At 65.3% G+C, this 224106-nt stretch carries 216 protein-coding genes, 1 tRNA gene and 4 pseudogenes (1 of these 221 cut by a window edge); 99 read left to right on the top strand and 122 right to left on the bottom strand.

The features are described 5' to 3' along the window. From arfB to FXN65_RS07165, 5 genes are all read right to left on the bottom strand, one after another. A protein-coding gene (arfB, locus tag FXN65_RS07185) for an alternative ribosome rescue aminoacyl-tRNA hydrolase ArfB (protein WP_151132396.1) crosses the window boundary here: on the bottom strand, window positions 1-65 show its 5' portion. 349 nt of this gene lie to the left of the window's left edge; 65 of the gene's 414 nt are visible here — the first part of the coding sequence; its start codon is at window positions 63-65; its stop codon lies beyond the left edge, outside the window. A 147-nt stretch (window positions 66-212) separates the two neighbouring features. After that, window positions 213-1526, bottom strand: coding sequence for an OprO/OprP family phosphate-selective porin (locus tag FXN65_RS07180; RefSeq protein WP_151132395.1), 1314 nt, complete (start codon window positions 1524-1526; stop codon window positions 213-215). Window positions 1527-1809: 283 nt separating this feature from the next. Further along, window positions 1810-2043 (bottom strand): zf-HC2 domain-containing protein, encoded by a 234-nt coding sequence (locus tag FXN65_RS07175; RefSeq protein WP_151132394.1) that lies wholly within the window; start codon window positions 2041-2043, stop codon window positions 1810-1812. After that, entirely contained in the window at window positions 2037-2648 is a 612-nt protein-coding gene (locus FXN65_RS07170; protein WP_151132393.1) for an RNA polymerase sigma factor, read from the bottom strand. Before FXN65_RS07170 ends, FXN65_RS07175 begins: the two co-directional genes overlap by 7 nt. After that, window positions 2648-3769 (bottom strand): beta-ketoacyl-ACP synthase III, encoded by a 1122-nt coding sequence (locus tag FXN65_RS07165; RefSeq protein ID WP_151132392.1) that lies wholly within the window; start codon window positions 3767-3769, stop codon window positions 2648-2650. Before FXN65_RS07165 ends, FXN65_RS07170 begins: the two co-directional genes overlap by 1 nt. Before the next feature lie 562 nt (window positions 3770-4331). Here FXN65_RS07165 and FXN65_RS07160 point away from each other — a divergent pair. Next, a complete protein-coding gene (locus FXN65_RS07160) occupies window positions 4332-4763 on the top strand; it encodes an HIT family protein (RefSeq protein ID WP_151132391.1) in 432 nt (143 codons plus the stop codon). A gap of 74 nt (window positions 4764-4837) precedes the next feature. On the opposite strand, the gene FXN65_RS07155 is transcribed toward FXN65_RS07160, so the two are convergent. Beyond that, window positions 4838-5752 carry a LysR family transcriptional regulator gene (locus FXN65_RS07155; protein ID WP_151132390.1) on the bottom strand — a complete coding sequence of 305 codons (915 nt, stop codon included), beginning with the start codon at window positions 5750-5752 and terminating at the stop codon, window positions 4838-4840. Window positions 5753-5874: 122 nt separating this feature from the next. On the opposite strand from FXN65_RS07155, the gene FXN65_RS07150 reads away from it, so the two are divergent. Further along, window positions 5875-6474, top strand: coding sequence for a short chain dehydrogenase (locus tag FXN65_RS07150; RefSeq protein ID WP_151132389.1), 600 nt, complete (start codon window positions 5875-5877; stop codon window positions 6472-6474). Window positions 6475-6480: 6 nt separating this feature from the next. Here FXN65_RS07150 and FXN65_RS07145 read toward each other — a convergent pair whose 3' ends face one another. After that, window positions 6481-6876, bottom strand: a complete 396-nt coding sequence (locus FXN65_RS07145; protein ID WP_151132388.1) for a DUF488 domain-containing protein — start codon at window positions 6874-6876, stop codon at window positions 6481-6483. Window positions 6877-6945: 69 nt separating this feature from the next. Here FXN65_RS07145 and FXN65_RS07140 point away from each other — a divergent pair, with 69 nt between their 5' ends. Together FXN65_RS07140 and gap are read left to right on the top strand one after the other, a co-directional pair. After that, window positions 6946-7617: a COG3650 family protein gene (locus FXN65_RS07140; protein ID WP_151132387.1), complete on the top strand. Its 672-nt coding sequence runs from the start codon at window positions 6946-6948 to the stop codon at window positions 7615-7617. Between the two features lie 96 nt (window positions 7618-7713). Beyond that, on the top strand, window positions 7714-8712 hold the full coding sequence (gene gap, locus FXN65_RS07135) for a type I glyceraldehyde-3-phosphate dehydrogenase (RefSeq protein ID WP_151132386.1): 999 nt from the start codon (window positions 7714-7716) through the stop codon (window positions 8710-8712). 24 nt (window positions 8713-8736) lie between these two features. Here gap and FXN65_RS07130 read toward each other — a convergent pair whose 3' ends face one another. The 8 genes from FXN65_RS07130 to FXN65_RS07095 all read right to left on the bottom strand — a co-directional run bounded on the left by FXN65_RS07130 (window position 8737) and on the right by FXN65_RS07095 (window position 16144). Then, complete coding sequence (locus FXN65_RS07130; RefSeq protein WP_151132385.1) at window positions 8737-9642, bottom strand: DMT family transporter; 906 nt, start codon at window positions 9640-9642, stop codon at window positions 8737-8739. Between the two features lie 83 nt (window positions 9643-9725). Further along, window positions 9726-10073 (bottom strand): Na+/H+ antiporter subunit G, encoded by a 348-nt coding sequence (locus tag FXN65_RS07125; protein ID WP_151132384.1) that lies wholly within the window; start codon window positions 10071-10073, stop codon window positions 9726-9728. Then, window positions 10070-10339 carry a K+/H+ antiporter subunit F gene (locus FXN65_RS07120; RefSeq protein ID WP_151132383.1) on the bottom strand — a complete coding sequence of 90 codons (270 nt, stop codon included), beginning with the start codon at window positions 10337-10339 and terminating at the stop codon, window positions 10070-10072. The genes FXN65_RS07125 and FXN65_RS07120 overlap by 4 nt, the downstream gene beginning before the upstream one ends. After that, on the bottom strand, window positions 10324-10824 hold the full coding sequence (locus tag FXN65_RS07115; RefSeq protein WP_151132382.1) for a Na+/H+ antiporter subunit E: 501 nt from the start codon (window positions 10822-10824) through the stop codon (window positions 10324-10326). Before FXN65_RS07115 ends, FXN65_RS07120 begins: the two co-directional genes overlap by 16 nt. Then, the gene (locus FXN65_RS07110; protein ID WP_151132381.1) at window positions 10821-12320 is read right to left on the bottom strand and encodes a monovalent cation/H+ antiporter subunit D; all 1500 of its coding nucleotides are present in this window, start codon (window positions 12318-12320) and stop codon (window positions 10821-10823) included. The genes FXN65_RS07115 and FXN65_RS07110 overlap by 4 nt, the downstream gene beginning before the upstream one ends. Beyond that, window positions 12317-12652, bottom strand: coding sequence for a Na+/H+ antiporter subunit C (locus tag FXN65_RS07105; RefSeq protein ID WP_151132380.1), 336 nt, complete (start codon window positions 12650-12652; stop codon window positions 12317-12319). Before FXN65_RS07105 ends, FXN65_RS07110 begins: the two co-directional genes overlap by 4 nt. Then, complete coding sequence (locus FXN65_RS07100; protein ID WP_151132379.1) at window positions 12652-15447, bottom strand: monovalent cation/H+ antiporter subunit A; 2796 nt, start codon at window positions 15445-15447, stop codon at window positions 12652-12654. The genes FXN65_RS07105 and FXN65_RS07100 overlap by 1 nt, the downstream gene beginning before the upstream one ends. Window positions 15448-15679: 232 nt before the next feature. Next, window positions 15680-16144: an outer membrane lipoprotein gene (locus FXN65_RS07095; protein ID WP_151132378.1), complete on the bottom strand. Its 465-nt coding sequence runs from the start codon at window positions 16142-16144 to the stop codon at window positions 15680-15682. Between the two features lie 159 nt (window positions 16145-16303). On the opposite strand from FXN65_RS07095, the gene FXN65_RS07090 reads away from it, so the two are divergent. Beyond that, window positions 16304-16543 carry a hypothetical protein gene (locus FXN65_RS07090; protein WP_151132377.1) on the top strand — a complete coding sequence of 80 codons (240 nt, stop codon included), beginning with the start codon at window positions 16304-16306 and terminating at the stop codon, window positions 16541-16543. A 6-nt stretch (window positions 16544-16549) separates the two neighbouring features. Here FXN65_RS07090 and pdxH read toward each other — a convergent pair whose 3' ends face one another. The 5 genes and pseudogenes from pdxH to dinG all read right to left on the bottom strand — a co-directional run bounded on the left by pdxH (window position 16550) and on the right by dinG (window position 24048). Continuing rightward, a complete protein-coding gene (gene pdxH / locus FXN65_RS07085) occupies window positions 16550-17197 on the bottom strand; it encodes a pyridoxamine 5'-phosphate oxidase (protein ID WP_151132376.1) in 648 nt (215 codons plus the stop codon). Window positions 17198-17269: 72 nt separating this feature from the next. After that, a pseudogene (locus FXN65_RS07080) lies at window positions 17270-17908 on the bottom strand (OmpA family protein); the annotation flags it as partial. Between the two features lie 190 nt (window positions 17909-18098). Next, the gene (locus tag FXN65_RS07075) at window positions 18099-19247 is read right to left on the bottom strand and encodes a serine hydrolase domain-containing protein (RefSeq protein ID WP_151138689.1); all 1149 of its coding nucleotides are present in this window, start codon (window positions 19245-19247) and stop codon (window positions 18099-18101) included. An 82-nt stretch (window positions 19248-19329) separates the two neighbouring features. Further along, window positions 19330-21687 (bottom strand): beta-galactosidase, encoded by a 2358-nt coding sequence (locus FXN65_RS07070; RefSeq protein WP_151132374.1) that lies wholly within the window; start codon window positions 21685-21687, stop codon window positions 19330-19332. Window positions 21688-21903: 216 nt separating this feature from the next. Next, window positions 21904-24048 (bottom strand): ATP-dependent DNA helicase DinG, encoded by a 2145-nt coding sequence (dinG, locus tag FXN65_RS07065; protein WP_151132373.1) that lies wholly within the window; start codon window positions 24046-24048, stop codon window positions 21904-21906. A gap of 99 nt (window positions 24049-24147) precedes the next feature. On the opposite strand from dinG, the gene FXN65_RS07060 reads away from it, so the two are divergent. After that, on the top strand, window positions 24148-24612 hold the full coding sequence (locus FXN65_RS07060; protein WP_151132372.1) for a CopD family protein: 465 nt from the start codon (window positions 24148-24150) through the stop codon (window positions 24610-24612). A gap of 42 nt (window positions 24613-24654) precedes the next feature. On the opposite strand, the gene FXN65_RS07055 is transcribed toward FXN65_RS07060, so the two are convergent. From FXN65_RS07055 to FXN65_RS07040, 4 genes are all read right to left on the bottom strand, one after another. Further along, the gene (locus tag FXN65_RS07055; RefSeq protein WP_151132371.1) at window positions 24655-25416 is read right to left on the bottom strand and encodes a collagen-like protein; all 762 of its coding nucleotides are present in this window, start codon (window positions 25414-25416) and stop codon (window positions 24655-24657) included. Beyond that, window positions 25409-25687 carry a DUF1145 domain-containing protein gene (locus FXN65_RS07050; RefSeq protein ID WP_151132370.1) on the bottom strand — a complete coding sequence of 93 codons (279 nt, stop codon included), beginning with the start codon at window positions 25685-25687 and terminating at the stop codon, window positions 25409-25411. The genes FXN65_RS07055 and FXN65_RS07050 overlap by 8 nt, the downstream gene beginning before the upstream one ends. A 176-nt stretch (window positions 25688-25863) precedes the next feature. Continuing rightward, window positions 25864-26595 carry an OmpA family protein gene (locus tag FXN65_RS07045; protein ID WP_178119279.1) on the bottom strand — a complete coding sequence of 244 codons (732 nt, stop codon included), beginning with the start codon at window positions 26593-26595 and terminating at the stop codon, window positions 25864-25866. A 95-nt stretch (window positions 26596-26690) separates the two neighbouring features. Beyond that, window positions 26691-27386, bottom strand: a complete 696-nt coding sequence (locus FXN65_RS07040; protein WP_151132369.1) for an OmpA family protein — start codon at window positions 27384-27386, stop codon at window positions 26691-26693. A 130-nt stretch (window positions 27387-27516) separates the two neighbouring features. Here FXN65_RS07040 and FXN65_RS07035 point away from each other — a divergent pair, with 130 nt between their 5' ends. Beyond that, window positions 27517-28014, top strand: coding sequence for a DUF6231 family protein (locus tag FXN65_RS07035; protein WP_151132368.1), 498 nt, complete (start codon window positions 27517-27519; stop codon window positions 28012-28014). A 3-nt stretch (window positions 28015-28017) separates the two neighbouring features. Next, window positions 28018-28488 (top strand): YchJ family protein, encoded by a 471-nt coding sequence (locus FXN65_RS07030; protein WP_151132367.1) that lies wholly within the window; start codon window positions 28018-28020, stop codon window positions 28486-28488. Window positions 28489-28530: 42 nt separating this feature from the next. Here the strand turns inward: FXN65_RS07030 and FXN65_RS07025 are convergent, their stop codons facing one another. Further along, window positions 28531-29100, bottom strand: coding sequence for a hypothetical protein (locus FXN65_RS07025; RefSeq protein ID WP_151132366.1), 570 nt, complete (start codon window positions 29098-29100; stop codon window positions 28531-28533). 114 nt (window positions 29101-29214) lie between these two features. Here FXN65_RS07025 and FXN65_RS07020 point away from each other — a divergent pair, with 114 nt between their 5' ends. The 6 genes from FXN65_RS07020 (at window position 29215) to nadE (ending at window position 35565) form a co-directional block, all read left to right on the top strand. Next, entirely contained in the window at window positions 29215-29715 is a 501-nt protein-coding gene (locus FXN65_RS07020) for an LEA type 2 family protein (protein ID WP_151132365.1), read from the top strand. Between the two features lie 7 nt (window positions 29716-29722). Next, window positions 29723-29914, top strand: coding sequence for an SEC-C metal-binding domain-containing protein (locus FXN65_RS07015; RefSeq protein ID WP_151132364.1), 192 nt, complete (start codon window positions 29723-29725; stop codon window positions 29912-29914). A gap of 81 nt (window positions 29915-29995) precedes the next feature. Next, entirely contained in the window at window positions 29996-30646 is a 651-nt protein-coding gene (locus tag FXN65_RS07010; protein ID WP_151132363.1) for a glutathione binding-like protein, read from the top strand. An 82-nt stretch (window positions 30647-30728) separates the two neighbouring features. Further along, window positions 30729-33272: a penicillin acylase family protein gene (locus tag FXN65_RS07005; RefSeq protein WP_151132362.1), complete on the top strand. Its 2544-nt coding sequence runs from the start codon at window positions 30729-30731 to the stop codon at window positions 33270-33272. Between the two features lie 245 nt (window positions 33273-33517). Further along, a complete protein-coding gene (gene pncB, locus FXN65_RS07000; RefSeq protein ID WP_151132361.1) occupies window positions 33518-34723 on the top strand; it encodes a nicotinate phosphoribosyltransferase in 1206 nt (401 codons plus the stop codon). An 11-nt stretch (window positions 34724-34734) separates the two neighbouring features. Then, window positions 34735-35565 (top strand): ammonia-dependent NAD(+) synthetase, encoded by an 831-nt coding sequence (gene nadE, locus FXN65_RS06995; protein ID WP_151132360.1) that lies wholly within the window; start codon window positions 34735-34737, stop codon window positions 35563-35565. A gap of 145 nt (window positions 35566-35710) precedes the next feature. On the opposite strand, the gene dcd is transcribed toward nadE, so the two are convergent. After that, window positions 35711-36277, bottom strand: coding sequence for a dCTP deaminase (gene dcd, locus FXN65_RS06990; RefSeq protein ID WP_151132359.1), 567 nt, complete (start codon window positions 36275-36277; stop codon window positions 35711-35713). A 91-nt stretch (window positions 36278-36368) separates the two neighbouring features. Continuing rightward, window positions 36369-37463 carry an iron-sulfur cluster carrier protein ApbC gene (apbC, locus tag FXN65_RS06985; RefSeq protein ID WP_151132358.1) on the bottom strand — a complete coding sequence of 365 codons (1095 nt, stop codon included), beginning with the start codon at window positions 37461-37463 and terminating at the stop codon, window positions 36369-36371. Window positions 37464-37610: 147 nt separating this feature from the next. Here apbC and metG point away from each other — a divergent pair, with 147 nt between their 5' ends. The 8 genes from metG to FXN65_RS06945 all read left to right on the top strand — a co-directional run bounded on the left by metG (window position 37611) and on the right by FXN65_RS06945 (window position 44945). Further along, on the top strand, window positions 37611-39644 hold the full coding sequence (gene metG / locus FXN65_RS06980; RefSeq protein WP_151132357.1) for a methionine--tRNA ligase: 2034 nt from the start codon (window positions 37611-37613) through the stop codon (window positions 39642-39644). Between the two features lie 270 nt (window positions 39645-39914). After that, window positions 39915-40469 carry an Rnf-Nqr domain containing protein gene (locus FXN65_RS06975; RefSeq protein WP_151132356.1) on the top strand — a complete coding sequence of 185 codons (555 nt, stop codon included), beginning with the start codon at window positions 39915-39917 and terminating at the stop codon, window positions 40467-40469. Beyond that, window positions 40466-41845, top strand: a complete 1380-nt coding sequence (gene rsxB, locus FXN65_RS06970) for an electron transport complex subunit RsxB (RefSeq protein WP_151132355.1) — start codon at window positions 40466-40468, stop codon at window positions 41843-41845. Before FXN65_RS06975 ends, rsxB begins: the two co-directional genes overlap by 4 nt. After that, complete coding sequence (locus tag FXN65_RS06965) at window positions 41842-42849, top strand: RnfABCDGE type electron transport complex subunit D (protein ID WP_151132354.1); 1008 nt, start codon at window positions 41842-41844, stop codon at window positions 42847-42849. Before rsxB ends, FXN65_RS06965 begins: the two co-directional genes overlap by 4 nt. Then, window positions 42846-43454, top strand: a complete 609-nt coding sequence (locus tag FXN65_RS06960; protein WP_151132353.1) for an RnfABCDGE type electron transport complex subunit G — start codon at window positions 42846-42848, stop codon at window positions 43452-43454. Before FXN65_RS06965 ends, FXN65_RS06960 begins: the two co-directional genes overlap by 4 nt. Then, on the top strand, window positions 43451-44020 hold the full coding sequence (locus FXN65_RS06955; protein WP_151132352.1) for an Rnf-Nqr domain containing protein: 570 nt from the start codon (window positions 43451-43453) through the stop codon (window positions 44018-44020). Before FXN65_RS06960 ends, FXN65_RS06955 begins: the two co-directional genes overlap by 4 nt. Next, window positions 44020-44658, top strand: a complete 639-nt coding sequence (nth, locus tag FXN65_RS06950; RefSeq protein ID WP_151132351.1) for an endonuclease III — start codon at window positions 44020-44022, stop codon at window positions 44656-44658. Before FXN65_RS06955 ends, nth begins: the two co-directional genes overlap by 1 nt. Window positions 44659-44765: 107 nt before the next feature. Continuing rightward, window positions 44766-44945: a PA3496 family putative envelope integrity protein gene (locus FXN65_RS06945; protein WP_151132350.1), complete on the top strand. Its 180-nt coding sequence runs from the start codon at window positions 44766-44768 to the stop codon at window positions 44943-44945. 207 nt (window positions 44946-45152) lie between these two features. Here FXN65_RS06945 and FXN65_RS06940 read toward each other — a convergent pair whose 3' ends face one another. The 6 genes from FXN65_RS06940 to pcsA all read right to left on the bottom strand — a co-directional run bounded on the left by FXN65_RS06940 (window position 45153) and on the right by pcsA (window position 50265). After that, window positions 45153-46466: an NAD(P)/FAD-dependent oxidoreductase gene (locus FXN65_RS06940; RefSeq protein WP_151132349.1), complete on the bottom strand. Its 1314-nt coding sequence runs from the start codon at window positions 46464-46466 to the stop codon at window positions 45153-45155. A gap of 98 nt (window positions 46467-46564) precedes the next feature. After that, window positions 46565-47929: a glutamine synthetase family protein gene (locus FXN65_RS06935; protein WP_151132348.1), complete on the bottom strand. Its 1365-nt coding sequence runs from the start codon at window positions 47927-47929 to the stop codon at window positions 46565-46567. 110 nt (window positions 47930-48039) lie between these two features. Further along, the gene (locus tag FXN65_RS06930) at window positions 48040-48249 is read right to left on the bottom strand and encodes a hypothetical protein (RefSeq protein WP_151132347.1); all 210 of its coding nucleotides are present in this window, start codon (window positions 48247-48249) and stop codon (window positions 48040-48042) included. Between the two features lie 238 nt (window positions 48250-48487). After that, the gene (locus FXN65_RS06925; RefSeq protein WP_151132346.1) at window positions 48488-48904 is read right to left on the bottom strand and encodes a cupin domain-containing protein; all 417 of its coding nucleotides are present in this window, start codon (window positions 48902-48904) and stop codon (window positions 48488-48490) included. Between the two features lie 7 nt (window positions 48905-48911). Beyond that, a complete protein-coding gene (locus FXN65_RS06920) occupies window positions 48912-49352 on the bottom strand; it encodes a carboxymuconolactone decarboxylase family protein (protein ID WP_151132345.1) in 441 nt (146 codons plus the stop codon). 190 nt (window positions 49353-49542) lie between these two features. Further along, window positions 49543-50265 (bottom strand): phosphatidylcholine synthase, encoded by a 723-nt coding sequence (pcsA, locus tag FXN65_RS06915; protein ID WP_151132344.1) that lies wholly within the window; start codon window positions 50263-50265, stop codon window positions 49543-49545. Window positions 50266-50528: 263 nt separating this feature from the next. Between pcsA and FXN65_RS06910 the strand changes: the two genes are divergently transcribed. From FXN65_RS06910 to FXN65_RS06895, 4 genes are all read left to right on the top strand, one after another. After that, a complete protein-coding gene (locus FXN65_RS06910; protein ID WP_151132343.1) occupies window positions 50529-50741 on the top strand; it encodes a cysteine-rich CWC family protein in 213 nt (70 codons plus the stop codon). Beyond that, window positions 50741-51433 (top strand): pseudouridine synthase, encoded by a 693-nt coding sequence (locus tag FXN65_RS06905; protein ID WP_151132342.1) that lies wholly within the window; start codon window positions 50741-50743, stop codon window positions 51431-51433. Before FXN65_RS06910 ends, FXN65_RS06905 begins: the two co-directional genes overlap by 1 nt. Window positions 51434-51830: 397 nt before the next feature. Next, window positions 51831-52712, top strand: a complete 882-nt coding sequence (locus tag FXN65_RS06900; protein WP_151132341.1) for an alpha/beta fold hydrolase — start codon at window positions 51831-51833, stop codon at window positions 52710-52712. A gap of 97 nt (window positions 52713-52809) precedes the next feature. After that, a tRNA-Gly gene (locus FXN65_RS06895) sits at window positions 52810-52883 on the top strand. 454 nt (window positions 52884-53337) lie between these two features. On the opposite strand, the gene FXN65_RS06890 is transcribed toward FXN65_RS06895, so the two are convergent. Continuing rightward, window positions 53338-53673 (bottom strand): DUF2388 domain-containing protein, encoded by a 336-nt coding sequence (locus FXN65_RS06890; RefSeq protein ID WP_151132340.1) that lies wholly within the window; start codon window positions 53671-53673, stop codon window positions 53338-53340. Window positions 53674-54053: 380 nt separating this feature from the next. Here FXN65_RS06890 and FXN65_RS06885 point away from each other — a divergent pair, with 380 nt between their 5' ends. Continuing rightward, complete coding sequence (locus FXN65_RS06885; protein WP_151132339.1) at window positions 54054-54359, top strand: hypothetical protein; 306 nt, start codon at window positions 54054-54056, stop codon at window positions 54357-54359. A gap of 85 nt (window positions 54360-54444) precedes the next feature. Here FXN65_RS06885 and FXN65_RS06880 read toward each other — a convergent pair whose 3' ends face one another. Together FXN65_RS06880 and FXN65_RS06875 are read right to left on the bottom strand one after the other, a co-directional pair. Further along, on the bottom strand, window positions 54445-55287 hold the full coding sequence (locus tag FXN65_RS06880; protein ID WP_151132338.1) for a nitrilase family protein: 843 nt from the start codon (window positions 55285-55287) through the stop codon (window positions 54445-54447). Window positions 55288-55312: 25 nt separating this feature from the next. Further along, entirely contained in the window at window positions 55313-56812 is a 1500-nt protein-coding gene (locus tag FXN65_RS06875; RefSeq protein WP_151132337.1) for a purine-cytosine permease family protein, read from the bottom strand. A 308-nt stretch (window positions 56813-57120) separates the two neighbouring features. Between FXN65_RS06875 and FXN65_RS06870 the strand changes: the two genes are divergently transcribed. Continuing rightward, entirely contained in the window at window positions 57121-58023 is a 903-nt protein-coding gene (locus FXN65_RS06870; protein ID WP_151132336.1) for a LysR family transcriptional regulator, read from the top strand. Between the two features lie 163 nt (window positions 58024-58186). On the opposite strand, the gene FXN65_RS06865 is transcribed toward FXN65_RS06870, so the two are convergent. Together FXN65_RS06865 and FXN65_RS06860 are read right to left on the bottom strand one after the other, a co-directional pair. Beyond that, complete coding sequence (locus tag FXN65_RS06865) at window positions 58187-58603, bottom strand: hypothetical protein (protein ID WP_151132335.1); 417 nt, start codon at window positions 58601-58603, stop codon at window positions 58187-58189. 152 nt (window positions 58604-58755) lie between these two features. Then, complete coding sequence (locus tag FXN65_RS06860; RefSeq protein WP_178119278.1) at window positions 58756-59484, bottom strand: substrate-binding periplasmic protein; 729 nt, start codon at window positions 59482-59484, stop codon at window positions 58756-58758. A 262-nt stretch (window positions 59485-59746) separates the two neighbouring features. On the opposite strand from FXN65_RS06860, the pseudogene FXN65_RS06850 reads away from it, so the two are divergent. Together FXN65_RS06850 and FXN65_RS06845 are read left to right on the top strand one after the other, a co-directional pair. After that, window positions 59747-60193 (top strand): annotated as a pseudogene (locus tag FXN65_RS06850) (MFS transporter); the annotation flags it as partial. Between the two features lie 97 nt (window positions 60194-60290). After that, window positions 60291-60926: an eCIS core domain-containing protein gene (locus FXN65_RS06845; protein WP_151132333.1), complete on the top strand. Its 636-nt coding sequence runs from the start codon at window positions 60291-60293 to the stop codon at window positions 60924-60926. Between the two features lie 127 nt (window positions 60927-61053). On the opposite strand, the gene FXN65_RS06840 is transcribed toward FXN65_RS06845, so the two are convergent. Beyond that, on the bottom strand, window positions 61054-61290 hold the full coding sequence (locus tag FXN65_RS06840) for a hypothetical protein (RefSeq protein WP_151132332.1): 237 nt from the start codon (window positions 61288-61290) through the stop codon (window positions 61054-61056). 115 nt (window positions 61291-61405) lie between these two features. Between FXN65_RS06840 and FXN65_RS06835 the strand changes: the two genes are divergently transcribed. Further along, window positions 61406-62278 (top strand): WYL domain-containing protein, encoded by an 873-nt coding sequence (locus FXN65_RS06835; RefSeq protein WP_151132331.1) that lies wholly within the window; start codon window positions 61406-61408, stop codon window positions 62276-62278. 236 nt (window positions 62279-62514) lie between these two features. On the opposite strand, the gene FXN65_RS06830 is transcribed toward FXN65_RS06835, so the two are convergent. Both FXN65_RS06830 and FXN65_RS27845 read right to left on the bottom strand, forming a co-directional pair. Then, on the bottom strand, window positions 62515-63714 hold the full coding sequence (locus FXN65_RS06830; RefSeq protein ID WP_151132330.1) for a multidrug effflux MFS transporter: 1200 nt from the start codon (window positions 63712-63714) through the stop codon (window positions 62515-62517). After that, window positions 63711-63851 (bottom strand): hypothetical protein, encoded by a 141-nt coding sequence (locus FXN65_RS27845; protein WP_178119277.1) that lies wholly within the window; start codon window positions 63849-63851, stop codon window positions 63711-63713. Before FXN65_RS27845 ends, FXN65_RS06830 begins: the two co-directional genes overlap by 4 nt. 143 nt (window positions 63852-63994) lie before the next feature. Here FXN65_RS27845 and FXN65_RS06825 point away from each other — a divergent pair, with 143 nt between their 5' ends. Continuing rightward, the gene (locus FXN65_RS06825) at window positions 63995-65092 is read left to right on the top strand and encodes an efflux RND transporter periplasmic adaptor subunit (protein WP_151132329.1); all 1098 of its coding nucleotides are present in this window, start codon (window positions 63995-63997) and stop codon (window positions 65090-65092) included. A 1-nt stretch (window position 65093) separates the two neighbouring features. Continuing rightward, window positions 65094-68177, top strand: a complete 3084-nt coding sequence (locus FXN65_RS06820) for an efflux RND transporter permease subunit (RefSeq protein ID WP_151132328.1) — start codon at window positions 65094-65096, stop codon at window positions 68175-68177. Window positions 68178-68380: 203 nt separating this feature from the next. Here the strand turns inward: FXN65_RS06820 and FXN65_RS06815 are convergent, their stop codons facing one another. Together FXN65_RS06815 and FXN65_RS06810 are read right to left on the bottom strand one after the other, a co-directional pair. After that, window positions 68381-69121, bottom strand: coding sequence for a DUF899 domain-containing protein (locus FXN65_RS06815; protein WP_151132327.1), 741 nt, complete (start codon window positions 69119-69121; stop codon window positions 68381-68383). A 108-nt stretch (window positions 69122-69229) separates the two neighbouring features. Further along, window positions 69230-70240, bottom strand: a complete 1011-nt coding sequence (locus FXN65_RS06810; protein WP_178119276.1) for an AraC family transcriptional regulator — start codon at window positions 70238-70240, stop codon at window positions 69230-69232. Between the two features lie 703 nt (window positions 70241-70943). Here FXN65_RS06810 and antA point away from each other — a divergent pair. The 9 genes from antA to FXN65_RS06765 all read left to right on the top strand — a co-directional run bounded on the left by antA (window position 70944) and on the right by FXN65_RS06765 (window position 80046). After that, window positions 70944-72338 (top strand): anthranilate 1,2-dioxygenase large subunit, encoded by a 1395-nt coding sequence (antA, locus tag FXN65_RS06805; RefSeq protein WP_151132325.1) that lies wholly within the window; start codon window positions 70944-70946, stop codon window positions 72336-72338. Continuing rightward, window positions 72335-72826 (top strand): anthranilate 1,2-dioxygenase small subunit, encoded by a 492-nt coding sequence (gene antB / locus FXN65_RS06800; protein WP_151132324.1) that lies wholly within the window; start codon window positions 72335-72337, stop codon window positions 72824-72826. The genes antA and antB overlap by 4 nt, the downstream gene beginning before the upstream one ends. A gap of 19 nt (window positions 72827-72845) precedes the next feature. Continuing rightward, complete coding sequence (antC, locus tag FXN65_RS06795) at window positions 72846-73871, top strand: anthranilate 1,2-dioxygenase electron transfer component AntC (RefSeq protein WP_151132323.1); 1026 nt, start codon at window positions 72846-72848, stop codon at window positions 73869-73871. A 193-nt stretch (window positions 73872-74064) separates the two neighbouring features. Further along, the gene (locus FXN65_RS06790) at window positions 74065-75228 is read left to right on the top strand and encodes an ABC transporter substrate-binding protein (protein WP_151132322.1); all 1164 of its coding nucleotides are present in this window, start codon (window positions 74065-74067) and stop codon (window positions 75226-75228) included. 61 nt (window positions 75229-75289) lie between these two features. Continuing rightward, window positions 75290-76201: a branched-chain amino acid ABC transporter permease gene (locus FXN65_RS06785; protein ID WP_151132321.1), complete on the top strand. Its 912-nt coding sequence runs from the start codon at window positions 75290-75292 to the stop codon at window positions 76199-76201. A 10-nt stretch (window positions 76202-76211) separates the two neighbouring features. After that, on the top strand, window positions 76212-77231 hold the full coding sequence (locus tag FXN65_RS06780; RefSeq protein ID WP_151132320.1) for a branched-chain amino acid ABC transporter permease: 1020 nt from the start codon (window positions 76212-76214) through the stop codon (window positions 77229-77231). Next, window positions 77228-77977, top strand: coding sequence for an ABC transporter ATP-binding protein (locus FXN65_RS06775; RefSeq protein WP_151132319.1), 750 nt, complete (start codon window positions 77228-77230; stop codon window positions 77975-77977). The genes FXN65_RS06780 and FXN65_RS06775 overlap by 4 nt, the downstream gene beginning before the upstream one ends. Next, the gene (locus FXN65_RS06770) at window positions 77970-78659 is read left to right on the top strand and encodes an ABC transporter ATP-binding protein (protein WP_151132318.1); all 690 of its coding nucleotides are present in this window, start codon (window positions 77970-77972) and stop codon (window positions 78657-78659) included. The genes FXN65_RS06775 and FXN65_RS06770 overlap by 8 nt, the downstream gene beginning before the upstream one ends. 133 nt (window positions 78660-78792) lie before the next feature. After that, complete coding sequence (locus tag FXN65_RS06765; RefSeq protein ID WP_151132317.1) at window positions 78793-80046, top strand: OprD family porin; 1254 nt, start codon at window positions 78793-78795, stop codon at window positions 80044-80046. A gap of 201 nt (window positions 80047-80247) precedes the next feature. Here FXN65_RS06765 and FXN65_RS06760 read toward each other — a convergent pair whose 3' ends face one another. The 4 genes from FXN65_RS06760 to FXN65_RS06745 all read right to left on the bottom strand — a co-directional run bounded on the left by FXN65_RS06760 (window position 80248) and on the right by FXN65_RS06745 (window position 83880). After that, window positions 80248-81111, bottom strand: a complete 864-nt coding sequence (locus tag FXN65_RS06760; protein WP_151132316.1) for an alpha/beta hydrolase — start codon at window positions 81109-81111, stop codon at window positions 80248-80250. 375 nt (window positions 81112-81486) lie between these two features. Then, on the bottom strand, window positions 81487-82413 hold the full coding sequence (catA, locus tag FXN65_RS06755; protein WP_151132315.1) for a catechol 1,2-dioxygenase: 927 nt from the start codon (window positions 82411-82413) through the stop codon (window positions 81487-81489). Window positions 82414-82452: 39 nt separating this feature from the next. Beyond that, complete coding sequence (gene catC, locus FXN65_RS06750; protein WP_028628792.1) at window positions 82453-82743, bottom strand: muconolactone Delta-isomerase; 291 nt, start codon at window positions 82741-82743, stop codon at window positions 82453-82455. 15 nt (window positions 82744-82758) lie between these two features. Next, the gene (locus FXN65_RS06745) at window positions 82759-83880 is read right to left on the bottom strand and encodes a muconate cycloisomerase family protein (RefSeq protein ID WP_151132314.1); all 1122 of its coding nucleotides are present in this window, start codon (window positions 83878-83880) and stop codon (window positions 82759-82761) included. Between the two features lie 136 nt (window positions 83881-84016). Here FXN65_RS06745 and FXN65_RS06740 point away from each other — a divergent pair, with 136 nt between their 5' ends. Continuing rightward, window positions 84017-84901 (top strand): LysR family transcriptional regulator, encoded by an 885-nt coding sequence (locus tag FXN65_RS06740; RefSeq protein ID WP_151132313.1) that lies wholly within the window; start codon window positions 84017-84019, stop codon window positions 84899-84901. A 253-nt stretch (window positions 84902-85154) separates the two neighbouring features. On the opposite strand, the gene FXN65_RS06735 is transcribed toward FXN65_RS06740, so the two are convergent. From FXN65_RS06735 to FXN65_RS06685, 11 genes are all read right to left on the bottom strand, one after another. Then, a complete protein-coding gene (locus FXN65_RS06735) occupies window positions 85155-85778 on the bottom strand; it encodes an NIPSNAP family protein (RefSeq protein ID WP_151132312.1) in 624 nt (207 codons plus the stop codon). Window positions 85779-85837: 59 nt separating this feature from the next. Then, window positions 85838-87115 carry an OprD family porin gene (locus tag FXN65_RS06730; RefSeq protein WP_151132311.1) on the bottom strand — a complete coding sequence of 426 codons (1278 nt, stop codon included), beginning with the start codon at window positions 87113-87115 and terminating at the stop codon, window positions 85838-85840. A gap of 274 nt (window positions 87116-87389) precedes the next feature. Next, window positions 87390-87890 (bottom strand): flavin reductase, encoded by a 501-nt coding sequence (locus FXN65_RS06725; protein ID WP_044875149.1) that lies wholly within the window; start codon window positions 87888-87890, stop codon window positions 87390-87392. A gap of 19 nt (window positions 87891-87909) precedes the next feature. Beyond that, window positions 87910-88869 carry a PDR/VanB family oxidoreductase gene (locus FXN65_RS06720; protein WP_151132310.1) on the bottom strand — a complete coding sequence of 320 codons (960 nt, stop codon included), beginning with the start codon at window positions 88867-88869 and terminating at the stop codon, window positions 87910-87912. Between the two features lie 223 nt (window positions 88870-89092). Next, on the bottom strand, window positions 89093-89833 hold the full coding sequence (locus FXN65_RS06715) for an SDR family NAD(P)-dependent oxidoreductase (RefSeq protein ID WP_151132309.1): 741 nt from the start codon (window positions 89831-89833) through the stop codon (window positions 89093-89095). Window positions 89834-89843: 10 nt separating this feature from the next. Further along, window positions 89844-90320 (bottom strand): aromatic-ring-hydroxylating dioxygenase subunit beta, encoded by a 477-nt coding sequence (locus FXN65_RS06710; protein ID WP_151132308.1) that lies wholly within the window; start codon window positions 90318-90320, stop codon window positions 89844-89846. Between the two features lie 88 nt (window positions 90321-90408). Beyond that, window positions 90409-91683, bottom strand: coding sequence for an aromatic ring-hydroxylating oxygenase subunit alpha (locus FXN65_RS06705; protein ID WP_151132307.1), 1275 nt, complete (start codon window positions 91681-91683; stop codon window positions 90409-90411). 147 nt (window positions 91684-91830) lie between these two features. Beyond that, window positions 91831-92346: a nuclear transport factor 2 family protein gene (locus FXN65_RS06700; RefSeq protein WP_151132306.1), complete on the bottom strand. Its 516-nt coding sequence runs from the start codon at window positions 92344-92346 to the stop codon at window positions 91831-91833. Between the two features lie 5 nt (window positions 92347-92351). Continuing rightward, window positions 92352-92714, bottom strand: coding sequence for an IacB protein (locus FXN65_RS06695; protein ID WP_151132305.1), 363 nt, complete (start codon window positions 92712-92714; stop codon window positions 92352-92354). 27 nt (window positions 92715-92741) lie between these two features. Next, window positions 92742-93914 (bottom strand): acyl-CoA dehydrogenase family protein, encoded by a 1173-nt coding sequence (locus tag FXN65_RS06690; RefSeq protein ID WP_151132304.1) that lies wholly within the window; start codon window positions 93912-93914, stop codon window positions 92742-92744. A 25-nt stretch (window positions 93915-93939) separates the two neighbouring features. Next, window positions 93940-95052, bottom strand: a complete 1113-nt coding sequence (locus FXN65_RS06685; RefSeq protein ID WP_151132303.1) for an amidase — start codon at window positions 95050-95052, stop codon at window positions 93940-93942. Between the two features lie 735 nt (window positions 95053-95787). Between FXN65_RS06685 and FXN65_RS06680 the strand changes: the two genes are divergently transcribed. The 8 genes from FXN65_RS06680 (at window position 95788) to FXN65_RS06645 (ending at window position 104705) form a co-directional block, all read left to right on the top strand. Beyond that, complete coding sequence (locus tag FXN65_RS06680; RefSeq protein WP_151132302.1) at window positions 95788-96939, top strand: ABC transporter substrate-binding protein; 1152 nt, start codon at window positions 95788-95790, stop codon at window positions 96937-96939. Between the two features lie 161 nt (window positions 96940-97100). Beyond that, window positions 97101-98138 (top strand): branched-chain amino acid ABC transporter permease, encoded by a 1038-nt coding sequence (locus tag FXN65_RS06675; RefSeq protein ID WP_151132301.1) that lies wholly within the window; start codon window positions 97101-97103, stop codon window positions 98136-98138. Continuing rightward, on the top strand, window positions 98135-99934 hold the full coding sequence (locus FXN65_RS06670) for a branched-chain amino acid ABC transporter ATP-binding protein/permease (RefSeq protein ID WP_151132300.1): 1800 nt from the start codon (window positions 98135-98137) through the stop codon (window positions 99932-99934). The genes FXN65_RS06675 and FXN65_RS06670 overlap by 4 nt, the downstream gene beginning before the upstream one ends. A gap of 5 nt (window positions 99935-99939) precedes the next feature. Further along, on the top strand, window positions 99940-100725 hold the full coding sequence (locus FXN65_RS06665; RefSeq protein WP_394351297.1) for an ABC transporter ATP-binding protein: 786 nt from the start codon (window positions 99940-99942) through the stop codon (window positions 100723-100725). Window positions 100726-100773: 48 nt separating this feature from the next. Next, a complete protein-coding gene (locus FXN65_RS06660; RefSeq protein WP_151132298.1) occupies window positions 100774-101760 on the top strand; it encodes a ketopantoate reductase family protein in 987 nt (328 codons plus the stop codon). Between the two features lie 14 nt (window positions 101761-101774). Then, window positions 101775-102542: a class II aldolase/adducin family protein gene (locus FXN65_RS06655; protein ID WP_151132297.1), complete on the top strand. Its 768-nt coding sequence runs from the start codon at window positions 101775-101777 to the stop codon at window positions 102540-102542. Between the two features lie 13 nt (window positions 102543-102555). Continuing rightward, window positions 102556-104097 carry a methyl-accepting chemotaxis protein gene (locus FXN65_RS06650; protein WP_151132296.1) on the top strand — a complete coding sequence of 514 codons (1542 nt, stop codon included), beginning with the start codon at window positions 102556-102558 and terminating at the stop codon, window positions 104095-104097. A 131-nt stretch (window positions 104098-104228) separates the two neighbouring features. Next, window positions 104229-104705, top strand: a complete 477-nt coding sequence (locus FXN65_RS06645; protein ID WP_151132295.1) for a MarR family winged helix-turn-helix transcriptional regulator — start codon at window positions 104229-104231, stop codon at window positions 104703-104705. Window positions 104706-104787: 82 nt separating this feature from the next. Here the strand turns inward: FXN65_RS06645 and FXN65_RS06640 are convergent, their stop codons facing one another. From FXN65_RS06640 to zwf, 5 genes are all read right to left on the bottom strand, one after another. Next, window positions 104788-105606, bottom strand: a complete 819-nt coding sequence (locus FXN65_RS06640; RefSeq protein ID WP_151132294.1) for a shikimate 5-dehydrogenase — start codon at window positions 105604-105606, stop codon at window positions 104788-104790. Between the two features lie 45 nt (window positions 105607-105651). Continuing rightward, window positions 105652-107274: an NADP-dependent glyceraldehyde-3-phosphate dehydrogenase gene (locus FXN65_RS06635; RefSeq protein ID WP_151132293.1), complete on the bottom strand. Its 1623-nt coding sequence runs from the start codon at window positions 107272-107274 to the stop codon at window positions 105652-105654. 278 nt (window positions 107275-107552) lie between these two features. After that, entirely contained in the window at window positions 107553-108242 is a 690-nt protein-coding gene (locus tag FXN65_RS06630; RefSeq protein WP_178119275.1) for a bifunctional 4-hydroxy-2-oxoglutarate aldolase/2-dehydro-3-deoxy-phosphogluconate aldolase, read from the bottom strand. Window positions 108243-108258: 16 nt separating this feature from the next. Next, a complete protein-coding gene (pgl, locus tag FXN65_RS06625; RefSeq protein WP_151132292.1) occupies window positions 108259-108972 on the bottom strand; it encodes a 6-phosphogluconolactonase in 714 nt (237 codons plus the stop codon). Beyond that, entirely contained in the window at window positions 108959-110428 is a 1470-nt protein-coding gene (zwf, locus tag FXN65_RS06620) for a glucose-6-phosphate dehydrogenase (RefSeq protein WP_151132291.1), read from the bottom strand. The genes pgl and zwf overlap by 14 nt, the downstream gene beginning before the upstream one ends. 173 nt (window positions 110429-110601) lie before the next feature. Between zwf and FXN65_RS06615 the strand changes: the two genes are divergently transcribed. Further along, window positions 110602-111471: a MurR/RpiR family transcriptional regulator gene (locus FXN65_RS06615; RefSeq protein WP_151132290.1), complete on the top strand. Its 870-nt coding sequence runs from the start codon at window positions 110602-110604 to the stop codon at window positions 111469-111471. Between the two features lie 43 nt (window positions 111472-111514). Here the strand turns inward: FXN65_RS06615 and FXN65_RS06610 are convergent, their stop codons facing one another. The 10 genes from FXN65_RS06610 to edd all read right to left on the bottom strand — a co-directional run bounded on the left by FXN65_RS06610 (window position 111515) and on the right by edd (window position 123268). Further along, window positions 111515-112402 carry a D-hexose-6-phosphate mutarotase gene (locus FXN65_RS06610; protein ID WP_151132289.1) on the bottom strand — a complete coding sequence of 296 codons (888 nt, stop codon included), beginning with the start codon at window positions 112400-112402 and terminating at the stop codon, window positions 111515-111517. Beyond that, the gene (locus tag FXN65_RS06605) at window positions 112402-113625 is read right to left on the bottom strand and encodes a maltoporin (RefSeq protein ID WP_178119274.1); all 1224 of its coding nucleotides are present in this window, start codon (window positions 113623-113625) and stop codon (window positions 112402-112404) included. Before FXN65_RS06605 ends, FXN65_RS06610 begins: the two co-directional genes overlap by 1 nt. 98 nt (window positions 113626-113723) lie before the next feature. Then, entirely contained in the window at window positions 113724-114872 is a 1149-nt protein-coding gene (locus FXN65_RS06600) for an ABC transporter ATP-binding protein (protein ID WP_151132288.1), read from the bottom strand. A 23-nt stretch (window positions 114873-114895) separates the two neighbouring features. Continuing rightward, entirely contained in the window at window positions 114896-115741 is an 846-nt protein-coding gene (locus FXN65_RS06595; RefSeq protein ID WP_151132287.1) for a carbohydrate ABC transporter permease, read from the bottom strand. Continuing rightward, window positions 115734-116642 (bottom strand): carbohydrate ABC transporter permease, encoded by a 909-nt coding sequence (locus FXN65_RS06590; protein WP_151132286.1) that lies wholly within the window; start codon window positions 116640-116642, stop codon window positions 115734-115736. The genes FXN65_RS06595 and FXN65_RS06590 overlap by 8 nt, the downstream gene beginning before the upstream one ends. Before the next feature lie 144 nt (window positions 116643-116786). Beyond that, a complete protein-coding gene (locus FXN65_RS06585) occupies window positions 116787-118040 on the bottom strand; it encodes an ABC transporter substrate-binding protein (protein WP_151132285.1) in 1254 nt (417 codons plus the stop codon). A gap of 197 nt (window positions 118041-118237) precedes the next feature. Continuing rightward, the gene (locus FXN65_RS06580) at window positions 118238-119677 is read right to left on the bottom strand and encodes an ATP-binding protein (protein ID WP_151132284.1); all 1440 of its coding nucleotides are present in this window, start codon (window positions 119675-119677) and stop codon (window positions 118238-118240) included. Next, a complete protein-coding gene (locus FXN65_RS06575) occupies window positions 119670-120401 on the bottom strand; it encodes a response regulator (protein WP_151132283.1) in 732 nt (243 codons plus the stop codon). Before FXN65_RS06575 ends, FXN65_RS06580 begins: the two co-directional genes overlap by 8 nt. An 87-nt stretch (window positions 120402-120488) precedes the next feature. Continuing rightward, window positions 120489-121445 (bottom strand): glucokinase, encoded by a 957-nt coding sequence (locus FXN65_RS06570; protein WP_151132282.1) that lies wholly within the window; start codon window positions 121443-121445, stop codon window positions 120489-120491. Further along, on the bottom strand, window positions 121442-123268 hold the full coding sequence (gene edd / locus FXN65_RS06565; RefSeq protein ID WP_151132281.1) for a phosphogluconate dehydratase: 1827 nt from the start codon (window positions 123266-123268) through the stop codon (window positions 121442-121444). Before edd ends, FXN65_RS06570 begins: the two co-directional genes overlap by 4 nt. A 361-nt stretch (window positions 123269-123629) precedes the next feature. Between edd and FXN65_RS28390 the strand changes: the two genes are divergently transcribed. From FXN65_RS28390 to FXN65_RS06555, 3 genes are all read left to right on the top strand, one after another. Continuing rightward, window positions 123630-123758 (top strand): hypothetical protein, encoded by a 129-nt coding sequence (locus FXN65_RS28390; RefSeq protein WP_280178737.1) that lies wholly within the window; start codon window positions 123630-123632, stop codon window positions 123756-123758. Window positions 123759-123821: 63 nt separating this feature from the next. Further along, window positions 123822-124247 carry an organic hydroperoxide resistance protein gene (locus FXN65_RS06560; protein WP_151132280.1) on the top strand — a complete coding sequence of 142 codons (426 nt, stop codon included), beginning with the start codon at window positions 123822-123824 and terminating at the stop codon, window positions 124245-124247. A 203-nt stretch (window positions 124248-124450) separates the two neighbouring features. Then, window positions 124451-124768 carry a heavy metal-binding domain-containing protein gene (locus FXN65_RS06555; protein ID WP_151132279.1) on the top strand — a complete coding sequence of 106 codons (318 nt, stop codon included), beginning with the start codon at window positions 124451-124453 and terminating at the stop codon, window positions 124766-124768. 1 nt (window position 124769) lies between these two features. Here FXN65_RS06555 and FXN65_RS06550 read toward each other — a convergent pair whose 3' ends face one another. From FXN65_RS06550 to FXN65_RS06540, 3 genes are all read right to left on the bottom strand, one after another. Further along, complete coding sequence (locus tag FXN65_RS06550; RefSeq protein WP_151132278.1) at window positions 124770-126242, bottom strand: MltF family protein; 1473 nt, start codon at window positions 126240-126242, stop codon at window positions 124770-124772. Between the two features lie 32 nt (window positions 126243-126274). After that, the gene (ppk2, locus tag FXN65_RS06545) at window positions 126275-127099 is read right to left on the bottom strand and encodes a polyphosphate kinase 2 (protein WP_151132277.1); all 825 of its coding nucleotides are present in this window, start codon (window positions 127097-127099) and stop codon (window positions 126275-126277) included. Window positions 127100-127320: 221 nt separating this feature from the next. Then, on the bottom strand, window positions 127321-128229 hold the full coding sequence (locus FXN65_RS06540; RefSeq protein WP_151132276.1) for a LysR family transcriptional regulator: 909 nt from the start codon (window positions 128227-128229) through the stop codon (window positions 127321-127323). Window positions 128230-128387: 158 nt separating this feature from the next. On the opposite strand from FXN65_RS06540, the gene FXN65_RS06535 reads away from it, so the two are divergent. The 3 genes from FXN65_RS06535 to FXN65_RS06525 all read left to right on the top strand — a co-directional run bounded on the left by FXN65_RS06535 (window position 128388) and on the right by FXN65_RS06525 (window position 131648). Then, window positions 128388-129032 carry a hydrolase gene (locus FXN65_RS06535; RefSeq protein ID WP_151132275.1) on the top strand — a complete coding sequence of 215 codons (645 nt, stop codon included), beginning with the start codon at window positions 128388-128390 and terminating at the stop codon, window positions 129030-129032. Between the two features lie 65 nt (window positions 129033-129097). Further along, the gene (locus FXN65_RS06530; protein ID WP_151132274.1) at window positions 129098-129655 is read left to right on the top strand and encodes an antibiotic biosynthesis monooxygenase; all 558 of its coding nucleotides are present in this window, start codon (window positions 129098-129100) and stop codon (window positions 129653-129655) included. Between the two features lie 16 nt (window positions 129656-129671). Then, window positions 129672-131648 (top strand): amidohydrolase, encoded by a 1977-nt coding sequence (locus FXN65_RS06525; RefSeq protein WP_151132273.1) that lies wholly within the window; start codon window positions 129672-129674, stop codon window positions 131646-131648. A 223-nt stretch (window positions 131649-131871) separates the two neighbouring features. Here FXN65_RS06525 and FXN65_RS06520 read toward each other — a convergent pair whose 3' ends face one another. Further along, window positions 131872-132780: a LysR family transcriptional regulator gene (locus tag FXN65_RS06520; protein ID WP_151132272.1), complete on the bottom strand. Its 909-nt coding sequence runs from the start codon at window positions 132778-132780 to the stop codon at window positions 131872-131874. A gap of 96 nt (window positions 132781-132876) precedes the next feature. On the opposite strand from FXN65_RS06520, the gene FXN65_RS06515 reads away from it, so the two are divergent. The 5 genes from FXN65_RS06515 to FXN65_RS06495 all read left to right on the top strand — a co-directional run bounded on the left by FXN65_RS06515 (window position 132877) and on the right by FXN65_RS06495 (window position 138152). Continuing rightward, window positions 132877-133743: a pirin family protein gene (locus tag FXN65_RS06515; protein WP_151132271.1), complete on the top strand. Its 867-nt coding sequence runs from the start codon at window positions 132877-132879 to the stop codon at window positions 133741-133743. A 117-nt stretch (window positions 133744-133860) separates the two neighbouring features. Beyond that, window positions 133861-134547, top strand: coding sequence for a hydrolase (locus FXN65_RS06510; RefSeq protein ID WP_151132270.1), 687 nt, complete (start codon window positions 133861-133863; stop codon window positions 134545-134547). A gap of 56 nt (window positions 134548-134603) precedes the next feature. Beyond that, a complete protein-coding gene (gene ycaC / locus FXN65_RS06505) occupies window positions 134604-135224 on the top strand; it encodes an isochorismate family cysteine hydrolase YcaC (RefSeq protein ID WP_151132269.1) in 621 nt (206 codons plus the stop codon). Window positions 135225-135323: 99 nt separating this feature from the next. Next, window positions 135324-137129, top strand: coding sequence for a monovalent cation:proton antiporter-2 (CPA2) family protein (locus FXN65_RS06500; protein WP_151132268.1), 1806 nt, complete (start codon window positions 135324-135326; stop codon window positions 137127-137129). 93 nt (window positions 137130-137222) lie between these two features. Then, entirely contained in the window at window positions 137223-138152 is a 930-nt protein-coding gene (locus FXN65_RS06495; protein ID WP_151132267.1) for a LysR family transcriptional regulator, read from the top strand. Here the strand turns inward: FXN65_RS06495 and FXN65_RS06490 are convergent. Together FXN65_RS06490 and FXN65_RS06485 are read right to left on the bottom strand one after the other, a co-directional pair. After that, the gene (locus tag FXN65_RS06490) at window positions 138137-138655 is read right to left on the bottom strand and encodes a DinB family protein (RefSeq protein ID WP_151132266.1); all 519 of its coding nucleotides are present in this window, start codon (window positions 138653-138655) and stop codon (window positions 138137-138139) included. The two genes, FXN65_RS06495 and FXN65_RS06490, sit on opposite strands and share 16 nt — an antisense overlap. Window positions 138656-138745: 90 nt before the next feature. After that, the gene (locus tag FXN65_RS06485; protein ID WP_151132265.1) at window positions 138746-140140 is read right to left on the bottom strand and encodes a putative bifunctional diguanylate cyclase/phosphodiesterase; all 1395 of its coding nucleotides are present in this window, start codon (window positions 140138-140140) and stop codon (window positions 138746-138748) included. A 355-nt stretch (window positions 140141-140495) separates the two neighbouring features. Between FXN65_RS06485 and FXN65_RS06480 the strand changes: the two genes are divergently transcribed. Beyond that, on the top strand, window positions 140496-140960 hold the full coding sequence (locus tag FXN65_RS06480; protein ID WP_151132264.1) for a MarR family winged helix-turn-helix transcriptional regulator: 465 nt from the start codon (window positions 140496-140498) through the stop codon (window positions 140958-140960). A 19-nt stretch (window positions 140961-140979) separates the two neighbouring features. On the opposite strand, the gene FXN65_RS06475 is transcribed toward FXN65_RS06480, so the two are convergent. After that, window positions 140980-141840 (bottom strand): CAP domain-containing protein, encoded by an 861-nt coding sequence (locus tag FXN65_RS06475; RefSeq protein ID WP_151132263.1) that lies wholly within the window; start codon window positions 141838-141840, stop codon window positions 140980-140982. Between the two features lie 327 nt (window positions 141841-142167). On the opposite strand from FXN65_RS06475, the gene FXN65_RS27840 reads away from it, so the two are divergent. The 10 genes and pseudogenes from FXN65_RS27840 to FXN65_RS06435 all read left to right on the top strand — a co-directional run bounded on the left by FXN65_RS27840 (window position 142168) and on the right by FXN65_RS06435 (window position 151433). After that, on the top strand, window positions 142168-142320 hold the full coding sequence (locus tag FXN65_RS27840) for a PSPA7_2676 family Cys-rich small protein (protein WP_178119273.1): 153 nt from the start codon (window positions 142168-142170) through the stop codon (window positions 142318-142320). A gap of 123 nt (window positions 142321-142443) precedes the next feature. Then, window positions 142444-143598: a methyl-accepting chemotaxis protein gene (locus tag FXN65_RS06470; protein WP_151132262.1), complete on the top strand. Its 1155-nt coding sequence runs from the start codon at window positions 142444-142446 to the stop codon at window positions 143596-143598. A gap of 177 nt (window positions 143599-143775) precedes the next feature. Then, a complete protein-coding gene (locus FXN65_RS06465) occupies window positions 143776-144141 on the top strand; it encodes a response regulator (protein ID WP_151132261.1) in 366 nt (121 codons plus the stop codon). 21 nt (window positions 144142-144162) lie between these two features. Beyond that, window positions 144163-145989, top strand: coding sequence for a chemotaxis protein CheA (locus FXN65_RS06460; protein ID WP_151132260.1), 1827 nt, complete (start codon window positions 144163-144165; stop codon window positions 145987-145989). Next, window positions 145976-146461 (top strand): chemotaxis protein CheW, encoded by a 486-nt coding sequence (locus tag FXN65_RS06455; RefSeq protein ID WP_151132259.1) that lies wholly within the window; start codon window positions 145976-145978, stop codon window positions 146459-146461. Before FXN65_RS06460 ends, FXN65_RS06455 begins: the two co-directional genes overlap by 14 nt. Window positions 146462-146479: 18 nt before the next feature. After that, window positions 146480-147268, top strand: a pseudogene (locus FXN65_RS28515) (PAS domain-containing protein); the annotation flags it as partial. Window positions 147269-147355: 87 nt separating this feature from the next. Beyond that, a pseudogene (locus FXN65_RS28510) lies at window positions 147356-148879 on the top strand (methyl-accepting chemotaxis protein); the annotation flags it as partial. Window positions 148880-148928: 49 nt separating this feature from the next. Continuing rightward, window positions 148929-149774, top strand: a complete 846-nt coding sequence (locus FXN65_RS06445) for a CheR family methyltransferase (protein WP_151132257.1) — start codon at window positions 148929-148931, stop codon at window positions 149772-149774. Beyond that, a complete protein-coding gene (locus FXN65_RS06440; protein WP_151132256.1) occupies window positions 149771-150382 on the top strand; it encodes a chemotaxis protein CheD in 612 nt (203 codons plus the stop codon). Before FXN65_RS06445 ends, FXN65_RS06440 begins: the two co-directional genes overlap by 4 nt. A 4-nt stretch (window positions 150383-150386) precedes the next feature. Further along, window positions 150387-151433, top strand: coding sequence for a protein-glutamate methylesterase/protein-glutamine glutaminase (locus FXN65_RS06435; protein ID WP_151132255.1), 1047 nt, complete (start codon window positions 150387-150389; stop codon window positions 151431-151433). A 154-nt stretch (window positions 151434-151587) separates the two neighbouring features. Here the strand turns inward: FXN65_RS06435 and dmpG are convergent, their stop codons facing one another. From dmpG to FXN65_RS06415, 4 genes are read right to left on the bottom strand one after another with little or no spacing between them, the layout of a single operon-like run. Further along, entirely contained in the window at window positions 151588-152622 is a 1035-nt protein-coding gene (gene dmpG, locus FXN65_RS06430) for a 4-hydroxy-2-oxovalerate aldolase (RefSeq protein WP_151132254.1), read from the bottom strand. Between the two features lie 13 nt (window positions 152623-152635). Beyond that, entirely contained in the window at window positions 152636-153544 is a 909-nt protein-coding gene (locus tag FXN65_RS06425; RefSeq protein ID WP_151132253.1) for an acetaldehyde dehydrogenase (acetylating), read from the bottom strand. A gap of 15 nt (window positions 153545-153559) precedes the next feature. Continuing rightward, window positions 153560-154351: a fumarylacetoacetate hydrolase family protein gene (locus FXN65_RS06420; protein WP_151132252.1), complete on the bottom strand. Its 792-nt coding sequence runs from the start codon at window positions 154349-154351 to the stop codon at window positions 153560-153562. Continuing rightward, complete coding sequence (locus FXN65_RS06415; RefSeq protein WP_151132251.1) at window positions 154348-155175, bottom strand: alpha/beta fold hydrolase; 828 nt, start codon at window positions 155173-155175, stop codon at window positions 154348-154350. The genes FXN65_RS06420 and FXN65_RS06415 overlap by 4 nt, the downstream gene beginning before the upstream one ends. Window positions 155176-155472: 297 nt before the next feature. On the opposite strand from FXN65_RS06415, the gene FXN65_RS06410 reads away from it, so the two are divergent. Then, on the top strand, window positions 155473-156246 hold the full coding sequence (locus FXN65_RS06410; protein WP_151132250.1) for an SDR family oxidoreductase: 774 nt from the start codon (window positions 155473-155475) through the stop codon (window positions 156244-156246). A 91-nt stretch (window positions 156247-156337) separates the two neighbouring features. Here the strand turns inward: FXN65_RS06410 and FXN65_RS06405 are convergent, their stop codons facing one another. The 8 genes from FXN65_RS06405 to pdxR form a co-directional block, all read right to left on the bottom strand. Beyond that, window positions 156338-156781, bottom strand: a complete 444-nt coding sequence (locus FXN65_RS06405) for a nuclear transport factor 2 family protein (protein ID WP_151132249.1) — start codon at window positions 156779-156781, stop codon at window positions 156338-156340. Continuing rightward, window positions 156778-157164, bottom strand: coding sequence for a nuclear transport factor 2 family protein (locus FXN65_RS06400; RefSeq protein WP_151132248.1), 387 nt, complete (start codon window positions 157162-157164; stop codon window positions 156778-156780). Before FXN65_RS06400 ends, FXN65_RS06405 begins: the two co-directional genes overlap by 4 nt. A gap of 11 nt (window positions 157165-157175) precedes the next feature. Next, entirely contained in the window at window positions 157176-158378 is a 1203-nt protein-coding gene (locus FXN65_RS06395; RefSeq protein WP_151132247.1) for an acetyl-CoA C-acyltransferase, read from the bottom strand. Between the two features lie 152 nt (window positions 158379-158530). Further along, on the bottom strand, window positions 158531-158989 hold the full coding sequence (locus tag FXN65_RS06390) for a MaoC family dehydratase (RefSeq protein ID WP_151132246.1): 459 nt from the start codon (window positions 158987-158989) through the stop codon (window positions 158531-158533). Window positions 158990-158991: 2 nt separating this feature from the next. Continuing rightward, on the bottom strand, window positions 158992-159774 hold the full coding sequence (locus FXN65_RS06385) for an SDR family oxidoreductase (RefSeq protein WP_151132245.1): 783 nt from the start codon (window positions 159772-159774) through the stop codon (window positions 158992-158994). 14 nt (window positions 159775-159788) lie between these two features. Continuing rightward, window positions 159789-160976 (bottom strand): acyl-CoA dehydrogenase family protein, encoded by a 1188-nt coding sequence (locus tag FXN65_RS06380; protein WP_151132244.1) that lies wholly within the window; start codon window positions 160974-160976, stop codon window positions 159789-159791. Continuing rightward, window positions 160973-162130 carry an acyl-CoA dehydrogenase family protein gene (locus FXN65_RS06375; protein WP_151132243.1) on the bottom strand — a complete coding sequence of 386 codons (1158 nt, stop codon included), beginning with the start codon at window positions 162128-162130 and terminating at the stop codon, window positions 160973-160975. Before FXN65_RS06375 ends, FXN65_RS06380 begins: the two co-directional genes overlap by 4 nt. 432 nt (window positions 162131-162562) lie before the next feature. Next, window positions 162563-164062, bottom strand: a complete 1500-nt coding sequence (gene pdxR, locus FXN65_RS06370; RefSeq protein WP_151132242.1) for a MocR-like pyridoxine biosynthesis transcription factor PdxR — start codon at window positions 164060-164062, stop codon at window positions 162563-162565. 100 nt (window positions 164063-164162) lie between these two features. Here pdxR and FXN65_RS06365 point away from each other — a divergent pair, with 100 nt between their 5' ends. The 3 genes from FXN65_RS06365 to FXN65_RS06350 all read left to right on the top strand — a co-directional run bounded on the left by FXN65_RS06365 (window position 164163) and on the right by FXN65_RS06350 (window position 167516). Next, entirely contained in the window at window positions 164163-164927 is a 765-nt protein-coding gene (locus tag FXN65_RS06365; protein WP_151132241.1) for a sulfite exporter TauE/SafE family protein, read from the top strand. Between the two features lie 702 nt (window positions 164928-165629). Beyond that, window positions 165630-166694: an alpha/beta fold hydrolase gene (locus FXN65_RS06355; RefSeq protein ID WP_151132240.1), complete on the top strand. Its 1065-nt coding sequence runs from the start codon at window positions 165630-165632 to the stop codon at window positions 166692-166694. Between the two features lie 318 nt (window positions 166695-167012). Further along, the gene (locus tag FXN65_RS06350; RefSeq protein ID WP_151132239.1) at window positions 167013-167516 is read left to right on the top strand and encodes a hypothetical protein; all 504 of its coding nucleotides are present in this window, start codon (window positions 167013-167015) and stop codon (window positions 167514-167516) included. A gap of 247 nt (window positions 167517-167763) precedes the next feature. Here the strand turns inward: FXN65_RS06350 and FXN65_RS06345 are convergent, their stop codons facing one another. From FXN65_RS06345 to FXN65_RS06300, 10 genes are all read right to left on the bottom strand, one after another. Further along, window positions 167764-168639 carry an SDR family oxidoreductase gene (locus FXN65_RS06345; RefSeq protein WP_151132238.1) on the bottom strand — a complete coding sequence of 292 codons (876 nt, stop codon included), beginning with the start codon at window positions 168637-168639 and terminating at the stop codon, window positions 167764-167766. Between the two features lie 163 nt (window positions 168640-168802). Then, the gene (locus tag FXN65_RS06340) at window positions 168803-169951 is read right to left on the bottom strand and encodes an acetyl-CoA C-acetyltransferase (RefSeq protein ID WP_151132237.1); all 1149 of its coding nucleotides are present in this window, start codon (window positions 169949-169951) and stop codon (window positions 168803-168805) included. A gap of 161 nt (window positions 169952-170112) precedes the next feature. Then, window positions 170113-171165, bottom strand: coding sequence for an acyl-CoA dehydrogenase family protein (locus tag FXN65_RS06335; protein ID WP_151132236.1), 1053 nt, complete (start codon window positions 171163-171165; stop codon window positions 170113-170115). Between the two features lie 10 nt (window positions 171166-171175). After that, complete coding sequence (locus FXN65_RS06330; protein ID WP_151132235.1) at window positions 171176-172342, bottom strand: acyl-CoA dehydrogenase family protein; 1167 nt, start codon at window positions 172340-172342, stop codon at window positions 171176-171178. Beyond that, the gene (locus FXN65_RS06325) at window positions 172320-173105 is read right to left on the bottom strand and encodes an enoyl-CoA hydratase family protein (protein ID WP_151132234.1); all 786 of its coding nucleotides are present in this window, start codon (window positions 173103-173105) and stop codon (window positions 172320-172322) included. The genes FXN65_RS06330 and FXN65_RS06325 overlap by 23 nt, the downstream gene beginning before the upstream one ends. Further along, window positions 173102-174205: an NAD(P)H-dependent flavin oxidoreductase gene (locus FXN65_RS06320; protein WP_151132233.1), complete on the bottom strand. Its 1104-nt coding sequence runs from the start codon at window positions 174203-174205 to the stop codon at window positions 173102-173104. Before FXN65_RS06320 ends, FXN65_RS06325 begins: the two co-directional genes overlap by 4 nt. Further along, window positions 174205-175071: an enoyl-CoA hydratase gene (locus tag FXN65_RS06315; RefSeq protein WP_212632328.1), complete on the bottom strand. Its 867-nt coding sequence runs from the start codon at window positions 175069-175071 to the stop codon at window positions 174205-174207. Before FXN65_RS06315 ends, FXN65_RS06320 begins: the two co-directional genes overlap by 1 nt. Before the next feature lie 15 nt (window positions 175072-175086). After that, window positions 175087-175899 (bottom strand): CoA-transferase subunit beta, encoded by an 813-nt coding sequence (locus FXN65_RS06310; protein WP_151132231.1) that lies wholly within the window; start codon window positions 175897-175899, stop codon window positions 175087-175089. 10 nt (window positions 175900-175909) lie between these two features. Further along, entirely contained in the window at window positions 175910-176791 is an 882-nt protein-coding gene (locus FXN65_RS06305; protein ID WP_151132230.1) for a CoA transferase subunit A, read from the bottom strand. A 10-nt stretch (window positions 176792-176801) separates the two neighbouring features. Beyond that, a complete protein-coding gene (locus FXN65_RS06300) occupies window positions 176802-177695 on the bottom strand; it encodes a VOC family protein (protein WP_151132229.1) in 894 nt (297 codons plus the stop codon). Between the two features lie 364 nt (window positions 177696-178059). Between FXN65_RS06300 and FXN65_RS06295 the strand changes: the two genes are divergently transcribed. Both FXN65_RS06295 and FXN65_RS06290 read left to right on the top strand, forming a co-directional pair. Then, window positions 178060-179097 carry a metal-dependent hydrolase gene (locus FXN65_RS06295; RefSeq protein WP_151132228.1) on the top strand — a complete coding sequence of 346 codons (1038 nt, stop codon included), beginning with the start codon at window positions 178060-178062 and terminating at the stop codon, window positions 179095-179097. A 118-nt stretch (window positions 179098-179215) separates the two neighbouring features. Beyond that, on the top strand, window positions 179216-180823 hold the full coding sequence (locus FXN65_RS06290) for a methyl-accepting chemotaxis protein (RefSeq protein WP_151132227.1): 1608 nt from the start codon (window positions 179216-179218) through the stop codon (window positions 180821-180823). A gap of 457 nt (window positions 180824-181280) precedes the next feature. Here the strand turns inward: FXN65_RS06290 and FXN65_RS06285 are convergent, their stop codons facing one another. Then, window positions 181281-182696 (bottom strand): amino acid permease, encoded by a 1416-nt coding sequence (locus tag FXN65_RS06285; protein WP_151132226.1) that lies wholly within the window; start codon window positions 182694-182696, stop codon window positions 181281-181283. A gap of 82 nt (window positions 182697-182778) precedes the next feature. Continuing rightward, a complete protein-coding gene (gene maiA / locus FXN65_RS06280; RefSeq protein ID WP_151132225.1) occupies window positions 182779-183444 on the bottom strand; it encodes a maleylacetoacetate isomerase in 666 nt (221 codons plus the stop codon). Between the two features lie 296 nt (window positions 183445-183740). Here maiA and FXN65_RS06275 point away from each other — a divergent pair, with 296 nt between their 5' ends. Together FXN65_RS06275 and FXN65_RS06270 are read left to right on the top strand one after the other, a co-directional pair. Next, window positions 183741-184838, top strand: coding sequence for a helix-turn-helix transcriptional regulator (locus FXN65_RS06275; RefSeq protein ID WP_151132224.1), 1098 nt, complete (start codon window positions 183741-183743; stop codon window positions 184836-184838). A 154-nt stretch (window positions 184839-184992) separates the two neighbouring features. Further along, entirely contained in the window at window positions 184993-185889 is an 897-nt protein-coding gene (locus tag FXN65_RS06270; RefSeq protein WP_151132223.1) for a class I SAM-dependent methyltransferase, read from the top strand. 116 nt (window positions 185890-186005) lie between these two features. Here FXN65_RS06270 and FXN65_RS06265 read toward each other — a convergent pair whose 3' ends face one another. From FXN65_RS06265 to FXN65_RS06245, 5 genes are all read right to left on the bottom strand, one after another. Beyond that, entirely contained in the window at window positions 186006-187787 is a 1782-nt protein-coding gene (locus FXN65_RS06265; protein WP_151132222.1) for an ABC transporter ATP-binding protein, read from the bottom strand. Next, window positions 187780-188391 carry a DsbA family protein gene (locus tag FXN65_RS06260; RefSeq protein ID WP_151138681.1) on the bottom strand — a complete coding sequence of 204 codons (612 nt, stop codon included), beginning with the start codon at window positions 188389-188391 and terminating at the stop codon, window positions 187780-187782. Before FXN65_RS06260 ends, FXN65_RS06265 begins: the two co-directional genes overlap by 8 nt. A 29-nt stretch (window positions 188392-188420) precedes the next feature. Next, entirely contained in the window at window positions 188421-189356 is a 936-nt protein-coding gene (gene trhO, locus FXN65_RS06255) for an oxygen-dependent tRNA uridine(34) hydroxylase TrhO (RefSeq protein WP_151132221.1), read from the bottom strand. Between the two features lie 382 nt (window positions 189357-189738). Beyond that, window positions 189739-190044: a BolA family protein gene (locus FXN65_RS06250; protein ID WP_151132220.1), complete on the bottom strand. Its 306-nt coding sequence runs from the start codon at window positions 190042-190044 to the stop codon at window positions 189739-189741. A 14-nt stretch (window positions 190045-190058) separates the two neighbouring features. Continuing rightward, a complete protein-coding gene (locus FXN65_RS06245; RefSeq protein ID WP_151132219.1) occupies window positions 190059-190568 on the bottom strand; it encodes a DUF2059 domain-containing protein in 510 nt (169 codons plus the stop codon). A 339-nt stretch (window positions 190569-190907) separates the two neighbouring features. Between FXN65_RS06245 and FXN65_RS06240 the strand changes: the two genes are divergently transcribed. The 3 genes from FXN65_RS06240 (at window position 190908) to FXN65_RS06230 (ending at window position 194001) form a co-directional block, all read left to right on the top strand. After that, on the top strand, window positions 190908-191918 hold the full coding sequence (locus tag FXN65_RS06240; protein WP_151132218.1) for a DUF2804 domain-containing protein: 1011 nt from the start codon (window positions 190908-190910) through the stop codon (window positions 191916-191918). A 72-nt stretch (window positions 191919-191990) separates the two neighbouring features. Then, window positions 191991-193385 carry a class II fumarate hydratase gene (locus tag FXN65_RS06235; protein ID WP_151132217.1) on the top strand — a complete coding sequence of 465 codons (1395 nt, stop codon included), beginning with the start codon at window positions 191991-191993 and terminating at the stop codon, window positions 193383-193385. After that, on the top strand, window positions 193378-194001 hold the full coding sequence (locus FXN65_RS06230; RefSeq protein ID WP_151132216.1) for an NAD(P)H-dependent oxidoreductase: 624 nt from the start codon (window positions 193378-193380) through the stop codon (window positions 193999-194001). Before FXN65_RS06235 ends, FXN65_RS06230 begins: the two co-directional genes overlap by 8 nt. Before the next feature lie 139 nt (window positions 194002-194140). Here the strand turns inward: FXN65_RS06230 and FXN65_RS06225 are convergent, their stop codons facing one another. Then, window positions 194141-195109: a DMT family transporter gene (locus FXN65_RS06225; RefSeq protein WP_151132215.1), complete on the bottom strand. Its 969-nt coding sequence runs from the start codon at window positions 195107-195109 to the stop codon at window positions 194141-194143. Between the two features lie 213 nt (window positions 195110-195322). Between FXN65_RS06225 and FXN65_RS06220 the strand changes: the two genes are divergently transcribed. Next, complete coding sequence (locus FXN65_RS06220; protein WP_151132214.1) at window positions 195323-195532, top strand: DUF6316 family protein; 210 nt, start codon at window positions 195323-195325, stop codon at window positions 195530-195532. A 207-nt stretch (window positions 195533-195739) separates the two neighbouring features. Here the strand turns inward: FXN65_RS06220 and FXN65_RS06215 are convergent, their stop codons facing one another. After that, window positions 195740-196924 (bottom strand): thiolase family protein, encoded by a 1185-nt coding sequence (locus FXN65_RS06215; RefSeq protein WP_151132213.1) that lies wholly within the window; start codon window positions 196922-196924, stop codon window positions 195740-195742. Window positions 196925-197028: 104 nt separating this feature from the next. Continuing rightward, a complete protein-coding gene (pap, locus tag FXN65_RS06210) occupies window positions 197029-198516 on the bottom strand; it encodes a polyphosphate:AMP phosphotransferase (RefSeq protein WP_151132212.1) in 1488 nt (495 codons plus the stop codon). A gap of 264 nt (window positions 198517-198780) precedes the next feature. Here pap and mnmC point away from each other — a divergent pair, with 264 nt between their 5' ends. From mnmC to FXN65_RS06175, 7 genes are all read left to right on the top strand, one after another. After that, a complete protein-coding gene (gene mnmC / locus FXN65_RS06205; RefSeq protein WP_151132211.1) occupies window positions 198781-200748 on the top strand; it encodes a bifunctional tRNA (5-methylaminomethyl-2-thiouridine)(34)-methyltransferase MnmD/FAD-dependent 5-carboxymethylaminomethyl-2-thiouridine(34) oxidoreductase MnmC in 1968 nt (655 codons plus the stop codon). A gap of 2 nt (window positions 200749-200750) precedes the next feature. Further along, on the top strand, window positions 200751-201500 hold the full coding sequence (locus FXN65_RS06200; protein ID WP_151132210.1) for a sulfite exporter TauE/SafE family protein: 750 nt from the start codon (window positions 200751-200753) through the stop codon (window positions 201498-201500). A gap of 119 nt (window positions 201501-201619) precedes the next feature. Next, window positions 201620-203389 (top strand): N-acetylglutaminylglutamine amidotransferase, encoded by a 1770-nt coding sequence (locus FXN65_RS06195; protein WP_151132209.1) that lies wholly within the window; start codon window positions 201620-201622, stop codon window positions 203387-203389. A gap of 4 nt (window positions 203390-203393) precedes the next feature. Next, window positions 203394-205139, top strand: a complete 1746-nt coding sequence (ngg, locus tag FXN65_RS06190; RefSeq protein ID WP_151132208.1) for an N-acetylglutaminylglutamine synthetase — start codon at window positions 203394-203396, stop codon at window positions 205137-205139. Window positions 205140-205218: 79 nt separating this feature from the next. Beyond that, window positions 205219-206412: an osmoprotectant NAGGN system M42 family peptidase gene (locus FXN65_RS06185; RefSeq protein WP_151132207.1), complete on the top strand. Its 1194-nt coding sequence runs from the start codon at window positions 205219-205221 to the stop codon at window positions 206410-206412. A gap of 160 nt (window positions 206413-206572) precedes the next feature. Continuing rightward, window positions 206573-209350: a hybrid sensor histidine kinase/response regulator gene (locus FXN65_RS06180; protein WP_151132206.1), complete on the top strand. Its 2778-nt coding sequence runs from the start codon at window positions 206573-206575 to the stop codon at window positions 209348-209350. 49 nt (window positions 209351-209399) lie between these two features. Then, complete coding sequence (locus tag FXN65_RS06175; protein ID WP_151132205.1) at window positions 209400-209630, top strand: YheU family protein; 231 nt, start codon at window positions 209400-209402, stop codon at window positions 209628-209630. A 62-nt stretch (window positions 209631-209692) separates the two neighbouring features. Here FXN65_RS06175 and FXN65_RS06170 read toward each other — a convergent pair whose 3' ends face one another. Beyond that, the gene (locus FXN65_RS06170) at window positions 209693-210043 is read right to left on the bottom strand and encodes a hypothetical protein (RefSeq protein WP_151132204.1); all 351 of its coding nucleotides are present in this window, start codon (window positions 210041-210043) and stop codon (window positions 209693-209695) included. A 733-nt stretch (window positions 210044-210776) separates the two neighbouring features. Between FXN65_RS06170 and FXN65_RS06165 the strand changes: the two genes are divergently transcribed. After that, window positions 210777-211160 (top strand): hypothetical protein, encoded by a 384-nt coding sequence (locus FXN65_RS06165; protein WP_319000074.1) that lies wholly within the window; start codon window positions 210777-210779, stop codon window positions 211158-211160. Here FXN65_RS06165 and cls read toward each other — a convergent pair. The 6 genes from cls to FXN65_RS06135 all read right to left on the bottom strand — a co-directional run bounded on the left by cls (window position 211157) and on the right by FXN65_RS06135 (window position 216239). Continuing rightward, entirely contained in the window at window positions 211157-212551 is a 1395-nt protein-coding gene (gene cls / locus FXN65_RS06160) for a cardiolipin synthase (RefSeq protein ID WP_151132203.1), read from the bottom strand. The genes FXN65_RS06165 and cls overlap by 4 nt on opposite strands. A gap of 264 nt (window positions 212552-212815) precedes the next feature. Next, window positions 212816-213148 carry a YnfA family protein gene (locus FXN65_RS06155; protein ID WP_151132202.1) on the bottom strand — a complete coding sequence of 111 codons (333 nt, stop codon included), beginning with the start codon at window positions 213146-213148 and terminating at the stop codon, window positions 212816-212818. 41 nt (window positions 213149-213189) lie between these two features. Next, complete coding sequence (locus tag FXN65_RS06150) at window positions 213190-213618, bottom strand: hypothetical protein (RefSeq protein ID WP_151132201.1); 429 nt, start codon at window positions 213616-213618, stop codon at window positions 213190-213192. 75 nt (window positions 213619-213693) lie between these two features. Beyond that, the gene (locus FXN65_RS06145) at window positions 213694-214848 is read right to left on the bottom strand and encodes an MFS transporter (RefSeq protein ID WP_151132200.1); all 1155 of its coding nucleotides are present in this window, start codon (window positions 214846-214848) and stop codon (window positions 213694-213696) included. Between the two features lie 111 nt (window positions 214849-214959). Next, entirely contained in the window at window positions 214960-215766 is an 807-nt protein-coding gene (locus FXN65_RS06140; protein ID WP_151132199.1) for an SDR family oxidoreductase, read from the bottom strand. Between the two features lie 104 nt (window positions 215767-215870). Next, on the bottom strand, window positions 215871-216239 hold the full coding sequence (locus FXN65_RS06135; RefSeq protein ID WP_151132198.1) for a DUF2784 domain-containing protein: 369 nt from the start codon (window positions 216237-216239) through the stop codon (window positions 215871-215873). Window positions 216240-216374: 135 nt separating this feature from the next. On the opposite strand from FXN65_RS06135, the gene FXN65_RS06130 reads away from it, so the two are divergent. Continuing rightward, window positions 216375-216530, top strand: coding sequence for a DUF3309 family protein (locus FXN65_RS06130; RefSeq protein ID WP_394351276.1), 156 nt, complete (start codon window positions 216375-216377; stop codon window positions 216528-216530). 552 nt (window positions 216531-217082) lie between these two features. Here FXN65_RS06130 and FXN65_RS06125 read toward each other — a convergent pair. Next, on the bottom strand, window positions 217083-218741 hold the full coding sequence (locus FXN65_RS06125) for a cation acetate symporter (RefSeq protein ID WP_151132197.1): 1659 nt from the start codon (window positions 218739-218741) through the stop codon (window positions 217083-217085). Next, window positions 218741-219049: a DUF485 domain-containing protein gene (locus tag FXN65_RS06120; RefSeq protein ID WP_151132196.1), complete on the bottom strand. Its 309-nt coding sequence runs from the start codon at window positions 219047-219049 to the stop codon at window positions 218741-218743. The genes FXN65_RS06125 and FXN65_RS06120 overlap by 1 nt, the downstream gene beginning before the upstream one ends. Before the next feature lie 224 nt (window positions 219050-219273). Here FXN65_RS06120 and FXN65_RS06115 point away from each other — a divergent pair, with 224 nt between their 5' ends. Next, the gene (locus tag FXN65_RS06115; protein WP_151132195.1) at window positions 219274-219498 is read left to right on the top strand and encodes a DUF2061 domain-containing protein; all 225 of its coding nucleotides are present in this window, start codon (window positions 219274-219276) and stop codon (window positions 219496-219498) included. Between the two features lie 100 nt (window positions 219499-219598). After that, on the top strand, window positions 219599-221149 hold the full coding sequence (locus tag FXN65_RS06110) for a glycoside hydrolase family 17 protein (RefSeq protein WP_151132194.1): 1551 nt from the start codon (window positions 219599-219601) through the stop codon (window positions 221147-221149). A 134-nt stretch (window positions 221150-221283) separates the two neighbouring features. On the opposite strand, the gene FXN65_RS06105 is transcribed toward FXN65_RS06110, so the two are convergent. Beyond that, a complete protein-coding gene (locus FXN65_RS06105) occupies window positions 221284-221667 on the bottom strand; it encodes a hypothetical protein (RefSeq protein ID WP_151132193.1) in 384 nt (127 codons plus the stop codon). A gap of 267 nt (window positions 221668-221934) precedes the next feature. Here FXN65_RS06105 and FXN65_RS06100 point away from each other — a divergent pair, with 267 nt between their 5' ends. Then, complete coding sequence (locus tag FXN65_RS06100) at window positions 221935-223230, top strand: alpha/beta fold hydrolase family protein (protein ID WP_151132192.1); 1296 nt, start codon at window positions 221935-221937, stop codon at window positions 223228-223230. Beyond that, window positions 223223-223987 (top strand): MlaA family lipoprotein, encoded by a 765-nt coding sequence (locus FXN65_RS06095; RefSeq protein WP_151132191.1) that lies wholly within the window; start codon window positions 223223-223225, stop codon window positions 223985-223987. The genes FXN65_RS06100 and FXN65_RS06095 overlap by 8 nt, the downstream gene beginning before the upstream one ends. Window positions 223988-224106: the final 119 nt, after the last annotated feature.

Below are 224106 nucleotides of genomic sequence, written 5' to 3'. Positions count from 1 at the left end.
GCGCGGATGGCGGTGAGTTCGATTTCGTCGTCAGGCAGGTGGACGCTGTTGGAGATCAGCAGCATGGGCGTGCAAACCGGGAGGCAAGGATGCAAAGCATACGCAGGCTGCGTTGCACCTGCCAGAAGCGCCTGTCCGCGCCCCTCACGGCGCCAATAAAAAGCCCCGCCAGATGGCGGGGCCGAAGCAAAGGAGCGGAAACCCGTGTCTTCTTAGAACACGTACTGGGCACGGAAGACCATGCCGTCGCCGTCGTCGTCGCCAACCGAGTTGGTGGCGTTGTCCACTTTGGTGGTGACGTAGTAGCCGCTGAGCTTGACGGCTTCGTTGGCGTACCAGTTCACACCGAGGTTGTGCACCTTGGCTTCGACGTCGTCGATGTTGGCGAAGGCGCCGTTGTCGTCTTCAGCGCTGATGTTGTCGTAGCGGTAGAACACTTCCCAGGCGCCGAGGCTCTTGTTCGAGGGTTTGATCTTGTCGAACTTGCCCAGCTTGTAGTCACGAGCTTCGCCGGTCAGGGTGTAGGCAACCTGTACGTAGTAGCCATCGGCGTCGATGTCTTCACGGTTGGCAGCCTTGGCTTCGACTTCGCGCTTCAGGTATTCGCTCTGGATGGAGAACGGACCAGTGGCGAACGCAGCTTCCAGGCCAACGGTGCTGTCGTTGTCGTAAGCGCCGACCGGAGTGTTGTTGGCGCCGGCCAGTACCAGGCGGTTGCCGTTGTTGCCAGCGTCCTGGCCACCTTCGGTGCTCACACCGCGGATGCCCAGGCGGCTGCGGATACGACCGTCGAAGGAGGTATCCTGCAGGTCGCGGGTGGCGTAGTTCACGCCAAAGTGCAGGACATTGCCGGCTTCGTGCATCGGGGCGAATACGCCACGCAGGTTGAACTGCTTGACGCTGTCACCGTCTTCGTCGCGGTTGGTGGCATCGTTGGCCATGAGACCGGCGGAGCCGTACAGGGATGCGCCGTAGGTGCCGGACACCTGTACGCCCATGCCGCCGTTGTGGTTGTTCACATAGTCGGCCAGGTCATAGGCGGCGGTACGCTCCTGGGCGGTCACCCACTTGGAGCTGGTGGCCTTTTCCAGACCGAAGTCGGGGTCGAAGCGACCCATCTTGATCACCACCGGCTGGAAGCCGATGTAGGCGATGGAGGCTTCGTCGAAGTAGCCATCGTCACCCTTGGCATCGCCACCGGCGTTGTGGGAGAAGTCGTAGTTGATCTGGTAGGCCCAGTCGGAGAAGGCGACGCCGCCCAGTTCCAGGAACGCGCGACGGAAGTAACCGGCATCGGCGGTGTCGCCGTTCACGGTGTAGAAACCGTCGAAGCGGCTGTAGTCAGCCTGCAGACGGCCGCCGAGCTTGAAGCTGAAAGCCTTGTCGGTGGTGCCGACTTCCAGGCCGCCTTTGGTCTTGATGACGATATCGGCGCCGTCGGTGGTAACGGTACCGGCGAAAGCCTGGGCGGAAATGGCCAGAGCCATGGCGCTGGCGGCAAAACCGGCGAAGTGCTTACGGATCATCGAAGGGTTCCCCTATTGGTCTTTAGCGTTAGAAAACACTCGAGCGCTGGGCTCGTTGGTGCTGGTGGGGAATCTTGGCGGCGGGTTATTTCAGCTCAGTTGCTTCTATATAAATATTTTGTGACATGGGAACTTTTTTACTCCGAATTTTCATAAGCGAAAAACCGCTCTAGAACGCAGCTTTCAGCCGATTCAAAGGGGATTTTCGAGCGAAAATGAAATGAAGGCTGCAACTTGCGAAGTTGACGATTCGCGTCTACCGATAGCTCGGAGGATCGTTGCGCTAGAGGGATTCGCGACGCTTTTGCGCCAGGCGCGCGGCCAGTTCGTCGACTTCGGCCCCCTGGCTTTCCGGCATGAAACGGACGACGGCCTGGGCCAGCTTCATCTGCTTGATGAAACGCCTGCAGTTGCGGCAGAGCATGAGGTGGCGGCGCATGGCCATGCGCTCGCGAAAGCTCAGTTCGCCATCGAGGAGATCACTGGAGCGGGCAACCAGTTCCTTGCACGTCAGCATTGGCCTGTCTCCTCGAAATGTTCCAGCGTGGCGAACAGCTTCAGGCGCCCGCGATGCAGCAGTACCCGGACATTGGAGAGCGATATCTCCAACAAATTACAGATTTCCTCCAGCTCCAGCCCTTGGCGCTCCCGCAGCAGCAGCACGCCACGCTGCATTTCCGAAAGGCTCAGCAGGGTCTTTTCCAGGCATTCGCGAAGTTCGTCTTCGGTGAGCAGGGCTTCCGGCGAGTCCTCGTGCCAGGCCGGCACTCTCGCGGCCCAGTGGCCGTCTTCGGCGAAGCGGGCGTCGTCCACCGTGCCATGAGGCGCGGGAAGATCGTCCAGCAGCACCTCGCGACGGTTCTGCTTGAGGCGGCTGCGGGCGGCATTGGCGACGATGGTGAGGAGCCAGGTCTTGAGGCTGGAACGCTGCTGGAAGCCGCTCAGGTTACGCACCACGGCCAGCCAGGCGTCCTGAACCACTTCATCGGCGTAACGCTGGCCGACGATGGCGTAGGCCACCGCGCGCATGGCGCTCTGGTAGGCGCCGATGAGCTCGCGGAAAGCCCCCTGCTCCCCAGCCAGCAGCCGGGGTAGCAGGTCAGAGTCGGCCGGGTGGGTCATCAGCGCTTGCGCAGGATCACGCTGCCGATGGAGTAGCCGGCACCGAAGGAGCTGAGCACGCCCAGCGCGCCGCTGGGCAGGTCGTCCTGGTGCTTGTGGAAGGCGATCACGGAACCGGCGGAGCTGGTGTTGGCGTAGGTGTCGAGGATCACCGGCGCCTCGTCGGCTTCGGCGTCACGGCCCAGCAGCTTGCGGGCGATCAGCAGGTTCATGTTGAGGTTGGCCTGGTGCAGCCAGAAGCGCTTCACGTCGGCGACGTTGAGCTTGTTCTCTTCCAGGTGGGTCGCGATCAGCTCGGCCACCATCGGGCAGACGTCCTTGAACACCTTGCGGCCTTCCTGGACGAACAGCTTGTCGCGAGCGCCCACGCCCTCTTCCGCGGCGCGGTTGAGGAAGCCGAAGTTGTTGCGGATGTTGTTGGAGAACTGGGTCAGCAGCTTGGTGCCGACCACCTCGAACTGGTGCCTGGAGGTGGCCTGGTCGGCGCGTTCGATGATCACGGCAGTCGCGGCATCACCGAAGATGAAGTGGCTGTCGCGGTCACGGAAGTTCAGGTGGCCGGTGCAGATTTCCGGGTTGACCATCAGGATGGCGCGAGCCTGGCCGGTCTGCACCGCATTGGTGGCAGCCTGGATACCGAAGGTTGCCGAAGAACAGGCGACGTTCATGTCGTAGCCGAAACCGTTGATGCCCAGGGCGGCCTGGACTTCGATGGCCACCGCCGGGTAGGCGCGCTGCAGGTTGGAGCAGGCGACGATCACACCGTCGATGTCGGCCGGGGTCTTGCCGGCGCGCTCCAGGGCCTGCCTGGCAGCGCTCACGGCCATCTCGCAGAGGATGCCCCATTCGTCGTTGGAGCGCTCCGGGATGCGCGGGGTCATGCGCTTGGGATCGAGGATGCCGTCCTTGTCCACCACGAAGCGGCTCTTGATGCCGGATGCCTTCTCGATGAAGGCCACGCTGGATTCGGCCAGTGCCTCGATTTCGCCACGCTCGATGGCGCCGGCATTTTCCGCGTTGAAGGCCTGTACATAGGCATTGAAGGACGCCACCAGCTCCTCGTTGGAGATGCTGTTGGTCGGGGTATACAGGCCGGTGCCACTGATCACGACGTTGTGCACGGTCGATCCTCTCGATACTGGGCCGCTCGCTCGAACGGCCGGTTCAGGCAGTCAGCCGCCAGCCGAAGGGGCCAGCAGCGGAAAATAGTCATCCCGCCAGGCGGGGTGGAACTGCAAACGGGGGTGGAAGCCACTGCGCGAACATCCTTCGTCGCGCCCCGCTGACGCCTTTCGCGCCGTCGGCGAGATCGCCGGAATCTCTTCGCGGATGCTCCACTTTTTATACAGATGCGAAGGGTAACGCCAGAAACGACGGCTGGCGACGGGGACTTTCGCCAAAATATGGGGTAAGTGACGCGAACGGATAGTCAGTTTGCGACCTTCAGGTGACAAAGCGTAGTAAGGCTTCGCGAAGACGGGGCAAGCGGCATCGGGAGAGCCGTGGCCAGGAGAGGCCACGGACGGTTCACGACGTTGGCAATCCACTGTCACCGACAGTCCTAACCTTACTTTGGCCGGGATAGAGACGACATGCGTGAAGTGAATGACCGCCCCGGGGTTTTCCGGTGCGGCGCCGGGCGTTAAGGTGCACGGCCCCACTTCGGCAAATGGAGAGCCTTCGATGAGCCTGCACGGCACCTATGATCCGCAGAACGTCTTCGCCCAGATCATTCGCGGCGAGGCCCCCTGCTACAAACTCTATGAAGACGACGATGTACTCGCCTTCCTCGACATCTTCCCGCAGTCCTTCGGTCACACCCTGGTGATCCCCAAGCGCTCCACCGCGCGCAACATCCTGGAGATCGAGACCGACGCCCTCGCCAAGGTGATGGCCGTGGTGCAACGCCTGACCCACGTGCTGGTGAAGGAACTGGAGCCGGCCGGCGTCCAGGTGGCGCAGTTCAACGGTGCCCCGGCGGGTCAGACCGTCTTCCACATCCATATGCACATCGTGCCGCGCTTCGAAGGAGAGTCGCTGGGCATCCATGCCAGCAAGAAGGCTGACCCGAATGAGCTGCAAGCGCTGCAGGCGCGCCTGTTGAAGCATCTCTGAAGAACCTGGGTGGAAATCTCCCGAGGGATTTCCACCCTGCCCGGGCTCCAGCCGGATCCTCCAGTGCCGGCGCCCTACTCTCCAGCCTTGTCCAGCACCCGCCGGCTGCGCTCGAACCAGGCCAGCAGGTAGTCAGCCAGCACCTGGGTGCGCCGGGGCAAGCCGCCCTGCCAGGGGTGGACGAGGAACACCGGCATCTGGCGCGTCTGGTAGTCGCGCAGCAGCCACACCAGACGGCCATCGGCCAACTCGTCGTAGATCATGTAGGACGGCAGCCGCGCGATGCCGGCGCCGGACATGGCGGCCTTTTTCAGCAGGCTGTAGTGATTGCTCGCCAGCGCGCCCGCCACCTTGACCCGTTCCAGCTGGTGCTGGCGGTGATAGAGCCATTCTTCAAAGGCGCTGTAATGGGTGTTCAGCAGGCACTGGTGCCGGGCGAGGTCCGCCGGCTGCAGCGGTTCGCCATGCTCGGCGAGGTAGGCCGGGGTGGCGCAGGTGATTTCCTGCAACGAGAACAGCGGCCTGGCCACCAGGCGATCATCAATGTCCATGCCGGAGCGGATGGCCAGGTCGAAGCCTTCGGCCACCAGGTCGCGGTAGCCATTGTGCAGGTCCAGTTCGATGCGGATCTGCTGATACTGGCGGGTGAAGTCGAGCAGCAGGGCATCGAAGAAGGTTTCACCCAACGACACAGGGACCGTCAGGCGCACGCAGCCGGCCAGATCCTCCTGCAGCCGCAACACCGACTGCCTGGCCCGCTCAGCCTGGGCGGCCAGCGCCTGGGCCTCTGGCAGTAGCGCGGCGCCGGCGGCGGTCAGGTCCAGGCGGCGGGTGGTGCGGTGCAGCAGCGCAGCCCCGAGGCCCTGTTCCAGCAAGCGAATTCGCTTGGACAGTTGCCCCTTGCTGCAACCCAGGCGCTCTGCCGCCGAGGTGAAGCTGCCCGCTTCCATCAGCATCGCGAAGGCTGCCAGATCGTCCATTTCGCTCATGGGAAGCACCGCCTTATTGTTTCCATTTGAAAACCAAATATTTCCAATTAGTTGGATTATCGACCACAGACAGCACTCTACACTGAACCCGACTTCCCTTCCCCCAGACAGGAACCGGTCCCATGAAAATCATCCTCGTCGGTGCCAGCGGCACCATCGGCAAAGCCATCGAACAGGAACTCAAGGAGCGTCACGAGATCATCCGTGTCGGCCTCAGCAGCGGCGACTTGCAGGCGGACATCACCGACCCTGCGTCCATCCGCGCGCTGTTCGAAAAGGCCGGCCCCTTCGATGCGCTGATCAGCGCCGCCGGCAAGGTGCACTTCGGTGCCCTGGCGGAAATGGGTGAAGCGGAATTCGCCGTCGGCCTGAAGGACAAGCTGATGGGCCAGGTGAACCTGGTGCTGATCGGCCGCGAATTCGCCAACGACGGCGCCTCCTTCACCCTCACCTCCGGGGTGCTGAGCCACGACCCGATCCGCTTTGGCGCCTCCGCCAGCATGGTCAACGGCGCCATCGATTCCTTCGTGCGCAGCGCAGCGCTCGAACTGCCGCGTGGCATGCGCATCAACAGCGTCAGCCCCACGGTGGTCGAGGAAGCACTGCCGGCCTACGGTCCCTACTTCCGCGGCTACAAGGCAGTGCCGGCGGCCGAGGCGGCGCTGGCCTATGCGAAAAGCGCCGAGGGTGCTCAGACCGGGCAGGTCTACCGGGTCTGGTAAGGCGGGCTAGAGCTCGCCGGCGTAACACACCGGCGAGCTGGGAGGGCCGCAGCGCTCCCGTTCTTCTTCGAGGAACTCGGCCAGGACCACCGCGTTGTTGTGCACTTCGTCCTTCGCGGCGTAGAGCAGCGTCAGGTTGCCCTTGCGAGCCATTTCCAACAGCACCTGCCAGTGCTCGGGATGCGCCGCCAGTTCGGCGCGGTAGAGCAGGCGGAATTCGTCGAACAGCGCGGGGTCGTGGCAGAACTGCTTGCGCAGGGTGTCCGACGGCGCCACCCGCTTCAGCCAGTCGGCCAGGCCCAGTGACTCCTTGCTACAGCCACGCGGCCACAGGCGATCCACCAGCACCCGCTGGCCATCGGTGGATTGCGCCGCTTCATACACTCGCTTGCACTGGATCATCCGCCCTTTCCACCCTTGAGCCTGACGCCTCGCCCCGGTAACGTGGCCGCTCCCTGAAGGAGACCCACGATGCGCTTCGCCCGCCCCCTGCTGTTCAGCCTCTTGCCAGTCTTCGGCGCCTGCCAGATGTTCGCCGAAAAGGCCCCCGCCCCCGCCACCAACCTGGTGCGCCTGCAAGGTGAGCTGAGCGTAGACGCACGCCAGGTGATGTTCAGCCCCTGTGGCGAAAAACGCCGCTTTACCCTGGCGGACACCGGCGCCACCGGCCTGTTGCCGGAGGCGGCCAACCTCTCGGCGGATGGCCCCGGCGCACTGTTCGCCGACATCCGCGCCAGCATGGGGCCGACCAGCGTCAAAGGCGCCGATGGCCAGCTGGACCTGCATACCCTCTATCGCCTGCAACGCGAAGGCCACGGCTGCCAGGACCTCAACTTCAAGCGCCTGCTGCTGCGTGCCAGCGGCAATGAGCCGGACTGGAACCTCAGCGTCAGCGAACAGGGCCTGAAACTCGACCGTCCCGGCCAGCCGTCCCTGGCCCTGCCTTACATGGAAGAACAGCTTCCGGACGGCCGTTTCAACCTGTCCAGCGAAGCCAACGGCCAGCGTCTGGAACTCTGGGTGGCTCCGCAACGCTGCGTGGACGGCATGAGCGGCACCGTCCAGCACCTTACCGCCGAGCTGCGCATGGACGGCAAGGTGCAGCGTGGCTGCGCTTCGTTCGGCGGCGCCCGCAACGACTGATCCATCGGCCCCTGACAAGCCTCAGGTTACAACCCGGGGCGCCCTTCCCGCCCTTCACCACTAAGCTGAGTGAAGGCCCAACGGAAGGAGAACACCATGCTGCGTATTGCCCTGAATGGATACGGGCGCATCGGTCGCGCCCTGGTTCGTGCGCTGTTCGAGAGGGGACTCGATCAGCGCCTGCGCATCGAGGCAATCAATGACCTCGGCGACTTCGAATCACTGGCGCACCTGACCCGCTTCGATTCCACCTTCGGCCGTTTTCATGGCCATGTCGCACTGCATGACAACCACTTGCAGGTGAACAACCAGACCATCCACCTGCTGCGCGAACGCGATCCGGTGAACCTGCCCTGGGACCAGTTGGGCGTGGACCTGGTGCTGGAATGCTCGGGCAAGATGAAGAAGCGCGCCCAGGTGGAACAACACCTGACTGCGGGCGCCCCCCGGGTACTGCTGTCGCACCCACTGGACTCCGCCGACCTGACGGTGGTGTACGGGGTCAACCACGAGCAGCTGGGCAGCCAGCAAATCGTCTCCAACGCATCCTGCACCACCAACTGCCTGGCGCCACTGGCCATGCTGCTGCATCGCTCGGTCGGCATCCGCAGCGGCCTGGTGACCACGGTGCACGCCTACACCAATGACCAGAACCTGCTCGACAAGAGCCACGCCGACCTCTATCGCGCACGCGCCGCAGCCGTCTCGATGATTCCCACCAGCACGGGCGCGGCCAAGGCCATCGGCCTGGTGCTACCGGAGCTCGCCGGCCGCCTGGATGGGCTGGCGGTGCGGGTGCCGACGCCGAACGTTTCACTGCTGGACCTCTCCTTCATCGCCGAGCGCCCGGCCAGCCCCGAGACGATCAACGCCGTCCTCGAAGCCGGCGCCCGCGACCTGCCGCCAGGGGTGATGGAGTGCAATGCATTGCCGCTGGTATCCAGCGACTTCAATGGCCACCCGGTTTCCTGCGTCGTCGACCTCAACCACACCCGCGTTCAGGGCGACCTGGTGAAGGTGCTGGCCTGGTACGACAACGAATGGGCGTTCGCCAACCGGATGCTGGATGTGGTGCTGGCCTGGATGGCGCCTTGATGGCATGGAGGCCGGTGATGGCGATCAATCCAGTACGCCGGCCGGCGCTGGGGCGGAGCTTTTCCATTGGCTCAGCGCCACTCCGACGAAGACCAGCCCGGCGGCAAGCAGTTGCACGCCGGTCAGGCGTTCGCCGAGCAATCCCCAGGCGAAGATCAGGGTGAACACCGGTATCAGGTTGATGAAGCCGGTTGCCTGGCTCGCCGGGAGTCTCGACACGCCGAAGTTGTAGAGACCATAAGCACCCACCGTGACCACGGTGCCGAGGTAGATCATCGCACCGATGCCGAACGCGCTGACCGACTCCGGCACGGGCGACGTGATCGAGGCGAGTGGCAGGAAGAAGACGCTGCCGATGAAGGCCTGCATGGCGGTCAGGAAGAAGGCCGAGTAGCGCGAGGACAGGTGCTTGAGCAGCAGCGTGTAGCCGGTGGCGCAGAGCATGGCGAGGAATTCGTAGAAGTTGCCCAGAAGCGGTTGTGGTGCGTGGCCGTTGGACTCGCTGGCCAGGCTCAGCCACACCGCGCCGACCACCGCGAGGAGGAAGCCGGCCATGGTGCCGCGGGTAATCCGCTCGTGCAGCAATGCATAGGCACCCACCGCCACCAGCAGCGGCAGGAGTGCGGTGATCATCCCGGCCTGGGAGGCGCTGGTGTGCTGCAACGCCAGGGCTTCGAAGATGAAGTAGAGGCAGGGTTCGCAGGCGGCAAGGCCAAGCAGGTATTTCCAGTCGCCGGGGCGGTAGTCAAGTGCGCCGCGCCAGCGCCAGGCGGCCAGGAAGATCAGGCTTCCCAGGGCCATGCGGGCGAAGATCACCCAGTGCGGGGCGACCTCCTGAAAGGCCAGTTTGAGGGCGATGAAGGAGCTGCCCCACAGCGCCATGGCCAGCACCAGGCAGGCAATCGCCACAAGTCGTCCTTGCTGCGCCATGGGTCACCTCCGGGGAAAGCCGCCAGTCTAGGCGGCCATCCAGGGGGCCAGACAGGCACAGCAAGGGGGAAAAACTGTAGCGTTCACTGGTTCCAGGGTTTGCCGCGGGTTCGCTGGTCCAGGGGCAATTGCTGCAGCACCGCGGCCTTGGCGAGCATGTAGGCGCTGACCGGTGCGCTGATGAACAGGAACAGGCTGATCAGCAGTTCGTGCAGGCTGAGGCCATCGGCATCGGCGGAAAAGAACACCAGCGAGGCAATCACCACGCCGCCGACGCCAAGCGTTGTGGCCTTGGTCGGACCATGCAGGCGCATGAAGAAATCCGGCAGGCGATAGAGACCGATGGCGCCGATCAGCACGAAGGCGCTGCCGAGGATCAGCAGCGCCGAAACGAGGATTTCCGCCCAGAGGGGCAGGGAAAGGCTGGTCATTCGATGATGTCTCCACGCAGCATGTACTTGGCCACCGCCACGGTGCTGACGAAACCCAGCACGGCGATCAGCAACGCCACTTCGAAGAACAGATCGCTGCCCTTCCAGATGCCGTAAAGCATCAGCATGGCGATGGCGTTGACATAGAGGGTGTCCAGCGCCAGCACGCGGTCCGGCAGGCAGGGCCCCTTGACCAGGCGGGCCAGGGCCAGCAACAGCGCCATGCCGAGCATGGCCAGGCAGAGGGGAATCACGTAGGCGAGCACGGGAATATCTCCTTGAGCGGTGCCTCGTAGCGCGACTTGATCTCGGCCACCATGGCGGCCTTGTCCGGCACATCCAGGCCATGCACCAGCAGGATCCGGCGGTCGGCACTGAGGTCGGCGGCCAGAGACCCGGGCGTCAGGGACACCACGCTCACCAGCACGCTGATGGCGAGCTCGTTATCCAGGTCGATGGGCACCTCGACGAAGGCCGGACGCAGCGCCTCGACCCGTCCCAGGGTCAGCCGCGCCACCTGGAAGTTGGCCACCAGCACATCCCACACGACCATCAGCAGGAAACGCAGCAACTTGAGCGGATGCCAGCGGTTGGGCCGCTCGATCAGCAGGGGCTTGAAGCAGAACGGAATCACCCAGCCGAGGAAGGCGCCCAGCAGCCACTGCCCGAAGGCGAAGGAATCCACCAGCAACAGCCACACGAATAGCAGCAGCAGGCTTTCGGCGGGATGAGGGAAGAGCTTTCGCATCATGCGCCCGCCCCCTCGATAATCGCGCGATACAGGTTTTGGTCATGCAGTTGCGCGGCGCTGGCCTGTGCGTAGTCCAGCAGCGGCTGGGCGAATGCCACGAGCACCAGGCTGCCGGCCAGCAGCGCCAGGGTGGCGAACAGGCGGCCACCATCCAGTTCGGCGCTACCGAGCACCTGATGGCCGGTGCGCCAGAACAGGGTGCTGCCGGCACGGCTCAGGGCCACCAGGCTGATGAAGCCGCCGATCAGCAGCACGCTCCACAGCGGCAACGCCCCGGCACCGGGCGGAACCGCCTGGAGCAGCAGCAGCTTGGCGAAGAAGCCCGACAGCGGTGGCAGGCCGGCAACGGCAATGGCGCCGAAGAAGAAGGCCGCGCCAAGGACACCCGGATTCTGCAATGCCGGGCCCTGCACCAGATGGCCGCCCTTGTCGCCACGCTGCCGGCTGACCAGGTCGGCGAGCAGGAACAGCGCACCGGCTACCCAGGTGCTGTGCAGCAGGTAGAAGAGCGCGGCGCCCTGGGCTTCGGGAGTTCCCAGGGCGATCGCTGCCAGCAGGGTGCCGGCGGAAACCACCACCAGATAGGCGAGCAACCCCTGCAGGCTCGTGGCCGCCAGGGCGCCCAGCGCGCCGAGCATCACAGTGGCCAGGGCCAGCGGCCAGAGCCAGGGCTGTGCCAGGTTGGCCAGCTCGCCGGCTTCGGGACCAAAGACCAGGCTGTAGATCCGCAGGATGGAATAGATGCCCACCTTGGTCATGATCGCGAACAGCGCGGCCACCGGCGCACTGGCGGCGGCGTAGGCGCGCGGCAGCCAGAAGTACAACGGCAGCAGCGCCGCCTTGAGGGCGAATACCAGCAGCAGCACCAGTCCGGCGGCGGCCAGCACCGGGGCATTCTCCGGCCCGGCGGCGGCTACGTGGCGCGCCATGTCGGACATGTTCAGGGTGCCGGTGATGCCGTAGAGGGTACCCACCGCGATCAGGAACAGCGCCGACCCCGCGAGGTTGAGGATCACGTAATGCATGCTCGCCTTCACCCGTTCGCCGCCACCACCGTGCATCAGCAGGGAGTAGGAGGCGATCAGCAGGATCTCGAAGAACACGAAGAGGTTGAACAGGTCCCCGGTCAGGAAGGCGCCGTTGATACCCAGCAACTGGAACTGGAACAGCGCGTGGAAGCGCAGGCCGATGCGGTCGTCGCCACGAATGGCATAGAGCACCGCGGCGCAGGCCAGTACGGCGGTTGCCAGCAGCATCAGCCCGGCCAGGCGATCCAGCATCAGCACGATGCCGAACGGCGGTTGCCAGCCGCCCAGGGCATAGACGCGCAACTGGCCATCGCCGGCCTGCTGCATCAACAGCAGCGCCAGGGGCACCAGCGCGAGGGTGGCGAGCACCGAGAGACTGCGCTTCAACCGTTCGTTGGACGGCAGCACCAGCAAAAGCGCGCCGGTGAACAGCGGAATCAGGATCGGCAGGATCATCAGGTGGATCATGGCGACGACTCCTCGTCGGTGAGGCCGTCGACATGATCGCTGTTCAGGTCGCCGACGCCGCGCAGGGCCAGCACCACGACGAAGGCGGTCATGGCGAAGCCGATGACGATGGCGGTCAGCACCAGGGCCTGGGGCACCGGGTCGGCATATTGCACATCACGCCCGAGCACGGCGGCCTCGCCGCTCAGGCGGCCCATGGCGAAGAGGAACAGGTTCACGGCGTAGGACAGCAACGTCAGGCCCAGCACCACGGGGAAGGTCCGTCCACGCAGCAGCAGGTAGGCACCGCTGGCGGTGAGCAGGCCTAGGGTCACGGCGAATATCGCCTCCATCAGTGGATCTCCTTGCTCGCGGCCGGGGCCAGGCTCAGTCGCCCCAGGTTGACCAGGATCAGCAGCGTCGAACCGACCACGGCCAGGTAGACGCCGAGGTCGAAGAGCATGGCGGTGGCCAGTTCGAATTCGCCAACCAGCGGCCATTGCACATGGCCAAAGGCAGAGGTGAGGAAGTTGTGGCCGAAGGCCAGGCTGCCAAGGCCGGTGAGGCCCGCGATGACCACCCCGGCACCGGCGAGGCGCTGGTAGTTCAACGCCAGGCGCTGCTCGACCCAGGCGATGCCGCTGGCGATGTACTGCAGCACCAGCGCTACCGAGGTGATGAGGCCGGCGATGAACCCACCGCCGGGCAGATTGTGCCCGCGCAGGAAGATGAACACCGAGATCAGCAGTGCCAGCGGCAGCATGAGGCGCGACAGGGTTTCGAGAATCAGCGGGTGCTTGGCATGGGCCCAGTTGCGACCCTGGGGATCGCAGGTTGGATTGGCCAGACGCAGGCCGGAAAGCATGGCGTAGATGCCCACGGCGGCGATGGCCAGGACGGTGATCTCGCCCAGGGTATCGAAGCCACGGAAGTCCACCAGGATCACGTTGACCACGTTGCTGCCGCCACCTCCGGAAATGGCGTTTGCCAGGAAGAAGTCGGCAATGCCTTCGTAGGGGCGGGTCAGCACGGCGTAGGCCAGCAGCGCCACCATCACGCCCACGGCGCTGGCCAGGATGAAGTCGCGAAGGCCGCGCAGGCTGGAACTCTCGCTCGGCGTGCGGGACGGCAGGTAGTAGAGCGCCAGCATCAGCAGCACCAGGGTCACCACTTCCACCACCAACTGGGTCAGAGCCAGGTCCGGAGCGGAGAAGCGGGCGAAGGCCAGGGCCACCAGCAGGCCGCCGACACCGAGGATCATCAGGGAAATCAGGCGCTGGCGATGGAAGATCGCCGTCAGCACGCCGGAAAGCGCCAGCACCGCCATGCCCAGGGTGGTAATGCCGTCCAGCGGGGTCAGCGGACGCGAGCCGGCGATCTGCGGCAGCGGCGCCAGGGACAGCGCCACGAACAGCATGGCGCTGCCCAGCAGCAGGGCCAGGTAGCGTTGCAGGGAACCGTTCTCCAGGTGCCCGGTGATCCAGCGGGCAGCCATTACGACACACTGCACCTGTTGCTCGAACACGTCCTTGGCATCGGTGTCGGGCAGGCCGGCGTACCAGTTGAACAACGGCTTGCGCAGCACGTAGAGCAGCAGCCCTCCGACCAGGGCCACCAGGCTCATGGCCAGCGGCGTGTTGAAGCCGTGCCAGATGGCCAGGCTGTATTCCGGAAGCACGCCGCCCAGGCTGGCAGAGGCGGCAGTCGCGAGCAGCGGCGCCACCGTAACGGCGGGGAACATGCCCACCAGCAGGCAGAGGAACACCAGGATTTCCACCGGCACCTTCATGTAGCGCGGCGGCTCGTGGGGCGGGAACTTGGGCAGTACGGCCGGCTCGCCATTGAAGAACACGTCATGGACGAAGCGCAGGGAGTAGGCCACAGAGAACATCCCCGCCAGGGTCGCCGCCGCCGGCACCACCCAACTGAAGCTGCCCAGCAGGTCCTGCTGCAGGGTCTCGCCGAAGAACATCTCCTTGCTCAGGAATCCGTTCAGCAACGGCACCCCGGCCATGGCCAGGGACGCCACCATGGCCAGCACCGCCGTATGCGGCATGTACTTCCACATCCCGTTGATCAGGCGCATGTCGCGGCTGCCGGTCTCGTGGTCGATGATCCCGGCGGCCATGAAGAGCGAAGCCTTGAAGGTGGCGTGGTTGATGATGTGGAACACCGCTGCCACGTTCGACAGCTGCGAATCCAGGCCGAACAGCAGGGTGATCAGGCCCAGATGGCTGATGGTCGAGTAGGCCAGCAGGCCCTTGAGGTCGTGCTGGAACAGCGCCATGCCGGCACCGATCAGCAGGGTCGCCAGGCCGCTCAGGCTGACCAGGTAGAACCACAGGTCGGAACCGGACAGCGCCGGATAGAGGCGCGCCAGCAGAAACACGCCGGCCTTCACCATGGTGGCCGAGTGCAGGTAGGCCGACACCGGGGTCGGCGCCGCCATGGCATGGGGCAGCCAGAAGTGGAAAGGGAATTGCGCGGACTTGGTGAACACACCCAGCAGCACCAGCACCAGCGCCACTGGATAGAGGCTGTGGGCGCGGATCTGCTCACCCACGGCCAGTACCTGGGTCAGCTCGAAGCTGCCGGCGATGTGCCCCACCAGCAGCACGCCGGCGAACAGCGCAAGACCGCCGCCGCCGGTGACCGTGAGTGCCATGCGCGCGCCTTTGCGAGCGTCTGAGCGATAGCCCCAGAAGCCGATCAGGAGGAACGAAGACAGGCTGGTGAGCTCCCAGAACACCAGCATCAGCAGCAGGTTCTCGGACAACACCACGCCGAGCATCGCCCCCATGAACAGCAACAAGAACGCGAAGAAGCGCCCCATGGGCTCTTCGTCCGACAGGTAATAGCGGGCGTAGAGAATGACCAGCAGGCCGATGCCGAGGATCAGCAGCGCGAACAGGTAGCCCAGGCCATCGAGGCGCAGGCTGAAACTCAGGCCGAAGCCCGGCAACCAGGGTTGGATGAAGGTCAGGGTATGGCCGGCGAAGACGCTATCGGTCTGGGCCAGCAGGAGGATGAGGCCGGTGAGCGGTACCAGCGCGGCGGCACCCGCGCAAACGAAACGGCCATGGCGCTCGGCCAGCGGCGGCAGAAGCGCCCCGAGAAAGGGCAGCGCAACAATGAGCGCCAGGATCATCCATATCTCCCCTAGGTCAGCGCCATTTCCTTCCCAGTGTCGGAAACGGCAAGCGAAAAACCCGACGATTATCCATTGCTATCGATCCGCATCGATAGATTGAATTATTTCAAAACACGAGTGAGGCCGGAGGACGCCCAGCCCGGAAGGCGACAGGCCATTGGCTCTGTCGCCTTCTTCTGCAGGACTGGAACGGGCAAGAACAAGCTGTCCCGATCGGGACAGCTTAGCTTCAGTGAGCTACGCGGCTGGTGCCGTTGACGGTCATGATGCGCACACGCTCGCCAACGCGGAAGACTTCGTTGGGCTGGACTTCCTGGACGTAGGCGCGCATCGAGCCATCGTCCTCGCGTACGGTAATTTCCACACCCTGGGTGCGGGTCATACCTTCCTCGGCGGCTGCGCCCAGCAGGCCGCCAGCAACCGCACCGATGACGGCTGCAACCGCGCTTCCGCGGCCATGGCCGATGGTGCTGCCGCCGATGCCACCGACTACAGCGCCGGCACCCGCGCCGACCGGAGTCTTGGTGCCTTCGATCTTCACCGGACGCAAGGATTCGATGGTGCCCATGCGCACGGTCTGCACTTGCCGAGCCTCGTCACGGGAATAGGTGTCACCGGTCAGGCTCGACTGACAGCCACCCAATGCCAGTGCCACTGCCGTGAAAGAGGCCACCAGCAGGACGGGTTTACGCATAGCATTTCCTCCAGAATTAAGTACCTATCCATTAGACTCCGCGCCGCGAAAGCTGTCACCTGAAGGGGCGAACTACTCAGGCTTCGTTCAGCCTGAATTCAGCTTTCCTACAGTCTCCCGAGAATGATCCCACGTCCTCTCGTAACCCAAGGTTAGCTTATGGACTACTTCATCATCGTGATCACCACCGCTGCCGGCTTGTATTTCCACTGGTGGCTGTATGTCCGCATCAAGCGCTGGATGGATCGTGACCTCGCGCTGTCCCTCGCCGAGGGCGACAAGGCCAAGCAGGCCTTCATGCTGGAACAGCTGGAGCAGGCGCGGAAGGAAGGCATCAGGCGCAAGCAACTTCCCGACCGGCTGCGCCAGGCAGCCGACGGCTACCGGGCGCAGGGCTGAATCACCTCAGGGCGCAAGGCGCTCGCGGACCCAGGCGCCGTCCACCAGACGGTAATTGAGGCGGTCGTGCAGCCGGCTCGGCCTGCCCTGCCAGAACTCGATGCGCTCCGGCAGCAGGCGATAGCCGCCCCAATGCGGCGGACAGTTGGGCGCCTTGTCGAGGAAGCGTTTCTCGGTGTCGGCCAGCAGGGATTCGAGTTCCCCGCGATCACGGATCACCCGGCTCTGAGGCGAGGCCCAGGCCCCCAGGCGGCTGCCCAGCGGACGCACCTGGTAGTAGGCATCGGATTCGGCTGGAGTCACCCGCTCTACCCTGCCCTCGATGCGCACCTGGCGCTCGAGGGCCGGCCAGAAGAAGGTCATGGCGGCGAAGGGATTGGCCAGGAGCTGTTCGCCCTTGGCGCTGTCGTAGTTGGTGAAGAAGGTGAAGCCACGCTCATCCAGCCCCTTGAGCAGCAACACCCGGCAGTGGGGACGACCTTCGGCATCCACCGTGGCGAGGGTCATGGCGTTGGGTTCGACCGGTAGCTGCTCGGTCTTCACGGCATCGCCGAACCAGTGCTGGAACAGACTGAAGGGCTCGGCGGGAGCCTGGTCCTCGCTGAGCCCGTCACGGGTGTAGTCGCGGCGCATATCGGCCAGGGTCTGGGTCATGATTGGCAGTCCTGTGTTCGGAAAGCCGATAGCTTACCCAAGCCCGGCCTACTTGGTTTGATCTGCCGCAACCACCTCTACGGCCTTGCCAGGCGCTTCCGGCTTGGCCGGCATGTTGTATTGGGCAAGCAGTGCGACCAGGGTTTCCTGTGGCGTGAGGATCATCTCGACACGCCGGTTGAGGGAGCGGCCTTGCTGGCTGTCGTTGGCGGCACGCGGCATATCCGAGCCCAGCCCCTTCAGGGACAGGCGATCACGCTGCAGGCCGCTCAGGCGGAAGATCGCGGCAACGGACTGGGCACGTTCCTGGCTGAGCTTGCGGTTGGCTTCATCCTTGCCAGAGCTATCGGCGTGCCCCAGGACCAGCACGGCGGTCTTGGTATCGCCTTCCACCAGCTTCGCCACTTTGGTGATGGGGCCCAGGGTGATGGGCAGCAGCATGCTCGGTCGATCCGGGTTATAGGACGGATCGACCGGCAGGGTCACTACCAGCACGTTCTCACGGCGCTCCACTTCCAGCTTGCTGCCCTTCACCGCCTCGCGCAGGCGCGGCTCGTACTGATCGAGCCAGGCCTGGGTCGCCTTGGTATCCACCTTGGCGACCTTGGTCTGCTTGGTTTTCTTGTCACCGCCGAAGGGCCACCAGGACTGGCTGGCGGAGACGGACTTCTCGGGCTTGGCTGGGACCTCGGCCTTCTGCTGGCCAAGCATGCTGCAGCCGGAGGCAGACACACAGAGAATCAGGGTGGAAATATTCAACAGCTTCATGGGCAGGATTCCGTAGTCGCAGGAGGCCGCACGCCAGCAGGAAATGATGGCGATTTAATCTCTCAATCGAGCTTAAATTCTCGCGCCAAGTGTCTAATCAGCAAAGAAAAAAACAGTCGAGGTGACGAGTGGCTCAGCCCAGGCATTCCTTGACCACGCGCGCCAGTTTCTGTGCGCGCGGGTCCATCAGGACGTAGGGACCGAGTGTGTTGGTGACAAAACCGAATGCCAGTTCGCGCTCGGGGTCGGCGAAGCCGGTGGAGCCACCAGCACCGGGGTGGCCGAAGGCGTAGCGGCCCATGCCGTAGGTGGCGTTGGCCACGTCCGGCTCGTCGAGCATGCAGCCGAGGCCGAAGCGAGTAGCGGTCAGCAATGTGAGGTCATCGCCACGGGCATGCTCGCGGGTCAACTCGGCGAGCAGTTCCCCATCCAGCAACTGGCCGTCCAGCAGGCCGGCGTAGAAGCCTGCCAGACTGCGCGCATTGCCGTGGCCATTGGCCGCCGGTTGCTGCATGCGCCGCCATTCCGGCTTGTTGGTGCTGGTCATGATCGACGGCGGGTTGGTGAAGGAGCGGGTACTGAGCGAGTTCGGCTCAGTCATCATGCATTTGAGCAGGCGCTGCGCTGCGGCATCCCCCATGTTGCCCTTGGCGCGGGCGATATGGGCGACGCGGTGGAACTCCTCATCGGCCAGGCCGACATGGAAATCCAGCCCCAGCGGCCTGGCGACGCGAGCCACGATGGACGCTCCCGGACCGCGACCTTCGACCCGGCGGATCAGCTCACCCACCAGCCAGCCGTAGGTGATGGGGGCATAGCCGTGCGCCTCGCCGGGTGTCCACCAGGGTTTCTCGGCCGCCAGTGCAGTGGTCATAGCCTCCCAGTCGTAGAGGGCTTCCGCCGGCAAAGCGGCGCGGATTGCCGGCAAGCCGGCGCGGTGACACAGGACCTGGCGAACGCTGATGCGCTCCTTGCCGGCGGCGGCGAACTCGGGCCAGTAACGCGCTACAGGCGCGTCCAACTCCAGCTTGCCCTCCCCTACCAGTTGCAGCAGGGTGACCGACGCGAAGGTCTTGGTGCAGGAAAACAGGTTGAGGATGGTGTCGCTGTGCCAGGCTTCCTGGCCATCCTTGTCCGCTACGCCGGCCCAGAGGTCGAGCACCGTCTCCCCGCCCACCTGCACGCAGAGCGCGGCGCCGCGCTCCTGCGGGTCCGCGAAGAGTTCGGCGAAGGCGTCTCTCGCCACCTCGAAGCGCAAGTCGAAATAGCCCTGGGTCTGCACCGGCATGCTCCTGTAGGAAATGGAGGCGGCATTGTTCCAGCCTTGCCGCCCCTTGTGAACCGTGCCGAAGACGGGTCGCCCATCAGGGCGTCCCGGCTTCCTCCGCGGGAGCAGCGGGCTCGGCAGGCGCCTCGGCCTCGGGCGCTCGTGCTGGAGCCTCCGCCTCATCCATGGGTTGCTCGGCGTCTTTCGCGGGCTCCGCCGGTTGCTCTTCAGCTGCCGGTTTGGCCGCTTCCTTCGGCGGCTCCTTGGCCGGCGCCTTGGACACCTGAGGTTTGTTGATTTCCGCCGCCAGGGCCAGGTTGGCCTTGCGCACCGCTTCGACGAAGCCCTGCCACGGACGGTCGGTGATGCCCACCAGGCCCAGGTGGCCGTTCTCGCCGTCGAGCAGGCGGCCTGTGGCTGGCTGGTCCAGATACTGGAACCAGTGGGCACCGACGATCAACGGCTCTTCGGCGGCCTTCTTCAGGTAGTTGGCGTAGGCCGGGCCGCGCTCCTCTTCCTTGTACACCTCGGACACGCCGCCCCAGAACGGACCGCGGTCGCGGGAGCCGAAGTGGAACTCGGTGAGCATCAGCGGCTTGTCCAGGCGACGCAGCAGCTCCATGTCCAGCCCATGCTGCGGCTCGCGGGTGTAGCGATTGAAACTGATCACGTCGCAGTACTGTGCGCACGCCTCGACGGCTTCGGGCACGGTAGCGGCGAATCGACCGCCCAGCAGCATGTGGTTGGGCGCATGCCACTTCATGGAATCGGCGATGGTCTTGAAGTAGGTGTCGGCATAGAAACGCTGGAAGCGCTTGAAGTCTTCCTCGATGGCCGGGTGCTCGGGGTTCGGCAGAGGTGGCTCGAAGCCCGGGTCTTCCATCAGTTCCCACGCCTGCAGCTCGATGCCCCAGGCCTTGGAGAGCCCCTCCTGGTTGCGATACTTGTCGCGCAGCTGCTTGAGGAAGGCGCGCTTGGCCGCCACGTCGGTGGTCAGGCGCAAAGTGCCGTAGGCCAGCGCGTAGCGGGCTTTCGGGTCTTCGCCGTGACCGCCCCAGGCCAGTTCGTTGTCAGCGAAGTAGCCGAGCAGCCAGGGATCGTCACGATGGTCGCGGGCGGCAATGGCGATAGCGCGCTCCGCCGCCATGGCGAAGCGCGGATCGAAGGGGTCGGGCATGCCACCCCACCAGTCGAATCCGGTCTTGATGGTGGAGAAATCACCGTGGATGGACAGCGGCAAGGTATAGGGCATGCGCTGGCTGGTGTTGAAAGCCGGATCACTCCAGTTGCCGACTGTGTTGAAGCCCCAGGCTTTCAGGCGATCCAGGCTGTGGTTCTTCCAGCGCTCCGGGTCGTTGCCGCCGTAGGTGCGCTCGATGTTCGCGCCATAGAAGTCGTACCAGCGGCCCTGATTGAACGCGCGGCCCTTGTTGGCATCGGTCTCGGCACGGTCGTCACCCTTGCCGAAGTGAGTGGCCAGGGGCTCGTTCTCCTTCGGCAGTGCCTTGAACATGGCTTCGCGGCCTTCGACGTAGGTCTGGCTGAGGCCAGGTGTTACCGCGTTGACGCCCAGGGAGAAGAACGGGTGGCCCTCCGGGGTGACCAGGAACCAGCGGCCATTGCGTTTCTCGGTACGGAAGAAGCCGCTGGCCTCGAAGGTTTCGCCGCCCAACCAGCCGCCGTAGGCGTCCTGCGCAGGCAATTTGGCGGTCCAGCCAGCCAGTTGCTTCGCCTCTTCCTCGGCGCCCTTCTTCAATTGCTCGTCGTTCTTCACCTTGCCCGGCCAGTCACCACGGGTGAACTGGCCGTAGGCATCCATCAAGCCGTCGTAGAGCGCCTCCTGCTGGTCTTCCTCTTCGGTGCCGAAACGGCCGAGCAGCACGTTCTGGGCTGCGTTTGGCTGGTTCAGGGACAGCGTCACGGAAGAAACCTTGCTGCGATCGAGCTCGCCATTGACCAGGGTGGCCGGCAGCCAGCGCTTACCATCGCGGGTCCAGGGCACCGGCGGTGCCGCGCGCATGCCGTGGGCATTGGGTGAGGTGGAAGCCAGGGGAATCAGCAGTGTCTGGGCCGGACCTGCCGGCAACGCGACCTGGGTGGTCAGGACCTTGCCGTCGGTGCTCTCGATGGCGACGTCCAGGGTGATGGCCCAGTCCTGCGCACTCTGGATGCGCAGGCTCATGGCCTCGGCCTTGGACCAGTCCCAACTGCCGCTCTGCGGGGTGAGGCGCAGGCTCGGCTTCTCGGCGGCATTGAAGGTGAGCCGTCGGAGAATCTCACCGTTGGCGGTTGTTTCGGCAGTCACGCTCGGCAGATTGGCGTCCTGGGTGGTCACCTGCACGGAGTCCAGCGGACGCACGAAATTGAACAGGGTCTCGGCCTGGGCAGCCAGGGGGATTCCCGACATCCCGAGAAGGATGGCCAGGACGAGGGGGCGTTTGGATGTCGAAAGCATCGGACCGGAGTTCCCAAGAGAATGCAGTGCATAGACCGCAACAAGTTCGTCTCTCGCCGTGGGTGCGACAAAACGAAGCGGGCCAGGCGGATGCCACGGGGCACCCGCAAAAACCCCGGCATCATCGCAGATCGGGGGAGCACAGCGTCAAGGGTGGGCCATCTGGCGCATTACCAGTCGTCGCCCCGGATATCCGGGAACGGGCCGGGGCAGCGGTCAGGCGATCTCGCGGCGGAACGGCGGCAACGCATCGAGGATGGCGCGGCCGTAACGCTGGGTGACCACACGACGGTCCAGCAGCGTGATGGTGCCGCGGTCCGCCTCCGTACGCAGCAGGCGACCGCAAGCCTGGACCAGTCGCAGGGAGGCGTCGGGCACGGCGATTTCCATGAAGGGATTGCCACCACGGGCCTCGATCCAGTCGGACAGCGCCGCCTCCACCGGGTCGTCCGGCACGGCGAAGGGAATCTTGGCGATCACCACGTGTTCGCAGTAGGCGCCCGGCAGGTCCACACCCTCGGCGAAGCTGGCCAGGCCGAAGAGCACGCTGGACTCGCCATCGTCCACCCGCGCCTTGTGCTTGTTCAGGGTTTCCTGCTTGGACAGGTTGCCCTGGATCAGTACGCGCTTGCGCCAGTCGCGGTCCAGCCCGTCGAACACATCCTGCATCTGCCGGCGCGAGGCGAACAGCACCAGGGTGCCACGCGCGCCCTCCACCAGGCCGGGCAGGTCACGGACGATGGCGGCGGTGTGGGCTGCTGCGTCGCGGGGGTCGGCTTTCAGGTCGGGCACCCGCAGCAGCCCCGCATCGGCGTGCTGGAACGGACTCGGCACAACGGCGGTGACAGCGGCCCTGGGCAGGCCGGCGCGCATGCGGAAACGGTCGAACTTGCCCAGCGCGGTGAGGGTGGCAGAGGTCACCAAGGCGCCGTAGGCCACGTTCCACAGGTTACGGCGCAAGGTCTCGGCGGCGAGGATGGGGCTGGCGTTGACTTCGATGTCATGCAACGCGCCGCTTTCCGCCAGGGTCAACCAGCGCGCCATGGGCGGGCTGTCTTCCGGGTCTTCGGTGGTGAAGGCGGTCCACAGTTCCCAGTTGCCCTGGGCGCGGACCAGCAGGCTGCCGAACAGCGGATACCACTCTTCCGCCTGGTGGCTGGCCAGACCGATGCTGGCTTCACCATCCATGGCTTCCTTGAGGAGTTCGGTCAGGCGAGTGAAGACATCGTGCAGCCTGGAGAAGCCTTTCTTCAGTTCGATGCCCAGCTCGCGAAGATGCTCGGGCACCACGCCGGCCTCGAAGCGATGCCGCGGACGGTCGCGGCCTTCCATGTCTTCACCGGCGCGGAAGTCGGCAATCTCTTCGCAGGCATTGAACATGAACTGCTGGTGGGTACGGATTTCCCGCGCCAGTACAGGCACGCCTTCGATCAGGCGGCCGAAATCGCCCGGCAGGGGATTCTGCGCCAGCAGCTTGGTGAGGTTCTTCGCCACTTGCTCCAGCCAGTCGGCGGTGGAGCGCAGGCGGGTGTAGTGGGCGAAGTGGCCGATGGCCTTGTCAGGCAGGTGATGGCCCTCGTCGAACACATAGAGGGTATCGCGCGGGTCGGGCAGCACGGCGCCGCCACCCAGGGCCAGGTCGGCCAGGACCATGTCGTGGTTGGTGACGATCACGTCCACCTTGGTCATGCCTTCCCGTGCCTTGTAGAAGGCGCACTGCTGGAAGTTCGGGCAATGGCGCTTGGTGCACTGGCTGTGGTCCGTGGTGACGCGGGCCCAGTCCTGGTCCTCGATGGCCTCGGGCCAGGCATCGCGGTCGCCATCCCAGCGGTTGCCGGCAAGGCGCTCGATCATCTGGTTGAGCAGCTTCTGGCCTTTCTCGTCCACATCGATATGGAAGCCCTCATCGGCGAACAGCTGGGCGGTTGCGCTCTGCGCCTGGCCCTCCTGCAGCAGCATGTCGAGCTTGGACAGGCAGAGGTAGCGGCCGCGCCCCTTGGCCAGGGCAAAACTGAAATTCAGGCCGCTGTTGCGCATCAGGTCGGGCAGGTCCTTGTGGACGATCTGCTCCTGCAGGGCAACAGTGGCGGTGGCGATCACCAGACGCTTGCCAGCCGCCTTGGCCACGGGAATGGTCGCCAGGCTATAGGCCACGGTCTTGCCGGTACCGGTCCCCGCTTCCACCGCGACCACGGCGGGTTCGCCCTCGCGATGCCCTTCTTCATCCATGGGAATGGCGCCCAGGGCCTTGGCCACCTCGGCGATCATCAGGCGCTGGCCATAGCGGGCCTTTAGCCCCTTGGCTTCGAGGAAACGGCTGTAGGCGCCCTGGATCTGGGACTTGAGTTCAGTGCTGAGCATGGGAGCAGGCGGGGTCGGAACGCTGGATAAATTTTCAGTACTTTAACAGGCCGGCTATGATAGCGCGCCTTCTTTTCCCCGCCGAATGGAGTTGACCGGATGACGCCTCACGCCGCCCTTTATGCCCTGCACCTGCTGTCCGCCCTGGTATGGGTCGGCGGCATGTTCTTCGCCTGGATGATCCTGCGGCCGGCTGCCGTCGCCACCCTGGAACCGCCTGCCCGGCTGCGTCTGTGGCTGGAAGTGTTCCGCCGTTTCTTCCAGTGGGTATGGCCGGCGGTGCTGGTCCTGCCCTTCACCGGCGTCGGCATGATGCACCTGTCGTACGCCAGCATGGAGGCCGCGCCGCGCTATGTGCACATGATGATCGGCCTTTATGTGGCGATGCTCGCCCTGTTCCTGCGGGTGAGCGCCCTGCTCCTACCGCAGCTGCGGGCAGCGGTGAACGCGGAGAACTGGCCGGAAGGTGGCGCGGTGCTGGGTCGCATCCGCCGGGTGGTGGGATTCAATCTTCTGATCGGGCTGGCACTGGTGACGATCGTCGCCCTTCGCCCGACGTTCTGATTACAGCCTTGCAGGCGCACGTCCCTGTGCGCCATCCCGCATTCAGAAACGCACGACCTTGAGGCTGCCGGCACTGCCGGCAGCACCGGCACGACCGGGTGGCCCGGCGCGACCGCCCTTGCCACCATCGGCCTTGTAAAGCAGGCAGCCCTTGCCGGCGCCGCCATGACCGCCCGCGCCACCTTCACCCGGTGCGCCACCGGCCCCGCCATCCAGGCGCACGCGTACCAGTTCCACCGGGAAGGAAGCCGGCACCTCAAGGCGCACCTGCCCACCGGCGCCACCGGTCTGGCCATCGCCGCCAGGCTGGCCGTCCCAGCCACGGCTGGCATCGCCCCACAGGCAGCCCGCCGCATCGCCGTCGGCGCCGGCCAGCCCGGAGTGTCCGGGAGCGCCGATGCCGCCGCGCACGTCGAGGGTCATCTCGCTCACCTGGACTTCGACGAACCGCAGATCGAGGTTGCGCCCGGAACTGGCCGGCTTGCTCATGCTGCCGGCAGCGCCCGAGGCCGTGATGTGGCTACCGGTGCCAATCTCGCCACGCTGCACTTCCAGGCGAAATGTCTGCTCGGCCGGAGCGATACCAAGACGCGCCTCGCGCCCCATGTGCAATTCGCCGATGCGCAATTCGGTGACCCCCGCCGGGATCAGCAGTGTGGCGAAATCTGCCACTTCGACCCGGTCGAGATTCAGGCTTCCGGCTCTGGACGGCAGCTTGAGGAAGTTATGGGCCTCCACCGTTACCTGCCCCTGGGCCAGGGCGACAGGCGTGATCAGCGCAAGCATCAGGCAGAACTTACGCATGGCCGCTCTCCTTGGCGCCGTGACGTCGGATTCCGAGCAGGTGAAAGACTCCGAACAGAAGCAGTTGCAGTCGATCAAGCCAGGGATTGGCCCGACCACGCAGCAACGAATTGAACAGCGTGATTTCGAACAGGTGGACCAGTATCAGCAGGATGCCGGCGCCGCTCAGCAGCATGTCGAATGGTTTGGCGAACGGTGAAACGAGGTTGACGATCACCACCAGCCAGAACAGCAGGGCAACGACCTTGCCCAGCCCCATGAATAAACGCATTCATCCCCTCCCCAAAGCGCTCAGCCAGGTCTGCCGATGCTCGGCAGCACCTCTCGCCGAGCCAGGCATTTTTCGAGTTTTGCGGAACATACGCCGAAGCCCGACGACGCACCAGTGCGTCGCCGGGAAAAGAATCGAACTGCGGAAGAGTCATTGATGCAGCGCAGAAAAATCCGTCAGCGATCGACCTGGATCTCCACCCGGCGGTTCTGCGCGCGCCCCGCGTCCGTCTCGTTGTCCGCCACCGGCTGGCTTTCCCCCCTGCCTTCTGTGGACAGCTTGTCGGCCGGTACGCCCTGGCCCGCCAGGAAGTCCGCCACGGACCTTGCCCGGCGCTCGGATAGCCCCTGGTTGTACTGGTCGGAGCCCACGCTGTCGGTGTGGCCGATCACCTTGGCGCCCACCAGATTGGCGCCATTAAGGCGGTTGGCGACGGCGACCAGTTGTTCCTTGGCAGTGGATGTCAGCTCGGCGGAGTCGAAGGCGAACAGCACGTTGCCCATGTCGCTGAGGACGATCACCTCATCCTGGGGCGGCGCCGGAGGGGCCTCGGTCGTGGCCTGGGGATAAGTTCGCTGTGGACAACCGCGACTATCGACGGTCGCACCGGCTGGGGTATTGGGACAGTCATCCCGGCGATCGAAGACGCCATCGCCATCGGCATCGCCGTCCTGCACGTAACAGATCAGGCCACCGACAATGGCGCCGGCCGCGGCGCCACCCGCTGCCCAGGCAGAGCTCTCGATTGAGCCCAGACCACCGCCTGCCAGGCCGCCGATCAGACTGCAGATTGGCCAATTCCCCTGATTCAGCGGCGCACTGCCATTGCTGGACGTGGACGCACAACCAGAGAGGAAACTGCTGACCAGAAGAAGTGAAATCGCAACCCGGGGAAGTTGGTTGCCCATGATGATTCTCCTGTGCCACCGGCCAAGCCGGTACCACAGGAGTAAAGACCCGGCTCCTGCGGCGCACAAGGCGCGCGCCGCAGGTACTCCGGGGTTTAGCGGTCGATCTGGATTTCCACGCGACGGTTCATGGCGCGGCCGTCCTTGGTGGCGTTGTCGGCTACCGGCTGGCTTTCACCCGCACCGCTGACACTGACGATATTGGAGGCCGGGATGCCACTGCGTACCAGGTAGTCGGCCACCGATTGGGCGCGGCGCTCCGAAAGTTTCTGGTTGTAGGCATCAGAGCCGACGCTGTCGGTGTGACCGGTGATGGTCAGCTTGGCATCCGGAGCTTCGTTCTTCAGTCGACTGGCGACGCCATCGAGCTTGGCTTCGTCAGCCGGGTCGAGTTTCGCGGAGTCGAATGCGAACAGCAGATCGCGGACAACAATGGTTTCGTGCTCGACGACGACCACCTCTTCAGCCACCGGCTCTTCTGCCTTGAGCGGGCAACCGTCGGCGTCCACCTGGGTACCACGCGGAGTGCCAGGGCACTTGTCGCGGCTATCCAGTACGCCGTCGCCATCCTCATCGCCATCGCCGTGAACCCAGCAATAGGCTGCCGCCGTGCCGGCGCCAATCAGGGCACCCCAGCCGGCATAGGTGCTGCTTTCAATGGCACCCAGTCCCGCACCTACCACACCCCCTACTGCCGCACACTTGGGCCAGTCGGTCTTCTGCAGGCCGGCGCAACCGGTTAGCAGGCTGGTCACTAGTACAAGGGGTAAAGCTGTCCGTGTAATGCTCATAAGCAAGTCTCCTCTTAGAATCGGCCCATACCGACAATTAGGGAGTAAAGACGCCAGCCCCGGAAACCGCCAGCACTAGGCCACGAGTCGCCTTCGGGCTAGTCTTGCCCTACCTGTTCGAGGATTTTCGATGACTGATAGTTTCTCCTCCCGCACACCGCAGCAAGCCCTCGCGGCCTTGCTCGAACGCCATGCTCCGCAAAGCCTGCTCCTGGTCGGTGACAGTCCGCTTCCGGCGCTCGAAGCCTTCGCCTCCGTCCACCCGGAATGCCAGGTAACGCAGGTTCCCGCCGGCCCGCTGCCGGCGGAGCAGGCAGGTCGCCGCTTCGACCTCGCGCTGCTGGCGGACTGCCTGGAGCACCTGCCCAAGCGCGACGGATTGCAGCTGCTGGGCGGCATCCGCAACCTCAACGCCAGTCGCGTAGCGGTGCTGGCGGATCTCAATGCCTGTGACTGGAAGGACACCGACTTCTTCTCCCTGGCCATGCAGGCCAGCGAGCGTTTCCGTCGCGACCAGCAGATCCTGACCCTGTTCACCTATGATCTGCGTGAGTACAAGCAGGTACCTGACTGGCTGAACGCCAAGTTCTGGGCCAACCCGGAAAACTTCGGCAAGTACTGGTGGTAAGCCATGAGCACTGCGATCTGTCCCTGCGGTAGCGGCAATCTCCTCGAGGTCTGCTGCGGCCGCCACCACGCGGGTCACCCCGCCGCCAGCGCCGAGGCGCTGATGCGCTCGCGCTACAGCGCCTACGTACTGGGTCTGGTGGACTACCTGGTGGAGACCACCCTGCCCGCCCAGCGCTCCGGACTGGATATCGAAGCCATCCGCGCCTGGAGCCTTGGCAGCACCTGGCTCGGCCTGGAAGTGGAAGGCCATGACCTGCTGGGCGGCCAGCCCGAGCACGCCTTCGTCACCTTCACCGCACGCTGGCACGACCAGGGGGGCGAACACAGCCATCGTGAGCGCTCGGCCTTCGTCCAGGCGGATGGCCGATGGTATTTCCTCGACCCCACGGTGCCGGTGAAGGCAGGGCGCAACGACCCCTGCCCCTGCGGCAGCGGGGAGAAGTTCAAGAAATGTTGTTCGAGTTATTTCTGAAGCGATGACAAAAAGGCCCGCAGATCGCGGGCCTCTTGCTATCTATTTGCGCTCTTCCAGGCGCAGGTGGGAGGTATCCGGCGGCGGCCCGGAGGGAGGCGTCTTCTGCTGGCCCATATCGCTGCCCACGGGCGCCAGGCTCATTCCGGAGAAATCGAAGCGCGGTGTCGCCGCCTCCGGCTTGGCGTCCTGCAGATCGGCGCCGACGGGAGCGATGCCGAAGTCCGGAGCGTCCACGCCAACGAACGCGGCCATGTACTCATCGCGCGGCACCACCTTCAGGCGGCCCGGCGCCGCGACTTGCGCCGGTGCAGGCGCTGCCACGGGACGGGCCAGGGGTTCGGGCTCCGGCGGCGGCGCCAACTCCACTTCTTCTATTTCCGGCTCCATGGACAGCACCTCGACCAGCGCACCCGCGCGTTCCAGGGTCGAGCGGTATTTTTCCGCGGCGGCTTCATCCAGGTTGTTCTTGAGAATCACGCGACGCCCGGAGAAAAGCGTGGCAATGCGCTGGGCGTCGGCCTGGAACAATTTGGCCAGGTTGGCCTGCACCAGTTCCGGTCGCGCCCCGGGTACCAGCCTTCCGGCAAAGGCGATCTCGTAACGACCCATTGGTAACACTCCTGACCGAATTGCCCTGCAGTATGGCGCAGCTTTTTTTCGGCTCACAACAGGTTGCGGCCGAGCAGTTGCTTGTTACACTGAAGCGTCACTTGGAGTATTGCAATGTTTTACCAGGCGCAAATGATAAGAATTCTCAGCCTACTGTTTTTCTTCGCCCTACCCTTTTCGGGCCTCAGCGGATGCTCCACCTGGCTCAGCGACAGCTTCCAGGACCCCGACGTTCGACTGCTCAAGGTCGACGTCGTGCGCGCCAAACTGCTGGAACAGCAGTTCGTGCTGCGCTTTCGCATCGACAACCCCAACGATGTCAGCCTGCCAGTGCGCGGGCTCGCCTATACCGTTCATCTCAATGACGTGAAGCTCGCTTCCGGCGAATCCAGCACCTGGTTTACCGTGCCCGCCCACGGCAGCCAGACCTTCGAAGTACCCGTGCGCACCAACCTGTGGCGGCATATGAAGTACATCGTGAAGCTCCTGGAAAAGCCGGACGAACCCATCAAGTACCGCCTGCAGGGCGAGGTGAAGACCGGACTGATGTTCGGCAAGAGCGTGCACCTCACTCGCAATGGCGAGATAATCCCCGGCAGTTACATCCCGGAGTAGAACCTTCATGAGTCAAGAACCCCATGTCCATGGTCCGAACTGCAACCACGACCATGACCACGATCACCACCACGTGCATGGCCCGCACTGCAATCACGGCCACCAGGAGCCGGTGCGCAACCCGCTGAAGGAAGTGGGCCGCAACGATCCCTGCCCCTGCGGCAGCCAGAAGAAGTTCAAGAAGTGCCACGGCGCCTGACGCCCCCGCACTCATCCAGGCCCGCCTAGTGCGGGCCTGTTCGTTTCAGGGCCGAGCGTAAGGCCCGATGGAGCCTTCCCGATGATCGACCTGTATTACTGGACCACCCCCAACGGCCACAAGATCACCCTGTTCCTCGAAGAGGCCGGCCTGCCCTACCGCATCCACCCGATCAACATCGGCAAGGACGAGCAGTTCCAGCCGCACTTCCTGAAGATATCGCCGAACAACCGCATACCGGCCATCGTCGACAATGCGCCGTCGGACGGTGGCGAGCCGCTGTCCCTGTTCGAGTCCGGCGCCATCCTGCTCTACCTCGCCGAGAAGACCGGACGCTTCATCCCGCAGGACCTGCGCGGTCGCCAGGACTGCCTGCAGTGGCTGTTCTGGCAGATGGGCGGCCTGGGCCCGATGGCAGGACAGAACCACCACTTCAATCGCTTCGCCCCGGAAAAGCTGCCCTACGCCATCCAGCGCTACGTGAAGGAAACCTCGCGCCTCTACGGTGTGCTCGACAAGCGCCTGGCCGACCGGGCCTTTGTGGCGGGCAGCGAATACAGCATCGCCGACATGGCCATCTACCCCTGGATCGACCGCCACCCCTGGCAGGAACAGAACCTGGACGACTTCCCCAACCTCAAGCGCTGGTACCTGGACATCCAGGCGCGCCCGGCTACCGTTCGGGCCTACGCGCTGGTGGCACAGGTCAACCCCGCTGCCGGGAAAAAGTAGGGCCGGCGGCGCTTGCACGGCGCGGGGCGGCTCACTAACGTAGCGCGTTTGATCCGATGCCCCTCTCAGGAGAGCCCGTTCCATGGCTTCGCCAGCCTTCAAGCGCTTCCTTCCCCGGTTCTGCGTTGCCGCCGCCGCTGGCGCCATGATCGGCCTCAGCGGCTGCCAGTCCTGGCTGGACAGCCGTTACTCGGACAGCCTGCCGCCCACTTCCGGCTTCCAGCCGGTCAAGGGGCTGGCGCAGAGCGTCTCGATCCGCCGCAACCCGCTGGGCATGCCGCTGATCGAAACCACCACCTTCCACGACGCCCTGTTCACCCTTGGCTACGTGCATGCCTCGGACCGCCTCAGCCAGATGGTCGGCCTGCGTCTGATGGCCGAAGGACGACTCGCCGAAATGGCCGGCCCCGGCGTGCTGGAGATAGACCGCTTCATGCGTGCGGTGAACCTGCGCAAGAGCGCCGACATCCTCTACAAGAACGCCTCACCACGCCTGAAGGAGTTCTTCGCGGTCTACGCCCGTGGCGTCAACGCCTATCTCTATCGCTACCGCGACAAGCTGCCGATGGACCTGGCCGAGTCCGGCTACAAGCCGGCCTACTGGAAGCCTGAAGACTCGGTGCTGGTGTTCACCCTGCTGAACTTCGGCCTGGCGGTGAACCTGCAGGAAGAGATCGCCTCCCTGGTCCTGGCGCAGAAGGTCGGCGCCGACAAGCTGGCCTGGCTGACTCCCGTCTACCCGGATGAGCCGCTGCCCTTCGAAGAGGCCGAGAAGCTCAAGGGCCTGCAGCTCGGTGGCCAGATCCCGGGCCTGACCGCGCTGAACGACGCCGCCGGACAGATCGCCGCGCTGGACATGCTCGGCGTCGCCGCCTCCAACAACTGGGCCATCGCCCCGCAGAAGAGCCGTACCGGCCGCAGCATCCTGGCCAACGACACGCATCTGCCGATCTCCATGCCCTCGGTGTGGAACTTCGTGCAGATCCGCTCGCCGAAATTCCAGGCCGCCGGTGTCTCCATTGCCGGTGTTCCCGCGGTGGTCGCCGGCTACAACGGCAAGCTGGCCTGGGGCATGACCATGGTCATGGGAGACAACCAGGACCTCTTCCTGGAGAAGGTCAAGCGCGAAGGCAGCCGCCTCTACTACCAGGCCAACGGCAAGTGGGTGCCCGCCAGCGAGCGCATGGAAACCTTCTTCATCAAGGGCGAACGCCCGGTACGCGAGGTGATCTACGAGACCCGCCACGGACCGCTGCTGAACTCCGTGCTTGGCCAGCGCAAACATCCGCTGCAGCCGATGGAGATCAAGAGTGGCTACGGCATCGCCCTGCAGACCAGCCAGTTCGAGGCTGACCAGTCGCTGGAGGCCTTCTTCGCCCTGTCCCGCGCCCAGTCGGTGGAGCAGGCGCACGAGGCCACCCGCGAAATCCGGGCCATGGGCCTGAACATCCTCTACGCCGACGCCCAGCACATCGCCTGGCAGGTCACCGGCCGCTACCCGAACCGCCGCGAAGGCCGCGGCCTGCTGCCGTCCCCCGGCTGGGACGGCCGCTACGACTGGGATGGCTACGCCGACCCCATGCTCCATCCCTACGACCAGGACCCGGCCCAGGGCTGGCTCGGCACCGCCAACCACCGCACCGTGCAGGGCGGTTACGGCGTGCAGCTGTCCAACTCCTGGTACTACCCGGAGCGCGCCGAGCGCATCGCGGAACTGGCCGGCGGCAGCGGCAAGCATGACTGGCAAAGCATGATCGCCATGCAGTACGACCAGACCAGCCCCTTCCCGGCCAAGCTCAAGACCATGCTGCGGGATCCGGGCATGGCCGCGCCCCTCAAGCAGGCCATCAACGCCCTGCCGCCTGCCGAACGGGCCAAGGCCCAGGAAGGGCTCGACCGCCTGCTGGCCTTCGACGGGCGCCTCAGCCCGACGTCGGCGGACGCCGCCTACTACGGTGCCTTCCTCCACGAGAGCGCGCGGCAGATCTTCCTCGACGAACTGGGCCCGGAAACCAGTCCGGCCTGGCGCGCCCTGGTGCAGACCGCCGACCTCTCCTACTCCGCCCAGGCCGACCACCTGCTGGGCCGCGTCGACAGCCCCTTCTGGGACGACGTGCGCACCCCGCAGAAGGAAGACAAGCCGGCGACCCTCGCCCGTAGCCTGGCCGCCGCCGTCAGCTACGCCGAGAGCCGCATGGGCGCTGACCGCAAGGCCTGGCAATGGGGCAAGCTGCACACTTACGAGTGGGTCACCGAAAGCACCCAACTGGCGCCGCACATGAGCGCCAGCCAGCGCACCGGCCTCAATGCCCTGAAGGGCTACCTGGATCGCGGCCCCTACCCGGCCGGCGGCGACCACAGCACCCTCAACGTCTCGGCCTACCACTGGGGACAGGGCTTCGAAACCTGGCTGATCCCGGCGATGCGCATCGTCGTCGACTTCGGCCAGCCCGAGCCCATGATCGGCGTGAACAGCTCCGGCCAGTCCGGCAACCCGGCCAGCCCGCACTACGCCGACGGCATCGATGCCTGGCTGAAGGCGCGCTACATGAAGTTCCCCTTCCAGCCGCACAACCTCGATGCCGTCTACGGCACCAGGCGCCTGATGCTGACCCCGCAAAAATGATCGAGCAGCGGCGGAACTTCCCGCCGCGCTACCGCTCTGATCCGGTGGACTTACTCCATAGATCACATTTCAAGGCGCCTCCGGGCGCCTTTTCTTTTGCCTGCGCGGTGGAAATTGCTTTTCCTGTAGGGGCGAACGATTTCGCGCCTACAAGGTTTGGCCGAACCTGGCCGTCTTGCACCGCCTGTTCCCTTGCCGCATCCTGCGCCCTTTCCATCGTCCGCCCGAAGCTCCGAGACTCGACCATGGCTGACAGCGCCTTTTCCGGCCGAATCATCCAGAACCTGCTGGATACCGACTTCTACAAGCTGACCATGATGCAGGCGGTGCTGCACAACTACCCGAACGCCGAAGTCGAGTGGGAGTTCCGCTGCCGCAACGATGAAGACCTGACGCCCTACCTCGCGGAAATCCGCTTCCAGATCGAGCAACTGGCGGATATCTCCATAACCCCCGACCAGCTGCACTTCCTCGAGCGCATTCCCTTCATCAAGCCGGACTTCATCCGTTTCCTCAGCCTGTTCCGCTTCAACCTGCGCTATCTGCAAGTGGGTATCGAAGACGGCCAGCTCTGCGTCCGGCTGCGCGGTCCCTGGCTGCACGTGATCCTCTTCGAGATTCCCCTGCTGGCGATCATCAGCGAGGTGCGCAACCGCTACCGCTATCGCGACGTCAAGCTGGTCCAGGCGCGGGAGCAGCTCTACCGCAAGCTCGACTGGCTCCGGGCCAATGCCAGCGACGAGGAGCTGCAGGACTTCCAACTGGCGGACTTCGGTACCCGCCGGCGCTTCTCCTACAAGGTCCAGGAAGAAGTGGTGCACATCCTCAAGCGCGATTTCCCGGGCCGCTTCGTCGGCACCAGCAACATCCACCTGGCCCGCGAGTACGACATCAAGCCCATCGGCACCATGGCCCACGAATGGCTGATGGCGCACCAGCAACTCGGCCCCCGCCTGATCGACAGCCAGATCGCCGCCCTCGACTGCTGGGTTCGCGAATACCGTGGCCTGCTGGGCATCGCACTGACCGACTGCATCAACATGCAGGCCTTCCTCAACGACTTCGACCTGTACTTCGCCAAACTCTTCGATGGCCTGCGCCATGATTCCGGCGACCCGCTGGAATGGGCGGAAAAGGCCATCCGTCATTACCAGAAGCTGGGCATAGACCCGCTGACCAAGACCCTCGTATTCTCCGACGGCCTCGACCTGCCACGGGCACTGGCGCTCTACCGTGCCTTGCGCGGGCGCATCCACGTCAGTTTCGGTATCGGCACCAACCTGACCTGCGACATCCCGGGCGTCGAGCCCATGAACATCGTGATCAAGATGACCGCCTGCAACGGCCAGCCGGTGGCGAAGATTTCCGATGAAGCGGGCAAGACCCAATGCCGCGACGAGAACTTCGTCGCCTACCTGAAGCACGTATTCCGCGTCACCGACGCCCAGTAAGGACTCCGCACATGAGCAGCAACCGCCAGCAAGAAATCGCCAAAGCCCTGGACGTTGTTCCACCCTTCGCCGACGAAACCGCCCTGGTGGCCGAAATTGAACGTCGCAAGGCCTTCATCAAGGACTGCCTGCGCAAGTCCGGCCTGAAGGTGCTGGTACTCGGCATCAGCGGCGGCGTCGACTCCACCACCGCCGGACGCCTGGCCCAGCTCAGCGTCGAGGAACTGCGCGCCGAGACCGGTGATGACGCCTACCGCTTCATCGCCGTGCGCCTGCCCTACAACGTCCAGCACGACGAGGCGGACGCCCAGGTGGCGATGAACTTCATCCGCGCCGATGAAGAAGAAACCGTGAACATCGCCGACAGCGTGATCGGCCTGGCCGAACAGGTCACCCACCTGCATCATCTCGCTGACGCCCGCCGCGACTTCGTCACCGGCAACATCAAGGCGCGTATCCGCATGGTCGCCCAGTTCGCCATCGCCAACGCCAACAACGGACTGGTGATCGGCACCGACCACGCCGCCGAGGCGGTGATGGGCTTCTTCACCAAGTTCGGCGACGGCGCCTGCGACCTGGCGCCCCTCTCCGGCCTCGTGAAGAACCAGGTGCGCGCCATCGCCCGCTACCTGGGCGCGCCGGACAGTGCCGTGCACAAGGTGCCTACCGCCGACCTGGAAGAACTGCGCCCCGGCAAGCCGGACGAAGAAGCACACGGCGTGACCTACACCGAGATCGACGCCTTCCTCCACGGCCAGGAAGTCAGCCAGCGCGCCTACGACATCATCGTCCGCACCTACGACAACACCCAGCACAAGCGCATCCTGCCGCTGGTGCCCTGATCAGGCGATGGGTATCGCGTCGCTCAACCGATCCTGCGGGCCGTAGGTTGGTCTGAGCTCCGCGAAGCCCAACGCAATGGCCCCGAATCGCAGCCACAAAAAAGCCGGGCAATCGCCCGGCTTTTTCACATCTGCCAGAGCGGCCTCAGGCCTTGGGCAGGGTCACCCCGGTCTGGCCCTGATACTTGCCGCCACGGTCCTTGTAAGACACTTCGCACGCTTCATCCGACTGCAGGAAGAGCATCTGCGCCACGCCTTCGTGGGCGTAGATCTTCGCCGGCAGGTTGGTGGTGTTGGAGAACTCCAGGGTCACGTGGCCTTCCCACTCGGGTTCCAGCGGTGTCACGTTGACGATGATGCCGCACCGGGCATAGGTGCTCTTGCCGAGGCAAATGGTCAGCACATCGCGAGGAATGCGGAAGTATTCCACGGTGCGGGCCAGGGCGAAGGAGTTCGGCGGGATGATGCAGACGTCGCTGTTGATGTCGACGAAGCTCTTCTCATCGAAGTTCTTCGGGTCTACCACGGCCGAATGGATGTTGGTGAACACCTTGAACTCGGCGGCGCAGCGCACGTCGTAGCCATAGCTGGAAACGCCGTAGGAAATCACCCGGCTATCGTCCGCACCGCGCACCTGACGCTCGACGAACGGCTCGATCATGCCGTGCTCCAGCGCCATGCGGCGAATCCACTTGTCCGATTTGATAGTCATGGCGGGCGTCCTGTCAGGGGGTGAAAAATTGACCGCGAATCTTACAGTCCGGCGAAGGCCCGGGCAAAGGCCTCGCCGGATGGCCGGAATGTCAGTCGTCGCTGATGGTGATGTTCGGCATCGCGGTGGCCGCCTGGTCGGACAGTGCGATACGCGCCCCGACGCAGCGGGCCGCCTGCTGGTAGATCATCGCGATCTGGCTTTCCGGGTCAGCGATGGTGGTCGGCTTGCCGCCATCGGACTGCATGCGAATGGCCATTGACAGCGGCAGCGACGCCAGCAGCTCGACGCCGTATTGCGCGGCCAGCTTCTCGCCACCGCCCTCGCCGAACAGGTGCTCGGCATGGCCGCAATTGGAGCAGATGTGCACGGCCATGTTCTCCACCACACCCAGCACCGGGATGTTCACCTTGCGGAACATCTCCACGCCCTTCTTGGCGTCGAGCAGGGCCAGGTCCTGCGGGGTGGTGACGATCACCGCACCGGCCACCGGCACCTTCTGCGCCAGGGTCAGCTGGATGTCACCGGTGCCCGGCGGCATATCCACCACCAGGTAGTCCAGGTCGTCCCAGGCGGTCTGGGTAATCAGCTGGATCAGCGCGCCGGAAACCATCGGGCCGCGCCACACCACCGGGGTGTTGTCGTCGGTGAGGAAGGCCATGGACATCACCTGGACACCATGCGCCTCAAGCGGAATGAAAAACTTCTGGTCACGCACCTTGGGCCGGGTGCCCTCGGGAATACCGAACATGATGCCCTGGCTGGGGCCGTAGATGTCGGCATCGAGGATGCCCACCCGCGCGCCTTCACGGGCCAGCGCCAGGGCCAGGTTGGCGGCGGTGGTGGACTTGCCCACGCCGCCCTTGCCGGAAGCCACGGCGATGATGTTCTTCACGTTGGTCAGCGCCGGCACCTGCTCCTGGGCCTTGTGCGCCTCGATCACGCAATCCACCTGCACCTCGGCGCTGTCCACGCCATCCAGGTTCTCCAGTGCCATCTTCAGCATCTGTGCCCAGCCGGCCTTGAACAGACCCGCGGCATAGCCCAGCTCCAGACGCACGCGGACCTTGCCGCCCTGGATGTCGACCTCGCGCAGGCAACCGGCGCTGACCGGGTCCTGGTCAAGGTGGGGATCGGTGAACTGGCGCAGGGTCGCTTCAACCTGGGCGCGGGAAACGGTGCTCATGGCAAGACTCCAGGAAAATATCCGAGCAAATCAGGCGGCTATCCTACCCGACCGCCCGGCCGCTTGGTCCTCCGTGCGTGAAAAAATCGCGCCGGGCCTATATAGTTGCCGACTTCCCTTCTGTTTTACATCCGGTAGCCGAGCACCATGACCGAGCCCCGCAAAATCCTTGTGACAAGCGCCCTTCCCTATGCCAACGGGTCCATCCACCTCGGGCATATGGTCGAATACATCCAGACCGATATCTGGGTGCGCTTCCAGAAGATGCGTGGCAACCAGGCCGTCTATGTCTGCGCCGACGACGCCCACGGTTCGGCCATCATGCTGCGCGCCGAGAAGGAGGGCATCACCTCCGAGCAGCTGATCGACAACGTCCGCGCCGAGCACACCGCCGACTTCGCCGACTTCCTGGTGGACTTCGACAACTACCACTCCACCCATTCGGAAGAGAACCGCGCCCTGTCCAGCAGCATCTACACCAAGCTGCGCGACTCCGGCCACATCGGCACCCGTCCGGTGACCCAGTACTACGACCCGGAAAAGGAAATGTTCCTGGCCGACCGCTTCATCAAGGGCACCTGCCCGAAGTGCGGCACCGAAGACCAGTACGGCGACAACTGCGAATCCTGCGGCGCGACCTACTCGCCCACCGAACTGAAGAACCCGAAGTCCGCCATCTCCGGCGCCACTCCGGTACTCAAGGAATCCCTGCACTACTTCTTCAAGCTGCCGAACTTCGACGCCATGCTGAAAGAGTGGACCCGCAGCGGCGCCCTGCAGGAGTCGGTGGCCAACAAGATCGCAGAATGGCTGGATGCCGGCCTGCAGGAGTGGGACATCAGCCGCGACGCCCCCTACTTCGGCTTCGAAATCCCCGACGCGCCCGGCAAGTACTTCTACGTCTGGCTGGACGCCCCCATCGGCTACATGGCCAGCTTCCAGAACCTCTGCGCGCGCCGTCCTGAACTGGATTTCGACGCCTTCTGGAACAAGGACTCCAAGGCCGAGCTGTATCACTTCATCGGCAAGGACATCGTGAACTTCCACGCCCTGTTCTGGCCCGCCATGCTCGAAGGCGCCGGCTACCGCAAGCCCACCGCGCTGAACGTGCACGGCTACCTGACCGTGAACGGCCAGAAGATGTCCAAGTCCCGTGGCACCTTCATCAAGGCACGCACCTACCTGGACCACCTGCAACCGGAATACCTGCGCTACTACTACGCGTCCAAGCTGAGCCGCAGCGTCGACGACCTCGACCTGAACCTCGAGGACTTCGTACAGAAAGTGAACTCCGACCTGGTGGGCAAGGTGGTCAACATCGCCAGCCGCTGCGCCGGTTTCATCCACAAGGGCAACGCCGGCAAGCTGGTGGCCGAGAATGCCGCGCCGGAGCTGTTCGCCGACTTCGCTGCCGCTGTCCCGAGCATCACCGAAGCCTTTGAGTCCCGTGACTTCGCCCGTGCCATGCGCGAAATCATGGCGCTCGCCGACCGCGCCAACGCCTGGATCGCCGACAAGGCGCCCTGGGCCCTGGCCAAGCAGGAAGGCAAGCAGGCCGAGGTACAGGCCGTCTGCGCTGCCGGCGTGAACCTGTTCCGCCAACTGGTGATCTTCCTCAAGCCCGTGCTGCCGCACCTGGCCGCCGCCGCCGAGCAGTTCCTCAACGTCGCCCCGCTGACCTGGGACGACCACAAGGTGCTGCTGGCCGACCACCAATTGAACGCCTTCAACCCGCTGATGACCCGCATCGAGCCGGCGAAGATCGAAGCCATGGTCGCCGCCTCCAAGGAAGACCTGGCCGCCGCTTCGGCGCCCAAGGGCAACGGCGAACTGGAGAAGGACCCGCTGGCAGCGGAAATCGCCTTCGACACCTTCGCCGCCGTCGACCTGCGCATCGCGCTGATCGAGAAGGCCGAGTTCGTCGAAGGCGCCGACAAGCTGCTGCGCCTCTCCCTGGACATCGGCGATGCCAAGCGCAACGTCTTCTCGGGCATCAAGAGCGCCTATCCGGACCCGAGCAAGCTGGAAGGCCGCCTCACCCTGTACGTCGCCAACCTGGCAGCGCGCAAGATGAAGTTCGGCGTCTCCGAAGGCATGGTCCTGGCCGCCGGCCCCGGTGGCCAGGAAATCTACCTGCTCAGCCCCGACAGCGGCGCCAAGCCCGGCCAGCGCGTCAAGTAACACCGCAAGCTCCAGCAAAATGCCCGCTCCTGCGGGCATTTTCGTTCAAGGGCACCGGCAATCTGCTCGCGCAGCGGATACGTAGGATGTGGCGGGCGGCGCTCCGCTGGAGCGAAGCGAGACCCATCGCCAGCCCGCCAACAGAATCCGCATGGACCTGAGCTAGCCTTGTAGCAGGGCGCGGGCCATCGCGGTCGCGCCCCTGTACCGCTCCGGCTGCATCCCGGATAATACGCGGCCCTTTTTCCAGCCTGGCGACGTTCCGTCCCTATGACCGATTTCATCTTCGCCCTGCTCGGCGCGGCCCTGGTCAACAACCTCATTCTCGGCCTGCCCCTGGGCGCCGACAGCCTGCGCCAGCCTCGCAGCCGTGCGCTGGCCCTGGCTGGCGGCTTGCTGATCGCGCTGGCCACGCCCATCGCCTGGCTGGTCGAACAGCTTGTGCTGGCTCCGCTGGCTCTCGAATCGCTGCGCCTGTTCATCTTCCTGCCGCTGCTGGCGCCCCTCGCCTGGCTCTGCCTGGAAGGGCTCGCCCGCCTGCGCCCTGGCCTGTCTCGGGACGGCCTCTGGCCCCTGCTGCTGGCCAACGGCGCGGCCCTGGGCGCCATGCTGGTCGGCAGCGCCGGCGACTTCGGTTCGGCCCTCGGCCTGGGCCTTGGCGGTGGCGTCGGTTTCTGGCTGGTGCTGATCCTGTTCGACGACCTGCTGCAACAGGTCGATGAAGCCAAAGTGCCTGCCGCCTTCCGTGGTACCCCGATGTTGCTGATCTGCGCCGGCCTGATGGGCCTGGCCTTCCTCGGTTTCAATGGCATGGGGGCGCAATGAGCCAGGCCAGCCTGATCCAGCGCATCGATGCGCTGCTGCCCCAGACCCAGTGCGGCAAGTGCGGCCACCCCGGCTGCAAGCCCTACGCCGAAGGCATTGCCCAGGGCGAGGCGATCAACAAGTGCCCGCCCGGCGGCACCGCCACCATCATCGCCCTGGCCGACCTGCTGAAGGTCCAGCCGCTGCCCCTGGATGCGCCCAACGGCCCGGTGCCGCCGCAGATCGCCTTCATCCGCGAAGCCGAATGCATCGGCTGCACCAAATGCATCCAGGCCTGCCCGGTGGACGCCATCGTCGGCGCGGCCAAGCAGATGCACACCGTGATCACCGACGAATGCACCGGCTGCGAGCTCTGCGTGGTGCCCTGTCCGGTGGACTGCATCGACATCCTGCCCCTTGCCGAACCGGCCGCCAGCGCCCAGCGCCAGCACGCCGACCAGTTCCGCGAGCGCTTCGAATTCCGCAGTGCACGCTTGGCGCGCGAGGAAGCCCGCCGCCAGGCCGAACGTGAAGCCCGAGTTGCCCGCGCGGCCCAGGCCCAGCAGAGCACCAGCTCCGCGCCGCAGGACGCCGTGCTGGCTGCCATCGAACGGGTGAAGGCGCAAAAGGCTGCCACCCCGAGCCTGAGCGACCAGCAGAAGCGCCTGAAGATCGAGGCCGCCATGGCCCAGGTGGCGCTGAAGAAGGCCGAGGCGAAGCTGGAGGAATACGGCACGTCCGACCTCCAGGCCCAGGTCGCCGAACTGCGCGAGGCCAACGACAAGGCCCAGGCAGCGCTGCAGGCCGCCATGGCGGCCCCGCCTGCGCAGGTGGACGAAGCCGCCCTCAAGCAGGCGAAGATCGCTGCCGCCATGAGCCGTGCCCAGCTGAGCAAGGCCGAGAAGGCCTTCGGCGAATCCCCCACTGCCGAACAACAGGCCCAACTGGCTGAACTGCGCGCCGCGGTGGAGCAGGCACAGCAACGCCTGGACGCTGCTCATGGAACCCCGGCCGCGCCTGTGGCCACCGAAGGCGAAGCGCGCCTCAAGCAGGCCAAGATCGCCCTCGTCAGTCGTCGCGCGGAGCTCAAGGGCGCAGAGCAGCGCGGCGCCAGCGAGACGGAACTGGCTTCGTTACGCCAGGCACTGGCCAATGCCGAAGCCGCGCTGCACGCCGCCGAGGACGCCTCCGGCAAGCAGCCACCAGACCTGCAGCGCATCGACAAGCGCCCCATGGACCCTGCCGTGCGCGCGCTGAAAACCGAACTGGCCTACGCCCGCGCCGACGTCAGCAAGCTGGAGCGCCAGGCCGACGCCGACCCGGCGGTCCTGGCCCAGGCTCGCGAACGCCTGGCCCGGGCTGAACAGGCACTCGCCGAGCAGTCGCCCTCGCCATGACCACGCGCCCGGCCTTCGACCCGCGCCCCAGCATGCAGCTGGTGCTGGTCGCCTGCCTGCCGGGCCTTCTCGCGCTGTTCTGGCAATACGGCTGGGGCAGCGTGCTGCAATTGCTGGTGGCCTTGCCGGTCGCCCTCGCCTGCGACGCCCTGGTGCGCCGCCTGCGCCAGCAGCCCGCCGCGCCGGAGTCATCGCTCCTCAACCAGCCCCTGCTGGGTGAAGGCAGTGCCCTGGTCAGCGCCGTGTTGCTCGCGTTGGCCCTGCCGCCCTACTCACCCTGGTGGCTGACCGCCAGTGCCTGCGCCTTTGCCCTGCTGCTCGGCAAGGCGTTGTTCGGCGGCTTCGGCCAGAACCCCTTGAACCCGGCCATGCTTGGCTACGCCCTGGTGCTGGTAGCCTTTCCCGCCCACCTCAACCAATGGCCCACACCGGGCCAGCACCCCGGTCTCGGCGAATCCCTGCAACAGGTGCTGGGCGTTGGCGGCGGGCTGGTAGACGGCTGGAGCCAGGCCACCGCGCTGGACCACCTCAAGCACAACAACCGCCTGACCATCGACGAACTCTTCGCCGGCCACGTCGCCTTCGGCAGCTTCGGTGGGCGCGGCGCGGAATGGGTCAACCTGGCGTTCCTGCTGGGCGGCCTGTTCCTGCTGCAACGCAAGGTCATCCGCTGGCACGCGCCAGTCGGCCTGCTCGCCGGCCTGTTCGTCATCAGCCTGCTGTGCTGGAACGGCAGCGGTTCGGACTCCAACGGCTCGCCGATCTTCCACCTGTTCAGCGGTGCCACCATGCTCGGGGCCTTCTTCATCGCCACCGAGCCCGTGTCCGGCGCCGCCAGCGAGCGCGGCCGCCTGCTCTTTGGCGTTGGCGTCGGCTTGCTGGTCTACGTGATTCGCACCTGGGGCGGCTACGCCGACGGCATGGCCTTCGCCATCCTGTTGATGAACCTGCTGGTCCCCGCCATCGACCGCTATGCCCCACGCAATGCGGAGGCGCAGCCATGAAGGGGCGCAGCCTGGCCATCCTGGCCGCGCTGGCCGGTCTTGGCCTGGCGGTGCTGATCGCCGCCGACCAGCTCCTCGCCGGGCGCATCGACGCCGAACGCCAGGCCGCCGATGAGCGCGCCCTGCTCGACCTGCTGCCCCCGGGCAGCTACGACAACCATCCCCTTGCCCAGCCCATCCCCCTTCCCGAGAGCGGGTTGCTGGGCAGCCCCGCTCCTACGCAAGCCTGGCTGGCCACCCGCGAAGGGGTGCCAGTGGCCGTGCTGCTGCCGGCCACCGCCAAGGGCTACGAAGGCCCGATCCGCTTGCTGTTGGCCATTCGTCCGGATGGCCGGCTGTTGGCCACCAAGGTGCTTGGCCATCGCGAAACGCCCGGCATCGGCGACCGCATCGAGCCGGCCCGCAGCGCCTGGCTGCGGATATTCACCGACGCCTCCCTGGCCAGCCATCCCGAGGCGGAGTGGCGGGTGAAGGCCGACAAGGGCGAGTTCGATGAAATCGTCGGCGCCACCATCACCTCCCGCGCCGTGGTCAGCGCCACCCAGCACGCGTTGCAGTTCTTCGACGGCCACCGCCTGCTGTTGCTTGGGGAGAAGACGCCATGAGGCCCGGTCACTTCGGCGTGATGGGCCTGGCCCTGCTGCTGGGAGCAACCGACCTGCTGGTGAAGGGGCTTGGCCTGGCCATGACGGCGCTTCCCGTGCTGCTGCTTTTCGGCGTGGCCCTGCCTGCCCTGCGCCACCACCTGGACGGCGCCAGCTACTGGCTGGGCGCCCTGCTGCTATCCGCTCTGCTGGCGAGCCTGGCGAGCCTGCTGCTGCAAGCCGGTGCCTTTGAACTGCACCGAGCCCTGGGCCCTTATCTCTACCTGCTGGTATTGCCCTGCCTGCAACTGGCCGCAAGCGAGGCCACGGACGCTCGCAACGGCCTCGGCGCCGGGCTGGCGTTCGCGTTGCTCACCGTGCTGCTGGGCACGCTGCGGGAAGCGCTCGGCCACGCCAGTCTATTCGCCCACTTCGACTGGCTGCTGGGCCCGATCGCCCTGGGTTGGCGCCTGCAATTGGGTGCCGACGGCATTCCCCTGTTCGCCGTTGCGCCCGGAGCCTTTATCCTGCTTGGTACGCTAATAGCCATTTGGCGCCGCCTGACCACCCGGACCGCTGACTCCTGATGAACGCTGCGAAACGCTACGAAATCTTCCGCCGCCTCCACGACGACGACCCCAACCCCACCACCGAGCTGGCCTACAGCACGCCCTTCGAGCTTCTCATCGCGGTGATCCTCTCCGCCCAGGCGACCGACGTGGGCGTGAACAAGGCCACGGCCAAGCTCTACCCGGTGGCCAACACCCCGGAAACCATCTACGCCCTCGGTGTCGATGGCCTGTCGGAGTACATCAAGACCATCGGCCTGTACAACAGCAAGGCCAGGAACGTCATCGAGACCTGCCGCATCCTCATCGAGAAGCACGGCAGTGAAGTGCCGGACAATCGCGAGGACCTCGAAGCCCTGCCCGGCGTCGGACGCAAGACGGCCAACGTGGTGCTCAACACAGCGTTTCGCCAGCCCACCATGGCGGTGGATACCCACATCTTCCGAGTCAGCAACCGCACTGGCATCGCCCCCGGCAAGAACGTGCTGGAAGTGGAGAAGAAGCTGCTGAAATTCGTTCCAAAAGAATTCCTGCTGGACGCGCACCACTGGCTGATCCTGCACGGCCGCTACGTCTGCGTGGCCCGCAAACCGCGCTGCGGCGCGTGTCGCATCGAGGATCTGTGCGAGTACAAGGCGAAGACCTCCGACGATTGATAGCCTATTAATTCAGTCAAGTATCCGATTGAAAAAATCTTTTTTACCGACCCTGGCTTTGTGGTTATAAGGTGCGCCAATAGCGCCCCGCTTTGTGGAGTGACCCTATGAGCACAGCCAAAGACGATATCGAGCTCGAAGAAGAATTCGTTTCCGAGGATGCCGAAGAATCGGAAGCCCCGGCAGAAGCCGCCAAGACCAACCTGACCAAGCGCCGCATCATCGACAACTACCTCGAAGAACGGCGTTTGCAGAAGCAGCTTTCCGATTACGACTTCGACCTGTAATCGACGCCTTGCCCAGAAGCCCCGCAGTTGCGGGGCTTTTTGTTTTTGTGCAGAGGTCTTTGTGGGAGCGAATTGATTCGCGAATACCCGCGCAACGCTCCACTGCCACACAGCAGGCACCACCTGATCGCGATTGAAATCGCTCCCACAAACAGCGGGCAAAAAGAAGCCGGCGCAAGGCCGGCTCGAAGACGCACAACAAATCGGTCAGCGCAACTTTTCCATCATCTGGTAGTACCACATGCCCATCGCCAGCATGTGGTTGCCCAGGCGCTCGCTCAACGGTACGCGGATGTGCTGGCACTGGGCGAAGGTGTCGAACTTCTCCAGGCTGCCGCTCATGGCGTTGGCCATGACCTCGCCCATGATGTGGGTGGTCGCCACGCCGTGGCCGGAATAGCCCTGGCAGTACCAGACGTTCTTCGACAGCTTGCCAAGCTGCGGGATGCGGTTGATGACGATGCCCATGGCGCAACTCCACTTGAAGTCGATCTCCACGCCCTTGAGTTTCGGGAAGGTGCGCTCGATGCAGGGCCGCAGCTCCGCCTCGATGTCCCGGGAATCACGTCCGGAGTAGTTGGCACCGCCGCCGAACAGCAGACGTCCGTCGGCGGTCATGCGGTAGTAGTCGAGCACGAAGCGGCAGTCGTAGACGGCCAGGTCCTGGGGGTTGATCTGCCTGGCCAGGTCGCCCAGGGGCCTGGTGGTGACGATGCCGCCCATGGCCGGGAAGATCATGCCCTTGAGCTTCTTGCGCTCCAGCTTGTGATAGACGTCGCCGGCCAGCAGCACTTGCTGGGCGTTGATTCGGCCGCGAGTGGTGATCACCGCCGGGCGATCGCCGTGGATGATGTCCTGCACTTCGGAGTGCTCGAAGATCAGCGCGCCCAGGCTGGCGGCGGCCTTGGCTTCGCCGATGCACAGGTTGAGCGGGTGCAGGTGCATGTTGCGGGTGTTCTTGATGGCGCCGACGTAGAGGTCGGAATCCAGGTGCTCGCGCACACCGGCGGCGTCCAGCAGCGTTACGTCATCGGCCATGCCACGACGCACCGCTTCCTCATAGGAAGCCTTCAGCTCGTCCATGTGCGAGGCCTTCATCGCCGCGTGCAGGTGACCATGCTTGAGGTCGCACTGGATGCCGTACTTCTCCACGCGGCTCTTGATGATCTCGTGGCCACGCCAGCGCAGGTACCAGATGAAGTCATCCACGCCCTCGCCCAGGAAGCGGCTCATCTGCTTGCGCATGGCGGCGTCGCCCGACAGGCTGCCGGTCACCTGGCCACCGTTGCGGCCGGTGGCTCCCCAACCGATCTTGTGGGTCTCCACCAGTGCCACCTTGTAGCCGCGCTCGGCCATTTCCACTGCGGTGGCGACGCCGGTGAAGCCGCCGCCGATGATGGCGATATCGACATTCACCTCGCCTTCGAGGGTGGGATAGGCGGTTTCCTCATTGAGGGTCGCAGAGTAGTAGGAGGGCGCGCGTTCGGCAGCGGGCAGTGGGTGTTTGATTGCAGCGGTCATGGGGTGAATCCTTCTTGGCCACTGGGGCCTTCAATTCCGGAGAGCGATTCGCGAATGAGTTCGCTCCCACAAACAAAAACAGGCAGTCGTGCGCGGACTCACGCCTGGTTCAGGTACCAGCGCCAGTCCTGCTCGCCGACCTCGGACATGAACTGGCGGTATTCGGCGCGTTTCACGGCGAGGTAGACGCCGAGGAATTCCGTGCCGAACGCATCGCGAGCCCAGCTGGACTGTTCCAGCGCGCGCAGCGACGTCAGCCAGTCGGTGGGCAGCAGCTCCTTGGCCTGGGCGTAGCCGTTGCCTTCCACAGGGTTGCCCGGGTCGATGTCCTCACGGATGCCATGATGGATACCGGCGAGGATCGCCGCGGCAGCAAGATAGGGGTTGGCGTCGGCGCCGCAGATGCGGTGCTCGATATGCCGGGTGTTGGCCGGGCCGCCTGGTACGCGCAGGCTGACGGTACGGTTATCCACACCCCAGGTCGGAGCGAGGGGGGCGTAGCTGTTGGCCTGGAAACGGCGATAGGAGTTGGCGTTGGGGCAGAACAGCAGCAGCGAATCCAGCAGGCTCTTGAGCATGCCGCCCACGGCCTGGCGCAGCAGCGGCGTACCGGCCGGGTCGTCGCTGGCGAAGAGGTTGCGGCCCTCGGCATCGGCCAGGCTCACATGCATGTGCATGCCGGTGCCGGCGATTTCGGCGAAGGGCTTGGCCATGAAGCAGGCCTGCATGCCGTGGGCGTGGGCCACGCCCTTGACCAGGCGCTTGTAGCGCACGGCCTGGTCCATGGCTTCCAGCGCATCGCCGTGTTCCAGGGTGATTTCCACCTGGCCCGGCGCGTACTCGGAAATGGCCGTGCGTGCTGGAATGCCCTGGGCCTTGCAGGCCGCGTACAGATCGGCGAGGAACGGCTCGATCTGCTCCAGCTCGCGCAGGCCGTACACCTGGGTGCCGCGCGGGCGGTGACCATCAGCGTCCAGCGCCGGCTGCGGACGGCCGTCGGCATCACGCTTCTGGTCCAGCAGGTAGAACTCCAGCTCGCAGGCCATCACCGGGTGGTAGCCGTCGGCCTTGAGGCGATCGATCACCTCCACCAGCACATGGCGCGGATCGGCAATGGCGGCGGGCATGCCTTCCCGCGGGTGCATGCAGACCTGCACGGCGGCGGTGGGCATCTTGCGCCAGGGCAGGCGCACCAGGCTGCCGGCCAGCGGATAGGCGCGGCAATCGATGTCGCCCACGTCCCAGACCAGGCCGGAGTTATCCACATCCTCGCCGTGCACGGTCAGGCCGAGGATGGTACTGGGCAGCGGCCGGCCGCTCTCGTATGCGGCCAGCAATTCGTCGCGGTGCAGCAGCTTGCCGCGCGGAACGCCGTTGGCGTCGAGGATGAAGAGTTCGAAGGCGTCGATGTCCGGGTTCTGCTCGAGGAAATCCCGGGCTTCCTGCACGCTGGCAAATTTCATGGCGCTCTCTTTAGTGCCCTTGGGGCACGCAAACAGGCCCTCGCCGTTCGCGGCAAGGGTCGAATTTCTCGTTCTGGGTGAGGTTGGCCACAACGGTGGCGGCCTGGCAGTCAGACGCGTGCGCTATCCGGCGGACGAGCGTGACGGCAATGCCAGAGCGCCCAGAAGGCGAGTTCGAGCGGCAGGGAGATCAGGAGATGGATGGCCCACTTGCGGGAGAACTGGACCGTGGGTGCGACTCCGGGAGCACGGCGCGCGGCGCGAACCAGCCCGAGGGGCAAGGCGGCCAGCAGCGATTGGTGCGGAGTGGGACAACCCATGAGGGAAAGCCGTGTTATTGGAATGCGCTGGAGGCTCGCACGGCGAGAAGGGTCAATAAAATTCAGGTTTTTCTATCTTTGGTTAAGCCATTACTAAACATTGCGCATCGAATTGAGTCCTTTGCCCCGTCGTCGCCCCCTCTCCCATTGGCGGGAGAGGGGTGGTTCACGCCTGATGCCGTTGAGCTGAAGCGGGATACGAACATCTGCCAGCGCAGAGGCGGATGCCCTTCTCAGCTCACTGTTTGTAAGGCTCCAGCAGCGGCGCCTTTTCCTCGTTCAATATCCACACCACCAACTTCGCCGGCTTGGAATCACTGGCGTTGCGCGATTGCAGATGGGCGCTTCCGGCCGGCTCGTACCAGCTTTCGCCAGCCTTGTAGCGCCTGGGCTGTTCACCCTTGAGCTGGGAGATCACCTCCCCTTCAGTCACATAGGCAAGCACCGATCCCGGATGGACATGGGCGTCGGACGCCTGCCCCGGCGCATAAGTGACAGTGAGCAGCATGGCTTCCTTGCCCGGCGCATTGAGGAGCTTGTGCTGCTGGAGCACGGTGACCTCTTCCTGCCCAGCGCTCTCATGGGCATAGGCCAGCGGAAGGTTCAACAGCGCCAGGCCGGCAGCCAGGGCGCCCAGGGTTTTCAGATTGCGCATGACGGCCTCACTCGCTCGGGATCTTGCGGAAGCCGACTGCCAGCCGGTTCCAGGAATTGATGGTGCTGATGGCCAGGGTCAGGTCCACGCGCTCGCGCTCGCTGAATTCCTCAGCGAGTTGGGCATAGTCCTCGTCTGGTGCGTGGGTTTCAGAAAGGCGCGTCAGGGCTTCGGTCCAGGCCAGCGCGGCACGCTCGCGCGGGGTGAAGAAGGGGCTCTCGCGCCAGACGGCCACCGCGTAAAGACGGCGTTCGGTTTCTCCGCGCTTGCGGGCGTCCGTGCTGTGCAGGTCGACGCAGAAGGCGCAGCCGTTGAGCTGCGATGCACGCAGCTTCACCAGCTCGATCAGCGGCTTTTCCAGCGGAAGTTTGCTCACCGCGGCGTCCAGGGCGAGCATCGCCTTGAGGGCATCGGGAGAGGCGGTGTAGAAATCCAGGCGTGGGGTCATCGGGGCATCCTCAGGGTGGGAAGGGATGCCTCCACGCTACTGCCGGCGCGGCTTTCTACCTACGGCCAATTACTCCGAATACCAGGTGGCCAATCAGGTGAGCGGAACCTGGGCGGGGGATCGGACTGTGGGAGCGAATTCATTCGCGAATGAATTCGCTCCCACAAAAAGCAAAAGGAAAAACGAGCGCTCAGGCCTTCAGTTTGTGGGTCCAGTCCAACAGGCTGCGCCACAGGCAGATGCCGACGAAATAAGCCGACGCCAGCCACCAGATGCCCAGCACCAGCGACTTGTAGAAGGGGTGCTGGAGGATGAGGAGCATGCTGCTGATCATCCACACGAAGGTGACCACGATGTTCAGCGGCATCAGCCTGCGTACACGGAACGGGTGGAGGAATTTCAGCTTGGTCAGGGTCAGTGCGGCGAGCACGCAGATCAGCAGCAGGCTCACCACCGCCGGCGGGTCGATGATCCAGACGTACAGCGCTACCACGTTCCAGGCTGCGGGGAAGCCGACGAAATAGTTGTCGCTGCTCTTCATGTTCAGGTTGCAGAAACAGAACAGCGACGACACCAGGATCAGGCTCACCGCCACCAGCGCCGTGTGGTCCGGCAGGTCGATGTAGCGGTAGATGAAGATCGCCGGGATGAACACGTAGGTGAGGTAGTCGATCACCAGGTCCAGCGTGGAGCCATCGAAGTTCGGCAGCATGGTGCTGGTCTGCACGCGGCGCGCGAGCGTGCCATCGAGGCCGTCGACCAGCAGGGCCGCACCGAGCCAGAGCAGGCAGTCGCGGGGTTGGTTGTCGAACAGGGCGAGAATGGCCATCAGGGCCAGCACGACGCCGGTGGCGGTGACACCGTGAGCGGACCAGGCCTTGGCTTTGTTGACGACAGTGATGTTGGTGGACACGAGGCAGCTCTGCTCAGAATGGTGGGTGACAAAATCGATAGACCGCGATTATGCGTCAGCTTCTTCAGGGCCTTCAGACTTTTGTGAATCCGGCCATGTCGCTTTCAGACATCTTCACCTTGCATATTCGAGCCTAGGTCATCCGTGCCGGACGGCAACGTCCAACACTGCACGATCATCGGGAAACGGCGCCCATCGGCACGGGCTTGCAGCCAGGCGCGCAAGGTTGCACCCTTGCGCCCTTTCCAGCGCGAATCGCCTTCATGAGCCCCCCGTCCGATCCCACCCGCTGCCCGCTTTGCGGCCAGAGCAACCAGTGTACCCAGGCCGATCCCGCGCGCACCGGAGAGGCATGCTGGTGCTTCACAACCAAGATCGACCCCGTCGCGCTCGAACGCGTCCCCCCGCAGGACATTGACCGCGCCTGCCTCTGCCCCCGCTGCGCACAGGCACTGCCACCCGATGCACCAAGCTGATGCGCCTTGATCGATTCTTGAGCAATCTCGCCGAGTTCAACCGCCTCGACGCGCGCCTGCTGCTGGCCGCCGGCCGGATCCGGGTGGATGGGCAAGCGGTCAGCGACGGCCGCGTCGAAATCCGCGAATTCAGCCGTGTGGAACTGGACGAGCGCGTGCTCCAACCCGGCAAACCCGCTCGCTACTTCATGCTCTACAAGCCCTCCGGTTACGTCAGCGCCACCGAGCACCCGGAGCATCCCACCGTGCTCGACCTACTGGACGAGCCCGACAAGCACGAGCTGCACCTGGGCGGGCGCCTGGACCTCACCACGACCGGACTGCTGCTGATCACCAACGACGGGCACTGGTCACGCCGGCTCACCCTGCCCGGCAGCAAGCAGCCCAAGGTCTACTATGTGGAAACCGAGCAACCCATCGAAGCCGCGTACATCGGGACCTTCGCCCAGGGGCTGTATTTCGCCTTCGAGAACCTCACCACCCTTCCCGCCCAGCTGGAAATCCTCGACACCCGCGCCGCCCGCCTGACCCTGCACGAGGGCCGCTATCACCAGGTGAAACGCATGTTCGGCCACTTCCGCAACCGCGTCGTGCGCCTGCACCGCGAGAGCGTCGGCCCGCTGCGACTGGACCCGGACATGCAACCGGGCGACTACCGGTCGCTCACCGCTGAAGAAGTGGCCTGCTTTTAGCTAGGTACTCACCGAGTCACATCGGGAAGTGAATAACCCGACGAACTGCAAGAATTTTTCCTTTCAATGAGCTTGCAGGGGTAAAGAGGCCCTGCTTAAATCGAACCCAAGGTCATAGCGTGACCAAAGAGTCACGACGATCGTCCAAGCGTCCCCTGCGGCATCCTGTGCTCTGCACTCGTAGGTTCCCTGCCTGGTTAGAAGACTCCTTCCGGTGCTTTGAAAGCGTCGGAACCCGCCGTCTTTTTCGACCTAACCGCTTGAAATATAAATAATTTTAATAATTTCCGTCTGACATTCGATTGTCATCGAAAGACGTTTTCCTACTGCCAAGACTTAGAGCGGGCCAAGCCGTTGAGAGGGCCCGCATGACCCATCTGCGCCAGGAGGAAACGACATGAGGCCGGAAACCGCCATCGTCGAGATTCACAGCCAGTACAAGGTTCACACGGAGTTCTACGGCAACCCGGAGGCCAAGGAGACCATCATTCTGGTCAACGGCTCCTTGTCCACGACTGCCTCTTTCGCGCAGACAGTGAAATACCTGCAACCGCACTTCAACGTGGTGCTCTTCGACGAGCCCTATGCCGGCCAGTCCAAGCCGCATAACGACAACACCCGCTTCATCAGCAAGGAGACCGAGGCCGACATCCTCCTCCACCTGATCGAGCACTTCCGGGTGGACTACCTGGTGTCCTTCTCCTGGGGCAGCGTTTCCGCCCTGCTCGCCCTGGCCCAGTGCCCGGCGCGCATCAAGAAGGCCGTGGTGACCTCCTTCTCGCCCATCCTCAACGAACCGATGATGGACTACCTCACCCGTGGCCTGGACTGCCTCGCCGCCATCGACCGCGACGCGGTGGGCCGCCTGGTGAACAACACCATCGGCAAGCACCTGCCGAGCCTGTACCAGCGCTTCAACCACAAGCACTGCTCCAACCTGGACGAGCACGAATACCTGCAGATGCACTTCCACATCCGCCAGGTACTCAACATGGATTCGCGCTGCTACGTGGATTGCCTGGCTGACGTGGACATCCCGCTGCTGTTCATCAACGGCGACCGTGACGAGTACACCTCCGCCGAGGATGCCCGCCACTTCGCCAAGCACGTGCGCGATTGCCAGTTCGCCACCATCGACAACGCCGGCCACTTCGTCGACGTCGAACACAAGGCAGGCTGGCTGCAAACCCAGCAAGCAATGCTGGGCTTCCTCAAGTCCAAGGCCACCAGGGGCATTGCTCGCCCGCAGGTTGCCGACTACCAGGCCGTTGCCGTTTGAACGCGTGGCCGCCCGGGCAGGTGCAAGTATTTTCAGTAACTTGTGGCTGCCCCGGGCTTCACCTTGCCGATCGCTTCTGGTAAAAATGGCACCCTTCGCGGGCGTCGTATAATGGCATTACCTGAGCTTCCCAAGCTCATGACGAGGGTTCGATTCCCTTCGCCCGCTCCAGAACTCTTCAGATCAAGGCCCGCTTTCCGGGCTTTTTTCGTTTCTGGCGCCAGCCAATATGGCTGACCGTTTCCCCCATCCCACACTTCTACGTCATTGCCGCTTCCCGGTGGCGTCCACACCCTCTTTCGTCGGCGTCCATGAAACGCCTTATCAAGCAGCGGTTGACCGCTCCCGAAAGCTCAGCGGCTTTTCTGTGCTCGCGACTTACTCGCGTCCGCAACTCTGCTCTGTCGGGAGTGGGTTAATAAGAGACTCGCAAGAGGAAAATGCACGGCCTTCTGCTTGAGGTTTCTTAGCTCCCGACTCCAACAGCCCTGGGAAAGGCGTGGCTGCCGCTCAGCGATTTCTCGCATCTGATGGAACGAATGCCGTCTGTGATTGGCTGGAAAAAAGGGCGGATTCTGTCCGCCCCTTTTCTTGCCTCGATACCGAAGCCGGCACCCGCGCTCGATCAGCGGGGTTCGGCGGCCAGGATCGCGCTGGCCAGTTCCAGGTCGCTGCTGCCTTTGAGTTCGGGGTTCTGCTGGCGCAGGCGCTGCAGTTCCGCTTCGAGGTACGGGCCGCGAATGGCGCCATCGCTGGCGATGAAGCTGCTGGCATCGTCCTGGACCGGGCCGACGAGCTTGTCGTCGCCGCCACTGGTGATGTAGCTGGAAGCGGTGGTAGCGCCGGTGGAAATGAGATTGCGCAGCAGATCGTCGTGATCGTCGTGGTCGTGCTTGGCCACGACGGACGCAAAGGGAACAGCGATCAGTGCGAGGGCGGCAGCGGTATTGCGGACACGCATGGTGACTCCTTGGTGTTTGCGTTCCCCCTCAGAGTGCGGCCCGTGCAACGAGTTCCGGCGCCTGCCAGAGATTTTTCCGAACCGGCCAGGCGCTGCGTTTCCCGTTCGTCGCGGCAAGCGCTGCCGCGTCAAAAGCATTGATCCAGATTCGGTGAAACCTGCTTTCTTGCGTGGAAGAATGCGCGCGTTTCCACGTTGTGCCCTGTACCGGGTGTCGGGCCATGGCCGATGAACCTGGGAAGAAGGCAGCGCTGTACTAGACTGCTCCCCTGCTGTGTCGGCGGGTTCGGTCAGTCGTTGTCTCGCACGGTTTCACGTCACTGCATTCTGTAATCCGCGGGCCAGGGAGGGCCGACATTTCGAAGGAAGAGAGCGTTTCCATGTCCAACAACAAGTGTCTGATCGCCGCCGCCCTGACCATCGCGGCCGGCTATTTATCCTCTGCCCAGGCCGATGAATCGGCCATTCAAGCGCACTGCCAGAGCAAATGGAGTGGCGATGCCATGCGCGCCTACTGCGTGGAGGAACAACGCCGGTCCGCCGAGGCGATTACCGGCTACAGCGGACCGGTTCGCAACCGCTGCGAGTCCGAATGGGGCAGCGATTTCCACATGGTGCTGTTCTGCATCAGGGAGCTGGAAGGCCCCTCCCAGGCTTCGGTTTCCCGTGTGGCCCAGGACCAGTAGGTTTCCCCCGATACGAAAAGCCCGCCGATCGGCGGGCTTTTCCACTGGACGCCTCGAGGAGCGGTAGAGCCCCATTCGCTATCGCCTACAGCAACCCGCCGGCTCGGTAGAGCTCCGGGCGCCGGTCGTCGTGCAGGTGGTTGTGCTGGCTGATGCGTTTGTTGCGGGCTTCGTCCAGCTTCAGGGTGGCGATCAGGATCTGCTCCCCGCCCTCCTCCGCCGGTCCGGCCAACGGGTAGCCATCCGGGTCGACGATGACCGAACCCTGTACCCAGTTCACGCTGCGCTCGTTGCCATGACGGTCACAGGCCGCGATGAACAGTCGATTGACCGCCGCGTTGGCCTGCACACGCACCACCTCCGCCGGACGCTCGATGGCGGGGCGCGGACCGTCCGGCCAGTTGACCGGCGCGCACAGCAGGTCGGCACCAGCCAGGGCGGGCAGGCGCACCCATTCCGGGAATTCCAGGTCGTAGCAGACCATCACGCCGATGCGCCCGAAAGCGGTATCCACCACCGGCGGCTGCCCGTTGCCGGCGGTGAAGATGGCGTTCTCGGCATCCCACAGGTGCGCCTTGCGATAGATCGCGCGCACCCCCGAGGCATCCACCAGTGCGGCGCTGTTGGCGACTCGCTCACCCTCCAGGCGCTCGCAGAAGCCGCCGACGATGACGATATCCAGTTCGCCAGCCAGCGCCTGCCAAAGTTGCAGGATCGGCCCGTCGGCCGCCTCGGCAAGCGCCAACGCTTCGCCGAGGTTGTGGAAGACATAGCCGCTTTGCACCAGCTCCGGTAGCACCACGACTCGCGCGCCCTGCAGCGCCGCCGCGCGGATGGCCCGCTCGGTGATGCGGCGGTTGTGGGCGAGGTCGCCGATTTTCGGTGCCAGCTGGCAGCAGGCCACGGCGATGGTGCGGGATGCGTTCACGGGTGGGTACTCCCTGTTGTCTGGTTCACGACGCCTGGCTTGCGCCAGGTCGGGCCACGGCGAGGATGTCGCGCTCGCTGATGGCGTCGATGATGCGTCGCTCGGCCTCCAGGTCGAGCGAGCGGCTGAGAATGAAATAGGTCAGCCCGGAAACCACAAGCCCCACCAGCCAGGCGATGTCCACGCCGTCCAGCAGGCGTGCCATCGGGCCGACGAAGACTTCCTCCCCCGCCGCCGCATCGAAGATGAAGAAGAACGGCACCATGCAGGCGAAGCCCACCAGGTAGGCGACGATGCCGCGCAGCTGCCAGGCGCCGTAAATGCCCTTGGGCGTGAAGAAGTGGGGAATGGCGTAGCGGCCCTTGCGCACGAAGAAGTAGTCCACCAGGTTCACGGCGGTCCAGGGCACCAGGAAGTAGAGCATCAGCACCAGGAAGGTATTGAGGATGGAAATGCCGTTGCCGCGAATGGACAGCACGCAGGCCAGCAGTACCAGGGTGATGGCGAGGATGGACAGCACCCGGGCGCGCGGCGTGGGGTTGATGCGGCGAACGGAATCGATCCCGGTGAGCAGGGTCAGCATGGCGCTGTAGGTGTTGAGGGCGATCACCGGCAGGAAGCCGAGCACCGATACCAGCACCAGCACATTGCCCAGTCCCGGCAGGAGGGCACTGCCCACGCGGTCCAGCGCCACCAGCGCATCGGAGGCCTGAAGCAGCTGGGCCAGCCAGGCACCGAGGCCGATCATCCAGCCGCCGGAGAGCGAAGCGCCGAGGAATACGGCCGCAATCAGCTTCGCGCGACTGGTGTGCTTCGGCAGGTAGCGCGAGTAGTCGGATACATAGGGCGCATAGGAGATGTTGTAGCTGGCGGCGATGGCGAACTGCGTGGCGAAGGCCACCCAGCTGAAGCCGAGGCTGGCCGGCTCGGCGGCCTCGGTCTGCCCGGCGCCGAACGCCAGCGCGATGGTCACCAGCGCATAGAGTGGCAGGGTCAGCATCAGCGCCCACTTGAACGCCTTGTGCATCAGGTCATGGCCATAGATCGACAGCAGCGCGCCAACGGCGATCACCCCACAGGCCACGGGGATCGGTTCGATCCCGAAGACCTTGTTCAGGCCATCGATGATCAGCGTGACGTTGACCACGTTGAAGCCGACGAACACGAACAGGGTCGCCAGCAGCGCCAGCACCACCCCGCGATAACCGAACTGCGCGCGGGACTGGATCATCTGCGGCAATCCCATTTCCGGCCCCTGGGAACCATGGAAGGCCATGAACAGGGTGCCGAACATGATGCCCAGTGCACCGGCCAGGGTTGTCCACAGGGCGGACAGACCGAGGGCGGGGCCGACGAAGCCGATTGAAATGGTGAAGAAGTGGAAGTTGCCGAGGAACCAGAACGGCCCCTGGCTGCCGAGCCGGGCGTGGCGTTCCGATTCGGGGATGTAGTCGATCGAGTGGCCTTCGATGGCCAGACCGCCGCCGGTTTCGGCTGCGTGCACGGGCTGGGTGGACCCTGACATGGGATGCTCCTTCGCTCCTGGTCGAGCGAACTGTTGTTCTTGTGATGATGCTGTCAGCGGCCGCGCACGGCCCCGTGCCATACATCGGGTTCATCTATGTTGGCTGAGGTAACGCAGCCCGAGCCCTGTGGCGAACGCTACCCGGGACGCCCTATGATGGCGCGCCCGCGACCCTGATCTTCCCCGCATCCGGCGGACATCGAGCTGTCGCTGAGAGGGCAATCTAGGCGCCCCGCCAGGCTCGTAAAATAGCCAGGCCTAACTGTTCACATAGACCAGCCTCTATGTAATGCACTTCTGGAGGTCCCATGCTGGGCAACGTATCCGAACTGGATATCCGCTTGATCCGGGTCTTTCTCGCCGTCGTCGAAGCAGGAGGGATTTCGGCGGCGCAGACCGCGCTGAACACCTCTCAGCCCACCATCAGCGCGCAACTGGCCTCGCTGGAAACGCGCCTGGGCTTTCGCCTTTGCCAGCGCGGCCGGGCCGGGTTCGCGCTGACGCCCAAGGGCAGCCAGTTCGTCGAGGCAGCGCGCCGCCTGCTGGCCGCCGCCGAAGGCTTCCGCCTGGAAGTGCAACGCATCAACCGCACCCTCAGCGGCACCCTGAACATCGGCCTGCTGGGGCAGATCGACCCGACGGCCAACAAGAAGATTGCCCAGGCCATCGCCCGCCTGCGCGCGCGCAACCAGGGCCTGTACTTCCAGTTCACCGAGCTGTCGTCGTCCTTCCTCGAGGAGAAGCTGGTGAACGGCCACCTGGACCTCGCCATCGGCTACTTCTGGCGACGGCTCGACAGCCTCGACTACTTCGCCCTCTTCAACGAAACCCAGATGGCCTATTGCAGCGCCTCGCACCCGCTCTACGCGAGGGCCGGAGCGCTGGACAGCGCGGAGGTGGCCGGGCACGAATGGGTCTGGCCAAGCCACCCGTTGCCGGAAATGCCGGCGCCCGCGGCCATCGACCACCTCACCGCCCTCACCGACAGCATGGACGGCGCCGCCCTGCTGATTCTCTCCGGCCAGCACCTAGGCTTCCTGCCGCAACACTATGCGGCGCGCCATGTTGAACTGGACCAGGTGCGCGCGCTCAACCCGCAGCAATTGAGCTACGAGGTGCAGTTCCACGCGGCGGTGCGGCGCTCCACCCGCCAGAGCGAACTGGTGAGCACCTTTCTCGGGGAGTTGATGGAGGTGTTCGAAGTGGCCTGAGCGGCCCACCTGCACATCGCTTCACTGTCACCGCGAAAAGTGAGTATTCAGGCCGCATCGACGGGGAAATCGCCCTGGCTGCAACGGCGCAATTGCAGCCAGGGTGGAGGCGGTCAGGCGCTACCGCTGAGCGAATACCGGTGGATGTTTCCCCCGGGGGGTGTCACTCGATCGCCAGGCGCGCGGCACGTTCACGCCGATCAAGTGCAACAGCGATACCCGCCAGGAGGATGGCCAGGCCATAGGCGAAGAGCCCCAGATTGACGCCCAGAATCATCTTCTCCGACCCGTCGGAAAGGACCATGGAGCCACCGTAGTAGGCCCGTAGCCCGTAAGCCAGCAGGAAGCCGCCGGTCACGAACAGGGTCAGGAGGCTGGAGAGGCGCAGATCGCCCCTGAACCAGACCAGCCAGAAGCTGAATGCGCCAAGCGCCGTGTTGGTGAACAGTTGCCAGACCTCATGGAGCCGCGCGTGAGGCTCCCAGCCCGGGTTGAACACATGGGTCTGATTGATCTCCAGCACTGGTACAACAACGGCGTAGAACACAATGCCGACCGTCACAAGCAGCCTTGCAATCATTTGGAGTCTCCCTATTCGTCCTGCACGTCCCAAGATGCCGGTTGACGAAAACCCTCGAAAGCAATTTCGCCAGCGTAGAAGCTAGAACGCCGCCATGGCGCCAGAAGCCAACCTTCGGTTGGTTTTCCTATCGCTCAGGGCTGTCCCGCGACTCAAAGCTCGTACTTGGCCTTCAGGGCCTCTACCGCTGCCTGTTCCCGTTGCAGGAAGGCGTTGAAGCGCTGGATCAGCTCCGGGTGGCGGATGCTGGAGAGGTGGTAGTAGCTGTCGCTGATGGGCAGCAGGGCGGGCTCCACCACCAGGCCCTGCTCGTGCCCCTGGTTCTTGAGGTGGAAGCGCGCCACCTGCCGCGCCATGTTGGCGGCATCGATGTAGCCGGCCAGTACCATGTGGATCAAGCCTTCGGGGTTGGGCGCTTCCTTGATGGTCACCCGTCCTGCGGCGATGTCGTCCCGGAATTTCCACGGCGTGAATCCGCGAACGAACCCCAGCAGGCGAAACGTCTCGCGCGGATCTCCCTTGCGCTCCGGCAGCACCAGCATGACATCCTGGAACTGCAGCACCGGTTGTGAATAAGTGATGCCGGCCGGCTTCTGCGCAGCGTCCCAGCGCGGGTTGTCGGGGAAAACCAGATCGAGTTGGCCCGACCAGTAGGCATGGAACAGGCGCCGCACGGGCAGCGTCACATAGGTGAAGTGCAGGTGCTCCCGCTCGGCGAAGAGGTCCAGCAGATCGCGGGCGTAGCCACGATATCGGTAGTCCGGCGGCGCGGCGGAGAAGATCGGGTAGTAGTCCACCTGCTCCACCCCGACGCGATACTCCGCCGGCTGACTGGCATGACCGAGCGGCAGCCACGCGCTGGTAAACAGCAACGCGGCCATCCACAACGCTCGGCAACGACTAGATACCTGCGTGTTCCGCATAGATGGGCAATGGGCCTGACGAAAATGCCGTCCAGTGTAGGCCGGCAGGGCGTCGCCAGTCTTCCCCCTTTTCAGTCCTTCAACGGCCCCGGATATCCACCCGGCCGGTGCCGGTCATGGGGCCGAAATCGGCGCTATAGCGCTCGAACTCCGGCGCGTCGGCGGCCTGAAGGCCGGACTCCGGCAGCCAGCGCTGGAAGATCGCGGCGAAGGTCTCGTAGCCCTGTTCGTGTACATGTGCCTGCAGCCGTTGTTCGGCGCCATGTCCGACCGCATCGGGCGCAAGACCTCGGTGCTCTGTTTCGGCGCCCTGGGCATGCTCTGCACCTGCCGATCCTGTCCGCGTTGAAGGCCGTCAGCAGCCCCGTTTGCCGCCTTCGGGCTGATCATCCTCGCGCTGGCCATCGTCAGCCTGGCCCCCTCCATCAGCGGGCTGGTCAAGGCGGAAATGTTCCCGCCGGAGATCCGTGGCCTCGGCGTCGGTCTGTCCTACGCGGTGGGCAGAGCCATCCAGGGCGGCTCTGCGCAGGACGTGGCCCTGGGCCTGAAGAGCCTGGGCGTGGAGGAATACTCTTATATCCACGTGTCGATCATGTGCGGCGTGGCCCTCGCGGTCTGCCTGCTGCCGGACCTGCGCAAGGTCAGCGACCTGAACGACGAAGACTGAGCCGGTTCCCGGCCGACGGCCGGCGGGGAGTTGCGCAACCAATCCCCGCCGCCGCTGTCCATAATGGCGCGCGCAGTCCGCGCCTCCGGGAGGCCCCTTGTTCGCTGTATCCCCTCGTACGCTACTTCGCCCCACCATTCTCGCCCTGTCCTTCGCTTCCACCGCCGCCCTCGCCTGCCCCGCCGGGCAATCGGAGGTCTGCGTGGTGACCTGCTTCTGCGCGCCGGGAAGCCCGGGAGACATGGCGCCACTGCTGGAGGGCGTCAACCAGGTGGCCGCCACCAGCCTGCAACAGTGGATCGTGGAGTCGCGCAACAACATGCCCGATACCCTGCTGCATCCCATTCCACTGCATATCCGTGCGCAACTGGAGCCGTATTACGACCTGCAGGTGCTGGACACGGCGCGCTACAAGGTGGGCGTCGACCAGCAAGCGAATGCCGCCAATACCCTGATGCAGAACCCCGACGTGGAGGCCGTGACCCTGGTGGACGTGATCGTCTTCCGCACTGAAGACGATGCGCAGAACAACGTCGCCCTCTGGGCCCACGAACTGCACCACGTGAAGCAATACCTGGAATGGGGCGTGGCGGACTTCGCCAAGCGCTACACCCGCGACTACAACGCGGTGGAAGCCCCGGCCTACAAGATCCAGGGCGAGGTGGCGCGGGCGCTCAAGCCGACGGTGATGAGTGGCGGAAACCAGCGCCTGTCGGCAGCAGGCCAGCAGTAGGGCTGGCCTCCCATCGAGACTGCAGTCGCTCCCACCGGCAGAGCTTCGCGCAACGGTGATCCCGCGCCGGTCAGCGCAGCGGCTGGTCCAGCTTCCAGCGCTGGCGCAGCTGCCGCAGCCGGCGCAGCTATCGCGCCGTCCCGGCCGGCCGGGCCAGATGCTGGCCAGCACCCTGCAAGCGTCGGTTCTCCAGGCGCAGTGTATCGTTGGCAGCCTGCAGTTCCTGCAATCGGCGCCCCATGTCGGCCAGCGCCTCCTGGCAGTAGCGCACCCGCAGCTCCTGCCAGAACAGGGCCAGCATCAGCAACGCAATCAGCAGGATCGCACCGCCGAGCAAGGCCCAGGTCAGTTCCATGGCACTCATTCCCCACTCCAGAATGGGCAGTCTTGCCCGACGCCGCAAACATATGTAGCGTCAGACGACAGGTCTAGAATGTAGATGTGTACAGGTAAACAATTGGCACGGATGGAGGCACGCCATGAAACGCAAGCAGTCGATCGAACACGTGCGCTGGGACCTGGCCCTGCGCTACCGCGTGATCGAGACCGTGGCCTGGTGGGAAGGGCGCCTGACCACCAATCACCTGATGCAGAGTTTCGGCATCAGCCGCCAGCAGGCATCCAAGGACATCAACACCTACATCGGCGAACATGCACCCAGGAACCTGACATATGACAAGCACCTGAAGGGCTACGTCCCCAGCAAGCAGTTCCGCCCGCTGTTCATCGACGACAGCGCCGATGCCTATCTCCACCTGCTCAACCAGAACCACGAACGCGCCCCGCATATCGACGGCCTGGCCCTGGCCTATGCCCACACCGAAGTGCTCAAGGTGCCGGACCGCTCGGTGCGCCCGGAAGTGCTGCGCCCGCTGCTGCGCGCCTGCCGCGAGGGGCTGCGCCTGGAAACCGAGTACGTCTCCCTGGCCAACCCGGCCCCGGAGATCCGCCTGATCGCCCCGCATACGCTGATCTACACCGGCATGCGCTGGCACGTGCGCGCCTATTGCGAGAAGAACCGCGCCTACCGCGACTTCGTTCTCAGCCGCCTGCGCGGCGTGCCGGAGCTGCTGGATACCTCGGACTTCGGCCGTGAACAGGACGAGGGCTGGAACACCCGGGTCCAGGTGGTCATCGAACCCGACCCGCGCCTCAAGCCGACGCAGAAGGCACTGATCGAAGTCGACTACGGCATGCAGGATGGCCGTCTGGTGCTGGATACCCGTGGCGCCCTGGTGCAGTACGTGCTGCAGCGCTATCAGATCGACCAGAACAAGGTGCAGGCCAAGGCCGCGGCCCAGCAGATAGTGGCGGCCAACCTGGAGGAACTTCAGCGCTGGCTGTACAGCTGATCGCCCGCCGTATCCCATCGAGCAAGGGACCGGATCGGGCAGCACGTCATTCGTCCCGCGGCCCCACGAACTAGACTTTCATCAAGGCCCCGAAGAGAAGGGCCTCTGGCCGTCGCAGCACCTTCCCCATCCGCGAGTGATCGCGAAGCTTCGGCGGCCTTCTTTGGGAAGGTGCAATTGGCCATCTCCTCCCGGTTGCGTCCGCTTCGCGTCGTCGCTGCAGGCGTTTCCGCCCCCTACCCCGCCGTTGAAACCGCAGCGCTCCGGGCCTTGCGGGTCATCAGGTTGAACAGGCTGAACGCGCTAAGGGCAAATACGCCCTGCAGACCGATCATCGGCCAGGCAGTGCCATCCTGCAGGGCTCCCAGCAGCAGGCCGCTGCAGGTGGCGCCGAGCATCTGCGAAAAGCCCATCAGACCGGCTGCCAGCCCCGCACGGTGGGCATTGGGCATGACCACGCCAGCCACCGACGCCGGGATCAGCATGCCGCCGCCCAGGGTGACCAGCACCTGTGGCAGGGAAATCCCCAGCACCGACAGCCCGAGGGTGGCATGCACCAGCACGGCGAGGGTGGCGCCGGTCGCCACCAGGCTGATGCCAATGCCGACGATGCGCTGCGGCCCCAGTTGCATGATCTTGCGCTGGGTGAACAGCGCCCCGGCGATCAGGCCGGAGATGGTGGCGCCGAACACCATGCCGTACTGCGCCGAGTTCAGCCCCAGCAAGCCGATATAGACAGCCGATGAGCCAGCCACCACAGCGAACATCGCCCCGTAGGTGCCCGCGAGGGTCAGGGCCAGTGCGCGGCTGGAGCGCTGCCTGAGCAGGTCGAAGTAATCCCGCGCCAGGGTCGCTGGATGGCCGGCCTTGGGGTCGAGGCTGGGATTGGATTCACGATAGAAAGCCAGCACCGCCAACAGTGCGACGCTGCCGATGGTCAACGAAGCCAGCACGGGCGCGTGCCAGCCGCCCCACTGGGTCAGCAGGCCGCCCATCATCGGCGCCAGGGCGATGGCGCTGAGCATGCCGATCACGGTCAGCGCCAGGGCCGGCGCGGCCTGGGCCTTCCACACATCGCGAACGATGGCCCGCGCCAGCACCAGCGCGGCGCAGGCGCCGAGGCCCTGGGCGACGCGCCCGATGATGAAGCCGGTCATGTCGTCGGCCACGAGCATCCAGGCGGTGGCGGCCAGATAGAGGGTGAGACCGCCAATCAGCACCGGCCGGCGGCCGACCCGGTCGGACAGCGGCCCCATCAGCAGTTGCCCGATACCGAAGGCGGCGACGAAGCCGGACAGCGCGGCAAGGCTGGTGCCATGAACCGCGCCCAGACCCTGCTCGATCCTGCCGAGGGCGGGAATAAGCAGTTGGGTGGAGATTTCCCCAAGAGCGGTCAGCACCATGAGGATCACCAACAGCAGGCGCGACGGGTTCATGAACGGACTCCTTCTTCTTCGGCTTCCAGCGCCAGGGCCATCAGCTGCCATTCCAGTGCTTGCCAGTCGTCATTGCTGGCGGCAGACAGGACGTCGCAACCCGCATCGCGTTGCACGGCTTGTTGTTCATGGTTCATCGCACGCACCTCCGTTGGTCGTTTCGCCCTCGGGCTGACGAATTAAATGACGAGTGACATATATACACGAAATTAGATTATGCATATCATATTTTCGACCTGCGGTACTCCGCCCCGTCGCCGCCCTACCCGAGGATCGCTCCATGAATCGTCCGCATCTTGCCCTTCTCGCCCTGATTCCTGTTGCCCTGGTGGCCTTGAGCGGCTGCAACAGCCAGGCCGACACCTCGGTCAGCGCACCCCAGCCACGGGCGGTACTCGCAACGGACGTGCAGGCGGCATCCCAGCAGGACGCGCTCTACACCGGCGTGGTGGCTGCGCGCACCGCCAGCGACCTGGGCTTTCGCGTCGGCGGCAAGGTCATCGCCCGCAAGGTGGACCCAGGCACCCGGGTCAAGCGTGGCGACGTTCTGCTGGTACTGGACAACACCGACTTCGAACTGGCCCTGCGCGCCGCGCGCAATCGCGTCACCGCCGCCGAGGCTGAACTGCGCCAGGCACGCGACGACGAAGCCCGCTATCGTCGCCTGTCGGGTACCGGCGCCGTGTCTCGCCAAATCTACGATCAGGCCAACACCCGCCTGCGGGTGGCCCAGGCCGAACAGGCCGCCGCGACGTCGGAAGCCGCCCAGGTGGAAAATCGCCGCACCTACTCCACGCTCCAGGCCGACGCCGACGGCGTGATCACCGATGTGCGGGTGGACCGCGGCCAGGTGGTCGCCGAAGGCCAGATCGTCGCCAGCCTGGCCCATGACGGCGCCCGCGAGGCGGTGATCGACATCCCGGAAACCCAGCGCGCCCTGGCCAACCACCCGGCCCGCGCCTATCCCTACGGCGCCTCGGCCGACGCGGTGCCGGCCACCCTGCGCGAACTCTCCGCCGCCGCGGATGCCACCACCCGCACCTTCCGCGCGCGCTACACCCTGGGCGGCGACTCCGCTGCCCTGGCCATCGGTTCCACCGTCACCCTGCAACTGGATGGCGCCGCCCACCAGCAACTGGTGCGCGTGCCGCTTGGCGCGTTGCACGACAAGGGCCAGGGCACCGGCGTCTGGGTCATCCGGACCGACGGCAAAGTGGAGCTGCGCGCGGTACGCGTGGTGCGACTGGAGCAGGAAGAGGCAGTTCTGGAAGGTGGCGTGCAGCCCGGCGAACGCATCGTCGCCCTCGGCGCCCACCTGCTGAACCCCGGTGACAGCGTGCGTGAACTGCCGGCGCCGTCGCTGGCCCTGGAGCACTGAGATGAGCCGCTTCAACCTTTCCGCCTTCGCGGTGCGCAATCGGGCGGTGACCCTGTTCCTGATCATCGCCACGCTGGTCGCCGGCGCCATCGCCTTCAACAAGCTGGGCCGTGCCGAAGACCCGTCCTTCACGGTCAAGACCATGACCATTACCGCCGCCTGGCCGGGCGCTACCGCGCGGGAGATGCAGGAACAGGTGGCGGACCGTCTGGAGAAACGCCTGCAGGAACTGGACTTCTACGACCGGGTGGAAACCATCGCCCAACCGGGCTTCGTCTCGATGAAGCTGCAGTACATGGACTCCACCCGCCCCGGCGACATCCAGGAACTCTTCTACCAGACGCGCAAGAAGCTCTCAGACGAGGCCAAGCGCCTGCCGCAAGGCGTGGTCGGCCCCTTCTTCAACGACGAATACTCGGACGTCTACTTCGCCCTTTACGCGCTGGAGGCCCAACAGCTGCCGCACCGCCAACTGGTGCAGATGGCCGAAGACCTGCGCCAGGGCCTGCTCAACCTGCCCGGCGTGAAGAAGGTCAACATCCTCGGTGAACAGGCCCAGCGCATCTTCGTCGAGTTCTCCTACCAGCGCCTGGCCACCCTCGGCCTGAAACCCGAGCAGATCTTCGAAGCCCTGGGCAAGCAGAACGGCGTGGCGCCGGCCGGCTTCGTCGAAACCAGCGGCCCACGCGCCTACATCCGCCTGGATGGCGCCTTCGACAGCCTGAAGCTGATCGAGAATGTGCCGATCAACGCGGGCGGCAAACTGCTGCGCATCGCCGATGTGGCCACGGTCAAGCGCGGCTACGAGGACCCGCCGAGCTACCGCATCCGCCACCAGGGCGAACCGGCGCTGATGCTCGGCGTGATCATGGAACCGCACTTCAACGGCCTTGAACTGGACAAGTCCCTGCAGGCCGAGGAAGACCGCATCCACGCCGGACTGCCCCTGGGCGTGACGTTCGACAAGGTCTCCGACCAGGCCGAGAAGATCCGCATCGCGGTGAACGAGTTCATGCTCAAGTTCTTCGTCGCCCTCGGCGTGGTGATGCTGATCAGCCTGCTGGCCCTGGGCTTCCGCGTCGGCCTGGTGGTGGCCGCCGCCGTGCCGCTGACCCTGTCCATCGTCTTCGTGATCATGCTGATGACCGGGCGCGAGTTCGACCGCATCACCCTCGGCGCGCTGATCCTTTCCCTGGGCCTGCTGGTGGACGATGCCATCATCGCCATCGAAATGATGGTGGTGAAGCTGGAGGAAGGCCTCGACCGCATCCAGGCCGCCACCTTCGCCTGGACATCCACCGCCGCGCCCATGCTCACCGGCACCCTGGTGACCGTAATCGGCTTCCTGCCGGTGGGCTTCGCCAAGTCCGGCGCGGGCGAGTACGCCGGCAACATCTTCTGGATCGTCGGCTTCGCCCTCCTCGCGTCCTGGCTGGTGGCGGTGTTCTTCACCCCCTACCTGGGGGTCAAGCTGCTGCCGAAGATCCAACCCGTCGCCGGTGGCCATGAAGCGCTCTACGCCACCCGCCTCTACCAGCGCCTGCGCGCCCTGGTCACCTGGTGCGTGAACCACCGCAAGACCGTCACTGCCCTGGTGGTTACAGCCTTCATCGCCAGCGGCCTGGGCATGGGCATCGTGAAGAAGCAGTTCTTCCCCAACTCCGATCGTTCCGAACTGCTGGTGGAGGTCTACATGCCGCCGGGCAGCGCCTTCAAGGCCACCGAATCCGTGGTCGCACAGGTGGAAAGAGCCCTGTTGGAAGAACCCCAGACCAAACTGGTGGACGCCTATGTGGGCGGCGGCGCACCGCGCTTCTTCCTGTCCCTGAACCCCGAACTGCCGGACCCGGCCTTCGCCAAGCTCATCGTGCAGACCGCCGACTCCAAGGCCCGCGACGCCCTCCGCGAGCGCATGCAGGCGCGCATCGCCGCCGGCGAATTCCCCTCGGCACGGGTGCGCGTCACCCAGCTGGTATTCGGCCCACCGGTGCCGTTCCCGGTGGTTTTCCGCGTATCCGGCCCCCACCTCGACCCGTTGCGGCAGATCAGCGAAGAGGTGCGCCAGGTCGTGGCCGCCAACCCCATGACCCGCGACACCTTCGTCGACTGGGGTGAGCGCAGCAGCTCCTATCGCCTGGTGCTGGACCAGGATCGCCTGCGACTGCTCGGCTTCACCCCCAACGAGGTGAAAAGCCAGCTCAACGCCCTGCTCACCGGCAACCCGGTGACCGAAGTGCGCGAGGGCACTCGCACCGTGGCCGTGACGGTACGTGCGCAGAACACCCAGCGCGAAAACCTCGGCGGTATCGAGGGCCTGACCATTACCAACGCCGCCGGCGTCTCGGTACCGCTGGAACAGGTGGGCCGCTTCCAGCCACTGATGGAAGAACCCATCCTCAAGCGCCGCGACCGCGAGCTGACCTTCGAAGTGCGTGCCGACATCATCAAGGGCACCCAGCCGCCGGATGTGGAAAAGGCCGTATACGCCGACCTGCAGCCGCTGATCGCCCGGTTGCCGGCCGGCTACAAGGTAACCATCGGCGGCCCGGTGGAAGAAAGCGCCAAGGCCAACAAGGCACTGGCGGTGCTGTTCCCGGTGATGATCCTGCTGACCCTGGTGGTGATCATGTTCCAGGTGCGGTCGTTCAGCCGGATGTTCATGGTCTTCGCCACGGCGCCCCTGGGCCTGATCGGCGCCATGCCGGCACTGCTGCTGTTCAACCAGCCCTTCGGCTTCAACGCCATCCTCGCGCTGATCGGCATCGGCGGCATCCTGATGCGCAACACGCTGATCTTCACCGACCAGATCGACCAGGAACTGACCCACGGCCGCCCCCTGCGCGAAGCCATCATCGAAGCCACGGTACGCCGCGCCCGCCCGGTGCTGCTCACCGCCCTGGCCGCCGCGCTGGCCTTCATCCCGCTGACCTTCTCGGTGTTCTGGTCATCCCTGGCCTACGTGCTGATCGGCGGCGTGCTGGTGGGAACCGTGCTGACCCTGTTGTTCCTGCCGGCGCTGTGCGCGCTGGTATTGCGGTCTGTGGCGGCGAACTCATTCGCCAAGGGCAACGTGGTTGCCCTCTGAGATTCCCCCAGGGCAGACCTTCGGCCTGCTTCGCGAATGAAATCGCCCTACAAAAAAGAGCGGTGCCTTAACGGTCGAGCGCGGCGCTGAAGGTGATTCGCCCCCCGCAACACAAGCGCGGCACTGGACGCGACCTCCCTGTGGGAGCGAATTCATTCGCGAATGAATTCGCTCCCACAGGCCGGGCAAGACACTGGAGCGCGTTATTCCGCGCAGCAGCTATGCACCGCCTTGGCGGGCTCATCCTCATAGCGGTCGTGGTAGGTCATCCAGTCCATGATCTCCTGCTCGTCCCGCCCCTTGGGTAGCAGGTCGAGGAAGTTGTAGGCGCCCACCAGGAGGTCCAGGCCACGGGCGTAGGTTGAGTAGGTGTGGAAAATCTCCCCCAGCTCGTTGCGATAGAACACACTGAGCCCCGGCATGTCCTCGCCCGGGTCCTTGCTGGTGCCGTAGTTGTAGCGGGCGGTGCCGGCGGCGATGTCCTCGGGCCGGGCGGCCACGCCGAAGTCCTCGTTGAAGGAACTGCCCTGGGACGACACCCACTTGAACGTCCAGCCCATGCGCTTGCGGAAGGCCTGGAACGCCTGCAGGGGCGCCCGGGATACGCACAGCAGGGTCACATCGTGGTGCTTGAGGTGCTGATTCGGCCCATCGATATGGTCGGCGAGGAAGGAGCAGCCGGGGCAACCTTCCTTCCAGTTGGGGCCGAACATGAAGTGGTAGACGACCAGGGTGCTGCGTCCGTCGAACAGGTCGGCCAGGGTTTGCCAACCGTCCGGCCCCTCGAAGGCGTAGACCTGTTCGATACGTACCCAGGGCAGTGCCCGCCGCTCGGCGCTGAGCCGGTCGCGCTCACGGGTGAAGGCCTTTTCCTTGCGCAACAGCTCTTCGCGGGCGTGCAGCCATGCTTCGCGGGAAACCACGGGGTGTTTGTCGATTTTCATGTCGCACTCTCCTGAACCAGACGGAAATGAGGGACTCGCCCCTGGTAGTCGTCTGATTTCAGGTCCGATCGACAATCACCCGCACGATTCTCGACCGGCGGCAGTACTTCAGAGGGAACGCCCGCGCCGCTCCTCCAGGCGCTGGATGGTCGTGCTCGGGGTTTCGTCGAACAGCTTGCGGTATTCGCTGGCAAAGCGGCCGAGATGGTTGAACCCCCAGCCCATGGCGATCACCGAGATATTCCGGGCACTGCGGTCTTCCAGCAGTTCCTGGCGCACGGCGGTCAAGCGGTGCTTCTTCAGGTAGGCCATGGGCGATTGGCCGAAATATCGCTTGAAGCCCTCGAACAGCTTGAAACGCGAGACGCCGGCGGCCCGCTCGATGTCTTCCAGGCAGATTTCCTCGCGGGCATGGACATGGATGAAGTCTCGCGCCCGCACCAGGTAATGGGGCAACTTGATCTCCAGCCGTCCGCGCAATTCCTCCGAGTAATTGTTCGGCTGCGCCAGGATCAGCCCCTTGATCAGCGCGCTTTCCAGGTCGCGGGTAAAGAACAGCTGGCCGTAGAGGTCACGGCTGCGCTCCAGCTCGTCGATCAGGTGCCGCGCCATACGCCACCAGGACGCCGCGGCGCCCTCTACCGCGTTCATCTCCGCCTGGAAACTCAACGGCGTCTCCACGCTGCGCTGCAGCAGGTCCTCCAGGGTCTGCTGCATGGCGGCGCGGGGAATGGCCACCTGCAACTTGTGGCAGTCACCGGCGATGGTGAGTTCCTGGTACTCGTGGGGCGACACGATCACCCCCCAGTCGCGATCCGAACGCAGGAGATGACCGGACTTGACCAGCTCCTGTTCACCGGCCAGCGGCAGGCTGAGGCTGTAGCAGTTGAGGTTCATCTCGTCGCCGACGCCGATGGTGACGTCGGTGCCGTACTCGACGTAGCCGAGGGTCGTCGACATCGAGGGCAGCACGTTGCCGCTGTGGTGGAACTGGATCCGCTCGGGCTTCGCAGCCTTCAGGTGGTGCGGGCCGCAGATGTTCGACATCCAGGAGCGCGCCCCTGCGAGGTCGTAGCGATCGGCGGAAATGTCTCGGAATTGATGGTTCTTCGTACTCATCACGCGGCACCCAAAACGGCTTCTGGAGATGCGCGCTCTGCGGCGCGTCAGCATGGACAAGGCAAGCTCCGTGCCACGCCCCTGCGGTCCATCGCGATTCGAAACAAAAGGATAGCATTGGCGAAATCCGCGGATACCGGCCCCACCTGGAAGGCCCGCCAGGCCTGTTCCAGAGCGTTTCGCCGCCCCAGTACGGAGCACCCCGCCACGCCACGGCGCAGCGTGGCAAAAACGCTTCGGATGCCCCCGAAAACGGCCTGCCCCCGCCTCGCGAGCGAACCGATGGCCTTTGGGAATCACCAGTGTTACCGCCATTGACCGGACACCGCCCCGAAGACACCGACGCCGAAGCCGGCGGACAGTCTTCGCCAACTTTCCGGATAGCGCGCCAGGCACCCTTCTGCTAGCCACGCGAAAAAGCGTTACCCCGTATCGCAGAACGTTACTGCGGCCTCGGGTGGCGTGGCGACAACAGATTTCAGTCCTCTCCGGCACCGGTTGGCCATCCGCTTTTTCGGCGAAGATTATCCGTTTCTTCAGGCCACCCGAAAAGCATTGAAAGCCCCGTCATCCGGGCATTTCAACCGCTCGTTACGCCATCAAAATTTTCGGCGCTTCTTCGCCAACCAAGCGGATAGACCAGCCAGGCCGCGGCTCCTTCTAATGACCTCCACTGTTTCGCCCGATGTGGAAGGTGCCACCCATGAATACTTCGAATAAGAACATTGCGCAGTGGAGAGAGTACGTCAGCGGCTGCCTGGACTTCCGTCCGGAAGAAGGCGTGTACCGCATCGCCCGGGATATGTTCACCGAGCCGGAACTGTTCGACCTGGAGATGGAACTGATCTTCGAGAAGAACTGGATCTACGCCTGCCACGAGAGCGAGATCCCCAACGCCCACGACTTCATGACCATGCGCGCCGGCCGCCAGCCGATGATCATCACCCGCGACGGCAATGGCCAGCTGAACGCGCTGATCAACGCCTGCCAGCATCGCGGCGCGACTCTCACCCGCGTTGGCAAGGGCAATCAGTCCACCTTCACCTGTCCCTTCCACGCCTGGTGCTACAAGAGCGACGGCCGCCTGGTGAAGGTCAAGGCACCGGGCGAGTACCCGGAAGGTTTCGACAAGGCCACCCGAGGCCTGAAGAAGGCGCGCATCGAGAGCTACAAGGGCTTCGTCTTCATCAGCCTCGATGTCACCGGCACCGACAGCCTCGAAGACTTCCTCGGCGATGCCAAGGTGTTCTTCGACATGATGGTCGCCCAGTCGCCCACCGGTGAGCTGGAAGTGCTGCCCGGCAAATCCATCTACACCTTCGACGGCAACTGGAAGCTGCAGAACGAGAACGGCCTGGACGGCTATCACGTCAGCACCGTGCACTACAACTACGTGGCCACCGTGCAGCACCGCCAGCAGGTCAACGCCAGCAACGGCAACGCCGGCAGCACCCTGGACTACAGCAAGCTGGGGGCCGGCGACGCCGAGACCGACGACGGCTGGTTCTCCTTCAACAACGGCCACAGCGTGCTGTTCAGCGACATGCCCAACCCCACTGTGCGCCCCGGCTACGCCACCGTGATGCCGCGCCTGGTGGCAGAGTTCGGCCAGGGCAAGGCGGAGTGGATGATGCACCGCCTGCGCAACCTGAACATCTACCCCAGCCTGTTCTTCATGGACCAGATCAGCTCGCAGCTGCGCATCGTGCGTCCGTTGGCCTGGAACAAGACCGAGATCATCAGCCAGTGCATCGGCGTGAAAGGCGAATCCGACGCCGACCGCGAAAGCCGCATCCGCCAGTTCGAGGACTTCTTCAACGTCTCCGGCATGGGTACCCCCGACGACCTGGTGGAGTTCCGCGAACAACAGCGCGGCTTCCAGGGCCGCCTGGAACGCTGGAGCGACATCTCCCGCGGCTACGGCAAGTGGGTCACCGGTGTCACCTCGAACAGCCAGACCCTGGGCATCGCACCGGTGATGACCGGCACCGAATTCACCCATGAAGGCCTGTACGTGAACCAGCACGCCAACTGGCAGCGCTTCCTGCTCCAGGGCCTGGACCAGAAAGCCCTGAAACTGCAGGAGGTGCAGGCATGAACCCGCAGCTGCAATACCAGATCGAGCAATTCCTCTACGCAAAATCCGCCCTGTGCGACGCCCAGGACTGGGACGCCTACCTGGACCTGTTCGACGAGCAGTGCGAATACCACCTGCCCCAGTGGGACTCCGAACACGAGTACACCCGGGACCCGAAGCGCGGTATGTCGCTGATCTACTACAGCAACCGTTCGGGACTTGAAGATCGCGTGTTCCGCATCCGTACCGGCAAGGCCGCCTCGACCATCCCGATGCCGCGCACCCTGCACCAGATCAGCAATGTGCGCATCAAGGAGCGTGAGGACGGGCAACTGGAGGTGAAGGCCAACTGGCACACCCTGTACTTCCGCCTGGGCCAGAGCGAGCAGTTCTTCGGCCATGCGACCTACCACCTCAAGCCCGTGGGCGAGAGCTGGAAGATCACCCGCAAGCACATGCTGCTGCTCAACGACACCATCAACTCGGTGCTCGATTTCTACCACCTCTGATTGCCCGGATGTACGCGCCATGAACCACAAGGTCGCCTTCAGTTTTGCCGACGGCAAAACCCTGTTCTTCCCCGTGCAGGGCAACGAGATCCTTCTCGATGCCGCCCTGCGCAACGGCATCAACATCCCGCTGGACTGCCGCGAAGGCGTCTGCGGCACCTGCATGGGCCGCTGCGAGTCCGGGCGCTACGCAATGGACTACGTGGACGAAGAAGCGCTGTCGGAACAGGACCTCGCCCAGCGCAAGATGCTTACCTGCCAGACCCGCGTGCAGTCCGACGCGTCCTTCTACTTCGACTTCGACTCCACCCTCTGCGGCGCGTCGAAGACGGTGGTGGAGCGCGGCGTGGTCACCCACGTCGAGCAGGTCTCGCCCACCACCGCGATCCTCCATCTGGATGCCGGTGTCGACGGCCAGCAGCTGGACTTCCTGCCGGGGCAGTACGCCCGCTTGCAGGTGCCGGGCACGGACGCTCGGCGTTCCTACTCCTTCGCCAACCGGCCGAATGCGGAAAACAAACTGCAATTCCTCATCCGCCTGCTGCCGGACGGAGTGATGAGCAACTACATCCGCGAGCGCTGCAAGGTGGGTGACGAGATCCGCTTCGAAGCCCCGCTGGGTGCCTTCTACATGCGCCAGATCGAGAAGCCGCTGCTGCTGGTAGCCGGCGGCACCGGCCTCTCTGCCTTCCTCGGCATGCTCGACGAAATCGCCGAACGCGGCGACTGCGGCCAGCCGGTGCACCTGTTCTACGGCGTGCGCCAGGTGGCGGACCTCTGCGAGCGGCAGCGCATCCAGGGCTACGCCGAGCGCATCCCGGACTTCAGCTTCACCCCGGTCATCAGCGACGAAGGCCAGGACTGGAACGGCAAGCGCGGCTATGTGCCGGAGCATTTCGACGCGGCGACCCTGCGCGAGTCCTCCTTCGATATGTACCTCTGCGGCCCGCCGCCGATGGTGGAGTCGGTGAAAACCTGGCTCACGGAAAACGGCATCGACAACGGCCACCTGTATTTCGAGAAGTTCACCGAGAGCAATACCTGAACGCTTCGTCGGATGGCGTAGAGCGAAGCGAAACCCATCCTACGGGTTGGCGAATGCGCGATGCGTTCGCGAGCAAGCTCGCTCCTACGGCGGTACACAAAACAACAAACACGCTCCACACGCTCCACCAACTGCCCAAACAACAACTAGGCAGGCCGGGTCACGACGGCACTGCGCAACCAAGGCGGTAACCATGAAAAAAACCCTGAACCTTGCGATGCTCGGGGCCGCGCTGGCCTCTTCCCTCCCCGCCCTGGCACAGGACCCTGTGCGCATCGGCTTCATCACCACCCTCTCCACACCCGCTGGCTACCTGGGCGAAGACGCCCGCGACGCCTTCCGCCTGGCCATGGACCAGGAAGGCGGCAAGCTCGGTGGCGTGCCGGTGGAACTGGTGGTGGAGGACGACGGCCTGCAGCCCGCCAAGGGCAAGCAGATCATCGACCGCATGAGCCTCGACGGCATTTCGCTCTACACCGGGGTGATGTTCTCCAACGTCCTCGCCGCCGTGGTCAGCGGCGCCACCCAGGGCGACCGTTTCTACATCAGCACCAACGCCGCGCCCTCCAACCTGGCCGGCGCCCAGTGCAAGCCGAACTACTTCGCCGCCTCCTACCAGAACGACGTACCCCACGAGATGGCCGGCGTCGCCGCCAACGACCTGGGCTACAAGAAGATGGTCATCCTCGCGCCCAACTACCAGGCCGGCCGCGATGCCCTGGCCGGTTTCAAGCGCACCTTCAAGGGCGAGGTCACCGAGATCTACACCAAGCTCAACCAACTGGACTTCTCCGTGGAACTGGCGCGCATCCGTTCGCTGAACCCGGACGCGGTGTTCCAGTTCCATCCGGGCGGCGGCGGCATCAACTTCGCCAAGCAGTACGGCAGTTCGGGACTGGCCAAGAGCATCCCGATGGTGGTACCGGTGTTCTCCATGGACGAGCGCATGCTCGCCGCCACCGGCAACGTGGCCGAGGGCGTCAACGTGGTCAGCGGCTGGAACCCGCAGTCCGACAACCCGGCCAACCAGGCCTTCGTCAAGGCGTTCACCGAGAAGTACAACCGCGCGCCCACCATGTACGCCGCCCAGGGCTACGACACCGCGCGCCTGATCGGGTCCGCCCTCAAGGCCACCAACGGCGACATCAAGAACGCTGAAGCCTTCCGCAGGGCCCTGCGTGATGCCCGTTTCGACTCGGTACGTGGCGATTTCCGCTTCGGCAGCAACCAGCATGCAGTGATCGACTGGCACCTGCTCAAGGTCCAGGCCGGCGCCGACGGCAAGCTCACTGAAGTGCCGGTGAAGACCATCGCCAAGGCCCAGGTGGACAGCTACGCGGCCCAGTGCGCGCTCTGATCCCGACCTGAACCGCCAGCCCGCCGGCCACCCCGGCGGGCCATCACCGCAGGACTTCGCCATGCTGTTGCTCGAACAACTTCTCAACGGCCTGCAGTACAGCGCCCTGCTGTTCCTGCTCGCCTCCGGCCTGACGCTGATCTTCGGCATCATGGGCGTCATCAACCTGGCCCAAGGCGCCTTCTACATGGTCGGTGCGTTCTGCGCCGCCTACACCGCCATCGCCAGTGGCTCCTTCTGGCTCGGTGGCCTGGCCGCCCTGGCCGGTGCCGCGCTCTATGGCCTGGTGATCGAGACCGGAATCATCCGCCGCCTCTATAACCGCGACCATCTGGACCAGGTGCTGGCGACGCTGGCCGTGGTGTTCTTCACCAACGAACTCATCACCCTGCTGTTCGGGCGCAGCCCGCCGGCCATGCCCACCCCGGACTGGTACAACGTCTTCGTCGAAGTGCTGCCCGGCCTGATGTACCCGGTCAGCCGCATGCTGTTCATCGGCGCCGGCCTGCTGGTGGCCCTGGGCATGTGGCTGCTGATCAACCACACCCGCCTGGGCATGCTGATCCGCGCCGGTGCCGACGACCATGAAATGGTCGGTGCCCTTGGGGTCAACATCAGCCGCCTCTACACCCTGGTGTTCGTCTTCGGCTGCATGCTCTGTGGCCTGGCCGGTTTCATGGCCGCGCCGCTGCTCTCGGTGGAGATCGGCATGGGTGAGAAGGTGCTGATCACCACCTTCGTGGTGATCGTTGTCGGCGGCGTAGGTTCGGTACGTGGCGCCCTGGCAGGTGCCTTGCTGATCGGCATGGTCGACAGCCTCGGCCGCGCCTACATCCCGCCGCTGCTGGACCAACTGCTGCCCGCCGACGTCAGCGGCGCACTGAGTGGAGGCCTGGTTTCCGCCAGTGCCTATATCGTCATGGCCCTGGTGCTGCTGGTGCGTCCGCGCGGCCTGTTGCCGGCCCGTGCCTGAGGAGAATTCCATGTCCCGTCGACGGATTATCGACCTGGCCTGCCTGGCCACCTTTGCGCTGATGCCGCTGCTGGCGGCGCTGCTCGACGAACCCTTCCTGGTCAGCCTGTTCACCCGCCTGGCCATCTACGGCATGGCCGCCGCCAGCCTGGACCTGCTGATCGGCTACGGCGCCATGGTCAGCTTCGGCCATGCCGCCTTTTTCGGCCTGGGCGGTTACCTGGTCGGCATCATCGCCTTCCACACGTCCCAGGGCATGCCGCTGTGGGGCTGGGAGGGCAGCAACAGCGCGCTGGTGGTCTGGCCGCTGGCCCTGCTCTGCTGCGCCCTGCTCGGCCTGGTGATGGGCTACCTGTCGCTGCGCACTACCGGTGTGCAGTTCATCATGATCACCCTGGCCTTCAGCCAGATGCTCTATTTCATCCTCAGCTCTCTGTCCCTCTACGGCGGCGACGACGGCATCCTGATAAACGAGCGCAATAGACTGCCGGGCCTCGACCTGAACGACGCCAACCAGTTCTATTACCTCTGCGTCGGCCTGCTGGTGGCCTGGCTGCTGTTCTGCCGGCGCCTGGTGGGGTCACGCTTCGGCTTCGTCCTGCGCGGCCTCAAACAAAGCGAAAGGCGCACCGTCAGCCTGGGGCTGAAACCCCTGCGCTACCGCCTCACCACCTTCGTCATCGCCGGCCTCGGTGCCGGCCTGGCCGGCCTGCTCTGGGCCAACTACGCGCTGTTCGTCAGCCCCGACATGGCGTCCTGGCAGAAATCCGGCGAGCTGATGGCAATGGTCATCCTCGGTGGCGTCGGCACCCTGATGGGCCCCGTACTGGGCGCAGCCGTCTACCTCGGCCTGGAGCAGTTGCTGAGCCTGTGGACCGAACACTGGCTGCTGATCTTCGGCCCGCTGCTCCTGCTGGTGGTGCTGTTCGGCCGCCAGGGCATCCACGGCCTGCTGATGGCCGGGCAGCGGCCGCGCAGCTCCCCGACCGGGCCCGCCCCCGTCGCCACCACCCGCGAGGTGCACCCATGAACGCGCAACTGTCCATCCGTGGCCTGGAAAAGGCCTTCGGCGCGGTGAAGGCCACCAACGGCGCCGACCTGGAACTGGCTGCCGGCGAGCTGCACGCCATCATCGGCCCCAACGGCGCCGGCAAGTCCACGCTGATCTCGCAGATCGCCGGGGAAATCCGGCCGGACAAAGGGCAGATCCTCTTCGCCGGCCAGGACATCACCGCTGTGCCCGCCCACGAGCGTCCGCGCCTGGGGCTGGCGCGGTCCTTCCAGGTCAGCCAGCTGTACCCGGATTTCAGCCTGCTGGAGAACGTCGCCGTGGCCATCGCCGCCCGCGAAGGCAAGAGCTTCGGCATGTGGCGTCCGCTGTCCCGCGACCACCGCCTGCTTGACCCGGCGCGCGGCTACCTGGAGCAGGTCGGCCTCGGTCCGCGCGCCGAAGTCCGCGTGAGCGAGCTGTCCCACGGCGAACGCCGCCAGCTGGAACTGTCCCTGGCGCTGGCCCAGGAGGCTTCGGTGCTGCTGCTGGACGAACCCATGGCCGGGATGGGCGCGGAAGAGTCCGCGCGCATGACCGAGCTGCTCATGTCGCTCAAGGGGCGCTACTCGATCCTGCTGGTGGAACACGACATGGACGCTGTGTTCGCCCTGGCCGACCGCATCACCGTTCTGGTCTACGGCCAGACCATCCTCACCGGCTCCATCGAAGAAGTCCGCAGCAACGCGCAGGTCCGCGCCGCCTACCTGGGGGAAGAACATGCTTGAAGTCAGTGGATTGCAGGCCGGTTACGGCCTGAGCCAGGTGCTGTTCGACATGCACCTGAAGATCGAACAGGGCGAAGTGGTGTCGCTGATCGGTCGCAATGGCATGGGCAAGACCACCACGGTGAAATCCATCATGGGCCTGCTCAAGCCCAGCGCCGGCAACATCCGCATCCACGGCATGGAGATGCGTGGCGCCACGCCCTACCGCATCGCCCAGGCCGGCCTCGGCCTGGTGCCGGAAGGCCGCCGCGCCTTCGGCACCCTGAGCGTCAAGGAGAACCTGCTGGCCACCGCCAGCAAGGGTGGAAAGTGGGACCTCAAGCGCATCTACGCACTGTTCCCGCGCCTGGAGGAACGCCAGGAGCAATTGTCGAAGACCCTCTCCGGCGGTGAGCAGCAGATGCTGGTGGTGGGCCGTGCGCTGATGACCAACCCGCAGTTGCTGATCCTCGACGAAGCCACCGAAGGCCTGGCCCCGGTTATCCGCGAGACCATCTGGAACTGCCTGGCCACCCTCAAGGCCGAGGGCGAGACCATCCTGGTCATCGACAAGAACCTCAAGGAGATGGCGCGGGTCGTCGACCGCCATCACATCATCGAGAAGGGCCGCCAGGTCTGGCAGGGCACGCCAGCGGCGCTGGCGGCTGCCCCCGAGCTTTCGCACCGATACCTGGGCGTCTAGAGCACCGCCCCGATCCGCCCGGTCCGTAGTCACGACGGACCGGTAACCCTGACGCAACCCGCCTCCCGCCGGCTTCGCAAAAAGCCGGCGGCGGACGGTTGCGCCCAAAAACCAGAAGAAGAAGAGCCTTGCGATGATCAACAAGTCCCGTGCGTTACCCCTCCTTTTGAGCACCCTCCCCCTCGGCGCGCTGGCCGCGGAATCCGGTTTCATCGAGGACTCCACCGCCACCCTGCAACTGCGCAACTACTACTTCAGCCGCGATTTCTCCGACATCGTCGGACCGAACAAACAGTCCAAGGCCGAGGAATGGGCCCAGGGCTTCATCCTCAACTTCAAGTCCGGCTACACACCGGGAACCGTGGGCTTCGGTATCGATGCCATCGGCACCCTCGGCATCAAGCTCGACAGCAGTCCCGATAGGGTGAACACCGGCCTGCTGCCGGTGCAGGAGGACGGCGAGGCCGCGGACGACTACAGCCGCCTGGGCGTGGCCGGGAAGATGCGCGTGTCGAAAACCGAGCTGAAAGTGGGTGAGTTGCAGCCCAACCTGCCGGTGCTGATGTTCAGCGACATCCGTCTGCTGCCGCCCAGTTACCAGGGCGCCAGCGTCACCTCCAGCGAGATCGCCGGCCTCACCCTGCAGGGCGGCCACCTGACCGGCACCAGCCTGCGTAACGAAGCGGGCGACGACAAGATCCAGGCCCAGATCGGCTACCAACCACAGCGCCAGGCCTCCAGCGACGCGTTCAACTACGCGGGCGCGGATTACGCCTTCAACAGCAAACGCACCACGGTGGGCGCCTGGTATGCGCAACTGGAAGACATCTACGACCAGCGCCTGATCAGCCTCAAGCACGCCGAACCTGTGGGCGACTGGGTACTGGGCGTCAACGCCGGCTTCTACGACTCCAGCGAAGACGGCAGGAAGCTGATAGGCGAGATCGACAACCAGGCCTTCTACTCGCTGTTCTCGGCCAAGCGCGGCGGCCACACCTTCTTCGTCGGCTACCAGGGCATGTTCGGCGACCAGGGCTTCCCCAAGGTGTTCGCCAACATCACGCCGCTGGGCAACGAGGTCCCCACCTACGAGTTCGCCTCCGCCGACGAGCGCTCCTGGCAGGTGCGCCACGACTACGACTTCGCCGCCTTCGGCATCCCCGGCCTGACCACCACCCTGCGCTACATCAAGGGCGATAACGTCGACACGGGCAAGGGCTTCGAAGGCGAGGACTGGGAGCGCGACCTGGATATCGGCTACGTGATCCAGAGCGGCGCCCTCAAGGGTCTGGGTGTGCGTATCCGCAACGTCACCGCGCGCTCCAACTACCGCACCGACATCGACGAGAACCGCCTGATCCTCAACTACACATTGGCACTGTTCTAAGACCGAGCGCCGTTGCCTGGTATAGGCAGGGCCTGCTTTACCTGTGGGGGCACAGGCCTGAAGGCCCGCACGGACAGCCCCCTCTCCCTCCGGGAGAGGGTTGGGGAGAGGGCAGCCAGAACGTGCCGAGCTTCCCGAGGCAGTCCTTCGGCCTGCTTTCGCGAATGAATTCGCTCCCACAAAAGAAGAACAGGGCGCAGGCTACAACCCCATCAATTCGCACACCGCCCGATACAACGGCGTCCCCGGCTGGCCCAACTCCAGCACCACATCGAAATGGTTCTTGCCGGGCGCTTCGACGAAGCACCCGGGCAGCCCGTGAGCGGTCCAGGCTTCGAGGAACTCGCGTGACTGGCGAGCGAACTCGGCGGTCTCCAGGGCCCCATGGCTGATCACCAGTTCCGCCCCCCGCGTCGGCAGCTGGAAGGCCGGACTGTTGCGCCGCGCCGCCTGCTCGTCCATCCCCATCCAGCCGTTGATGTGGGTATCCAGCAGCGGATGCAGGTCGAAAAGGCCGCTGATGGGCAGCGCGCCGCGCAGCACGTCGTCCGGTACGCCATAACTCCCCTGCCAGCCATCGACCAGGAGCATTCCCGTGAGATGCCCGCCGGCGGAGCTGCCACTGGCATAGAGCCGCTGCGGGTCGCCGCCGAACTCGGCGATATGGCGATGCAGCCAGGCCAGCGCACGGCGGGTCTGGTCGACGATGTGGTCGAGGGTCACGGCCGGGGCCAGGTCGTAATCCAGCACCGCCACGCACGCCCCGGCAGCCTTCAGCGCCGGCGCCATGAAGGCCGAATCGGCCTTGGACAGCGCGCGCCAGTACCCACCGTGGATGAATAGCAGCACCGGTGCATCCGCCTTGCTGGCGGGAAAAATATCCAGCCGCTCAGCAGCGCCCGGACCGTAAGGCACATCCTTGAAGCAGCGCAGCGCGGCATGGGCGTCGTCGCTCAGCACGCGGTACTGGCGCGGGTACTGGTCGAAGTCTTCGACGCTGGCACGGGCGTTGTATTGCACGTCGTAGTATGCGGCCAGTTCGGCCGGATCACTGGGGCGGGTCATGGGCACCTCCGATGGTTGTCCGTCGATTAGGCGGCAATCGGGGGAACCGGGAAATCCGGATAGTCGGGGATGGTTATCCGGGGAGTTTGGGGGGCCGTTATGGGGGGAATTCATTCATGAAAGGCCGAGCGCGGGGGTCAACCACCCTCACCCCCGGCCCCTCTCCCAGAGGTAGAGGGGTGACTCGCGCCGGGCACTCACCAGCCATCCTGCACGGACAGCCCCCTCTCCCTCTGGGAGAGGGTTGGGGTGAGGGAAGCGGAGTTCAACGACGCCCAGACGGCCGATCCAGGCTAAACAGCCGCCCATAAAAAAGCCGGCCAAACGGCCGGCTCAAATGGCGGGAGAACCAGCCTCCCCCGCCACAATCACAACTCAGGCTTCTGCGCGAACGCGGTCGCGGATGGATTCCTGCTCCGGGCTCGGGGCCTTTTGCAGTTGGAAGTCGAAGTCGATTTCGGCGAAGCGGTCCACGGCGCCACGGGCGGCGGCAGCGGCTGCGTCTTCGGTGAAGCGGATCTCGCCCACCAGGCCATCACGGGTGGCGTAGGCGAAGTCGTCCCACAGGTATTCGTCGCCCGACAGGTTGATCTGGGTGGTCAGGTGACGGTAGCCCGGCGCGGAGATGAAGAAGTGGATGTGCGCCGGACGATTGCCATGACGGCCCAGGTGGTTCAGCACTTCCTGGGTGGTGCCATCCGGCGGGCAGCCGTAGCCGGACGGCACGATGCTGCGGGCGCGGTAACGGCCTTCACTGTCGGTGACGATGCGGCGACGCAGGTTGTAGTCGGACTGGGTGGTGTCGAAGTAGGAGTAGGTGCCCTTGGTGTTGGCATGCCACAGGTCGACGATGGCGCCAGCGATCGGTTTCCCTTCGGCGTCCTTCACCTGGCCCTGGAGGAACATCACGGTGCCCGCATCGGTGCCGTCGTCCATGCGGGTCTCGCCTTCGGACATCGGCGCGCCGGCCACGTACAGCGGGCCTTCGATGGTGCGCGGAGTGCCGCCGGTCAGGCCGGCCTGCTCGTCCTGGGCATCCAGCAGCAGGTCGAGGTAGTGCTCCAGGCCAAGGCCGGCAACCAGCAGGCCGGCTTCGCCACGGGCACCCATGCGATTGAGGTAGTCCACCGCTTTCCAGAATTCTTCGGTGGTGACTTCCAGGTCTTCGATGATCTTGATGGTGTCGAGCAGGATGCGATTGACCAGCTTCTTCATGCGCTGGCTGCCCTGGTCGTTGTTGAAACCGCTGACTTCCTGGAAGAACTTCTGGACGCTTTCGGAGCTGGACAGTTTGATAGTCATGGCTATTTCCTCATCTTGTTGTTATCGGGCGCGAAACGATCAGCGATCGTCTTCGTGAATCGACGACGGGTGGCGGCAGAGACCGTCCACCTCGATCTCCATGTAGGGGAACAGCGGCAGCTGCATCAGGGTGTCATGCAGCTCCTCGACGCTGGCGAGGTCGAAGACGCTGTAGTTGGCGTAGTGGCCGGCGATGCGCCACAGGTGGCGCCACTTGCCCTCGCGCTGCAGGCGCTGGGCCAGTTCCTTCTCGTCGGCCTTGAGCTTGGCAGCCTTGGCCGGGTCCATGTCGACCGGGAGTTTCACGGTCATCTTCACGTGGAACAGCATGGAAAGGTCTCCTGTTTACTTGCGGCGGAAGAACGCCAGGCGCTCTTCGTCCAGGGCCAGGCCAAGGCCCGGGGTACGCGGCACGTGCAGCTGGAAGTCGCGGTAGACCGGCGCTTCGCTGACGATTTCCTCGGTCAGCAGCAGCGGCCCGAACAGCTCGGTGTGCCAGGTCAGTTGCTTCAAGGTGACGAAGGCATGCGCCGACGCCAGGGTGCCGATGGAGCCTTCCAGCATCGTACCGCCGTACAGGGCGATACCGGCCGCCTCGGCGATCTGCGCGGTGCGCAGCACGGCGCGCGGACCGCCGTTCTTGGCGATTTTCAGGGCGAAGATGCTGGCGGCGCCGTCGGCGGCCAGGCTGAAGGCGTCTTCGACGCTTTCGATGGATTCGTCGGCCATGATCGGCGCCGGGCTGCGCTGGTTCAGGCGCACCTGTCCGGAGCGGTTGATGCGCGAGATGGGCTGCTCGATCAGGTCGATGCCGTTGTCGCCGAGGATGCGACAGGCGCGCAGGGCGACGGACTCGTCCCAGGCCTGGTTCACATCGACACGCACGCTGGCGTTGTCGCCCAGCGCTTGCTTGATGGCGATCACGTGCTTGAGGTCGCGGTTCACTTCGCCCGCGCCGATCTTCAGCTTGAAGATGCGGTGGCGGCGGATTTCCAGCATGTGCTCGGCTTCGGCGATGTCCTTGGCGGTGTCGCCGCTGGCCAGGGTCCAGGCCACTTCCAGGCCGTCACGCACGCGGCCGCCGAGCAGCTCGCTCACCGGCAGGCCGAGACGCTTGCCCTGGGCATCCAGCAGTGCGCTTTCCAGGCCGGACTTGGCGAAGGTGTTGCCCTTGGCGGCCTTGTCCAGGCGCAACATGGCAGCGTTGATGTTGCAGGCGTCCTGGCCGACCAGCAGCGGAGCGAGGTGGCTGTCGATGTTCTGCTTGATGCTCTCGGGGCTCTCGTTGCCGTAGGCCAGGCCACCGATGGTGGTGGACTCGCCGAGGCCTTCGATGCCGTCGGAGCAGCGCAGGCGAATCACCACCAGGGTCTGGTTCTGCATGGTGTGCATGGCCAGCTTGTGCGGGCGGATGGTCGGCAGGTCGACGATGATCGCCTCGACGCTTTCGATCAGGACTTGACTCACTTCAATACCCATCAGGTTCGTTTCATCTGGTACCGGATAGTGGCCGCGACAAGCGAAGGGGTCCAATATAGAGTTTGTCTAGCTTGATACCTTTAAAGTATCGCCAAACTTGCAAAGCCACCGCCCCGGAGTCCCCATGGAGCTTCGCCACCTTCGCTACTTCCAGGCGCTCGCCGAAACCCTCAACTTCACCCGCGCCGCGGAACGTCTGCACATCGCTCAACCTCCGCTGAGCCGCCAGATCCAGCAGCTCGAAGAGGAGCTGGGAGTGGCCCTGCTGGACCGTGGCCGGCCCCTGCGCCTGACCGAAGCCGGGCGCTTCTTCCACGAACATTCCCGCACCCTGCTCGAGCAGCTGGGCAAGGTCTGCGACAATACCCGCCGCATTGGGTCCGGTGAAAAGGCCTGGCTCGGCATCGGCTTCGCCCCCTCCACCCTGTACGGCGTGCTGCCCGACCTGATCCGCCGCCTGCGCAGCGACGCCGGCCTGGAGCTGGGCCTTTCCGAGATGACCACCCTGCAACAAGTGGACTCCCTCAAGGCCGGGCGCATCGACGTCGGCTTCGGCCGCATCCACATCAACGATCCGGCTATCCAGCAAGAGGTGCTCACCCTCGACCCGCTGGTGGCCGCCCTCCCCGCCGGACACCCGTTGCTGCCAGGTCCCGTGAGCCTCACCGACCTGGCCCAGGAGCCTTTCGTGCTCTATCCGGGCAACCCCAGGCCAAGCTACGCCGATCACGTGCTGTCCCTGTTCGCCGCCTATGGCCTGCAGATCGAGGTGGCGCAGTGGACCAACGAACTGCAGACCGCCATCGGCCTGGTGGCCGCCGGCATCGGCATCACCCTGGTACCGGCCTCGGTGCAGGTGCTGCACCGCATCGACATCGGCTATGCCAGCCTGCAGGAAGCCCAGGCCACCTCGCCCATCATCATCAGCCGCCGCGTGGGCGACGCATCGCCGGCTCTGACCCACTGCCTTGCGCTGATCGAAGAGCTGGCAGAGGGGCATATCGGCTAGCTCATCTGGTGAGCCGGTCATTTCTGTGGGGGCGCATCGACACCGTGCAGAGCCAAACCGCCCTCACCCCCGGCCCCTCTCCCGGAGGTAGAGGGGTGACTCTGGGCTCATCTCAGGCGCAGTCCTGTTCGCTCTTTGTGGGAGCGAATTTATTCGCGAATGAATTCGCTCCCACAACAAGGCCAACCATCGTGCATAGAAAAAAAGCCCGCAAAGGAGTGGAACGGGCTGAGGTGAAGCGTGAAAAAAGCCGCTACTGCAAGGGTGAGAACTTCGCCGGCAGGTAGACGGTGGAATGCATTTCCCGCAGTTGCGGACCGGAATTCTCTGGCGGCCATACGCCGTCTTCGACCGCCCGCGTGCGTACGTCCAGGCGCTGTTCCAGGGTCGCGTAGGGCCAGATGTGCAGGTAACGCGGCGTGCGGCCATCGGTGGCGTAGAAGGCCGCGCAGACCTGTGAATAACCTTCCGCAGTGCGCGGCCCGACGGCCTTCTTCCAGCCGTCCAGTGTCGGCGTCAGGCCGGAGGGGATCAGGTTGTATTCGCGCAGTTCGTAGAAGGGTCCGTGGGCGCCCGGCGCCAGGGGTTCGAGGAAGGGGAAGAGGCTGTAGTTCTCCACCTTCATGTCGAGCATGAGTTCTTCGATGCCGAAGGCATCCCGCGCCAGCAGGTAGCGCTCGCGTTCGGCCTGACGCGCGGTCTCGTCGGTGAAGCCGCGCAGCACGGCGATCTGGTTCAACGGGCCGATTTCCGAAACCCAGCAGCCCACCAGGGTGCACCCCGGCAGTGCCTCGGCCAGGGTGGATTCCAGGCGCGCCAGGGCCGCAGCCGGGGTGCGCACGCGCAGGGTGAAGGTGATGAGTTCGTAGAGTCGCATCGGGGTCTCGCTGCCAGGTTTGAAAAAGGGGCCGCCCCTCCTTGGCCGGCCCCGTTGGCTCAGAACTTGAAGGTGTAGGTGGTGATCAGGCGGTTCTCCTGGTAGTCCGGCCCGGAGGCGCTGCCAGCGCCGTAGCGGGTCTTGACGTCGATGTTGCGCCATTCGAAGCCCACGCCTTTGAGCGGGCCGCTCTGCACCACGTAGCTGAGGAAGAAGTTGCGCTCGCTCTCCACGTTCTGGTCCAGGGCGTTGTTGCCACGGTCGATGCCGGTGCCGCGCAGGTAGCGGGTCATCAGCTTGAGGCCGGGAACGCCGTAGGCGGCGAAGTCGAGGTCGTAGCGCAGCTGCCAGGAACTTTCGTTCGGCTTGACGAAGCCGACGGTGGACCAGTTAACCAGGTAGGGCTGAGGGGCGAAGCCGTTCAGCGTCGGGAAGGTGCTTTCGCCGAGCATGCGCTGGTAGCCGACGCCGATGGCGTGGGCGCCCTTGCGCAGGGTGGTCATGGCGCCGTAGGAGTGGTTGTCGATGTCGCCGTAGAGCGCCTTGCCGTCTTCGCTGTTATCGAAGTAGCGCAGGTCGGTCTTCAGGCCGTAACCGCCCCCCAGGTCGGCGTTGTGGGTCACGCCCAGGTAGTGCTGCTGGTAGATGTCTTCCAGCTGGCCGTAGAAGTAGCTGGCATTCAGCGCAGGGCTGAACGCGTAGGTGGCGCCCCCGAAGTTCAGGCCATCGCTGCGACGTTTGATGTCCGGGCCGTTGAACAGGTACATCTTCTCGCGGCCGGACGATTCGCGGCTGCTGATCTCGGTGAAGCGCCCGCCGGTGAGGGTGAGCTTGTCCACCTCGCGGGATTCCAGCAGGAAGCCGTGGTAGGTGGTGATCAACTGGCGGGTGTCGTCGTAGAAGGCCACCGGCAGCATCGGGCGGTGCTCGCCCACCTTCAGTTCGGTCTTGGAATAACGCATCTTGCCGGTCAGCGCGGCGCGGCCATATTCGTGCGCCTGCTCCCCCTTGCTGTCATCGTAGGGAATGATGGTGTCCGGGCCGCGGCCACCGCCGCCATCGAGGCGGAAAGCATATTGCCCGGAAACATCCAGACCGAACTGCACAGTGCCTTCTGTATATCCGGAGATAGCGCGAAAGTCGAAACCCTGGGTCCAACTTCCGAGACGCGATTTCGGCGCATCTTCCTGTTTGAAGTCACGGTCGATATAGAAGTTGCGCAGGCCAAGGCTGATTTGCCGATCCTTCACGAAGTCCGCCTGGGCAGACATCGGCATGAGCATTCCCATCAGGCCTGCGGCAGCTACGCCGCTGGCCAGCCAGCTTTTCTGAAACATGGACGTGATCCTTATTACATGTGCACGCAATGCACATAGAGTGGGAGCAGATTAATTAACGAAAAGAACAACTTCGGCAGTTAATCCACCTATTGTTTTTATAACCACTTACTGCAAAAAGGTCGTAGCAAGGCCCGCCACCCGAACATGTACAGGCGCCCTCGATTTCTAGTTATGGGTACATCGTCAGAACGGATGAAATACAACTTCATTCATTATTCCGGATTGACTCCGGAATTCTTTCATCGGTGGGCTTCAGCCCACCGCCCCCGGATCAGCACGCCGAGCGCGAGGCGTCTCCCAGGCGGTGGTAGGCGCGGTTGAAATACACCAGGCCTTCCTGGTTCTTGCCATGAACGATCCCCAGCACCTCGCAGTAGAAGATGGTGTGCGAACCCACTTCATGGGCCTGGGCGATGCGGCAGTCGAAGCTCACCAGGGCGTCGTCCAGCAGCGGGGAGCCACTTTCCAGGGTGCTCCAGCTGGCGCGGGCGAAGCGCTGCTCGGAGTCCAGCTCGCGGTTGGCGAACACGGCGGAGATTTCCTTCAGTTCGGCGGTCAGCACGTTCACGCTGAGCACGCCGTTCTGTTTGAAATGTCCGTTGGCGAACGAGGAGCGGTTCATGCACACCAGCAGCGTCGGCGGCTGGTCGGTGACGCTGCACACCGCCGAGGCGGTAAAGCCGAACCGGCCTGCGGCGCCATCGGTGGTGATGACGGAAACGGCGCCGCCCAGCAGCGCCATGGCATTACGGAATCCAGTGGTATCGACCATGGTCTTGCCCCTTTCGCTGTCAGATGTCCAGCACCAGCTTTTTCGATTTGGCACGCGAGCAGCAGACCAGGATCTGGTCGTTGGCGGCCTTCTCTTCATCGGTCAGGTAGACGTCGCGGTGGTCCGGCTCGCCTTCCAGCACGTCGCACAGACAGGTACCGCAGACGCCCTGCTCGCAGGAAATCTCGATCTTGATGCCCACGCCGGCCAGCGCGTCGACGATGCTCTGACCCTCGGCCACCTGCACGGTCTTGCCGCTGCGCTGGGCGACCACTTCGAAGCTCTCGCCGCTGGCGTCCACTTCCACCTGGAAGTACTCGCGGTGGATGTGATCGTCGGCGTAACCGGCCTTGCGCGCCTCGGCGATCACCCAGTCCATGAACCCGGCCGGGCCGCAGACATAGACGTGAACATCGTCGGCCGGCTGACCCAGCACGGCGGGCAGATCGAGCTTCTGTGCGGCGTCTTCGTCGTCGAAATGGGTGTGCACGCAGGCGGCGAAGGCGGCATTTGCCAGCTCGTCGAGGAAGGCGGTGCGGCTGCGCGAGCGGCCGCAGTAATGCAGCTCGAAGGCACTGTCCTTCGCGGTCAGCTCGTGGGCCATGGCGATCATCGGGGTAATGCCGATGCCGCCGCCGATGAGGATCGAACGGCTCGCGCCGGTAGCCAGCGGGAAGAGGTTGCGCGGTGCGCCGATGGCGACCTCGCTGCCTTCCCGCAGCAGTTCGTGGACTGCAACCGAACCGCCACGGGAAGCCGGATCGCGCAGCACGCCCAGGCGGTAGACGGAGGCATTGGCCGGGTCACCGCAGAGGGAATACTGGCGCACCAGGCCGGATTTCAGATGGATATCCACATGGGCGCCGGCCTCGAACGCCGGCAGGGGTTTGCCCGACGGGTCGGCGAGGTCGAGGATCACTACACCCTCGCCCTGCTCCACCCGCTTGCGGACCACCAGATTCAACACATGCTCACTCATACCGGCCTTCCCGCACCCTCGTGGGTGCTGATCGTTCTGTTTCGTTGTTACTTGCCGCACTGCACGCACGACATCATTTGGAATCGTCTGATTCAGGGGCTTGCGAGCCAGGTCGAAGCGAGGCGAAAGGGCCTGAGAAAGCGGCATTTACGACTGTAAATGAGCATTTCGAAGGCACTTTCAACGCGGCTTCCCCGACGCGCAGCCGCCCCTGGACAGACGATCAGCGCATGAACAGCCCACCGTTGACATCCCAGGTCGCCCCGGTCGTGAAATAAGCTTCCGGACGTGCCAACTGCACCACCAGGTCGCCGAGGAAATCGGCATCGCCCAGGCGCTTGACCGGGATATTGGCCAGCAGCCCTTCCATGCGTTCCGCCGGCACCGCCGCGCGCACCGCCGGCGACTCGATCGGCCCCGGCGCGATGGCATTCACGGTGACGCCGCCGGCCGCCAGCTCCTTGGCGAAGATCTTGGTCAGGGTGACGATGGCGCCCTTGGACGCGGCATAGTGCGCGCCCGTGGCGGTGCCACCGTTCTGTCCGGCCAGGGAGGCCATGTTGACGATCCGTCCGTAACCGGCCGCCGCCATATGCGCACCGAACACCTGGCAGCCGACGAAGACGCTGCGGGTGTTGAGGCTGAGGACGCGGTCGAACTCCTCGGGGCTGATCTGCATGACCGGCGTGGTCATGGTCATGGCGGCGTTGTTCACCACCACGTGCAGGCCGCCGAAGCGCTCCAGGGTCGCCGTCAGGGCCGCTTCGAAGTCAGCCTTGCTGGCCACGTCGAGCTTCAGCGCCAGGCAGCGTTCGCCGCTGGGGTCGAGCCGGTCGGCAGCGGCCTCGGCGCGTTCCAGCGACAGGTCGGTGATCGCCACCGCGTAACCGGCAACGAAGAGACGGCTGGCGATGGCGAGGCCGAGGCCCTGGGCGGCGCCGGTTACCAGTGCTACCTGGGTCATGGCGCGCTCCTTACAGGATGTAGCCGATACCGGCCAGGGTATCGGTCGAGTTGATCAACTGGATCAGCTTGCGCTGGATCTTGAAGCCCTCGCCTTCGCGCTTGAGCTGGAAGGTGATGTCGGCGGTGTAGTGCTTGAGCACGTCCTTGCGGAACTCCCGCAGGTTCTGTGCGCAGCGCACGGTCACCACGCCGTCTTCCTCGCCGAGCACGCGGAAGCGCGACAGGGCGCGCACGGTGCGGGCGCGTGGGCTGGTGGAGATGGACTCGCCGCCGATCAGGCGCTGCACGCGCAACTGACGCATATGGTGGTCGTCGTAGGCGTAGTTCAGGGTGTTCTCGAAGTCGGTCTCGTTCGGATCGATCGGGATGATGTAGGTGCCCTTCTCGGTCCACAGGTTCAGCCAGGCGTCGAAGTCGCCGTGGTCGAGCATGTCCGCTTCCTGCCAGATGAAGGCACTGACGTGGTTGAGCAATTCAAGGTTCATGGTTCGTCTCTTAGAAAGTGCGTTGCGTAGCCAACCCCTTGCCTTCTCCCGCTCGCGGGAGAAGGTGGCGCGAGGCGCCGGATGAGGGTCAGGCGGACATCATCTTTTTCCACTGCTGATAGGCCGCACGCATGCCGGTCTCGGCGCTCACGTCGCTGATCAGCCCGTCCTCGCTCGGCTTCTCGCCGGGCAGGCCGCGGTTGAGCATGATCCAGAGGTCGGTGCCCGCCTGGGCGCCCTTCTGCACGCGCTCCCAGGCCTCGGAATCGTCCGGGGTACCGAAGCCCATGGGGCCCTGGAAGTGCTCGTGCAGGCGCAGGCGGTAGCGGTTGGCCACGGCCGGGCCGCCATCCATGGTGATCACCGCGTGGTGGATCTCGGTCTCGTTCACCGAGATCGGCTGCAGCACGCGGAAGAAGGCCATGGAGCAGGCCACGTTGGGGAACAGGTTGAGGTTGAAGCCCGAGCCGCCCACGGCACGGACGATGCGGCGCACCTGCTGCTCCTCGATGCCCTCGGCGCGCAGATCGATGGCCAGGGCCTCGAAGCGCTCGGGGATCGGTTTGTCCAGGTCGGCTTCCAGGTCCACGAGGTCCGGGATCATCACCATCACGCTGTGGCCGTTGCCGAGATCCTCGACGTAGCCCGGGCCTTCGACGAAGTCGAAGAGTTCCAGGGTCTGCTCGTCCACCGAGGACAGGAAGGATTTGTGCACCAGCGGGAAGTGGTAGGCGTCGGTGGTGTTTTCCAGCTGGATCTTCCAGTTGCCGGGGAAGCGGAAGCGGTGCTCACCGGAAACCTTCACGCCGTAGCCGGCGCCCTGCTTCATGAACAGATCGATCCACTTCCTGGCCGGGCCGAGGAAGTCCACCAGCGGCTCGATGTCGTCCTTGAAGGTGGCGAAGATCATGCCGTTGTATTGCTCGACACGAAGGCTGACCAGGGGCAGTTCGCCCTTGTCCAGGCAGTCGGCGTAGCTCTCCGGGTGCGGCACGCCGCGCAGGCTGCCGTCCAGGGCGTAACTCCAGCCGTGGTAGGGGCAGACGAAGCTGTTGGCCTTGCCCTTCTTGTGTTCGCAAACGGTGGCGCCACGGTGGCGGCAACGGTTGAGCAGCACATGCACGTCCTTCTTGCGGTCGCGCACGACGATCACCGGCTGCTTGCCGATGTAGGTGCTCTTGTAGCTGCCGTTATCGGGAATCTCGCTGGCGTGGGCCACCCAGATCCAGGTGCTGTAGAAGACCTTCTCCAGCTCTTCGTCGAAGATGCGGGCGTCGGTGTAGAGGGAGGTGTGCACGCGGTCGTGCAGTACCAGGTCGGCCGGCGAGCTGGCCAGGTTCACGGTTTCGATCAGGTTGGTCACGATCACTCCTCGTCCGCGCAATGCGCCGACTCACTCAAATTTCTTGTTGGCGGCATCCGTAGGAGCGAGCTTGCTCGCGAACCTCGGATACCACTTTTTCGCAAGCAAGAACTCGGCGTCCCCCTCGCTCCTGCATTCCGCGTCGTCCTATTGCCCGTCGCGCTCGGGCACCGGCAGGTGCGCGTCGCTGTTCCACGCCTCCACCGGGCGGCTGAACAGGTTCTCGGTCTGGAAATGCGCCATGCGCCAGGCGCCCTCCTCCTCGCGGAACTTCACCGTCAGGCGCGCCGCGTTGAGGTGCGAGGCGCCGCTGGCGAAGGTGGAGGTCTGCAACATCACCCAGCTGCCGGTGGCTTCCACGCCCTCGACACGGATCAGCTCCGAGCAGAGGAAGTGCACGTTCAGGGCGAAGTGCGCCGGCTCCGGCATATAGGTGGCGAACATGGCGCGGATCGCCTCGCGGCCCCGGTAACCACCGAAGCTCTTGGCGTACTTCGCGCCCTTGCCTTCCCAGACGGCGTCGGCGGTGAACAGGCCGGCCAGCTCATCCAGGGGCGTGCGGGCGTCGAGGGCGTCGCACAGCTCCATGTAGCGGTTCATGCAGGCGCGCACGGCGTGTTCGTTTTCCAGTTGGCGCAGGCGCTGTTCGAGGGCTTGGCTCATGGCGGTCACGCGCGCTGGATGATCAGTTCGCGGCCGGTGCGGGCCTCGACCTTGCAGTAACGCCAGAGCTTGTAGGTGCCCTCGCCCACCGGGGTCGTGCGGAACAGGTTGCAGGCGGCGTGGACGGTCTCGATGTCCGGCACGTCGGCCAGCAGGTAGGTGGTCCAGGGGTAGCCGGTGCTTGGTCCGACCATGCTCTGGTCGTCGTCCATGTTGCCGAACACGTTCACGCCGGGCAGGTCGTGGATGCCGTTCCACATCTCGCTGAAGGCGGCCCAGACCTGCAGTTGTTCCTCACGCGGGGCGTCGAAGAAATTCTGGTTGATACCCATGCAGAACAGGACGCGCAGGGCTTTCTTATCGCTCATCACAATCACCGATCAGTCAGTTGGAATTCACAGGTAGCCGGGTAGCGGCTTGTTGCCGAAGAAGATCGCGCCGGCGTTCTGGTAGGTCATGTCGCCCATGAACGCGTGCTGGGTAACCACCAGGGTGTCGTTGACGAAGCGCGACAGGGGGTTGTCCCGGTACACGCCGGTCATGCCGGAGAGCATTTGCGCGGTGCGCGCCACTTCGGCGGATACGCGGGTGGCGTGGGTGGAGGACAGGCGCAGCAGGTTGGTCTGCTCCACGCTCACCGGGTCGCCGGCCAGCAGGGTGGCCCAGGCGTTTTCCATGGCCTCAAAGAACCAGGCGCGGGCGGCGCGCAGCTCGGCTTCGGCCTTGGCCATCTGCATCTGCGCCAGCGGGCGGTCGGCCAGAGCCGGGGCACCGGTGACGGAGAAACGGCCAGTGGCCATGCCGGAGAGGTAATCCAGGGCGGCGCGGGCAACGCCCAGGCCGACCACCGAGAGCACCTGGGTGGCGAAGGACAGCGAGGGATAGCGGAACATCGGTTCGTCGAGATTGGCCGGGCCACCGCGAACGAAGGTCCACTCCTCCGGCACGACCACGCCTTCGATCACCACATCGTGGCTGCCGGTGCCGATCAGGCCGATCACGTCCCAGGTTTCCTCGATCTTCACCTTCTCGCGCGGCATCACGGCCAGGCGCGGCAGGCCGACGGTGTCACCGTTCTTCGGGCTGATGCCGACACCGATCAGGTTGGCGCCCATGCAGCCACTGGAGAACTTCCAGCGCCCGTTCACTTCCAGTCCGCCCTCGACGAAGGCGGCCGGTTGCGGCGGGAAGATGCCGCCGGCGAAGACTACATCCGGGCCGTTGGCATAGACCTTTTCCAGGGTCGCCAGCGGCAGTGCGGCCAGGTACACCGGGTTCATGCCGAAGCTGGCGACCCAGCCGGCGGAACCATCAGCGGCGGAAATCTCTTCCACCATCTGGCAGAACTCCATCGGCGAGCGCTGGTCGCCGCCGAAGCGTGTGGGCACCAGGGCACGGTAGACGCCGAGTTCCTTGAAGCGCTCGATCACGTCCTGGGAAATGAATTTCTGCCGGTCGAATTCCTCGCGCCGGGCACGCTCGCGGATGTCGGCGAGCAGTGCCTGGAATCCTTCACTCGCGGTAATCGGGGTGGGGCGCTGGTAATCCAGCTCGCTTAGCGAAGACATGGGGCTCTCCAGGTGGGCTTCTTGGTTATTGTTCGAGGCGCTGCACAAGCTCGCGGGCGACTGCCAGCAACAGTTCGTCCGCGCCCTTGGCGGCAACGAGTTGCAGGCCCACCGGCAGCTTCGAGGCGCCCTCGAAGGGAATGCTCAGTGCCGGGTGGCCAGTGAGATTGAACGGCCGCACGAAGGCGGTCATGCCGATGGCCGCACGGGTGTCAAAGGCATCCGCCACCAACGCCGGGTAATCCGGCATGGTCGGCAGGGCGAGGATGGGGCAGCGCGCCAGGGCGGCATCCACCTCGGCGGTGAAGGCAGCGCGTACTGATTCGGCATCGGCGAGGGCAGCATCGCTGGTGTTGCTGGCGGCCAGCAGGCGGGCGGCGATGTCGGCGCCCACCAGGCCGGTTTCGACCAGGTGACCACAGCCGTTCCAGGTTTCTCGGTTGATGATGGCCAGGCCCGCGTCATAGGCGGCCTGCATGCCTGGCAGCGGCATGACTTCCAGGGGGAAATCCGCAGCTTCCAGCACGGCGTCCAGGGCGGCCTGCACTTCCGGGTTGGCCGCCACCGGCACGACGCCGATGCGAATGCCACTGACGGTGGGCAGCGCACTGAAGGAAGGATCGATGGCAGTCATGGCTTCGATCAGCAGGCCGATGCTGGCGGCGAAGGGCCCCACGCAATCGAGGGTTGTCTCGGCCGGCATCACGCCGGCACGGCTGACGCGGCCAAAGGTGGGTTTCAGGCCGAACACACCGCAACAAGCAGCAGGCACGCGTACCGAGCCACCGGTATCGGTGCCCAGGGAGAAGTCGCAGAGTCCGGCGGCCACGGCAGCGGCCGATCCACTGGAAGAACCGCCGGGAATGCGGCCGGGATAACGCGGATTTTCCGCAGTGCCGGTCCAGGCATTCAGGCCGGTGGTGCCGAAGGCCAGCTCATGCAGGCTGGTCTTGCCAATGATGCGGCAGCCGGCGTCCAGCAGGGCCTGGACCACGTCGGCATGGCGCTCGGCGTCGGGCGCTTCCTCCAGCGCACGACTGGAAGCGCGGGTCGGGTGGCCGGCGATATCGATGGTGTCTTTCACCATCACGGTTCGCCCCGTGCCACCCAGCTCCAGTCGCTCGACCACTATCGTCATCTGCATCACCCATTGGCGTTCTTGTTGGTGCCCGAGCACCCCGGGCGGGGTGTCGATTGCGTAAATTCAGAATCGGAAGAATTACGTGAAATGTCAATTGAATTATCACTGGAAAAATAGTGTGTAGATTCGGTGCACTTTCACGTATCAGGGCACCAGTTTCGTGCAGTTTTGTAACAGCGCAAAAATTCTTCACGCACTCAAAATTTAAAATAAAACCCTTATTTTTCAGTAATATATGAACAAAAAGAGAACCACTCTCGTTTATATGAAGCGAAACACCCCTTAGAAACAGTCCGTACTCCTGTTCGTTTATCGAACATATTTTTTGCAGTTCATCGCGAATTTTTCACCCCAAAAAACAGCATTTTTATTGCCTTTAATTCTCTATTTTTCACCCAAAAAAAGCGCCCTCCGAATGGCATGGGAGGGCCTGTGGCGTCTGGTGTCAGGGGCTGCCCGGAGCGGCCCCGGCGAAGGGCGCCGAAGCCCCCGGACGTGGGCCGGGATCGGAAGGCGCCGAGACGGCGAAACGGGGCGCGCACCAGGACGGCGCGGATTTTTCTGGCACGGGAGGTGCAGTTGCTGATCCCGCCGAGCGGGTTACCCGCCGGTAGCGCCAACAGGCGCCAGAACAACAAGAAGGCGGCAAGCCATCCGCGCAGCGGCCCGAAGGAGCCAGCCGCGCCCTGCGGATCATTGCCTCTCCAATAGCCTTGCAACCCGGAGTACGTCATGCACTTCAAACAAGCCGTGTCCACCCTGCTGCTCAGTGCCGCCTGCTTCGCCTATGCCCAGGCGGACGTGAAGGTCGGCGTCATCACCTCCTCCACTGGCCCCATCGCCCTGGTCGGCATTCCGCAGAAGAACTCGGTGCCGCTGCTGCCCACCCAGGCCGGCGAGCAGAAGGTCACCTACATCCAGCTGGATGACGGCAGCGACCCCACCGCCACCGTGAAGGCGCTGAAGAAACTGATCAGCGAAGAGAACGTCGACGCCATCATCGGCCCGAGCGGTTCGCCGAATGCCATGGGCGTGATCCAGTTCGCCGCCGAGGCCGGCGTGCCGCTGCTGGCCCCGGTGGGCACCGCCGCCGTGGTGCTGCCGATGAACGAGCAGAAGAAGTGGGTGTTCAAGACCACCCAGAACGACGACCTGATCGCCAAGGCCCTGGTGCAGGACATGAACGCCCGTGGGGTGAAGACCCTGGGCTTCATCGGCACTGCCGACCCCTACGGCGAGAACTGGTCCAAGGTGATGGCCGCCATGGCCGCCGAACACGGCATCAAGCTGGTGGCCACCGAGCGCTTCCAGCGCCAGGACACCTCGGTCACCGGCCAGAGCCTGAAGGTCCTCGCCGCCCGCCCCGACGCCGTACTCGTAGCCGCACCGGGCAGCGCCGCGGTGCTCCCGCAGACCACCCTGTTCGACCAGGGCTACCGTGGCCAGATGTACCAGACCCACGGTGCCGCCCTGCCGGACTTCCTCAAGCTCGGCGGCAAGAAGGTGGAAGGCACCATCCTCGCCGCCAGCCTGATGCTGGTGCTCGACCAGATGCCCGACACCCACCCGTCCAAGACCATCGCCGGCGAATACGTGGCCGCCTACGAGAAGCTCAACGGCAGCAAGCCGGCCACATTCGGCGCCAACACCTTCGACGCCGGCATCCTGCTGCAGAAGGCCATCCCCGAGGCCGCCGCCAAGGCGCAGCCGGGCACTCCGGAGTTCCGCGCGGCCCTGCGCGACGCCCTGGAAGCCAGCCATGAAGTGGCCGCCACCCAGGGCGTCTACAACATGACCCCCGAGGACCACAGCGGCTTCGACGAACGCGGTCGCGAACTGATCCAGGTGAAGAACGGCACCTGGACCCTGCTCGGCCGCAACTGATCCTCAGGCCCGGGCTCTCGTAGGGTGGACATCGCTTTTCATGTCCACCAAGCGGAGCCCGGCCGAACGCCGAAGGTGGATGAAAAAAGCGTCATCCACCGTACGCACTCGGCCGCAACTGAGCGCCTCGCGCGCCCCATACCGCAACAAGAGTTCCCGTCATGAATCTCCAGATAGCCCTGCTGCTCGGCCAGGACGGCATCACCAACGGCGCGATCTACGCGCTGCTGGCCCTGTCGATCCTGCTGGTCTTCACCGTCACGCGCATCCTGCTGATCCCCCAGGGCGAATTCGTCACCTACGGCGCGCTGACCATGGCCGCCCTGCAGGCCGGCCAGCCCACCGCCCTGGTCTGGCTGCTGCTCGCCCTGACCCTGGCCGACTGCGCCATGGACCTGCTTGACGCCACCCGCGCCAACCGCGGCTTCCGCTTCCCCAGGCGGATCGTGCTCAAGCTCGCCTACGCCCTGGCCCTGGTGGGCCTGGTGCGTACCCTGCCACTGGCCGAACTGCCGATGGCGCTGCAGGCGCTGCTGACCCTGGCACTGGTAGTGCCCCTTGGCCCGCAGATCTATCGCCTGGCGTTCCAGCCGCTGGCCTCGGCCAGCTCCCTGATGCTGCTGATCGTTTCCATCGCCGTACACGTGGCCATGGTGGGCATCGCCCTGCTGCTGTTCGGGCCGGAAGGCGCGCGCACCGCCCCCTTCTCCGAAGCCAGCCTGACCCTCGGCCCGGTGACCTTCAACAGCCAGACCCTGTGGGTGATCGCGGTGTCCCTGGCGATGATCATCGGCCTGTTCCTGTTCTTCGAGCGCAGCCTCTACGGCAAGGCCCTGCGCGCCACCGCGGTGAACCGCCTCGGCGCACGGCTGATGGGCATCTCGCCGAACCTGGCAGGCAAGGCGACCTTCGCCCTGGCCACCTTCATCGGCGCGCTGTCGGGCATCCTCATCGCCCCCATCACGACCCTGTACTTCGACTCCGGTTTCGTCATCAGCCTCAAGGGCTTCGTCGGCGCCATCATCGGCGGCCTGGTGAGCTACCCGGTGGCGGCCCTGGGGGCCCTGGGCGTCGGCCTGATCGAAGCGTTCTCGATGTTCTGGGCCAGCACCTACAAGGAGATCATCGTCTTCACCCTGATCATCCCCTTCCTGCTCTGGCGCTCCCTCACCAGCCGTCACCTGGAGGACGATGAATGAAACCGCGCTACCTGATCCTTGCCCTGGTGGCCGTGCTGGCGGTCGCGCCGATGGTGCTGCCGCCCTTCTACGTCACCCTGTTGAACTACATCGGCCTCTACACCCTGGTGGTCCTGGGCCTGGTGCTGCTCACCGGCGTCGGCGGCATGACCAGCTTCGGCCAGGCCGCCTTCGTCGGCCTCGGTGCCTATACCAGCGCCTACCTGACCACCGTGCAGGACCTGCCGGGCTGGCTGGCCTGGGCCAGCGCCTCGCCCTGGCTGACCCTGCTGGTGGGCCTGCTGCTCACCGGCGCGGTAGCCCTGTTGCTGGGCGCCCTGACCCTCAAGCTGTCCGGCCACTACCTGCCGCTGGGCACCATCGCCTGGGGCCTGTCGCTCTACTACCTGTTCGGCACCCTGGAGTCCCTCGGCGGCCACACCGGCGTCAGCGGCCTGCCCTCGATCTCCCTGTTCGGCTGGCAGCTGGACAAGGGCGAGGAGATCTATTACCTGATCTGGGCCGTGCTGCTGTGCGCCATGCTGATCACCCAGAACCTCCTGGACTCCCGTGAAGGCCGCGCCATCCGTGCCCTCAAGGGCGGCCAGCTGATGGCCGAATCCATGGGCGTGAACACCTTCCGCGCCAAGCTGGTGATCTTCCTCATCTCCGCCCTCTTCGCCGCCCTCTCCGGTTGGCTCTACGCCCATACCCAGCGCTTCGTGAACCCCACGCCTTTCGGCCTGCACATGGGCATCGACTACCTGTTCATGGCGCTGATCGGCGGCGTGGCCAGCGTCTGGGGCGCCCTGCTGGGCTCGGGTGTGCTGACCCTGCTCAAGCAGTGGCTGCAGGACCTCCTGCCGCAACTCTTCGGCAGCACCGGCAACTACGAGGTGATCGTCTTCGGCCTGATCATCGTGCTCCTGATGCAACGTGCCCCGGGCGGCCTCTGGCCCATGCTGCTGCGCCTGGTGCCGGAGTCCTGGAAGCCGCGCAAGGCCGCCAGGGCCCTGGCAGACGCCGCCGAGCTTCCGCGCCGCGAACTGCCGGCCGCCGGTGAAGTGCTGCTGGAAGCGCGCAACGTGACCCGTCGCTTCGGCGGCCTGGTGGCCAACAACGACATGAACCTGGAGGTCCGCGCCGGCGAGATCCTCGCCCTGATCGGCCCCAACGGGGCCGGCAAGAGCACCCTGTTCAACCAGCTCTCGGGCGTGGACACCCCCACCTCCGGCGAGGTGCTGTTCCGTGGCCAGAAGATCAACGGCATCCCCTCCCGCGACATCGCCCGCATGGGCATGAGCCGCACCTTCCAGCACGTCAAGCTGCTGGCGGAAATGAGCGTGCTGGAGAACGTCGCCATCGGCGCCCACCTGCGCGGCCACAAGGGCGTGCTCGCCGCCGCCCTGCGCCTGGACCGCACCGAGGAAGCCGAGCTGCTGGCCGAAGCCCGCCGCCAGCTGGAACGGGTGGGCCTGGGCGAGTACCTGCACGCGGAGGCCGGCAGCCTGGCCCTGGGTCAGCAGCGCATCCTCGAGATCGCCCGCGCCCTGTGCGCCAACCCCTGCCTGCTGCTGCTCGACGAGCCCGCCGCCGGCCTGCGCCACAAGGAGAAGGAAGCCCTGGGCATCCTTCTCAGCCGCCTGCGCAGCGAAGGCATGGCGATCCTCCTGGTGGAGCACGACATGGACTTCGTGATGGGCCTGGTGGACCGGGTCGTGGTGATGGAGTTCGGCCAGCGCATCGCCCATGGCCTGCCGGCCGACGTACAGAAGGACCCCGCCGTGCTGGAAGCCTATCTCGGAGGAGCCGAGTGATGAACATGCAGGTAGAGAACCTCAGGCAGCCTGAGAACCAGGTGTCCAGCCCGGTGCTGGAAGTCAGCGACCTGTCCGTCGCCTACGGCAAGGTGGAGGCCCTGTCCAACGCCAGCCTGCGGGTCGGCCAGGGGCAGATCGTCACCGTGATCGGCCCCAACGGCGCCGGCAAGACCACCCTGCTCTCGGCCATCATGGGGGTGCTCGGTTCCCGTGGCCGGGTGGCCTTCGACGGCAGCCTGGAAGCGGTGCCGGAAGTGGAAGTGATGGTCGCCCGCGGGCTCGGCCTGGTGCCGGAGAAGCGCGAGCTGTTCGGCAGCATGACGGTCGCCGACAACTTGCTGCTGGGCGCCTTCCAGCGCCACCGCAGCGGCAAGCGCGACCACGCCGACACCCTGGACGAGGTCTACACCCTGTTCCCGCGCCTGAAGGAGCGCCGCGACCAGATGGCCGCCACCCTCTCCGGCGGCGAGCGGCAGATGCTCGCCGTGGGCCGCGCGCTGATGGCCAAGCCCAGGCTGCTGATGCTCGACGAGCCGAGCCTGGGTCTGGCGCCGCTGATCACCCGCGAGATCTTCCGCATCATCAGCACCCTGCGCCAGCAGGGGGTGTCGATCCTGCTGGTGGAGCAGAACGCCCGCGCCGCCCTGCGGGTGGCCGACTACGCCTATGTGCTGGAAACCGGCCAGATCGCCATGCAGGGCCCCGCCGCCCAGTTGGCCGACGACCCGCGCGTGATCGAGGCCTACCTGGGCCTGGCGAGCAAGCACCAGGAGATGCTCGCCGGATGATCCCCCGGCCCGGCCGCCAGGCCGGGCCACCGTCCAAGGAGGACCCACATGACATCTTTCCCCAGCCGCATCTGCATCGCCGGGGCGGGTGCCATCGGCTGCACCCTCGCCGCGCGCCTGGCCGACGCCGGCCACCCGGTGAGCGTGCTCGCCCGTGGCGCCACCCTCGCCGCCATCCGCCAGGATGGCATCCACCTCGATGACCTGGACGGCCATCACTTCGTGCGCGTGCCGGCCAGCGACCGCGCCGCCGACCTGGGGCCCCAGGACATCGTCTTCCTCTGCGCCAAGGCCGACGCCCTGCCCGCCCTGGTGGCCGACATCCAGCCCCTGCTGCAGGCCGACAGCCTGGTGGTGCCGGTGGTCAACGGCCTGCCCTGGTGGTACTTCCACGGCCTGGAAGGCCGCTTCGCCGGCCAGCGCATCCACGCCGTGGACCCGGACGGTGCCCTCGCCGAAGGCCTCGACCTGGCGCGGGTGATCGGTTGCGTGGTGTTCATCACCGCGCAGTGCCCGGCCCCCGCCGTGGCCGAGGCGCAGAACCCCCACCTGATGATCTTCGGCGAGCCGGACAACCGCCTCTCCCCGCGCCTCCGACACCTGCGCGAACTGGTGGAATCCGCCGGCATCGAGGCCCGCGCCAGCGAGCGCATCCGCGACTCGGTGTGGACCAAGGCCATCGCCAACCTCAGCTCCAACCCGCTCTCGGTGGTCAGCGGCGCCACCCTGGAGCAGCTCTACGGCCAGCCCGGGTTGCGCGAACTGGCCGGTGCCTGCCTGCGCGAGGCGCTGCTCACCGCCGCCGCCTACGGCGCGCGCATCGACATCGATCCACAGACCTTCCTGGACCTGGGCGCCGGCATGGGCCCGGTACGCACCTCGATGCTCCAGGACTACGACAAGGGCCGGCCCCTGGAGCTGGCCGCCATCGGCGACGCGGTGCTGGAACTGGCCGATCGCCTTGACCTGCCCATGCCTGTCACCCGCCACCTGATCGCGCTGGCGCGCTTTCGCGGCGCCCAGCCCCGCCCCTGAATCGGAGAGTCCAGATGAACGCCCTTGCCCCAACCCAGCAACCCCGCCACTGCAGCGACGAAGAATGGGCGCTGCGCGTGCAGCTCGCCCACTGCTACCACCTGGTGGATTTCTTCGGCTGGACGGAGACCATCTTCAACCACATTTCCGCGCGCCTGCCGGGGCCGGCCCACCACTATCTGGTGAACCCCTTCGGCCTCAACTACAGCGAAGTCACCCCGGCCAACCTGCTCAAGGTGGACCTCGACGGCCACAAGCTGGAGGACTCGCCCTACGACGCCAACCCCGCCGGCTTCGCCCTGCACAGCGCGGTGCACGGCGCCCGCGACGACATCCACTGCCTGATCCACACCCACACCACCCCCATCTCGGCCATCGTCCAGAAGAAAAAGGGCTTCGCCCACGACGACTTCTACGGCGCGCAGCTGTATGGCCGCATCGGCTACCACGAGTTCGAAGGCATCACCCTGTTCGAGGACGAGAAGGGACGCATGCTCGAAAGCCTCGGCGACAAGCACATCCTGGTGCTGCGCAACCACGGCATCGCGGTGGGCGAGAGCAGCATCGCCAAGACCTTCTTCCTGCTCTGGACGGTGCAGCGCGCGGCGGAGATCCAGTGCGCCGCCGGCGCCCTCGGTGGCGAGGACAACCCGCTGCCGCTGGCCATCCAGCAGAAGTGCACCGACCTCACCGCCATGCTGATCCGCGAGAGCGGCTTCGCCACCAAGTTCTTCGACGCCATGGTGCGCAAGATGCGCGCCGGCCGCAGCCTGGACTGGTGATGGAGCGCCCCTGATGAGCCTGACGGACTTCACCGAACCGCCCATTTCCCGCCTGGACCCGGAAGGCCGGGTGCTGGCCTGCAACGACGCCTACCTGGACCTCTGCGGCTACAGCCGCGAGGAACTGCTGGGCAAGGGCTACGACCTGATCAACCACCCGGGCATGCCACCCCTTGTGCTGGACGGCATGTGGCGCACCCTGCGCGCCGGGGTGCCCTGGAACGGCCCGCTGATGGGCCGCCACCGCGAGGGCGGCACCTTCTGGAGCGACCTCTATGTGGTGCCACTGTTCGAGGGCGGTCAGCTGGTGGCCCTGGGCACCGTCTACCACCCCATGGACCGCGCCACCTGCCTGCGCGCCGACGCCCTCTATGCGCGCCTGCGCCAGGGCAAGCCGGCCGAACCGGCCGCGACACGGGCGCTGCGCCTGCTGGGCGAACACAGCGTCGCGGCACTCGGTGGCCTGCTGCTGGTCGGCGCAACCCTGGCCGGGGAGCTCGACGGCCGTCTCGGCCTGGCCCTGCTCGTCGGGACTGGAGCCATCAGCCTGCAGGCCGCCCATGTACGCCAACGCGGCGTGATTCGGGGCCTGGCGAGTCATCCACAGGTCTACAGCGACCCGCTGCTGGCACCGGCCTACAGCCAGCGCGGTGGTGCCGACGCCCTGCTGGACATGGCCATGGGCAGCTTGCAGCTGCGTTTGCGCACGGTGATGGCGCGCATCCACATCAACGGCGACATCCTGCGCAGCCGCGCCGGGGAATCCTCGGAGCTGGTGGCCAGCGAGGCCGGCCAGCTGGAGCGCCAGCTGGAGGAAACCGAGCAGTCGGCGGCGGCCATCCAGCAGATGAGCAGCACCATCCACGAACTGTCGCGCAACCTCCAGCACAGCGCCCAGGCCACCCAGGCGGTGGACGAGCTGGCACGGGATGGCGACCGCCTGGCCGGCCAGAGCCAGGCCTCGATGCAGACCCTGCACGGCTCCGTGGAGGACATCGGCATGGCGGTGGGCCAGTTGGCCGAATCCATCGAGTCCATCAGCGGCATAGCCGAGGTGATCCAGAGCATCGCCGAGCAGACCAACCTGCTGGCGCTGAACGCGGCGATCGAGGCGGCGCGAGCCGGGGAGTCCGGCCGGGGCTTCGCCGTGGTGGCCGACGAGGTGCGCACCCTCGCCTCGCGGACCCGCGACTCCACCGGCCAGATCCAGCAGTCCATCGAGCGCCTGCGCAACGGCAGCGCCCAGGCCCTGGCCACGGCGCAACGGGGCGAACAGGCCGCGCAGCAGTCCACCACCGACGTGGAACAGGTGCGCGAATCCCTGCGGCGCATCAGCGGCGAAGTGGGCCAGATCAGCGGCATGAGCCTGCAGATGGCTACCGCCATCGAGCAGCAAGGCCAGGTGGCCGAGGAGATCAGCCGGCAGATCGCGCGGATCGCCGGCCTCGCCGAACAGAGCGCCGGCCAGGCCCAGCGCAGTACCCAGATCGGCCAGGAGCTGCACCAGCTGGCCCGCTCCCAGCTCGACCTGGCCCAGCGGTTCCTGCACGGCTGAGCACCGCCGGCTGCCCTCGCGGCAGCCGACGGGTGCTGATTGGGGTCAAGGTTGCGTCATATGGCTGTCGACAGCCCACGCGCAACCCCCTATAACTCTCCCCCTGTCAGCAGGAACCTTGCACCACTCGCATGAGCACCCCGAAAAAGCGCCTCAACCGTTACAACCCCGCCAGCGACGATTTCAAGAAGGAGGAGTTCCCCTTCTACTGGATCGCCCGCGTCTATGGCCGCTACAACATGGCCATGGAAAAGACCCTGAAGAAGATCGACCTGGACATCCCGCGCTGGCGCATCCTCTTCATCCTCAAGGAGAACGGCCAGTCGAGCATCTCGGAAATCTCCGAGCACGCCATCGCCAAGCTCTCCACCGTTACCAAGATCGTCTACCGCATGAAGGAAGACGGCCTGGTGGACACCGCCCCGTGCAGCAACGATGGCCGGGTGACCCAGGTGACCATCACCGACAAGGGCCGGCACATGGTGGAAGAGATCCAGGTGAACACCGCGCACATCTTCACCAACAGCTTCAAGGACCTCACCGAAGCCCAGATCGCCAAGCTCAACGGCACGCTGGAAAAGATCTACGCGAATCTGCCGGAGGGTTGAGAGCCACAAGGCCCCTTCCCTTCTGTGGGAGCGAATTCATTCGCGAATAAGTTCGCTCCCACAAAATACCCGCTTCCCCGCCCTAACCTCGCGCGAACTCCGCCGCTTTCTCTATCAGTTCCGCCTCCGGCCTCACGCCTGTGTAGAGCACGAACTGCTCCACCGCCTGCAGCACTATGACTTCGGCACCCGTGATCACCGGCTTGCCCAGCTCACGGGCCAGAAGGATCAGTGGGGTTTCCACCGGCAGCGCCACCACGTCGAAAACCCAGTCTGTCGCCGCTACCTGTTCGCGGGTGAAGGCCAGGGCGTCGGCATCCGGGCCGCCTTCCATGCCCAGCGGGGTGACGTTGACCAGCATCTGCGGCTCCTCGTCGCCCAGCTCCGCCAGCCATGCATATCCACAGCCCCGGGCCAGCGCCGGGCCGGTCTGCGGGTTGCGAGCGACTATCGTGCCGTGGCGGTAACCGCTGTCGCGAAAGGCGCTGGCCACGGCCTTGGCCATGCCGCCGCTGCCGCGCACCACAAAACGGATGTCCCGTGGTACGGCGTGGCTCGCCAGCAGGCTGGCCACGGCGCTGTAGTCGGTGTTGTAGCCCCTCAGCCGGCCGTCGTCGGCGACGATGGTGTTGACCGAGTCGATGGCCGAAGCCGAGGTATCCAGTTCGTCCAGCAATGGGATGCAGGCCTCCTTGAACGGCATGGACACCGCGCAACCGCGAATGCCCAGGGCGCGAATGCCGCCGATGGCCGCCGGCAGATCGGTGGTGGTGAAGGCCTTGTAGACGAAGTCCAGGTCGAGGGCTTCGTAGAGGTAGTTGTGAAAGCGCGTGCCGAAATTGCCGGGACGGCCGGACAGCGACATGCAGAGCCGGGTGTCTCGGCTGATGGGGCGGGGCATGGGTAAATCTCCGATCAATAACCTTGTGGCGGCAACCCATCCGCCTCAGAAAATGTAATCCGTGGTCAGGAAGTTCGACTCGCGGTTGCGGATGATCTCGCTGACCAGTGCCTTGTTGTCTTCCTGGAACCTGGTCGCCACCAGGGTGCGGATGGAGAACACCCGCAGGGCGTCATGTACCGACAGCGTGCCTTCGGCCGAGTTCTTCCGGCCATTGAAGGGGAAGGTGTCGGGGCCGCGCTGGCACTGGGCGTTGATGTTGATGCGCCCTACCTGATTGGCGAAGGCATCCACCAGCCGGCCGACCTGGGCCGCATCGTCGCCGAACAGGCTGAGCTGCTGGCCGTAGTCGGAATGCAGCACATAGTCGATCACTTCTTCCAGCTCGCGATACGGCACCACCGGAATCAGCGGTCCGAACTGTTCCTCATGGTAAAGGCGCATCTCCGGACTCACCGGACTCAGCACGGCGGGATAGAAGAAACTCTGCCGGTGGCTGCCGCCGCCCGGATTGACCACTTTGGCCCCCTTGGCCACGGCATCTTCCAGCAGGGCATTGAGGTAGTCGACCTTGCCCGGTTCGGGCAGGGGCGTCAGGGCCACACCGTCCTCCCAGGGCATGCCGGGCTTGAGGGTGGCCAGCCTGGTGCAGAACTTGTCGAGAAAGGGTTCGAGCACGTCTTCGTGGACGAAGAGGATCTTCAGCGCGGTGCAGCGCTGGCCGTTGAACGACAGGGCGCCGGTGATGGCTTCGTTGACCGCGTTGTCCAGGTCCACCTTCGGCAGGACGATGCCAGGGTTCTTGGCGTCCAGGCCCAGCGCCGCGCGCAGGCGGTGCGGGCGCGGGTGCAGCTTCTTCAGGTCGGCGGCGCCGGAATGGGTGCCGATGAAGGCGAACACATCCACCTTGCCGCTGGCCATGATGGCGCTGACGGTTTCGCGGCCGCGGCCGTAGATGACGTTGATGACGCCAGCCGGGAAGCTGTCGCGGAAGGCTTCCAGCAGCGGGCGGATCAGCAGCACGCCGAACTTGGCCGGTTTGAAGACCACGGTGTTGCCCATGATCAGCGCCGGAATCAGCGTGGTGAAGGTCTCGTTCAGCGGATAGTTGTATGGCCCCATGCACAGCGCCACGCCCAGCGGCACGCGGCGGATCTGGCCGAGGGTGCCCTGCTCCAGTTCGAAGCGGCTGGAGCGGCGGTCCAGCTCCTTGAGCGCCTCGATGGTGTCGACGATGTAGTCGCAGGTGCGGTCGAACTCCTTCTCGGAATCCTTGAGGTTCTTGCCGATCTCCCACATCAGCAGCCTGACCACCGCCTCGCGCTGCTCGCGCATGCGGGCGAGGAACTTCTCCACATGCTGGATACGCTCGGCCACGCGCATGGTCGGCCAGGCACCCTGCCCGTGGTCGTAGGCAGCGACGGCGGCATCCAGGGCCGCCAGCGCGGCATCGGCATCCAGCAGCGGCGTGCTGCCCAGCACCACCTGTTCATCGCCCTTCTCGCCCGCCAGGAACACCGGACTGCGCACTGCCGCCAGCGGGCCCTGCCAACTCAGCAGCTCACCGTTCACCAGGTACTCGCGCTGTTCGATGGGCGCGCCGGGGCGGTAACGCTCGGGAATCTGGTCGGCAGTGGGGAACAGGGCTTCGAGGTTGTTGTTAGTCATTGCACTTTCCTCAGGATCGGGACCACTGGAAGTCGGTTTTAACGCGGTTTCGTTACTAGGTAAATCGTTTCAGCAAACCGTTTGGCGGAATCTGTTTCGCAACCGAGTGCGATATGGGAATGGGCTACGAAGTCACTGCGGTGGGCATGGACCCTGTGGGGGCGAATTCATTCGCAATGGGGCACGCAGTGCCCCCAGGGAGGATTGAAGGGCAGGCCTGCGGCCTGCATAGCGATTGAAATCGCCCCCACAAAAAAGCAGAACGCTCTCTGCCTACGTCAGCGCAACAGCTCCAATGCCGCTGCCGTGGTTTCCTGGATGCGCTGCCAGTCGCCGTTGCGGATCCAGTCCTTGTCCATCATCCAGGTGCCGCCCACGCACATCACGTTGGGCAGGGCCATGTAGTCGCGCAGGTTGTCGGGATTGACCCCGCCGGTGGGGCAGAAGCGGATACCCGGGAAAGGGCCGCCGAAGGCCTTGAGGGCCTTGATGCCACCGCAGACTTCCGCCGGGAAGAGCTTGAAGCGGCGATAGCCCAGGGCGTAGCCGAGCATGATTTCCGAGGCGCTGCTGATGCCCGGCAGCAACGGCAACGGGCTGTAGACGCCGGCCCGCAGCAGTTCGGCGGTGCAGCCGGGGGTGACGATGAATTGCGAGCCGGCGGCCTCGGCCTCGGCGAGCATCCACTCATCCAGCACGGTGCCGGCACCGACGCAAAGCTCCGGACGCTGCTCACGCAGGGTGCGGATCGCGGACAGGCCATGCTCGGAACGCAGGGTGATTTCCAGGGTACGCAGGCCACCGGCGGCCAGGGCATCGGCCAGCGGCAGGGCGTCCTGCTCGCGCTCGACGGTGATCACCGGAAGGATGCGTGCCGCACCGCAGAGAATGTCGATCAGGGCAGCCTTGTCGGCCATGCTCGGCACGGCTTCGCGACTGGTGGCCCGATTGGTGGGGAGGCTGGTCATGGGCGTTCCTTCGGGCTCAGGGGCACCAGTGGATTTCCAGGGGACGGCGGAGGAAGGCGCGAATCGGCATGGCCGCCTCGTCTTCGCCCGCCAGGGCGGCGGCCAGGGTGGCCAGCTTGGCCTGGCCTTGTACGGCCAGCAGGGTCAGCTGCGCACTGGCCAGCAGCGGCAGGGTCAGGGTGAGGCGCTGGCGCGGCACGCTGGGGGCCTGCATCGGCAGGCAGCGGCGCTCGCAGCCTGTACTCAGGGCCTGCTCGAGGTTCGGGCTGCCGGGGAACAGCGAAGCGGTGTGACCGTCCTCGCCCATGCCCAGCACCAGCACGTCGATAGCGCCCAGTTCGGCCAGGGCCACATGGGCCAGGCGGGCGGCCTCATCCAGGTTCGGCGCACTGTGGTAGAGGCCGAGGAAGCGCGCACTGGCGGCCTCCCCCTTCAACAGGTGGTGGCGTACCAGACCTTCATTGCTGTCGGCATGGCTGACCGGCACGAAGCGTTCGTCGGCCAGGCTGATGGTGACCTTCGACCAGTCCAGGGTCTGGCCGCGCAGGCGTTCGAAGAATGCGATCGGGCTGCGCCCGCCGGACACCACCAGCACGGCCGCACCACGGGCATCGATGGCCGCGCGCAGGGCGTTGGCAACGGTGATGGCCAGCTCGCCGGCCAGTTGTTCGGGGCTGCCGAGGCTGAGCCCGGTCACCTGCGTCGGCAGGTCGAGATTAAAGATCGCCATACCAGCTCCTGCCATCACGGGTGATCAATGCAATGGAGGCCGTCGGCCCCCAGGTTCCCGCCGCGTAGGGTCTGGGCGCGTCGCCCTGCTGCCGCCACCCGGCGATCAGCTGGTCGCACCATTTCCAGGCGTATTCGATTTCGTCCTTGCGCACGAAGAGATTCTGGTTGCCCTTCATCACTTCCAGCAGCAGACGCTCGTAGGCGTCTGGAATCCGCGCACTGCGATAGGTGTTGGAGAAGCTCAGCTGCAGCGGGTCGCTGCGCAGTTGCATGCCCTTGTCCAGGCCCTGCTCCTTGGTCATCACCTGCAGGGAAATGCCTTCGTCCGGCTGCAGGCGGATGACCAGGCGATTGCTGATCAACGGCCGCTGCTCGGGGGCGAAGATGTAGTGCGGCGGTTCCTTGAAGTGTATGACGATCTGCGAGAGCTTCTGCGGCATGCGCTTACCGGTACGCAGGTAGAAGGGCACGCCGGACCAGCGCCAGTTGCGGATCTCCGCCCGCAGGGCAACGAAGGTTTCGGTGTCGCTGTGGGTATTGGCGTGTTCTTCCTCCAGATAGCCGGGCACCGTCTTGCCGAGGATGTTGCCGGCCACGTACTGGCCACGCACCACCTGCTGTCCGAGCTGTTCCGGGGCGATGGGCGCCAGGGCTTTCAGCACCTTCACCTTTTCGTCGCGGATGCTGTCGGCGGAGAGGTCGCTGGGCGGGTCCATGGCGATCAGGCAGAGCAGCTGCAGCAGGTGGTTCTGGATCATGTCGCGCAACTGGCCGGCCTGGTCGAAATAGCCCCAGCGGCCCTCGATGCCCACCTGCTCGGCCACGGTGATTTCCACGTGGGAGATGTGGTGCTGGTTCCACTGCGTCTCGAACAGGCTGTTGGCGAAGCGCAGGGCAATCAGGTTCTGCACCGTCTCCTTGCCCAGGTAGTGGTCGATCCGGTAGGTGCGGTTCTCCGGAAAGTGCGCCGCCACCGCTTCGTTCACCGCGCGTGAGGAATCCAGGTCATGACCGATGGGTTTCTCCAGCACCACGCGGGTGCGCTCGGCCAGCCCGGCGGCGGCCAGACCTTCGCAGATGGCGCCGTAAACGGCGGCGGGCGTGGCGAAGTAGGCGATCATCCTGGCCACCGGGCCCAGCTTGTCGGCCAGGACCGGGTAGGCATCAGTGTCGAGGAAGTCCATCGAGAGGTAGTCGAGCCGGGCCAGGAAACGCTGCATGGCGCCCTCCTCAACCTCACCGGCCGGCACGTAGCGGCGCAGGTGTTCGCCGATCTCGGCCATATGGGTGGCGGGCTCGCCGCTTTCACGGCCCAGGGCGAGGATGCGCGTATCGGCGGCCAGCAGCCCGGCACGGTCCAGTTGATAGAGCGCGGGGAACAGCTTGCGCAGTGCCAGGTCACCGAGGCCGCCGAACAGGGCCAGGGTGCAGGGTTCGACAGGTTGTGAGGCCATGATATTTGTTCTTCTATCAAACATAAGCTTATGAATACACCCTGCTAGCCGTTACAGCAAGACAAAATGTAGTAATAAAACTACATTTACCGATATACGAGATTACGGTGGCCCAGCCTGGGTACGCTCAGTACGATAGGCCACCGATTGCAGGCCCCTTCCCAGGAATCCCAATGGACCGCGTGCACAATCTGCTGGAGCAGATCCAGAACCGCCTCGACGAACTCAACAAGGCCGAGCGCAAGGTCGCCGAAGTCATCCTGCGCGACCCGCAGCAGGCCACCCGCTACAGCATCGCGGCCCTGGCCCAGGCGGCTCAGGTCAGCGAGCCGACAGTGAACCGCTTCTGCCGCTCCTTCGGCGTCAACGGCTACCCGGAACTGAAGATGCAGCTGGCGCAAAGCCTGGCCAGCGGTGCCGCCTACGTGAGCCAGGCGGTCGCCGCCGACGATGGTCCCGAGGCCTACACCCGGAAGATCTTCGGCAGTGCCATCGCCTCCCTGGACAGCGCCCTGCAGAGCCTCGACCCGCAGTTGATCAGCCGCGCCGTGGACCTGATGATCCAGGCCCGGCAGATCCATTTCTTCGGGCTCGGCGCCTCCGCCTCGGTGGCCCTGGACGCCCAGCACAAGTTCTTTCGCTTCAACCTCGCCGTATCCGCCCATTCCGATGTCCTGATGCAGCGGATGCTGGCGTCGGTGGCCCATACGGGCGACCTCTTCGTGATCATTTCCTACACCGGCCGCACCCGCGAACTGGTGGAAGTGGCGCGCCTGGCGCGCCAGAACGGCGCCTCGGTGCTCGGCCTTACCGCCGCAGGTTCGCCGCTGGCCAAAGCCAGCACCTTGAGCCTCGACATCCCGCTGCCGGAAGACACCGACATCTACATGCCGATGACCTCGCGCATCATCCAGCTCACCGTGCTCGACGTGCTCGCCACCGGCATGACCCTGCGCCGCGGCGTCGACTTCCAGCCGCATCTGCGCAAGATCAAGGAAAGCCTCAATGCCAGCCGGTATCCGGCGGAAGAGGAGCCGTCCTGACGCCCCCTCACCCCCGGCCCCTCTCCCTTCAGGGAGAGGGACCTCATCCAACCCACGCCTCCAGACTCAACCTCGCCTCCTCCCCCGCCACCAGCTCCGCACTGTCGTCTCCACAGGCCGCGCCCTGCACGGAAAGAAATCCCAGCCCCTCCGCCCAGCTCACTTCGGATAAAGGACGGCTGCCGGGATGCCAGACCACGGTGTTCGGATTGTTCCCACCATCGATGCACAAACGCCGCTGCCAACCGGCATCCTGAATCTTCACGCGGCCACCCTGCCGGAACACCCGGTGGCAGCCATCGATCACGCGCAGCTCGCCCCCTTGCCGACAGGGTTCGCGGCTCAGCAGATCGCGCCCTTCGGCGCCGTCCAGCCCGAGCAGGGCGACCCGCGCCACGTCGCTCACCCGCCAGTAGGCGTGCAGCGCATGGCTGAGCACGCAGGGTTCGCTGTCGCGGTGACGGGTGACCAGTTGCAGACTCATGCGCCCACCCAGTTCTGCCTCCAGTTCCACTTGCCAGTCGTGCAGATCCAGGCGCCAGGTCACGCGCACGCCATTGTCGTCGGCGGCCTTGTGGATAAGTCGCCAGTCGGACAACCGCGCCCAGCCGTGGTGGGGCCAGCCGCCCTCCATGGGGTGGCGGCCGAACCAGGGCCAGCACACCGGCACGCCGCCGCGAATGGCGCCAATGCGTGGCCAGCGCGTTGCGCACCAGAGCAAGGGGCGCTCGCCGTGGGGCTGGAAGTGCAGCAACTGGCCGCCCTGGCGACTGAACACCGCCGAGCAGCGCGAATGCTCCACCAGCAGCAGCTCGCGGCCCTGGTGTTCGGCCCAGCGGAACGGCTGCCCGGCTGCCGGACGCAACAGGTCGGCGAAGGGGTGGTCGACGCCCTCCCCCGCTCTCACCCGATGCGGCCTGGCACTGCGCATCACTTCCACCAGTACTCCAGTTGCACACCGAAGTTGGAGCCGTGCAGCGCGTCGCCGAAGGCACCGGTATCGGACAGCGCCGAACCCGCCGCCAGTTCGCTGGCCGCACGCTGGGCCGCTTCGTTCCAGCTGGCGTAGGTGTAATACAGACGGATTTCCGGGCGCTGCCAGAAGCCCGGACCGGCTGGCGACCAGGTGGGTGCGATGGTGAACTTGGTCAGCTTGCGGGTGCCGCCGGGGGCTTCCACCTGGTCCCGGCCAAGTTCGGTGACCAGCTTGAACTGCTCGGTAATGGCGTAGACCGGGCGCACACCGACGGAGAGCCAGTTCTGGTCGTCGCCATCCGGGCGCTTGTCCTTCTGGTAGATCACCTCGAACTGGCCACCGAAGCGCGGCGTCACCTGCCAATCGAAGAACTCCACCACGCGCCAGCTCTGGTTGCTGTTGTCCAGCGTGGGGTCGCCGGTATAGCCCAGCGCGGTGCCTGGCCCACGGCCGTACTGCAGGGCGAAGGTGTTCACCCCGCCGAGGAATTCCTTCTGCTTGTGCTGCGCCGCCACCGACCAGCCGCTGTGGGCATCGGTGCTGTCGGGCTTGTCGAGGTAGCTGACGCCCAGTTCCACCTCGCCGCCGGGGTTGGTCTGGAAGCCGGCCACGTTGAAGTCGTGGCGGTTGATGTAGGGGTCCTGGAAGACGTTGTCCTTGCGCGAGAACACGTAGCTGTACTTCAGGTCGCCAATGGCCACTTCATCGAAGCCGAAGCCGGTGGCGCTCTGGTTCCAGTAGTAGTAGTCGGAGATGTGGATATCGTTGCGCTTGTAGAAGCGGCGCCCCGCCCAGAAGGAGCCACCGCCCAGCGCCGGCATGTTGCTCCACTCGGCATACATCTGGTTCATCCGTGTGAAGCCGTGGTCGCCCGTGAACTCGGGGGTGTGGCCGTATTCGTTGAACAGCTGCGCCATGCCTTCGACACTGATCACCGATCCGTCATCGAGCCTGGCGAGGTCCTGGCGCAGGTCCAGTTCGATGTACTGCTCGCACTCGTTGCCCAGACGGTACTTGGATTGCGCCCCCGGCAGCTGGAAGCAGGATTGCGTGCCGCCCTCGCTGGACCCACCGGCGCCGCTGCGCATGTAGCCGGTGAATTCCACCGCTTGCGCCACACCGGAAACCGCGAAAAGCGCGCAGGGCAGTACCCACAAACCTTTGATCGTCGTGCTCATGTCCACTCCAGATTTTTATTGTTGTTGCGATGGATCTTTCTTTTGCTCGCTCGCGAACGGCCCGGCTCCGCGCGCCCCTTCGCGAGCAAAGCCCGCTCCTACAGGCCCTTCAGGCGTGCGACCCTGGCCGGCTCGGCCACGGCCGCCTTTCCCGGCACGCACAGCCGCTCGCCGCTCCGTGCGTCGAACAGCAACACCTTGTCGGGAGCGAATTGCAGGTCGAGGGTGTCGCCCACGCGCGCTGGGGAATCGGGCGCCAGGCGGCAGCAGACCTTGGTCTGGTTGATCTCGACGAAGGCCAGGGTGTCCGGCCCGGTGGGCTCCAGCACCTGAACCTGGGCGCGAATCGCCGGCAGGTCGCCAGCACCGACCAGCACCTGCTCCGGGCGGATGCCGAGGATCAGCTCGCGTCCTTCCAGCTCACCGTCGACCCCGCCGAGCGGCAGTTCGCAATGGCCGTCGGCGCTGTCCAGCAGGCCCACCAGGCGGCCGTCGCGGCGCTGCAGACGCAGGGGAATGAAGTTCATCGGCGGCGAGCCCATGAAACCGGCGACGAAGAGGTTGGCCGGATCGTTGTAGATCTCTCGCGGGGTGCCGAACTGCTGGATGACGCCGTCCTTCATCACCGCCACCTTGTCGCCCAGGGTCATGGCTTCGATCTGGTCATGGGTGACGTAGACCGTGGTGGTCTTCAGCCGCTGGTGCATCAGCTTGATCTCGGTGCGCATCTCCACCCGCAGCTTGGCGTCGAGGTTCGACAGCGGCTCGTCGAACAGGTAGATCTTCGGCCGCCGCGCCAGGGCCCGCCCCATGGCCACGCGCTGCTGCTGGCCGCCGGAGAGCTGGCCGGGCTTGCGCTGCAACAGGTGCTCGATCTGCAGCAGCCTGGCCACGCGGGCGACCTCCGCATCGATCTCGGCCGGGGGCAGCTTGCGGATCTTCAGGCCGAAGGCGATGTTCTCACGCACGCTCATGGTCGGGTACAGCGCGTAGGACTGGAACACCATGGCGATGTCCCGGTCCTTGGGGCTCATGCCGCTGATGTCCTGGCCATCCACCAGGATCGCGCCGCCGCTGATGTCTTCCAGCCCGGCGATGCAGTTCATCAGGGTCGACTTGCCGCAGCCCGAAGGGCCGACGAGGATCAGGAACTCGCCGGAGTCGATGGACAGCTCGATGTTCTTCAGGGTGTCCGCCAGGCCGCTGCCGTAGGACTTGTTCACATTGCGCAGTTCGAGGGTTGCCATGTCACTCTCCAATCTTGAGGGCATCAGCCCTTCACCGCGCCAGCGGTCAAGCCGCGCAGGAAGTATTTGCCGGCCAATACGTAGACCAGCAGGGTGGGCAGGCCGGCGATCATCGCGGCGGCCATGTCGACGTTGTATTCCTTGACCCCGGTGCTGGTGTTCACCAGGTTGTTCAGGGCCACGGTGATGGGCTGGGTATCGCCGCTGGCGAACACCACGCCGAAGAGGAAGTCGTTCCAGATCTGGGTGAACTGCCAGATCAGACAGACCATGATGGTCGGCACCGACATCGGCAGCAGGATGCGCCCGAAGATGGTGAAGAACCCCGCCCCGTCCAGCCGCGCCGCCCGCACCAGGGCGTCCGGGATGCTCACGTAGAAGTTGCGGAAGAACAGCGTGGTGAAGGCCAGGCCGTAAACCACGTGCACCAGCACCAGGCCACCGGTGGTATTGGCCAGGCCGAACTGGCCGAGGGTGAAGGACGCCGGCAGCAGAACCACCTGGAACGGCAGGAAGCAGCCGAACAGCAGCAGACCGAAAAACAACTGCGAACCGCGGAAGCGCCACATGGACAGCACGTAGCCGTTCAGCGCGCCGAGCAGCGTGGAAATGATCACCGCCGGCACGGTGATCTTCACCGAGTTCCAGAAGTAGCCACCGACGCTGGCCCAGGCCTTGGCCCAGCCGATCACGGTGAACGCATCCGGAATCGACAGCAGGTTGCCGGTGCGGATGTCGTCGGGCGTCTTGAAGCTGGTCAGCAGCATCACCACCAGCGGCACCAGATAGAGGGCGCAGGCGAAGAACAGCGTGGCGTGGATGGCCAGGCGACTGAAACTGAAGGCAGGTTTTCCGGCCAGGCTAGTCATGGCGCTTGTTCCTCAGTTCGGAATACAGGTAGGGCACGAGGATCGCCAGCACCGCGCCGAGCATGAGCATCGCGCTGGCGGCGCCGAGGCCCATCTGGCCGCGGGTGAAGGTATGGGCGTACATGAACATCGCCGGCAGGTCTGAGGCATAACCGGGGCCGCCGGCGGTCATCGCGGCGACCAGGTCGAAGCTCTTGATGGCGATGTGGGCGAGGATCATCAGTGCGCTGAAGAACACCGGGCGCAGGCTCGGCAGGACGATGCGCAGGTAGATGCTCGGCAGGCTCGCGCCATCCACCTGGGCGGCGCGGATGATCGACTGGTCCACCCCGCGCAGCCCGGCCAGGAAGAGCGCCATGACGAAGCCCGAGGACTGCCACACGGCGGCGATCACCAGGCAGTAGACGACGCGGTCCGGGTCTACCAGCCAGTCCAGGCGAAAGCCCTCCCAGCCCCAGTCGCGCAGCAGCTTGTCCAGGCCCAGGCCAGGGTTGAGCAGCCATTTCCAGGCGGTGCCGGTGACAATCATCGACAGCGCCATGGGGTAGAGGTAGACGGTGCGGATGAAGCCTTCGCGACGGATGCGCTGATCCAGCAGCACCGCCAGGAACACCCCGATCACCAGGCTGCTGGCGATGAACAGTCCGCCGTAGACCAACAGGTTGTGGCTGGCCACCCACCAGCGGTCGTTGTCCAGCAGGCGTTCGTACTGCTGCAGCCCGACGAACTTGTAGCTGGGCATGAAGCGCGAGTTGGTGAAGGACAGCAGGAAGGTCCAGAGGATGTAGCCGTAGAAGCCGACCAGCACGATCAGCACGCTGGGCGCCAGCACCACCTTGGGTAGCCAGCGTTGCAGCGCGTCCAGCGGCGAGGCCTTGGCGAAGACTGCGGTTGAGCTCATGGGGATTAGCTCCATGGGTTGGGCCTGTTACTCCCCTCTCCCTGAAGGGAGAGGGGCTAGCGAGGAGCAGCAGGAACCCCTGGCGCCTGCCGGCACCCTCGAAATCAGTCAGGTTGAATGGGGCCGCCTACGCGGCCCGACCGCTTACTGCACCGCTTCGATCGCGGCGGCCAGTTGCTGCGCGGCCTTCTTCGGGTCGGCAGCGGGGTCGTTGAAGAAATTGGTGACCACGTCGAACACCGCGCCCTGCACATAGCTGGAGGCGGCCATGCCGTGGGCCAGGCTCGGCTGCAGGCCATCGCCCGCCGCCGCTTCCTTGAAGTCCTTCATGGACTGCTGGGCGCAGGCGTCGAAGCTCGACATGTCCTGGTCCAGGCGGACCGGGATGGAGCCCTTGTTCTGGTTGAAGAACTGCTGGAACTGCGGCTCCAGCACGGTGCGCGCCAGGTCGTTCTGCGCCTGGATGTTGGCGTCGTCCTTGAGCTTGAACATGGCCAGGGAGTCGATGTTGTAGGCGAAGCTGCCCTGGGTGCCGGGGAATGGCAGGCACTGGTAGTCCTTGCCCGCCACCTTGCCGGCGGCGCTCCACTCGCTCTTGGCCCAGTCGCCCATGATCTGCATGCCGGCCTTGCCGTTGATGACCAGCCCCGTGGCGCTGTTCCAGTCACGGCCTGCGGCGTCCGGATCGACATAGCCGTGCAGCTTCTTCAGCGCGGCGAAGACTTCCACCATCTTGTCGCTGGTGAGCGTGGCCTTGTCCTGCAGGACGAAGGCCTTGTGGTATCCCTGCGGGCCCAGGATGCTGAACACCAGGTCCTCGAACACGGTGCCGTCCTGCCAGGGCTGGCCACCGTGGGCGATCGGGATGAAGCCGGCGGCCTTGAGCTTGTCGGCGGCGGCGAAGAATTCATCGAGGGTGGTGGGCGGCGTCGCCCCGGCCTTCTGGAACACCTCGGGGTTTATCCACAGCCAGTTGACCCGGTGCACGTTGACCGGCACGGCCACGTAATGGCCGTCGTACTTCATGATGTCGGCAACCTGCGGGGACAGCAGCGAATCCCAATTGCCCTCGGTGGAGACGTCGTCCAGCTCCGCAAGCAGGCCCAGCTCGCCCCACTCCTGGATATCCGGCCCCTTGATCTGCGCGGCGGACGGCGGGTTGCCGGAAACCGCACGGGTCTTCAACACGGTCATGGCCGCCTCGCCGCCACCACCGGCAACGGCGAAATCCTTCCAGGTATGGCCTTTCTCTTCGACGAGCTTCTGCAGGGTATCGGCGGCACGCTTCTCGCCACCGGAAGTCCACCAGTGCAGGACTTCCACTTCGCCGGCGAGGGCAGACAGCGGGAACAGGGAGGCGAGGGAAACGACAGCGGCCAGGCGGGAAATGGCATTCATGGATGGGGATACCTTCTTGTTTTTATGACTGTGCAAGTCGGTGCTTGCGCTTGCCTGCAGTCTAACCACGGCCTTCAAGCCCGCGGGTAACAAAGGGATAGCGGATGGTCACGGGGTGGTTACAAAAGTCGCTGCACGGACGCCAAGCAGCAGACCGGTGCCTCCCACGAGCTCTCCCGGAGGACGAAGGGAGACAATCACCCCGCCTGCCTCGGCAACCACAGCGTCACCCGCAACCCGCCGTCGCGCAGGTTCTTCAGGCTCAGCTCACCGCCATGGCTGTGGGCAAGGTTGCGCGCGATGCCCAACCCCAGGCCGTATCCCGGTTTGTGCCCGGCCAGGCGGAAGTGGGGTTCGAAGACCTGGCCAAGCTTCTGCTCCGGCACACCCGGCCCCTCGTCATCCACATGCAGGACGAAGGCCTCATCACTGTCCTCGATCCGCAGGTGCGCACGCTCACCGTACTTCAGGGCGTTATCCACCAGGTTGCCTATGCAGCGGCGCAGGGCGAGCGGTTTACCCGGATAGGCCGCCCGCACCGTTCCTTCCAGCGTCACCTGCCCGGTGCCGAGGTAGGGCTCGACCAGGCCGTGCAACAGATGGTCAAGGTCCACCTGCTCGATGTTCTCGTGGATGTCGGTCTCCTTCACGCACTGCAATGCGCCCTTCACCAGCAGCTCCAGGTCGTCCAGGTCGCGGCTGAACTTGGCTTGCGCGGTTTCGTCCTCCAGCAGCTCCACCCGCAGGCGCAGACGGGTGATGGGGGTCCGCAGGTCGTGGGAAATTGCGCTGAACAGCTGGCTGCGTTCGTTGAGATAGCGGCTGATGCGCTCGCGCATGCTGTTGAAGGCACGGCTCACGTCCGCCACTTCGCTGCCGCCGGCTTCAGGCAAGGGCTCCACTTCGGCTCCCAGGGACATCTCCCGCGCCGCCCGCGCCAGGCGTTTCAGTGGCCGGCTCTGCCAGTGCACCAGCAGGCCGATGAACAGCAACAGGAAGCAGCTGGTGAGGATGATGAACCACAGCTGCTGGGTCGGCAGGCCCTCGTCTTCCAGGCTGGCGTAGGGCTCGGGCATCAGCGAGGCGAGGTAGAGCCACTCGCTGGGGCCGATCTGGATCTGGGTGACCAGGATGGGCGGATTCACCGGCTCCAGGGTCAGCGCGTAGTGGGCCCAGGAGCGCGGCAACTCGTCGAGCTTCAGGCCGCTGTTGAAGATGCGCAGGTCGTTCGGATCGACGAAATGCAGGGACAGGTCCACCTGCTTGCCCAGCCGTTCGCGCAGTACCGACTCCACCTGGTCCAGCACCGCACGCTTGCGCGGGGTTTCCGGAAGCACGCGCATTTCCAGCGGCTTGTCGTTGAGGGAAACGAAGAAGCGCGTACCACCCATGGAACGCAACTGGTCCAGCACCATGGGGCGATAACCGATCGGCAGCGAGCGGATGTAGCTGACGCTGGCGACCATGGATTGGGCCAGGCTGCGGGCACTGGTGAGCAGGCCTTCCATCTGGCTGGCGCGCAGCTGCGACACCCAGATGACGCTCGACAGCGCCTGGGCCAGCAGTACCACCAGCAGGGTGAGGAAGAGCATGCGCCCGAGCAGCGAGCGCGGAATCAGGCGCAGACGGCTAGGCATGGTGGTACGGCGTGACCTGGGCCGCCAGCAGGTAGCCCGCGCCGCGCACGGTGCGGATCAGCCGCGGCGCCTTGCCGGTGTCGCGCAGGCGCTGGCGCAGGCGGCTCACCGCCATGTCGACGATGCGCTCCAGAGGCATCACCTCGCGGCCACGGGTGGCGTTGGCGATGGTGTCGCGGTCGAGTATCTGTTGCGGGTGGTCGAGAAAGAGCTTCAACAAGGCGAAGTCGGCGCCGGAGAGAATCACCTCTTCGCCGTCGACATGGAACAGGCGGTGGCTGATCATGTCCAGGCGCCACTCGTCGAAGGCCAGCACCTCGACCACCGAGCGCTCCTGGCCGAAGCCGACGCGACGCAGCAAGGCCTTGATCCGCGCCAGCAGCTCGCGAGGGCTGAAGGGTTTACCCAGGTAATCGTCGGCCCCCAGCTCCAGGCCGATCACCCGGTCGGCTTCGTCGGAGCTGGCGGTGAGCATGATGATCGGCACCTGGGCCAGGCGCTGGTGCGCGCGCACCCAGCGGCACAGGCTGAAACCGTCCTCATCGGGCAGCATCACATCGAGTATCACCAGGTCCGCCGCTTCCTCGGCCATGGCGCGGCGCAAGCCCTCACCATCGGCAACGCTGCGCACCTGGAAGCCGGCACGGCTCAGGTAGGTTTCAAGCAGTTCGCGAATTTCCTGGTCGTCGTCCACCAGGAGAATGGATTTTCCGGATTGGCTCACAGTGGCCGTCCTTTGTTGTTCTCTATCGCCTTGTAGGGTGCGCCGTGCGCACCACGAACCTGGACGGTGCGCACAGCGCACCCTACGTCATCGCGCGGTCTGCTGAAGGGCCACCCCCGCCCCTTCCAGGCCGGGATACTCGGCCGTCACCAGCCACACCGGAATCCCTTCGAAATACCCGCTCATGCAGCCCTTGCTGGCGAAGTTGCGGGCGAAGCTGCTCTTCTGGAAGAACGCCGCGAAGCGCGGCACCACGCCGCCGACTATATACACGCCGCCACGGCCGCCAAGGGTCAGCACGTTGTTGCCGGCTACCCGGCCGAGCCAGCCGCAGAACAGATCCAGCACGTCCTCGGCGAGCGGATCACCCGCCAGTGCCGCCGCGCTGACCTCGGCCGGCGAGGCCAGGCGCGGAGCATGGCCGTCCACGGCGCACACGGCACGGTAGAGCTGCAGCAGGCCGTTGCCGCTGAGTACATTCTCCGCACTGACATGGCCGAGCTGGTCATGGAGTTGCTGCCAGAGCGTTGCCTCGCGCAGGTTGCCCAGCGGCAGGTCGACATGGCCGCCCTCCCCCGGCAGCGCCTTCCAGCGTCCTTCCCCCAGAGGCAGCAGGGTGCCGACGCCGAGGCCTGTGCCCGGCCCGATGACCACCGCCGGGCTGTCCGGGTCGGCGACGCCGGGGCAGATCTGCAGCTTCTCGTGCTCGCGCAGGCGGGTCATGCCCAGGGCCATCGCGGAGAAGTCGTTGATCAGCAATAGCTCGTCCACCTTCAGGGTGCGGCAGAAGACCGAGCGACTCAGCCGCCAGTGATTGTTGGTGAAGCGGAAATGCTCGCCACTCACCGGCCCCGCCACCGCCAGGCACACAGCCCCGAGGCTGCCCACCGCCAGACCGAGGCCGGCCAGGTAGTGACCGATGGCCTGTTCGGGACCTGCGAAATCGGCGGTGGCCAGCACCCGCACCGACTCCAGTTTCTCGTCGCGCCAGAGCGCGAAGCGCGCGTTGGTACCACCGATATCCCCAACCAGCGCCAGCTTCACTTCAGGCTCTCCAGGTTGCGGGTGAAGGCGCTGGCGCCCTGCTCCGCCGTGCTGAAGGATTCGCGCATGAAGGCGAAGAGCTCGCGGCCGGTGCCGACGTTGGGCTCCAGGTCCCACTGCGCCGGCTCACGGGCCTCGAACTCCGCGGCGTCCACCAGCACTTCCAGGGTGCCGGTGGTGCCGTCCACACGGACCCGGTCGCCATCGCGCACCCGTGCCAGCGGCCCGCCATCGAAGGCTTCCGGGCAGACGTGGATGGCCGCGGGAATCTTGCCCGAGGCGCCGGACATGCGCCCATCGGTGACCAGCGCCACCTTGAAACCGCGATCCTGCAGCACGCCGAGGAAGGGGGTCATCTTGTGCAGCTCGGGCATGCCGTTGCTGCGCGGGCCCTGGAAGCGCATCACCGCCACCAGGTCGCGATCCAGCTCGCCGGCCTTGAAGGCATCGGCCAGGGCCTGCTGGTCATGGAAGACCCGCGCCGGCGCCTCCACCACCTGATGTTCGGAGGCCACGGCGGACACCTTCATCACGCCACGGCCGAGGTTGCCCTTCATCACCCGCAAACCGCCCTCCGGGGAGAACGGCCGCGCCACCGGGCGCAGGATGCTTTCGTCGAGACTCGCCGCCGGACCTTCGCGCCAGACCAGCTTGCCGTCATCGAGGAAAGGCTCACGGGTGTAGTGGCGCAGGCCACGGCCCATGACGGTGTTGACGTCTTCATGGAGCAGCCCGGCGTCGAGCAGCTCGCGCACCAGGAAGGCCACGCCGCCGGCGGCCTGGAAGTGATTGATGTCGGCCTTGCCGTTGGGATAGACGTGGGCCAGGGTCGGCACCACTTCGGAGAGATCGGCCATGTCCTGCCAGGTGAGCTGGATGCCCGCCGCCTGGGCGATGGCCGGCATGTGCAGGGTGTGGTTGGTGGAACCGCCGGTGGCGTGCAGCGCGACGATCGAGTTGATCAGCACGCGCTCGTCGATGATCTCGCCGATGGGCAGGAACTGCCCGCCCTGCGGGGTCAGGCGCGTGACCTGGTGCGCCGCCTCCACGTTCAGCGCCTCGCGCAACGGGGTGTTCGGGTTGACGAAGGACGCGCCCGGCAAGTGCAGGCCCATCACCTCCATGAGCATCTGGTTGGTATTGGCGGTGCCGTAGAAGGTGCAGGTGCCGGGGCTGTGATAGGCCTTCATTTCCGATTCCAGCAACTCGTCGCGGCTGGCCTTGCCCTCGGCGTAGCGCTGGCGTACCTCGGCCTTTTCCTTGTTGGAAAGACCGGAGGGCATGGGGCCGGCGGGCACGAAGATCGACGGCAGGTGGCCGAAGCGCAGCGCGCCCATCATCAGACCGGGGACGATCTTGTCGCAGATGCCGAGGAACAGCGCCGCATCGAACATGTTGTGGGACAGCGCCACAGCGGTGGACATGGCGATCACTTCGCGGCTGGCGATGCCCAGCTCCATGCCCGGCTCGCCCTGGGTGACGCCGTCGCACATGGCCGGCACGCCACCGGCCACCTGCCCCACCGAGCCGATGTCGCGCAGGGCCTGGCGAATCTTCTCCGGGTAATTCTCGTAGGGCTGGTGGGCCGAGAGCATGTCGTTGTAGGCGGTGACTATGGCCACGTTGGCCGAATCCATCAGGCGCAGGCGCTGCTTGTCGCCGCCTCCGCAGCCGGCCACCCCGTGGGCGAAGTTGGCGCACTGCAGCTTGCCACGCTGGGGCCCGTCGCTGGCCGCCTTGTGGATCATCGCCAGGTAGCGCTCGCGGGTTGCGCGGCTGCGCTCCACCAGACGCTCGGTTACCTCAAGTACGCGGGGATGCATGGATTCAGCTCCAGGTAGCGGGGAATTTGTTTTTATACAAACCACAATACTGCCATTTCGACCATTACTTCACTAGGAAAAGCAAAATATTTTGTTATTACAACAACAAAACCGAAAGAACCCGCTTCCATTCATATAGACCACCCGGCAAGGCGGCGGCACGCAGCATAACCCCGGCCCCGCGGCACCACCTATTCCACTCATGACGCATTCCAGAGCCTTATGACCGAATCGACATGGCATTAGTGCGAAATGCTCTAAAAAATAACTTGCGCGCAAAATAACTCAGCAGTAACTTCTGCCTCACCAAATTAGTTATCGCGCAAAAGATTAACGAACAAACCAATATCGGAGACTCGCCATGAAAGCCCTGATCACCTTCACCGCCGTCCTCGCGTTTTCCTCCGCCAGCTTCGCCGATACCGACAAGCCGGACAGCCGCCGCAGCGGCGCGCTGTACCCGGAATGGCTGATCAACCACGACGGCTGATCCACACACCCCGACCACCCACGCACACCACGCACTCCAAACCTGACTGAAAAGGAAACCATCATGAGCATCGAAAACGTTCTCTACCGTGCCTACGCAGAAGCCACCGGCGGCCGTGACGGCCGCGCCATCTCCTCCGACGGCGTACTCGACGTCAGCCTGACCACCCCGCGTGAGCTGGGCGGCGCCGGCGGCGAAGGCACCAACCCCGAGCAACTGTTCGCGGCCGGCTACTCCGCCTGCTTCCTCGGCGCTCTGAAGTTCGTCGCCGCCCGCGACAAGCACAAGCTGCCGGCCGATACCTCCATCGAAGGCATCGTGGGCATCGGTGCCATTCCCACCGGCTTCGGCATCGAAGTGGAACTGCGCATCGACATCCCCGGCCTGGACCGCGAAGAAGCCCGCGCCATCGTGGACAAGGCCCACATCGTGTGCCCGTACTCCAACGCCACCCGCGGCAACATCGACGTGACCCTGACCCTGGTCTGAGTCGCGCAATCGACAAGGGCGGGCATCCCGAAAGGGGTGCCCGCCCTTTTTGTGTAGGAGCGATTTCAATCGCGAATGAATTCGCTCCCACAAAGGAGCTGGGCACCTCGGCCTTACAAGGTGGCCGGGGGCAGCTACGCTGCCCTTGGCGATTGAAATCGCCCCTACAATTGGCCTCTCTTCCCATTGCCAAGGAGCGCAACATGATCCTTTCCACCACCCCTACCCTCGAAGGCCGTGCCATCCGCGAATACAAGGGCATCGTGGTCGGTGAAGCCATACTCGGCGCCAACGTGTTCCGCGACCTGTTCGCCGGCATTCGCGACATCATCGGCGGACGTTCCGGTGCCTATGAAAAGGAACTGGCCAAGGCGCGGGAAATCGCTTTCGAAGAATTGTCAGAGCACGCCGAGAAGCTCGGCGCCAACGCGGTGGTCGGCATCGACATCGACTATGAGGTGGTCGGGCAGAACGGCAGCATGCTGATGGTGAGCATCAGCGGCACTGCGGTAGTGATCTGATTCAGCCACCCGTGGCCTTTCGCGCCTGCTTGTCCCGCGCCAGCTTGTAGGCCACGTAGTACTTGTAGATGTTGCCCACGTAGTCGACCGTCTCGCGCCCGACCAGGCGCGCGGCGGCGTGCTCGACGTTGCCGAACCAGACGTTCTTGTCCAGGCCCGACCTCTCCGCCAGGCGGCGGAACTTGCGCAGGTTGCCTGGCCCTGCGTTGTAGGCGGCGAAGGTCATCAGGGTGCGGTTGAGCGGCGTCAGCTCGGGGTCGTTCAGGTACTTGTCGGCCAGCAGCCGCATGTACTTGCTGCCCGCTTCGATGTTGCGGTCAGCGTCCTTGTCGATCTCCGCGATCCCCACACTGGGATCGGCTGCCGTGCTGGGCAGCAACTGCATCACACCCACCGCGCCACGATGGCTGCGTGCTCCCTGATTGAGTTGCGACTCCTGGTACCCCTGGGCCATCAGCATCAGATAGTCGAAGTCATAGGTGCTGGCGTGCTTCTCGAAGAATCCCACCAGTTCGGCGAAGCGGCGCATCTCCTCCTCATCGGTGGCGTCGTAGAGCGTCTTACTGTTCTTCACGTACTTGTTGCGGATGGTGTTGCCGAACGTGGTGCCCAGCTTGTGGCCCTTGGCGAACTGCGCCATGACCTTGAGCAGTTGCGGGCTGCCTTTGCGCACGGCCCAGGCGATCTGTGTGTCGTCACGAATGGGAAAGTCTTCGTGTATCACCAGGTCCGTGAGCATCGTTTTCCAGGTTTCGGCGATGTAGCGGTCCACCACTATGGCGTTGATCAATCCGGCGTTGACCATTTCCAGCAAATCTTCGGACTCGAGGTTCTCGTCGGCCGGCTTTATGACAATAGGTTCCAGCCCCTTTTGCCTGAAGCTCGCATTGAGCTCGATGAGATGTTCGTAATAGCTGCTGGAGGGACGCACCATGACCTCCTTGCCGGCCAGGTCCTCCAGCTTGCCGATCTGCACACTCTTCGGCCCGGTCACCACCACTTCACGAATCCCACTGGCAAAGGGTTCGGAGAAATCCACCTGGGCCTGGCGCCTGTGGGTAACGGCCAACCCGCCCGCGGCAACGTCCCCTACTCCTTCGATCAGTTTGGGAATCAGCTCGTCGCGCCCGACCGGAATGAACAGCACCCGCCACTGCAAGGATTTGTTCTTGTAGCGGTACTGCTTGTTCAGCCACTGCTCGAAGCCTTTGCCAATTTCATAGCTGATGCCCAGCTGCCGCCCCCTGTCCACGGCGAAGAAGGTCTTGCTGTAGGGCACCAGGATGCGCACCAGGCGGCGCTCGCGCATGCCCTCGAAGTCGCCCTTCCAGGCGGACGGAACAGGCAGCACCATCGCATCCACCTCCGCCTCTTCCGCCGCGCTCAGCTCGACGCTGGGCAAGTCCTCCGCCCAGGCCCCCCGTGCCAGCAGGAGCAATGCCAGCGCCAGCAGGAGGAAACGCACCGCTTTCATGGGAACCGCCTTCGCCGCCCGGTGCGGCGCGATCAGAAGATTTCCTCGACAAGCCGGAACGGATAGGGAGCGGGCTTGTACTTGCCAAGCTTGCCGCGCTTGGGAAGCACCACCTTCTGGTCGCGGGTCAGGTCCTTGTAGGGGATCTGCTTGAGCAGGTGGGTGATGATGTTCAGCCGTACCCGCCGCTTGTCCTCCGAATGCGCCATGTACCAGGGCGCCCATGACGAATCGGTGGCGGCGAACATTTCATCGCGGGCACGGGTGTAGTCGTCCCAGCGTGCATATGACTTGAGATCCATGGGCGACAGCTTCCAGATCTTGCGCCCGTCGTCGATGCGGTCCTTGAGACGGCGGGTCTGCTCCTCGGCACTCACTTCCAGCCAGTACTTGATAAGGATGATTCCGGACTCGACCGCCATCCTCTCGAACAAGGGCGTGACCGTGAGGAACTTGTGTGCTTGCGCCTCAGTGCAGAACCCCATGACCCGCTCGACACCGGCGCGGTTGTACCAGCTGCGATCGAAGATCACGACTTCACCAGCCGCTGGCATATGGGCCAGATAGCGCTGGATGTACATCTGCGATTTTTCCCGCTCGGTCGGCGCCGGCAGCGCCACCACCCGGAATACGCGGGGGCTGACCCGCTCGGTGATGGCCTTGATGGTCCCGCCCTTGCCGGCACCGTCGCGGCCTTCGAAGACGATGCAGACCTTGAGTCCCTGGTCCACCACCCACTGCTGGAGCTTCACCAACTCCACATGCAGGCGCTTGAGCTCGCTTTCGTACTCCTTGCGACCGAGTGCTGCCTGCTCCGCCTTTTCTTCGCCGGCGGCCTTTTTCTTGCCTTTCGCCATGACCCGCTCCTGTGTGTGGGAATCCGATCCTTACAAGCTAGCTGAGCATTGACGTCCTGCAGGGTCCGACAGCAGCACGCCGGTCGATTCCCTGCGCAGTGGGGAACACGCCCTGTTCTGCTGGGCAGGACGAGGCGTCGGCGCTCGCTGAACCAGCCCCAGCCTGTGGGAGCGAATTCATTCGCGAATGAATTGGCTCCCACAATCGTTGTTCACCCCCACTAAGGACACCCCACCCGCTCATTCGCCCTGCTCATCTCCTCCACCAGGAAGTCGATGAAGGCTCGGGTCTTCTGTGGCGTGCGGCGGGCCGAGGGGTAGACGGCGTTGATGCTGATGGGCGGCGCCTGCCATTTGCACAGCACCGCCACCAGCCGCCCGGCGGCCAGGGCGTCGTCGACGATGAAGCTCGGCAGCAGGGCGATACCCATGCCGGCCTCGGCCACCTGGGCGAGGAAGTCGCCGTTGTTGGCCTGGAGTGGACCGCTCAATTGCACGCGACGGGTCTCTTCGCCGTTGCTCAACGCCAGGCTGACGCCGCTCTGCAGATAGCCGTATCCAAGGAACGCGTGATTGGCGAGGTCCTCCGGCGACTGCGGCATGCCGGCCCTTTCCAGGTACGCGGGCGAAGCCACCAGGTAGCGCGGCGCCGGGGCAATGGTGCGCGCCACCATGGACGAGTCCGCCAGGCTGGCGATGCGGATGGTCACATCGAAGCCGCCGCGCACCGGGTCCACCTGCTGGTCGCTGAGCACCAGTTGCAGTTCGATCTGCGGGTGCCGCTCGTGGAACAGCGGTATCAGCGGCCCCAGTTTGCGCAGACCGAAGGACATGGGCGCGTTCACCCGCAGTACCCCGCGCAACTCCCCCACGCCATCCCGCGCCCGCTGCTCGGCCTCGTCCAGAGCGGCCAGCAGGTCCCGCGCCGATTCGAAGTACTCCGTCCCCGCCTCGGTCAGGTGCAGGCTGCGCGTGGTGCGCACCAGCAGCTGCACGCCAATGGCGTCCTCCAGCGCCTGTACCTGCTTGCTCACGGTGGAGCGCGGCAGGTCCAGCGCCCGCGCCGCTGCGGCGAAACCATTGCTGCGCACGGTCTCGATGAAGGCGCGCATGCACTCGACTCTGTCCATCAATGTCTCCAATAAAGAATCAATGAAGTTCAATTATGCCTAATTGTCTCTCCAAATGAGCAAGTACAGAATTCATCCCAAGTCGGAACCAAACAGCCTCCAACGCGGAGGCACCGGCCAGGAAGAAATCAAACAACTCACGCTCCAGGAGAAATGCCATGTCCATCCGCGAATTGCTGAACCCGACCAACTCCGCCCTGATCCTGATCGACCACCAGCCGCAAATGGCCTTCGGCGTGCAGTCCATCGACCGCCAGCAACTGAAGAACAACACCGTGGCCCTGGCCAAGAGCGCCAAGATCTTCAACGTCCCGACCATCCTCACCAGCGTCGAAACCGAAAGCTTCAGCGGCTACATCTGGCCGGAACTGCTGGGTGTGTTCCCGGACCAGCAACCCATCGAGCGCACCTCGATGAACTCCTGGGAAGACGAGAAATTCGTTGCCGCGGTGAAAGCCACCGGCCGCAAGAAACTGATCATGGCCGCCCTCTGGACCGAGGTGTGCCTGACCTTCCCCACCCTGGAGGCCATCGAAGCCGGCTACGAGGTGTACATCGTCACCGACGCCTCCGGCGGCACCTCCCAGGAAGCCCATGACATGTCGGTGCAGCGCATGATCCAGGCCGGCGCCATTCCGGTGACCTGGCAGCAGGTCCTGCTCGAGTACCAGCGCGACTGGTCGAAGCGCGAAAGCTACGACGCGGTGATGGACCTGGTGCGCGAACACAGCGGTGCCTACGGCATGGGCGTGGATTACGCCTACACCCTGGTGCACAAGGCGCCCCAGCGTCAGGTGAAGTAAGCCGCAAGGCCGGAGGCGACCAGCGCCTCCGGCCTTCCTCCGCACCTTGCACGGAGCACGTCGCCATGAGCACCGACGATATCGTCACCCTGCTGATCCGCCACCGGGTCAAGGAAGGCCGGGAACAGGAATACGAAGGCTGGCTGCGCCGCATCATCGGCATCGCCAAGGGTTATCCGGGCCACCTCGGCATCGATGTGGTACGGGATCGCAAGGATGGCCTGCACCTGTTCACCTGCGTCCTGCGCTTCGCCAGCACATCCCGGCTCCAGGCCTGGCTGGATTCCACCGAGCGCCGTCTGCTGATCGAGGAAGTCAGCCACCTGCTGGCCGATGGCGACCAGGTGGAAATCAATCCCGAGCGGGAATTCTGGTTCACCCCGATGTCGGCCGACGTGCCGCAGCCGCCCCGCTGGAAACAGGCTTGCATTACTTTCCTGGTCATCCTGCCGTTGGCGCTGCTGGTGCCGCTGCTCTGGCAGCCACTGTTCAAGCTGCAGCCCTGGCTCGGCGGTTATGTGGTGAGCAACGTGGTGATCACCGCCAGCATCGTGCTGCTGGTTGTCTATCTTTTCATGCCGCCGGTGACACGTTTTTTCGCCGGCTGGCTGAACCGACCCTAAGTCCAAGGAGGGTTCCATGAGCGAAGACCCAACCAGCAACGGCCGCCGCCAGTTCCTCGCCGCCAGCACCGTGCTGGGCGCCGCTGGCGCACTCTGGTCCGCACTGCCTTTCGCCGGCGCCGCCGGCTCCGCCCATGCCACCTCAGGGGGTTCCATGTCCGCTGACCTGATCCTGTTCAACGGCCGCTTCCACACGGTCGACCGCGAGAAACCCACCGCCAGCGCCGTGGCCATCAAGGACGGCCGCTTCCTCGCCGTCGGCACCGACGCCGAAGCCATGGCCCTGCGCGGCGACGCCACCCAGGTCATCGACCTCAAGCAGCGCACCGTCATTCCCGGCCTCAACGACTCGCACCTGCACCTGATCCGCGGCGGCCTCAACTACAACCTCGAACTGCGCTGGGAAGGCGTGCCCTCCCTGGCCGACGCCCTGCGCATGCTCAAGGACCAGGCCGAGCGCACCCCCAGCCCGCAGTGGGTGCGGGTGGTCGGTGGCTGGAACGAATTCCAGTTCGCCGAGAAGCGCATGCCGACCCTGGAAGAGATCAACCGCGCGGCGCCGGATACGCCGGTGTTCATCCTCCACCTGTACGACCGCGCGCTGCTCAACCGTGCCGCGCTGAAGGCGGTGGGCTACACCAGGGACACCCCCAACCCGCCCGGCGGCGAAATCCAGCGCGACGGCAACGGCAACCCCACCGGCATGCTCATCGCCCGGCCCAACGCCACCATCCTCTACGCCACCCTGGCCAAGGGGCCGAAGCTGCCGCTGGAGTACCAGGTCAACTCCACCCGCCAGTTCATGCGCGAACTCAACCGCCTGGGCCTGACCAGCGCGATCGATGCCGGCGGCGGCTACCAGAACTACCCGGACGACTACCAGGTGATCCAGGAACTGGCCAACCAGGGTCAGCTGAGCGTGCGCATCGCCTACAACCTGTTCACCCAGAAGCCCAAGGCAGAACTCACCGACTTCAAGAACTGGAGCAAGGTGGTGAAACCGGGCGACGGCAGCGACTTCTTCCGCCACAACGGCGCCGGCGAGATGCTGGTGTTCTCCGCCGCCGACTTCGAGGACTTCCTCGAACCGCGTCCGGATCTCGCGCCGAGCATGGAGCAGGAGCTGGAACCGGTGGTCCGCCACCTGGTGGAACAGCGCTGGCCGTTCCGCCTGCACGCCACCTACGACGAATCCATCTCGCGCATGCTCGACGTGTTCGAGAAGGTCAACCGCGACATCCCGTTCAACGGCCTGCCCTGGTTCTTCGACCACGCCGAAACCATCTCGCCGAAGAACATCGAGCGGGTCCGCGCCCTCGGCGGCGGCATCGCCATCCAGGACCGCATGGCTTTCCAGGGCGAGTACTTCGTCGACCGCTACGGCGCCAAGGCCGCCGAGCAGACCCCGCCGATCCAGCGCATGCTCGCCGAAGGCGTGCCGGTGGGCGCCGGCACCGACGCTACCCGGGTGTCCAGCTACAACCCCTGGACCTCGCTCTACTGGCTGGTCAGCGGCAAGACCGTGGGCGGCCTGGAGCTGTATCCCCAGGGCCTGTCCCGCGCCACCGCCCTGGAGTTGTTCACCCATGGCAGCGCCTGGTTCTCCAGCGAGCAGGGCAAGAAGGGGCAGATCAAGGTGGGCCAACTGGCCGATGTGGCGGCCCTGTCGGCGGATTTCTTCAGCGTCGAGGAAGAAGCCATCAAGTGGATCGAGTCGGTGCTGACCATAGTCGACGGCAAGGTGGTCCATGCCGCCGCCGAGTTCGACAAGCTCGGCCCGCCGCAGGTGCCGGTGCTGCCCGAATGGTCGCCGGTGGCCAAGGTGCCCGGCCACTGGAAGCCCGCCGCGCCACTCGCCGCCCAGGTGCACCAGTGCGTCGGCGCCTGCGCCGTGCATGCCCACAGCCACGAGCGGGCGCGCCAGTCGAGTGTGCCGGTGAGTGATTACCAGGGCTTCTGGGGCGCGCTGGGCTGTTCCTGCTTCGCTTTCTGATGGGAACCATGCGTGGGGGCGAATTCATTCGCCAAGGGCAACACCGTTGCCCCCTGCAGCCTCGAAGGGCAGCCCTTCGGCCTGCTCAGCGAATGAAATCGCCCCCACAGGAAAAGCAGTGCGCATCATCTGCGGGAGCGATTTCAATCGTGAATGAATTCGCTCCCACAAGGCAGGCGGTTTCAGGAGCCATCACCCCAAGACCGATACCCTTCACCCGCTCTCACATCATCCCGCTTTCCTTGAACTCCTCCGCCAGGAAGTCGATCAGCGTCCGTACCGAAGGCAACAGTCCGCGCCGGGAGGGGAAAACGGCATGCACGATGCCGGTTCTCGGCGCCCAGTCAGGCGTTACCTGTACCAATCGGCCGCTGGCCAGCTCTTCCCGCGCCACCACCCACGGAATATGTACCACCCCTACCCCCGCTTCGGCTGCCTGACGCAGCACCAGCAAGTCGTCGGTGACCAGCCGGGGATGATGGCGCACCGCAGCGCTGGCGCCGTCGGGGCCGTCCAGTTGCCAGATGTATTCGCGAAGCGGCGTGCCCCAGTGCAGGCTTGGCAGGCTCGCCAGGTCCGCGGGCACCAGGGGATACGGAATGTTCTCCAGCAGTCTCGGGCTGGCCACCAGGCACTGGGTGCTGTTGGCCAGCACCTTCATCACCAGGTCGGTGCTTTCCAGTGGCGGGAAGCGCACCCGCAGAGCGATGTCGAGGCCTTCCTGGATGAGGTCCACCTGGCGGTTGGTGCTGTCGATGTGCAGCTGCACCAGCGGGAACTTCACCATGAACCGGCTCAGTATCGGCCCCACCCAGAAGTCCAGCAGCGCCGTCGGGCAACTGATGCGCACCACGCCCTGGGGCTCCGAGCGGTTGCGCTCGATCACCTCGGCGGCGCCCTCGGCCTCCACCATCATCGCCACGCAATGGCGGTAGTACTCCTGGCCGATCTCGGTGACCGAGAAGTGCCGCGTCGAACGCTGGATCAGGCGAACGCCGAGACGCTCCTCCAGGCTGGCGATGCGCCGGCTCAGCTTGGACTTGGGCATGTCCAGCGCCCGCCCGGCGGGGGCGAATCCACCATGTTCCACCACCTGGGCGAAGTAGTAGAGGTCGTTGAGGTCTTCCACCAGCGTTCTCCAAATAGGACTCTGAGATCAATTTAGTGGGTCTACCGGAGTCAGTGTTGCAGTTTCAACATGTGCCCCATGCACTACAGGAGGCACACCATGAAAAAGATCCGTGGCATCTACACCAGCCCCAGGCCCCATTGGGTGGGCGATGGTTTCCCGGTTCGCACACTGTTTTCCTACGACAGCCTGGGCAAGCACATCAGCCCCTTCCTGCTGCTGGATTACGCCGGCCCCGCAGAGTTCGCCCCGGCCGAGCGCCCGCGTGGTGTCGGCCAGCACCCGCACCGGGGGTTCGAAACGGTGACCATCGTCTACCAGGGCGAGCTGGAACACCGGGACTCCACCGGCGCCGGCGGCCTGATCGGCCCGGGAGACGTGCAATGGATGACCGCGGCCTCGGGCATCCTCCACGAGGAGTTCCACTCCCCGGCCTTCAGCCGCCGCGGCGGCACCCTGGAGATGGTCCAGCTCTGGGTCAACCTGCCATCCCGCGACAAGCTGGCCGCGCCCGGCTACCAGACCCTCCTGGATGCCGACATCCCCAACCTGCCCCTGCCTGGACAGGCAGGCAGCCTGCGCCTGATCGCCGGCGAATTCGACGGCCGGCGCGGCCCGGCACGCACCTTCACCGGCATGGACGTGTGGGATATCCGCCTGAACCCCGGCAAGCCGTTGACCCTAGACCTGCGCCCCGGCCGCAACACCGCGCTGGTGGTACTGCGCGGCACCTTGCTGGTGAACAGTGACGAACTGGTGCGCGAAGGGCAGCTGGTGCTGTTCGAGCAAGGCGGCGATGAGCTGCTGCTGGAGGCCAATGGCCAGGCCCTGGTGCTGCTGCTTTCCGGCGAGCCCATCGAGGAGCCGATCGTCGGCTACGGCCCCTTCGTGATGAACAGCGAAACCGAAATACGCCAGGCGATCGAGGACTTCCAGGCCGGCCGCTTCGGCCGGATGAACGACTGACAGTCACATGCCGGCCGGGCGCTGCCCGGCCTGGTCAATCCCCCACGACGGATGCGTGGGCCGGCGGGAAACCGCACCGGCCAGGACGGCCTTCACCCGGAGAAAAGAGGAAACGCCATGAACAACTTCGCCCAAGTCGCCAACTTCAACGGCCAGATTCCGCGAATCGACCCGGATGACGCCGCAATGCTGCTGATCGATCACCAGAGCGGGCTGTTCCAGACGGTCAAGGACATGCCCATGACCGAGCTGCGCTCCAACGCCATCACCCTGGCCAAGGTTGCCACCCTGGCAAAGATGCCGGTGATCACCACGGCCTCCGTGCCCCAGGGGCCCAACGGCCCGCTGATCCCGGAGATCCACGAAGCCGCGCCCCATGCCCGCTACGTGGCACGCAAGGGTGAGATCAACGCCTGGGACAACCCCGAGTTCGTCGCAGCGGTGGAAGCCACCGGCCGCAAGACCCTGATCGTCGCCGGCACCATCACCGGCGTGTGCATGGCCTTCCCCAGCATCAGCGCGGTCAGTGCCGGCTATCGGGTATTCGCTGTCATCGACGCGTCAGGCACCTACTCCAAGATGGCCCAGGAAATCACCCTGGCGCGCGTCGTCCAGGCCGGCGTGGTGCCCATGGATACCGCCGCCGTCTGCTCCGAGGTGCAGCGCACCTGGAACCGCCCCGACGCCGCCGAGTGGGCCGCAGCCTATAGTCATGTATTCCCGCACTACCAACTGCTGATCGAGAGCTACGGAAAAGCCCAGCAGGTGGCCAGGGACAACGAAGTGCTGGATTCGCAACGCTGAGAAATTCCTGCGCCCGCCCCGCAAGGGCGGACGCTCAACCAAGCGAGGAAAATGCCATGTCTTTCCAATACAAGCGTCTGGACAAGAACAACGCCGCCGTGCTGCTGGTCGACCACCAGGCCGGCCTGCTCTCCCTGGTGCGGGACATCGACCCGGACAAGTTCAAGAACAACGTGCTGGCCCTGGGTGACCTGGCCAAGTACTTCAAGCTGCCGACCATCCTCACCACCAGTTTCGAGACCGGCCCCAACGGCCCGCTGGTGCCCGAGCTGAAGGAGCAGTTCCCAGACGCCCCGTACATCGCCCGCCCCGGCAACATCAATGCCTGGGACAACGAGGACTTCGTCAAGGCGGTGAAGGCCACCGGCAAGAAGCAGCTGATCATCGCCGGCGTGGTGACCGAGGTCTGCGTGGCCTTCCCGGCCCTGTCCGCACTGGAAGAAGGCTTCGATGTCTTCGTCGTCGCCGACGCCTCGGGCACCTTCAATGAAGTGACCCGCGACGCCGCCTGGCGCCGCATGGAAGCCGCCGGCGCCCAACTGATGACCTGGTTCGGCGTGGCCTGCGAACTGCACCGCGACTGGCGCAACGACATCGAGGGCCTGGCCGCGCTGTTCTCCAACCACATCCCCGACTACCGCAACCTGATCACCGCCTACAACACCCTCACCAAGTGAGCCATCCAGGGGCCGCGTCGTAATGGCGCGGCCCCTGCGTCGGTGCCCGCTCTACTCTAGAATGTCGCCCCTTCAAGACGTCGGACCAAGGAGAGATGCATGCACCACGAAGGCAGCCTGCTGCAGGCAGCAGTGGTATTCCTGTTTGCAGCCGTGTTCACCGTTCCCCTGGCCAAGCGCCTGCAACTGGGGGCGGTGCTGGGCTACCTGCTGGCCGGGGTGCTGATCGGACCGTCGGTGCTGGGGCTGATCACCGACCCGGAGAGCGTGGCGCGCGTCTCCGAACTTGGGGTGGTCCTGCTGCTCTTCATCATCGGCCTGGAACTCTCGCCGCGACGACTCTGGGTGATGCGCCGCTCTGTGTTCGGCGCGGGCCTGGCCCAGGTGTTGCTCACCGCCCTGGCCGTCGGCCTGGTGGCCTGGCTGGTATTCGCCAAATCCCTGAACACCGCTGCCGTGCTGGGCTTCGGCCTGGCCCTGTCCTCCACCGCCTTCGGCCTGCAGATACTCGCCGAACGCAAGGAACTCACCAGTCCCCACGGTCGCCTGGCCTTCGCCATCCTGCTGTTCCAGGACATCGCCGCCATCCCGCTGATCGCCCTGTTGCCACTGTTCAGTGGCGCCGGCCATCTGGAAGCGGACGAGATCGACCCTCAGGCCATCCTCCTGGCAGTGGGCAGCATCGGCGCCGTGATCATCGGCGGCCGCTACCTGCTGAGCCCGGTGTTCCGCATCGTCGCCAGGACCAAGCTGCTGGAAGTCTCCACCGCCACCGCCCTGCTGGTGGTCATGGGCACCGCCTGGCTGATGGAACTGGCGGGGGTGTCCATGGCCCTGGGCGCCTTCATCGCCGGCCTGCTGCTCGCCGACTCTGAATACCGCCACGAACTGGAAGCCCAGATCGAGCCGTTCAAGGGCCTGCTGCTGGGCCTGTTCTTCATGAGCGTGGGCATGAGCGCCGATCTCAGCCTGCTGCTGAACGAGCCCTTCGCCGTGCTGGTGCTGACCGTGCTGCTGCTGATGTTCAAGCTGCCCCTGCTTTACGTGGCGGGCCGCTATGCCGGCGGGCTGGACCGCGTCCACGCGCTGCGCCTGGGCATCATCCTGGCCGCCGGCGGCGAGTTCGCCTTCGTGGTGTTCAAGGTGGCCCATGAGCAAGGCATGCTCGACGCCCGCCTGCACAGCCTGCTGGTGCTCAGCATCACCTTGTCCATGGCGGTCACACCGCTGCTGGTGCTGGCGTTTTTCCGCCGCCTGGTCGTCGCACCGGCGCCGGTGGAAGTGCCGGCGGAGTACCAGCGCATCGACAGCGACGCCCCACGCGTGGTGGTCGCCGGCATGGGGCGCATGGGTCAGATCATCGCGCGGGTACTGCGCGCCCAGCAGGTTCCTTTCGTTGCCCTGGACACTGCGGTAGACATGATCGAGTACGGTCGCAGCCTGGGCAGCATGCCCATCTACTACGGCGACCCGTTGCGCCCGGAGATCCTCCGCGCGGCCAAGGTGGGCAAGGCCGAGTACCTCATCATCGCCACCGACGACCCGGACACCAACCTCAAGCTCACCGAGCTGGTGAAGCGCCTCTACCCGAACCTCAAGGTCATCGCCCGCGCGCGTAATCGCCAGCACGTCCACCGCCTGCTGGACATGGGCGCAGTGCCGGTGCGCGAAACCTTCCACTCCGCCCTGGAAATGAGCCGCCAGGCATTGCTCGGCCTGGGGCTGGACGAAGACCAGGCCAATGCGCGCATCCGTCGTTTCCAGCGCCATGACGAGGAAGTCCTGGCGGCCCAGCACAAGGTCTATGACGACGATGCCGCGGTGATCCAGACCGCCCGCGAGGCCCGCTCCGAACTGGAGCACCTGTTCGACGCCGACCTGATCGAGGACAAGGCGGTCAAGTAACCCGCCACAACAAGGGGATCGCCCGGCAACGCCATTGCCAGGCGCCAGCAAGGCGCTTCAATCAATTCAGCCAAAGCCTGTGGGAGGCGCCGGATGAACCGGAACGATCTGCGACGTGTGGACCTGAACCTGCTGGTGGTTTTCGAAACCCTGATGTACGAGAAGAACCTCACCCGGGCATCGGAAAAGCTCTTCCTCGGCCAGCCCGCCGTCAGCGCCGCCCTGGCGCGCCTGCGCGACCTGTTCGACGACCCGCTGCTGGTGCGCAATGGCAGGGTCTTCGAACCCACCAAGCGCGCGCTGGAAATCCTCGAGGAACTGCAGCCGGCACTGGACTCCATCTCCGGCGCCGTCAGCCGGGCGAAGGACTTCACCCCGGCGACCTATCGCAATACCTTCCGCATCGGCCTGTCAGACGACGTCGAGTTCGGCCTGTTCCCGCCGTTGCTCGCCCAACTGCGCGAGGAAGCCCCCGAGGCCATAGTCGTGGTTCGCCGGGTCAACTTCCTGCTCATGTCCTCGATGCTCGCCTCCGGGGAAATCTCGGTAGGCGTCAGCTTCACCACGGAGCTGCCGGCCAACGCCAAGCGCAAGCGGCTGCGCAACCTGCGCTGCAAGATCCTGCGCGGCGACGACCGTCCCGGGGCGCTGACGCTGGACGATTACTGCTCGCGTCCGCATGCGCTGATTTCGTTCTCCGGCGACCTGAGCGGCAACATCGACAACGATCTCGCACGGGTTGGAAGGAGCCGCCGCGTGGTGCTGGCGGTGCCGCAGTTCGGCAGCCTGCGCTCGATCCTGGCGGGAACCGAACTGCTTGCCACGGTCCCGGACTACGCGGCTGACGCGCTGATCGACGGTAGCGGCCTGCGCGCCGACGACCCGCCCTTCCCCATCTACACCTCGGAGCTGTCCATGGTGTGGAGCAGCGGCACCGACAACGATCCCGCCGAACGCTGGCTGCGCGAGCTGATCATGAAGCACATGTCCGCGCCGCCGATGCCCAATCAGCCCGCCGCGTAGCGGGGATGGGTCTCGCGCAGGAACACGGGGAGGTCGGTGATGGGCGGCTTCGCCGGAATCTCGGCGTACATCTGGACCACGCTGCCCCGGTGATAGGACGCGTGGTTGACCACGTGCATCAGCATGGCGCCGGCCATCATCACGCCGGGGTCGCCGGAGCAGAAGACGAACTCCACCGGCTCGGCCAGCGAGGCATCCGTCTGCCCGGCGCTCCATGAAATGAACCAGTCGTCCATGGACGCCTGGGCCTCCCGGAGCTCGGCCAGTTCAGGGTGCGGCACTTCCAGCCGCGTCTTGTAGGGGTGTGACTTGCCCTCCAGGTGGGCACGCCAGATGCAATCGATCACGTAGATGTGATTGAGCGTGCCGATGATGCTCTTGCACAGGGAGATGCGCTCCTTGCCGACCTCGCCCGGGGGCAACCCGGCCAGGTCATCGAACAGCCGTTCATCGACCCATTGTTTGTAGTGGGCAAGCATCCTGGCCGTGTGAGCGTTGATCATCAGGGGCCCTCCTTCGGAAAGTCGGATCCGTCGCGCGGGGTGGGAGAGATGAGAGCAAAACGGCCCGGCAAGTGTAGGCGCGGCCTGGAATTACGGCGTCCCGACCGTCGCTTCCTCCGCACGGGGCAGGTTGCAGCGCCGCACGAACTCGACGAACTCCGCCAGCGGCACGGGCCGGCTGAACAGATAGCCCTGGAACTGCCCGCAGCCATTGCTGGCCAGGAAACGCAGCTGGGCCTCGGTCTCGATCCCTTCGGCGATCACGGTCATGCCCATGCTCTGCCCCAGGGCGATGACCGTCCGCACGATGGTTTCGCTGCTGGCATCGGTCAGCACGTCGCAGATGAAGGAGCGGTCGATCTTCAGCGTGCTCAAGGGCAGCCGCTTGAGGTGGCTGAGCGAGGAAAACCCGGTGCCGAAATCATCCAGGGAGAAACGCACGCCCTGCTGCACCAGCGCCGTCATTTTCCGCGTCAGGTCCTCGATGTCCTGCACGATCAGGGTTTCGGTCAGCTCCAATTCGAGCCGGCGCGCTTCGATGCCGTGCTCCCCGATCATCGCCAGCACGTCAGTCACGAAGGTGGCCTGGCGGAACTGGTTCTGGCTGATGTTCACCGCCAGGCCGATATCCGCCAGCGCCGGCTCGGCCTTCCAGGCCCGCAACTGGGCGCAGGTCTGCTGCAGCACCCACTGGCCGATGGGAATGATCAGCCCGGTCTTCTCGGCGTGGTCGATGAACTCGGCTGGTGGCACCAGCCCGCGCTGTGGATGCCGCCAGCGGATCAGCACCTCCGCCCCCACCACCCGCCGGGCGCGGTCCAGTTGCGGCTGGAAGTAGAGGACGAACTGTTCGTCCCGCAGTGCCGTACGCAGGTCGTGGTCCAGCTCCGAACGCTCGGCGGCGTCGGTCTGCAGGATGTGCAGCAGCATGAAGAACATCGACACCGACGCTATGCCCTGCACCCAGGAGCCGATCACCCGCACCTCATCCGGCAGGCTGTAGCCCGTGATGGGGCTCCAGTTCGTCGCGGACAGGCCGGTGAACAGCGCCAGGCAGAGCAAGGTGACGCCATAGCGCAGCCACCTGGGGTCGTCGCGAAAGGCCATCAACGCGGCCACGGCCAGCGGCAGGAGGTACAGGTGCGTCGCCCGCGGCGCCGCCGGCGTCGGCACGTCCAGCACCAGGGTCGAGACGAGGATGACCACCATCAGCAGGCCGAACAGCAACAGATTGGCGCTGCGCGCCTGGTTATGCAGGGTCAGGACGAACACGCCGAGCCCGCAGAGGATCAGCACCAGATCCATCAGCACGATGCCCCAGGCACCCCGCTGCACGAAGTAAGCGCCCCAGAACAGCCCCATGAACACCATGAGCCCACTGGCCAGCAGCCGCATGCGCCGCTCGCGACGCTGGCCGATCAGGGCCAGGTCATGGGACAGCCAGAGCTGCTGGACTCGCCTGGGGAATGCAGAGATGGGGGTCATGGAAAATCCCTTTGCCGACCCTGTTCATTCTTGAGGGTGATCGCGTGATTGCAAATTGGCATTGGATTGAAGGGCGACGCGGAGGGGTCGGCGGTTAAGTCCGGGGGAGTACCGGTCGGTGGCTTGCATGGGGACTATTTGCATAGCGAGCGATTAAATCGATGGCGATAACGCGGGACCATCGACCGCACGAGGAAATGACCATGATCCATTTGACCCAGGCGGGTGCTTGCCGAAGGACCTGATCCACGCCGGTATTTCCCGGCAAGTTGAAATCCGGCCCTTCCGACTAACTCGCATGCGACCTATAGTCCTTCCTTTCAGGACATGAGCCCAATGGCCAACGAGGAACTAAATGAAGCCCGACGGAAAAAAGCCCGGCAGCAAACCGGCACCGCTCTCGGATTTCCTGTGTTTTGCGGTGTATTCAGCCAACCTCGCCTTCGGCAAGGCCTACAAGCCGGTCCTTGAGCAGCTCGGGCTGACCTATACGCAATTCATCGCCATCGTGGCGCTGTGGGATGAAGACAATCAGACCGTTGGCAGCCTGGGCGAAAAGCTCTTCCTGGAATCGAACACCCTCACGCCGATGCTCAAGAAGCTGGAAGCGATGGGCCTGCTCCAGCGCCAGCGCGACCCCGAAGACGAACGCCAGGTGCGGGTCAGCCTGACCCCGGCAGGCCGGAGCCTGCGGGAACAGAGCCTGGAAGCCAGCCTCAACGACTCGACCGGTCTCTCGCCGGATGAGTTCGTGCAGATGCAGAAGGCCGTCACCAGGCTGCGCGACAATCTGCTGAAGCCGTCCAGGCGGGAAAAGTGATCCCTTGCAGCGCCCCGGATCAGGGCGCGCCGAACATCATGGTCCAGTAGATGCCGTTTTCGCTGCGCACCTGTGAGGCATAGGCGGCGCCGACCTGGGTGAACTTCGGGTTCATCAGGTTGGCGCAATGACCGGGGCTGGCCAGCCAGCTGTCCATGGCCGCGCGGGGCGAGCCCTGGCCGGCGGCGATGTTTTCACCCACCTGGCGTCCTCGAAAGCCCGCATCGCGTGCCCGGTCGAAGGGCGAGTCGCCGTCCGGGCCCTGGTGGGAGAAGTAGTCGCGGTTGGCCATGGAGCGACTGTGCTGCTGGGCGGCACTCGCCAGTGCGGAACTCCAGTTCAGCGGCCGGGCGGCGGCGAAACGCTTGCTGCCGCACATGCGCGGCTTGGCCCGCGCGGCGTTGACCTGCGCCAGCAAGGCCTGCCCCGTCGAACGGGAATCCCCCAGTTGGGCGCTGGCCATGGGCCGGGCCAATACCAGGCGCCACTGGTTGCCGCTGCGGCTGATGCCGATATCGGAAACCTGGCTGTCGAGCAGGTCGGCGCAATAGTCGTCGCGCAGCATGGCGAATGCCGACCTGGCATCCCGCGCCCCGGCCAGGCGGATGCTGCGCACCTCGCCAGCCTGGTAGCCGGCATCGCGCAAGCCGCGTCGCAACGCCCCCGAGTAACCCACCGGCAGCGCCAGGTTCGATTTCAGCACCAGCGGCGGCGCGCCCCGCATCGTGCTCCATTCGCAGCGCTGGCTGTGGGTTCGGTAGTCATTGATGGCGGCCAGCAATTGCCGCTCATCACCCGCCTGGGCGGGAATGGCGAAAAGGGATGTCAGGGCGGCGGGCAGCAACGGGAGCAGGCGAAGGGATCGACGGATCGGGTGCATGAATGGGCGTGTGGATAAGTGTGAGGGAAAGGGCCGGGGTATGACTGCGGCGCCGGTATCAAGGTTCAGGACGCTCAGTGAATTCTCCACGCCGATAGTCCGAGGTCCGCGCCGCGCAGCGCTCGATCGCCGGTGCGCGCGGCGCACCCTGCCTACCCGCTCCCCTGCCCTGACCGACGGTCACCCCGTTCGCCGCATTAGGTTGCCGGTTCTAGAGCGGTCGAACGATCCTCGCGGCGACCCATGCCTCCAACAAGAACAAGGCGAGTGCAGTTCCAACCACTACTGCCGGATCGAACCGAGGGGGTACGCCCCCGGGGAGGAGCCATGCGTATCCGTTGTTTCCTGCTCGGTTGCCAATGGACCGAGGGTTTTCGCACCGACGTGGGTGCCGTACCGATGATCTGCCAGCGCTGCCTGCGCTGCGGCGCCCATCGCTATCTCAGCCTCCCGGAGGAGGAGGCGGAATCAGCCGGGTGATTGGCGCAGCAGGCTGACAGATAGCGATTTGACAGCAGACGAGCGGCCTCTAGCTTTAAGCAGCGTTGCCGATGGCCTTTTAAAGGCCGCCGTCCGGTCATTAACCCCTGCTGGGAGTGCTCCATGTCGCATCCGTCGCCTGCCAACCCAATCCAGGGCCTGGCCCTGCATTCCCTGATCTGGCTGGCGTGCGCCGGCATGGTCGCCGTCGGCCTGCCGGTGTGGCTGGCCCTGGGCGGAGGCTGGCTGGCCAGCCTGTCGCTGGTCTGGCTGCAGCGCGATGCGCGCACCCATGGGACGCACGCCGATGCACAGCCCACGGTGGAGGCTCCCGACTGGCAGCGGGCGCAGCATGCGATGGACGAACACCTCGGCACCTTGCAGGCCCATGCCGGACAGGTAGACGGTTTGCTGCAGGACGCCATCGGTCGCCTCGGCGACAGCTTTCACGGCCTCGCGGCGCGCATCGACCAGCAGCGCACCCACTCCCACTCCCTGATCGAACGCTACGGCAATCAGTCCAATGATGACGAGGGGATGAACTTCCAGGAGTTCATCGCCACCACCCGCAACACCCTGGGCCTGTTCGTCGAGGCCACGCTGGAAACCAGCCAGACGTCCCAGGACCTGGTGAAGCGCATGGACCGCGTGACGCAGAAGATCGCCGATATCCTGAAATCCACCCACGATATGGACGCCATCGCCAAGCAGACCAACCTGCTGGCGCTGAACGCCGCCATCGAGGCGGCCCGCGCCGGGGAGAGCGGCCGGGGCTTCGCCGTGGTGGCTGATGAGGTGCGCGCCCTGTCCACCCGCTCCACCGGTTTCTCCGAGCAGATTCGCGAGCACGTGGATGTGGTCTACCGGGAAATCCAGGACGCCGAGTCGGCCATTTCCCAACTGGCGGACAAGGACATGGGCTTCGCCCTGGACTCCAGGCAGCGGTTGCACCACATGCTGGAAGACCTGGAAGGCATGAACCGCCACACGCTGAAGGTGATCCAGGAACTGGATCGGATTTCCCTGGAGGTGGGCTCGGGCGTCGACCAGGCCATCACCGCCCTGCAATTCCAGGACATGAGCAGCCAGTTGATCGGGCAGATGCGCAAACACTTCGCCAAGCTCGGTGCATTCGCCGCCGGCCTCGGGGCCCTGCGCGGCGTCGCGCCGGAACACTGGGCGCAACAGGTGGATGAGGAAGCCGCCGAGCTGCGCAAACCCATCGCCAACCCGGTCAGCCAGAGCAGCGTGAACGCGGGTGAGGTCGAGCTCTTCTGAACGATTGATGACAGCCGCCCGCCGCTCATCAATGCGACGAATGGCTGACGCCAGTAGCTGGACACCCCTCCGGTGCCCATCTACACCTAACCATGGCCACTGGCCAGCCTCCAAAAGCAGAACTGGGTTGCAAGAAGCGTCCAACCAGAAAAAAGATCGCAAGGGAGAGCGGCACTGATGAGCAAGCAGATCCTGATAGTCGACGATTCGGCCTCCATAAGGCAGATGCTGAGCTTCACCCTGAAGGCCGCCGGTTACGCCGTAGACGAGGCTGTCGATGGCAAGGACGGCCTCGGCAAGGCACAGAGCAAGGCCTACAACCTGGTGTTCACCGACCAGAACATGCCCAACATGGACGGCCTCAGCCTGATCCGCAGCCTGCGTGGCCTGCCCGGCTATCGCGCCACCCCCATCCTCATGCTGACCACCGAGTCCAGCGACGCCATGAAACAGCAAGGCAAGTCGGCCGGCGCCACCGGCTGGCTGGTCAAGCCCTTCGATCCGCCAAAGCTGCTGGAAGTCACCCGCAAGGTCCTCCCCTGACTCCAGCACAAGGCGTTTCCCATGAGCGACGGGATGAATCAGTTCCTCCAGGTGTTCTTCGAGGAAACCGAGGAACACCTGGCCAACCTCGAACTGCTGCTGCTCGGCCTCGACCTGCAGCAGCCTGACGCGGAAGAACTCAACGGCATCTTCCGCGCCGCCCACTCCATCAAGGGCTCGGCCGGCATGTTCGGCTTCGATGACCTGACCGCTGTGACCCACGAACTGGAAACCCTGCTCGACCGCATCCGCAGCGGCCAGATGGCCCTGCGCGGGGAAATGGTCGACCTCTTCCTGCAAGCCCGCGATGTGCTGATGCGCCTGCTGGACGCCCACCGCCAGCAGACGCCAGACCCGAGCGTGCCGGTGGAAGCGACCGTGGCCCGCCTGCGCGAGCTGCTGGGCGCCACGCCGACAGCGGAGGCAGATGCGGGCTTCGGTTTCTTCGACGAAGCGCCAGGCTCGCCGGATGCGGCCGCCGATAAGGACTTCGGGTTCTTCGACGATGCGCCCGGCATGCCCGCCCAGGACGCCTCCGCCGCCTTCGGCTTCTTCGATGAAGCCCCGGGTGCCCCCGCCCCGGTGGCCGCCGAGCCACCCAGGCCGGTGCCCGCACCCGCGCCGGTCGCCAGCAAGCCGGCCAGCAGCGAAGCGGAATCCAGCTCCATCCGCGTCAGCGTCGAGAAGATCGACAGCCTGATCAACCTGGTGGGCGAGCTGGTCATCACCCAGGCCATGCTCGGCCAGCTCGGCAACGCGCTGGACCCGAGCGTCCACGAGCGCATCCACCAGGCCCTGGCGCAGCTGGAACACAACACCCGCGACCTGCAGGAATCGGTGATGTCGATCCGCATGTTGCCCATCAGTTTCATCTTCAGCCGCTTCCCGCGCCTGGTGCGTGACACCTCGGCACGCCTCGGCAAACAGGTGGAACTGGTGCTGCAGGGCGAGCAGACCGAGTTGGACAAGGGCGTGATCGAACGCTTGAGCGACCCACTCACCCATATCGTTCGCAACAGCATCGACCACGGAATCGAGCAGCCCGAAGCACGCCTGGCCGCCGGTAAACCGGCCAGTGGCACCGTACGCCTGGGTGCCTTCCACCAGGGCGGCAGCATAGTCGTGGAAATCAGCGATGACGGCCGAGGCCTGAACCGCGAGCGCATCCTGGCCAAGGCCCGCGAGAAGAACCTCGCCGTGCACGACGGCATGAGCGATGCCGAAGTCTGGCAACTGATCTTCATGCCCGGCTTCTCCACCGCCGAAGTGGTCACCGACCTCTCCGGACGCGGCGTCGGCATGGACGTGGTCAAGCGCAACATCCAGGCCATGGGCGGCCGCATCGACATCGATTCGGCCGCCGGCCTTGGCACCCGCATCAGCATCCGCCTGCCGCTGACGCTGGCCATCCTCGATGGCCTGATCGTCGCCGTGGCACGCACCCACTACGTGATTCCGCTGACCTACATCGTCGAATCGCTGCAGCCCAAGGCCGACGACATCCGTGGCCTGGCCGGCGAGGAAGGTGCGGTGATCCGGGTGCGCGGCGAGTACCTGCCGCTGCTCTCGCTGCACGACCTGCTGGGCGAGTCCGCCCCGCCGCTGCCGGCGGAGCAGTCCATCGTGGTCATCCTCGAAGCCGACGGGCGCCATTTCGCCCTGCAAGTGGACGACCTGGTGGGCCAGCAGCAAGTGGTGATCAAGAGCCTGGAACAGAACTTCCGCCGGGTCGATGGCATCGCCGGCGCGACCATCATGGGCGACGGCAGCGTCGCCCTGATTCTCGATGTCGACGCCCTGCCGGCCCTGGCACAACAACAAGGAGCAGCGCTGCATGAACTCCACTAGTGCGGAACAGGCCGGGCAACCGGCCCAGGAGTACCTGACCTTTACCCTCGGTCGCGAGGAGTACGCCATCGACATACTCCGGGTGCAGGAAATTCGCGGCTATGACCAGGTGACCGCCATCGCCAACAGCCCGGCGTTCATCAAAGGCGTGATCAACCTGCGCGGCGCCATCGTTCCCATCGTCGACCTGCGCATCAAATTCAACCTCGCCGACGTCACCTACGACCCCTTCACCGTGGTGATCATCCTCAACATCGGCCGGCGCATCGTCGGCGTGGTGGTGGATTCGGTGTCCGACGTGATCGCCCTGTCGGGCGAAGAGATCAAGCCGCCGCCGGAATTCGGCGCCAGCTTCGATACCGAGTACCTGCTGGGCCTTGCCACCGTGGCCGAGCGGATGTTGATCCTGGTGGATATCGAGAAGCTGATGACCAGCCGCGAAATGGCCCTGGTCGAAGCAGCCGCAGCCTGACACGCAAGGGGACAATCCATGGGTCTGTTCAACGGAAAAGCACAAGCTCAGCTTCGCGCGCAACACCTGGCCAGCCTGATCCAGGGCCTGGCCGAGGGCAATTTCGAACAAACCATCGGCAGCGGTGACGACCCGATCTGGGCGCCGGTGTACGACAGCCTCGCCCGCCTGCAGAAAGACCTGCGCCAACAGAAGGCGGACGCGGCCAGCACCGTGGCGCTGGAACAGGCGCTGGTGGACATGACCCGCCAGCACAGCGACGGCTGGATCGACGAAATCATTCCGGTGGACCGCTTCGCTGGTACCCAGGCGCGCATCGCCAAGGGCATCAACGAGCTGGTGGCCGCCCATATCGCGGTGAAGATGCAGGTGGTGCGCGTGGTCACCGCCTATGGCAATGGCGATTTCAGCCAGGACATGGAACGCCTGCCAGGCAAGAAAGCGCAGATCACCCAGGCCATCGACAAGGTCCGCGACCAGTTGCACGCCGCCGCCCAGGCCGCCGGTGAAAACATCCGGATCAAGAGCGCGCTGGACAACGTCACCGCCAACGTGATGATCGCCGACCGCGACTTCAACATCGTCTACATGAACGAAGCCGTAGGCGAAATGTTCCGCGCCGCCGAGGCCGACATCCGCAAAGAGCTGCCGCATTTCCGCTCGAGCGACATCCTCGGCGGCAGCATCGATCGCTTCCACAAGAACCCGGGGCACCAGCGCGGCATGCTGGAGCGCCTGACCAGCACCTACGAGGCGAAGATCAAGCTTGGCGGGCGCACGCTCACGGTGGTGGCCAACCCGGTCATCAGCGCCAGCGGTGAACGCCTCGGTGCCGTGGTGGAGTGGCAGGACATCACCGAACAGGTGGCCGCCCGCGAGCGCGAACAGCGCATCGCCGGGGAGAACGCGCGGATCAAGAGCGCGCTGGACAACTGCAGCACCAACGTGATGATCGCGGACGCCGAACGCAACATCATCTACATGAACAAGACCGTCACCAGCATGCTGCAGAACGCCGAGGCGGACCTGCGCAAGGCGCTGCCGTCGTTCTCCGTGAGCAAGCTGCTGGGTGGTTCGATCGACCAGTTCCACAAGAACCCCGAGCACCAGAAGCGCCTGCTCGCCACCTTCACCAGCACTTTCCGCACCCAGATCGACGTGGGCGGACGCACCTTCGGCCTGGTGGCCAACCCGGTGCTCAGCGAAAGCGGCGAGCGCCTCGGCTCGGTGGTGGAATGGGCCGACCGGACGCTGGAAGTGCAGGTCGAGCGCGAAGTCGCCGCGCTGGTCGGCGCGGCCGCTGCCGGTGACTTCTCCAAGCGCATCGACGAAACGGGCAAGAGCGGTTTCATCCTCAACCTGGCCACCGGCCTGAACAGCCTGGTGGACACCGCCGACAAAGGCCTCAAGGACGTCTCGCGGATGCTCGGCGCGCTCGCCCAGGGCGACCTCTCGCAACGCATCAGCGCCGATTACCAGGGCACTTTCGGCGAACTCAAGGACTACTCCAACGAAACCGCGCAGAGCCTGTCGCGCATGCTCGGGCAGATCCGCGAGGCTGCCGACACCATCAACACCGCCGCCAGCGAGATCGCCAGCGGCAACGCCGAGCTGTCCACCCGCACCGAGCAGCAGGCCTCCAGCCTGGAAGAAACCGCCTCCAGCATGGAAGAGCTGACCAGCACGGTGAAACTCAATGCCGAGAACGCGCGCCAGGCCAACTCCCTGGCGGTGAACGCTTCGGAAGTGGCCACCGAAGGCGGCAACGTGGTGCAGAAGGTGGTCAGCACCATGACCGCCATCAACGACTCGGCGCGGAAGATCTCCGACATCATCGGCGTCATCGACGGCATCGCCTTCCAGACCAACATCCTCGCCCTCAACGCCGCGGTGGAAGCGGCACGGGCCGGTGAACAGGGCCGCGGCTTCGCCGTGGTGGCCGCCGAAGTGCGCACCCTGGCGCAGCGTTCGGCGGCAGCGGCCAAGGAGATCAAGACGCTGATCTCCGACTCGGTGAGCAAGGTGGAGAACGGCAACACCCTGGTGGCCCAGGCCGGCCAGACCATGAGCGACATCGTGATCGCCATCAAGCGGGTCACCGACATCATGGCGGAGATTGCCGCCGCCTCCACCGAACAGAGCCGTGGCATAGAGGAGGTCAACGGAGCGGTCAGCCAGATGGACGAGATGACCCAGCAGAACGCCGCCCTGGTGGAAGAAGCCGCCGCGGCCGCCGAAGCCCTGCAGGAGCAGGCCGGGCTGATGTCCCAGTCGGTAGCCGTGTTCAAGCTGGACCCGGCCCACGCGGGCCAACCCGGCACCCCGCGCAATGCCTCGCGGCAGACACCGTCGGCGAAGTCGCCCCGGAGTGCCGGCCGCGCGGCGCGGAGCAAGGAAGAGGAATGGGAAGAGTTCTAGTCCCTCTCCACCCCGGCGCCCTGCGCCGGGGGGTTCTTGAGGTAATGCGATGAATGCGCAGGTGCTGGGCGAACACGAATTCGGCTACAACGACCACGACTTCGAGCAGGTGCGTGAGCGGCTGTATCGCCGCGCCGGCATCAGCCTGGCCGCCAGCAAGCAGCAGATGGTCTACAGCCGCCTGGCGCGCCGTCTGCGCCAGCTGGAACTGCGCACCTTTTCCGCCTACCTGGCCTACCTCGACCAGCATCCCGAGGAATGGCAACCCTTCATCAATGCGCTGACCACCAACATCACCGCCTTCTTCCGCGAGCGGCACCACTTCGACCAGCTCGTCGCCCTGGCCAGGGAGCCCCAGCGCAGGGGCCGGCCATTGCGCTTCTGGTCGGCCGCGTCCAGCACCGGGGAGGAGCCCTACTCCATGGCCATCGCCCTGCACCAGGCGTTGGGCGAACGGGCCCAGGGGATACAGATCATCGCCTCCGACATCGATACCGGCGTGCTGGAAACCGCGCGCCGGGGTGTGTACCCGCTGGAGCGCCTTGCCCAGCTGGACCCGGCCCTGAGGAAGCGCTACTTCCAGCGCGGCACCGGCAGCAACGCCGGACTGGCACGGGTGGTGCCGGAGCTGCGGCAGATGGTGGAGTTCCGCCGCATCAACCTGCTGGACAAGGACTGGCGGCTCAGCGGCGGGCTGGAGGCGATCTTCTGTCGCAACGTGATGATCTACTTCGACAAGCCCACCCAGGTGCGCCTGCTGGAGCGCATGGTGCGCCTGCTGCGGCCGGATGGCCTGTTCTTCGCCGGCCACTCGGAAAGTTTCGTGCAGGCCAACCACGTGGTGAAACTGGTGAGTCGCACCGTCTACCAGCCCGTGCCGGGAGCCTCGATATGAAAGGAGAAACCGCAGGCGCCATCGCCGCCACCCGCTACTTCGACCCGGATATCCAGCTGCCGGCGGTGAAGGTGCTGCCCGGCGAGTTCTACGCCACCACCGAGGACCAGGTGCTGGTGTCGGTACTGGGCAGTTGCGTGGCGGTCTGCCTGTTCGACCTGCAGCGCGGCATCGGCGGCATGAACCAGTTCCTCCTGCCCGAGCCCGGCCCCGGCAGCGGCCTGGCCAGCGCCGCCACCCACCATGGCGTGCGCATGATGGAGCAGCTCTGTGAAGAGATGCTGCGCCAGGGCGCACGCCGCCATCAATTGCAGGCCAAGGTGTTCGGCGCCGGCAACCTGCCCAACGACCTGCTGCGCTTCGACGCTACCCTGCGCACCGTAGAGTTCGTCCACAGCTACCTGGATACCGAAGGCATTCCCCTGCTGGCCGAAGACGTGATGGGTGCCGAGGCGCGCAAGGTCTACATCTTCCCCACCAGCGGCACCGTGCGAGTGAAGAAACTGAAGAACCTGCACAACGACACCATCCTGCAGCGCGAGCTGGAATACATCCTCTACCTCAAGCGCGGGGAAGCGCTGGGGCCCTACGACCTGTTCAAGGAGTGAGCCCGTGCCGATCAAGGTCCTGGTGGTGGATGATTCGGCGCTCATCCGCAGCCTGCTCAGCGAAATCGTCCGCGCCGACAACGAATTGCGCCTGGTGGGCGTGGCGCCCGACGCCTATGTCGCCCGCGACCTGATCAAGCAGCACTCGCCCGACGTCATCACCCTGGACGTGGAAATGCCGCGCATGGACGGCCTGACCTTCCTCGACAAACTGATGAAGGGCCGCCCAACGCCGGTGGTGATGATCTCCTCCCTGACCGAACGCGGCTCCGAGGCGACCCTGCGCGCCCTCGAACTGGGCGCCATCGACTTCGTCGCCAAGCCCAAGCTGGGCATCGCCGAGGGCATGCAGGCCTACGCCGAGGAAATCCGCGCCAAGCTCAAGGTGGCGGCGCGCGCGCGGATGATCCGCCGCACGCCCGTGGAACGCCCGGTCGAACGCGGCCTGCCCATCGTCGGCACCGAGAAACTGATCGCCATCGGCGCCTCCACCGGCGGCACCGAAGCCATCAAGGAAGTGCTGCTGGGCCTGCCGGCGGACAGCCCCGGCGTGATCATCACCCAGCACATGCCGGCCGGCTTCACCCGCTCCTTCGCCGCCCGCCTGGACAAGCTCTGCCGCATCAGCGTCAGCGAAGCCCGCGACGGCGACCGCATCCTCCCCGGCACCGCGCTCCTCGCCCCCGGTGGACTGCACATGGAAGTGGCACGCTCCGGCGCCAACTACGTCGCCCGCCTGTCCGAAGCGCCCCCGGTCAACGGCCACCGCCCGGCGGTGGATGTGATGTTCAACAGCGCCGCCCGCTGCGCCGGCCGCAACCTCATCGCCGCCCTGCTCACCGGCATGGGCAAGGACGGCGCGCGCGGCCTGCTGGAAATCCGCGAAGCCGGCGGCTACACCGTCGCCCAGGACGAGGCCAGCTGCGTGGTGTACGGCATGCCCCGGGAGGCGGCGGAGATTGGCGCGGCGGAAGAGGTGCTGCCGTTGGAAGAAATAGGCCCCGCGCTGCTGGCGCAGGCGCGGCGAAGGGGGAGTGGGAATCGGGTGTGAATAGTCCGCGCGGGGCTGAGGGAAGCCTTAGACCGCTCGGAGCCTCCCTCCTGCCTCCTGCTACTCCGTTGGGCTGAAGCCCACCCTGCAGCTCGGATCACCCCGCAGGTTGGTCCGAGCTACGCGAGGCCCGACGAACGGCGTCGAACCCCACCTACGTCGGCATGACCCCACGCTGCCGCGACAGGGTCAGGGCCAGGTCTTCGATCATGTCTTCCTGGCCACCCACGGTGCCCCGGCGTCCCAGTTCCACCAGCAGCTCGCGGGCCTGGATGCCGTACTTCTTCTCTGCACGCTTGGCGAACAGCAGGAACGAGCTGTATACCCCGGCGTACCCCAGGGTCAGGGCATCGCGGTCGACGCGGATCGGCTGGTCCATCATCGGCACCACCAGGTCCTCGGCCACGTCCATGATCTTGTACAGGTCGATGCCGGTCTCCACGCCCATGCGCGCCAGTACGGCAACGAAGACTTCCAGCGGCGTGTTGCCGGCACCGGCACCCAGGCCCGCCACGGAACCGTCGATCCGCGCGGCGCCGGCCTCGATGGCGGCCAGGGAGTTGGCAATCGCCATGCCCATGTTGTGGTGGCCGTGGAAGCCGACTTCGGTGCCCGCATTCAGCCCAGCGCGCAGTACGCCGATCTTCTCGGTCACTTCATCCGGCAGCATGTAGCCGGCCGAGTCGGTGCAATAGATGCAGTTGGCGCCGTAGCTTTCCATCAGCTTCGCCTGCTCCAGCAGTTTTTCCGCGCTGACCATGTGCGCCATCATCAGGAAGCCAACGGTATCCAGCCCCATCTTCGCGGCCATGCCGATGTGCTGGCCGGAAACGTCCGCCTCGGTGCAATGGGTGGCGACGCGAATGGTGGAAACACCCAGGTCGTGGGCCATCTTCAGGTGGTCGACGGTGCCGATGCCCGGCAGCAGCAGGGCCGAGACCTTGGCCTGCTTCAACTTGGGGATCACCGCATCGAAATACTCTTCGTCCGAGTGGGCCGGGAAGCCATAGTTCAGCGAGGAGCCACCCAGGCCATCGCCGTGGGTGATTTCGATCAGCGGCACGCCGGCGGCGTCGAGGCCGGTGGCCACGGCCACCATCTCGTCCAGGCTGATCTGGTGGCGCTTGGCGTGCATGCCGTCGCGCAGGCTCATGTCGTGCAGGCGCACGCGCTTACCTTGCAGGTTCATGTTGTTTCTCCACTCAACGGGCAGGCAGTTGCAGGGCGCCCTTATGGGCCTCTTCGGCGAACATTTCCGCGGTGCGCAGGCCGGCGGCGGTCATGATGTCCAGGTTGCCGGCGGACTTGGGCAGGAAGTCTCCCAGCCCTTCCACTTCGATGAAGATCGACACCTTGCGGCCATCGAATACCGGGCCGTTGATCAGCTTGTAGCCCGGCACATAGCGCTGCACTTCCTTGACCATGTGCAGCACCGAAGCGCGGATTTCCGCCTGGTCGGGCTCACCTTCGGTGAGGCAATGGATGGTGTCGCGCATCATCAGCGGCGGCTCGGCCGGGTTGATGACGATGATGGCCTTGCCACGCCTGGCGCCGCCGATCTTTTCCACAGCGCCAGCGGTGGTGCGGGTGAACTCGTCGATGTTCTGCCGGGTGCCCGGCCCCACGGAGCGGGAGGACACGGTGGCGACGATCTCGCCGTACTCCACCGGCTGCACGCGGGACACCGCCGCCACCATGGGAATGGTGGCCTGGCCGCCACAGGTGACCATGTTGACGTTCAGCGCCAGCTTCTCGGCGTGCTCCTTGAGGTTCACCGGCGGTACGCAGTACGGGCCGATGGCCGCCGGGGTGAGGTCGATCATGATCACGCCCAGCTCATTGAGCTTGCGGCTGTTCTCGGCATGGACGTACGCCGAGGTGGCATCGAAGGCGATGCGGATATCGTCGTCCAGCACGTGGGGCAGCAGGCCGTCGACGCCTTCTGCGGTGGTCTTCAGGCCGAATTCGGCGGCGCGTTTCAGGCCCTCGGAAGTCGGGTCCACGCCCACCATCCACACCGGTTCGATCCATTCGGAACGGCGCATCTTGATCAACAGGTCGGTGCCGATATTGCCCGGCCCGATGATGGCCGCCTTGAGTTTCTTGCTCATGCTCTTTCCCCGGAGTCAGTCGCGGAAGGACACCCGGGCGCTGCCCAGGCCGTCGATGGTCAGTTCGAAGTGGTCGCCGGCACGCGCCGGCTCCAGCGGTACCAGGGAGCCGGAGAGGATGATTTCCCCGGCCTTGAACGGGATGCCGAAGGCTCCCAGGGTGTTGGCCAGCCAGGCCACGGCGGTGAGCGGGTTGCCCTGCACCGCCGAGCCCAGGCCCTGGCTGATCTGCGTGCCGTTCTTGAACACCGTCATGCGCAGGTTGGGCAGGTCCAGCTCGCGTGGGTCCACCTGCTCGCGGCCGAGCACGAAGACACCGCAGGAGGCGTTGTCGGCGACGGTGTCCTGGATGCGGATCTTCCAGTCGTGAATGCGCGAATCGACGATCTCGAAGCAGGGAATCACGCATTCGGTGGCGTCGAGCACGTCCTGCTCGGTAACGCCGGGCCCCACCAGGTCGTGCTTGAGCTTGAAGGCGATCTCGCCCTCGGCGCGCGGCTGGATCAGGCGGTTGCCGGACAGGGAAATGCTGTCGCCGTCGTCGAACCACATGTCTCGGGTAATGAAGCCGAAGTCCGGCTGGTGCACGTTGAGCATGCGTTGCACGGCTTCCGAGGTGACGCCGATCTTCTTGCCGACAATGGCATCGCCCGCCGCCACACGGCGCTCGATGCTGTAGAGGGAGATGCGGTAGGCGTCTTCAATCGTGATTTCTGGCCAGCGCTCGGTCAGCGGCGCCAGGGTGCGACCGGCGAGCAGGGCCTGATAGAGTTCCTCGCCGTATGCGCGCTGCAGGATTTCACTCATGACCGGCCCTCCGCGAGGAAGTCGAGGCAGGTGCGGTTGAACAGCTCGCGGTGCTCCACCATCACCCAGTGACCGCACTCGCTGAGCATCACGAAACGGATATTGCGACAGGCTTCCAGCATGGTCTGGGCGCCGGAGGACGGGCAGAACTTGTCGTTCATGCCCCAGAAACCGAGGATCGGGCAGGACAGCTCGGACAGGCGCGCCGCCATGTTCGGCACCTGCATGGTGCTCAGCACGCAACGCGGTTGCTGCTGCACCACGGCGACCCGCTCGTTGACGGTCTCGTCGCTGATCAGCGAGGCGTCGTAGAGCTGCAGGGACAGCAGCCGGCGCATGCCGTCGGCGTCATTCAGCTCGCCATTGGCAAAGGCGGCGCCCATCTTCTGGATGCCTTCCATCTGCAGGTAGTACTGCTCCTTCTCCATCAGGCCACCCGGCGCCATCAGCACCAGACGGCTGACGCGACGCGGCGCATCCAGCGCCAGCTTGATGGCGATGGCGCCGCCCAGGGAGTTGCCCACCAGCACGCAGCGCTCGATATCCAGGGAATCCAGCAGACCGGTCAGGGCGGAAACGAAGAAGTCGAGGCTGTAAGTGGTTTCCGGCTTGTCGGAAAGGCCGTAGCCCGGCAGGTCGGGGACTATCACCCGATAGCCGAATTTCTCGAACACCGGGTAGTTCTGCTTGAAGTTGCTGTGGCCGCTGGCGCCAGGGCCGCTGCCGTGAATGAACACCACCGGCTCGCCTTCGCCAGCATCCAGGTAGTGCAGTCGCAGACCATCGGGCAGCGTGACGAAACGCCCTTGCGGTAGCGCGCCCATGGGACTCTCCTCGGCTTGTTGTTTGGCCGGATTATTCGGCGCGCCCCGGTGGGCAACATCGTCCGAGAGGACTAGCAGGGAGAGAGATGCTCCTTGTAGCTCTTTTGTGGGAGCGAATTCATTCGCGATGCAGGCCGCAGGCCTGTTCCTCGGAATCCTGGGCCGCTTCGCAGCCTTTCGCGAATGAATTCGCTCCTACAGAGAAATCTCCCAGCGGCGAATAGTCCTCCCGGACGTAGGCACCCCGCCCTGCTCGCCCTAGCCTCTGCCCATCGACAACCGACAGACGAGGCAGCCATGGGCGATGCATTGGATTTCAGCGGCAAGGTGGTACTGGTGACCGGAGGCGGCAAGGGTGTGGGACGGGGCATCAGCCTGCGCTTCCTGCAGCAGGGCGCCGAGGTGGTGATCTGTGGCCGCAATGCCCCCGACCAGTTGCCTAGCCACGCTGGCCGCGAGGCGCACTTCCTGCCTTGCGACGTGCGTGACATCGAGCAGATCCAGCGCTTGGTGGACGCCATCGTCGAACGCTTCGGCCGGCTCGACGTGCTGGTGAACAACGCCGGCGGCGCGCCCCATGCCGAGGCCGCCACGGCATCGCCGCGCTTCTCGGAATCCATCATCCGCCTCAACCTGCTGGCGCCGCTCAACCTCTGCCAGCTCGCCAACCGGGTGATGCAGGAGCAGCCGGGCGGCGGCGCCATCGTCAACATCTGCAGCGTCAGCGCCACCCGCCCCTCCCCCGGCACCGCCGCCTACGGCGCAGCCAAGGCTGGCTTGCTCAACCTGACCCGTTCCCTCGCCGTGGAATGGGCGCCGAAGGTACGGGTTAATGCGGTGACAGCGGGGCTGATCCTCACCGAGCAGGCTGAACTTCATTACGGCGACGCCGAGGGCGTGGCACGGGTGGCGGCGGGGATTCCGCTGCAGAGGATGGCCAGCCCGGAGGACATCGGCGATGCCTGCCTGTACCTGGCATCACCGCTGGCCAGCTATGTGAGCGGCGCGGATATCTGCGTGCATGGCGGTGGGGAGAAGCCGGCTTTTCTGGATGCGGCAGGCGTGAATTGAGGGGCTGATGGGTATCGTTTCTCTCGCGGAGCGCCGCCCGCCCCATCCTACGGACAGACTTCGTAGGATGGGTGAAGCTTGGCGATACCCATCAAGTCGCAGCAGCGGACTCCACCATCGAATGCGCCCTGAACACCGTCTCGACGATCTTCCAGCGCCCGTCGATGCGGCGATAACGATCCTGGTAGATCCCGCCCAATTGCCGCGTGGCCCCAGTCTCGGCGTCGAGGTTGAAGTAGTAGAGCGCCCAGCGCCCCACCGCTTCGTCATCGCCGGCCAGCTCGATCTCCGGATTGGCGCCGTGGTGCAGGTCGATCACCCGCTCGTTGCAGGCCAGGGACTGGTACAGCGCGACAAAACTGTCGCGATCCTGGAAGCAGCCGACGGGACCGTAGTCGATAGCGATTTCACCCTCGGCGAAGCAATCGCGGATCACCTCGATCTCCTTCAGGTCGCAGGCGTTGAAATAGCGGTGCTTGAGCTCGCGGATGACCTCGACGGCTTCAAGGCGGGCAATGCGCTGTTCCAGGGTCATGGCTGTTCCCTCGCGATCATGTTGGCGTCGCCCCAATAGGCTTTCATCGAACGGATGCGACCTTCGGCATCGAACTCCATCACGTCGATAACTTCGATGGAGCGGGCCTGGCCGCCCCAGTCCAGGTCAACGCAGAAGGGCACGGCGCCGCAGCCACAGGTGGCGCGGATCGAACCATCCAGCCGCGCGCTGGCGTTCAGGCGCCCCAGGCCTTCGCGGTAAAAGCGCGAGATGGCCTCGATGCCCACGTAGGGCGGCTTGCCCACCGGGTCCTCGACGACCGCATCTTCGGCATAAAGCGCGAGGATGCCGTCGATATCCACGGCGTCCACCAGTTCGACATAACGGGCGAGCTTCGCCCGTACCTGCTGCTCATCAATCATGGAGTCGTCCCTCATGCCACTTCGAACAGAGCGGCGGCACCCATGCCACCACCGATGCACATGCTTACCACCACGTAGCGCAGTCCCCGGCGCTTGCCTTCGATCAGCGCATGACCAACCATGCGTGCACCGGACATGCCGAAGGGATGGCCGATGGCGATGGCGCCGCCGTTGACGTTCAGGCGCTCGTCGGGAATCCCCAGGGTGTCGCGGCAGTGGATGACCTGGCAGGCGAACGCCTCGTTCAGCTCCCACAGGCCGATGTGGTCCATGGAAAGACCGTGACGCTTGAGCAGCCTGGGAATGGCGAACACCGGGCCGATGCCCATCTCATCGGAATTGCAGCCGGCCACCGCCAGGCCGCGGTAGATACCCAGGGGCTCCAGGCCCCGGCGTGCGGCGGCTTGCGCGCTCATCAGCACCGACGCGCTGGCGCCGTCGGAGAGCTGCGAGGCGTTACCGGCGGTGATGAAACGGCCGGCGCCGGTCCACTGGCCGCCCTGCCACACGGGCTCCAGGGCGCTCAGGCTTTCGCGGGTGGTATCGGCACGGTTGCATTCGTCGCGGGTCAGGGTCACGGGTTCGTGGCGGCTTTCGCCAGTGGCCTTGTCCGTCAGCAGCTTGCGTACGGTCAGTGGCGCCAGTTCGGTGTCGAAGAGTCCGGCGCTTTGCGCCAGGGCGGTGCGCATCTGGCTCTGGTAGCTGTATTCGTCCTGGGCCTCGCGGGAGATGCCGTAGCGCCCGGCGACGATTTCCGCCGTCTCGATCATCGGGATGTAGGCGCGCGGGTCCTGCGCCAGCACCGCTTCGGACTGGTTGCGGTAGCTGTTCTTGTGCTTGTTCTGCACCAGGGAGATGGACTCCAGGCCACCGGCGACGGCGATGTCGATCTCGTCGCACATGATGCTTTTTGCGGCCAGGGCGATGCTCATCAGGCCCGAAGAGCACTGTCGCTCCACTGCCATGCCGGCCACGCTGGACGGCAGCCCGGCGGCCACCGCGCAGAGGCGGCCGAGGTTATAGGCCTGGGTGCCCTGCTGGGCGGCGGCGCCCATGATCACGTCGTCCACTTCGCCCCCTTCGACACCGGCACGACGCAATGCTTCGCGCACCACATGGCCGCCCATCAGTGGGGCTTCGGTGTCGTTGAAGGCCCCCCGGAAGGCCTTGCCGATGGGGGTGCGGGCGGTGGATACGATTACGGCTTCTTTCATTGGGTTTCCTCGAAATTCGTTGGCCGGCCATGGCTTTGTTGTGGGGGCGAATTCATTCGCCATGCAGACCGCAGGTCTGCCCTGCAAGGCCTGAAGGGGGCAGCTGCGCTGCCCTTTAGCGAATGAATTCGCCCCCACAGGGAAAAGCGGGATCAGGCCGGGTAGTACCGACTGATGGTGTCCACCACGCAGCCCGGACGCTCCTCGCCTTCGATCTCCACGCTGACGCGAATGGTGGCCTGGATGCCGCCCTTCACTTCCTCGACGGCGACCAGTTGCGCACTGCCGCGTACGCGGCTACCGGCACGGACCACATTGGGGAAGCGCACCTTCTCGCAGCCGTAGTTCACCCCCATGGAGATGCCGCGCACCTCGACAATCTGCGGCAGGAAGAGGTTGACCAGGGCCAGGGTCAGGTAGCCGTGGGCGATGCAGGCGCCGAAGGGGCCGCTGGCGGCGCGGGCGGGGTCCACATGAATCCACTGGTGGTCGCCGGTGGCTTCGGCGAACTGGTCGATGCGCGATTGCTCGACGCTGATCCAATCGCTCACGCCCAGTTGTTCACCAACGTGCTCCAGCAAGGCGGCCGGTGTTGCGAAGATGGTCGCCATGCTCAGGCCCTCTGGCTGGAGACCGACAACACTTCGCCGGTCATGTAGGAGCTGTAGTCGCTGGCCAGGAACATCATCACATTGGCCACTTCCCAGACTTCCGCCGCGCGGCCGAAGGCCTCGCGGGAGGCGAGCTGGTCCAGCAGTTCCTTGGGTGCGGATTTCTTCAGGAAGTCGTGCAGGGCAATGCTCGGGCTCACCGCGTTGATGCGGATGCCGTGCTCGGCCGCTTCCACCGCAGCGCAACGGGTCAGGGCCATGACACCAGCCTTGGCCGCGGCGTAGTGGCTCTGTTCCTTCTGCGCGCGCCAGCCCAGCACCGAGGCGTTGTTGACGATCACGCCGCGGCCGCGATCCATCATCTTCGGCAGCATGGCGCGGGTCATGCGCATGGTGCCGGTGAGGGTCACGTCGAGAACGCGATTCCACTCCTCGTCGCCCATCTCCACCAGCAGGCGCGAGCCGCCGAGACCGGCGTTGTTGATCAACACATCCACGCCGTCCAGCTCTCGCTCGGCGGCGGCCACCAGGGCCTGCACCTGCTCCTCGTTGGTGACGTTGCACACGCAGGTATGGACGCGCTCAAGCCCAGTGGCCTCGCGGATCTTCGCTGCCGCTTCCTGCAGGCGGCCTTCATGAATGTCGCTGATCATCAGCGCCCGGCAGCCTTCCTCGGCGGCACGCAGGGCGGCGGAGAAACCGATACCGGCACCAGCGGCGGCGGTGATCAGCACCGACTTGCCGCGCAGCAGGCCGTGGCCGGGAACGTAGGTGGGAGTGCTCATGCAAGGTCCTCGGGTCAAGCGCGCACGCGCGGCTCGCGGGGCATGCCCAGCGCGCGTTCGGCGATGATGTTGCGTTGGATTTCGTTGGTGCCGCCGTAGATGGTGTCGGAGCGGCTGAAGAGGAACATCGACTGCAGGCGGCCGAGCTGGTACGGCCCTTCTTCCAGCAGCTCTGCGTCGGGGCCGAGCACGTCCATGGCCAGCTTGCCCAGCTCGACGTGCCAGTTGGCCCAGCACAACTTGTAGATCATCGCCTCGCGGCGCAGCGAGCCGTCCTGCGCGCCGGAAAGCATGCGCAGGGAGTTGTAGCGCAGGATGCGCAGCCCGCCCCAGGCTTCGGCGATGCGCTGGCGCAGCAGCGGGTCGCGAGCGGCGCCGTTCTCGCGGGCGATGCGGATGATCTCTTCCAGCTCGTTCTGGAACAGCATCTGCTGGCCGAGGGTGGACACGCCGCGCTCGAAGCCCAGCAAGGCCATGGCGATCTTCCAGCCATCCCCCGGCGCGCCGAGAAGGTTGGCCGCGTCGGTCACGGCTTCGTCGAAGAACACTTCGTTGAACTCCGAGGTGCCGGTGAGCTGCTCGATGGGCCGCACGGTGATGCCCGGCTGGTCCATGGGCACCAGCAGGAAGGACAGGCCCTTGTGACCCACGCTGCCCGGCTCGGTACGGGCGATGACGAAGCACCATTCGGATTCGTGGGCGAGCGAGGTCCAGACCTTCTGCCCACTGATGCGCCATTGCCCGTTCTCCAGCACGGCGCGGGTTTTCACATTGGCGAGGTCCGAGCCGGCACCCGGCTCGGAGTAACCCTGGCACCAGAACTCAGTGCCGGCGACGATGCCCGGCAGCAGGCGGCGCTTCTGCTCGTGCGTGCCGAAGGCGGCGATGGTGGGGCCGGCCAGGCCTTCGCCGATGTGCCCCATGCGGCCGGGGCCGCCGGCGCGGGCGTACTCCTCGTGGAAGATCACCTGCTGGCTGATGGACAGGCCGCGGCCGCCGTGTTCGGGCGCCCAGCCCACGCAGGTCCAGCCGCCCTCGGCCAGCTTGCGCTCCCAGGCCTTTCGCTCCTCCGGGAAGCTGTGTTCGTCCCCCGGACCGCCACGGAATCGCAGCGGCTCGAACCCGCCGCCCAGGTTGTCGGCCAGCCAGCCGGCCACATCGCGGCGGAAGGCTTCGTCCGCCTCACTGAAACTGATCTTCATGCGTATTCCCCCAGGAGAGCGGTGGCGATGCGCTCGCGGTGCCAGGACGGCGCGCCGAACAGGGCCTCGCTGGCCCGGGCGCGCTTGAAGTAGAGGTGCGGGTCGTACTCCCAGGTGAAGCCGACACCGCCGTGCAACTGGATGGATTCCGCCGCGCAGTGGAAGAAGGCCTCCGAGCAGCGCGACTTGGCCAGGGCGGCGGCCAGCGGCAGCTCGGCGGCGACGCCCTGGTCGCCATTGGCCGCCAGGACCTCTTCGGCCACACAGGCGGCGTACCAGGCCGCCGAACGCGCGCACTCCACCTCCAGCATCATGTCGGCGGCGCGGTGCTTGATGGCCTGGAAGCTGGCGATGGCGCGACCGAACTGCTGGCGCTCGGCGGTGTAGGCCAGGGTCAGGTCCAGGGATTGCTGGGCGCCGCCGGTCTGCTCGGCAGCCAGGGCGATGCAGGCCAGTTGCAGGACTTTCTCCAGCAGCTCACCGCCCTGCCCCGGCGTGCCCAGGCGGGCATCGGCGGCGACGAATACCTTGTCGAACTTCACCTCGGCGAACTTGCGCGTCTGGTCCATCGTGGGGACCAGGCGGCGGCTGATGCCGGGGGTGTCGGCGGAAACCGCGAACAGGCTGACGCCCTCGCGCCCACGGCCGGCGACGATCAGCAGGCCGGCGCTGTGGCCGTCCACCACCTGGCGCAGGGCGCCGTCGATGACGAAGCCATCACCCTCTTCACGAATGCTCGCCTGCACCGCGTCGAGGCCATTTCGGTTGTTGCTGGCATAGGCAAGGGTCGCGGTCAGGCTGCCCTCGGCCAGTTGCGGCAACCAGCGGGTCTTCTGTTCCTCGCTGCCAGCCAGCAGCAACGCCGGGGTGGCCAGGCAGGCGCTGGCGAAGAACGGCGAACAGAACAGGCGACGGCCCATCTGCTCCAGCAGGATCGCCAGCTCGACGAAGCCCAGGCCCAGGCCGCCATATTCTTCAGGGATGTGAATGGCCGGCCAGACCATCTCGCTGCATACGCGCTGCCAGAGCTCGGGGTCATGGCCCAGCTCGGAGGCCATGGCCACCCGCACGGCGGCGGAGTCGGATACATCCGCGAGAAAGCTCTCGGCGGACTCGCGGATCATCTCCTGCTCATCGCTGAACGCGAATTCCATAAGGCTGCCTTCTTGTGATTCTTGGGCTGGAAAGCAGTCTGGCGGCTTGGCGGCAGCGGGGAATCGTCCGGATGGACGACGAGGCGAAAGGCCGTTGTAGCGAGGTAAGCCTGTGAGCGCCCAACGCTGCTCGGCGGCGTAGGCTGGTGCAGAGCGCAGCGAAACCCAACACGGGGCCAGCACGTATTGGCGACTGACTGGTTTGCACGGTGGGTATGCCCCTAGGCGGGGCATTCATTGTCGTGTGAAGAAACGCGTTGGCTTGAGCTGACGACGTGGTCGGGGACTGTCCTGGCGGACGGCTATCGGCCAGAAGCAGACGTTGGCAGGGGTCTGCTCGCGACCTGGAACCACCGGTGACGGGTACGGCCGCGCTAGGGGGGCGTTGGCCGAGGCTGTAGAGAATAGGTTCGATTCATTGCCTGTTCGCGCTTACCCGATGCTGGCTCCTCGCGCATCGACATAGTTGCGAATCACTTCAGCGAGAATACGAATCCCCTCGTCTATCTCCTGCATGGTCAGGCCTGCATAACCCAAAATGAGCCCTGCCGATCGCTCGTCCACTATCGATGGCAGGCCGGCAAACAGCGGCGAAAGTGGATAAACGCCGACGCCGCGTTCGAGCGAAGCCGCCTGCAGTGTGAGCTCATCCTGTGCTCGAAGAGTCGGCAGCAGCAGCACGCCATGCAATCCCGCAGCCATGCCAACCAGATGTCCGTATCCCGCCAGATGTTGATCAACGGCGTCCAGCAGCGCATTTCGCCGCCGTTCGTTCTCCCGGCGCAGGCGGCGCACGTGACGCTCATAGGCTCCACTTTCGATCAAGGAGGCAAGTACGTCTTGCTCCCACCGCGGTGAATGGCGATCCGTTATCCGCTTTGCTTCCCTGAAAACGTGAACCAACTGGTGCGGAAGAACCAGATAGCCCAGTCGAAGTTGCGGGGACAGTGCCTTGGAGAAAGTGCCGACATAAATGACGCGCGCATCAGTGTCCATGGATTGCAGCGCGTCGATGGGGCGCTGGCCATAGCGAAACTCCCCGCCGTAATCATCCTCGATGATCCAGGCCCCCTGCCGACTCGCCCATCTCAGCAGCTCCAGGCGGCGTGAAATGGAAAACACCGCGCCCATGGGAAACTGGTGCGACGGCGTCACGTAGGCCAAGCGCGCACAACCGTCTTCGGGCAAACCACTGGTATCCAACCCAGATGCGTCGACGTGCGTTGGCAGCGCGGTGGCGCCCGTTGCCTCGAAACAATACCGGGCCAAGCGATAGCCCGGCTCCTCAAAGACGAATGTGTCTCCCGGGTTCAGCAAGAGCCTGGCGCAGAGGTCGAGCCCCTGCTGCGAGCCATGCACAATGAGTATCTGTTCCGTGTCACACGCCAGGCCTCGTGCGCGGCGTAGATAGCTTTGGAGTGCGCGGCGCAAACGCAAGTCCCCTTCGGGATGGCCGTAATAGAGGCTTGGCACGCGTCTGACCAGTTCAGCGCGGTAGACGCGTTGCCAACCTGAGGCCGGAAAATCGCGCGAGGCGACCGAGCCGTACTTGAAATCGATCCGGGCCAACGGAGACGACATGCTGTACGACGTCAAAGCGGCAACACGCTGCCCGTACTGGGATAGCGCGGGCGATAGATCCTTGTGCTGCGCCAGGCTCGCTGCAGCAAGTCCGGACCGAACATTCGCTCCGCCTGCTACCCGGGCCGCCTTTCCTGCCGACGTCGCGACAAATCCCTCGGCCGCCAGTTGCTCATAAGCCGCCGTCACTGTGGTTCGTGACACCCCGAGTGCGGCCGCCATTGCACGTGTCGACTCGAGCTTCGAGCCAACTGCAAGCGTGCCGTCTTCGATCTGCGCGCGCAGATTGGCATAGATGCGACGTTGCGCACCGCGGGAGGCAGCATTCGGATTGGTTGAGAACTGGCCCATGGGAAAACCTCAAAACTGGCACTTTTTATTACGCAGCTCGTGTTTGAGATTGTGGAGCACAGAGTCCACATCAAGCCAACCAGAATGAGGAGTGCATACCTTGGAACTGGAGCTGACGACCACCACCATCCTGGTCACGTTCGCCGGCGTCTTTCTGATCTGTTTCATGAAGGGCGCGTTCGGCGGTGGCTTTGCCATTATCGGCATCCCGCTGCTGTCGCTGGTCATGGACCCCGTCACAGCCGGTGGATTGCTCGCCCCATTATTCATCGCAATGGATTTGTTCGGCCTTCGTTACTGGAAGCCGTCGACCTGGTCAAAACCAGACCTGAAATTGCTGGTACCCGGTCTTATCGTCGGGATAGGCGTTGGCTACCTGCTTTTCCGCGTACTGGACCATCACGCGATCGCCATCCTCATGGCAGCGGTGACACTGATTTTTGTCGGCCTCTGGTTCAAAGCCGGCGGGGAAGTCACGGTGAGGCCGCGCTCTTCGCCCAAGGCTGTGACCGCGGGCGTCACTTCGGGTATCACGACCATGGTGGCGCATTCAGGCGGGCCGCCGTTGGCGATGTACCTGTTGCCGCTCGGCCTGAGCAAACAGGTCTATGCCGGAACCACCAGCATGTTCTTCACGGTCGGCAATCTTCTCAAGGCCGCGCCATGGCTGCTCGTGGCAAGACCGACAGACAAAGTACTGAGTCTGATGTTCATCTGCCTGCTCGCTGTCCCATGCGGTGTCTGGCTTGGCTGGAAGCTTCACACACGATTGGAACAACGCCAGATGTATCGGGCCTGCTACGGCCTCCTGATCGTGACCGCCCTGAAGCTTCTGTGGGATGGGGTCTCTGGATATGTCGGCTGAATGCACCATCGAAGCCACCGGCAATTGATCCATACCTTGGAGCACCACCCGTACAACGGTGGGCCTGTGCCCCGGCTGGATTCGGGAATACGCGCCTCAGGCTACATACAAGGCGTTGTTCCAGTTTGGCGGGCCATCGGCCGTTGGCTGTGCGAGGTGCTGGTGCCAACGCCGCATGAGTATCACCGGGTGCCGAATGCGGCGCCGTGCCGTGACGTTCTGAGCTGCGAAGGACGGCGCATTGGTGTGGTGCGTTGGCAGGGTGAGGTGTGGGTCGCGTGCCGGAATTTGCCGGCATGAACATCGACTTCGAGGAGCGGCGGCGGCGGGAGCTGGCGGTTCGGCTGGATTCGCGGCTGCCGTTGGGCGTGAGGTGATTTGCGGTGTGGGTTGGCCCCTCTTCCGGGGTTGGAGAGGCGCTTTTGTTTGTTGGGGCAACGGGGCTGCCCTTGGCGATTGAAATCGCCCCCACAGGGGAGCCTTTTCCTGGATTTCATTCGAGCTGCCGACGCCGCATGGCCCGACCCGGCGAGGGCCAGGGTCGCCATGCATCACAGTGTGTCTGAAATGCATCGAGATACATGGGCACCGATTTGACCAGGGAACTGACACAGGCCAGATAACTCGGGGTGTTCAACTGTATGCGTCACTTGAAAGGGGTCGACCGCCCCCCCGCCAATCGCTTGCAACGGAGACATCCCCATGAAGATGGCAGTGCAGAACAAGGCAACCGGCAATAAACGCCGCCGCTGGGTCGGCTCGTCGATTCTCGCCCTGAGCCTGATGCAGCTTGGCGTAGCCCAGGCGCAAACTTCCCCGGGCGCGGAACCCGTCGCGCCCGGGGCCAGCACCCGGCAGGCGTCCGTCTCTCCGTTCGGTCCGCTGAAACATGTAAAGGCCGGGCTACTGGACGTGGCATACGCCGAGGTCGGCCCCGCCGACGGGCCTGTGGTCATTCTCCTGCACGGCTGGCCTTACGATATCCACAGCTATGAGAAGGTCGCGCCTCTGCTGGCGGACAAGGGCTATCGCGTGCTGATGCCCTATGCACGGGGCTATGGCGATACGCGCTTCCTCTCTGAGCAGTCCGTTCGCAATGGTCAGCCCGCCGCGCTGGCCAGTGACGTCATCGACTTCATGGATGCGCTCAAGATCAAACAGGCCGTGCTCGGCGGCTACGATTGGGGCGCGCGCTCGGCCGACATCGTCTCCGCGCTCTGGCCGGAACGGGTCAAGGCGCTCGTGTCGGTCAGCGGCTATCTGATCGGCAACCAGACCGCGGGCCAGAAGCCGCTACCGCCCAAGGCCGAACTGCAGTGGTGGTACCAGTTCTACTTCGCCACCGAGCGCGGCCGTGCCGGCTACGAGCAGAACACCCACGACTTCGCCAAGCTGATCTGGCAGCTGGCCTCGCCGAAATGGGCGTTCGACGACGCCACTTTCGATCGCAGCGCGGCTGCCCTGGACAACCCCGACCACGTCGCCATCACCGTTTACAACTACCGCTGGCGCCTGGGTCTGGAGAAGGGGGAAAGCCGCTACGAGGCCCTGGAGCAGAAGCTGGCCACCTCACCCTCCATCAGCGTGCCGACCATCACCCTGGAAGGTGACGCCAACGGTGCGCCGCACCCGAAGGCCGAGGACTATGCCAAGCGCTTCACCGGCAAGTACGAGTACCGGCTGATCACCGGCGGCATCGGTCACAACCTGCCCCAGGAAGATCCGCAGGCCTTCACCAAGGCCATCATCGACGCCGACAACCTCTGAAGCACAGATCGGGCAAGCTCGTTGCCACCGGCGCGCCTGGTGGCAGCGAGGGCCGCGATTCATCAGATGCTCAGAAAATGAGCAAATTCGGCCCTAATACATCTATAAAATTGATTATTCCATTCAGCGGAAAAAGCTTTTCCACTTAACGCAACTGCCTCGTCAGAAAGTACATAACTCATTGTTTTTAATTTAAATAAATCAACCATCAATAGCATCGATGGTAACCATTACGCAGCATCACTTCTTCATCGAAATCACATCAGTAACATGGGCCCCGTAGACGAATTCCACCCCCCTCTAACCAAGGTGACCAAAATGAAAAAGCAAATCTTCGCCAGCCTGTTCATCGCCAGCCTGTCCGCCTCCGCATTTGCACTGTCGGTTGCCGAGGGTGGTTCCGACCGCACTTCCATCCACCGCGTCGCCGAAGGTGGCGCTGACCGCACCAGCATCCACCGCGTCGCCGAGAATGGCTCCGAGCGCTCCCAATCCCTGCGTGTGGCTGAAGGCGGCTCCGACCGTACCAAGGGCTTTGATGTCGCCGAGAACGGCTCCGAGCGCTCCCAGTCCCTGCGCGTGGCTGAAGGCGGTTCCGACCGTACCAAGGCTTTCGATGTCGCCGAGAACGGCTCCGAGCGCTCCCAGTCCCTGCGTGTGGCTGAAGGCGGCTCCGACCGTACCAAGGGCTTCGATGTCGCCGAGAATGGCTCCGAGCGCTCCCAATCCCTGCGTGTGGCTGAAGGCGGTTCCGACCGCACCCAGGCTTTCCAAGTGGCTGAAGGTGGTGCCGACCGCACTGGCGCCAACCGCATCAGCTAAGTCCCGGAGCAGTTCAGAGGCGGGCAATTCATGATGTATGCACCTCGAAAGGCAGAAGGCGCCACCTACGGCGCCTTCTTTCTTTTTGGGGAGTGCACAATCCATGGGAGCGGATTTGGGGTGGGGTCGTTCGCCAGCAGAGCTCGCTCGTACGGCGGTTGTTGGGCGCCGGGCATGGGGGCAGTTGCGCTGCCCTTTCGCGAATGAATTCGCTCCCACAGGGTGTGAAGCAAGAGTCTGGCGAAGCTCAGCTGCCGTAGACCTTCTGCGCAGGAACGGCTTCGGCCAGCAGGCGTTCGACCACCTCGCCCACTTCGCCGGGCTGGTAGCGTGCGCCCTTGTCGAAGCCAGGGCCGCGGCGCCAGCCGTCGGCGATGGAGAGCTTGCCGCCTTCCACTTCGAACATCCGTCCGTTGACCGCCTGGGAGGCTTCAGAGCCGAGCCACACCACCAGGGGTGCGACGTTTTCCGGGGCGAAGTAGTCGAAGCCGTCTTCGGGCCTCTTCATCACGTCGGCGAACACGTCTTCGGTCATGCCGGTACGCGCGGCCGGGGCCAGGGCGTTGGCGGTGATGCCGTAGCGCGCCAGTTCGGCGGCCTGTACCAGGGTCAAGGAGGCAATGCCGCCCTTGGCCGCGGCGTAGTTGGACTGGCCGATTGAACCCTGCAGGCCAGCGCCGGAACTGGTGTTGATGATCCGCGCCTTGACCTGGGCGCCGCCCTTGGACTGCTCGCGCCAGTGCTTCACGGCGTGGCTGGCGAGGCAGAAATGCCCCTTCAGGTGCACCGCCATCACCGCGTCCCAGTCGGCTTCGGTGAGGCTGGCGAACATGCGGTCGCGGCAGATGCCGGCGTTGTTCACCAGCACGTGCAGGTCGCCGAAGGCTTCGATGGCCTGGCGCACGATTTCACCGGCAGCGGCGTAATGGGTGATGTCGCCGTTGTTGGCGATGGCCTGGCCGCCGGCAGCACGGATTTGTGCGACCACGGCTTCGGCGGCCGGCAGGTTGATGTCGTTGACCAGTACCTTGGCGCCTTCGGCGGCGAAGGCCAGGGCATAGGCCCGGCCCAGCCCGCCGCCGGCGCCGGTGATGATGACGGAGCGGTTTTGGCAGATCGGCATTTGGGGTTCTCCGGTGAGTCTGGAATTGGGGTTGGCCGCCCTCTCCCCCGGCCCCTCTTCCTGAAAGACGAGGGGAGCAAATCAGCCCGTGCCGGACTCAACCGCTGCGCGGACAGCCCCCTCTCCCGCTTGCGGGAGAGGGTTGGGGAGAGGGCCAGCGGATTCAGAGCCTTTCGATAATGGTCACGTTCGCCTGCCCGCCGCCTTCGCACATGGTCTGCATGCCATAGCGGCCGCCGCGGCGTTCCAGCTCGTGCAGCAGGGTGCACATCAGGCGGGTGCCGGTGGCGCCCAGGGGGTGGCCGAGGGCGATGGCGCCGCCGTTGACGTTGGTGCGGTCATGGGGGTAGCCGGTTTCCTGTAGCCAGGCCAGGGCGACCGAGGCGAAGGCTTCGTTGATCTCTACCCGATCGATGTCTTCCAGCTTCATGCCGGCGCGCTTCAGGGCGTACTCGGTGGCGGGAATCGGTGCGGTGAGCATCCACACCGGGTCGTCGGCGCGCACGCTCATGTGGTGGATGCGCGCGCGGGGCGTCAGGTTGTAGCGTTTGAGCGCGGCCTCGGAGACCACCAGCAACGCGCTGGCGCCGTCGCAGGTCTGGCTGGATACGCCGGCGGTGACGCGGTCGCAACCGAACAGGGCTTCCAGTTCAGCCATCTTGTCGAGGCTGGTCTGGCGCGGGGTTTCGTCATGCTCGACGCCGGCCAGCGGGACGATCTCGCGGGCGAAGCGGCCTTCGGCAATGGCGTGCAGGGCACGGCGATGGGATTCCAGGGCATAGGCCTCCAGCGCCTGGCGGGATAGCCCCCAGCGCTCGGCGATCATCTGCGCCGCGCGGAACTGGGTCGGCGGCACCTTGCCGTAGCGCTTCACCCAGCCTTCGGAGCCGGAGAAGGGATCGGTGAAGCCCAGGGGTTCGGCGGCGGTCATGGCCGAGGAAATCGGGATCTGGGTCATGGTCTGCACGCCACCGGCGATCACCACGTCCTGGGTGCCGCTCATCACGGCCTGGGCGGCGAAGTGCACTGCCTGTTGGGACGAGCCGCACTGGCGATCGATGGTGGTGCCGGGCACGGCCTGGTCGAGGCCGGCGGCCAGCCAGCAGGTGCGGGCGATGTCGCCGGCCAGCGGGCCGATGGTGTCGACGCAGCCGAAGATCACGTCGTCGTAGTCCGCGTCGGGAATGGCGTTGCGCGCCACCAGTTCGCGCAGCACATGGGCGCCGAGGTCGGCGGCGTGGATCTGGCTCAGGCCGCCCTTGCGCCGGCCGGTGGGGGTGCGCAGGGCGTCGACTATGTAGGCTTCGGGCATGGTGGTCTCGGATAGTCAGGAATGGAGTGAATGGTGACGTCCCTCACCCCCGGCCCCTCTCCCGGGGGGAGAGGGGAGCAAAGCGGCTCGTGCCGGACTCAACCAGTGCACGGGCAGCCCCCTCTCCCCCTGGGAGAGGGTTGGGGTGAGGGCAGGAAGGGTCAGAAGGTATTGCCCGCCCCCGGCTGAACGGCGCCGGAAAACAGGGCCTGGCGCACCCGCGCCTTGTGCCAGCCGCGGTCGCCCCAGACCTTGTCCAGGGCCCAGGCGCGCTTCATGAAGAGTTGCAGGTCCACTTCCCAGGTGTAGCCCATGGCGCCGTGGGTCTGGATGGCGTTCTTCGCAGCCAGCAGCGCGGCCTCGGCGCAGGCGATGCGTGCGTGGGAAACCTGGATGTCCTGCTCCGGCAGGTTGTTGGCGACGGCATGGGCGGCGCGGTAGAGAGGGCCCTTGGCGAACTCGATCAGCACCGCGACGTTGGCCATCAGGTGCTTCACCGCCTGGAAGGACCCCACCGGCTTGCCGAACTGCTTGCGTTCGAAGCTGTAGTCCACCGCCAGGTCGACCATGCGCTTGGCCAGCCCCAGCAGCTGGGCGGCGGTGCCCAGCGCGCCCCGGTTCTTCGCCGCGGCCCACAGCAACCGACCCTGCTCGCCTTCGGCCACGAGGGTCTGCGCGCTCGGCGTCCAGTCGACACGGAACAGCTGGCGGCTCGGGTCCACCGATTCGTTGCGGGTGAGCTGCACCTGCTCGGGCAGCACAGCGTGTACTTCATCGCCATGGGGCAGCAGCAACAGGTCGGCCACATGGGCGTCGGCCACCAGCGGGTTGCCCGGCTCGCCCACGGCGAGACGGGCCTTGCCTTCGGCGATGCGGGTCAGCCATTCGCCTTGCAGGTCGAGCTGGTTCGGCAGGGCGGCGAGCAGGGGCACGCCGATGAGCATGGTGTCCACCAGCGGCTCGGGCAGGCCGGCGTAACCACACTCCTGGGCCAGCAGGATGAAGTCCAGTTCGTTCATGTCCAGCCCACCGAAACCGTCCGGCACGGTGATGGCGGTAAGGCCCAGTTCGGTGAGCTGGGCCCAGAGTTCATCGCTGCGGCCACTCTCGCTCTGCCACAGCTCGCGGATGCGCTCCGGGATCACTTCGTTGGTGAGGAAGGCGCGCACGTTGTCCTGGAACAGCAGTTGGTCGTCGCTGAAAGTGAAGTCCATGGCGCGCTCCTCAGGCTCGCGGCATGCCGAGCATGCGCTCGGCGATGATGTTGCGTTGGATCTCGTTGGTGCCGGCGTAGATCGGGCCGGCCTGGGCGAAGAGAAAACCGTCCAGCCAGTGGTCGACGTCGCCGGCATCCGGCGCATGGGGCAGAAGTTCGCCGCGCAGGCCGAGGATCGACAGCGCCGTCTCGTGCATGCGCTGGTCCAGCTCGGACCAGAAGATCTTGTTGGTGGAGGATTCCGGGCCGATCCTGCCGCCCTTCACCAGCCGTGACGCGGTCATGTAGGTGTTCAGGGTGTAGGCCTCGGCATCCATCCAGGCGCGCATCACCGCTTCGCCGATGGCCGGGTCCAGGTCCGCCTGTTCACGGTTGGCCAGGTAGAGCTGTACCAGGCGCCGTGCGGTTTCCTGGAAGCGGGCTGGCGAGCGCAGCATCAGGCCGCGTTCGAAGCCGGCGGTGGACATCGCCACGTGCCAGCCCATGCCCTCCCCGCCCAGCACGTTTTCCACAGGCACTTCCACGTCGTCGAAGAAGATTTCGGCGAAGCCCGGCAGGCCATTGAGCTGCGGGATCGGGCGCACGGTGATGCCTGGGCTGTTCAGCGGCAGGAGGATGAAGGTCAGGCCGTGGTGGCGGCTGGACTGCGGATCGCTGCGGAACAGGCCGAACAGCCAATCGGCCCAGACGGCGCGGGTGGACCAGGTCTTCTGGCCGTTGATCACGTAGACGTCGCCCTTGCGCTCGGCGCGGCAGCGGATGGCTGCCATGTCGGAACCGGCGTTCGGCTCGGACCAGCCCTGGGCCCAGATTTCCTCGCCCGTGGCCATCTTCGGCAGGAAGCGTTCCTGCTGCGCGGCGGTGCCGAACTCCATCAGCGTCGGGCCGAGCAGGAAGATGCCGTTCTGGTTCACCCGGGCAGGGGCCCCTGCCCGGTAGTACTCCTCTTCGAAGATCAGCCACTCGATCAGGTCGCAGCCGCGTCCGCCGAGTTCCTTGGGCCAGGTCACCATGCCCCAGCGGCCCTCGTTGAGATTGGCTTCCCAGGCGCGGTGCTGGCGGAAGCCCTCTTCGCAGTCGAAGGACTGCAGCGGCTGGGCCGGCACGCTGGCCGCCATCCAGGCGCGAACCTCCTCACGGAAGGCCCGCTGTTCAGCTGTGTAGGTCAGTTCCATGGCTCAAGCCCTTGAAGGTGGCAGTGCGCTTGTCGACGAAGGCATCGCGGGCTTCCTGGGAATCCAGCGAGCGGTAGGCCTGCAGGGTGAAGCCCTGCTCCCAGCGGTATTTGTCTTCGAGGTTGCCGTCCTCGATGCCGGTCAGCGCCTCCTTGGCCAGGGCGATCATGGCCGGGCTCTTGGCGGCGATCTTCCGAGCGATATCCAGGGCCGCCTCGCGCAGTTCGGGGCGGGGCACCACGCGCTCCACGGCGCCCAGACGGTAGGCCTCGGCGGCGTCGATCATTTCGCCGGTGAAATACATGTGGCGCACCTTCTGCACCGGGAACAGGCGCTGCAGGTGGGCACCGCCGCCCATGGCGCCACGGTCCACCTCGGGCACGCCGAAACGCGCGCAGTCGGAGGCGACCAGGATGTCCGCCGCCCCGCAGAGGCCGATGCCACCGCCGAGGACGAAGCCGTGCACGGCGATGATCACCGGCTTGGGATTGCGGTGGACGGCCTTGAAGCTGTCGTAGTTGCCCTTGTTGACGGCGACGATCAGGTTGCCGTCGGCGGCCAGTTCCTTGATGTCGACGCCGGCGCAGAAGCCCCGCCCTTCGGCACGGATGAGGATGACGCGGACCTCGGGCGATTCGCCCAGGCGCTCCAGCTCAGCCGCGATGGCTGCCCAGCCCTCGCTGTCGAAGGCGTTCACCGGCGGATGGTCGAAGACCATCTCGGCGATGCCGTTGTCGATGCTCACGTGAAATGGATTACTCATCCGGCTCCCCCCTCGATTGTTCGTTTCTTCTCATTACCCGCAAGGCGGCACAGCTCGGCGAGTCGCTGCTCGGCCTGCTGCACGATGGATTCGATGAGTTCGGCGCAACCCGGCAGGCTGTCGATGGCGGCGGCGACCTGTCCGGCGGGCAGCACGCCCTCGGCCGGAAGGCCGTCGACCATGGCCTTCTGGATCACCATGGGCGCGTTGGCGGCCATCAGCGTCTGGGCGGCGGTCAGGCCATCCGTGCCGCCGAGCTTCAGGGCGCTGCCGAGCAACTGACCGATGCTGGCGCCACTGTGGCGGCGGTAGGCCAGGGCACTGCGCAGGGCCAGCAGCAGGCGCTTGAGACCGCCGGAGCGCTCCAGGCTGTCCAGCAATTCGTTGCGGATCATCCGTTGGGGCATGCCGTCGATGGCGCGGCTGACGATGATGGCGGCCGGATCGCGGACCTTCAGGTAACGCTCCAGAGTGGCCGGCGGCACCGGGCTGTCGGCGCTCATCAAGAAGCGCGTGCCCATGGCGATGCCGTCGGCACCGAGGGCCAGGGCGGCGAGCAGGCCGCGTCCGTCCTTGAAGCCGCCAGCGGCAACCACCGGTACGTCCACGGCTTCGACGACCTGGCCGAGCAGGATCGAGGTGGGCACCGAACCGGTGTGGCCACCGCCCTCCCCGCCCTGCACGGTCACCGCGTCGGCACCCATTTCCACGGCCTTCACCGCGTGCTTCAGGGCCCCCACAGTCGGCATGCAGACCACGCCGGCATCCTTCAGCCGGGCGACCATCGCCTTGCCCGGCGAGCGGCTGTAGCTCACCGCACGCACGCCGTGCTTGAGCACCAGCTCGACGATCTCGCCGGCGTTGGCCTGGTACATGTGGAAGTTGACGCCGAAGGGCTGGTCGGTCAGCCGCCTGGTTTCGAGGATGGCAGCTTCCATGTGTTGCGGTTCGATGGTGGCCCCGGCGAGAAAACCGAAGCCGCCCGCGTTGCCGGTGGCCGCCACCAGTTTCGGGTCGGCCACCCAGCCCATGGCGGTCTGGATGATCGGGTAGCGGCAGCCCAGCAGGCGGGTCAGGCGGGTGTCGAGGGAGATCGCCATCACGCCTCCGACGGGTTGCGCTGGGACTGCGCCATGGCGCGGGCGTCGTAGCCGCCCAGCTTGTCGCCACTGACCAGTTCGTTGTGCACGTGGGCGAAGTGGTGCAGGCCGAACACCATGTCCATGGTGGCGCGCTTGCCCATCAGGTCTTCGGCGTTGTTCACCGCCTGCTTGGTGAGCTGCAGGCCCATGCGCGGCATCTGCGCGATGCGCCGTGCCACATCCAGGGTCACGTCCTCCAGCACGTCGCGCGGCACCACCCTGTTGACCATGCCCATCTGCCAGGCACGCTCGGCCCCCATACGCTCGCCCAGGAAAAGGAATTCCTTGGCGATGCGCGGGTTGAGCTCATGCACGTGGGCGAAGTACTCGACGCCGGGAATACCCATGCGTACCACCGGATCGGAGAAGTAGGCATCGTCCGAGGCGATGATCAGGTCGCAGACCCAGGCCAGCATCAGCCCGCCAGCGATGCAGGCGCCCTGGACCATGGCGATGGTCGGCTTGGGCATCTCGCGCCAGCGCCGGCACATGCCGAGGTAGACCTCCTGTTCGCGGGCGTAGAGGAACTCGCCGCCCGGCTTGTTCACGTGGTCGTACCAGAGGCTGGTGCGCTCGAAGCTCTGGTTGACGTCGCGACCGGGGGTGCCGATGTCGTGGCCGGCGGAGAAATGCTTGCCGGCGCCACGCAGGACGATGACCTTGACGTTGTCGTCGTCGCAGGCGCGCTTGAAGGCGGCGTCCAGGGCGTAGGTCATGCGCGAGTTCTGCGCGTTGTGGTACTCGGGACGGTGCATGGTGACCAGGGCCAGCGGGCCCTGCACCTCGTACTGCACCACCTCTGCTTCGGGCTGTTCGTCATTCATCTGCAGGGCTCCGCCTCAGTGGCTGGTGGCACGGGCACGCACGCCCGGCGGGTTGTCCTTGAGCTGGCTGGCGCGCAGGTTGTGCGGGTCCAGTTGCTGGATGAGGATCAGTTGTTCGAGGGTCGGCGCGGCAGTGGTCGGGATCTCGTCCGGCACACACAGCGGGAAGCCGGTGGCGGCCTGCACTTCGTCCACCGTGACGCCCGGATGCAGCGAGCGGATGCGCATTTGCCGGTCGGGCCCCTGGAAGTCGAGCACGCAGAGATCGGTGACGATCAGGCGGATGTCGATTTCGTCGAACGACCAGCCACGGGCGAGGCGCTCGGGGTTGTAGCCAACCGACGCCACCACATCCACTTCGCCGTCGACGAACACCCGCTTGTTGTGGCCGGGCACCATGAAGGAGTTGGCGTGGCTGATGGAGTTGCCGGGGAAGCCGCGCACCCCGAGCATCTGCGACTTCGGTTTGGCGTGGTCGCCAATGCAGGAAATGTTGGCCTGGCCGAAGCGGTCGATCTGCACCGGGCCCACCAGGGCATGGCGCTTGCCGCTCCAGACGTTGTCGAAGATGCGCGAGAAGCCCATCCAGCTGTCGAACTTGGGCTGGTAGCCGCCGCGCGGGCCCAGGGGCACCGGCTCGGCGACCATGAAGGCTTCGGAGTCGGTCATCATCAGTTGGGCGTTGCTGTTGAGCATCGCCAGCGACGCGGCCAGGCGTTGCAATACGCCGATGCCGGTGGCGAGCACCTCACCGTCGTCCGCGAACGCTTCGGAAGCGGCGCAGATCATCAGTTCGGCGAGGCTGTAGGGTTGCTTGGTGGCAGTCATCTCAGCGTCCTCAGAAAACCGGGAGCGGCAGTTGGCGAATCGCGTCCAGGCCGCCTACACGGGCCAGGTATTCCGCTTCCCCGCAGTTGACGTAGCGTTCCATGTAGGCCTGCCAGCCATCCGGCTCGGCGGCCGAGGCGTTGTAGGCCTTGAAGTGGGCGGTATCGAAGCCGTACAGCGGCGCGCAGGAGGACGGGTGGGCGCCGCCTGCCAGGTGCACCACGGCACTGGTGCGGTTGCGTTCCCAGAACACCTGGCGTGCGCGGGATGGGTCCTCGTGGAACCAGGCGCTGTCCACCAGTTCGTCGCAACTCACGTAGGCCTTCTCGGCGGCACGCACGAAGAGGTCGTCCATGTAGTGGTCCGGGCCGGCGATCTGGCAGACGCCACGGGCGTCGGCACGGTCGACGTGGATCAGCGCTGCATCCAGCTTCAGCGCCGGCATGGCGACCCAGTCGCGGCTGTCGTCGTAGGGCGAGCTGACCAGCTTCAGCTCCGGGTTGATGCGCAGTACATCAGTGCCCAGGCCCACGGCGGTGGGAATGAAGGGCACGCCCATGGCGGCAGCCTTGAGGCCGAGCAGCAGCATGCCTTCGTCGATTTCCATCACCTCCACCGCGCCTTCCTGGCGGGCTTTGCGGAAGTAGGGTTCCAGCGGAATGAAGTCCAGCGAGACGAAGGCGTAGATCAGCTTGCGCACCTTGCCGGCGGCACAGAGCATGCCGACGTCGGCGCCGCCGTAGGCGACCACGGTGAGGTCCTTGAGGTCGGAACGGAGGATCTCGCGAACCAGGGCCATCGGCTTGCGCCGTGGGCCCCAGCCGCCAATGCCGATGGTCATCCCGTCGCGTAGCTGGCCGACCATGTCGGCAGCGGTCATGCGTTTGTCCATGGGTGGCTCCTTAGCGACGGCCAACGCTGAAGTCGTGGCCCCAGTGGCTGACCACGGTGCTCTCGAAGGGGGTGTGGCGTTCCCAGTCCATGACCTTGCCGCCGCAGCCGTATTCCAGGTCGAAGCCGCCCGGGGTCTGCATGTAGAAGCTGGTCATGTCGTCGTTGGTGTGGCGGCCGAGGGTGGCGGAGAGCTTGACGCCGCTGGCATGCATGCGGTCCAGGGCACGGCCCACGTCGTCCAGCTCGCCCACTTCCACCATCAGGTGCACGCAGCCGGAGGGAATCGGGCACTCGAACAGCGCCAGGGAGTGATGGCGGCCGTTGTTGCAGTGGAGGAAGTGGATGCGCTTTTCCGGTTCGGCCGGATCAGGGGTGAAGCGCACTTTCATCAGGTCGGAGAGACCGAAGCCCATGACCCGCTCGTAGAAGTCCAGGCAGCGGTCAAAGGAGGGTGCCGGCAGCACCGCGTGGCCCATGCCCAGGTCGCTGGTGACGAAGCCGCTGACACCTACCGGGGAAACGAAGGGTGCGAAATCCTGCTGCGGGCCCCAGAACAGTTCGTGGCGATTGCCATCCGGATCGGCGAAGCGCGCCAGCTCCTGCACCCTGCGGCCGGACGCGTCGGCAGCACTGGCACGCTGCACCTCGACGTCGGCCTGCTGCAGTTCGGCGATGGCCTGCTCGAAGGCGGCCTTGCCGGCCACTTCCCAGCCACAGGCGCCGTAACCGTCGCGGTCGGCACGCTCCACCAGGATGCGGTAGGGGCGTTCGTCCATCTTCAGGTAGAGCCGCTCGTCCGCAACGGCATCCACCATCATGCCGAGCACCCCGGCGGCGTACTCGCGCCAGCGGTTCAGGTCTGTCGAGGCTACGGTGACGTACCCCAGGCCACGGATATCCATGCGGTTCTCCTCATTGTCGTTATCGCCGCGCACGCCGGGCGCGGGGCTCTATGGGGAGGGATTAAATCGGTGGCCCAGGGAGCGGGCATCGTCCGTTGGGACTAGCGCGAAAGGCGCGTGGGACGGGGCTTCGGCGGTTTGTGGGAGGGTCGTTCGGGGAAAGCCACTATCAGTTGGACGTGGAGTACGGGCACTGAGTCGATCCCGCCCCTGTAGAAGGCGTGGTCAAACTCGCTCCTACCCAATGAATTCGCGAAAGCAGACAGCCGTGGCATCCAGCGGAAAAATCTGGTGGAAATTTCCCACTGCAGAGCCAGCCACAGGCGCAGTAACTTAGCCGACGGATCACTCTCGAGGGACGGCGATGGACTCACTCACCCAGGCGGTGCTCGGCGCCACTATCCAGGGCGCGCTGCTCGGCCGCTGGCAGGGGCGCAAGGCGCTGCTCTACGGAGCCGTGCTCGGCACGCTCCCGGACCTGGACGTGGCGATCCGCTATACCGATGCGGTGGCGGCCATGACCTACCACCGGGGCTTCAGCCATTCGATCTTCGTGCTCAGCGCCCTGGCGGCGTTGCTCACGCTGCTGGTGCGACGATGGCGGCCGAATCCCGGCTATTCGACGCAGCGGCTGTTCCTCAGCCTCTGGCTGGTACTGGTGACCCACACCCTGCTGGACTGTTTCACCAGCTATGGCACCCAGCTGTTCTGGCCATTGATGACGCCCCCCATCGCCTGGTCGAGCATCTTCATCATCGACCCGCTCTACACCTTGCCCCTCCTGGCGGCGGTGATCGGTGGGGTGCTTTTCGGCCTGCGTGACCGCACGCCACGGCTACCGGTGGCGGCGCTGGCGCTGTCCAGCCTCTACCTGCTCTCGACCCTCGGCGGCAAGTTCATGGCCGAGCAGCGGGTGCAGGAGGCACTGGAACGGGACGGCGTTCGCCCGCAGGCGATGTTCAGCACGCCGACACCGTTCAACACCCTGCTCTGGCGGGTGATCGTGCTCGACGGCGAGGACTACCACGAAGCCCTGGTGAGCTGGTTCGACCGCGAGCCGCCACGGCTCGAACCCATCCCCCGAGGTACCGAACTGGCGCGGTGCCTGCGGGATTCGCCGCAGCACCTGCGGCTGGCCTGGTTCACCCACGGCATCCTGCGCTACGACCAGATCGACCAGGTGCTGGTGGTCACCGACCTGCGCCTGGGCATGACTGGCTTCCATCCTTTCCGCTTCATCCTCGCCGAACACCGGGATGGCCGCTGGCAGCCGGTGAAGGAAGCTCGCCGCTGGCACACCGAACGGGGGGACCTGGATCGGCTCAAGGTGCTCTGGCAGCGGATCTGGCATGAGGATCAGGCGGTTCCGCTTTCCACCTGGGCGGGACTGCTGCAGCGCTAGGAATCTGGCGGTTTCGCCCTGCCCTCATGACGCCAAACCTGCGGCCGATAAAGTCTCCAGCGGCAGTTGCGGCTGGACTACCCTTGCCAGCGTCGGACTTCACCAGCGGGGACAGGACATGAAAATAAGGCAGAAAATGGTCGCCTCCGGAGCAATCAGCGTGCTGGCCGCTGCCCTGCTGGGTGGCATCGGATACTGGGGACAGACCGAACTGGCCGGGGCGCTGGCGGAGAACCAGTTGAGCGTAAGCGCCCTGCGCAATCACCTGGAAGGCGACATGATGCACGACGCCCTGCGTGCCGACGTGCTGGCGGCGCTGGTGGTGCAGCCGGGCGACCAGGCCGGGGCCGACCAGGTACGCAGTGACCTGCGCGACCACAGCGAATGGTTCCGCCGCACCCTGGGCGAGAACGCCAAACTGCCGCTGACGGCGGATATCCGCAGCGCCATCGCCGAGTCCCAACCGGCCCTGGAGACTTACATCGGAGAAGCCGAACGCATCGTCAATCTCGCCCTGCGCGATCCGCAGGCGGCGCGTGGCGAGTTGTCGGCCTTCGAGCGCAGCTTCGGCGAGCTGGAGGAGAAGAACGAGGCGCTGAGCGGCAAGATCGAGGCCCACGCGGCGAAGACCCGTAGCGATGGCGAGGCGGCCGTGAGCAGCGCCGCCGCCTGGCTGGTGGGCGGCATCCTGCTGGTAGTCGGCCTGCTCTGCCTGGTGACCAGCCAGCTGATGCGCGCGGTCCTGCGCCCCCTGGAGAAAACCGTCTGCGTGGCCCACGCCATCGCCCAGGGCAACCTGCTCACCCAGGTCAGCATCGACAGCGACGACGAGGCCGGCCAATTGCAACGGGCCCTGGCTGAAATGCAGGGCAACCTGCGCCAGATGATCGCCACCATCCGCAACGAGAGCGAGGAACTGCGCGGCACCGCCCACCGCCTCAGCGAAACCTCGCAGAGCATCGTCGACGGTGCCAGCGAGCAATCCGACAGCGCTACCAGCATGGCCGCGGCCATGGAGCAGATGATCGCCAACATCGGCCAGATCGCCGAGCATGCCCGCAATGCGCAGAACATTTCCGCCCAGTCCGAGGACCTGGCCGGCAGCGGCGGCGCGGTGATACTCGGTGTAGTGGACGGCATGAGCCGCATCGCCGACGCGGTGAACCAGTCCTCCAGCACCATCACGGCGCTGGGCCAGTCGTCAGAGGAAATCCACTCCATCATCCAGGTGATCAAGGGCATCGCCGAACAGACCAACCTGCTGGCACTGAACGCCGCCATCGAGGCTGCCCGCGCCGGGGAAGCCGGGCGCGGCTTCGCGGTGGTGGCCGACGAAGTGCGCAATCTGGCGGCACGCACCGCGCAGTCGACCCAGGAGATCACCGGGATGATCCAGCGCATCCGCGAGTCCACCCAGCAGGCGGTGGACAGCATGCAGACGGGCGTGGAGCGGGTGCAGGACGGCGTTGGCCTGGCGCGGCAGGCGGGCGAGTCGATCAATGAGATCCGCAGTGGCGCCCACCGTGCGGCGGAAGTGGTGGAGGAGATTTCCCACACCATCGGCGAGCAGTCCAGGGCCAGCAGCGAAGTGGCCCAGCGGGTAGAGCTGATTGCCCAGATGTCACGGAGCAACAGCCAGGCCATGCGCGACCTCGCCAACGCCGTCGAAAGCCTGGACGCCGTGGCCAGCGCGATGCAGTCGTCGGTGGCGCGGTTTCAGATTTGAGTCTGACAGCTCTCCCCTGCCTCTGCGTGCTGGACTGGAACCGCCCGCACCCTCTCCCCTCTCCCAGAGGGCGAGGGGTGACTCGCGCCGGTGAAGAACGAATAGTCCTGAAGCCAACGCGTAGCCTGACATCTGGAGAAAGAGGTGAGGCGGCGACACCGCCCCTTCAGGAGGCCGAGCGGAATCGTTGCAGAGAGGGACGAGCGGCATGGATGCCGCGCCCCCGGAGCAACGATGTCGGGAGGGAACCTGGCGAAGCCAGGCCGGATGGTAGGGCAAGCGTTTTTGGTCACTTTTGCCGCGATTGGCAAAAGTGACTCGCCCGGGAGGGCGAAACAGCAACCCGGAGCCCGCTCGGCAATGAGCCGGAAACCGATTCCCAAGCCAACTCACGCCGCGAGCAACCAAAAGAAAAACCCCGGCACAAGGCCGGGGTTCTTGTGGGTACAGCGGAGTATCAACCCGCTTCGTAACCCGCGACCTTGTCAGTCTGGGCCTTGCTGCTGAGCTTCAGGCGGTAGCAGCCCCACATCACCAGCAGCCATACCGGGATGGCGTACACCGATACCTGGATGCCCGGGATCAACAGCATGACGCCGAGGATGAACAGCACGAAGACCAGGCACAGGTAGTTGCCCATCGGGTACCAGAGGGCGCGGAAGCCGGTGCGAACACCGTCCTTGTCCATCTGCTGGCGGAACTTCAGGTGGGAGTAGCTGATCATCGCCCAGTTGATCACCAGGGCGGCCACCACCAGGGACATCAGCAGTTCCAGCGCATTCTGCGGAACCACGTAGTTGACCACCACGGCGAGGAAGGTCACGGCCGCCGACACCAGCAGCGAACGTACCGGTACGCCGCGCTTGTCCACCTTGGCCAGGGCGCGCGGGGCGTCGCCCTGCTCGGCCAGCCCCAGCAGCATGCGGCCGTTGCAATAGGTACCGCTGTTGTAGACCGACAGGGCGGCGGTGAGCACCACGAAGTTCAGCAGGTGCGCGGCGGTGTCGCTGCCGATCAGCGCGAAGATCTTCACGAAGGGGCTGCCGCTGTAGGCATCGCCCGCGCCGTTGATGGAAGCCAGCAGCGCGTCCCAGGGGCTCAGGGAGAGCAGCACGACCAGGGCGCCGACATAGAAGATCAGGATGCGGTAGATGACCTGGTTGATGGCCTTCGGGATCACCTGCTTCGGCTTGTCGGCCTCGGCCGCGGTGAAGCCGAGCATTTCCAGGCCACCGAAGGAGAACATGATGAAGGCCATGGCCATCACCAGCCCGCTCACACCGTTGGGGAAGAAGCCGCCATGGGCCCAGAGGTTGGCGACCGTCGCCTGCTCGCCGCCGCTACCGCTGAACAGCATCCAGCAGCCGAGGACGATCATGCCGACGATGGCGACCACCTTGATCATGGCGAACCAGAATTCGGCCTCGCCGAAGAGTTTCACGTTGGCCAGGTTGATGGCGTTGACCACCAGGAAGAAGACGGCGGCGGTGGCCCAGGTGGGGACGTCCGGCCACCAGTAGTGGATGTACTTGCCCACGGCGGTGAGCTCGCTCATGCCGACCAGGATGTAGAGCACCCAGCAGTTCCAGCCCGAGAGGAAGCCGGCGAAACCACCCCAGTACTTGTGTGCGAAGTGGCTGAAGGAGCCGGCGACCGGCTCTTCGACGATCATTTCGCCCAGCTGGCGCATGATCAGGAAAGCGATGAAGCCGCAGATGGCATAGCCGAGGATCATCGAGGGACCAGCGGACTTGAGCACGCCGGCGGAACCGAGGAAGAGACCGGTGCCGATGGCGCCGCCGAGGGCGATCAGCTGGATGTGGCGATTCTTCAGGCCGCGTTTCAGCTCGCCCGAGTGTTGCATCTCACTCATTGCGTCACCTTTTGTTGTTGTCGTGACGGGATTTCACCCGCCGGGCTTGTGGTCCGGCGGAAGTTTGCAAGGCGGGTAAACCTTATTGCGCGTCTGGCTGTACCTCCGGAGCAGCATTCCTGAATGCTTCGAGGGCTTCGCAGCGCGCAGCGATATCGAGGATGCGCGGATAGGCCGAAAGGTCACAGTCGAAGCGTCGTGCGTTGTAGACCTGGGGAACCAGGCAGGCTTCTAGGTAGCCGGGACGGCTGCCCAGGGAGAGCTTGCCGCCGAAGGCTTCCAGGCCCTTTTCCACGGCGGCGAGACCTGCGCCCACCCAGTGGCGGTACCAGGCATCCTTGGCCTCGTCGGAGACGCCCAGTTCAGCCTTGAGGTACTGCAGCACCCGCAGGTTGTTCAGCGGATGTACTTCGCAGGCGATATGCATGGCCAGCGAGCGCACCAGGGCGCGCTGGGCGGGGTCGGCCGGCAGCAGGGCCGGTACGGGGAAGACTTCTTCGAGGTATTCGAGGATGGCCAGGGACTGGGCGATGCGGATTTCGCCACCGGCATTTCCGGCATCCACCAGCAGCGGCACCAGGCCCTGGGGGTTGAGTTCGCGATAGGCGTCCTGATGCTGCTGGCCGCCATCCTTGACCAGGTGCACCGGCTCCTGGCGATAGGCCAGGCCCTTCAGGTTGAGGGCGATACGCACGCAGTAGGCAGCGCTGGAGCGCCAGTACCCGTAGAGAGTGAGTTCTGTATTCATGGCGTCGGGCCGAATTTTTGTTTGCGCCATCTCACTCTGGCAGGGCCTGGCGAACAAGGCGCGGAATCTCCCGAAGCGACGCGCCGGACGGCCCATGCGGAAACTTTTCCTTACAGCCCTGAAAAAACAGCGATTCCGCTTGCCAGACGCTCCGCTTCCGTAAGGATTTCTTGACGTGGCGTTCAGCCAGGCTTCCAGGCGGGAGCAGCATCGGCCGACCAGCGGCGGTTTGCACGGGGTCGGGGCCTGTGCCATATGACAGCAATGCGCCACCAACCGCCGGGGAACGTCACGCAATGCCGCACATGGACGAGCTCTACGACAGCCTGGTCAACCTCTGCTACGAATGCGTGCTGGATGGCGGCGCCTGGCGGCCGATGCTGGAACTTCTGGCGGCGGCCACCGGCCACCAGTTGGGCGCCCTGCTCTTCCTCGACCAACACGAGAAACGGCCGCAGGTCACCTCGATCAACCTCTGCGACCCAGCCTGCGTGGAGGTCTACAACGCCTACTACCACCAGCTCGATCCGGCCAAGGATGTGCTGGTCCCGAGGCCGGTGGGCAGTTGGTACCACGACCTGGAGGACCTGGGCCCCCAGCGCATCCGCCGCGACCCGTACTACCAGGAATTCCACCTCCCCTTCGGCATGAGCAACATTTCCTGCATCAAGCTGCACGAGCAGGCCGACTCGGGCATCTACCTGTCGCTGCTGACCGCTGTGGGCGCGGCCTTGCCGGAGATGCGGCAACGCGATCTGCTCATGCGCCTGAGTCCTCATCTGGTGCGTGCGGCGAAGATGTCCGGCCACCTGCGCAACCTGGAACTGGAAGTAGCGCACCGCGACCTGCTCCTGGAACGCCACCCCGCGCCGCTCTGGCTGCTGGATGCCGAAGGCCGGGTGCGCTACGGCAACCGCCAGGCCGAGCGACGCCTTAGCCAGCCGGAGTTCGCCCTGAAGGGCGTTCAGGGGCGGCTGCATGGCAAGGCCCTGGACGACCGCCTGCAGGCGCTGATCCGCCAGGCCTGTGGCCGGAATGGCAAGCGCCGCGCCGGCTGGCTGCCCCTGCCCGGTGAAGCGCAGGGCCGCCTGCTGGTGACACCGGTGCCGGAAGCTTCGCCGCTGTCGGGCCGGCACGCTGGCACGCTGGTGCTGCTGACGCTGCTGGAAGGCCAGGCCGGGAGCCAGTGGCTGGCCGACCTGTTCCAGCTCAGTCCGGCGGAGCAACGCCTGGCCAACCTGCTCGTCCAGGGACTGGCCCCCGAAGCCTGTGCCGAGCGCCTGAATGTCTCGATCAACACCATCCGCACCCAGTTGCGCGCGCTGTTCCGCAAGACCGAAACCGAACGTCAGGCGGAGCTGGTCACCCTCCTCGCTCGCCTCCAGGGCCTTTGATATCGCTGCAATTCACCCGTTTTAAAGCGCGATTTCATCTATCTGAATGATTGCGGGCAGATCGCCATCAACTAAGGTTCTACACGGAGACAGCACCTGCCTTCATCCCGCGTGACGGGTCAAGGAATCCACGTTTGGCCAGAGGAGGTGGCGTGTGGAAGAAACCAGTGATCCGGAAGAACTGAGCAGAGGCATCCTGGAACAACAACAGGTCAAGCAGGAACTGGCGGCAATCAAGGCCGAACGCGAGCGGCTGCGATTGGACACACCTGTACCGCCCCGGGAAGAGGCGCCGCCGCCGAGCAACATTCTTCCCTTTCCCAGCCGAACATTGCCGAGCCCCGGCCTGTGTTGCGGCAACGCGCTGCTGCTGGACTATCTCTACGGCGTCGAATCGGACGCCCTGCAGAGCCTGCCCGAGGAGCGCACCCGCCAGCTGTTCGATTTCGCCACCACTGCGCAAGCGGCCCGCGCCCTGCGTTGCCGCCGGCGCATGCTGGCCCGCATCCTGGACGAAACCTGCCTGGACTCCGGCAAGGGCGCGCGCATGCTGTGCATCGCTGGCGGCCACTTCCGCGAGGCGGAGCTGGCCCGCGAACTGCGCCACGGGCACTTCGGCGAGATGCTGGTGTTCGATGACGACGTGGAGCGCCTGGACAGGGTGCGCAAGAGCTATGGCGCCCTGGGCGTGCTCACTCGCCTGGGCAACCTGGAACAGTTGCTGAGCGGCGAGTGCGGGTTCGAGGGCTACGACCTGGTGTATTCCTCCGGAATCACCGAACTGCTGGATGACCGCCGTTGCGAACGATTGGTCCAGCGCCTGTTCCAGGCCCTGCGGCCCGGCGGCCGCCTGTTGCTGGCGAACTTCCGGCCGGGCGTCGATGCCATTGCCATTCTGGAAAGGCTGCTGGACTGGCACCCGCGCTATCGCCATGACGTGCAGATGCTCAGCCTGCTGGATGGGGTGGACTACAACCAGATCGCCTCGGCGCGAGTATTCCACGACATCGGCCAGCGCATCGTCTTCCTGGAGGCGGTGAGGTACGGCTGACCTACCTTGCCGTGCCTTCCTGATTGTGGGAGCGAATTCATTCGCGAAGGGCGGCTAAGCCGCCCCAACGACCTGCTGCGCCTGGCTCCTGGTCGAACCTGTAGAACAGCCCGCCGTCAGCCCTGCTGAAGATGCCCGTAGAGCTTGGCGTAGAGCCCGCCTTCGGCGATGAGCTGCTGGTGGTCGCCGTCTTCGGCAATGTGGCCGCCGTCGAATACCAGCACCCGGTCCGCCTGCTTAACCGCTGACAGGCGGTGGGCGATGATCAGGGTGGTGCGGCCGTTGAGGAAGGTGCCGAGGGCCTGGTGCAGGGCGTATTCGGTGGCGGCGTCGAGGGCCGAGGTGGCCTCGTCGAGGATCACCACCTTGGGTTCGGCCAGCACCATGCGGGCGATGGCCAGGCGTTGCCGCTGGCCGCCGGACAGGCGCACGCCGGAACGGCCCACCACGCTGTCCAGCCCCTGGGGCAGGTTGCGGATGGTGTCGGCCAACTGGGCGATTTCCAGGGCGCGCCAGCAGGCGTCGTCGCTGCGTTCGCGGCCCATGGTCAGGTTGGCGCGCACACTGTCGTTGAACAGCGCCGGGTGCTGCAGGACCACGGCGACGTTGTCGCGCACCTCGGCCAGGCCGATCTCTTCCAGCCGGCATCCGCCATAGCGGATCTGCCCGGCCTGGGGCTGGTAGAGCCCCAGCAGCAGTTGCACCAGGGTGCTCTTGCCACCGCCACTGGCACCGACGATGGCGACCTTCTCGCCGGGGGCGATGGAGAGGTTGAGGCCATCCAGCACCGGCTCCTCGGAATAGGCGAAGCGCAGGCCCTTCACTTCGATCCCCACGGTTTCGCGGCCACGAAACGGATCGACGCTCGGGCTGTACTGGGGCTCGTCGGCACGTGCCAGCAGCTCGTTGATGCGGCCCAGCGCGGCGCCGGCGGAATAGTAGGAATACTGCAGGCCCAGCAACTGCTCGACCGGGCCGATCATGAACCAGAGGTAGCTGAACACCGCCAGCATCTGGCCGATGGACAGGTCGGAAAACAGCACCGTGAGCATGGCCGCGGCGCGGAAGAAGTCGATGCCGAACTGGAACAGCAGCCCGCTGGTGCGCCCCGCCGCGTCGCTCTTCCACTGGGAGGCGACGGCGTAGTCGCGGACTTCCTGAGCGCGCAGGCCAAGGCGTCCGAAGAAGAAGCCCTGGCGGTTGCTGGCACGCACTTCCTGGATGGCTTCCAGGGTTTCCGTCAGCGCCTGGGTGAAGCGCGCGGTGCTGTCGTTCTCCAGCTTCTTCAGGTGCTTGACGCGCTTGCCCAACTGCACGGTGGCGTAGATCACCAACGGGTTGAACAGCAGGATCAGCAGCGCCAGTTTCCAGTGCATCCAGACCAGGATGGCCGCCGTGCCGGTGAGGGTCAGCACGGCCACCAGGAAGCGGCTGAGGGTTTCGCCGACGAACTTGTCCAGGGTGTCCAGGTCGGTCACCAGGTGGGCGGTGACGGTGCCGCCGCCAAGGCTTTCGTACTCGCCGAGGGAAATGCGCTTCAGGCGTTCGATCAGGCGGGTGCGGATGCGGTAGACGATGTCCTTGGCGAGCCGCGCGAACAGCCGCGCCTGCAGCACGTTGAACACCAGGGCCATGCCGCGCAGGACCAGCGTCACCACCAGCATCAGGCCGATATAGCCGACGGCGTTCTCCCAGGGCGCGGGCAGGAAGTGGTCCATGAAGCGCAGGGCGGCATCGCCGCGCTGCAGCAGCACTTCATCCACCAGCAACGGCAGCAGCAACGGAATGGGCACGCTGCAGAGGGTGGCCAGTACCGCGACCAGGTTGGCCAGCCAGAGGGCCTTCTTGTGGCGCAGGGCCAGACGGCGGATCTCCGCCCAGCTCAAGCGGTCAGGCATGGTTGCCTCGTTCCAGCCAACGGCAGAGCAGGGGTGCCAGTTCGTCGAGCGGCTGGTAGCCGTTGGTCAGCAGCGCCAGCTGGCCATCGCGCTCGGCCAGCAGGGTGGGGAAACCGGCGATGCCAAGGTCCTGCACCCAGGTGAAATCGGCAACGGTCTCCTCATGGCTGGAGGCGGCGTCGAAGGCTTCGGCGAACTCGATGCGCGGAATCCCGGCCTGCTCGGCCAGTTCCACCAGGACAGAGGCCTGGGTCACGTTGCGGCCTTCGGCGTAGAAGGCGTGCTGGATCAGCCGAACCAGTGGCCAGGCCAGTTCCGGCGCGAGCGAGCGGGCGACCACCATGGCGCGGCAGGCCGGCTCGGTGTCGTAGATGAAGTCGTCAGGCAGGGCCCCGTCGAAGCGGAACGGCTGCCCGGTGGCCCGGTGGACCGCCTGCCAGTGCTCGAGGATGTAGCGCCGGGTGTTGGCATCCAGTGCGGCACCCTGGCCCGTGCGCAGGCCGCCGGCCACCAGGTGCAACGAAACGCCGGCCGCCGCGGCCTGTTCGGCGAGTGCCGACGCCACCGGGGCGAAGCCCCAGCACCAGGAGCACATGGGGTCCATCACATAAAGCAGGCGGGCGTTGGACAAACTCAGTCCTCCAGGGCTTGGCGCGGGTCGCGGCCGATCGGGTGCGGCAGGTTACGGGCCTTGGCCAGCTCGATCTGCTTCTGCCGCTCGATGGCGCTGGCGCGGGTTTTCTCGCTCAGGCTGTCCCAGCAGTGCGGGCAGCTGATACCGGGCGCGTAGTGCTCGGACAGGCGATCTTCCACGGAAATCGGGTTACGGCAGGCGTGGCACTGGTCGAAGTCGCCCTCGGTTAAATCGTGGCGCACGGTGACGCGGTTGTCGAAGACGAAGCAGTCGCCGCGCCAGAGGGTTTCGTCCTGGGGTACCTCTTCCAGGTACTTGAGGATGCCGCCCTTGAGGTGGAAGACCTCTTCGAAGCCCTGGCCGAGCATGTAGCTGGAGGCCTTCTCGCAGCGGATGCCGCCGGTGCAGAACATCGCCACCTTCTTGTGGCGCGCGGGGTCGAAGTTGGCCTTGATGTAGTCGGGGAATTCGCGGAACGACTTGGTCTGCGGGTCTATAGCACCCTCGAAGGTGCCGATGGCCACTTCGTAGTCGTTGCGGGTATCGATCAGCAGCACTTCGGGGTCGCTGATCAGCGCGTTCCAGTCCTTGGGTTCGACGTAGGTGCCGACCTGCTGGTTGGGGTCCACGTTCGGCACGCCGAGGGTGACGATTTCCTTCTTCAACTTGACCTTGGTGCGGTAGAAGGGCTGCTCCCCGCAGTAGGACTCCTTGTGGTCCAGGTCCACCAGGCGCGGATCGACCTTGAGCCAGGCGAGCAGCGCGTCGATGGCTTCGCGAGTGCCGGAAACGGTGCCGTTGATGCCTTCCTCGGCGAGCAGCAGGGTGCCCTTGACGCCATTGTCCAGCATGGTCTTGAGCAGGGGTTCACGCAGCGCAACGTAGTCCTTCAGGGTGACGAACTTGTACAGCGCCGCAACAACGATCTGGGTCATGCGGTGACTTCCTCCAGTGGTCGCCCGCGTAAAGGGCGGACCGGGTGACAGAAACGACTGCGCCGGCGTGGGCCGGCGCGGTGCGAAGTCTATCAAAAAGCGGCTGGGATCAGGCTGCGTGAATTGGTCTCAGGCGCCGAGCGGACGGCTGAAAAACGTAGGCGAGGCAGCCGAGACAAGGCGAAACGACCAACGGGAGTAACAGCCAGAGGCTGGCCCGAAGGGTGAGCGCCAGCGAATAAAGTGGCCGAAGAAGCGGAGTTTACGACTGTAAATGAGCATTACTCACTTCGTTCGCCCTCCGGGCCGCGCTAAAGCGCGTTAGCCAAAAGCGGCTTTCTGAGGCCGCTTTCAACGCAGTATCGGCAACGCAGGTAGTTTTTCAGTGGTCGTGCTTGCTGCCGCCAGCGCAAGTCGGCGACTCCGGCGCCGCGCCCTGCTCGGCCCATTCCTCGGGCGTGTAGGTGTGCAGGGCCAGGGCGTGGAATTGCCCCATCAGCTCGCCCAGGCTGCCATAGACCTTCTGGTGGCGCTTGACGGCGTTGAGCCCGGCGAACACCGGGCTGACGATCACCGCCTTGTAGTGGGTTTCCAGGCCGCGGCTGTGCATGTGGCTCTCGTCCAGCACATCGAGGTGCTGGGGATCGAGGGCCTGCAGGGCGGTCAGGATGCGGTCGCGCATGGACATCGATTGACTCCGGCTTACTGCTTCTTCTTGTCCTGGGGCGCCAGTTCGCTGGCCATTTCGCTGAGCAGCTTGTTGACCTCGGGCACGGCGGACTCCAGGCGGGTCTGGGTGAGCTGGGCGGACTGCTGGGTCAGCGCCGGCATCTTCTCCAGCACTTTCTTGCCCAGGGGGGATTCGTAGAAGGCGATCAGGTCCTTCAGTTCGCTCTCGGAGAAGTTGCTGGTGTAGATCTTCACCAGCTCCGGCTTCAGCTTGTCCCAGCCGACAGCCTTGTCCAGGGCGGCGTTGGCCTTGGCCTGGTAGCTCTCGAGGGTGGCCTTCTTGCTGGCCGGCGCCTGGGCCTGCTGGAAACGCTGCTCGAACATCTGCTGCACCTGGGCGTAGACCGGAACGGTCAGCTTGTCGGCACGAGCGAGCTTGAGGAAGCGCTCGGCATCGGCGGCATGGCTGGCGGCATCGGCCAGGACCTGGCCGCTGGCGCAGGCCAGCAGTACTGCGGTGCAGAGAACGCGAAGCTTGGTCATTGAGTATCCTTGTCTGGGCACGGATGACGGGGACTGCCCCGGGGCTGGTCATTCTGCGCTCAAGCCGATATCCGGCTCAAGCGGCGGTCTTTTCGACAAGTCCACGATGAAAATGTGCGATGCCGCACTCCACGGAGCGGTTGTCAAAACGCCATCACTTGCTCATGCTTTCGCCCGCTGGGCATGCTTCGCCGGCCAGGAACCTTGTCGCGCCCATCGACGGAATTTCCGATGAGCTGCAGCCGGCTTCCCTCGGCTCTGTACGAAAAATCCCCCAAGGGGACCGAACTCGTACAGAACCTGAAGTGCCCAGGCTTCGCACACACATGGACGTGCCCGATGAATAGCCATATTTCCACCCTGGAGCCGGGATATCCCGCGCTCTGCGATGCCCGCGGCAAGCTCTCGCCCGCCGCCGTCGGCTGGTCAAGCCGGCCACGCCTGAACTGCGCGATACCCGGTCACACGGGCCGGCGCAAGCGCTGGAACCACTGGTGCATCACCACCCCGCGCTGGATGCTCTCGCTGACCCTCGCGGACCTCGATTACCTGGGCTACGGCGCCGCCTACTTCCTCGACCTCGACAGTGGCCAGGCCGTCGCCCACACCCAGCTACGCCCCTTCGCCTTCGGCTGCCGGTTGCCGGATACCCCGCTGGAAAGCCACAGCTTCCACCACTCGCGCCTGCAGATCCGCGTCGACGAGCACCCCGGCCGCCTGAGCTTGCGGGTGGCAGCGCCGGATATCGGTGGCCAGCCCCTGCAGGCCGCCCTGGAAGTGCTGCGCCCCGCACACCTGGACTCGGTGAACCTGGTCGCCCCCCTCCCCGGCCGCTGCTTCCACGCCAGCAGCCGGCAGCTCGGCCTGCCCGCCAGCGGGGGCGTGCAACTGGGCGGACGCCAGTACCAGTGCACCACCGGCCAGAGCTTCGCCGCCCTGGATTTCGGGCGCGGCGTCTGGCCCCTCCACAGCCACTGGACCCGCGCCGCCTTCGCCGCCCCCGGTGGCATCGCCGGCAATTTCGGCGCGGGCTGGACCGACTCCAGCGGCCTGACCGAGAACGCGCTGTGGTTCGGCGGCCGCCTGGCCAAGCTCGACCGCCCGGTGCAGATCGAGCAGGAGCCGAACAATGCCCTCGCCCCCTGGCTGCTTTCCACCGTCTGCCGGCGGGTAGAACTCACCTTCACGCCACGCCAGTTGCATCAGGCCTGCCCGCGCCTGGGCCTGTTCTACGCCGATACGCGCCAGTGGTTCGGCCGCTTCGACGGCGTACTGCGCAGCCCGGATGGCGAATGCGTGCCGGTGACCAATGCCCTTGGCTGGCTGGGCTCCACCCGCGCGCGCTGGTAATTGCCCGAACGGTTGAACCGAGTGCCGGAGAGAGAGCCTAAACTGCGGAATCAATAGCCGGAGCCAACCCACATGAGCCGCACAGAAACCGACAGCCTGGGGCCAGTCGACGTCGCCGACGACGCCTACTGGGGCGCCCAGACCCAGCGCTCGCTGGAAAACTTCGCCATCGGAGGCGAGCGCATGCCACTGGCGGTAGTGCACGCCCTGGCCCTGATCAAGAAGGCCGCCGCCCGGGTCAATGGCCGCGACGGCGACCTGCCGCCGGATGTCGCCCGCCTGATCGAGCAGGCCGCCGACGAAGTGCTGGCCGGCAAACATGACGACCAGTTTCCCCTGGTGGTCTGGCAGACCGGCAGCGGCACCCAGAGCAACATGAACGTCAACGAGGTGATCGCCGGCCGCGCCAACGAGTTGGCCACCGGACAGCGCGGCGGCAAGAGCCCGGTGCATCCGAACGATCATGTGAACTTCGCCCAGAGTTCGAACGACTGCTTCCCCACGGCGATGCACATCGCCATCGCCAAGGCGGTGCAGCATGAGCTGCTGCCGGCCATCGCCGAACTCTCCGGCGGCCTGGCCGAACAATCCGCGCGGCACGCCCATCTGGTGAAGACCGGCCGTACCCACATGATGGATGCCACGCCCATCACCTTCGGCCAGGAGCTCTCCGCCTTCGTCGCCCAGCTCGACTATGCCGACAAGGCGATCCGCGCGGCCTTGCCGGCGGTCCTGCAACTGGCCCAGGGCGGCACCGCCGTGGGTACCGGCCTGAACGCGCCCCACGGTTTCGCCGATGCCATGGCCGCCGAACTGGCGGCGCTGTCCGGGCTGCATTTCGTGTCGGCACCGAACAAGTTCGCCGCCCTCGCCGGCCATGAGCCGCTGGTGAACCTTTCCGGCGCCCTCAAGACCCTCGCCGTGGCCCTGATGAAGATCGCCAACGACCTGCGCCTGCTGGGCTCCGGCCCGCGCGGCGGCCTGGCCGAGGTGCGCTTGCCGGCCAACGAACCGGGCAGCTCGATCATGCCCGGCAAGGTCAACCCCACCCAGTGCGAGGCGCTGTCGATGCTGGCCTGTCAGGTCATGGGCAACGACGCCACCATCGGTTTCGCCGCCAGCCAGGGGCACCTGCAACTGAACGTGTTCAAACCGGTGATCGTGCACAACCTGCTGCAATCGATCCGCCTGCTCGGCGACGGCTGCCGCAACTTCCAGCAGCACTGCGTGGCCGGCATGGAACCGGACGCCGCGCGCATGGCCGAGCACCTGGAGCGCGGCCTGATGCTGGTGACCGCGCTCAACCCGCACATCGGCTACGACAAGGCTGCGCAGATCGCCAAGAAGGCCTACTCGGAAGGCACCACCCTGCGTGCCGCGGCCCTGGCACTGGGTTATCTGACTGACGAAGAGTTCGATGCCTGGGTCCGCCCGGAAAGCATGCTGGAGGCCGGTCAACATGGCTGAAGCAGTCAAGCATGGAGCCACGCCACTGGAAGGTGACGGCAAGCGCATCCTGATGATTCTCGGCACCCCCAAGGGGGGAAGCCTGTGCCATGCCCTGAGCGATGCCTTCGCCCAGGGTGCCCGCGGCGAAGGCCACGTGGTGCGCCTGCTGAAGCTGGGGGAGATGCAGTTCGACCCGGTGCTGCGCCAAGGCTATGACCAGAGCCAGACCCTGGAACCCGACCTGCTCGAAGCACAGCGGCAGATCCACTGGGCCGAACACCTGGTGTTCGTCTATCCGGTCTGGTGGGGCGGCCTGCCGGCGCTGCTCAAGGGCTTCTTCGACCGCGTTTTCCTGCCCGGCTTCGCCTTCCGCTACCGCGGCCAGCATTCACAGGCCTGGGACAAACTGCTGACCGGGCGTACCGCCGACCTGCTGGTGACCCTGGATACGCCGCCCTGGTACTTCCGCTGGATCTATGGCGCCCCGGCGCACCGGCAGATGGTGCGCACCATCCTCGGCTTCTGCGGTATCAAGACCCGTCGCCTGACCGAGTTCTCCCCGGTGCGCCCCTCCTCCGAGGAGCAGCGCCAGACCTGGCTGCGCAAGGCGGAGATGCTCGGGTCCCGTTGCTAGACCGCCCGCACGTGCTGCTTGTGGTACCTATCGTTCCCCATTGATGGGTGTCGCTCCGCTGCACCCATCCTACGAGGCGGAGAGACCGCCCTAGCGTGGGAGCGATTTCAATCGCGAATGAATTCGCTCCCACAGGCGGTTATTCACCGCCCGCCAATGCAGCTGCCTCACGCCGCGCGCGCCAGCTGCGCGCCAGCGACGGCGCCAGGGCGGTAAGGGCCGAGCCCAGTACGACGAACACCGCGCCGGCGTAGGCGATCCAGTTGATCTCTTCCGGCTGCACGTGGTCCGGCCAGAGTGCCGCGCAGGCGGCGACGCTGGCGAAGGTCACCAGCGGGGTGATGGCCAGGGTGGCACTGACCCGGGAGGCCTCCCAATGGGCCAGGGCTTCGGCAAAGGCGCCATAGGCCACCAGGGTGTTCAGGCAGCAGGCCAACAGCAACCAGCCCTGCAAAGGGCTCAGCTCGAGCGCTTCCAGCGGATGCGCCCAGGGCGTCAGCAGGGCCGCGCAGCCGAGGTAGATCACCATCATCACCTGGGCCGAACTCCAGTGGCTCAGCAGCTGTTTCTGCGCCAGTCCGTAGAAGGTCCACACGGCCGACGCCAGCAGGATCACCAGCACGCCCAGGGTGTACTGGCCCATGGACGTGAGCAGTTCCTCCAGGCGCTGGTTGAAGAACAGCCCGAAGCCCAGCACCGTCACCACCAGGCCGAAGGCCTGACCCAGGCTGAAGCTCTCCTTGAAGATGAACAGGCTGCTCAGCAGGAAGAGGATGGGCGCCACCTGGATCACCAGCTGCGTGGTGCCGGGGCTGAGCATCTTCAGGCCGATGAGGTAGAAGACGTAATTGCCGGTCAGGCCACCTACTGCCAGCACCACCAGCCAGCGGCCACGGGCACCCAGCGGGCGGAATTCGGGCAGGCGACGATTGGCGCCCAGGTAAACGAACAACAGCAGGCCGGCGACTATCAGGCGGTACCAGGTGACGGTCACCGGGTCCATGGTCTGCAGGACTTCCTTCAGCCAGATGGGCAGGACACCCCAGAGCACGGCCGTAACCAGGGCAAGGAACAGGCCGTAGACCCAACGGCCGGAGGAGATGTGCATGGGAACCTCAGCAGGAAAGCCCGGCGCTCTGGCGACAGGCGGGACAAGAGACGCCATTCTAGGAGTGCCGGTTCCCAGGGCACAGGAACAGTTCCCGCACGGTCGGAGACCGAACTGTACCTGTCGTAACCCGCTGCCGCCCGTCGAACCCCCGAGCAAGGCCGGTTGCGCTGGTTAGACTCAAGATGCCAATGCAGAAATGGAGGTGGTCCGATGTTCGGTCGACGCGCGTCCGACAAGGCACCCGGCACCCACTACAGAAGCGAGCGTGTCAGTGCCGTGAACGGGCAGTACTTCTTCTCCACCCGGGAGGGAACCCTGGAAGGGCCCTTCTTCACCCGCGTGGATACGGAACGGGAGGTCGCGCTTTACATTCGCCGCGTGCAGCTATCCAACGCCATACTTGCCCGGCGGGCGCCGTGAGTGCCCCACGATGAAAGAACCCGCGCCAGGCGCGGGTTTTTCTTTTGCGGCAATCGGATGGGCGTCAGGCACTGTCGTTGTGGGGGCGAATTCATTCGCTATGGGCAGCGCAGCTGCCCCATTCGAAGCAGCGGGGCGAACCTGCGGTCCGCTTAGCGAATGAAATCGCCCCCACAAAAGCAGGCAACATCATTAGTGCCCAGGCCCTCAGCGATACGCCTCGAACAGCCCGGTGGCCCCCATGCCACCGCCGACGCACATGGTGACGATGCCGTAGCGCTTGCCCTGGCGCTGCAGTTCGCGCACCAGGTGGCCGACCTGGCGCGAACCGGTCATGCCGAAGGGGTGGCCGATGGAGATGGAACCGCCGTTGACGTTGTACTTCTCGTTGTCGATGCCCAGGCGGTCGCGGGCATAGAGGCACTGGGAGGCGAAGGCTTCGTTGAGCTCCCAGAGGTCGATGTCGTCGACGGAAAGGCCCTTGGCCTTGAGCAGCTTCGGCACCGAGAACACCGGGCCAATGCCCATCTCGTCCGGCTCGCAACCGGCGACGGTGAAGCCACGGAAGTACGCCTTGGGCTTCAGGCCCAGCTCCAGCGCCTTGTCCAGGCTCATCAGCAGGGTCATGGAAGCGCCGTCGGACAGCTGCGAGGAGTTGCCGGCGGTCACCGAGCCGTCCTCGGCGAATACCGGCTTCAGCGAAGACAGGCCTTCCAGGGTGGTATCGGCGCGGTTGCAGTCGTCGCGGTCCACCACGCCGTCCAGGATGTTCTTCTCGCCGGTAGCCTTGTCTTCGACGAAGTACTTCACGCTCATCGGCACGATTTCGTCATTGAACAACCCCTCGGCCTGGGCGCGGGCGGTGCGCTGCTGGCTCTGCAGGGCGTAGAGGTCCTGGGCTTCGCGGGTGACGTTGTAGCGGCGCGCGACGATTTCGGCGGTCTGGCCCATGGGGTAGTAGATGCCAGGGTGTTCCAGCTTCAGGCGCGGGTTGACGAAGTTGTCTTGGTTGATGCTTTTCAGGGTCAGGGTGATCGACTCGACGCCACCGGCCACCATCACGTCGCTGCAGCCCGAGGCGATCTGGTTGGCGGCAATGGCGATCGCCTGCAGGCCCGAGGAGCAGTAGCGGTTGAGGGTCATGCCGGCGACGCCGATACCCAGGCCCGACAGCACCGCCACGTTGCGGCCGATGTTGTGGCCCTGGGCGCCTTCGTTGGAGCCGGCGCCCACCACGCAGTCGTCCACCAGCGCGGGGTCGAGAGCGTTGCGTGCCAGCAGGGCGTTCACGCAGTGGGCGGCCATGTCGTCCGGCCGGGTCATGTTGAACTTGCCGCGGAAGGACTTGGCCAGGCCAGTCCGCACGCTGTCGACGATCACCACTTCACGCATGACGCACCTCGTTATTGTCGGGATGGAAAGTGGGGTGAGCATAGTTCCGGCCCATGTTTCCCCACCACGATCATTCACCCCGCGTATGCGCGGCCATCCCGTGCTCAACCTTTCTTGAAAGCAGCCTCCAGCGCTTCGTTGATGGTGCGCAGCACCTTGACCCGTGCGTAACGCTTGTCGTTGGCCTCCACCAGGGTCCAGGAAGCGATCTCGGTACTGGTTCGATCGACCATGTCGTCCACCGCGTCGACGTAGAGGTCCCACTTGTCACGGTTGCGCCAGTCTTCATCGGTGATCTTGTAGCGCTTGAAGGCGACTTCCTCGCGCTCCTTGAAGCGTTGCTTCTGGGTGTCCTTGTCGATGGACAGCCAGAACTTCACCAGCACGATGCCGTAGTTGTGCAACTGCTCCTCGAAGTCGTTGATCTCGCTGTAGGCGCGCAGCCAGTCGGCCTCGGCGCAGAAGCCCTCGACCCGCTCCACCAGCACGCGGCCGTACCAGGAACGGTCGAAGATGGTGAACTGCCCACGCCCCGGCACGTGCCGCCAGAAGCGCCACAGGTAGGGCTGCGCCCGTTCTTCCTCGGTGGGTGCGGCGATCGGCACCGTGCGGTATTGCCGAGGGTCCAGCGCTCCGGTGACGCGACGGATCGCACCGCCCTTGCCAGCCGCGTCGTTGCCCTCGAACACGGCCATCAGGGCATGGCCACGCATGCGCTTGTCGCGCATCAACCCGCTGAGCCGCGCCTGCTCGGTGGCGAGCTGTTCCTTGTAGTCGTCCTTGTCCAGCTTGCGGCTGAGGTCGAGGCTGTCCAGCAGGCTCAGCTTGTCGAGACTGGACATCAGCGGCGCCGCATGGGGCTGCGGCCTGGGCCTGCCCTTGTGCTTGAGGGCCGCCTGCAGCCCTTCGAGGATGATGCGGCCGACACTGAGGCTGCGGTAGTACTCGTCGGCGCCTTCGATCACGTACCAGGGCGCGTAGTCGCGGCTGGTGCGACGCAATACCCTTTCACCGAAGCGCACGAAGCGGTCGTAGACCTCGCTCTGCTTCCAGTCCAGCGGATTGAGCTGCCAGCTGCGCTGGGGGTCCTTCTCCAGGGCCTTGAGGCGCTCCTTGAGCTGCTTCTTGGACAGGTGGAACCAGAACTTGAAGATCAGCGCCCCCTCGTCGCAGAGCATGCGCTCGAAGCCTTCGGCGTCGTTGATGGCCTGGTCCAGGCGGGCGTCCTTGATGTCGCCCTCGACCCGCGCGTGGAGCATTTGGCTGTACCAGTTGCCGAAGAAGATGCCGATCCGCCCCTTGCCCGGCAGTTTGCGCCAGAAGCGCCACTGCGGGGGCCGCGAGAGTTCTTCGTCGGTGGGACGCAGGAAGCTCTCGACGTTGATCAGGCGCGGGTCCATCCATTCGTTGAGCAGCTTGACCGTCTCGCCCTTGCCGGCACCTTCGATGCCGTTGATCAGGATGAGCACCGGGAAGCGCGCCTGCTGCTTCAGCTCGAACTGTGCGTCCAGCAGGGCTTCACGCAGCTCCACGACAGCCTTCTCATAGGTTTCCTTGTCGATTGAGTGGCCGATTTCGGCGGATTCGAACATGCAGACCTCCTTGGCGTGATAGGGAAAACATAGCGGAGTCATCCCTGAGGAAGCGAGTTCATTTGAACGTGGGAAACCACGCCCTGAGGACGTGATCATGAGTCACTGGCCCTGCCGGCCGGGCTACCAGGATGAAGCCGGTCCGGTAGGGTCCAGACCGAGCTGAGGAGGGTGGCCTTGTGCTCGGGGGGATTCGCTCCCACAAAGAAGCCGGCCAGTATTGCCGATCAGCTACTATTCGCGCTTCGCAGTCAGGAATACCCCATGTCCGATTTCCACCACGCCCAACTCGACTGGGACGAACAGGGCCGACCGCTGTCGCGGGAATTCGACGACGTCTACTTCTCTCCGACCTCGGGTTTCGACGAAACCCATCATGTGTTCATCAATGGCAACGACCTGACCCGGCGTTTCACCGAACTGCCGGCCGGCGGGCGTTTCTGCATTGGCGAAACCGGATTCGGCACCGGGCTGAACTTCCTCTGTGCCTGGCAACTGTTCGAGCAGTGCGCGCCTGCCGGTGCCCGGTTGCACTTCGTCAGCGTGGAGAAGTTCCCCCTCACCCGTGACGACCTCCAGCGCGCCCTCGCCCTGTGGCCGCAACTGGCGCCCCAGGCCGCCCAATTGCTGGATCAGTACGTGGCGATCCACCCCGGCTTCCAGCGCTTCAACCTGGCCGCGGGCCGCGTGGTGCTCACCCTGCTGGTGGGCGATGCCCTGGACTGCCTGCCCGAGCTCGATGCGCGCATCGACGCCTGGTTCCTCGACGGCTTCGCCCCGGCGAAGAACCCCGAGATGTGGAGCCCAGCCCTGTTTGCCCAGCTGGCGCGCCTGTCCCACCCGGGAACCAGCCTCGCCTCCTTCACCTCCGCCGGCTTCGTACGCCGCGCGCTGAAGGAAGCCGGTTTCGCCATCAAGCGCACACCCGGTTTTGGCAAGAAATGGGAGATGAGCCAGGGCCTGTTCACCGGTGAGCTGCAGGACGATGCCAAGCCCTGGTTCGCTCGTCCGCGCTTCATTCCCCAGCACCGCGAGGCCCTGGTGATAGGCGCGGGACTGGCCGGTTGCGCCACGGCCGCCAGCCTCGCCGCGCGCGGTTGGCACGTGACCCTGCTGGAGCGCCACGGCGAGCCGGCGCAGGAAGCCTCCGGCAACCCCCAGGGCGTGCTCTACCTCAAGCTCTCCGCCCATGGAACGCCGCTGTCGCGGTTGATCCTCAGCGGATTCGGCCATACCCGCCGGCTGCTGCAACGCCTGGAACAGGGCCGCGACTGGCAGGCCTGCGGCGTGCTGCAACTGGCCTTCGATGACAAGGAAGCGCAGCGCCAGGCGAAACTGGCCGAAGCCTTCCCCGCCGACCTGCTGCAGCGCCTGGACAAGGCCGAAGCCGAAGCCCTGGCCGGCGTTACCCTGCCTGCCGGCGGCCTGTTCTATCCCGAGGCCGGGTGGGTCCATCCGCCGGCCCTGTGCCGCCTGCTGGCCCGCCATCCGAACATCCGCCTGGTCACCCACGGCGAAGCCCTGGATCTGCAACGCGAGGGCGAGCTCTGGCACGCCCGGGATGCCGAGCGCACCCTGGCCGCCGCCCCGGTGGTGGTGCTGGCCGGCGCCGCCGAAGTGCTGCGTTTCTCCCAGGCCACCGGACTCCAGCTCAAGCGCATTCGCGGGCAGATCAGCCGCCTGCCGGCCACCGTCGAAAGCGCGGTGCTCGGCACCGTCCTCTGCGCCGAAGGCTACGTGGCGCCTCCGCGCGACGGCGAACACACCCTGGGCGCCAGTTTCGACTTCCACAGCACCGACCTCGCCCCCACCGCCGCCGAGCACGCGGGCAACCTCGAACTGCTGGAGGAGATCTCCCCGGACCTCGGCCGCCGACTGCATGCCGCAGAACTTGCGCCGGAACGTCTGGAAGGGCGCGCGGCCTTCCGCTGCACCACCCCGGACTACCTGCCCATCGTCGGCCCACTGGCGGATGCCGACGCCTTCGCCCAGGCCTATGCGGTGCTGGCCAGGGACGCGCGCCAGGTGCCACAAGTGCCGGCGCCCTGGCTCGACGGCCTCTATGTGAACAGCGCCCACGGCTCGCGCGGCCTGATCACCGCGCCGCTGTCCGGCGAGCTGCTGGCCGCCTGGCTCGACGACGAAGCGCTGCCGGTGCCCCGCGCCGTAGCCGAAGCCTGCCACCCCAATCGCTTCGCCTTGCGCCGCCTGATTCGCGGCCAGAGTGCCTGATCATGGAATTATTGCTACTCGAAGCCCTCGCCATAGGTGCCGTGCTCGGCCTGCTGCTGGGCCTGACCGGCGCCGGCGGTTCACTGGTGGCCCTGCCCCTGCTGCTCAGCCTGCACCTGCCGCTGCGCGATGCCATCGGCGTCAGCCTCGGCGCCGTCGCCCTGTCCGCCGCCATCGGCGCCATTCCCCGCGCCATCCAGGGGCTGGTGGCCTGGCGCCCGGTGCTGCTGCTGGCGATCTGCGGCCTGCCCGGCAATGCCGTTGGCCAGTGGCTGGGGCGCTTCATTCCCGAGTTCGCGCTGATACTCGGCTTCTGCCTGCTGGTGCTCTGGTCCGCCTGGCGCATGTGGCGTGGCGCGGCGCTGCCAAAAAGCCATTCCGGCCCGCTGCGCAGTGTGCCGCTGATGGCCATCGGCGCCGGTGTGGGGCTGCTCTCGGGGGTGATGGGCGTGGGCGGCGGCTTCCTCGTGGTGCCGGCGCTGCTCTGGTTCACGCCGTTGTCGATGCTGGCCGCCACCGCCACCTCGATGGCGGTGATCGCGCTGGTGTCCGGCGGCGGCTTCCTGCTCTATCTCACCGGCGCCCAGCCGCCCATGGCCCTGCTTGGCGGCCTGGCAGCCGGCGGAGCGGTCGGCGTGCTCTGCGGCAACCAGTTGGCCACTCGTCTGCGCGGCGCCACCCTGCAACGGCTGTTCGCCTTGATGCTGGTGGCGGTGAGTCTGTCCCTTGCGGCGCAAAAGTTACTGGGTTGACCCGGGAAGGCCGCGTTAGAACCAATCGATATAAAACTCACAGAAGTGCACAAGGGTCGGACCCTAGAGTGCCCCTTTCCGGGGCACCCACTCCCCAACGGCAACACCGGTAAGGAACTATGTGCGGCATTTCTGGAGAACTTCGCTTCGACAAACGCCCGGCCGACCTGGCCGCCCTCGATAGAATCACCCACCATCTAGCGCCCCGCGGTCCAGACGCCTGGGGCCTGCACAGCCAGGGACCGGTCGCCCTGGGCCATCGACGGCTGAAGATCATGGACCTGGCCGACGCCTCCGGTCAGCCCATGCTGGACCCCGAACTGGGGCTGGCCATGGTGTTCAACGGCGCCATCTACAACTACCCCGAACTGCGCAAGGAACTGCTTGCCCTCGGTTATCGCTTTCATTCCGACGGCGACACCGAGGTGCTGCTCAAGGCCTGGCACGCCTGGGGCAAGGACATGCTGCCGCGGCTCAACGGCATGTTCGCCCTGGCCATCTGGGAACGTGACAACCAACGCCTGTTCCTCGCCCGCGACCGCCTCGGCGTCAAACCGATCTACCTGTCGCGCAACGAACAACGTCTGCGCTTCGCCTCCAGCCTGCCGGCCCTGCTCCAGGGCGGCGACCTGGACACGGCGCTGGACCCGCAGGCGCTGAACTTCTACCTCAATTTCCATTCCGTGGTGCCGGCGCCACGTACCCTGGTCAAGGGTGTGGAAAAGCTGCCACCGGCAAGCTGGATGCTGATCGATGCCGACGGCAACTGCAGCCAGGGCACCTGGTGGGAACTGGAGTACGGCCCACGCGAGGATGAACAGAGCCTCAGCTTCGATGACTGGCGCGACCGCCTGCTGGCCGGGCTGCGCGACGCCGTGTCGATCCGCCAGCGCGCCGCCCGAGAGGTGGGCGTCCTGCTTTCCGGCGGGGTGGACTCCAGCCTGCTGGTGGGCTTGCTGGCGGAGTCCGGTATCGAACAACTGGCGACCTTCTCCATCGGCTTCGAAGATGCCGGCGGCGAGCGCGGCGACGAGTTCGAGTTCTCCGACCTGATCGCCAACCATTACGGCACCCGCCACCAGCAGCTGCGCATCGATGAGCACGAAGTGCTGGAGCAGTTGCCTGCCGCCTTCGCCGCCATGAGCGAGCCCATGGTCAGTCACGACTGCATCGCCTTCTACCTGCTGTCCCGCGAGGTGTCCCGGCACTGCAAGGTGGTGCAGAGCGGCCAGGGTGCCGACGAACTCTTCGGCGGCTATCACTGGTACCCGCCGCTGGCCGACACCCGCGATCCGTTCAACAGCTACCGCACAGCCTTCTTCGACCGCGCCCACACCGAGTACGAGGCCACGGTGCAGCCGGGCTGGCTCACCGGCGACCTGGCCGGCGAATTCGTGCGCCAGCACTTCGAGCACCCCGGTGCCCTCGACCCGGTGGACAAGGCGCTGCGCCTGGACAGCACGGTGATGCTGGTGGACGACCCGGTGAAGCGGGTGGACAACATGACCATGGCCTGGGGCCTGGAGGCGCGGGTGCCGTTCCTCGACTACCGGGTGGCCGAGCTGTCGGCGCGGATTCCCTCGCGTTTCAAGCTCGGTGACGGTGGCAAGGCGGTGCTCAAGGCCGCCGCCCGCCAGGTCATTCCCCACCAGGTGATCGACCGGCCCAAGGGTTACTTCCCGGTGCCCGGTCTCAAGTACCTGGAAGGCCGCACCCGCGACTGGGTACGCGAACTCCTGCTGGACCCGAGCCAGGATCGCGGCCTGTTCCGGCCAGCCATGCTCGAACGCCTGCTGGCCAGTCCCACGGAAGACATCACCCCGCTCCGGGGCTCGAAGCTCTGGCAGATGGCGGCGCTCAACCTCTGGCTCAATCAACAGGGACTCTGAACCGATGAAAGCCCATACCCAACACAGCCAGCGCCTGCTGCGCGGCCAGGCTCCGTCCTATCAGCGTCTGCAGGCACGACTGGCCGAGGGGCACCTGGAGCCCCAGGAAGCGCCGCAGATCCTCCACTGTGGCTGGGGCCGCCTGCTGCTCGGCCACACCTTCCCCGACCCCGTGAGCCTCGCCCGGGAGCTGCTGGACGAACAGCCCGGCGAACGCGATATCGCCCTCTACGTCGCCGCGCCCCAGCAGGTGCTGGCCCAGGCGCCGCAGCAACTCTTTCTCGACCCATCCGACACCCTGCGCCTCTGGTTCCCCGATTACCGCCCGGCGCGCCGGGCCTTTCGCGGCTTCCGCATCCGCCGAGCCCTGAGCGACGCCGACTGGCAGGCGGTCAATCAGCTCTACCGCTGCCGCGGCATGCTGCCGGTCGACCAGGACGCCATCACCCCGCGCCACCAGGGCGGTCCGGTGTACTGGCTGGCCGAGGACGAGCGCGACAACCAGGTGATCGGCGCCGTCATGGGTCTCAACCACCAGAAGGCCTTCGATGATCCGGAAGGCGGTTCCAGCCTTTGGTGCCTGGCGGTGGACCCGCAATGCAGCCGCCCCGGCGTGGGCGAAGTGCTGGTGCGCCACCTGATCGAGCACTTCATGAGCCGCGGGCTCAACTACCTCGACCTCTCGGTGCTGCACGACAACCGCCAGGCCAAGGCGCTCTATTCCAAGCTGGGCTTCCGCGACCTGGCCACCTTCACGGTCAAGCGCAAGAACAGCATCAACCAGACCCTGTTCCTCGGGCCCGGGCCGGAAGCGGGGCTTAACCCCTACGCCCGGATCATCGTCGACGAAGCCCTGCGGCGCGGTATTGAAGTGCAGGTGGATGACGCCGAGGGTGGACTATTCAGCCTCAGCCAGGGCGGTCGGCGCATCCGCTGCCGAGAGTCGCTGTCCGACCTCACCAGCGCGGTGAGCATGACCCTCTGCCAGGACAAGCAGCTGACCCATCGCGCCCTCGCCCGCGTCGGCATTTTCCAGCCGGAGCAGCGCCTGGCGGGCAAGGACGACGAGAACGCGGCCTTCCTTGCCGAACACGGCAGCCTGGTGGTCAAGCCGGTGAATGGCGAGCAGGGCCAAGGCGTCGCGGTGGACCTGCGCAGCCTCGATGAGCTGAAAACCGCCATCGCCAACGCCGAGCGCTTCGACAGCCGGGTGATTCTGGAAAGCTGCCACCAGGGCCTGGACCTGCGGGTGGTGGTGATCAACTACGAAGTGGTGGCGGCGGCCATTCGCCGCCCGGCGGAAGTACTGGGCGACGGCCTGCGCACGCTCAGGCAGCTGATCGAACGCCAGAGCCGCCGACGCCAGGCCGTGACCCATGGGGAAAGCCGCATTCCGCTGGATGGCGAGACCGAGCGCACCCTGCACGCCGCCGGCTATGACTATGAAGACGTACTGCCGGCCGGCACCCGGCTGGCGGTGCGACGTACGGCCAACCTGCACACCGGCGGCACCCTGGAGGACGTCACCGCGATCCTGCATCCGGCCCTGGCCGAGGCCTCGATCCTCGCTGCACGGACGCTGGAAATTCCGGTGGTCGGCCTGGACCTGCTGGTCCCCGCCGCCGACCAGCCGGGCTACGTGATGATCGAAGCCAACGAACGGGTCGGCCTGGCCAACCACCAGCCGCAACCCACGGCGGAGCGCTTCATCGATCTGCTGTTCCCGCTCACGCGAGCGCACCCGGCCTGAAACCTGTAGGAGCGAATTCATTCGCGAATGAATTCGCTCCGCCTATCAGGCTGAACGACCCGCGCACTATGGAGCCCCCATGAGCCAGACACTTCCCGAACCCGATCTCACCTACCTGCAGAGGGTACTGCTGGAAATGCTCGCCATTCCCAGCCCCACCGGTTTCACCGACACCATCGTGCGCTACGTCGCCGAGCGCCTGGACGAGATCGGCATTCCCTATGAGCTGACCCGGCGCGGCACCATCCGCGCCACGGTCAAAGGCATGCAGAGCAGCCCGGACCGCGCGATGTCGGCGCACCTGGACACCATTGGCGCCATCGTCCGCGAGATCAAGGACAACGGCCGCCTGGGCCTGGCGCCGGTGGGCTGCTGGTCCAGCCGCTTCGCCGAAGGCAGCCGCGTCAGCCTGTTCGGGGACAACCGGGTACTGCGCGGCAGCGTGCTGCCCCTGCTGGCGTCGGGGCACGCCTTCAACACCCAGGTGGACAACCTGCCCATCAGCTGGGACCACGTGGAACTGCGCCTGGACGCCTACAGCACCACCCGCGCCGACTGCGAGACCCTGGGGGTTTCGGTGGGTGACTTCGTCGCCTTCGACCCGCTGCCGGAATTCACCGAGAGCGGCCACATCAGTGCCCGCCACCTGGACGACAAGGCCGGCGTCGCCGCCCTGCTCACCGCCCTCAAGGGCATTGCCGATGCACGCCTGGTACCGCCCATCGACTGTCATCCGTTGTTCACCATCACCGAGGAGATCGGCTCCGGCTCGGCCGCCGCGCTGCCCTGGGACGTCAGCGAGTTCGTCGGCATCGACATCGCTCCGGTCGCCCCCGGCCAGCTCTCCAGCGAGCACGCCGTGACCGTGGCCATGCAGGATTCCGGCGGACCCTATGACTTCCACCTGTCGAGGCACCTGCTGCGCCTGGCCGAAGCCAACGCCATTGCGCTGCGTCGCGACCTTTTCCGCTACTACCATAGCGATGCCCAGTCGGCGGTCACCGCCGGCCACGACATCCGCACCGCCCTGCTGGCCTTCGGTTGCGACGCCACCCACGGCTACGAGCGCACCCACATCGACAGCCTGGAAGCCCTGACCCGCCTGATCGGCGCCTACCTGATGAGCCCGCCGGTATTCGCCACCGACGCGGTCACCAGCCAGCAGTCCCTGGAGCCGTTCAGCCATCAGCTGGAGCATGACGCGCAGATGGAGACCGAGACGCGCGTCCCGACCGTGGAAAGTCTTGTGGGAAAGGGCGACGGCAGCCCTTGAAGGCCGAACCCGCCAGGAGCAAAGTGCCACCTATGCTCAATACGAAGGCTGCGCGGGAGCGGTGAGGCCATGTCGAACATCGGTTTCTGCCTGGCATCACCGCCCCTCGGCTACCTTTCGTAGAGAGACAAAGGACGAATAACAACGCGGGTGGTCACCCATGCTTCACCTTTCAGGCTGTGTGAAAACTGTCGCACTCGGTCTGGCCCTTCTCATGTTCTGGCTCTGCCGGCCCGCCTTCGCCCAGGAAGCGGTGCCGCTCGACCAGGACCAGCTGCGCCTTTCGCTCGGTCACTGGGTCAGTTACCTCGAGGACCCCAAGGGCGAACTCAGCCTGGAGCAGGTCCGCAAGCTCCCAGATCCTGCATTCCAGGAGGTCGGGAGCGAACAGCCCAACATGGGCAAGAACAGATCGGTCTGGTGGTTCAAGGTACGCCTGGACAATCGCCGCCCCCGGGCGCTGGATGGCTACCTGGAAGCCAACTACCCGCTGCTGGACAACATCCGCCTCTACTACCTCACCCCTGATGGCCGGGTGCAGGCGCAGGAAACCGGCGACCACTTCGCCTTCTCGCAACGTCCGGTGAAGGTCCGCAACTTCTGGTTCCCCCTGCGCGTCGAGCCGGGACCGAGCACGGTGATCCTGCGGGTACAAAGCACCAGCACCCTCTTCGTGCCGCTGGTGTTCAGCACCTTCGACGCCAGCGCAGCCGCCCAGGAGAACCTGATGGGGTTCAACGGGGCCTTCTATGGTGTGCTCTTCGCCATGTTCTTCTACAACCTGTTCCTCTATCTGTCGCTGCGCGAGCGAGCCTATCTCTGGTACCTGGCCTACAACCTCAACGTCGGGCTGCTCGCCGCCTGCTTCGACGGCATGCTGTTCAAGCTGCTGCCCGACCATGTAGGGCTGCAGTCGGTGGCGATCTACATCTTCATGTACCTGCACTGCCTCGCGGCCCTGCAGTTCAGCCGCCACTTCCTCCACACCAGCCTGCATTTCCCACGTCTGGACCGCGTGCTGCGCGGCCTGATGCTGGCATCCCTGGTGGCGCTGATCAGCGCCCCGGTGATTGGCCTGCAGAACTGGAACATCCTCGCCAGCCTCACGGTGTCGGGCATTTCCGCCTTCCTCCTGCTCACCGGGCTCTATGTCTGGCGCAAGGGGTTGCGTTACGGCTCCTACTACACCCTGGCCTGGGGCGTGCTGCTGTTCGCCTTCATCCAGACCACCACCGGCTCCCTGGGCATCGAAGTGCTGGGCCTGTTCGGCGCCACCGTGGTGAAGATCGGCGTCACCATCGAGCTGATCACCCTGTCCATCGGCCTGGCCGATCGCATCAACACGCTCAAGGAGGAAGGCTTCCGCTCGCGCCAGGCCGCCGAGCAGGCGCGCTTCGAAAACCAGGCCAAGAGCCGCTTCCTGGCCACGATGAGCCACGAGATCCGCACGCCGCTGAACGGTGTGCTGGGCATGCTGCAACTGCTCAAGGAAACACCCCTGGACCGCAGCCAGCGCTTCTACGTGGACACCATCTCCAGCTCGGGCACCGCGCTGATGGCGGTGATCAACGACATCCTCGACTTCGCCCGCATCGAGTCCGGCAAGCTGGAACTGGAACACATCGAGTTCGACCTGGAAGACCTGGTTTCGGAAACCCTCGGCCTGTTCACTGCCCAGGCCATGGGCAAGCGCCTTGGCCTGCACCTGAGTCTGGATGCCGGGGTGCCGCGGCGCGTCCAGGGTGACCCGACACGGCTCAAGCAGGTGCTGATGAACCTGCTGGGCAATGCCCTCAAGTTCACCGCCGAAGGCCACGTGAGCCTCAACCTCAGCCTGCGCCGCAATTCCGAGGGCAAGCCGCACCTGGTATTCAGCGTCAGCGACAGCGGCATCGGCATCCGTCCGGAGGCCCTGACCCAGCTGTTCGACTCCTTCTCCCAGGGCGACTCCAGCACCACCCGCCGCTACGGCGGCAGCGGCCTGGGCCTGGCCATCAGCAAGGAGCTGGTGGAAATGATGGGTGGACGCATCGAGGTGCAGAGCACGCTCAACCAGGGAACACGCTTCAGCTTCGACATCCCGCTGCAACCGGGCGAATTCCAGACCGACGACCTGAACCAGTTGCTGGGTGGCCGCACCGCCCTGATCGCCTGCCAGGACGCCCTTGGCCTGGATGCCCTTGGCCGCCTGCTCGGCCGCTGGGGCATGCGCTGCGAACGCTGCCAGGACCCAGAGCGGCTGCTGGACCAGCTGGAAGACTTCGCCGTGCCGCCCCTGCTGGTGATCCAGGCCCCCTGGCCGGGCGATCCGGAGCGCTGGGTGGACAAGCTGCGGCCACACCTGGAGCACGGCCAGCGAGTGATGCTGATCTGCCCGCCGGAGTCCTGCCAGAACCTGCCGGCCGGCGCCGGCCTGCGCCTGCGGGCCACGGCCCAGCCACTGACCCTGGCACTGTTGCGCGACACCCTGCAGGAGCTGTATCGCGAACGCCGCCTGGAAGAACGCACCCAGCAGCAGGAAGAGCGGCGCCGGGTGAGCGCCACGCCCTGCATCCTGGTGGCCGAAGACAACCCGGTGAACCAGATGGTGGTCCAGGGCTTCCTCAAGAAGCGTGGCTACCTGGTGCGCACCGTGGCCAACGGCCTGGCGGCGGTGGACGAGTACCAGCGCGACCCGGAAGGCATCCAGCTGATCCTGATGGACTGCGAGATGCCGGAAATGGACGGCTTCGAAGCGACCCGGCAGATCCGCCGGCTGGAGCGCAACCGCAACTGGCCGCCGGTACCCATCGTCGCGCTGACCGCGCATATCCTCGAGGAACATCGCCAGGCCGGCGCCGCCGCCGGCATGGACGACTTCCTCGGCAAACCCCTGGACAGCGCCCTGCTGTTCAGCACCCTGGAACGCTTCATCCAGCGCCAGAGCGTGGACGGATGACGAGGCGGGCCGGCGGAGTTAGCATTCCGCCCCCGCTGGAGGCCCCCCGATGCTCATCCCCTTTGACCTGCTCGAAGCCGAAACCCTGACCCGCCTGATCGAAGACTTCGTCACCCGCGAAGGTACCGACAATGGCGACGACACCCCGCTGGAAACCCGCGTCGAACGGGTGCGCCGCGCCCTGCAGAAGGGCGAAGCGGTGATCGTCTACGACCCTGACAGCCAGCTGTGCCAGCTGATGCGCAAGATGGACGTGCCCAAGGAGTGGCTGGAAGAGTAACGCCATGGGAAGGCGCTTTCGTTGTGGGGGCGATTTCAATCGCTGGTGAGCTGAAGCCCTCCCTACAGGGCTCGCGCCGCCTGCCCCATCCGCGTCACTTCCACTTTCAGCTTGTCCTTGCCCAGCAGGTAATCCACCAGCCGCTGCGGAAAGGGCCAGTAGTTCAGCTCCGCCGTCAGGGTGACGGGGGCGTCTCGGCGATGGCGGCGAGGCTCGCCTGCCAGGACAGCAGCAGGCACGTGAGCGGCCAGGAGATCAGGCGTCCTGACGGGACAGGAAGATTTGAAGTCGAGAACTTCTTCACCGGATTGCCCATTTCGCCCCACCTTCATCGATGCCGATGAGAAGGCGCACGAGCCGCGCAGAATAACGGCAATAACCGTCTCTTTCAGCGCCTTTTTGCCGAACTTCACCCAGCTCCCCGTTCTTGGGGGGGAAAGTAAGTCAGTCGTAGATGGAGGTCAGTACCGCGTCAAAGGCATGACTTCGGCAGGGAGCAACCGAACGGAATACTTATCCGGATGGTTCGTATGGATTTAATTGGAGCGGGGAGCGACGCGGCAGGCGATGAAGCGGCGATTCTTCCGTACCAGCGACAGGGTGGCCGGTCATGGACGACAGGCACAAAAAAGGCCGCCACGAGGCGACCTAAACAAAGCACAGAGCACCAATAGACTCTGAAGTCAGAGTGTAGTTGTTCTGCTACGAAATGATGACAGCGCTTCGAAAAACAACAGGCATTTCGTCGGCAAATGCGCCGAACTGACGCGCAACCGCTCTATCTCGCGATTTTATCCTGCGCCCTGGATCGAAGTTCGCCGACGACGCGTAACAGGCTGGCGCGGAAATCCCGTCTCCCGCCGAAAGTAAGAAATTTCATACGGTTCATCGACCTTGAGGACCTACAAATGCCCTCGCTAGAGTCCACGACCGTCACGGTAGGAACCGCGACCGGGAGTCGCAACCCGAACAACGCAAGGCGCGATCCACCTGAATTGCAATCGCAACATGGCGGGCCGTGCAGGGAAGGCTCAGGCCTTGCCGGGTTTTCCTCGCGTAACCGGTTTGCGACCCCTGCACGGCCCGCCGCCCTTCCGTGTCGTGATGGCAAGGTGCGGCTCCTCTAGCACGCGAGGACGCAAGGATATGCACTGTCCACACTCCATGCAGACAACCCTCGGCCTTTCTCCCCTGCGAAAAAGCCCGAACATCGACTTCACCCCCCTCCCGCCTTCGTCCCAGCCGTACAGGGACGTCCTTTTCGTCAACGCCCGGGCACCCTCGGCCCACCTGTTCGAAGCCGCCAACCAGCGCATGACCGCCCTGGCTGACCTGCTGCGGATCCTGGAGTCCGGCAGCGGCGGCGCCCTGGCCCAGGAAACCGCCCGGCTCGCCTCGGCCCTCGGCCTGCTCCTGGCGGACGCCCAGGCGTTGCACGAGGCGGCCTACCTGCGCTCGTGCGAGGAAGAACGCACAGCCAGCTGTCAACGCGCGCCCGATGCCATCTCCCCTTCCGAAGCCCCCGCCTAGAGCCAGTATTCCCAGGCGCGCCCGATCCGTTCACTGATGCGGGCGCGCACGGGACGGCGCTGCCACGCCTCCAGGGTCAGCTCTTCGGATCCGTCCACGTCTTCCAGGAAGGCCTTGCGCATTCGCCCGCCGAACTCCGCCCCCAGCACCACCACATTGACCTCCTGGTTGTGCAGGAAGCTGCGCCAGTCGAGATTGGTGGAGCCGACGGTGGACCAGACGCCGTCAATCACCCCGGCCTTGACGTGCAGCAGCGCGTCGCGGCGCTCGAAGAGCCGCACCCCGGACTCCAGCAACTCGCGGTAGTAGGCTCGCCCGGCATGGAACACCAGCCAGGAATCAGTGCTGCTGGGCACCACCAGGCGCACATCGACGCCACGGGCCACGGCAGCCTTGAGTGCGTCGAGCAGTTGCGGATCGGGCACGAAGTAGGCGCTGGTCAGCCAGATTTCGCTCTGCGCGCTGTGCAGGGCGGAGATGAGCGTGGCGTAGATCTGGCTGTAGGGCTCGTCCGGCGAGCTGCCGATGGCCCGTACCACGTCATTGCCCTTGCGCTCCAGCGGCGGGAAGTAATGACGGGGCACCAGCTCGCCGCCTTTCTGCCGGTCCCAGGTCGTGATGAAGAGCTTCTGCAGATCGGCCACCACCGGCCCTTCGATGCGCAGGTCGGTATCGCGCCAGGGCAGATCACGGCGCGGCCGCCCCTGCCTGCTCGAACCGAAGGAGCCGCTTGAATAGACCCCGCTGATGTTCACTCCACCGAGAATGGCGATACGCCCATCGACGATCAGCAGCTTGCGATGGTCGCGCTGGTTCAACTGCCAGCCCGACCTGGCGGTCAAGGGATTGACCGGGTTGAATTCCACAAGCCGGATACCCGATTCGCGCAATCTGGTGAAGAAGGCCGGCGGCGTCGCGAGGGTACCGACGCTGTCGTAGATCAGGTTGACCTGCACACCGCTGCGCTGCTTGGCAATCAGGGCGTCAGCGAAGCGTTGCCCCACCTCGTCCCCTTCGAGGATGTAGGTTTCCATGTTGATGTGGTCCCGCGCGCTTTCGATGGCCGCGAACATCGCCGCGTAGGTCTCGGGGCCGTCCTGCAACAGGTCGACCTTGTTGCCGGCCGTAAGCGGGCTGCCCACCAGGGCCTCTTCGATCGCCAGGTGCAGGTCGAAGATGTTCGTCTGCATGCCGGAGACCTTGAGCCGGTCGAGGATCGCCTGGCTGCGCGACTCGGAGAGCGGGCCATGGGCGCCATCCAGCTGCACCGGGGCGGCCGGTGAATGGACCATGTCGGGGTTGATGCGGGGCAGTGAGCTGCAGGCCAGGAGGAGCATCGAATAGAGCGCCACCAGGACACGCGCCACGGTCCCTGATGACGGCAGGTTCATCCAGCATCCTCCTGCACGGGGAGGTTCGATGCCCGAAAGGCGTATCAGCCGCTTCTGCGACTGTCTTGCGGGCTGCCTTGTCGATTTCGACAGCAGGCCCTCTGGAAAGGTTGAGGGAAAATTCACCGGCCAGATCACACCGGATGCTGTTCCCCGGGATGACGCGCAGCAGCACCAGCGCCACTGGCGGCGCCTTCGCAGGAAGCCTGGTCGCCGGGTGTTGGTAGTGCGCCGCGAGGCATCCCGCACATTCCGGGCCAGCCGTCAGCTTGACGAGAAGCGCGGCCCCAGCAGGATCACGGTGGCACCCAGGACGCAAAGGGCCGCGCCCAGCCAGTCGCTGGCCAGCGGCCGGGCGCGTTCCACCACACCCAGCCAGAGCAGCGAGGCGACGATGTAGATGCCGCCATAGGCCGCATAGGCGCGCCCCGCATAGGCCGCTTCCACGCGGGTCAGCAGCAGGGCGAAGAGGGTCAGGCTGAGCAGGCCGGGAACGATCCACCAGGCACTCTTGCCCATCCGCAGCCAGAGCCAGAAGGCGTAGCAGCCGCCGATTTCAAAAAGCGCGGCGAGGAAGAACCAGAGGTAATTGAGCATCGATGTTTCCCTTCGGGATGGAGCGGCCTGCGGCCCAGGTATCAGCCGTGCACGCCGCCTTCGCGTTCCCAGGCGCAGCGCACCCGCAGATTGTCTTCCTGGGGGCTGTGGAAGCCCTGCTCGCTTTCCCAGCGGAAGGTGTGGATGCCGTTGAGCTCGGTTTCCAGGTGGACCACGGCGCTGCTCCAGTAGAGCTGCCTGAGCAGGGCTTCGAACGCCTTCACCCAGAGGCTCCATTCGTACTCCACCGCCGGATAGCTCGCGCCGAAGTGGATCACCTGGGTACGGAACAGGCCCTCGCCCGGTTGCTCGCAGCAGGAGAACATCTCACGGCCGAGAAAGGGCCATGCCTCGCCGCTGGGCAGGCTGTCCAGCACACGGCGATTGGTTTCGCGGCGCAGGCGGTGCTCCTGATCGTCGAGCGACGGCCAGTCGCGGATGCAGCCATAGACGATGGATTCGGACTCCACGCGGGCACTCCAGTAAAACAGTGGCAGCCTTCTAACACAGGACTGCCACGGGAGAAAGGAAATGCGTCGAAGTCCTCAACGGCGCTTGAGCCCGAGCACCCAGGCCAGCACACACATGACCAGCGCAAGCCCCGTGATGACCATGAAAGGCGCCTGGTAACTGCCCGCCAGGTCGCGGCCGAGGCCGGCCAGGATCGGGGCGAAGCTGGCCATGCCGTATCCGGCGAACAGCATCATCGCCGTCCAGCGGCTCACCGCCAGCGGCGTGTGCGCTTCATAGAGCGGCAGCACCAGGGACAAGGCGAAGGAGCCGCTGAGCCCGAGCCCCAGCAGCGATGCCCAGACTTCCGGCAGCACGGTCGGCAGGAAGCAGACCATCCCCAGGCAGACGCTGCTGATCAGGCCGCACGCCAGCAGCAACGGGTAGCGGTTGTCGAAGCGCTGGGCCAGCCAGGGCAGCACGAAGGCGCTGGGCAGTCCCACCAGCATGAACAGGCTGAACAGGCTGTTGCTGTGCAGGAGGCTGAGGCCGGCTTCGTGGTAACGGGCCACCAGCCAGGTGGTCAGGGCGTAGAACAAGCCGGCCTGGAGAGCGAAGAATGCGGTGATCAGCCAGGCTCGCGACTCCCCCCAGGGCAGGCCGCCCTGCGCGGCATCGCTGGCGGACTCGGCGCGATTGGGCATGCGCAGCCAGAGCAGCAACGCGAAGAACGCCGGCACGGACCAGAAGGCCAGGCCGAAATGCCATTGGTCCCCGAGCAACTGGGTCACCGGCGGCGTCAGCACCGCGCCGGCGGCACCGCCCATGGTCATGCTCAGGGAGTACCAGGCGACCACCCGCCCGACCTGGTCGTGGAAGTGACGCTTGATGAAACCGGAGAGCAGCGGCCCGGCGACCGCGATGCCCGCGCCCATGGCCACGGCGCTGCCGATCAGCACGGCGCTGGCGTGGCTGCCCAGGCGGGCCAGCAGGGCGACGCCGATCAGCCCCAGGCAGAAGGTGATCACCCGCTCCAGCCCGAAGCGCACGGCCAGGCGCGGCGCGAACGGCGCCAAGAGCCCCATGCAGAGCACGGGCACGGCCGTGGTCAGGCTGATCAGGCTGCGGCTCAGTGCCAGCTCATGGGCGATGCGTTCGATCAGGGGGGCGAGGGAGGTGATGCCGGGCCGCAGGTTGATCGCGGCAAGCACCAGAGCCAGCATCAGCAGCGCACGGGAAAGGGGTTTCACTGTGGGTCCATCCGGATAGGCGGTCAGGCCGGGGGAGCAACCCTACTCCCCCGGTCCGCGGCCGGGCAACCCCGAACCGCGCCGAACCTGACCGATCGGACAGCCAGATTCTCAAGCGCGGTGCTTGACCTTCATCTTCGCCGACATGCTGGCCATCTCGTCATAGAGCGCCTGCGGGTTCTTCTGCTTCAAGGCCCAGGCCATGCGGCCCTGCTCGTGGGGCAGGATCATGAAAGTGCCGGCGGCCACTTCCCGGAAGATGTAATCGGCGATATCGGACGCGGTGATTGGCGAACTCTCCAGCAGCTTGCCCACCTGTTGCTTCATGGCCGGGGTCGGCCCACGGAAGGAGTCCAGCAGGTTGGTCTGGAAGAAGGACGGGCAGACCACGTGCACACCCACGCCCTCTTCCTTGAGCTCGATCAGCAGGCTCTCGGAAAGGGCCACCACGCCCGCCTTGGCGACGTTGTAGTTGCTCATCGCCGGGCCCTGCATCAACGCGGCCATGGAGGCGACGTTGATGATCCGCCCCTTGCTCTTCTGCAGCAGCGGCAGGAAGGCCTTGCAGCCCTTGACCACCCCCATCAGGTTGATCGCGATCTGCCAGTCCCAGTCCTCCAGGGACAGCTCTTCGAAAAAGCCGCCCGAGGCGACGCCGGCGTTGTTGACGATAATGTCGATGCCGCCGAGCTTCTCTTCGCACGCCTGGGCGAAGGCGGTGAGCTGGCTGTAGTCGCGGACGTCGCAGCGTTGGGTGAAACCATCGCCGCCAGCCTCGCGGACCAGCTTCAGGGTTTCCGCCAGGCCGGCTTCGTTGACGTCGGACAGGGCCAGCTTCCAGCCCTCGCGAGCCCAGCGCAGGGCGATTTCGCGACCGAGCCCGGATCCGGCGCCGGTGATCATGATGCGGTTTTGCATGGTGAGGTGCCTTTCTGCTTGTGCGGTAGATGAGCCGCAGTGTAGCCAAGGCCATAGTCCTCCCACCCTTGAATCACGGCGCTGAATGACGAGGGCAAACACCACTAGCGGCGCCGCATCAGCCTCCTCGCCAGCAGCCCGTAGGGCACCAGGTTGATCAGCAGCACGAGGGCCCCGAGCCAGAGCTGGATGCCCGGCGTCAGACCCGCCGGATAGATCAGCGGTCCCAGGTAATGCTCGACGAAGCCGCCGCTGTAGCCCTCCTCCCCCGCCACCCGGCGCAGGTGGTTCTCCAGGGGCGTGAGGGGGCAGATCAGGTGAAGCAGCTCCACCGTCGCCCCCCAGGCCACCGCCGGCAGGTGCAGCAGGGCCAGGCGCGGCCACTTCAATACCAGCACCCCGCCCAATACCACGAAGAGGATGAAGGCCAGGTGCAGCAGCAGTACGGCATCGGCGGCGATCCGGTAACTCATCGGCTGGCTTCCATGGCGAGATTTCCCTGAACCATCATGAAAGGTGGTCAGTCGGTTACTACAGGCACGGACGATCTGCCATCAACGATAACGCGGCGTGCCCTGGCAATCCCAGCCACCGAGGAGCCCTTGCCCATGATCACCATTCTGCTGCTCGTCATTCTGATCCTGCTGCTGATTGGCGGCCTGCCGGTATTCCCTCACTCCCGCCACTGGGGCTATGGCCCGTCGAGCATGGTTGGGGTACTGCTGGTCATTGTGGTGGTTCTGATGCTGGTGGGGAGGATCTAGCCGCTGCCTCGTTAAGCCGGGGACGAGGTATTCACACTGGATTCGCAAAATTATGTGATGAGACTCGTCGAACTCCGTGCAGTCTGACTCTTCCCTCACCTCCGGCCCCTCTCCCAGAGGTAGAGGGGTGACTCGCGCCAGCGAGGCACAAGCAATCCTGAAGCCACCAGCGGCTTGAAACTGAGCAACTGAGGTGAGGCAGCGACACCGCCCCGTCAGGAGGCTGAGTGGAATCCTTGTGCAGGGGAACGAGCGACATGGACGCCGCGAGAGGCGTGTGGGGCCATGGATGGCCCCCCTCGCCTGCCCCCGGCGCAAGGATGGAGCGAAGGAAGTTTGGCGAAGCCAAACCCGGATGCAGGGGCAAGCCTTTTGGTCACTTTCTTGTGGGCGGCATTCCGACGTTTGAAAAGGGGACTCGCCCGGGAGGGCGAAACAGAAACCATGGGCCCACTCGACAACGACCTGGGCAAAAAAGCTCCAGCCCCCTTCAGCCAAATAAAAAGGGCGGCCCGAAGGCCGCCCCAATACTTGCAAGGGAAGAAGTGTGGATCAGTGGGCTACTGCACCGCTGGCGCCCAGGCCGGTCTGGGAGCGCACGAACTGCGGGTAGAAACGTGCACGCTCTTCGTCCGCGGCAGTCGACTTGTCGGTGATCGAGAAGAACCAGATACCAACGAAGGCAACGATGATGGAGAACAGCGCCGGGTACTCGTAGGGGTAGATCGCGGTCGCGTGGCCGAGGATCTGTACCCAGATGGTCGGGCCCAGGACCATCAGCGCAACAGCGGTGACCAGGCCCAGCCAGCCGCCGATCATGGCGCCACGGGTGGTCAGCTTCTTCCAGTACATGGAAAGGATCAGTACCGGGAAGTTGCAGCTGGCGGCGATGGAGAATGCCAGGCCCACCATGAAGGCGATGTTCTGCTTCTCGAAGAGGATGCCGAGGCCGATGGCCACGAAGCCCAGGCACACGGTGGTGATCTTCGATACGCGCAGTTCATCCTTCTCGCTCGCCTTGCCCTTCTTGAACACGGAAGCGTAGAGGTCGTGGGACACGGCCGAGGCACCAGCCAGGGTCAGGCCGGCAACCACCGCCAGGATGGTGGCGAAGGCCACGGCGGAGATGAAGCCCAGGAACAGGCTGCCGCCTACGGCGTTGGCCAGGTGCACGGCGGCCATGTTGTTGCCGCCCAGCAGGGCGCCGGTGGCGTCCTTGAAGGCCGGGTTGGTGCTGACCAGCAGGATCGCGCCGAAACCGATGATGAAGGTCAGGATGTAGAAGTAACCGATGAAACCAGTGGCGTAGAACACCGACTTGCGGGCTTCCTTGGCGTCGCTGACGGTGAAGAAGCGCATCAGGATATGCGGCAGGCCGGCGGTACCGAACATCAGGGCCAGGCCGAGGGAGATGGCGGAGATCGGGTCTTTCACCAGGCCGCCGGGGCTCATGATGGCCTCGCCTTTCGGGTGGACCTTGATGGCTTCGCTGAACAGGGTGCTGATGTCGAAGTTGACGTGCTTGAGCACCATGATCGCCATGAAGGAAGCGCCGGAGAGCAGCAACACAGCCTTGATGATCTGTACCCAGGTGGTGGCCAGCATGCCGCCGAACAGCACGTAGAGCACCATCAGGATGCCGACCAGGACCACGGCCACGTGGTAGTTCAGGCCGAACAGCAACTCGATCAGCTTGCCGGCACCGACCATCTGGGCGATCAGGTAGAAGGCCACCACCACCAGCGAACCGCTGGCGGACAGGGTGCGGATCTCCTTCTGCTTCAGGCGATAGGAAGCCACGTCGGCGAAGGTGTACTTGCCGAGGTTGCGCAGGCGTTCAGCGATCAGGAACAGGATCACCGGCCAACCCACGAGGAAGCCGATGGAGTAGATCAGGCCGTCGTAGCCGGAGGTGAACACCAGTGCGGAAATACCCAGGAAGGACGCGGCGGACATGTAGTCGCCGGCAATCGCCAAGCCGTTCTGGAAGCCGGTGATGCTGCCGCCAGCGGTATAGAAGTCGGCGGCCGACTTGCTGCGCTTGGAGGCCCAGTAGGTGATGTACAGGGTGGCGCCAACGAAGGCGACGAACATGACGATGGCCGAGGTGTTCAGCGGCTGGCGCTGGACATCACCCTCGATGGCGCCGGCGGCCCAGAGTGCGGGCGCCACGGCCATCAGGCCGAGCACGGCAAGGATGCGCGCGATCATTACTGGACCTCCTTGAGGATTTCCTGGTTCAGACGGTCGAACTCGCCGTTGGCGCGGCGGACGTAGATGCCGGTCAGCACGAAGGCAGACAGGATCAGGCCGACGCCGAGCGGGATACCCCAGGTAACGGGAGAGTCAGGGTTGATGCGGGTGCCGAGCAGTTGTGGCTCGAAGGCGATCAGGAGAATGAAGGCCAGATAGAGGCCTAGCATGATGGCAGAGAGTATCCAGGCGAAGCGCTCTCGCTTGGAAACCAGTTCCTGGAAGCGCGGATTCTCCTGAATCCGCTGGTAAGTGCTGTCGTTCATTGTTGTTGTCCTCCACAGCGCGGGTTGCGGGTGAAGCCAACAATAGAACGGCGGTGCAAGCGCAACAGACGACCTTAGTCGTACATCGGGGCGTTCTCTACCAAGGTCGTAGGAGATTCATAAAGCCAAACTATCAGCCCCATGGCAGTTGAGCATTTCCCTGTATCGAACGACCGGCCTAACCTGAGCACATCGAATAATAATTCTCATTAACGAGGTGCGCCATGCTCAAGACCGTGACCTTCACCATCATGCACTTCTGCATTGCCTTCAGCGTGGCCTACGCCCTGACCGGCAGCATCACGGTCGGCGGCCTGGTGGCGGCGGTGGAGCCGCTGTGCAACTCGGTGGGTTTCTACTTCCACGAGAAGATCTGGAAGCGTTTCGAGAAGGCGGACGCACAGGCGCAGGAGATTCCGAAACACGCCTGGCTGCACCACCATGCGTAGTGGAAATCCCCCGTACGGATTTTCCACGGCGGACCGTAGGAGCGATGAGGGCTAATCCGCTAAGATGCGCGGCTTTGCCCTCACGCAAGCACGCCCGAACATGAGTCAGAACGCCCGTTTCCCTGTACTCCCCTATCTGCTGTCCTTCCTGGTCGCAGTGGTCGCCCTCGGCGGCCTCTGGTACGGCCTCGGCAAGCCGGTGATCCTGCCGGACGCCGCAACCCCCACCCACAAGCTGCAGTGCGCGTCCTACAGCCCATTCGACAAGGACCAGTCGCCGTTCGACCAGCCCTTCGTGCTGCGCCCCGAACGCATGGACGCCGACCTCGCCCTGCTGGCGACCCGCTTCCACTGCGTTCGCACCTATTCCATGACCGGTCTGGAAGCCATTCCGGAGCTGGCCCGCAAGCACGGCCTGAAGCTGATGCTGGGTGCCTGGGTGAACGGCAATCCGGTGGATACCCAGAAGGAGATCGACGCCCTGATCAAGGCCGCCAACGCCAACCCGGACGTGGTGCAGTCGGTGATCGTGGGTAACGAGACCCTGCTGCGCAAGGAAGTCACCGGCGCGCAACTGGCCAGCCTGATCGGGCAGGTCAAGGCGCAAGTGAAGCAGCCGGTCACCTACGCGGACGTCTGGGAATTCTGGCTGCGCCATCCGGAAGTGGCACCGGCGGTGGACTTCCTCACCATCCACCTGTTGCCCTACTGGGAAGACGACCCTGCCGGTATCGACCAGGCCCTGCGCCATGTCGCCGAGATCCGCCAGGTGTTCGGCAACAAGTTCGCGCCCAAGGACATTTTCATCGGCGAAACCGGCTGGCCCAGCGAAGGCCGCCAGCGCGAAACCGCCGTACCGAGCCGGGTCAACGAGGCGAAGTTCATCCGTGGCTTCGTCGCCATGGCCGAGGAAAACGGCTGGGGCTACAACCTGATCGAAGCCTTCGACCAGCCCTGGAAACGCGCCAGCGAAGGCGCCGTAGGCGGCTACTGGGGCCTGTTCGATGCCGATCGCCAGGAGAAAGGCGTGCTGGCCGGCCCGGTCACCAACCTGCCCTACTGGCCCATGTGGCTGGGTGTTTCCGGCCTGATCTTCCTGGCCACCCTGGTGCTCGCCGGTCGCCCCGCCTCGACTCGAGCCGCCCTGGTGCTGCCGATTCTGGCCGCCGTGGGCGCCGGCTGCATCGGCCTCTGGGGCGAGTTGGCGCGGGTCACCAGCCGCTTCGTCGGCGAGTGGGCCTGGGCCGCCTTCCTGGTCGGCCTCAACCTGATGGTCCTGGCCCACGGCGCCCTGGCACTTTCCGCCCGTGGCGGCGTGCGCAGCCGTCTGTTCGACTGGCTGGAAACCCGTGGCGGCTGGTGGCTGTGCGCCTCCGGCTTCGCCGGCGCGGTGCTGATGCTGGCCCTGGTGTTCGACGCCCGCTACCGCAGTTTCCCCAGCGCCGCCCTGCTGCTGCCGGCACTGGTCTACCTGTTCCGACCGGTCGCCGCGCCGCGCCGCGAGATCGCCCTGATGGCAGTGCTGATCGGCGCCGGCATCGTGCCGCAGCTGTACGAGGAAACCCTCGGCAACGCCCAGGCCATCGGTTGGGCGGCCGTCAGCACCCTGCTCCTGGCCGCCCTGTGGCGCAGCCTGCGGGTTCGCGGTTGATCCGCGACGTGCCCGGCCCCTGTGGGAGCGAATTCATTCGCGAGTGAAAGCGCCCCCACAGGTACGACATCCCTCCTTTACCGGAAACAAAAAAGGACGCTCGAAGCGTCCTTTTTTGTTGCCTGCCAACTGGATCAGGCGCTGACCGGTACCGGCTCCGACTGGCGGCGCACCAGGCGCAGGCCGGCGATGACACAGGCGAACACGGCAAGGCTGGCGGTGTAGAGCACCAGGGCCGGCAACGCGAACAACAGGGCCAGAAGGGCCAGGCCCCAGCCAGCGCGGCCGGGGATGAGGAAGGCCGCCACGGAGGCAGCCAGACCGATCCAGGCAATGATGCGGAAGTGGATCAGCAGGCCCAGGCCGGCGCGAACCTGGCACTCCCAGCGTTGCGCTTCGTCGACGCACAGGCCGACCCACTGGCCGTCCTCCATCAGGGCGAAGCGGACCCCGTAGCTGGCGGCCAGCCAGAGCGGCAGCAGGATCAGCAGCAGGATGAGGGACGAACGGCTGGACATGGTTCTCTCCGAATGGGTAGGCGGCGCCAAGGATACCCCCCCGTCCGAGCGATGCAAGGACCTTACAACGATCCGCAACAACCTGGCCTGACGTACGGACCGCACTTGCGGTACTTGCAGTTGTCATAGCCTCGGTATTCACTCATGACGTTCTCTTATAAGGAACGCGGCCCGGCAGCCCTGATGGGCAGGACCGGTGGAGTGGCTGGAGCCCGCCCATGACTTCGGGCCAAGGCCTCCGCAGAAACTGATACAGGGACCTCTCCTATGCTCCGTCTAAGCCTCGCCGCCCTGCTGGGCAGCCTGACCTTCTGCGCCCAACTGCTGGCCGCAGACCTGGATGCCGCCAGCTACGGCTTTCCGATCACCAATCCCTTCGAGGCGACCATCGCCACCACGCCGCCGGATCTGCGCAGCACGGTGCCGGCGGACGACGACATCGACCAGGCCGACTACGCCCTGAAGCTGCGCCCGGAACGTGAGAGCGTCCTGCCCGACAACTTCTGGTCGGTGAAGAAGTTGCGCTACCGCCTCGCGCAACAGAAAGGCCCGGCGCCCCTGGTGTTCATCATTGCCGGCACCGGTGGCCACTACGCCAGTACCCATGCGGAGAATCTCAAGAAGCTGTTCTACGGCGCCGGCTACCACGTAGTGCAGCTCTCCTCCCCTACCAGCTACGACTTCATGGCCAGCGCCTCGCGCCATGCGACGCCCGGCCTCTCGGCCGAGGATGCCGATGATCTCTACCGCGTGATGCAGGCCGTGCGCGCCCAGCATCCGGGCCTGGAGGTCACCGACTTCTACCTCACCGGCTACAGCCTGGGCGCCCTGGAAGCCGCCTTCGTCAGTCATCTGGACGAAACCCGCCGCAGCTTCAACTTCAAACGCGTGCTGCTGCTCAATCCGCCGGTGAACCTCTACACCTCGGTGACCAACCTCGACCGCCTGGTGCAGACCCGGGTGAAGGGCGTCGACGACACCACCACCTTCTACCAGGTGGTGCTCGGCAAGCTGACCCGTTACTTCCAGCAGAAGGGCTACATCGACCTCAACGACGCCCTGCTCTTCGACTTCCAGGAGTCCAGGCAGCGGCTCTCCAACGAACAGATGGCGATGCTGATCGGCACGTCCTTCCGCTTCTCTTCCTCGGACATCGCCTTTACCTCGGACCTGATCAACCATCGCGGCCTGATCACCCCGGTGAAGTACCCCATCAACGAAGGCACCAGCCTGACGCCCTTCTACAAGCGCGCCCTGCAATGCGACTTCGACTGCTACATCACCGAGCAGCTGATTCCCTACTGGCGCGCCCGCTACGACGGCGGCAGCCTGACCCAGCTGATCAACCAGGTCAGCCTCTATGCCCTGGAGGACTACCTCAAGGGCAGCAGCAAGATCGCGGTGATGCACAACGCCGACGACCTCATCCTCGGCCCCGGCGACCTCGGCTTCCTGCGCCGCGCCATGGGCGACCGCCTGACCGTCTATCCCCACGGCGGGCACTGCGGCAACCTCAACTACCGCGTCAACGGCGACGCCATGCTGGAGTTCTTCCGTGGCTAAGAAAGCACTCTTCATCGCCCTGTTGCTGGCCAGTGGCCTGGCCGTGGCCCAGGAGCCCGACCAGGATGGCTTCACCCAGCCGCTGAAGGACCTGAAGTTCAACCCCGGCCTGGACCAGCGCGAGTTCGAGCGCTCCACCCTGGATGCGTTGAGCGTCTACGACCCCTACGAGTCCTGGAACCGGCGGGTCTACCACTTCAACTACCGCTTCGACGAATGGGTGTTCCTGCCCGTGGTGCGCGGCTACCGCTATGTCACGCCGGGCTTCGTGCGCAGCGGCGTCAGCAATTTCTTCAGCAACCTGGGCGACGTTCCCAACCTGCTGAACAGCGCGCTGCAGCTCAAGGGCAAGCGCTCCATGGAAATCACCGGCCGCCTGCTGCTGAACACCACCATCGGCGTCGTCGGCCTCTGGGACCCGGCCACGCGCATGGGGCTCCCCAAGCAGACCGAAGACTTCGGCCAGACCCTCGGCTACTACGGCGTCACCGACGGCCCCTACCTGATGCTGCCGATCCTCGGTCCTTCCAACCTGCGGGATACCGGTGGGCTGGTGGTGGACTACGTCGCCGACTACCAGATCAACTTCCTCAACGTGCCGGAAGTCGCCAGCAACCACCCGGAAATCACCGCACTGCGCATGGTGGACAAGCGCTACACCACCAATTTCCGCTACGGCCAGCTCAACACCCCGTTCGAGTACGAGAAGCTGCGCTACGTCTACACCCAGTCGCGCAAGTTGCAGATCGCCGAGTAGGTCGCTGGGGACCGGTCTTCTCCCTTGTGGGAGCGAATTCATTCGCGAATGAATTCGCTCCCACAAGCGTCTTAATCATCCACTTTATCGATTTAAAACACGCAAAATAACGCACCATC

Source organism: Pseudomonas lalkuanensis (genome assembly GCF_008807375.1).
GTDB classification, from domain to species: domain Bacteria; phylum Pseudomonadota; class Gammaproteobacteria; order Pseudomonadales; family Pseudomonadaceae; genus Metapseudomonas; species Metapseudomonas lalkuanensis.
Note: the sequence above shows the minus strand (reverse complement) of the source record. Positions and strands in the feature narration are given on the sequence as shown.

Coding starts and splice junctions, on each gene's coding strand:
- FXN65_RS07040 (WP_151132369.1), bottom strand. CDS start 27,386: ATGAGCATTACACGGACAGCTTTACCCCTTGTACTAGTGACCAGCCTG.
- FXN65_RS06375 (WP_151132243.1), bottom strand. CDS start 162,130: ATGGAATTCGCGTTCAGCGATGAGCAGGAGATGATCCGCGAGTCCGCC.
- FXN65_RS06220 (WP_151132214.1), top strand. CDS start 195,323: ATGTTCGGTCGACGCGCGTCCGACAAGGCACCCGGCACCCACTACAGA.
- FXN65_RS06535 (WP_151132275.1), top strand. CDS start 128,388: ATGTCCATCCGCGAATTGCTGAACCCGACCAACTCCGCCCTGATCCTG.
- FXN65_RS06640 (WP_151132294.1), bottom strand. CDS start 105,606: ATGCCCCGCCCCATCAGCCGAGACACCCGGCTCTGCATGTCGCTGTCC.
- FXN65_RS06140 (WP_151132199.1), bottom strand. CDS start 215,766: ATGCAAAACCGCATCATGATCACCGGCGCCGGATCCGGGCTCGGTCGC.
- FXN65_RS07145 (WP_151132388.1), bottom strand. CDS start 6,876: ATGATCCAGTGCAAGCGAGTGTATGAAGCGGCGCAATCCACCGATGGC.
- FXN65_RS06925 (WP_151132346.1), bottom strand. CDS start 48,904: ATGCGCAATCTGAAAACCCTGGGCGCCCTGGCTGCCGGCCTGGCGCTG.
- FXN65_RS06875 (WP_151132337.1), bottom strand. CDS start 56,812: ATGTCAGGGTCCACCCAGCCCGTGCACGCAGCCGAAACCGGCGGCGGT.
- FXN65_RS06240 (WP_151132218.1), top strand. CDS start 190,908: ATGAATAGCCATATTTCCACCCTGGAGCCGGGATATCCCGCGCTCTGC.
- FXN65_RS07035 (WP_151132368.1), top strand. CDS start 27,517: ATGACTGATAGTTTCTCCTCCCGCACACCGCAGCAAGCCCTCGCGGCC.
- FXN65_RS06350 (WP_151132239.1), top strand. CDS start 167,013: ATGAAAAAGCAAATCTTCGCCAGCCTGTTCATCGCCAGCCTGTCCGCC.
- FXN65_RS06515 (WP_151132271.1), top strand. CDS start 132,877: ATGAAAAAGATCCGTGGCATCTACACCAGCCCCAGGCCCCATTGGGTG.
- FXN65_RS06945 (WP_151132350.1), top strand. CDS start 44,766: ATGAGCACAGCCAAAGACGATATCGAGCTCGAAGAAGAATTCGTTTCC.
- FXN65_RS06540 (WP_151132276.1), bottom strand. CDS start 128,229: ATGGACAGAGTCGAGTGCATGCGCGCCTTCATCGAGACCGTGCGCAGC.
- FXN65_RS06440 (WP_151132256.1), top strand. CDS start 149,771: ATGAAAGGAGAAACCGCAGGCGCCATCGCCGCCACCCGCTACTTCGAC.
- FXN65_RS06600 (WP_151132288.1), bottom strand. CDS start 114,872: ATGGCAACCCTCGAACTGCGCAATGTGAACAAGTCCTACGGCAGCGGC.
- catC (WP_028628792.1), bottom strand. CDS start 82,743: ATGCTGTTCCACGTGAAGATGACCGTGAAACTCCCGGTCGACATGGAC.
- FXN65_RS06395 (WP_151132247.1), bottom strand. CDS start 158,378: ATGAAAGAAGCCGTAATCGTATCCACCGCCCGCACCCCCATCGGCAAG.
- FXN65_RS06675 (WP_151132301.1), top strand. CDS start 97,101: ATGAATCTCCAGATAGCCCTGCTGCTCGGCCAGGACGGCATCACCAAC.
- pncB (WP_151132361.1), top strand. CDS start 33,518: ATGGCTGACAGCGCCTTTTCCGGCCGAATCATCCAGAACCTGCTGGAT.
- FXN65_RS06525 (WP_151132273.1), top strand. CDS start 129,672: ATGAGCGAAGACCCAACCAGCAACGGCCGCCGCCAGTTCCTCGCCGCC.
- FXN65_RS06390 (WP_151132246.1), bottom strand. CDS start 158,989: ATGGCGACCATCTTCGCAACACCGGCCGCCTTGCTGGAGCACGTTGGT.
- FXN65_RS06460 (WP_151132260.1), top strand. CDS start 144,163: ATGAGCGACGGGATGAATCAGTTCCTCCAGGTGTTCTTCGAGGAAACC.
- FXN65_RS06510 (WP_151132270.1), top strand. CDS start 133,861: ATGAACAACTTCGCCCAAGTCGCCAACTTCAACGGCCAGATTCCGCGA.
- FXN65_RS06455 (WP_151132259.1), top strand. CDS start 145,976: ATGAACTCCACTAGTGCGGAACAGGCCGGGCAACCGGCCCAGGAGTAC.
- FXN65_RS07095 (WP_151132378.1), bottom strand. CDS start 16,144: ATGCGTAAACCCGTCCTGCTGGTGGCCTCTTTCACGGCAGTGGCACTG.
- FXN65_RS06335 (WP_151132236.1), bottom strand. CDS start 171,165: ATGGACTTCACTTTCAGCGACGACCAACTGCTGTTCCAGGACAACGTG.
- FXN65_RS07005 (WP_151132362.1), top strand. CDS start 30,729: ATGGCTTCGCCAGCCTTCAAGCGCTTCCTTCCCCGGTTCTGCGTTGCC.
- FXN65_RS06555 (WP_151132279.1), top strand. CDS start 124,451: ATGATCCTTTCCACCACCCCTACCCTCGAAGGCCGTGCCATCCGCGAA.
- FXN65_RS06695 (WP_151132305.1), bottom strand. CDS start 92,714: ATGAGCGATAAGAAAGCCCTGCGCGTCCTGTTCTGCATGGGTATCAAC.
- FXN65_RS06340 (WP_151132237.1), bottom strand. CDS start 169,951: ATGCCCGAAGCCTACATAGTCGACGCCCTGCGCACCCCCACCGGCCGG.
- FXN65_RS06185 (WP_151132207.1), top strand. CDS start 205,219: ATGAGCCAGACACTTCCCGAACCCGATCTCACCTACCTGCAGAGGGTA.
- FXN65_RS06490 (WP_151132266.1), bottom strand. CDS start 138,655: ATGATCAACGCTCACACGGCCAGGATGCTTGCCCACTACAAACAATGG.
- FXN65_RS06860 (WP_178119278.1), bottom strand. CDS start 59,484: ATGGCCGCGTTGCTGTTTACCAGCGCGTGGCTGCCGCTCGGTCATGCC.
- mnmC (WP_151132211.1), top strand. CDS start 198,781: ATGTCCGATTTCCACCACGCCCAACTCGACTGGGACGAACAGGGCCGA.
- FXN65_RS06420 (WP_151132252.1), bottom strand. CDS start 154,351: ATGAGTGAAATCCTGCAGCGCGCATACGGCGAGGAACTCTATCAGGCC.
- FXN65_RS06295 (WP_151132228.1), top strand. CDS start 178,060: ATGGACTCACTCACCCAGGCGGTGCTCGGCGCCACTATCCAGGGCGCG.
- maiA (WP_151132225.1), bottom strand. CDS start 183,444: ATGAATACAGAACTCACTCTCTACGGGTACTGGCGCTCCAGCGCTGCC.
- FXN65_RS06595 (WP_151132287.1), bottom strand. CDS start 115,741: ATGACTAGCCTGGCCGGAAAACCTGCCTTCAGTTTCAGTCGCCTGGCC.
- FXN65_RS06660 (WP_151132298.1), top strand. CDS start 100,774: ATGACATCTTTCCCCAGCCGCATCTGCATCGCCGGGGCGGGTGCCATC.
- FXN65_RS06225 (WP_151132215.1), bottom strand. CDS start 195,109: ATGCACATCTCCTCCGGCCGTTGGGTCTACGGCCTGTTCCTTGCCCTG.
- dinG (WP_151132373.1), bottom strand. CDS start 24,048: ATGCTCAGCACTGAACTCAAGTCCCAGATCCAGGGCGCCTACAGCCGT.
- FXN65_RS06960 (WP_151132353.1), top strand. CDS start 42,846: ATGAAGGGGCGCAGCCTGGCCATCCTGGCCGCGCTGGCCGGTCTTGGC.
- FXN65_RS07125 (WP_151132384.1), bottom strand. CDS start 10,073: ATGACCAGCCTTTCCCTGCCCCTCTGGGCGGAAATCCTCGTTTCGGCG.
- FXN65_RS06760 (WP_151132316.1), bottom strand. CDS start 81,111: ATGACCCGCCCCAGTGATCCGGCCGAACTGGCCGCATACTACGACGTG.
- FXN65_RS06235 (WP_151132217.1), top strand. CDS start 191,991: ATGAGCCGCACAGAAACCGACAGCCTGGGGCCAGTCGACGTCGCCGAC.
- FXN65_RS06885 (WP_151132339.1), top strand. CDS start 54,054: ATGTCCAACAACAAGTGTCTGATCGCCGCCGCCCTGACCATCGCGGCC.
- FXN65_RS07010 (WP_151132363.1), top strand. CDS start 29,996: ATGATCGACCTGTATTACTGGACCACCCCCAACGGCCACAAGATCACC.
- FXN65_RS06285 (WP_151132226.1), bottom strand. CDS start 182,696: ATGAGTGAGATGCAACACTCGGGCGAGCTGAAACGCGGCCTGAAGAAT.
- FXN65_RS06765 (WP_151132317.1), top strand. CDS start 78,793: ATGATCAACAAGTCCCGTGCGTTACCCCTCCTTTTGAGCACCCTCCCC.
- FXN65_RS06315 (WP_212632328.1), bottom strand. CDS start 175,071: ATGAATGACGAACAGCCCGAAGCAGAGGTGGTGCAGTACGAGGTGCAG.
- FXN65_RS06260 (WP_151138681.1), bottom strand. CDS start 188,391: ATGGACCCCATGTGCTCCTGGTGCTGGGGCTTCGCCCCGGTGGCGTCG.
- FXN65_RS06550 (WP_151132278.1), bottom strand. CDS start 126,242: ATGAAAGCGGTGCGTTTCCTCCTGCTGGCGCTGGCATTGCTCCTGCTG.
- FXN65_RS06445 (WP_151132257.1), top strand. CDS start 148,929: ATGAATGCGCAGGTGCTGGGCGAACACGAATTCGGCTACAACGACCAC.
- rsxB (WP_151132355.1), top strand. CDS start 40,466: ATGAGCCAGGCCAGCCTGATCCAGCGCATCGATGCGCTGCTGCCCCAG.
- FXN65_RS06775 (WP_151132319.1), top strand. CDS start 77,228: ATGAACGCGCAACTGTCCATCCGTGGCCTGGAAAAGGCCTTCGGCGCG.
- pdxR (WP_151132242.1), bottom strand. CDS start 164,062: ATGGGCCAGTTCTCAACCAATCCGAATGCTGCCTCCCGCGGTGCGCAA.
- FXN65_RS06820 (WP_151132328.1), top strand. CDS start 65,094: ATGAGCCGCTTCAACCTTTCCGCCTTCGCGGTGCGCAATCGGGCGGTG.
- FXN65_RS07110 (WP_151132381.1), bottom strand. CDS start 12,320: ATGATCCACCTGATGATCCTGCCGATCCTGATTCCGCTGTTCACCGGC.
- FXN65_RS07055 (WP_151132371.1), bottom strand. CDS start 25,416: ATGCGTAAGTTCTGCCTGATGCTTGCGCTGATCACGCCTGTCGCCCTG.
- gap (WP_151132386.1), top strand. CDS start 7,714: ATGCTGCGTATTGCCCTGAATGGATACGGGCGCATCGGTCGCGCCCTG.
- FXN65_RS06110 (WP_151132194.1), top strand. CDS start 219,599: ATGAGTCAGAACGCCCGTTTCCCTGTACTCCCCTATCTGCTGTCCTTC.
- FXN65_RS27845 (WP_178119277.1), bottom strand. CDS start 63,851: ATGAACCATGAACAACAAGCCGTGCAACGCGATGCGGGTTGCGACGTC.
- FXN65_RS06810 (WP_178119276.1), bottom strand. CDS start 70,240: ATGAGTACGAAGAACCATCAATTCCGAGACATTTCCGCCGATCGCTAC.
- FXN65_RS06870 (WP_151132336.1), top strand. CDS start 57,121: ATGCTGGGCAACGTATCCGAACTGGATATCCGCTTGATCCGGGTCTTT.
- FXN65_RS06475 (WP_151132263.1), bottom strand. CDS start 141,840: ATGCACCCGATCCGTCGATCCCTTCGCCTGCTCCCGTTGCTGCCCGCC.
- pgl (WP_151132292.1), bottom strand. CDS start 108,972: ATGGCGATCTTTAATCTCGACCTGCCGACGCAGGTGACCGGGCTCAGC.
- FXN65_RS06200 (WP_151132210.1), top strand. CDS start 200,751: ATGGAATTATTGCTACTCGAAGCCCTCGCCATAGGTGCCGTGCTCGGC.
- FXN65_RS06385 (WP_151132245.1), bottom strand. CDS start 159,774: ATGAGCACTCCCACCTACGTTCCCGGCCACGGCCTGCTGCGCGGCAAG.
- FXN65_RS06560 (WP_151132280.1), top strand. CDS start 123,822: ATGAGCATCGAAAACGTTCTCTACCGTGCCTACGCAGAAGCCACCGGC.
- FXN65_RS07050 (WP_151132370.1), bottom strand. CDS start 25,687: ATGCGTTTATTCATGGGGCTGGGCAAGGTCGTTGCCCTGCTGTTCTGG.
- FXN65_RS07140 (WP_151132387.1), top strand. CDS start 6,946: ATGCGCTTCGCCCGCCCCCTGCTGTTCAGCCTCTTGCCAGTCTTCGGC.
- FXN65_RS06785 (WP_151132321.1), top strand. CDS start 75,290: ATGCTGTTGCTCGAACAACTTCTCAACGGCCTGCAGTACAGCGCCCTG.
- FXN65_RS28390 (WP_280178737.1), top strand. CDS start 123,630: ATGAAAGCCCTGATCACCTTCACCGCCGTCCTCGCGTTTTCCTCCGCC.
- FXN65_RS06780 (WP_151132320.1), top strand. CDS start 76,212: ATGTCCCGTCGACGGATTATCGACCTGGCCTGCCTGGCCACCTTTGCG.
- cls (WP_151132203.1), bottom strand. CDS start 212,551: ATGAACCTGCCGTCATCAGGGACCGTGGCGCGTGTCCTGGTGGCGCTC.
- FXN65_RS06900 (WP_151132341.1), top strand. CDS start 51,831: ATGAGGCCGGAAACCGCCATCGTCGAGATTCACAGCCAGTACAAGGTT.
- FXN65_RS06930 (WP_151132347.1), bottom strand. CDS start 48,249: ATGGGTTGTCCCACTCCGCACCAATCGCTGCTGGCCGCCTTGCCCCTC.
- FXN65_RS06740 (WP_151132313.1), top strand. CDS start 84,017: ATGGAGCTTCGCCACCTTCGCTACTTCCAGGCGCTCGCCGAAACCCTC.
- ycaC (WP_151132269.1), top strand. CDS start 134,604: ATGTCTTTCCAATACAAGCGTCTGGACAAGAACAACGCCGCCGTGCTG.
- FXN65_RS06495 (WP_151132267.1), top strand. CDS start 137,223: ATGAACCGGAACGATCTGCGACGTGTGGACCTGAACCTGCTGGTGGTT.
- FXN65_RS07130 (WP_151132385.1), bottom strand. CDS start 9,642: ATGGCGCAGCAAGGACGACTTGTGGCGATTGCCTGCCTGGTGCTGGCC.
- FXN65_RS06725 (WP_044875149.1), bottom strand. CDS start 87,890: ATGGTCGATACCACTGGATTCCGTAATGCCATGGCGCTGCTGGGCGGC.
- FXN65_RS07090 (WP_151132377.1), top strand. CDS start 16,304: ATGGACTACTTCATCATCGTGATCACCACCGCTGCCGGCTTGTATTTC.
- FXN65_RS07045 (WP_178119279.1), bottom strand. CDS start 26,595: ATGGGCAACCAACTTCCCCGGGTTGCGATTTCACTTCTTCTGGTCAGC.
- FXN65_RS06615 (WP_151132290.1), top strand. CDS start 110,602: ATGGACCGCGTGCACAATCTGCTGGAGCAGATCCAGAACCGCCTCGAC.
- dmpG (WP_151132254.1), bottom strand. CDS start 152,622: ATGAACCTGCAAGGTAAGCGCGTGCGCCTGCACGACATGAGCCTGCGC.
- FXN65_RS06410 (WP_151132250.1), top strand. CDS start 155,473: ATGGGCGATGCATTGGATTTCAGCGGCAAGGTGGTACTGGTGACCGGA.
- nadE (WP_151132360.1), top strand. CDS start 34,735: ATGAGCAGCAACCGCCAGCAAGAAATCGCCAAAGCCCTGGACGTTGTT.
- FXN65_RS07175 (WP_151132394.1), bottom strand. CDS start 2,043: ATGCTGACGTGCAAGGAACTGGTTGCCCGCTCCAGTGATCTCCTCGAT.
- ppk2 (WP_151132277.1), bottom strand. CDS start 127,099: ATGGCGAAAGGCAAGAAAAAGGCCGCCGGCGAAGAAAAGGCGGAGCAG.
- FXN65_RS06790 (WP_151132322.1), top strand. CDS start 74,065: ATGAAAAAAACCCTGAACCTTGCGATGCTCGGGGCCGCGCTGGCCTCT.
- pdxH (WP_151132376.1), bottom strand. CDS start 17,197: ATGACCCAGACCCTGGCCGATATGCGCCGCGACTACACCCGTGACGGG.
- trhO (WP_151132221.1), bottom strand. CDS start 189,356: ATGACCCAGATCGTTGTTGCGGCGCTGTACAAGTTCGTCACCCTGAAG.
- FXN65_RS06720 (WP_151132310.1), bottom strand. CDS start 88,869: ATGAGTGAGCATGTGTTGAATCTGGTGGTCCGCAAGCGGGTGGAGCAG.
- FXN65_RS06685 (WP_151132303.1), bottom strand. CDS start 95,052: ATGACGATAGTGGTCGAGCGACTGGAGCTGGGTGGCACGGGGCGAACC.
- FXN65_RS06115 (WP_151132195.1), top strand. CDS start 219,274: ATGCTCAAGACCGTGACCTTCACCATCATGCACTTCTGCATTGCCTTC.
- FXN65_RS06250 (WP_151132220.1), bottom strand. CDS start 190,044: ATGTCCATGCGCGACCGCATCCTGACCGCCCTGCAGGCCCTCGATCCC.
- FXN65_RS06830 (WP_151132330.1), bottom strand. CDS start 63,714: ATGAACCCGTCGCGCCTGCTGTTGGTGATCCTCATGGTGCTGACCGCT.
- FXN65_RS06415 (WP_151132251.1), bottom strand. CDS start 155,175: ATGGGCGCGCTACCGCAAGGGCGTTTCGTCACGCTGCCCGATGGTCTG.
- FXN65_RS06130 (WP_394351276.1), top strand. CDS start 216,375: ATGATCACCATTCTGCTGCTCGTCATTCTGATCCTGCTGCTGATTGGC.
- FXN65_RS07180 (WP_151132395.1), bottom strand. CDS start 1,526: ATGATCCGTAAGCACTTCGCCGGTTTTGCCGCCAGCGCCATGGCTCTG.
- FXN65_RS06300 (WP_151132229.1), bottom strand. CDS start 177,695: ATGGATATCCGTGGCCTGGGGTACGTCACCGTAGCCTCGACAGACCTG.
- FXN65_RS06230 (WP_151132216.1), top strand. CDS start 193,378: ATGGCTGAAGCAGTCAAGCATGGAGCCACGCCACTGGAAGGTGACGGC.
- FXN65_RS06650 (WP_151132296.1), top strand. CDS start 102,556: ATGAGCCTGACGGACTTCACCGAACCGCCCATTTCCCGCCTGGACCCG.
- FXN65_RS07105 (WP_151132380.1), bottom strand. CDS start 12,652: ATGGAGGCGATATTCGCCGTGACCCTAGGCCTGCTCACCGCCAGCGGT.
- FXN65_RS06470 (WP_151132262.1), top strand. CDS start 142,444: ATGTCGCATCCGTCGCCTGCCAACCCAATCCAGGGCCTGGCCCTGCAT.
- zwf (WP_151132291.1), bottom strand. CDS start 110,428: ATGGCCTCACAACCTGTCGAACCCTGCACCCTGGCCCTGTTCGGCGGC.
- FXN65_RS06275 (WP_151132224.1), top strand. CDS start 183,741: ATGCCGCACATGGACGAGCTCTACGACAGCCTGGTCAACCTCTGCTAC.
- FXN65_RS06670 (WP_151132300.1), top strand. CDS start 98,135: ATGAAACCGCGCTACCTGATCCTTGCCCTGGTGGCCGTGCTGGCGGTC.
- FXN65_RS06465 (WP_151132261.1), top strand. CDS start 143,776: ATGAGCAAGCAGATCCTGATAGTCGACGATTCGGCCTCCATAAGGCAG.
- FXN65_RS07030 (WP_151132367.1), top strand. CDS start 28,018: ATGAGCACTGCGATCTGTCCCTGCGGTAGCGGCAATCTCCTCGAGGTC.
- FXN65_RS06500 (WP_151132268.1), top strand. CDS start 135,324: ATGCACCACGAAGGCAGCCTGCTGCAGGCAGCAGTGGTATTCCTGTTT.
- FXN65_RS06175 (WP_151132205.1), top strand. CDS start 209,400: ATGCTCATCCCCTTTGACCTGCTCGAAGCCGAAACCCTGACCCGCCTG.
- FXN65_RS06735 (WP_151132312.1), bottom strand. CDS start 85,778: ATGCGACTCTACGAACTCATCACCTTCACCCTGCGCGTGCGCACCCCG.
- FXN65_RS27840 (WP_178119273.1), top strand. CDS start 142,168: ATGCGTATCCGTTGTTTCCTGCTCGGTTGCCAATGGACCGAGGGTTTT.
- FXN65_RS06840 (WP_151132332.1), bottom strand. CDS start 61,290: ATGAGTGCCATGGAACTGACCTGGGCCTTGCTCGGCGGTGCGATCCTG.
- FXN65_RS06580 (WP_151132284.1), bottom strand. CDS start 119,677: ATGCCTAGCCGTCTGCGCCTGATTCCGCGCTCGCTGCTCGGGCGCATG.
- FXN65_RS07015 (WP_151132364.1), top strand. CDS start 29,723: ATGAGTCAAGAACCCCATGTCCATGGTCCGAACTGCAACCACGACCAT.
- pap (WP_151132212.1), bottom strand. CDS start 198,516: ATGTTCGAATCCGCCGAAATCGGCCACTCAATCGACAAGGAAACCTAT.
- edd (WP_151132281.1), bottom strand. CDS start 123,268: ATGCATCCCCGCGTACTTGAGGTAACCGAGCGTCTGGTGGAGCGCAGC.
- FXN65_RS06815 (WP_151132327.1), bottom strand. CDS start 69,121: ATGAAAATCGACAAACACCCCGTGGTTTCCCGCGAAGCATGGCTGCAC.
- FXN65_RS06180 (WP_151132206.1), top strand. CDS start 206,573: ATGCTTCACCTTTCAGGCTGTGTGAAAACTGTCGCACTCGGTCTGGCC.
- FXN65_RS06380 (WP_151132244.1), bottom strand. CDS start 160,976: ATGAAGATCAGTTTCAGTGAGGCGGACGAAGCCTTCCGCCGCGATGTG.
- FXN65_RS06310 (WP_151132231.1), bottom strand. CDS start 175,899: ATGACTGCCACCAAGCAACCCTACAGCCTCGCCGAACTGATGATCTGC.
- apbC (WP_151132358.1), bottom strand. CDS start 37,463: ATGAGCACCGTTTCCCGCGCCCAGGTTGAAGCGACCCTGCGCCAGTTC.
- FXN65_RS06425 (WP_151132253.1), bottom strand. CDS start 153,544: ATGAGCAAGAAACTCAAGGCGGCCATCATCGGGCCGGGCAATATCGGC.
- FXN65_RS06825 (WP_151132329.1), top strand. CDS start 63,995: ATGAATCGTCCGCATCTTGCCCTTCTCGCCCTGATTCCTGTTGCCCTG.
- FXN65_RS06530 (WP_151132274.1), top strand. CDS start 129,098: ATGAGCACCGACGATATCGTCACCCTGCTGATCCGCCACCGGGTCAAG.
- FXN65_RS06680 (WP_151132302.1), top strand. CDS start 95,788: ATGCACTTCAAACAAGCCGTGTCCACCCTGCTGCTCAGTGCCGCCTGC.
- antA (WP_151132325.1), top strand. CDS start 70,944: ATGAATACTTCGAATAAGAACATTGCGCAGTGGAGAGAGTACGTCAGC.
- FXN65_RS06100 (WP_151132192.1), top strand. CDS start 221,935: ATGCTCCGTCTAAGCCTCGCCGCCCTGCTGGGCAGCCTGACCTTCTGC.
- FXN65_RS06325 (WP_151132234.1), bottom strand. CDS start 173,105: ATGAGTAATCCATTTCACGTGAGCATCGACAACGGCATCGCCGAGATG.
- FXN65_RS06405 (WP_151132249.1), bottom strand. CDS start 156,781: ATGACCCTGGAACAGCGCATTGCCCGCCTTGAAGCCGTCGAGGTCATC.
- FXN65_RS06710 (WP_151132308.1), bottom strand. CDS start 90,320: ATGAACCTTGAATTGCTCAACCACGTCAGTGCCTTCATCTGGCAGGAA.
- FXN65_RS06715 (WP_151132309.1), bottom strand. CDS start 89,833: ATGACCCAGGTAGCACTGGTAACCGGCGCCGCCCAGGGCCTCGGCCTC.
- FXN65_RS06865 (WP_151132335.1), bottom strand. CDS start 58,603: ATGATTGCAAGGCTGCTTGTGACGGTCGGCATTGTGTTCTACGCCGTT.
- FXN65_RS06965 (WP_151132354.1), top strand. CDS start 41,842: ATGACCACGCGCCCGGCCTTCGACCCGCGCCCCAGCATGCAGCTGGTG.
- FXN65_RS07170 (WP_151132393.1), bottom strand. CDS start 2,648: ATGACCCACCCGGCCGACTCTGACCTGCTACCCCGGCTGCTGGCTGGG.
- FXN65_RS06245 (WP_151132219.1), bottom strand. CDS start 190,568: ATGACCAAGCTTCGCGTTCTCTGCACCGCAGTACTGCTGGCCTGCGCC.
- FXN65_RS06700 (WP_151132306.1), bottom strand. CDS start 92,346: ATGAGCCAAGCCCTCGAACAGCGCCTGCGCCAACTGGAAAACGAACAC.
- FXN65_RS06770 (WP_151132318.1), top strand. CDS start 77,970: ATGCTTGAAGTCAGTGGATTGCAGGCCGGTTACGGCCTGAGCCAGGTG.
- FXN65_RS06690 (WP_151132304.1), bottom strand. CDS start 93,914: ATGTCTTCGCTAAGCGAGCTGGATTACCAGCGCCCCACCCCGATTACC.
- metG (WP_151132357.1), top strand. CDS start 37,611: ATGACCGAGCCCCGCAAAATCCTTGTGACAAGCGCCCTTCCCTATGCC.
- FXN65_RS07070 (WP_151132374.1), bottom strand. CDS start 21,687: ATGCTTTCGACATCCAAACGCCCCCTCGTCCTGGCCATCCTTCTCGGG.
- FXN65_RS06485 (WP_151132265.1), bottom strand. CDS start 140,140: ATGACCCCCATCTCTGCATTCCCCAGGCGAGTCCAGCAGCTCTGGCTG.
- FXN65_RS06105 (WP_151132193.1), bottom strand. CDS start 221,667: ATGTCCAGCCGTTCGTCCCTCATCCTGCTGCTGATCCTGCTGCCGCTC.
- FXN65_RS06195 (WP_151132209.1), top strand. CDS start 201,620: ATGTGCGGCATTTCTGGAGAACTTCGCTTCGACAAACGCCCGGCCGAC.
- ngg (WP_151132208.1), top strand. CDS start 203,394: ATGAAAGCCCATACCCAACACAGCCAGCGCCTGCTGCGCGGCCAGGCT.
- FXN65_RS06665 (WP_394351297.1), top strand. CDS start 99,940: ATGCAGGTAGAGAACCTCAGGCAGCCTGAGAACCAGGTGTCCAGCCCG.
- antB (WP_151132324.1), top strand. CDS start 72,335: ATGAACCCGCAGCTGCAATACCAGATCGAGCAATTCCTCTACGCAAAA.
- FXN65_RS06610 (WP_151132289.1), bottom strand. CDS start 112,402: ATGCGCAGTGCCAGGCCGCATCGGGTGAGAGCGGGGGAGGGCGTCGAC.
- FXN65_RS06125 (WP_151132197.1), bottom strand. CDS start 218,741: ATGATCGCGCGCATCCTTGCCGTGCTCGGCCTGATGGCCGTGGCGCCC.
- FXN65_RS06215 (WP_151132213.1), bottom strand. CDS start 196,924: ATGCGTGAAGTGGTGATCGTCGACAGCGTGCGGACTGGCCTGGCCAAG.
- FXN65_RS06645 (WP_151132295.1), top strand. CDS start 104,229: ATGAGCACCCCGAAAAAGCGCCTCAACCGTTACAACCCCGCCAGCGAC.
- FXN65_RS06585 (WP_151132285.1), bottom strand. CDS start 118,040: ATGAATGCCATTTCCCGCCTGGCCGCTGTCGTTTCCCTCGCCTCCCTG.
- dcd (WP_151132359.1), bottom strand. CDS start 36,277: ATGACTATCAAATCGGACAAGTGGATTCGCCGCATGGCGCTGGAGCAC.
- FXN65_RS06265 (WP_151132222.1), bottom strand. CDS start 187,787: ATGCCTGACCGCTTGAGCTGGGCGGAGATCCGCCGTCTGGCCCTGCGC.
- FXN65_RS06730 (WP_151132311.1), bottom strand. CDS start 87,115: ATGTTTCAGAAAAGCTGGCTGGCCAGCGGCGTAGCTGCCGCAGGCCTG.
- FXN65_RS07025 (WP_151132366.1), bottom strand. CDS start 29,100: ATGGGTCGTTACGAGATCGCCTTTGCCGGAAGGCTGGTACCCGGGGCG.
- FXN65_RS06890 (WP_151132340.1), bottom strand. CDS start 53,673: ATGCGTGTCCGCAATACCGCTGCCGCCCTCGCACTGATCGCTGTTCCC.
- FXN65_RS06635 (WP_151132293.1), bottom strand. CDS start 107,274: ATGACTAACAACAACCTCGAAGCCCTGTTCCCCACTGCCGACCAGATT.
- FXN65_RS06305 (WP_151132230.1), bottom strand. CDS start 176,791: ATGGACAAACGCATGACCGCTGCCGACATGGTCGGCCAGCTACGCGAC.
- catA (WP_151132315.1), bottom strand. CDS start 82,413: ATGACTATCAAACTGTCCAGCTCCGAAAGCGTCCAGAAGTTCTTCCAG.
- FXN65_RS06655 (WP_151132297.1), top strand. CDS start 101,775: ATGAACGCCCTTGCCCCAACCCAGCAACCCCGCCACTGCAGCGACGAA.
- FXN65_RS06165 (WP_319000074.1), top strand. CDS start 210,777: ATGCACTGTCCACACTCCATGCAGACAACCCTCGGCCTTTCTCCCCTG.
- FXN65_RS06975 (WP_151132356.1), top strand. CDS start 39,915: ATGACCGATTTCATCTTCGCCCTGCTCGGCGCGGCCCTGGTCAACAAC.
- FXN65_RS06920 (WP_151132345.1), bottom strand. CDS start 49,352: ATGACCCCACGCCTGGATTTCTACACCGCCTCTCCCGATGCCCTCAAG.
- FXN65_RS07115 (WP_151132382.1), bottom strand. CDS start 10,824: ATGATGCGAAAGCTCTTCCCTCATCCCGCCGAAAGCCTGCTGCTGCTA.
- FXN65_RS06120 (WP_151132196.1), bottom strand. CDS start 219,049: ATGAACGACAGCACTTACCAGCGGATTCAGGAGAATCCGCGCTTCCAG.
- FXN65_RS06630 (WP_178119275.1), bottom strand. CDS start 108,242: ATGACCAGCCTCCCCACCAATCGGGCCACCAGTCGCGAAGCCGTGCCG.
- FXN65_RS07020 (WP_151132365.1), top strand. CDS start 29,215: ATGTTTTACCAGGCGCAAATGATAAGAATTCTCAGCCTACTGTTTTTC.
- FXN65_RS06935 (WP_151132348.1), bottom strand. CDS start 47,929: ATGAAATTTGCCAGCGTGCAGGAAGCCCGGGATTTCCTCGAGCAGAAC.
- FXN65_RS07100 (WP_151132379.1), bottom strand. CDS start 15,447: ATGATCCTGGCGCTCATTGTTGCGCTGCCCTTTCTCGGGGCGCTTCTG.
- FXN65_RS06605 (WP_178119274.1), bottom strand. CDS start 113,625: ATGAGCACGACGATCAAAGGTTTGTGGGTACTGCCCTGCGCGCTTTTC.
- FXN65_RS06290 (WP_151132227.1), top strand. CDS start 179,216: ATGAAAATAAGGCAGAAAATGGTCGCCTCCGGAGCAATCAGCGTGCTG.
- FXN65_RS06345 (WP_151132238.1), bottom strand. CDS start 168,639: ATGCCGATCTGCCAAAACCGCTCCGTCATCATCACCGGCGCCGGCGGC.
- FXN65_RS06940 (WP_151132349.1), bottom strand. CDS start 46,466: ATGACCGCTGCAATCAAACACCCACTGCCCGCTGCCGAACGCGCGCCC.
- FXN65_RS06400 (WP_151132248.1), bottom strand. CDS start 157,164: ATGATTGATGAGCAGCAGGTACGGGCGAAGCTCGCCCGTTATGTCGAA.
- FXN65_RS06135 (WP_151132198.1), bottom strand. CDS start 216,239: ATGAGTTACCGGATCGCCGCCGATGCCGTACTGCTGCTGCACCTGGCC.
- FXN65_RS07150 (WP_151132389.1), top strand. CDS start 5,875: ATGAAAATCATCCTCGTCGGTGCCAGCGGCACCATCGGCAAAGCCATC.
- antC (WP_151132323.1), top strand. CDS start 72,846: ATGAACCACAAGGTCGCCTTCAGTTTTGCCGACGGCAAAACCCTGTTC.
- FXN65_RS06590 (WP_151132286.1), bottom strand. CDS start 116,642: ATGAGCTCAACCGCAGTCTTCGCCAAGGCCTCGCCGCTGGACGCGCTG.
- FXN65_RS06330 (WP_151132235.1), bottom strand. CDS start 172,342: ATGGAACTGACCTACACAGCTGAACAGCGGGCCTTCCGTGAGGAGGTT.
- FXN65_RS06480 (WP_151132264.1), top strand. CDS start 140,496: ATGAAGCCCGACGGAAAAAAGCCCGGCAGCAAACCGGCACCGCTCTCG.
- FXN65_RS07160 (WP_151132391.1), top strand. CDS start 4,332: ATGAGCCTGCACGGCACCTATGATCCGCAGAACGTCTTCGCCCAGATC.
- FXN65_RS06835 (WP_151132331.1), top strand. CDS start 61,406: ATGAAACGCAAGCAGTCGATCGAACACGTGCGCTGGGACCTGGCCCTG.
- FXN65_RS06910 (WP_151132343.1), top strand. CDS start 50,529: ATGAGCCCCCCGTCCGATCCCACCCGCTGCCCGCTTTGCGGCCAGAGC.
- FXN65_RS06355 (WP_151132240.1), top strand. CDS start 165,630: ATGAAGATGGCAGTGCAGAACAAGGCAACCGGCAATAAACGCCGCCGC.
- FXN65_RS06955 (WP_151132352.1), top strand. CDS start 43,451: ATGAGGCCCGGTCACTTCGGCGTGATGGGCCTGGCCCTGCTGCTGGGA.
- nth (WP_151132351.1), top strand. CDS start 44,020: ATGAACGCTGCGAAACGCTACGAAATCTTCCGCCGCCTCCACGACGAC.
- FXN65_RS06155 (WP_151132202.1), bottom strand. CDS start 213,148: ATGCTCAATTACCTCTGGTTCTTCCTCGCCGCGCTTTTTGAAATCGGC.
- FXN65_RS07155 (WP_151132390.1), bottom strand. CDS start 5,752: ATGAGCGAAATGGACGATCTGGCAGCCTTCGCGATGCTGATGGAAGCG.
- FXN65_RS06905 (WP_151132342.1), top strand. CDS start 50,741: ATGCGCCTTGATCGATTCTTGAGCAATCTCGCCGAGTTCAACCGCCTC.
- FXN65_RS07060 (WP_151132372.1), top strand. CDS start 24,148: ATGACGCCTCACGCCGCCCTTTATGCCCTGCACCTGCTGTCCGCCCTG.
- FXN65_RS06320 (WP_151132233.1), bottom strand. CDS start 174,205: ATGGCGATCTCCCTCGACACCCGCCTGACCCGCCTGCTGGGCTGCCGC.